Source organism: Actinoallomurus rhizosphaericola (genome assembly GCF_024055675.1).
In the GTDB taxonomy this organism is placed as follows: Bacteria; Actinomycetota; Actinomycetes; order Streptosporangiales; family Streptosporangiaceae; genus Actinoallomurus; species Actinoallomurus soli.
Genome location: NZ_JAMXMW010000004.1, coordinates 334,577 through 559,875, shown reverse-complemented (window position 1 = coordinate 559,875; position 225,299 = coordinate 334,577). Strand labels below are relative to the sequence as shown.

Annotated in this window: 132 protein-coding genes (1 of these 132 cut by a window edge); 73 read left to right on the top strand and 59 right to left on the bottom strand. The window is 72.0% G+C overall.

Going from position 1 to position 225,299, the window contains the following annotated elements:
* From NE234_RS13450 to NE234_RS13440, 3 genes are all read right to left on the bottom strand, one after another.
* Positions 1 to 1,077: ISAzo13 family transposase (locus NE234_RS13450; RefSeq protein ID WP_252779296.1), on the bottom strand; the 1,077-nt coding region annotated here is incomplete at its 3' end.
* A 329-nt stretch (positions 1,078 to 1,406) separates the two neighbouring features.
* Positions 1,407 to 2,030 carry an isochorismatase family protein gene (locus tag NE234_RS13445; RefSeq protein WP_252779295.1) on the bottom strand — a complete coding sequence of 208 codons (624 nt, stop codon included), beginning with the start codon at positions 2,028 to 2,030 and terminating at the stop codon, positions 1,407 to 1,409.
* Between the two features lie 137 nt (positions 2,031 to 2,167).
* Positions 2,168 to 3,058 (bottom strand): LysR family transcriptional regulator, encoded by an 891-nt coding sequence (locus NE234_RS13440; protein WP_252779294.1) that lies wholly within the window; start codon positions 3,056 to 3,058, stop codon positions 2,168 to 2,170.
* 204 nt (positions 3,059 to 3,262) lie between these two features.
* On the opposite strand from NE234_RS13440, the gene NE234_RS13435 reads away from it, so the two are divergent.
* A complete protein-coding gene (locus tag NE234_RS13435) occupies positions 3,263 to 3,796 on the top strand; it encodes an SRPBCC domain-containing protein (protein ID WP_252779293.1) in 534 nt (177 codons plus the stop codon).
* A 74-nt stretch (positions 3,797 to 3,870) separates the two neighbouring features.
* On the opposite strand, the gene NE234_RS13430 is transcribed toward NE234_RS13435, so the two are convergent.
* On the bottom strand, positions 3,871 to 4,794 hold the full coding sequence (locus NE234_RS13430; protein WP_252779292.1) for a LysR family transcriptional regulator: 924 nt from the start codon (positions 4,792 to 4,794) through the stop codon (positions 3,871 to 3,873).
* Positions 4,795 to 4,928: 134 nt separating this feature from the next.
* Here NE234_RS13430 and NE234_RS13425 point away from each other — a divergent pair, with 134 nt between their 5' ends.
* Positions 4,929 to 5,762, top strand: coding sequence for an inositol monophosphatase family protein (locus NE234_RS13425; protein ID WP_252779291.1), 834 nt, complete (start codon positions 4,929 to 4,931; stop codon positions 5,760 to 5,762).
* Between the two features lie 41 nt (positions 5,763 to 5,803).
* Entirely contained in the window at positions 5,804 to 6,400 is a 597-nt protein-coding gene (locus NE234_RS13420) for an NADPH-dependent F420 reductase (protein WP_252779290.1), read from the top strand.
* Between the two features lie 44 nt (positions 6,401 to 6,444).
* Here the strand turns inward: NE234_RS13420 and NE234_RS13415 are convergent, their stop codons facing one another.
* Positions 6,445 to 7,875: a sialidase family protein gene (locus tag NE234_RS13415; protein ID WP_252779289.1), complete on the bottom strand. Its 1,431-nt coding sequence runs from the start codon at positions 7,873 to 7,875 to the stop codon at positions 6,445 to 6,447.
* A 277-nt stretch (positions 7,876 to 8,152) separates the two neighbouring features.
* Here NE234_RS13415 and NE234_RS13410 point away from each other — a divergent pair, with 277 nt between their 5' ends.
* Complete coding sequence (locus NE234_RS13410) at positions 8,153 to 10,045, top strand: exo-alpha-sialidase (protein WP_252779288.1); 1,893 nt, start codon at positions 8,153 to 8,155, stop codon at positions 10,043 to 10,045.
* 46 nt (positions 10,046 to 10,091) lie between these two features.
* Here the strand turns inward: NE234_RS13410 and NE234_RS13405 are convergent, their stop codons facing one another.
* From NE234_RS13405 to NE234_RS13385, 5 genes are all read right to left on the bottom strand, one after another.
* Complete coding sequence (locus NE234_RS13405; RefSeq protein WP_252779287.1) at positions 10,092 to 10,532, bottom strand: YybH family protein; 441 nt, start codon at positions 10,530 to 10,532, stop codon at positions 10,092 to 10,094.
* Positions 10,533 to 10,603: 71 nt separating this feature from the next.
* The gene (locus NE234_RS13400; protein WP_252779286.1) at positions 10,604 to 11,881 is read right to left on the bottom strand and encodes a hypothetical protein; all 1,278 of its coding nucleotides are present in this window, start codon (positions 11,879 to 11,881) and stop codon (positions 10,604 to 10,606) included.
* A gap of 138 nt (positions 11,882 to 12,019) precedes the next feature.
* Positions 12,020 to 12,574: a hypothetical protein gene (locus NE234_RS13395; RefSeq protein ID WP_252779285.1), complete on the bottom strand. Its 555-nt coding sequence runs from the start codon at positions 12,572 to 12,574 to the stop codon at positions 12,020 to 12,022.
* Entirely contained in the window at positions 12,571 to 16,812 is a 4,242-nt protein-coding gene (locus NE234_RS13390; protein WP_252779284.1) for a CHAT domain-containing protein, read from the bottom strand. The genes NE234_RS13395 and NE234_RS13390 overlap by 4 nt, the downstream gene beginning before the upstream one ends.
* Positions 16,813 to 17,025: 213 nt before the next feature.
* Positions 17,026 to 17,727 carry a GNAT family N-acetyltransferase gene (locus tag NE234_RS13385; protein WP_252779283.1) on the bottom strand — a complete coding sequence of 234 codons (702 nt, stop codon included), beginning with the start codon at positions 17,725 to 17,727 and terminating at the stop codon, positions 17,026 to 17,028.
* Positions 17,728 to 18,032: 305 nt separating this feature from the next.
* Here NE234_RS13385 and NE234_RS13380 point away from each other — a divergent pair, with 305 nt between their 5' ends.
* The 3 genes from NE234_RS13380 to NE234_RS13370 all read left to right on the top strand — a co-directional run bounded on the left by NE234_RS13380 (position 18,033) and on the right by NE234_RS13370 (position 24,460).
* A complete protein-coding gene (locus tag NE234_RS13380; RefSeq protein ID WP_252779282.1) occupies positions 18,033 to 18,755 on the top strand; it encodes a DUF6973 domain-containing protein in 723 nt (240 codons plus the stop codon).
* A gap of 193 nt (positions 18,756 to 18,948) precedes the next feature.
* Positions 18,949 to 23,025, top strand: a complete 4,077-nt coding sequence (locus NE234_RS13375; RefSeq protein WP_252779281.1) for a discoidin domain-containing protein — start codon at positions 18,949 to 18,951, stop codon at positions 23,023 to 23,025.
* Positions 23,026 to 23,122: 97 nt separating this feature from the next.
* Positions 23,123 to 24,460: an acyltransferase family protein gene (locus tag NE234_RS13370; protein WP_252779280.1), complete on the top strand. Its 1,338-nt coding sequence runs from the start codon at positions 23,123 to 23,125 to the stop codon at positions 24,458 to 24,460.
* On the opposite strand, the gene NE234_RS13365 is transcribed toward NE234_RS13370, so the two are convergent.
* From NE234_RS13365 to NE234_RS13355, 3 genes are read right to left on the bottom strand one after another with little or no spacing between them, the layout of a single operon-like run.
* Positions 24,461 to 24,934 carry a hypothetical protein gene (locus tag NE234_RS13365; protein ID WP_252779279.1) on the bottom strand — a complete coding sequence of 158 codons (474 nt, stop codon included), beginning with the start codon at positions 24,932 to 24,934 and terminating at the stop codon, positions 24,461 to 24,463. It abuts the gene before it with no gap.
* The gene (locus NE234_RS13360; RefSeq protein ID WP_252779278.1) at positions 24,931 to 26,343 is read right to left on the bottom strand and encodes a sensor histidine kinase; all 1,413 of its coding nucleotides are present in this window, start codon (positions 26,341 to 26,343) and stop codon (positions 24,931 to 24,933) included. Before NE234_RS13360 ends, NE234_RS13365 begins: the two co-directional genes overlap by 4 nt.
* Positions 26,340 to 27,014 (bottom strand): response regulator transcription factor, encoded by a 675-nt coding sequence (locus NE234_RS13355; protein WP_252779277.1) that lies wholly within the window; start codon positions 27,012 to 27,014, stop codon positions 26,340 to 26,342. The genes NE234_RS13360 and NE234_RS13355 overlap by 4 nt, the downstream gene beginning before the upstream one ends.
* Before the next feature lie 113 nt (positions 27,015 to 27,127).
* Here NE234_RS13355 and NE234_RS13350 point away from each other — a divergent pair, with 113 nt between their 5' ends.
* Positions 27,128 to 27,922, top strand: coding sequence for an SGNH/GDSL hydrolase family protein (locus NE234_RS13350; protein ID WP_252779276.1), 795 nt, complete (start codon positions 27,128 to 27,130; stop codon positions 27,920 to 27,922).
* 65 nt (positions 27,923 to 27,987) lie between these two features.
* Here the strand turns inward: NE234_RS13350 and pruA are convergent, their stop codons facing one another.
* Both pruA and NE234_RS13340 read right to left on the bottom strand, forming a co-directional pair.
* Positions 27,988 to 29,613: an L-glutamate gamma-semialdehyde dehydrogenase gene (pruA, locus tag NE234_RS13345; RefSeq protein WP_252779275.1), complete on the bottom strand. Its 1,626-nt coding sequence runs from the start codon at positions 29,611 to 29,613 to the stop codon at positions 27,988 to 27,990.
* A gap of 14 nt (positions 29,614 to 29,627) precedes the next feature.
* On the bottom strand, positions 29,628 to 30,554 hold the full coding sequence (locus NE234_RS13340; RefSeq protein ID WP_252779274.1) for a proline dehydrogenase family protein: 927 nt from the start codon (positions 30,552 to 30,554) through the stop codon (positions 29,628 to 29,630).
* 118 nt (positions 30,555 to 30,672) lie between these two features.
* On the opposite strand from NE234_RS13340, the gene NE234_RS13335 reads away from it, so the two are divergent.
* From NE234_RS13335 to NE234_RS13315, 5 genes are all read left to right on the top strand, one after another.
* Positions 30,673 to 31,842, top strand: a complete 1,170-nt coding sequence (locus tag NE234_RS13335; RefSeq protein WP_252779273.1) for a PucR family transcriptional regulator — start codon at positions 30,673 to 30,675, stop codon at positions 31,840 to 31,842.
* Between the two features lie 165 nt (positions 31,843 to 32,007).
* Positions 32,008 to 33,564 carry an alpha-L-arabinofuranosidase B gene (locus NE234_RS13330; protein ID WP_252779272.1) on the top strand — a complete coding sequence of 519 codons (1,557 nt, stop codon included), beginning with the start codon at positions 32,008 to 32,010 and terminating at the stop codon, positions 33,562 to 33,564.
* A 236-nt stretch (positions 33,565 to 33,800) separates the two neighbouring features.
* The gene (locus tag NE234_RS13325) at positions 33,801 to 35,237 is read left to right on the top strand and encodes an arabinofuranosidase catalytic domain-containing protein (RefSeq protein ID WP_252779271.1); all 1,437 of its coding nucleotides are present in this window, start codon (positions 33,801 to 33,803) and stop codon (positions 35,235 to 35,237) included.
* Positions 35,238 to 35,322: 85 nt separating this feature from the next.
* Positions 35,323 to 36,615: a poly(ethylene terephthalate) hydrolase family protein gene (locus NE234_RS13320; RefSeq protein WP_252779270.1), complete on the top strand. Its 1,293-nt coding sequence runs from the start codon at positions 35,323 to 35,325 to the stop codon at positions 36,613 to 36,615.
* A 128-nt stretch (positions 36,616 to 36,743) separates the two neighbouring features.
* Complete coding sequence (locus NE234_RS13315) at positions 36,744 to 37,928, top strand: cytochrome P450 (protein WP_252779269.1); 1,185 nt, start codon at positions 36,744 to 36,746, stop codon at positions 37,926 to 37,928.
* A gap of 99 nt (positions 37,929 to 38,027) precedes the next feature.
* Here the strand turns inward: NE234_RS13315 and NE234_RS13310 are convergent, their stop codons facing one another.
* Entirely contained in the window at positions 38,028 to 38,993 is a 966-nt protein-coding gene (locus NE234_RS13310) for a quinone oxidoreductase family protein (protein ID WP_252779268.1), read from the bottom strand.
* Between the two features lie 77 nt (positions 38,994 to 39,070).
* On the opposite strand from NE234_RS13310, the gene NE234_RS13305 reads away from it, so the two are divergent.
* Positions 39,071 to 39,667, top strand: a complete 597-nt coding sequence (locus NE234_RS13305) for a TetR/AcrR family transcriptional regulator (RefSeq protein ID WP_252779267.1) — start codon at positions 39,071 to 39,073, stop codon at positions 39,665 to 39,667.
* A gap of 31 nt (positions 39,668 to 39,698) precedes the next feature.
* On the opposite strand, the gene NE234_RS13300 is transcribed toward NE234_RS13305, so the two are convergent.
* The 5 genes from NE234_RS13300 to NE234_RS13280 all read right to left on the bottom strand — a co-directional run bounded on the left by NE234_RS13300 (position 39,699) and on the right by NE234_RS13280 (position 43,487).
* Positions 39,699 to 40,442, bottom strand: coding sequence for a ferredoxin reductase (locus NE234_RS13300; RefSeq protein WP_252779266.1), 744 nt, complete (start codon positions 40,440 to 40,442; stop codon positions 39,699 to 39,701).
* Entirely contained in the window at positions 40,412 to 41,011 is a 600-nt protein-coding gene (locus NE234_RS13295) for a sulfite oxidase-like oxidoreductase (RefSeq protein ID WP_252779265.1), read from the bottom strand. Before NE234_RS13295 ends, NE234_RS13300 begins: the two co-directional genes overlap by 31 nt.
* Positions 41,012 to 41,053: 42 nt before the next feature.
* Positions 41,054 to 41,851: a family 1 encapsulin nanocompartment shell protein gene (locus NE234_RS13290; protein ID WP_252779264.1), complete on the bottom strand. Its 798-nt coding sequence runs from the start codon at positions 41,849 to 41,851 to the stop codon at positions 41,054 to 41,056.
* The gene (locus NE234_RS13285) at positions 41,848 to 42,930 is read right to left on the bottom strand and encodes a Dyp-type peroxidase (protein WP_252779263.1); all 1,083 of its coding nucleotides are present in this window, start codon (positions 42,928 to 42,930) and stop codon (positions 41,848 to 41,850) included. The genes NE234_RS13290 and NE234_RS13285 overlap by 4 nt, the downstream gene beginning before the upstream one ends.
* 107 nt (positions 42,931 to 43,037) lie before the next feature.
* Entirely contained in the window at positions 43,038 to 43,487 is a 450-nt protein-coding gene (locus tag NE234_RS13280; RefSeq protein WP_252779262.1) for a luciferase domain-containing protein, read from the bottom strand.
* Between the two features lie 264 nt (positions 43,488 to 43,751).
* Between NE234_RS13280 and NE234_RS13275 the strand changes: the two genes are divergently transcribed.
* A complete protein-coding gene (locus tag NE234_RS13275) occupies positions 43,752 to 45,746 on the top strand; it encodes a substrate-binding domain-containing protein (protein ID WP_252779261.1) in 1,995 nt (664 codons plus the stop codon).
* 44 nt (positions 45,747 to 45,790) lie between these two features.
* Here NE234_RS13275 and NE234_RS13270 read toward each other — a convergent pair whose 3' ends face one another.
* From NE234_RS13270 to eccD, 13 genes are all read right to left on the bottom strand, one after another.
* Positions 45,791 to 47,974 (bottom strand): BTAD domain-containing putative transcriptional regulator, encoded by a 2,184-nt coding sequence (locus tag NE234_RS13270; RefSeq protein ID WP_252779260.1) that lies wholly within the window; start codon positions 47,972 to 47,974, stop codon positions 45,791 to 45,793.
* A gap of 87 nt (positions 47,975 to 48,061) precedes the next feature.
* A complete protein-coding gene (locus NE234_RS45305) occupies positions 48,062 to 49,465 on the bottom strand; it encodes an RICIN domain-containing protein (protein ID WP_252779259.1) in 1,404 nt (467 codons plus the stop codon).
* A gap of 24 nt (positions 49,466 to 49,489) precedes the next feature.
* Entirely contained in the window at positions 49,490 to 53,005 is a 3,516-nt protein-coding gene (locus NE234_RS13260; protein ID WP_252779258.1) for a hypothetical protein, read from the bottom strand.
* Between the two features lie 275 nt (positions 53,006 to 53,280).
* On the bottom strand, positions 53,281 to 54,015 hold the full coding sequence (locus NE234_RS13255) for a type VII secretion system-associated protein (RefSeq protein ID WP_252779257.1): 735 nt from the start codon (positions 54,013 to 54,015) through the stop codon (positions 53,281 to 53,283).
* Between the two features lie 186 nt (positions 54,016 to 54,201).
* Positions 54,202 to 120,627, bottom strand: a complete 66,426-nt coding sequence (locus NE234_RS13250) for a protein-glutamine glutaminase family protein (RefSeq protein WP_252779256.1) — start codon at positions 120,625 to 120,627, stop codon at positions 54,202 to 54,204.
* Positions 120,628 to 120,636: 9 nt separating this feature from the next.
* Complete coding sequence (locus tag NE234_RS13245) at positions 120,637 to 120,999, bottom strand: hypothetical protein (protein ID WP_252779255.1); 363 nt, start codon at positions 120,997 to 120,999, stop codon at positions 120,637 to 120,639.
* Positions 120,992 to 121,477, bottom strand: coding sequence for a YbaB/EbfC family nucleoid-associated protein (locus NE234_RS13240; protein WP_252779254.1), 486 nt, complete (start codon positions 121,475 to 121,477; stop codon positions 120,992 to 120,994). Before NE234_RS13240 ends, NE234_RS13245 begins: the two co-directional genes overlap by 8 nt.
* Before the next feature lie 62 nt (positions 121,478 to 121,539).
* On the bottom strand, positions 121,540 to 124,938 hold the full coding sequence (locus tag NE234_RS13235) for an AAWKG family protein (protein WP_252779253.1): 3,399 nt from the start codon (positions 124,936 to 124,938) through the stop codon (positions 121,540 to 121,542).
* Between the two features lie 55 nt (positions 124,939 to 124,993).
* Complete coding sequence (locus NE234_RS13230; protein ID WP_252779252.1) at positions 124,994 to 125,458, bottom strand: type VII secretion system-associated protein; 465 nt, start codon at positions 125,456 to 125,458, stop codon at positions 124,994 to 124,996.
* 124 nt (positions 125,459 to 125,582) lie between these two features.
* Positions 125,583 to 125,906 (bottom strand): WXG100 family type VII secretion target, encoded by a 324-nt coding sequence (locus NE234_RS13225; protein ID WP_252779251.1) that lies wholly within the window; start codon positions 125,904 to 125,906, stop codon positions 125,583 to 125,585.
* Between the two features lie 49 nt (positions 125,907 to 125,955).
* Entirely contained in the window at positions 125,956 to 126,282 is a 327-nt protein-coding gene (locus NE234_RS13220) for a hypothetical protein (protein ID WP_252779250.1), read from the bottom strand.
* 161 nt (positions 126,283 to 126,443) lie between these two features.
* On the bottom strand, positions 126,444 to 128,048 hold the full coding sequence (gene eccB / locus NE234_RS13215; RefSeq protein ID WP_252779249.1) for a type VII secretion protein EccB: 1,605 nt from the start codon (positions 128,046 to 128,048) through the stop codon (positions 126,444 to 126,446).
* A 33-nt stretch (positions 128,049 to 128,081) separates the two neighbouring features.
* On the bottom strand, positions 128,082 to 129,479 hold the full coding sequence (gene eccD / locus NE234_RS13210) for a type VII secretion integral membrane protein EccD (protein ID WP_252779248.1): 1,398 nt from the start codon (positions 129,477 to 129,479) through the stop codon (positions 128,082 to 128,084).
* Positions 129,480 to 129,821: 342 nt separating this feature from the next.
* On the opposite strand from eccD, the gene eccCa reads away from it, so the two are divergent.
* Positions 129,822 to 133,769 carry a type VII secretion protein EccCa gene (gene eccCa, locus NE234_RS13205; protein ID WP_252779247.1) on the top strand — a complete coding sequence of 1,316 codons (3,948 nt, stop codon included), beginning with the start codon at positions 129,822 to 129,824 and terminating at the stop codon, positions 133,767 to 133,769.
* Between the two features lie 183 nt (positions 133,770 to 133,952).
* Here the strand turns inward: eccCa and NE234_RS13200 are convergent, their stop codons facing one another.
* Positions 133,953 to 134,564 carry a sigma-70 family RNA polymerase sigma factor gene (locus tag NE234_RS13200; RefSeq protein WP_252779246.1) on the bottom strand — a complete coding sequence of 204 codons (612 nt, stop codon included), beginning with the start codon at positions 134,562 to 134,564 and terminating at the stop codon, positions 133,953 to 133,955.
* Between the two features lie 138 nt (positions 134,565 to 134,702).
* Positions 134,703 to 135,926, bottom strand: coding sequence for a S8 family serine peptidase (locus NE234_RS13195; protein WP_252779245.1), 1,224 nt, complete (start codon positions 135,924 to 135,926; stop codon positions 134,703 to 134,705).
* 155 nt (positions 135,927 to 136,081) lie between these two features.
* On the opposite strand from NE234_RS13195, the gene NE234_RS13190 reads away from it, so the two are divergent.
* Positions 136,082 to 139,399: a right-handed parallel beta-helix repeat-containing protein gene (locus tag NE234_RS13190; RefSeq protein WP_252779244.1), complete on the top strand. Its 3,318-nt coding sequence runs from the start codon at positions 136,082 to 136,084 to the stop codon at positions 139,397 to 139,399.
* Positions 139,400 to 139,429: 30 nt separating this feature from the next.
* Here the strand turns inward: NE234_RS13190 and NE234_RS13185 are convergent, their stop codons facing one another.
* Positions 139,430 to 139,993, bottom strand: a complete 564-nt coding sequence (locus tag NE234_RS13185; protein WP_252779243.1) for a hemerythrin domain-containing protein — start codon at positions 139,991 to 139,993, stop codon at positions 139,430 to 139,432.
* 216 nt (positions 139,994 to 140,209) lie between these two features.
* On the opposite strand from NE234_RS13185, the gene NE234_RS13180 reads away from it, so the two are divergent.
* The 4 genes from NE234_RS13180 to NE234_RS13165 all read left to right on the top strand — a co-directional run bounded on the left by NE234_RS13180 (position 140,210) and on the right by NE234_RS13165 (position 146,270).
* A complete protein-coding gene (locus NE234_RS13180; RefSeq protein WP_252779242.1) occupies positions 140,210 to 141,949 on the top strand; it encodes a right-handed parallel beta-helix repeat-containing protein in 1,740 nt (579 codons plus the stop codon).
* Positions 141,930 to 143,150, top strand: coding sequence for a PP2C family protein-serine/threonine phosphatase (locus NE234_RS13175; RefSeq protein ID WP_252779241.1), 1,221 nt, complete (start codon positions 141,930 to 141,932; stop codon positions 143,148 to 143,150). The genes NE234_RS13180 and NE234_RS13175 overlap by 20 nt, the downstream gene beginning before the upstream one ends.
* Positions 143,151 to 143,194: 44 nt before the next feature.
* Entirely contained in the window at positions 143,195 to 144,445 is a 1,251-nt protein-coding gene (locus NE234_RS13170; protein ID WP_252779240.1) for an NAD(P)/FAD-dependent oxidoreductase, read from the top strand.
* A 286-nt stretch (positions 144,446 to 144,731) separates the two neighbouring features.
* Positions 144,732 to 146,270, top strand: coding sequence for a cellulase family glycosylhydrolase (locus tag NE234_RS13165; protein ID WP_305886686.1), 1,539 nt, complete (start codon positions 144,732 to 144,734; stop codon positions 146,268 to 146,270).
* A gap of 68 nt (positions 146,271 to 146,338) precedes the next feature.
* Here NE234_RS13165 and NE234_RS13155 read toward each other — a convergent pair whose 3' ends face one another.
* The 3 genes from NE234_RS13155 to NE234_RS13145 all read right to left on the bottom strand — a co-directional run bounded on the left by NE234_RS13155 (position 146,339) and on the right by NE234_RS13145 (position 151,119).
* On the bottom strand, positions 146,339 to 148,186 hold the full coding sequence (locus NE234_RS13155) for a glycoside hydrolase family 76 protein (protein ID WP_252779239.1): 1,848 nt from the start codon (positions 148,184 to 148,186) through the stop codon (positions 146,339 to 146,341).
* A 264-nt stretch (positions 148,187 to 148,450) separates the two neighbouring features.
* A complete protein-coding gene (locus NE234_RS13150; RefSeq protein WP_252779238.1) occupies positions 148,451 to 149,515 on the bottom strand; it encodes a cobalamin B12-binding domain-containing protein in 1,065 nt (354 codons plus the stop codon).
* Positions 149,512 to 151,119, bottom strand: coding sequence for a PP2C family protein-serine/threonine phosphatase (locus NE234_RS13145; protein WP_252779237.1), 1,608 nt, complete (start codon positions 151,117 to 151,119; stop codon positions 149,512 to 149,514). The genes NE234_RS13150 and NE234_RS13145 overlap by 4 nt, the downstream gene beginning before the upstream one ends.
* A 415-nt stretch (positions 151,120 to 151,534) precedes the next feature.
* Here NE234_RS13145 and NE234_RS13140 point away from each other — a divergent pair, with 415 nt between their 5' ends.
* The 10 genes from NE234_RS13140 (at position 151,535) to NE234_RS13090 (ending at position 162,232) form a co-directional block, all read left to right on the top strand.
* Complete coding sequence (locus tag NE234_RS13140; RefSeq protein WP_252779236.1) at positions 151,535 to 152,554, top strand: SLAC1 family transporter; 1,020 nt, start codon at positions 151,535 to 151,537, stop codon at positions 152,552 to 152,554.
* A gap of 12 nt (positions 152,555 to 152,566) precedes the next feature.
* Complete coding sequence (locus NE234_RS13135) at positions 152,567 to 153,388, top strand: alpha/beta fold hydrolase (RefSeq protein ID WP_252779235.1); 822 nt, start codon at positions 152,567 to 152,569, stop codon at positions 153,386 to 153,388.
* 160 nt (positions 153,389 to 153,548) lie between these two features.
* Entirely contained in the window at positions 153,549 to 156,344 is a 2,796-nt protein-coding gene (locus NE234_RS45060; RefSeq protein ID WP_305886685.1) for a helix-turn-helix transcriptional regulator, read from the top strand.
* Positions 156,345 to 156,552: 208 nt separating this feature from the next.
* Positions 156,553 to 156,816 carry an acyl carrier protein gene (locus NE234_RS13120; RefSeq protein WP_252779234.1) on the top strand — a complete coding sequence of 88 codons (264 nt, stop codon included), beginning with the start codon at positions 156,553 to 156,555 and terminating at the stop codon, positions 156,814 to 156,816.
* Positions 156,817 to 156,833: 17 nt separating this feature from the next.
* Positions 156,834 to 157,925, top strand: coding sequence for a beta-ketoacyl synthase N-terminal-like domain-containing protein (locus NE234_RS13115; RefSeq protein WP_252779233.1), 1,092 nt, complete (start codon positions 156,834 to 156,836; stop codon positions 157,923 to 157,925).
* Positions 157,922 to 158,419 (top strand): beta-ketoacyl synthase N-terminal-like domain-containing protein, encoded by a 498-nt coding sequence (locus NE234_RS13110; RefSeq protein ID WP_252779232.1) that lies wholly within the window; start codon positions 157,922 to 157,924, stop codon positions 158,417 to 158,419. Before NE234_RS13115 ends, NE234_RS13110 begins: the two co-directional genes overlap by 4 nt.
* A gap of 51 nt (positions 158,420 to 158,470) precedes the next feature.
* Complete coding sequence (locus NE234_RS13105) at positions 158,471 to 159,820, top strand: class I adenylate-forming enzyme family protein (RefSeq protein WP_252779231.1); 1,350 nt, start codon at positions 158,471 to 158,473, stop codon at positions 159,818 to 159,820.
* Between the two features lie 20 nt (positions 159,821 to 159,840).
* A complete protein-coding gene (locus NE234_RS13100) occupies positions 159,841 to 160,551 on the top strand; it encodes a thioesterase II family protein (protein ID WP_252779230.1) in 711 nt (236 codons plus the stop codon).
* Positions 160,548 to 161,585, top strand: coding sequence for an aldo/keto reductase (locus tag NE234_RS13095; protein ID WP_252779229.1), 1,038 nt, complete (start codon positions 160,548 to 160,550; stop codon positions 161,583 to 161,585). The genes NE234_RS13100 and NE234_RS13095 overlap by 4 nt, the downstream gene beginning before the upstream one ends.
* Positions 161,582 to 162,232, top strand: a complete 651-nt coding sequence (locus tag NE234_RS13090) for a hypothetical protein (RefSeq protein WP_252779228.1) — start codon at positions 161,582 to 161,584, stop codon at positions 162,230 to 162,232. Before NE234_RS13095 ends, NE234_RS13090 begins: the two co-directional genes overlap by 4 nt.
* Here the strand turns inward: NE234_RS13090 and NE234_RS13085 are convergent.
* Positions 162,225 to 163,148 carry a LysR family transcriptional regulator gene (locus NE234_RS13085; protein WP_252779227.1) on the bottom strand — a complete coding sequence of 308 codons (924 nt, stop codon included), beginning with the start codon at positions 163,146 to 163,148 and terminating at the stop codon, positions 162,225 to 162,227. The two genes, NE234_RS13090 and NE234_RS13085, sit on opposite strands and share 8 nt — an antisense overlap.
* Positions 163,149 to 163,203: 55 nt before the next feature.
* Here NE234_RS13085 and NE234_RS13080 point away from each other — a divergent pair, with 55 nt between their 5' ends.
* Positions 163,204 to 164,688, top strand: a complete 1,485-nt coding sequence (locus NE234_RS13080) for an MFS transporter (RefSeq protein WP_252779226.1) — start codon at positions 163,204 to 163,206, stop codon at positions 164,686 to 164,688.
* 165 nt (positions 164,689 to 164,853) lie between these two features.
* A complete protein-coding gene (locus NE234_RS13075) occupies positions 164,854 to 165,096 on the top strand; it encodes a DUF2630 family protein (RefSeq protein WP_252779225.1) in 243 nt (80 codons plus the stop codon).
* Between the two features lie 125 nt (positions 165,097 to 165,221).
* On the opposite strand, the gene NE234_RS13070 is transcribed toward NE234_RS13075, so the two are convergent.
* The 3 genes from NE234_RS13070 to NE234_RS13060 all read right to left on the bottom strand — a co-directional run bounded on the left by NE234_RS13070 (position 165,222) and on the right by NE234_RS13060 (position 167,709).
* Positions 165,222 to 165,644 (bottom strand): PepSY domain-containing protein, encoded by a 423-nt coding sequence (locus NE234_RS13070; protein ID WP_252779224.1) that lies wholly within the window; start codon positions 165,642 to 165,644, stop codon positions 165,222 to 165,224.
* A 93-nt stretch (positions 165,645 to 165,737) separates the two neighbouring features.
* On the bottom strand, positions 165,738 to 167,018 hold the full coding sequence (locus NE234_RS13065; protein ID WP_252779223.1) for a HAMP domain-containing sensor histidine kinase: 1,281 nt from the start codon (positions 167,016 to 167,018) through the stop codon (positions 165,738 to 165,740).
* Between the two features lie 4 nt (positions 167,019 to 167,022).
* Positions 167,023 to 167,709 carry a response regulator transcription factor gene (locus tag NE234_RS13060; protein ID WP_252779222.1) on the bottom strand — a complete coding sequence of 229 codons (687 nt, stop codon included), beginning with the start codon at positions 167,707 to 167,709 and terminating at the stop codon, positions 167,023 to 167,025.
* A 100-nt stretch (positions 167,710 to 167,809) separates the two neighbouring features.
* On the opposite strand from NE234_RS13060, the gene NE234_RS13055 reads away from it, so the two are divergent.
* The 9 genes from NE234_RS13055 (at position 167,810) to NE234_RS45300 (ending at position 176,869) form a co-directional block, all read left to right on the top strand.
* The gene (locus NE234_RS13055) at positions 167,810 to 168,331 is read left to right on the top strand and encodes a hypothetical protein (protein WP_252779221.1); all 522 of its coding nucleotides are present in this window, start codon (positions 167,810 to 167,812) and stop codon (positions 168,329 to 168,331) included.
* A gap of 50 nt (positions 168,332 to 168,381) precedes the next feature.
* A complete protein-coding gene (locus NE234_RS13050) occupies positions 168,382 to 168,705 on the top strand; it encodes a GNAT family N-acetyltransferase (protein WP_252779220.1) in 324 nt (107 codons plus the stop codon).
* Between the two features lie 4 nt (positions 168,706 to 168,709).
* Positions 168,710 to 170,029 (top strand): acyltransferase family protein, encoded by a 1,320-nt coding sequence (locus NE234_RS13045; RefSeq protein WP_252779219.1) that lies wholly within the window; start codon positions 168,710 to 168,712, stop codon positions 170,027 to 170,029.
* Positions 170,030 to 170,224: 195 nt separating this feature from the next.
* Positions 170,225 to 171,967, top strand: coding sequence for a SulP family inorganic anion transporter (locus tag NE234_RS13040; protein ID WP_252779218.1), 1,743 nt, complete (start codon positions 170,225 to 170,227; stop codon positions 171,965 to 171,967).
* Between the two features lie 60 nt (positions 171,968 to 172,027).
* Positions 172,028 to 172,489, top strand: coding sequence for a universal stress protein (locus NE234_RS13035; protein ID WP_252779217.1), 462 nt, complete (start codon positions 172,028 to 172,030; stop codon positions 172,487 to 172,489).
* Positions 172,490 to 172,600: 111 nt separating this feature from the next.
* On the top strand, positions 172,601 to 172,972 hold the full coding sequence (locus tag NE234_RS13030; protein ID WP_252779216.1) for a YidH family protein: 372 nt from the start codon (positions 172,601 to 172,603) through the stop codon (positions 172,970 to 172,972).
* The gene (locus NE234_RS13025; RefSeq protein WP_252779215.1) at positions 172,969 to 173,271 is read left to right on the top strand and encodes a DUF202 domain-containing protein; all 303 of its coding nucleotides are present in this window, start codon (positions 172,969 to 172,971) and stop codon (positions 173,269 to 173,271) included. Before NE234_RS13030 ends, NE234_RS13025 begins: the two co-directional genes overlap by 4 nt.
* A 250-nt stretch (positions 173,272 to 173,521) precedes the next feature.
* Entirely contained in the window at positions 173,522 to 175,312 is a 1,791-nt protein-coding gene (locus NE234_RS13020; protein ID WP_252779214.1) for an adenylyl cyclase, read from the top strand.
* A 141-nt stretch (positions 175,313 to 175,453) separates the two neighbouring features.
* Positions 175,454 to 176,869 (top strand): dihydrolipoyl dehydrogenase family protein, encoded by a 1,416-nt coding sequence (locus tag NE234_RS45300; RefSeq protein WP_252779213.1) that lies wholly within the window; start codon positions 175,454 to 175,456, stop codon positions 176,867 to 176,869.
* Positions 176,870 to 176,926: 57 nt separating this feature from the next.
* Here the strand turns inward: NE234_RS45300 and NE234_RS13010 are convergent, their stop codons facing one another.
* Complete coding sequence (locus tag NE234_RS13010; RefSeq protein WP_305886684.1) at positions 176,927 to 178,591, bottom strand: beta-N-acetylhexosaminidase; 1,665 nt, start codon at positions 178,589 to 178,591, stop codon at positions 176,927 to 176,929.
* Between the two features lie 211 nt (positions 178,592 to 178,802).
* On the opposite strand from NE234_RS13010, the gene NE234_RS13005 reads away from it, so the two are divergent.
* The 4 genes from NE234_RS13005 (at position 178,803) to NE234_RS12990 (ending at position 185,421) form a co-directional block, all read left to right on the top strand.
* Positions 178,803 to 182,405: a discoidin domain-containing protein gene (locus NE234_RS13005; protein WP_252779212.1), complete on the top strand. Its 3,603-nt coding sequence runs from the start codon at positions 178,803 to 178,805 to the stop codon at positions 182,403 to 182,405.
* Between the two features lie 111 nt (positions 182,406 to 182,516).
* Complete coding sequence (locus tag NE234_RS13000) at positions 182,517 to 182,834, top strand: YciI family protein (protein WP_252779211.1); 318 nt, start codon at positions 182,517 to 182,519, stop codon at positions 182,832 to 182,834.
* Positions 182,831 to 184,018, top strand: coding sequence for an RNA polymerase sigma factor (locus tag NE234_RS12995; protein ID WP_252779210.1), 1,188 nt, complete (start codon positions 182,831 to 182,833; stop codon positions 184,016 to 184,018). The genes NE234_RS13000 and NE234_RS12995 overlap by 4 nt, the downstream gene beginning before the upstream one ends.
* A gap of 179 nt (positions 184,019 to 184,197) precedes the next feature.
* On the top strand, positions 184,198 to 185,421 hold the full coding sequence (locus tag NE234_RS12990) for an MFS transporter (protein ID WP_252779209.1): 1,224 nt from the start codon (positions 184,198 to 184,200) through the stop codon (positions 185,419 to 185,421).
* Here the strand turns inward: NE234_RS12990 and NE234_RS12985 are convergent.
* Positions 185,406 to 186,026: a DedA family protein gene (locus NE234_RS12985; RefSeq protein ID WP_252779208.1), complete on the bottom strand. Its 621-nt coding sequence runs from the start codon at positions 186,024 to 186,026 to the stop codon at positions 185,406 to 185,408. The genes NE234_RS12990 and NE234_RS12985 overlap by 16 nt on opposite strands.
* 24 nt (positions 186,027 to 186,050) lie before the next feature.
* Positions 186,051 to 186,296, bottom strand: coding sequence for a hypothetical protein (locus NE234_RS12980; protein WP_252779207.1), 246 nt, complete (start codon positions 186,294 to 186,296; stop codon positions 186,051 to 186,053).
* Between the two features lie 128 nt (positions 186,297 to 186,424).
* Between NE234_RS12980 and NE234_RS12975 the strand changes: the two genes are divergently transcribed.
* Positions 186,425 to 187,324 (top strand): aminoglycoside phosphotransferase family protein, encoded by a 900-nt coding sequence (locus NE234_RS12975; protein WP_252779206.1) that lies wholly within the window; start codon positions 186,425 to 186,427, stop codon positions 187,322 to 187,324.
* 461 nt (positions 187,325 to 187,785) lie between these two features.
* Positions 187,786 to 187,986 (top strand): hypothetical protein, encoded by a 201-nt coding sequence (locus NE234_RS12970; RefSeq protein WP_252779205.1) that lies wholly within the window; start codon positions 187,786 to 187,788, stop codon positions 187,984 to 187,986.
* Positions 187,987 to 188,030: 44 nt separating this feature from the next.
* On the opposite strand, the gene NE234_RS12965 is transcribed toward NE234_RS12970, so the two are convergent.
* The 4 genes from NE234_RS12965 to NE234_RS12950 form a co-directional block, all read right to left on the bottom strand.
* Complete coding sequence (locus tag NE234_RS12965) at positions 188,031 to 189,017, bottom strand: phosphotransferase family protein (protein WP_252779204.1); 987 nt, start codon at positions 189,015 to 189,017, stop codon at positions 188,031 to 188,033.
* A 71-nt stretch (positions 189,018 to 189,088) separates the two neighbouring features.
* On the bottom strand, positions 189,089 to 189,526 hold the full coding sequence (locus NE234_RS12960) for a hypothetical protein (protein WP_252779203.1): 438 nt from the start codon (positions 189,524 to 189,526) through the stop codon (positions 189,089 to 189,091).
* Positions 189,527 to 189,748: 222 nt separating this feature from the next.
* Positions 189,749 to 190,000, bottom strand: a complete 252-nt coding sequence (locus NE234_RS12955; RefSeq protein WP_252779202.1) for a hypothetical protein — start codon at positions 189,998 to 190,000, stop codon at positions 189,749 to 189,751.
* The gene (locus tag NE234_RS12950) at positions 189,997 to 190,497 is read right to left on the bottom strand and encodes an ATP-binding protein (protein ID WP_252779201.1); all 501 of its coding nucleotides are present in this window, start codon (positions 190,495 to 190,497) and stop codon (positions 189,997 to 189,999) included. Before NE234_RS12950 ends, NE234_RS12955 begins: the two co-directional genes overlap by 4 nt.
* A 202-nt stretch (positions 190,498 to 190,699) precedes the next feature.
* On the opposite strand from NE234_RS12950, the gene NE234_RS12945 reads away from it, so the two are divergent.
* Together NE234_RS12945 and NE234_RS45895 are read left to right on the top strand one after the other, a co-directional pair.
* The gene (locus NE234_RS12945) at positions 190,700 to 191,548 is read left to right on the top strand and encodes a helix-turn-helix domain-containing protein (RefSeq protein ID WP_252779200.1); all 849 of its coding nucleotides are present in this window, start codon (positions 190,700 to 190,702) and stop codon (positions 191,546 to 191,548) included.
* 11 nt (positions 191,549 to 191,559) lie between these two features.
* Complete coding sequence (locus NE234_RS45895) at positions 191,560 to 191,664, top strand: DUF397 domain-containing protein (protein ID WP_406566986.1); 105 nt, start codon at positions 191,560 to 191,562, stop codon at positions 191,662 to 191,664.
* A gap of 269 nt (positions 191,665 to 191,933) precedes the next feature.
* Here the strand turns inward: NE234_RS45895 and NE234_RS12940 are convergent, their stop codons facing one another.
* Both NE234_RS12940 and NE234_RS12935 read right to left on the bottom strand, forming a co-directional pair.
* A complete protein-coding gene (locus NE234_RS12940) occupies positions 191,934 to 192,152 on the bottom strand; it encodes a hypothetical protein (RefSeq protein WP_252779199.1) in 219 nt (72 codons plus the stop codon).
* 26 nt (positions 192,153 to 192,178) lie between these two features.
* Positions 192,179 to 192,760: a helix-turn-helix domain-containing protein gene (locus NE234_RS12935; protein ID WP_252779198.1), complete on the bottom strand. Its 582-nt coding sequence runs from the start codon at positions 192,758 to 192,760 to the stop codon at positions 192,179 to 192,181.
* A gap of 143 nt (positions 192,761 to 192,903) precedes the next feature.
* On the opposite strand from NE234_RS12935, the gene speB reads away from it, so the two are divergent.
* The 14 genes from speB to NE234_RS12865 all read left to right on the top strand — a co-directional run bounded on the left by speB (position 192,904) and on the right by NE234_RS12865 (position 210,824).
* On the top strand, positions 192,904 to 193,875 hold the full coding sequence (gene speB / locus NE234_RS12930) for an agmatinase (protein WP_252779197.1): 972 nt from the start codon (positions 192,904 to 192,906) through the stop codon (positions 193,873 to 193,875).
* A 74-nt stretch (positions 193,876 to 193,949) separates the two neighbouring features.
* Entirely contained in the window at positions 193,950 to 195,296 is a 1,347-nt protein-coding gene (gene gabT, locus NE234_RS12925; RefSeq protein WP_252779196.1) for a 4-aminobutyrate--2-oxoglutarate transaminase, read from the top strand.
* A gap of 20 nt (positions 195,297 to 195,316) precedes the next feature.
* Positions 195,317 to 196,750: an aldehyde dehydrogenase family protein gene (locus tag NE234_RS12920; protein ID WP_252779195.1), complete on the top strand. Its 1,434-nt coding sequence runs from the start codon at positions 195,317 to 195,319 to the stop codon at positions 196,748 to 196,750.
* 300 nt (positions 196,751 to 197,050) lie between these two features.
* Positions 197,051 to 197,899: a hypothetical protein gene (locus tag NE234_RS12915; protein WP_252779194.1), complete on the top strand. Its 849-nt coding sequence runs from the start codon at positions 197,051 to 197,053 to the stop codon at positions 197,897 to 197,899.
* Positions 197,900 to 198,208: 309 nt separating this feature from the next.
* On the top strand, positions 198,209 to 199,108 hold the full coding sequence (locus NE234_RS12910; protein ID WP_252779193.1) for a hypothetical protein: 900 nt from the start codon (positions 198,209 to 198,211) through the stop codon (positions 199,106 to 199,108).
* A gap of 184 nt (positions 199,109 to 199,292) precedes the next feature.
* Complete coding sequence (locus NE234_RS12905; protein ID WP_252779192.1) at positions 199,293 to 201,551, top strand: Orn/Lys/Arg family decarboxylase; 2,259 nt, start codon at positions 199,293 to 199,295, stop codon at positions 201,549 to 201,551.
* 182 nt (positions 201,552 to 201,733) lie between these two features.
* Positions 201,734 to 203,866, top strand: a complete 2,133-nt coding sequence (locus tag NE234_RS12900; protein WP_252779191.1) for a SpoIIE family protein phosphatase — start codon at positions 201,734 to 201,736, stop codon at positions 203,864 to 203,866.
* A gap of 99 nt (positions 203,867 to 203,965) precedes the next feature.
* Positions 203,966 to 205,441, top strand: coding sequence for a tetratricopeptide repeat protein (locus NE234_RS12895; RefSeq protein WP_252779190.1), 1,476 nt, complete (start codon positions 203,966 to 203,968; stop codon positions 205,439 to 205,441).
* Positions 205,442 to 205,469: 28 nt separating this feature from the next.
* Positions 205,470 to 206,264, top strand: a complete 795-nt coding sequence (locus tag NE234_RS12890) for an SDR family NAD(P)-dependent oxidoreductase (protein WP_252779189.1) — start codon at positions 205,470 to 205,472, stop codon at positions 206,262 to 206,264.
* Positions 206,265 to 206,666: 402 nt separating this feature from the next.
* On the top strand, positions 206,667 to 207,404 hold the full coding sequence (locus NE234_RS12885; protein ID WP_252779188.1) for a hypothetical protein: 738 nt from the start codon (positions 206,667 to 206,669) through the stop codon (positions 207,402 to 207,404).
* Positions 207,398 to 208,600, top strand: a complete 1,203-nt coding sequence (locus tag NE234_RS12880) for a S8 family serine peptidase (RefSeq protein WP_252779187.1) — start codon at positions 207,398 to 207,400, stop codon at positions 208,598 to 208,600. Before NE234_RS12885 ends, NE234_RS12880 begins: the two co-directional genes overlap by 7 nt.
* Before the next feature lie 142 nt (positions 208,601 to 208,742).
* On the top strand, positions 208,743 to 209,327 hold the full coding sequence (locus tag NE234_RS12875; RefSeq protein WP_252779186.1) for a snapalysin family zinc-dependent metalloprotease: 585 nt from the start codon (positions 208,743 to 208,745) through the stop codon (positions 209,325 to 209,327).
* A 248-nt stretch (positions 209,328 to 209,575) separates the two neighbouring features.
* Positions 209,576 to 210,100, top strand: a complete 525-nt coding sequence (locus NE234_RS12870; RefSeq protein WP_308206881.1) for a response regulator — start codon at positions 209,576 to 209,578, stop codon at positions 210,098 to 210,100.
* Positions 210,101 to 210,131: 31 nt separating this feature from the next.
* Positions 210,132 to 210,824: a TetR/AcrR family transcriptional regulator gene (locus tag NE234_RS12865; protein ID WP_252779185.1), complete on the top strand. Its 693-nt coding sequence runs from the start codon at positions 210,132 to 210,134 to the stop codon at positions 210,822 to 210,824.
* 34 nt (positions 210,825 to 210,858) lie between these two features.
* Here NE234_RS12865 and NE234_RS12860 read toward each other — a convergent pair whose 3' ends face one another.
* Positions 210,859 to 211,119, bottom strand: coding sequence for an FAD-dependent oxidoreductase (locus NE234_RS12860; RefSeq protein ID WP_252779184.1), 261 nt, complete (start codon positions 211,117 to 211,119; stop codon positions 210,859 to 210,861).
* A gap of 427 nt (positions 211,120 to 211,546) precedes the next feature.
* Between NE234_RS12860 and NE234_RS12855 the strand changes: the two genes are divergently transcribed.
* Positions 211,547 to 211,717 (top strand): hypothetical protein, encoded by a 171-nt coding sequence (locus tag NE234_RS12855; protein ID WP_252779183.1) that lies wholly within the window; start codon positions 211,547 to 211,549, stop codon positions 211,715 to 211,717.
* Between the two features lie 91 nt (positions 211,718 to 211,808).
* On the top strand, positions 211,809 to 212,165 hold the full coding sequence (locus NE234_RS12850; protein ID WP_252779182.1) for an arsenate reductase family protein: 357 nt from the start codon (positions 211,809 to 211,811) through the stop codon (positions 212,163 to 212,165).
* Between the two features lie 49 nt (positions 212,166 to 212,214).
* Here the strand turns inward: NE234_RS12850 and NE234_RS12845 are convergent, their stop codons facing one another.
* Together NE234_RS12845 and NE234_RS12840 are read right to left on the bottom strand one after the other, a co-directional pair.
* Complete coding sequence (locus NE234_RS12845; protein ID WP_252779181.1) at positions 212,215 to 212,940, bottom strand: CHAP domain-containing protein; 726 nt, start codon at positions 212,938 to 212,940, stop codon at positions 212,215 to 212,217.
* Between the two features lie 127 nt (positions 212,941 to 213,067).
* On the bottom strand, positions 213,068 to 214,396 hold the full coding sequence (locus NE234_RS12840; protein ID WP_252779180.1) for a serine hydroxymethyltransferase: 1,329 nt from the start codon (positions 214,394 to 214,396) through the stop codon (positions 213,068 to 213,070).
* A 156-nt stretch (positions 214,397 to 214,552) separates the two neighbouring features.
* Between NE234_RS12840 and NE234_RS45295 the strand changes: the two genes are divergently transcribed.
* Positions 214,553 to 215,830 carry a PucR family transcriptional regulator gene (locus NE234_RS45295; RefSeq protein WP_252779179.1) on the top strand — a complete coding sequence of 426 codons (1,278 nt, stop codon included), beginning with the start codon at positions 214,553 to 214,555 and terminating at the stop codon, positions 215,828 to 215,830.
* 27 nt (positions 215,831 to 215,857) lie between these two features.
* Here the strand turns inward: NE234_RS45295 and NE234_RS12830 are convergent, their stop codons facing one another.
* Positions 215,858 to 216,841, bottom strand: coding sequence for an AraC family transcriptional regulator (locus NE234_RS12830; protein ID WP_252779178.1), 984 nt, complete (start codon positions 216,839 to 216,841; stop codon positions 215,858 to 215,860).
* 80 nt (positions 216,842 to 216,921) lie between these two features.
* Between NE234_RS12830 and NE234_RS12825 the strand changes: the two genes are divergently transcribed.
* From NE234_RS12825 to NE234_RS12805, 5 genes are all read left to right on the top strand, one after another.
* Positions 216,922 to 217,620: an anthrone oxygenase family protein gene (locus NE234_RS12825; RefSeq protein ID WP_252779177.1), complete on the top strand. Its 699-nt coding sequence runs from the start codon at positions 216,922 to 216,924 to the stop codon at positions 217,618 to 217,620.
* Positions 217,621 to 217,695: 75 nt separating this feature from the next.
* Entirely contained in the window at positions 217,696 to 218,334 is a 639-nt protein-coding gene (locus NE234_RS12820; protein ID WP_252779176.1) for a maleylpyruvate isomerase N-terminal domain-containing protein, read from the top strand.
* Positions 218,335 to 218,371: 37 nt separating this feature from the next.
* Positions 218,372 to 219,082 carry an RraA family protein gene (locus NE234_RS12815; RefSeq protein WP_252779175.1) on the top strand — a complete coding sequence of 237 codons (711 nt, stop codon included), beginning with the start codon at positions 218,372 to 218,374 and terminating at the stop codon, positions 219,080 to 219,082.
* 182 nt (positions 219,083 to 219,264) lie between these two features.
* A complete protein-coding gene (locus NE234_RS12810; protein ID WP_252779174.1) occupies positions 219,265 to 220,695 on the top strand; it encodes a hypothetical protein in 1,431 nt (476 codons plus the stop codon).
* Between the two features lie 65 nt (positions 220,696 to 220,760).
* Entirely contained in the window at positions 220,761 to 221,927 is a 1,167-nt protein-coding gene (locus tag NE234_RS12805) for an ARPP-2 domain-containing protein (protein ID WP_252779173.1), read from the top strand.
* A 5-nt stretch (positions 221,928 to 221,932) separates the two neighbouring features.
* On the opposite strand, the gene NE234_RS12800 is transcribed toward NE234_RS12805, so the two are convergent.
* Positions 221,933 to 223,885, bottom strand: a complete 1,953-nt coding sequence (locus NE234_RS12800; protein ID WP_252779172.1) for a potassium transporter Kup — start codon at positions 223,883 to 223,885, stop codon at positions 221,933 to 221,935.
* A gap of 74 nt (positions 223,886 to 223,959) precedes the next feature.
* Entirely contained in the window at positions 223,960 to 225,033 is a 1,074-nt protein-coding gene (locus NE234_RS12795) for an alkene reductase (protein ID WP_252779171.1), read from the bottom strand.
* A 118-nt stretch (positions 225,034 to 225,151) separates the two neighbouring features.
* On the opposite strand from NE234_RS12795, the gene NE234_RS12790 reads away from it, so the two are divergent.
* A protein-coding gene (locus NE234_RS12790) for a MerR family transcriptional regulator (protein WP_252779170.1) crosses the window boundary here: on the top strand, positions 225,152 to 225,299 show its beginning. 230 nt of this gene lie beyond the right edge of the window; only the first 148 of its 378 coding nucleotides appear in the window; it begins with the start codon at positions 225,152 to 225,154; the stop codon falls past the right edge of the window.

The window sequence follows — 225,299 nt, the reverse complement described above, 5'->3', positions numbered from 1 at the left end:
CGAGGTGGTGGTCGCTGCGATCGTGTTGAGGACGACCTGATGGCTGGTCAACGGCCGTCCGCGCCAGTTCATGGTGATGTGGGAGAACAGCCGGTGCTCGATCTTGTTCCATTTCGAGGTGCCCGGCGGGAAATGGCAGACCGTGACCGTCAATCCGCTCTCGGCGGCGAATGCGGCCAACTCGGCCTTCCAGAGCCGGTAGCGGTAGCTGTTCGACCCACCCGCGTCCGCGGTGATCAACAGACGGGAAGCGTCCGGGTAGTCCAAGCGTCCGCGCGCCTGCCACCAGCGGCGGATCGAGGCGACCGCGAACGCCGCGGTGTCGTGGTCGACCCCGACATTCACCCAGCCGGTGTTGGAGGCCATGTCGTAGATCCCGTAGGGGACCACGGTCTCGACGTTCGGGCCGGCCCAGAAGCTGTGGTCCTCGACCTGCACCGGCTGGCCGCGTGGCTGCCATTCCCGCCCGTTCATGGGCAGCAGCCCGAGTTGCTCCTTCTTCTTCGCGTCCACGCTGATCACCGGCTCGCCTGCTGCCTGATGGTCTTTGACCTGTGCGTTTATATAGCGGAACTGGGCGTCTCGATCGGGATGCTGATCGCCTTCCAGAACCTTGGCGGTGCCCTGCAGGCTGAACCCGCTCTCCTTCAGCAACCGGCCCACCGTCGGCGCGGCCACCCGATGCCCCTGGCGCGTGAGTTCGGCGGCCAGATGCCGCAGCGACTTCGTCGTCCACCGCAGCGGCGATTCAGGATCTCCGCGCTCCTCCGGTTCGACCAGCGCCATCAGCGCCGGCAGCAGAAGCGGATCGATAGCCTCGGCCCGCAACCGGCCCCCGCCCGTCCGCCGAACCCGCCCATCGGGCAGCGGATCAGCCCCGGCTTCGAGTTCGAACACGCCCTTGCGGACGGTGGTCTCGCTGACCCCGGCCACCCGCGCGACCAGCCGAACGCCCCCATGCCCCAACAGCCGGGCCTCGGTCGCCAACGCCAGACGACGTTGACGCTCGTTCAGATGCGGTAACAACACCGCGAACCGCGCCGCGAGCTGATCGCGGACCTCGCCCGGGATGGCCATACCGCCCCATCGAACCGGAAACCGAGAAGCACCGTGTTGTTTCCTTACAAGTCCATCTGGTGCGGGCCTCGCTGCACTATGCCGCCAAGGGCCACTGGAGCCAGATCACCAAGCACCTGCGCGAGGTCTGCACCGCCCCGACCATCGATGCCGCCCCAGCCCGCACAAGAACCGGGCCAACGTAACCGGCAAGACTCCGGGATGGAAGGCAGCGCTGAACGCGCTGTCGCTCTACTACGGCGACCGCATCCCCCTCCACTAGGAGAAGCGATCACCGGCCCGCCCACAAAGATCCGGACAGTCCCTACGGGGATTCGCTGCGCGTCGGCTCAGGCCCGCGTGGCGGTGAGCTGGCCGAGCCACTTGACGGCCTTGCCGTACGTTCCGCTGTGCTCTCCGGAGATCTTACGGACGGCATCGGCGGTGTCGCGGGCCCAGTCACGCTGGAGTTCCTTGACGTAGGTTCCGGCGGTCAGCGGAATCGCACCGGCCTGGATCAGCCTGCGCACCGCCATCTCGTGCGACTCCGGCGATCCGCCGCCGGAGGCGTCGGTGATGAGGTAGACCTCGTAGCCCGTCGCGATGGCCGACAGCGCGGACATCGCCAGGCAGCTCTCGGTCCACATGCCGGCCAGGACCAGCTTCTTCTTCCCGGTCGCCGCGGCCCACTGCACGACACGCTCGTCCTCGAACGCGTCGAGGATGGTGCGATCGATCGGCTCCTGGTCGGGGTAGACGTCCTGAACCTCGGTGAGCAGCCGCTGCTTGCTGGCCAGTCCGGTGGTCAGCAGCGTCGGCACGTTGAACAGCTTGGTGGCCTTGGCCAGCAGCTGCACGGCGTGCAACACCTCGTCGGGGTTGGACGAACGCATGGTCGTGAACTGCAGGTACTGGTGGTCGATGAGGATGGCGGCGTGGTTGTCGGGCTGAAGCAGGGTCGGTGCGATGGTCACGGGAGTCCTCCTCGATGTCGTGTCGCCCCGGTCTGGGCGGCACATCTGAAGCATGGCTCCAGTGCGGTCATGCCGTCCAACGCATACAAGAGCCCACAGTTATCGCGAGAACAGATGACCATTCCCCGGCTGACCGGTCAGGTGCCCGGATACCAGTTCGCGGTCAGCTCCCAGAATGCGCGGGCTGCGGCGGACAGCGGACGATCGGCCGGTCTGATCAGCGACACCACGAACCGCGGGGACGGGACCACCGGGATCAGCCGTACGTCTCGGGCCGTGCCCAGCAGGGACCGGCTCAGAAACGCCAGGCCGAACCCCGCCCGGACCAGTTCGCTGACCACCACGATGTCGGCGATCTCGACCCCGACCTCTCGGTCGAGGCCGTGTTCGGCGAACAGTTGATCGACGCTGCGCCGGGTCCCCCAGCCGGGGGGAAAGTCGACGAACCGTTCACCGGCCAACTCGGCGAGGCGGACCCGCCGCCGCGACGCCAACCGGTGGCCGGGAGGGCAGGCCAGACTCAAGGGCTCGGTCACCAGCGGCCTCACCTCGAGCCCGGCCGGATAGCCGCCGGGCATCGCCGCGAAGGCGAGATCCAGCCGACCACCGCGGACCGCATCGGCCAGTTCCACCGATCCACCGCTGTTGGCGGCCTGCGGCTCGATCCGTACCCCGGGTCTGTCTTGGTGGTAGCGAGTCAGCAGCCCGGCCAGATCGACCACGGCGAGCGAGTGCATGATGCCCAGGCGGAGCGTGCCGCGGATGCCGCCGACGGTCGCGGCGACGGCGTCGCGGGCGGCCTCGGCCGCCAGGAGGGTACGCCGGGCTTCGACGACCAGAGCCCTGCCGGCATCAGTCAGCTCGACGTGATGGGTGGATCGGTCGATCAGCCGAGCCCCCAGTTCGCGTTCGAGCGTGCGTACCGAGGCCGACAGCGCCGACTGCACGATGTGGACGCGGCTCGCCGCCCGGGTGAAGCTGAGCTCTTCGGCGACCGCGAGGAAGTGCTCGAGGTGGCGAAGCTCCACGGCTTCCTCTTCGCTTATCTGTCTTTGCGATGACAGTCTCTTGCCAACATTTGTTGGACAACAATAGTCCGCCGCGGTTGACCTCAGGTGCGCCTCTTCTCACCACCCCCGGCACCGGCGAAGGAATCACCATCCGCCGACCCGCGTTCCCCACCGATGGTGATCATCGAGTCCCGCCGCGGCGGTCTTCGAAACGGAGCGTGCATGAACGACCAGGACACCGCACCAGGACGGCCGGCCGATGGACTCGACGTCCGCCACGACACCTTCACGATCTCCCGGCGTCTGGACGCGCCCCGGCCCGTGGTCTTCGCCGCCTTCGCCGACACCGCGGTCCGGCGCCGCTGGTTCAGACTTCCCGGGTCGGGCGCCGCATACCATCACGAGTTCGGCGTCGGCGGTGGCGAGACCGCCCAGAGCACCTTCACCGTCCCGGACGCGCCCCCGGAGCACCTCGACTACCGGTCGCGCTATCTCGACATCGTGCCGGACCGTCGCATCGTCTTCGTCTATGAATCCACCGTCGACGGCGTACTGCGCTGGACCTCACTCGTAACGGTCCTGCTGGCCGACGAGGCCGGATCCACCCAACTGACCTGGACCGAACAGGTCGCCTTCCTCGTTCGAACCGGCGACGGCTCCGCCGACCTCCCGCACCTGCGCGGCGGAACGGCGCTTCGCCTGAACGGCCTGGCGGCGGCACTCCAGTCGTCGGCGTCACCCGTCCCGCAGCACTGATCGTCCAGCGGGCTCCGGCCCGGCGGCACCCTGTCCCGCGTCGGCACCGCCTGCCGAGCCTGAGCAGGCGTACGTCAGCGTGGTGCCCGCCTCGGTTCCATCGTCGATCCGGCCAACGCGGTTCGTGCCAGGTCGCGTAGCCAGACGTGGGCGCGGTCGGTGTCGTAGCGCTGATGCCACGACAGGTACACCGGGGCCGGCGGCAGTTCGAGGGGCAGGGGGAGCAGGGCCATGCCGAGGTCCGCGGCCGCTGAGCGCGCGGTGGATTCGGGGGCCGTGGCGAGCAGGTCGGACCCGCGCACGAACTCGAACGCGGCCGCCTGGGTGGGCGCGGTCGCCACCACACGCCGGGTGAGGCCGAGCCGGGCGAGAGCGTCGTCGAAGGCGTTGCCGAGCGTTCCGCGCCGCGAGATGGTGATGTGCTCGGCCGCGGCGTACTGCTCGGCGGTGACGGCCTCGGCACGGGTGAGCGGGTGCCCCCGCCGTACGACGATGACGTGGGGGCTCTCGGCCACCCGCTCGGCGCGGATGTCGGACTCGGTACGGGGGTTCGCGTTGGCCTCGAGGTCGACCTCGCCGCGACGCAGTTCGGGAGTGTCGGTGCTCGATTCCGCGATGAAACGCAATCGCACGCCCGGCGCCTGCTCGCGTACGGCCGCGAGAAGGGCGGGGCCGCCGCGAGCGACGAGTGAATCGTGCCAGCGGAGTGTGAAGGTGCGCTCCAGCGTGGTCAGGTCGAGGTCGCGGCTCGGCGCCAGCACGCCCTGAACCTGCTGCAGCAGTTCGTGCACCTGTTCCCGGACGGCGATCGCGTACGGCGTCGGGGTCATCGTGCGCCCGGTGCGCACCAGGATCTGATCCCCGGTCGTGCGCCGGATCCGGCCGAGGCTTCGGCTCATCGCGGGGGCGGTGACGTGCAGGCGCTCGGCCGCTCCCGCCACGCTGCCCTCCTCGAGGAGCGCGTCGAGCGCGGCGAGCAGGTTCAGATCCAGTTGCATGAGAGTCATCCTAGGCGTGCTTTACATGCACTTGTAGTTAATGAACGGGCGGGCATACCGTCGAGAACGCGGGCGCGATGAGCACGGTTTCGCCCGATCCACCTCCTCACCCCTGCTCTGACGGGAGTACCGCCATGCCCGAAGCGATCCAGGACACCGCCATCGCCGCGGCCGCCGGCCCCGCGTTCGACGCCGACCTGCTCGCGCAGACCGCGGCCGCCGTGCGCGCGGCGGGCTCGGTGCTGCGGGAGCGCTTCGGCGACGTGGTCCGCCACCGGACCCGCGACGAGCTGATGAGTGCGCTCGCCGCCAACGACGACGCGGCCCTCGACGTTCTTCGCCCCCGGCTCTCGCACCTGCGCCCGGACGCCCGCTGGGTGGAGGAGGAGCTCGAGGGCGGCGCCCTGCCTCCCGGCGAATGGTGGGTCGTGGATCCGGCCGAGGGCAACGTCAACCACCTGCACGGCCTGCCGGAGTGGGCGGTGACCGCCACCCTCGTGCGCGACAACCAGCCGGTGCTCACCGCGGTCCACCTGCCGCTGACCGGCCAGACCTACACCGCGCTCGCGGGCGCCGGCGCTCACCTCGACGGCCTGCCGCTGCGCGTGTCCGGGACCACGAGCCTCGGCCTGAGCATCGTGGCCACGAGCCAGGCCAGGCCGGACGAGGACGAGGCGACCGTACGGCGCGTCGGCGCCTCGATCACCGCGATGCTCCTCGACGCGCTCGTGGTGCGGACGTCCGTACCCGCGACCCTCCACCTGCTGAACGTGGCCGCCGGCCGGATCGACGCCTTCTGGCAGTTCGCCGGGGCCCGCGCGGACCTGCTCCCCGGCGCGCTGCTCGTCACCGAGGCCGGCGGACGGATCTCCAACGCCGAGGGCCGTCCCTGGACGCCGGAGAGCGGGAGCCTCCTGGCCGCCGCGCCCGGTGTGCACGCCGAAGCCGTCGCCACGCTCTCCCGCTGACCGCCCACGAAAACCACGAACACCGGAAGGACCGGATCACCATGACCACGATCGCCGTTCTCGGAAACGGCCGCGTCGGCGGCACCCTGGCCAGCGGCCTCACCCGGGCCGGGCATGAGGTGAAAGTGGCGGACCGCACGCCGGGCTCTGCCGCCGACGCGGCCCGGACGGCGCGGATCGTCATCAACGCCACGCCGGGCGCCGGCTCGCTGGAGCGGCTCGTCGCCCTGCGCGAGGACCTGCGGGACACGATCCTCATGGACGTCTCCAACGCCACCGCCGACGGACCGGACGGGCTGCCCGCCGACCTGCTCTACCCCGGCTCGAGCCTCGCCGAGCAACTCCAGCAGGCGCTCCCCGACACGCGCGTCGTCAAGACGCTCAACACGATGCTCTACCCGGTCATGACCGTGCCCGCCGCACTCGGCCGGCCGCCCACCGCCTTCCTCTCCGGCGAGGACCCGGACGCCAAGCAGGTCGTCCGGGGAATCCTCGCGGACCTCGGCTGGCGCCCGGAGTGGATCACCGATCTCGGTGGGATCGCGACCGCGCGGGCGACCGAGGCCGCGATCCTGTTCGTACCGCACGTCATCCGCTCCAGCGGATTCGCGCCCTTCGCGATCTCGATCGCCCGCTGACGGCCCGATGCTCCTCTTCCCGACGCAGATCCGTATCGGAGCCGTTACCTGGCGGTCGGCGGGGTGACGGCGGCGCTGGAGTGGACGCCGGTGGAGTAGACGGGGCCGGTCACGGCGCGGACGGGGCCGCCGGTGATGGGCAGGCCGCCGGTGGGTACGTACGTGGCCTCGTCGAAGGTGCTGCCGGAGGGCGCGTTCGCGACCTCGACGGCCGGCCAGGCTCGTCCGCCGGTGACGAAGGTGGAGATGTAGTCACCGACCATGCGGCCCTGGCTGGTGTCGGCGATCCACGACAGCGTCATCGGCCCGGCGACCTGGGTGGGAGTGCTCCAGGTCGAGCCGCCGTTGGTGGAGGAGGTGTATCCGACGGTGAGCTGACAGGTGGCGGCGGTGCAGTTCGCGGTCGGGTAGCGGTAGTAGGTGAGGCCGAGCCGGGCGGTCGAGCCGGAGGTCGCGCGGTCGACGCCGATGCCGGGGATGAAGTGGTCGCCGCCGTCGCTGGTGACCCGGGTGACGGCTCCCCAGGTGGTCTCGCTGGTGGACTTGCTCATCACGATGTCGTTGGCGGGGCAGCCGGACTGGAACCGGCAGTCCTGCCAGACCACGTACGCGGTTCCGGCGGCGTCGATCTCGGCCGAGGGCAGCGTCTCCGAGCGCAGGTTCCCGGCGACCGCATGGTCCTGAGCCGTTGCGATCAGCACGCTGGAGCTCCAGCTCGAGCCGCCGTTGGTGGAGCGGAACGAGCGGATCTGACCGCTGTTGCTCAGATACGGCACCAGAACGGTGCCGTTGGGGCGTACGACGGGCTGACCGCCGAGGCCGGTGGCGTTGGTGGAGTGGACGGTCCAGGACGCGCCGCCGTTGCCGGAGGTCGCCATCTTGACGGCGTTACCGGCGCCGTTGTCGTCGAACTCGGTGTAGCAGGTGCCGTAGTACGGGCTGGAGGCGGTGTTGTCGCAGGCGATCCAGTTCTTGTCCAGGCTTCCGCCGGTGGCCGTGGTTACCGGGTTGGTCCAGGTCGAACCGCCGTCGGTGGACCGGCTCGTCACGACGGCCGCGCCGGTGACGCCGCCGCTGTCGGTGAGCGCGAGCGAGGAGATCATCCAGGTGTTGTGCCTGGCGTCGTAGGCGACGGACTCATCACTCGTCCGGTCGTACGGGCCGTTGCCCTGGAACTTGGTGAGGCCGGGCAGGAATCCGTGGGTCCACGTGGAGCCGCCGTCGGTGGAGGTGGCGAATCCGGCGCCGGAGGCTCCTCCGTCGTAGAACCTGCCGACCTGAAACGCGGAGACGATGGTGCTGCCCGAGGAGAACGTGTCCGGCTCGACCTCGGTCCGGTGCTGGCTCGTGGTGTTGGTGTACGGGTCGGTGCTCACCTGGGTGAGCGCGACGTTCGCCGACGCCGGTCCACCGCCGAGGAGTAGGACCGCTGCCGCGATCGGGGCGGCGAGAGGAAGAGTCACGACTTCGCGCATGCGGAAATGCCGGGCCACGGCAACCTCCTGAACGCTCCGGCGCTGAGGCCGGCACGGGGCGGGGGCCGGCGGGGTCACTCAGGCCGAGCGCCCCAAATGTGAATCGCACCGGGTTCCGTGTCAATGGCCGATATCGGACCGAGGCTCTCTTTCCTTCTTTGACCACAGGCGGCCATTGGGGAACTCCGGGATTGTCCGTCCGCCGCCGGCGGATCTACGTTCCGCGCGGGTGCGAATCTCGCGCCCCTCAGGCGAAGGAGCCTGATCGGAGGTAGGGATGCGGAAACGTGGTGCCTTGAGCCTGGTCGCCGCGGGCGGCCTGCTCATCGGCGGGCTGACCATGCTCATGCCGGGTGCGAACGCCGAGCCATTCGGCTACGCGAAACTCAGCGCGGTTCAACGACGACATGTCTCCGGAGCCCTGGCCGATGCGCTGGGCCCGCAAAGGCCGAAGAACAACGCGGTCACCGCGGCAAAGGCGACGGCCGCGTCCGGCTGCTATGGGAACCACGGCGACAACGTCAAGGTCAACCAGAACTGCATGAACATCTCCGACCCCGACCTGGCCGGGCGCGGGCAGGCGCAGAACGAGACCTGGGTCGCGGTCAATCCGAACAATCCCGAGCAGGTCATCGCGACCTACAACGACTATCGCCGCGGTGACGGCACCTGTGGCGTCACCTACTCCCGCGACGGCGGACGTACGTGGGTGGACGCGACGGCCCCGAACGGGTTCGTCCGTGGTACGGCCTATGGCGACAAGCCCCGTGAATACTTCCAGTCCGGCGGGGACACCTCAGTGGCCTGGGACACGCGCGGGAACGCGTACCTGTCGTGCCAGGAGTTCAAACGCGGCAACGGCGTCTCCCCGGACGCCGACCAGTCCAGCGGCTTCTACGTCTACCGCTCGACCGGATCCGGCGGGGCCTCGTTCAACTTCGCGGGCCGTCCGGTCGCCGAGCACGACGACACCGCCGGCGCGGGGAACTTCCTGCTCGACAAGCAGTTGCTGACCGTCGACGACCACGTCCGCAGCCCCTACCGGGACCGCGTCTACGTGACCTGGACGACCTACCCCGAGGACGGCACCGCCTACATCTACGAGGCGTACTCCAGCGACTACGGCGAGCACTTCAGCGCCCCCGTCCTGGTCAGCTCCGACTCGGCGCTGTGCCCGCAGGGCTATGGCATCCCCACCCCGCACGGGCGCTGCAACGACAACCAGTTCTCCCAGCCGGTGACCGCGCCGGACGGGAGCCTGTACGTCGCGTGGGCGAACTACAACACCGCGAACCCGGGCAAGGACAACCGCTTCCAGGTCCTGCTCGCACGCTCGGTCGACGGGGGCAAGACCTTCTCCGCCCCCGTCAAGGCCACCGACTACTACGAGCTGCCCGACTGCGACACCTACCAGGGCGACGGCAAGGACCCCGGCCGCGACTGCGTGCCGGAGAAGGGAGCCGGGACCGACTCGGTCTTCCGCGCCACCAACTATCCCAACGTCACGGTCGACCCGGCGGATCCCAAGCGCGTGGTCGTCACCACCGGCTCCTACATCAACCGCGATTCCAACGAGGCGGCCGGCTGCACGCCCGCCGGACTCACCCCCGCCGAGGAAGGACTGGGCAGCCTGTACGACGGCGTCAAGAGCGGCGGATGCAACAACGGGATCGTGATCTCCAGCTCCACCGACGGTGGCGCCTCGTTCACCGGCACCGCCACCGACGTACGGAGACTGCCCGTCATCGGCGACAACACCGCACAGGCCCGCAGCGACCAGTACTGGCAGGGCACCGTCTTCAACCGCCGCGGCACGCTCGTGACCGCCTACTACGACCGGCAGTACGGCTCGGACGAGACCACCGGCTTCTCCGACATCACCGTGACGACGTCCACGGATCTGACCCACTTCTCCAGCAGGCGGGTGACCTCCTCCAGCATGCCGCCGCCGAGCCAGTTCAACGGTCAGTTCTACGGCGACTACATCATGGTCGACGCCACCGCCACGACCGCCTACCCGGTCTGGTCCGACACCCGTAACGCCGCCCTGTTCCCGTGCCCCGGCACCGGTACCCCCGGCAACCCGCCGAAGCTGTGCCGCGCCTCGGCCACCAACGCCTCGATCGCCAACGACGAGGACATCTACACCGCCGCGGTCCCCATCCACTGACCGGGCATCCGGGCGGGGCCGACCGGCCCCGCCCGAGCCCCGGCCTTCAGGGCTGGAGGTCCGTCACTCCCCTGCCGCTCGCCACATCGAGCGGCACGGAGACCTGGTCGTGTGCGATCAACCAAGTGCCGTCGATCTTCCGGAAGCAGAAGGTGGCCCGGACCCACATACCGCTCGTCGCCGTCCCGTTATTCAGCGTGCCGCTGAGCCGGCCGAAACCGTGCCCGAACGCGACGTCATCGCCCGCGGTGATCGCCAGGTCGCGAACCTCATAAGTCACGTCCTGGAAGAAGGCGAAGACGTTCGCCCAGTTCCTCATCTTCGCCGCGATCCCTACGTGCTGCAGCGGCGGATCGATGTCGAAGGACACGACGTCCGTTGCGTAGAGTCGCTGCAGAGTTTCGAGATCCTTGGCTCGGATCCCCTCGACGATCTCCTCGACCCGCTGCCTGATCTCGGCTTCGTCCACCTCGCGTTGCGTCGGCATCTCCGCCGTCCCTTCCCTCCGGTGTGCGGTTTCGGCTGCTCACCGGTACGACGACGCAGCGCTGCGGGATGTCAGGTCTGCGGCTGCTGGCCTTCAGGACGGTACCGGTAGGCGGGTGACAGCGGCAGGTCGCCTCGATAGAGGAAGAGACCGATCTCGTGCCAGAGCTCCCGTTCGGCGTGCAGGCTCTCCGGCGCTTGAAGCCCCATCGCCTGGATGACGAGACGCCGGTGAAGGTCGAATGCCGACCTGAGCTGGTCGGCATAGGTGAGTGCGGCTTCGCAGGCGCCGGCGTATGCGCCGACGGACAGAGTAGTGATCCCGACAACGATCGCGATGGCCATCGCAGTACGCCTGACGATGGACTCGACGCCCGCCGCGTCGGTGAGCGGTTCGCAGATCAACACCAACGCGATGGCGAGGAGTGCCGTCGTCGCGGTCGCCGCGATGATGCGATGACGCAGGCGAAGGAGGCCGCAGGCGCCGATGAGAACGGCCGCGCATGCCGTCCAGAGCAGTGGACGCCCACTCAGTGACGCGTGGACGGCCGTCCAGATCGCCATCGGCAGCCCGGCCACCAGCAGGTAGGTGGCGAGGGTGAGCATCAGGTCCACCGATGCCTTGGCGTCTTTGAGACCGGCGGCGAACGCGTCGGGCAGCAAGGGCTGGAGCCGGGACCAGATGACGACCGGGTCAAGGCCGTATCGGATGCGGGGATGCTGCTCTGCGGCCAGCAGGATGTTGCCGATCCTCGTGGGAACGACATCGACGGGTTCGTCGGGGTACAGCAGGAACAGGCGCTGCTGGATGAGCGCACGGCGCGTGCGCACCTCCCGCAGGCGTTGCTCCACGAGTTCCGTGGCGGTCGTGACCAGCACCGTGAACCGGCCAAGGCTCGTATCGGTTTCCGTGCCGGCCAGCAGTGCTGCGAGAGCGGACAGGCGCGCGCTGATCTCCGGAAGAGCGGCCGCTGCCTCTTCCACGGGCAGGAGTGCCGTTCCGGCGAGGGCGTCCTCGATCGCCTGGAGCTCGTTCTCGGCGTCCCCCGTGTACGGTCTCCCGGTCACCTGTGGCCGTGGCAGCGCTTCGGCGGCCTGGCCGAGCATGGTCTCGATCTCCTCGAGACGATCATCGGCGTCCATGTCCTCCGCCCGCCGTTGGCGGTGCCGGCCCGCGAAGGCCCGGGCGATGACGGCGATGGGGCCCGTCCTGCTCCACCGTCCCTGGAAGACCTGATCCAGTCCTGGTCGCAGGTTGGTGAGGACGAACGACCAGAAGGCCACGGCGATGAGAAGTCCGGCGATCAGGACCGCCTGGGCGACCCCCGTCTGGCCGCTCCAGAGTTTCACAGCGCCCCCCATGCCGCGACCGGTCGACGCAACGATCACGATCACCGTCGTGAGAGTGACCAGGGTCGGCAGAAAGGTCGAAAGCAGGGCGCGCTTGTCGAAGTACCCGGTTACTTCTTTCAGGATGCTCGCGAACATTCAGCCGCCGTCCAGCTCCATGGCGCCGTGGAACCACACGCGCCGGCAGTCGGGGGGCCGGTCACCGGTTGAGCGCGGCAGCCGATAGGAAGGTGGTGCGCATTTACGGCAGACATAGCGGCGTGACGGCAGACTGGGCGCGGCGCCCAGGCGTTCCGATGTCTCGCCGAGCAGTTCGAGCGGCAGGGCGGCGGCGGCCTCCCGCCGGGTCAGAACGCCGTACGGCCGGCCGTCTCGTTCGACCAGTGCCCCGGGAATCCCCGGCAGGAGGCCGAGAAGCTCCGCCAGGTCCAGAAGCATGGACTCCTCCATCAGTTCACCGTCCGGTTCGACGGTGAGCAGGTGAGGGAGACGCCCGGCCTGGTCGGCCAAGGAGCCCGGGTGTTCGGCGAGGGACTCCAGTTCCGCCCGGGTCACGACGCTGAGGGGCCGATCCTCGGACAGGAGAACCGTCAGCGGCCGCAGGTCCGGCCGGCGCAGAATGAGGGACGCCGGATCGGCTGCGGACGTACAGGAGACGCTGTCGGGGATCACAGCGATTCGTACAGGGATCATTTCGCCTGCCAATCTCCCACGAGGATGAAGGCGGCCCAGTGATAGGGGTCCGCGAACGGGCGACGTCCGTAGTCGATGACGGGCGGGGCTTCCGCTTTGAGTCGCAACAGTCGCAGCCGCCGCTCGATGGCGGCCTGGGCGCCCGGCTCGGAGGCCAGGAGGTCCTCATAGCAGCCGATGGCGCGTGCCAGGTCACCGGCGCGTACGGACAACCGGGCGATGGCGAGGCGGGACTCACCGGGGTCGTTGTCCATGCGCGCCGCAACGCGTTCGATGGCTTCACCGATGGTGAGGTCCCTGATCCACAGCTGAGCCGCGCGTAGTGCCGCTGCGGCCTGCTCGGAGGAGTTGAGGAGCCGGTCGTAGAACTCCTCCATGAGCAGCCCGGTGGACAGGTCGTCGACCGCCCACAGGCTGACCACGAGGGATACCGCGCCGGCCGTCATGAAGGCCCGGGCGAGTCCCATCACCTCCTCGCCGGGCCGGTGCTCGCCCAGCCCGCTCTCGCACGCGCTGAGGGTGACGAGGCGTGCGTTGAGCCGGAGGTCGTAGACCTCTTCGGCGGTGAGCCAGGTCGCGGAGGTGTCGCCGAAGGCCACACCCGACAGGTTCGAGTGTCCCTGGTCGAAATAGGCGTGGCAGGCGAGATGGATCACGTCGTGGTCGGACCCGCCGGTCGCGGTGAGAAGGGTCTTGGTGGCGGACGCTCCGAGGTACGGCCGGGTGCCCAGCAATGCCGCCACCGCCCGTGCCTCGCTGCGGGCATGGACGAGGTCGCTCCGGGAGTCGCCCACCACCAGTGCGGCCGGCGTGCTCGATGGAGAACGCTGCGCGTTGCGGGCCCGGCACTGGGCGAGGACCGACGCGCTCGGCAGATAACAGGTCGGGTTACGCTCGATCAGCGGCACGCCGTCCACGGTCACGGCGTGCAACGGCAGATGGTGCAAGGGCCCGGCCGGCACGAAACAGACCAGGTCGCCGGGCTCGGAGGCGTCGCGGATCGCGTTGCTCAGCGGTGCCAGCAGCTCGCTGAGGCGGGTGCCGGTCGTGGGCGTGCCGACGAGATCACGGGCCGCCGCGAGCAGATCCTGGTCAGGGGCTTCGAAGACCTCGAGCCGGACTCCCCCGTCCGCGGTCGCCAGGAGAGCGAGATAGGTCTCATCCGCCAACGCCGCCATCTCGACGAGCAGGACTCGTGGCCCGCCGGGGTCCGTCTCCAGTAGCCGCCGGACCTCCTCCGCCGTGCTCACCCGTCCGGCGACCGACTCACGGGACCCGAGCGTGTGCTGCATGAGCCGCTGCTCCAATCCGCGAAGTGCCTGGCTCTCCTGGGATATCTCATCCGCGATGCGCTGGGGAGAGACCGGACGCTCGTCCCCGAGGTCGCGTCCCAGAGCCGCCAGCTCGCGCAGCGTCTCCGTCTCAGAACCGGTACCCGTGACCAGCGACAGCAGCAGTCTTCGGCGTTCGCGGGAGGCTTTCACGGCGGCGGCGAGTTCGGCGGCCCGCGCACCGTACAGGGGGTGTCCCACGGACAGGGTGTCCACGAACGCCCTGGCCCGGCCCCGTTCCATCAGCTCCAGCGCGGTGTCGATCCGGCCGACCAACACCGCCGACGACACCGCCGTTCGAAGGAGGTGGAGGTGCCTCGTCTGCCAGCCGATCCGGTCCTCTTCCGCCCGAAGCCGGCCGCGTACCCCGTCGTAGAGGTCGATCGCGTGCACCAGCGCGTCCAGGGCCTCGGCGTGCCGGTCGAGGTGGGCCAGGCTGACACCGCGCAACCCGTGCCAAGCGGCGTGTTGCGCCAGCTGACCGTCCGGGGCCGGCGGGTGATCGCTCAGTACCCGCAACGCCTCCTCATGCGCTTGACGAGTCTGCAGTGTGCTCGCCAGGTTGGCCGCGTTGATCGCTTTGTACCTGACCGGGACCTTCTCCATCTGCAGCGTTTCTCGCAGGATCTGCTCCGCCCTGTCCTGGTCTCCCTGGAGCAGCCTGATCGTGGCTTCGAGATTGGCGATCTCTACGGCCTCGACCGTGCCCTCCGGTTTCCGTACTCCTTTCAGCACGTCAAGGGCCTGCTCGTACTCCCCGGTGTCCCGAAGCAGTTTCACCGCGAGGATCTGAGAACTCCGCCGATGGAAATCCACAATGATGCCTTCGACGCTTCGGAGCTGCTCGAGCGCCATCCCCTGATCACCGATACGGGCCGTGATATCGGCCCGTAGAACGCCGGCGAACGAACGTACGCTCCTCTGCACGACCACAGAAAGCTCCATGTGGTCCATGTCGATGCCGATGAAGTCGCGGCCATCGCGCTCCACCTCTTCGGCCCGCCGCCGGGTCAGCTCGCTGCTGCTCCAGTTCGGCAGGTCCGCCAGATAGGGGAAGACGGACTCGGCGGCCAAGAGGTGGTCGATCGCGCGTTGCACCTCTGAGCGGCGCAGGAGAACGTCCGCCAGCAACAGATCGACGTGGGCCGCGAATATCGGCAACTTCAGGGGAGTGAGCATCGCCCGTGCCGCCTCCAGCACCGTAGTGCTCTCCTCGAGCATCTGGCGCGGATTGAGTTCGACGTGATACCGCACGATAGGGCCAAGGACCGGCTGCAGACCTGGGATGATCTGCAGCATCCGCACGAATGGCTCGGAGCCGGAATGGATCACGGCCAGGAGCGCCTGCGATAGGTTCGGGATGCAGACCGCTTGCTGGAACAACCAGCGCAGTGCGTTCAGCGGCTGATCGTTACCCGGGGGCGCCGCCTCGACGGCGGCGATGAGAGCGCGGAGACCGTCTTGAATCCGGCCCCCATCGAACGACTGGTTCCAGACCTGCTCCTCGTCGCCATAAGCAGTGGTGACATAGGCCATGCCGTGCAGCATCAACGCATGCCAGTCGTCGGGCCGTTGAGCCAGTACCCGCTCCAACTCCTCCATGGCGGCGACCGGGCGGGCCTGATCCAGCAGCACGTGCGCCAGCACTCGCCGTGCCCGCGGATCGCCCGGATGCCGGGCGGTGAGCTCCCTCAGGAGCCGAGCCGCCGCGTCGAGACCTTCCAGGTCGAGGCCACCGGCCCGCATTCGTTCCAGAAGGTCCACGGCAGGGCCGACCCGGTCGAGTGAAACCAGACATCCGGCCAGGGGCAGGTGGATCAGGCGCTCGTCGAGCCCTGCCTCAACAGCCCTCGTGAACCCGCCCAGAGCCGTTCGGTGATCGCCTGCTTCGGACAGGCGCATGCCAAGGACGGCCTGGAGGTCGGCGAACTGCGACAGCCGCTCGTCGGCGACGGCATCGCGCGCCGCCTGCAGAGCCCGCTCGGGGCCGTCCATCTGCTCGAGCAGAGCCAGCCGATCGACGACGACCACGGTCATCAGCTCGTCTGTCGGAACCTCCTCAAGGTAGGCCTCCTGCTTGCTCGTCGCGGGGCTCTCGGCCAGCCGGTCCTTCTCGGAGAGCGCCAGCTCCACGCAGGCGTCCATGTCCCTGAGAGCGTCCTGGAGCCGACCGACCTCGCGACGCATGCGGGCCCGGCTGACAAGATGTCGCGGCTCCTCCGGCTCCAGGCGTATCGCTTCGTCCACCGCTTGGAGCGCATCCTCGCGCTGCCCGAGCTCCAGGAGTGCCGCCGCCTTGATGACGTGGCTTGTCGCCCGCTCCGGGAGAACGGCGATGAAGCGGCCGAACAGGTCGACGGTCTCAGCGAACCGTCCCAGCCGGAAGGCCGCATAGGCGCCGGCGAACAAGGCGGACTTGTCTTCGGGGACGATGCGGAGAGTGAGGTCTGCCATCGCGGCGGCCTGTTCGTACTGCTTCTCCTGATAGGCGGCGAGCGCGGTCGATCCGAGGGCGGTGGCCACGTCCTCCGGGGGCAAGAACTCCTCGATCTTCGGTAGCCCTCGATCAGCGTGCTCGAATTCGCACCATATCTGGACGAATTCCCGGGCGCGCTCGACGGCGCCCTCGAAGTCGGCCGAGCTGCGGTCGAGCAGGGCCAGGTTGACCAAGGCCAGAAGTTCGCCGTGGGCCACCCCGGCTGCGCGTGACGTGTCGCGCAGCAGCTCGAATGTCGCCCGGCATCCGGCCACGTCTCCCACGTGGCCCTGGAGGTCTCCCAACAGGGTGCTCAGCTCGGCGTGGACCACCACGTCTTCGAACGTCCGGTCTTCATCGGACGCGAGGAGTTCTTGGACGCCTTGCCGCAGAAGCGCTATCGCGGCGTCGATCCGGCCTTCCTGCGCCAATGAGCGCGCCCGGCCGACATACGCCGTCGCCATCGGGTGAGGCTCGCCCATCGCCGTATCCCATCGCCGACTCCTTTGTTGGACGCGAACCGCGGCCCTTTGGTTGCGCACGGGTTCGGCGGCTCTGCACTGAGCGTGGGCGCCTCGGTGAACATGCCGGGGCCTCGGCGACGACGGTTACGGCCTCCACGCGGACCAGCGTGTCCGAGGCCGTCACGGCGTGCGGAACCCGCGGAAGGTCACGTGTCCGCGGACCTCGAAGCCGAGCCGCTCGTACAGTGCGATCGCACCGGTGTTCGCCTCGGCCACGTGGAGGAAGGGGCGTTCGCTCCGCGCCAGGATGCGGGCCACCAGCGCGCGGACGAGGCGGGCGGCGTGGCCGCGCCCGCGCGCGTCGGGGGCGGTGCAGACGGCGCTGATCTCCGTCCATCCCGGAGGCCGGAGCCGTTCGCCCGCCATCGCCACCAGCCTGCCGCCGTCGCGGATGCCGAGATAGGTGCCGAGTTCGCGGGTGCGCGGCCAGAACGGCCCCGGTCGCGTCCGCTCGACGAGGTCGAGCATCTCGGGCACGTCGTCCGCGCCGAGTTCGACCACGCCGGTGTCGGTCTCGGCGGGGCGATCGGGGCTGCCGCCGTCGGGCCAGAGCAGCTGGAGGCCGTCGAGGACGAAGACCGGCTCCCAGTCCGGCGGCGGGAGGACCGGGCAGCTGAACAGGTCGGCGAACTCACCTCGGCCGAGCAGCCGGGCGAGGTCGGCCCACTCCCCCGGATCCGGGTCGGTGGACACCGCGGAGAAGGTCGCGACTCCCGGCAGGTAGGTGGCGGCCCGGCCGCGCCGGCGGGCGAGGTGGGCGTGGTGACCGCGGAGCGACTCGCCCACCGGGTCGTCGAGTACGGCGTCGTCGCGGTCGGCCATCATGCTGCGCCTCTCGGGTCGTGTCCGGAAATCGACGACCAGGATGTCACTGCGTGCCGCCGCGTCCTCGGCTCGCCCTCGACGGCACGGCGGCGAGCGGGCCGGCCCGTAACGGGCCGGCGCCGTGGGGGGCCGGCGCCGTGGGGGTCGGCAAGCAGTCCGTCTCGCCGGCTTGGTTGATTGTTCAGGCTTTGATCGGCGCCTCCCGTCGCCGTAGCCGATCAACAAACCGGGTTCTACACAGGATGCGACGGCCCGCCCCATCACGGCCCGGGGCCGGACACATCGAGGAAGGACCCACCCAGATGACCCGCACACCGCGCACCACCGCCGCACTGCGACGGACGACCGCCACCCTCGCCGCCACGATCCTCACCGTCATGACCCTCGCGATCTGCGCGCTGTGGTCCGTACCGGCCCACGCCGACCCCGCCCTCCCCATCCCGCCCCGTCCTCCCCAGCGGCCCGGCCAGGCTTCGGCCGCCACCGGCCTGACCCCCGCCGAGCAGGCGATGTGCGAGAAGGACGTCGCCAAGTGCGGTCTCTCGGCGGACTCACGGACCTTCGCGTTCGCCAACGACAATCAGGTCGCCGGGATCGCGAACGCCAAGCCGAACGACAAGGTCGACGCGGCCCGGCACTGCCTGTGGCAGCTGTCGCTGTCCGCGTGGTTCGGCACCGACTACGCCGCGCAGTGGGGCGACGTGCACGAGCAGAACGGCGACGCCATGGAGACGCACGCGATGGATCTGCACAACAACATCGTCGCCCGGTCCCTGGCGAACGATCCCACTCTGAAGAATCTCGTCGACCAGGCCAACGCCGACCTGAGCGCGCCCAACCCCGCCGGGGACAGTCCTGTCGTCGACCCCTCCGACAAGGACGCCGTCAACCAGCAGATCATCGCTCTGTGCACCACCGCGATCGGCCAGGCCGTCCAGGTCGCCTACGCGCCCGGGGCCGGCCCCTCACTGCCCGACCAGCTCGTGCCGGACCCCCGCGACCGCTTCGTCTACCTCAGCCATTGATCCGGAACCACCCACATGGGCAACCGGCCCCCGCGCGTCCTCGGCGCGGGGGCCGTCCCTGTTCCGGGAGAACGGGCGTCGGCGTAGGTCTTGACAGGAGCCGACGCGGAGCGGAATCTATGACAACGTTGTCATCTGCGCTGTGCGCCTTAGCTCCTCCGGTCGGCTCGCGCTGGGGATTGGAATTCCGGTCATGGCAGATCAGCCGAATGTTCGTACGCCCTCACGACGATCCTTCCTCGCCGCCGGATCGACTCTCCTGGGCGGCTTCGGCCTCGGACTCCTGAATCCCGGGACGAGCTCCGCCGCCGAGCGCGCCGGCGCCCCCGCCGGGCGTACGTCGGAGGAGCTCGCCGCGTACCGTCCGGTCGCGGTCTCCTCGACCGCCTACGCGCCCACGCCCGGCGCGTTCGTCGTGGACCGGCTCGCCTCCCCCGGGGTGCGGGGCACCGGATGGCGGGCCGCGGACGGCGACCCGCAGTGGATCTCGGTCGATCTGCAGGCGGAGTGCCAGGTCACGTCGATCCGCCTGACGTTCGAGGCCGCGGACGGCGACCCGGTGTTCGTGCCCCCCTCCACGGGCAACCCGAACGAGGGCACCACCGGCAAGGAGATCCTGTCGAGCTACGCGCGCGACTTCGTCGTCGAGACCTCACGGGACAACCGTTCGTGGACGACCGTGCACCACACCACCGACGGCACCGGCGGCGTGGTGAACATCGACCTGGCCGCGGCGGTCGCCGCGCGGTGGGTGCGGATGACGGCGCGCAAGCGTTCCAGCGCCAACCCGCTGGGCCTCAACGGCTTCGAGGTGTACGGCGTCGAGCCGGGGCACCGGCCCTCGGCCACCGGGTGGACCGACTGGGGCACGCACCACCATGAGCCTCCGGCCCTGAAGGTCGCCGCGGACGGCACGGTCCCGTTGGAGTCGGGCTGGACGCTGACCATGGACGACTGGGCCGGCGGCGAGGGCGCGGACCTGTCCCGTACCTCCGTGGACACCAGCGGATGGCTGCCGGCGACCGTTCCCGGCACGGTCCTCGCCTCGCTGGTCGAGCAGGGACACCTGCCCGACCCGGTCGCCGGGCTGAACAACCTGCACGTCCCCGAGGCGCTGTCGCGCCACTCGTGGTGGTACAAACGCGACTTCGAGCTGCCGCGCGGCCTGCGCACCGGGCCGGGACGCCACGTCTGGCTGGAGTTCGACGGCGTCAACCACCAGGCCGACATCTGGCTCAACGGACGGCACGTCGGCGGGCTGACCTACCCGTTCGCCCGCTCCGCCCACGACGTGACGTCACTGCTCGCCGAGCGCGGCGGAAACGCGCTGGCGGTGAAGATCACGCCGATGCCCGTCCCCGGCAGCCCCGGTGACAAGGGCCCGGATGGGGCGTCCATGGTGGACGCCGGCGCCCAGATGATGAACCTCAACTCGCCGACGTACCTCGCCTCCTCCGGCTGGGACTGGATGCCGGCCGTACGGGACCGCGCGGCCGGCATCTGGAACCACGTGCGCCTGCGCTCCACCGGCCACGTCGTGATCGGCGACCCGTGGGTGGATACCGCGCTGCCGGAGCTGCCCGACACCTCCGTCGCCGAACTCACCATCGTCGTCCCGGTCCGCAACGCCGACTCCTCCGACCACGCGGCGACCGTCACCGCGTCCTTCGACGACGTACAAGTCTCGAAGGACGTGACGGTCCCGGCCGGCCAGAGCGTCGACGTCACCTTCGCCCCCGATGCCTACGGCCGGTTGCGGGTGCACGACCCGAAGCTGTGGTGGCCCAACGGTCTCGGCGATCCTCACCTGCACGACCTGACGATGACCGCTTCGGTCGGCGGGAAGGAGAGCGACCGGCGCACCACCCGGTTCGGCATCCGCCGCTTCGGCTACGAGTACAAGGTGCCGCTGCCGTTCACCGACGACACCGACGCCTACACCCAGTCCGTCGACGTCGGCCGGCAGAGCGCCCGCTACGTACGGATCAGATGCCTGACGCGCGCCACCGGCTGGGGGGCCTCGCTGTGGACGCTCTCGGTCTTCGACAGCGCCCGGCCGGGAACGGACCTGGCCCTGAACGCGAAGGCCACCGCCTCCGGTGTGGACGAGGACGACCACCAGCCCGGGAACGCCACCGACGGCAACCCGGACACCCGCTGGTCCTCGGAGTACAAGGACGACCAGTGGATCCAGGTCGACCTCGGATCCACGCAGTCGTTCGACCGGGTCGACCTGGTGTGGGAGCGGGCGTACGCCCGGACGTACGTCGTCCAGGTGTCCGCCGACGGCACGACCTGGACCGACGCGAAGTCCGTCGACAACACGGCCACTCCCCTCCCCTTCAACGGCAGCTCCGCGAGCCTGCGGGTCGAGGACTTCACCGCCCGGACCGCCCGCTTCGTACGGATCCAGTGCGGCTTCCGCGCGACGAGCTGGGGCAACTCGCTGTGGTCCCTGGCCGTGATCGACAGCTCCGATCCGAGTACGGATCTCGCCCTGCACCGGCCGGTCAAGGCCTCGAGCGAGGACTCGTCGAACCCGGCGGCAGGCGCCACCGACGGCGACCCGGGCACGCGGTGGTCCTCGGAGTACAAGGACGACCAGTGGATCCAGGTGGACCTGGGCTCCTCGCGGCGATTCGACCGGGTGGCGATCGTCTGGGAGACGGCGTACCCGAAGACGTACGTGATCCAGGTGTCCGACGACGGTGACACGTGGACCGACGTGAAGTCCGTCAGCAACACCCCGGAACCGCTGAAGATCAGCGTCAACGGCGTCCGTGTCCTCGCCCGCGGCGGCAACTGGGGCTGGGACGAGCTGCTGCGCCGGATGGACCCGGCCAGGATGGACGCGGCGGTGCGCATGCACCGCGACATGAACTTCACCATGATCCGCAACTGGGTCGCCTCCAGCGACCGGGAGGAGTTCTTCGCCGCCTGCGACGAGCACGGCATCCTGGTGTGGAACGACTTCCCCAACGCCTGGGGGATGGACCCGCCGGACCACAAGGCGTACAACGACCTGGCCACGGACACCGTGCTCCGCTATCGCATCCACCCGTGCGTCGTGGTCTGGTGCGGTGCCAATGAGGGCAACCCGCCGTCCGCGATCAACAAGGGCATGCGCGACGCGGTCCAGTCGCAGGCCCCCGGCATCCTGTACCAGAACAACTCGGCGGGAGGCATCGTCACCGGCGGCGGCCCGTACTACTGGATCGAGCCGGAGAGGTACTACGACCCGTCGTCCTACGGCAGCCACAGCTTCGGCTTCCACACCGAGATCGGCATGCCCGTCGTCTCGACCGCCGAGAGCTTGCGCCACATGGTCGGCGACCAACCGGAGTGGCCGATCGGCGGGGCCTGGTACTACCACGACTGGAGCGAGCACGGGAACCAGGCGCCGCAGGCCTACAAGGCCGGGATCGAGGCCCGCCTCGACACGGCGACGGACCTCGACGACTTCGCCCGCAAGGCGCAGTTCGTCAACTACGAGAACACGCGCGCCATGTTCGAGGCGTGGAACGCCAACCTCTGGAACGACGCCAGCGGCCTCATGCTGTGGATGTCGCACCCGGCGTGGCACAGCACGGTGTGGCAGACCTACGACTACGACTTCGACGTCAACGGCGTCTACTACGGGGCCCGCACGGCCTGCGAACCGCTGCACGTCCAGGCCGATCCCCTGAAGTGGCAGGTCATCGCGGTCAACCACACCACGCAGACGCTCAAGGGCGCGACGGTCAAGGCTCACGTGTACGACCTGTCCGGCAAGGAGCTCGGCACCGTACGGAGCGCGAAGGTCGACCTCGCGCCCGCCGCCACGGCGCAGGCGTTCACCGCCGGCTGGACCGGCGACCTGCCCGACCTGCACCTCCTGCGGCTGACCCTCGAGGACGGCTCGGGCCGATCGCTGTCGCGGAACACCTACTGGCGCTACCGCACTCCGGCCGCGATGAGGGCCCTGAACGGCATGAGGCAGGTCAAGGTCACGGCCTCCGTCGGGCGGATCACCCGCTCCGGGCCTCGCCACGGCCTGACCGCGACGGTACGGAACAGGGGTTCGGCGGTCGCCGCGATGGTCCGGCTGTCGCTGCTGGACGACAAGAGCGGCGAGCGTGTCCTGCCGACCCTGTACGGCGACAACTACCTGTGGCTGCTGCCCGGTGAGTCGCGGACCGTCACGCTGTCGTGGCCCGCCGGGGCGCTGCCCTCCGGCCGCCCGCTGCTGCGGGTGGAGCCCTACAACGGCCCGCGGACCCTGGCCCGGTGACGGCGGCGCCCCGGAACGCCGTCGGAGGGAGCGGTTACGACACGACTGCGACCTGACGGGGACGGCGCCTCCACACGGGCTCGGCACAGTCGGCATCATGACGCGAGTTCAGCCGGCCGGAGACGCCCGGCCGACCATGGACGACGGGCCGACCAAGGGCGCTCGGCCGACCAGGGCCGCTGAGCCATCCATGGACGCTCGGCCGTCCAAGGGCGCTCGGCCGTACGGCGCGGGCAGGACGCACCTGCCCGCGCTGGACGGGCTGCGGGGTGCCGCGATCGCCGGAGTGCTGCTCTTCCACACCGGGCACCTGTCCGGCGGCTTCCTCGGGGTCGACCTGTTCTTCGCCCTGTCCGGCCACCTCATCACGGACCTGCTGCTGCGGGAGATCGAGGCGACCGGCACCGTGTCGCCGGCCGCCTTCTGGGGCAGGCGGATCCGCCGGCTGCTGCCCGCGCTGGCGGCCATGCTGGCCGGCGTGACCGTGCTGGTCCGCGTGGTGGGGCCGCCGGACCTGGTGCGCACCACGCTCGCGGACGGCCCGTGGGTGCAGGTGAACCTGGTCAACTGGCACCTGCTCGCGGAGTCGGCGGGCTACTGGGACCGGTTCGGCGCGGCCCGCGTGTTCGAGCACCTGTGGAGCATCGCGGTCGAGGAGCAGTTCTACCTGGTGTGGCCGCTGCTCCTGCTGCTCATCGCCCGAGGCGGGCGGCGGGCCGGCGACCGGGCCGCGGTGGCCGCACGGCGGGTGGGCCACCGGGTGGCGGTGACCGCGGCCGTGGGCTCGGCCGTCTCCCTGGCGCTGATGATCGCGCTCGCCGACCCGGCGGACCCGACCCGGGTGTACACCGGCACCGACACCCGGGCGTTCTCCCTGCTGCTGGGCGCCCTCGTCGCCACTCCGCCGGCGCGCGCGGTGCTGGCCCGCGCGGCCGGCCGGTGGGCGGGCGCGGCGTCGGCGGCACTGGTGGTCGGGCTGGGCACGGCGTGGTGGCTCGTCGACGGCGTGACGGCGCCCTGGCTGTTCACCGGCGGGCTCTTCGCGCACTCACTGGCCTCGGCACTGCTGGTCGGGCTGTGCGTACGGGCGCCGCAGACGCCGGTCGCCCGGATCCTCGCCCTGCGGCCGCTGCGGTGGCTCGGGCTGATCTCCTACAGCCTCTACCTGTGGCACTGGCCCGTCTTCGTGCTGCTCTCCCCTGAGCGGACGGGACTCGGCGGGTGGGCCCGTACGGGGATGGTGTGCGCCGTCTCGATCGGCCTGGCCGCGCTGTCGAAGTACCTGGTCGAGGACCCGATCCGGTTCCGCGCCACGTGGGCCCGGGGGCGAAGCGGGGTGCTCGCCTTCGCCGCGGTCATGGCCGCGCTGGCGGTGCTGTGGTCGGCGCCGCCCGTCCCTGCCCCCGCACCCATCGATGTCACCGACCTGGGCTGATCACCTGATCAGCGGACAGGTCCGGCGCCGGTCCGACTCGGGGGTGGGCAACGTGAAGCGGACCTGCACCTTCGTGCTCCTCGACCCGCCGCCCTGTACGTGGACGCCCAGCGCGGTGCACACGATCTGGTCGATGCCCAGGGGCGTCACGTCCCGGACCGTCAGCGGCACCATCAGCCGGATCAGGCCGGGCCCGGCGCTCACCACGACCGCCACCGCCGAGCTCGACGCGATCTCCGTGTGCAGGCCGGACTCGCCGGGTCCGAACAGCAGCAGCGACAGGGCCTCGGGGATCGTGCCCAGGCGGCCGGTCCGCCGCAACTGCGGCCGGAGCCGCTCGTGCCCGTCGACGAAGTACAGCGTCACCCCGGGCGCCACGCCCGTGGGCGCCCGGCCCGCGTCGGCGGGCCCGGACGGCCGGACGCCGCAGGAGCCGAGCAGCAGGACCACCACCGCCGGCCAGATCCGCTTCACGCGCCCTCCAGGTTCCGCGGCAGTCGCAGGACGAACCGCGCACCGCCGCCGCGCGCGTTGCCCGCGGTCAGGTCGCCACCGTGCAGGCGCGCGTTCTCCAGCGCGATCGCCAGGCCGAGCCCGCTGCCCGGGGTCCGTACGCGGGCGGCATCGGCCTTGTAGAACCGGTCGAACACGCGCGGCACCACGTCCCCGGGCAGGCCCGGTCCGCCGTCGGTGACCTCGATCCGTACCTGCTCCGGTGACGCCGAGACGGCCACGCGCACCGGCGGTCCGCCGTGCCGCAGCGCGTTCCCGACCAGGTTCGCGACGATGACGTCGAGCCGGCGCCGGTCCAGCCTGAGCAGGACCTCCTCCGGCGCCGCCAGGTCGACCCGGTCCAGCCAGCCCCGGGCGCGCAGGCAGTCCCGTACGGCGCCGGCCACGTCGACCTCCTCCCGCCGCAGCCGGGCGGTGCCGGCGTCGAAGCGGGACACCTCCATCAGGTCCTCCACCAGCCGGACCAGCCGGTGGGTCTCGGTGATCGCCAGCTGCGCGGACTCGCGGGCGTCCGCCTCCATGCCGGCGGTCGCGGTCGCCAGCACCTCCACCACCGCCGTCAGCGTGCTCAGCGGGGTGCGCAGCTCGTGAGAGACGTCCGCGGCGAACCTCCTCGCGTCCGCCTGCAGCCGCCGCATCGTGGCCATGGACGTCTGCACCGACTCGGCCATCTCGTTGATGGTGACGGTCAGCTCGGCCAGCTCGTCGGCGCCCTGGGGCGGTGACCGCGCGGCGAGGTCACCGGCGGCCAGCCGGCGCGCGGTGTCGCGGAGCTCGCGCACCGGGCGCAGCACGCTGCGCGCGGCCAGCAACGCCAGCAGCACCGCCGGCGGCAGCGCGAGCGCGGCGGTACCGGCCGCCGACCAGGCGAGGCCGTCGATCTGCCGGTCGACGCCGGTGAGGTCGCGCACGGCGTACACCTCGATGCCGGACGGAGTGCGCGCGCCGTCCGGCCCGGTGATCACAATGGGGATGCCGACCAGCAGCCACGGCCTGCCGCCCGCGGTGATCCGCTGCGCGACGAGGCGCTTCCGGGTGCGCACGGCGGCGCGCAGCGCCGCGGTGACCAGACCGGTGTCGGCGCCGTTCGCGGACCGCAGGTTCCGGTAGGTCACCAGGGTGTCCGGGCCGACGGCCGCACGCAGCCGGTCGAGCGCGTCCTGATCCGGCGGATAGGTCAGCTGAGGGGTGATCGCGCCGATCTGGCCGGCGATGCTCTCGGTGAGGCGCCGCTCGGTCGAGGTGACCAGCGCGGTGCTCGCCGAGCCGGCACTCGACCAGGCCGCCGCCGCGGCACCGAGCACGGTGACCAGCACGAAGGTGAGCAGCAGCCGGGCGCGCAGGCCGCGCGGCCACAGCCGCCCGGTCATACCGGCCCGAACCTGTAGCCGAAGCCGCGTACGGTCTGCACGTACTCCGGGCTCGCCGGATCTGCCTCGATCTTCGCTCGGAGCCGCTGCACGCAGTTGTCGACCAGCCGGGAGTCGCCGAGGTAGTCCTGCTCCCACACGTCCTCCAGCAGCCGCTGCCGGGTGAACACCCGCCCGGGCGCCCGCGACAGGGTCAGCAGCAGCCGCAGCTCGGTCGGCGTCAGCGTCACCGGGTCGCCGTGCAGCGAGACCGTCAGCGCCGTGGTGTCGATGGACAGGTCGCGGTGTACGCGTACGCCGTCGGGAGCGCCGGTGCTGCGGCGCAGCACCGCGCGGATCCGCGCGTCGAGCACGGTCGGCCGCGCCGGCTTGACGACGTAGTCGTCCGCGCCGGCCTCCAGGCCGCCGACGACGTCGAAGTCGTCACCACGCGCGGTGAGGATGATCACGGGCACCGCGCCGGCCGCCCGGATGCGGCGGCACACCTCGATTCCGTCGATGCCCGGCAGCATGAGGTCGAGCACCACCAGATCCGGCGTCGCCGACCGCAGCGCGCGCAGACCGTCCTCGCCGGTGTCCGCGGTACGGACGTCATGGCCGTGTCGGCACAGCGCGAGCTGGAGCCCCCGCCGGACCAGAGGATCGTCCTCGATGAGCAGAATCGCCGCCACCCGTCCAGAATGGACGATGCCGGGCGGGCTCGGCGGCGGCGCCGGACTCCTGCGACACGATCGCGACACGACGGCGGAGGCGCCGGGACACGGTCGCGGCACCGTTCGGGCCCATGACCAAGACGCGGACTCCTCTCCTCGGCCTGACCAGGACGGCAGGTGCCGTCCTCGCCCTGACCGGCCTGCTCCTGCCGGCCGCCGCCTGTTCCGGTGACGCACCCGCGGCGACCGGCACGCCCCGGCCGGCCGGCGCGACCGCCCGCCCGGCCCTGTCCAAGGTCCTGTTCCTCGGCGACTCCATCGCCGCGGGTGAGGCGCTGCCCCTGACCGCGGCGTTCAGGGCCGGCGGCGTCGGGTTCCAGTCGATCGCCGCCGACGGCGGCGGGAACGTCGTAGGACCGTTCTCCGAACACAACTGGAAGAAGCTGCCCGGACAGATCGCCTCCGCCGCGCCCACCGTGGTCGTCTACCAGATCACCACCTACGACTGGGGCGGCCCGCAGGCGCAGCGGGCCGCCTACGAGAAGCTGCTGACCACCGTGACCGGGTCGGGCGCGAGACTCGTCTTCGTCACCGCGCCGCCGATCAGGCCCGACGACTTCTACCGGCCGCACCTGGCCGACCTGGCCCGCGCCCCGGGTGCCGCCCGGGCGGTCGCGGCCCGGGCCTCGGACCGGGCCGCCGTCCTCGACGCCGGCGCGGTGTGGGGCCGCACCTACCAGCGGGCCGAAGGGGGCAGGACCTACCGCAGCACCGACGGCATCCACACCTGCCCGCAGGGCGCCGCGCGCTTCACCGGCTGGCTGCTCGCCGAGTTGGCCAAGCTGTTCCCCGGCTTCACGCCGCCTGAGCCGCGATCCTGGGCCAACACCGGCTGGTCCGGCGACGCCCGCTTCCACGGCTGCTGATCCCCTTACGGCCGCCGGCGCAGGTCCCGCACGTCGTTGGGCGGGACCTGCGGGCTCGGCGAGGGTCAGCCCATGTGCGGGTAGCGGTGGCCGGTCGGCGGGACGAAGGTCTCCTTGATGGTCCGGGTGGACGTCCAGCGCAGCAGGTTCTGCGCGGAGCCCGCCTTGTCGTTGGTGCCCGAGGCGCGTCCGCCGCCGAAGGGCTGCTGGCCGACGACCGCGCCGGTGGGCTTGTCGTTGATGTAGAAGTTGCCGGCGGCGAACCGCAGCGCCTCGGTGGCGCGGGCGATGGCGACCCGGTCCCGGGCGAAGATCGCGCCGGTCAGGGCGTACGGGCTGACCGACTCCATCTGGGCGAGCATCGGCTCGTAGGCGGCGTCGTCGTAGACGTGGACGGCCAGGATCGGGCCGAAGAACTCGGTGCGGAACACCTCGTCCCCCGGGTCGTCGCAGACGAGCACGGTCGGACGGACGAAGTAGCCCTCGGTGTCGTCGCAGGTCCCGCCCGCCAGGACGTCGATGGCGGGGTCTTTGGCCGCGCGCTCCAGGACGTCCTTGAGCCGGCCGAAGGACCGGGCGTCGATCACCGCGCCGCCGAAGTTGCGCAGGTCCCGTACGTCTCCCATGGTGAGCGCCTCGGTCTCGGCGACCAGTTCGTCCTTGATCCGCTCCCAGAGGGAGCGCGGCACGTAGGCGCGGGAGGCGGCGGAGCACTTCTGCCCCTGGTACTCGAACGCGCCGCGGATCAGCGCGGTGACCAGCGCCGCCGGGTCCGCCGAGGAGTGCGCGACGACGAAGTCCTTGCCGCCGGTCTCGCCGACCAGACGCGGATAGGAGCGGTAGCCGGAGAGGTTCTCCCCGACGGTGCGCCACAGGTGCTGGAAGGTCGCGGTCGAGCCGGTGAAGTGCACGCCCGCCAGGTCGGGGTCGGCCAGGACGACGTCGGAGACGGCGCGGCCGTCCCCGGTGACCATGTTGATCACACCGGGCGGGAGCCCGGCCTCCTCCAGCAGCCGCAGGGTGAAGTGCGCGGCGAACTGCTGGGTCGGCGACGGCTTCCAGATCACGGTGTTGCCCATCAGGGCGGGCGCGGTCGGCAGGTTCGCGGCGATCGCGGTGAAGTTGAACGGGGTGACCGCGTAGACGAAGCCCTCCAGCGGCCGGTGGTCGGCGCGGTTCCACACGCCGGGCGACGAGACGGGCTGCTCGGCCAGGATCTGGCGGGCGTAGTGAACGTTGAACCGCCAGAAGTCGGCCAGTTCGCAGGGCGCGTCGATCTCGGCCTGCTGGGCGGTCTTGGACTGGCCCAGCATGGTCGCGGCGGCGATCGTCTCCCGCCAGGGCCCCGACAGCAGGTCGGCGGCGCGCAGGAGGATCGCCGCCCGGTCGTCGAAGTCGAGCGCCCGCCAGCCGGGGGCGGCCCGGCGGGCGGCGTCCAGGGCGTCCCGCGCGTCGGCGTGGTCGGCGTTGGCGGTGGTGCCCAGCACCTCACGGTGGCTGTGCGGCTGGACGACCGGGATCCGTTCGCCGCCGCCCATCCGCTCCCGGCCGTCGATCGTGCAGGTCAGCTCGGCGCCGCCCGCCGACAGCTCGGCCAGCCGGGCCTCCAGCCGGGCGCGCTCGGGGCTGCCGGGCCGGTAGTCGTGCACCGGCTCGTTGGCCGGAGTGGGGACGCGGGTGATGGCGTCCATCGAACCTCCTGAGGTCAGTGGCGGGTGGTGAAGGAGCGCAGGAAGAAGGCGAGGTTCGCCGGCCGCTCGGCCAGGCGGCGCATGAAGTAGCCGTACCAGTCGGCGCCGTAGGGGACGTACGCGCGGATCCGCCGACCCTCGGCGGCCAGCCGCCGCTGCTCGGCGTCGCGGATGCCGTACAGCATCTGGAACTCGTAGGTGTCGGCTGAGCGGCCGTGCCTCTCGGCGAGCCGGAGGGCCAGCTCGATCATCCGGGGATCGTGCGAGGCGACCATCGGGTAGCCGTCTCCGGCCATGAGGGTCCGCAGGCAGCGCGCGTAGGCCAGGTCCACGTCGCGCTTGCTCTGGTAGGCCACGGAGGCGGGTTCCTTGTAGGCACCCTTGACCAGGCGCACCCGCGACCCCTCGACGGCCAGGGCCCGTACGTCGTCCTCGGTGCGCAGCAGGTACGCCTGCAGGACGGCGCCCGTACGCGGGAAGTCGCGGCGCAGCTCCGCGAGGATCCCCAGGGTGGAGTCGACGGTGGTGTGGTCCTCCATGTCGAGCGTGACGGTGGTGCCGATGGCCTCGGCAGCCTCGCACACCCGGCGGGCGCCCGCGAGGGCGAGGTCGTGGCCGCCGGGCAGGCCCTGGCCGAACGCCGAGAGTTTGACCGAGACCTCGGCGCGTCCGCCCAGCCCCTTGCCGCCGAGCGCGTCCAGCAGCGCGAGGTAGGCGTCGCGGTTGCGGTGGGCCTGCGCGACCTCGGTGATGTCCTCGCCCAGGTGGTCGAGGGTGACGTCGATGCCGTCGGCGGTCAGCGCCTCGACGACCTGCAACGCCTCGGGCAGCCCGTCCCCGGCGATGAAACGGTCGACGACCGGCCGGGTCACGGGGGTCCGGCTGACGAGCCGGTGCATCCGGTCACTGCGCGAGGCGGCGAGCAAGACAGGGCCCAGCACTGGCGACCTCCCAGGTCAGGCAGGGGTTATCGATGCCTCGAAGGTAGGAGCCGCGCGGTGCGGTCGCCATCGACAGCGGTCACGATCTCGGGCACCACGTCTTGTACATTTGTATGAAATGAGCGACTACCAGAGCCTGGTGGACGAGGTGTCGGCGCTCCTTCAGGCACCGGTGACGCTGGAGGACCGGGAGTTCACCCTCATCGCCTTCAGCTCCCACGAGGACGACCTGGACCCGGTCCGTACGCGCTCGATCCTGCGCCGTCGCTCCACCCCGGCGGTACGCGCCTGGTTCGAGGGCTTCGGGATCGCCCACGCGACCGGCCCGACCCGCACCCCCGCGGACCCCGCCGAGGGGATCCGCGCCCGGCTGTGCCTGCCGGCCCGGCACGAGGGCGCCCTGTACGGCTACCTGTGGCTGCTGGACGACGGCGCCGTCGACCCCGCCGATCCCCGCATGACCCGCGTGATGGCCCTGGCGACCCGCGCCGGACGGCTGCTGGCCGCCGACACCTGGCACGGAGAGGCCGCGCCGCGGGCCTTCGCGCAGCTGCTGTCGGGCTCGGCCGCGGACCGCGCCGAGGCCGCCCGGACTCTCGGCGCCCTGCGGCATCCGGTCTCCACGTCCGCGTCCGTCACCGTCGTCTGGGTGAGCCCCGCCCCGCACCTCGCCGCCGCCCGGCTCCCGTACGGCGTGCCGGCCCATCGGAGCGAGGGCGGCCTGGCGCTTCTCGTGCCGCTGCCGGACCGCACCGGCACCGCCCCCGCTCAGGCGATCGCCGCCGGGCTGCTCGATCCGGGGACCCGCTCACCCCGGGCACTCGCGGGCGTCGGCGGCGCCAGGACGGACCTGCTCGATGTGCCGCACTCCTGGCGGGAGGCCCGGGCGGCCGTACGGGCGGCGTGCGCCGAACCGCGGCTCGGGCCCGTGGCCTGCTGGGACGGGCTGGGCGCCTACCGGCTGATCGCCGCGCCCCCGATGGCGACACCCGCGGCGCCGCCCGCCGACCCGGTGCTGCTTCCGCTCCTGGACCCCGCGCGCGCCGAACTGCTGCGCACCGCCGAGACGTACCTGGACCACGCCGGTCATGCCCAGCGCACCGCCGAGGCCCTGTCGGTGCACCGGCAGACCCTGTACTACCGGCTGTCCAGGATCAAGGCACTGACCGGCCTGGACCTGGACTCCGGAGCGGACCGCCTCCTGCTGCACCTGGCCATCAAGACCTTCCGCCTGGCCACCGCGCCCGAGGCCCCGGCCGGCGCCCGGGACCCGCACGCCGAGGACTGAGAACGGCCGCCCGGGAGGGGAAGACCGGGGCGCTGACGCTTTGACAGGAAAAGCGTCAAGTAATCGGCGAAAGGTCGTTGACACCCCGAAACCGGCGTTTTACCGTCCAGGCGACCACTTCCGAACACCGTTCGGTATGTCGAACAGTGGAGGCGACGTCGCGAAATGAATGTTCTGTCACAACTTCGCCGTGCCCGAAAAGCACTGATCTCGGCGGGCGCGGCGGTCGCGCTCGCCGCCGGTCTCCAGGCCGGCATACCCGCGTCCTCACAGGCCGCGACGTCGCAGCCCTGTGACATCTACGCGAGCGGTGGCACACCCTGCGTCGCGGCGCACAGCACCACCCGCGCCCTCTACGCGTCCTACAACGGCCCGCTCTACCAGGTCCGGCGTTCCTCGGACAACACCACGCGGGACATCGGCGTGCTGAGCGCCGGCGGGGTCGCCGACGCCGCGGCCCAGGACTCCTTCTGCTCCGGCACCACCTGCGTCATCACCGTCATCTACGACCAGTCCGGCCGGGGCAACAACCTCACCCAGGCACCCGGCGGCGGCGCGGCCGGCGGGCCGGACAACCTCGCCAACGCGACCGCCGCGCCGACCACGGTGGGCGGCCACAAGGCCTACGGCGTCTACGTCGCGCCCGGCACCGGCTACCGCAACAACCACACCAACGGCATCGCGACCGGTGACCAGCCGGAGGGCATGTACGCCATCTTCGACGGCACCCACTACAACGGCGGCTGCTGCTTCGACTACGGCAACGCGGAGACCAGCAGCAACGACACCGGCAACGGCCACATGGAGGCCATCTACTTCGGCAACATCAAGGTCTGGGGGTACGGCGCGGGCAACGGCCCGTGGATCATGGCCGACCTGGAGAACGGCCTGTTCTCCGGCGTGAACCAGCACTACAACGCCAACGATCCGACGATCAACTACCGGTACACCACCGCCATCATCAAGGGCGAGCCGAACCACTGGGCCATCCGCGGCGGCAACGCCCAGTCGGGCGGGCTGTCGACCTTCTACAACGGTGTACGGCCCAACGTCTCCGGTTACAACCCGATGCACAAGGAAGGTGCCATCATCCTCGGGATCGGCGGCGACAACAGCAAGGGCGCCGCCGGCACCTTCTACGAGGGCGTCATGACCTCCGGCTACCCCTCGGACTCCACCGAGAGCGCGGTCCAGGCCAACATCACGGCCGCCGGCTATGCGACGTCGAGCGGCGGCGGTGGCACGGGCGGGACGCTCACCCCGGGCTCGTCGGTCTCGCTGCGCGCGACGACGGCCTGCTGCACGGACCGCTACATCCGGCACCAGAACGACCAGGCCGTCACGTCGGTGATCAACTCGTCCAGCTCGTCCCTGGACAAGAACGACGCCACGTGGATCGTGCACAGCGGACTGGCCAGCAGCTCGTGCGTGTCGTTCGAGTCGAAGAACTACCCCGGTGACTACCTGCGGCACCAGAACTTCCAGGTGTACCGGCAGACCAACGACGGCAGCGCGCAGTTCGCCGCGGACGCCACCTTCTGCCCGCAGAGCGGCAAGAACGGCCAGGGCGTCTCGCTGGCCTCCTACAACTACCCGGACCGGTTCATCCGGCACTACAACAACACCGTCTACGTCGCCAGCAACGGAGGCTCGCACACCTTCGACAGCTCGACCTCCTGGACCGACGACGTGAGCTGGATCGTCGACGCACCCTGGGCCTAGACACCGGCCGCTCGAACGGAGCCGTCCCCGGGCCAGGGGGCGGCTCCGCGCCGTTGAAAGACGGATGAAAGGCCACGCCCGCTCGCCGGCGGTGTCCGTCCGCCGCGACCAGCGGCGTCGGCAGGCGTCCTCGCGGGGCGTGTACGGCGTCTTGACACCGTTCGCCCGGCACTCATACTCCCGCTCAGATATCCAGTATCTCGGCATGTGTTCGAGATATCGAACAGGGAGCACACGTGCGACAGGGCAACTCTCCACCTCGCCGGTGGTGGCGGGCGACGGCCACGGCCGCCGGCGCCGTCACGCTCGCGCTCGCCGGCGCCGCGGCGGTCGGAACGCAGATGGCGTCGTCGGCCACGACAGGCTGCCGGGTCGACTACTCGATCAGCTCCCAGTGGTCCGGAGGCTTCACCGCCGCCGTGACGGTCACCAACCTCGGTGACGCGGTCAACGGCTGGCGGCTGACGTGGAGCTTCCCGGCCGGGCAGACCATCAGCCAGCTGTGGAACGGGTCCTACACCCAGTCGGGGGCGCAGGTGACCGTCACCAACGCCTCGTACAACGGCGCCATCGCGAGCGGCGCCGGCGTCGACCTCGGGTTCAACGGCACCTGGAACGGCAGCAACCCGGTCCCGACCTCGTTCGCCCTCAACGGCACGACGTGCACGGGCAGTGTCACCGGAACGCCCACGGACACGCCCACCCCGCCGCCGTCCTCCCGGCTGCCGTGCGACATCTACGCGAGCGGCGGCACGCCGTGCGTCGCGGCGCACAGCACCACCCGTGCGCTGTACGCGTCGTACAGCGGCCCGCTCTACCAGGTGCGCCGGTCCTCGGACAACACCACCCGCAACATCGGCGTGCTGAGCGCGGGCGGAGTCGCCGACGCCGCCGCGCAGGACTCGTTCTGCTCCGGCACCACCTGCCTCATCACCGTCATCTACGACCAGTCCGGCCGCGGCAACAACCTCACCCAGGCGCCTCCCGGCGGGTTCTCCGGCCCGGCCGCGGGCGGCTACGACAACCTCGCGAACGCCACCGCCGCGCCGACCACGGTGAACGGCCACAAGGCCTATGGCGTCTACGTCGCCGCCGGCACCGGCTACCGCGACAACAGCACGAACGGCATCGCGAAGGGCGACCAGCCGGAGGGCATGTACGCCGTCTTCGACGGCACCCACTACAACGGCGGCTGCTGCTTCGACTACGGCAACGCCGAGACCAACAGCCGGGACAACGGCAACGGGACGATGGAGGCCATCTACTTCGGCAACATCAAGGTCTGGGGGTACGGCACCGGCAACGGGCCCTGGATCATGGCCGACCTGGAGAACGGCCTGTACTCCGGCCGGAACGCGGGTTACAACGCGAACGACCCGACCATCGACCACCGGTACACGACCGCCATCGTCAAGGGCGAGCCGAACCACTGGGCCATCCGGGGCGGCGACGCCCAGTCGGGCGGGCTGTCCACGTTCTACGACGGGCAGCGCCCCAACGTCTCGGGCTACAACCCGATGAAGAAGGAGGGCGCCATCATCCTCGGAATCGGCGGCGACAACAGCCACGGTTCCGCAGGGACCTTCTACGAGGGCGTCATGACCTCCGGCTACCCCTCGGACGCCACCGAGAACGCCGTCCAGGCCGACATCACGGCCGCCGGCTACCGCTGACCCCGCTGCGGCCCGCCGCCCCGTACGCGCGGGGTGGCGGGCCGCGCACCCTTTCCACCCACGGCACCGACGAGGAGATCCCCTCATGGCAGAACAGACCCCACCACCTCAGGCACCGGAGGGCGCCCCGGCCCGCCGGATCCGATCCGGCTCCCCCGCCCGGCCGCTGCGGCTGGCCGTCGCCGCGATCGCCGCCCTGGCGGCGATGATCGCGCTGACGGTCGCCACCTGGCCCGCGTCCGCCGCCGGCAATCCGTACCAGCGGGGTCCGGACCCCACCCTGGCCAGTGTCGCGGCGAGCCGGGGGACCTTCGCCACCGCGCAGGTCAGCGTGCCGGCCGGCAACGGCTTCAACGGCGGCACGATCTACTACCCGACCGACAGCAGCCAGGGGACCTGGGGCGCGGTCGCGATCGTGCCCGGCTACACCGCGCTGTTCGCCAACGAAGAGGCCTGGATGGGGCCCTGGCTGGCGTCCTTCGGGTTCGTCGTCATCGGCATCGAGACCAACAGCCGCACCGACTTCGACACCGCACGAGGCACCCAGCTGCTGGCCGCGCTGGACTACCTCACCCAGAAGAGCCCCGTACGGGACCGGGTCGACTCCGCCCGGCTGGGCGTGATCGGGCACTCCATGGGAGGCGGCGGCGTCGTCTACGCCACCGAGCACCGGCCGTCGCTGAAGGCCGCGGTCGCGCTCGCGCCCTTCTCCCCCTCGCAGGACATGTCGACCGACCACGTGCCGACGATGGTCATGGGCGGGCAGAACGACACGGTGGTCACCCCGTCCTACCTGGACGGCCTGTACGCGACCATGCCGGCCTCGACGCAGAGCGACTTCGTCCAGCTGGCCGGCGCCGACCACGTGGCCTACACGCACCCGAACACGACCGAGATGCGGCTGCTCATCCCCTGGCTGAAGATCTTCCTCGACGACGACACGCGCTACACGCAGTTCCTGTGCCCGCTGATGGACTCGACGGGCGTCTCGGCGTACCACAGCAAGTGCCCGTACGTTCCGCCGGGTGGATCGACGTCCACGCCCACGCCCACTCCGACGATCACGCCGACGCCGCCGCCGTCCGGCGCCTGCAGCGCGACGTACCGCACCGTCAACTCCTGGTCCGGCGGCTACCAGGGTGAGGTCACGGTGACGGCGGGCGACGCGGCGATCAACGGGTGGACCGTCCGGTGGAACCTCGGCGGAGGCCAGACCGTCACCCAGGTCTGGAACGGCACGCTGAGTACGAGCGGCTCCACCGCCACCGTGACGAACGCGTCGTACAACGGCTCGCTCCAGGCGTCCGCGTCGACCACATTCGGGTTCCTCGCGAACGGAACGCCATCGACGCCGGCCATCACCTGCACGAGTCCCTGAGTACGACCGTCACACCGCCGGTTGCGGCCATCCTTTTTGGCCGCAACCGGCCGAAAGATCCGTGTCGTCCGTTTCTGGGCCCTACGATCCGGCGCGTCGAAAGACTCAACGGCGAGAACGGGAGGGTCATGACTGCGGAGTTGACGGACGAGGATCTCCTCCGGATGGACCGGCTGCCGATGGCCGACGACCGCGGCGAGGGCTACGCGATCCTGCGCGCGGCCGGGCCCGTGGTGCGGTCCGACGCCGGGTATCTCGTCACCACACGCGAACTGGCCGAGCACGTGTTCAAGAACCCCGGGACCTTCTCGTCGCAGCAGGCGTTCGACACGCTCGGCAGCCCCGTTCCGCTGGTGCCCATCGCCTTCGACCCGCCGGACCACACCCGCTACCGCCGCCTGCTCCAGCCGTTCTTCACGCCCCGCGCGGCGGCGTCCCTGGAACAGGCCGTACGTGACCAGGTGACCGCGCTCGTCGACGCCGTCGCCGGACGCGGCTCCTGCGACGTGGTCGCCGAGCTCGCGCGGCCGGTGCCGGCGGCGGTGTTCCTCACGCTGTTCGGAATGCCCGCCCGCGACCTCGACCGCCTGCTCGCCTGGCGTGAGGTCATCATCCAGATGGCCGACCTGTCCGGTACGGCCGAGGCGCCGCCCGAGGTGACGCGGTCGGCGGGCGAGCTGTTCGCCTACGTCAGCGCGCACGTCGCCGAGTGCCGGGCGGACCGGGCCGGCGGCCTCCTGCGGGATCTCTTCGACGACGACGCGGCGGACGAACCGCTCACCGACCAGGAGGCCGTCGGCCTCTGCTTCCTCTTCGTCCTGGCGGGCATCGACTCCGTGACCAACGCGCTGAGCCTGATGTTCGCCAAGCTGGCGACGCGCCCGGAACTGCGCCGCCGGCTCGCCGGGGACCCGGCCGCGATCCCGGCGGCGATCGAGGAGATGCTGCGGATCGACCCGGCCAACGCCGTCGTCCCCCGCGTGGCCACCAGGGACGTCGTCCTCGATGGCGTGCGCATCCCCGCGGGCTCCCCCGTCGGAGTGGCCGTCGGCGCCGCCAACCGCGACCCCGGGGAACTGGCCGACCCGGACGCCTTCGACCCGGGCCGCGAGTACAACAACCTCACCTGGGGCAGCGGACCGCACCGGTGTCTCGGCGTCCACCTGGCCCGGACCGAGCTACGGGTCGTCCTGGAGGAGTGGCACCGGCGGATCCCCGAGTACGAACTGGCCCCCGGTGCCCGGCCGCAGGTGGTCTGGCCGACCGGGGTCATCGGCATCGACAGCGTTCCCCTGGTGTTCCCGGCCGAGTAGCGTCTCCCCCCGCGTCCCGCGCCGAGTAGGCGTCTCCCCACGGCCCGGTACGGCGGCGGTGCGCCTCCGTACCGGGCCGGGCGTGGACCGCGCCGGAGTTCAGGGCAGGAGGAGAAGCTTGCCGGTGGTCGCGCGGGACTCGATGTCGCGGTGCGCCTGCACGGCGTCCTTCAACGGGTAGCGCCCGCCGATCTCGACTCGGAGCCGTCCCTCCCGCACCAGGTCGAAGATCTCCGCGCTGTGACGCAGCAGCGCCTCACGGGTCGGGATGTGGTCGTAGAAGACCGGGTAGCAGATCTTGATGCTGTTGGGCAGGTCGGTGATGGTCACGACGGGGACCGAGCCGATGAGGACGCCGTAGTACAGCAGCGTGCCGTTCCTGCGCACGACCCGCATCGACGCGCGGAACGTCGTCTCTCCCCCGCCCTCGAACACGGTGTGCACGCCCTCACCGCCGGTCAGTTCCAGGACCGGTTCGACGAAGGCGCCCCCAGTGGAGACCACGACGTGGTCCGCCCCGATCCGGCGGGCCAGGTCCGCCTTCTCGGCGGTCGAGGTCACCCCGATCACGCTCCCGCCGCGCGCCTTGATGAGCTGGATCAGCTTCTGGCCGAGCCCGCCCGCCGCCGCGTGGACCAGCGTCACCTGCCCCGGCTCGACCGGCGCGGCCTCGGTGACGAAGTGGTGCGCGGTGATGCCCTGCATCATCACGCTCGCCGCCACCTCGTCGGAGATGTCATCCGGTACGGGGACGGCGCTCGCGGCCGGCAGCACCAGCTGCTCGGCGTACGAGCCGTAGGCGTAGACCCAGGCGACCCGGTCGCCGAGGCGGAACCCGGTCACACCCTCGCCCAGCGCACTGACCCGGCCGGCCCCCTCCACGCCCGGGACGAACGGCGCCGGGCCCACCGCCGTACCGCTCCGCCGCGTGCCGGTGTCCATGAAGTTGACCCCGGCCACCGCGACGTCGACACGGATCTCACCGGGACCCGGAACCGGCGTCGGGCGCTCCCCGATCCGCAGTTCCTCCGGGCCGCCCAGCCGTTCAACGATGATCGCCTGCATTGTCCTGCACCTTCCTGTCGGTCGGCGTCCACACTCGCCCGAATAAAATGGACCGGCAAGTCCAAACGGGAGGTGCCATGCTGACCGCCAAGGGCGCCGCGACCCGGCGCCGCATCATCGAGGGCGCGGCCGCGGAGATCCGGGAGAACGGCATCGCCGCGCTCACGCTGGACGACATCCGCGCCCGCACCTCGACCAGCAAGAGCCAGATCTTCCACTACTTCCCCGGCGGCAAGGAGGAGCTCCTGCTCGCCGTCGCGGCCCGCGAGGCGGACCAGGTCATCGAGGACCAGCAGCCGCACCTCGGCGACCTGACCACCTGGCAGGCATGGCAGGACTGGCGCGACGCGGTGGTCCGGCGGTACGAGCAGCAGGGCGTCGACTGCCCGCTGGGAATGCTGATCACCGAGCTCGGCCGTACGACTCCGGCGGCGCAGGTGCTCACCGCACGGCTGCTCGACCGGTGGCAGGCGGCCCTGCGGGCGGGGGTCGCGCGCATGCAGGAGACCGGCGAGGTCGACCGGCGGCTGGACGCCGACCGCACCGCCGCCGCGCTGGTCGCCGCGGTGCAGGGCGGGGTGGTCATCCTGATGTCGACCGGCCGGATCACCCACCTGGAGGCCGCCCTGGACACCTCTCTGGCGCTGCTGCGCAGCAGCACCGTCCGGGTGTGACGGCGGCGGCCGTCCGGGAGAACGCGGGGCGTCAGGCTCCCGTGGGGCCGAATCGCTCCGTCTTGATCTTGCGTGCGTCGTGGCCGAGCGCCAGGAGGATGTCGGCGGCGGACTCGACGAACCCGGTCGGTCCGCAGACGAAGCAGTCCGGCGCGAACTCCGCGGGCCAGCCGCCGGAGTTCAGGTCGGCGACGGTGAGCCTCCCCGGCGGGCGGGACAGGCCCTCGGGCGCCGTACGGGTGTAGATGTGGGTGACGTCGACGCCGGGGTCGGGCCGGCGCAGCTCCGCCGCGTAGTACCGGTCGGCGGGCGTGCGCACCGAGTAGACGAGGCGGAACGGCGTACGGCTGCCGGCCTCGCGGCGGGCCCGGATCATCGCCATGAGCGGCACGATCCCCGACCCTCCGGCCACCAGCAGCACCGGATTCGTCTCGGCCGGCCGCCAGACGAACCACCCGCCGATGGGACCGCGGAGCTCCACCGGATCGCCCGGGGACAGCCCCTCGGTGAGGTAGGAGGACACCTCGCCGTCGGCGATGTCCTGCACGGTCAGCTCGACCCGGTCACCGTCGGCGGGCGCGGCCAGCGAGTAGCTGCGCTGGGCGCTGTAGCCGTCCTCGGCGGTGAGCCGTACGTCGACGTGCTGCCCGGCCAGGTGACCGGGCCAGCCGGGAACGTCGAACACCAGGGTCCGGGCCGTCGCCGTCTCCGCGCGCGTCTCGGCAAGCCGGGCGACGCGCCAGGTCAGTCTCCCTGGTACCGCTGCTCGCGCCATGGGTCTCCGTAGTCGTGGTAACCGGCCGTCTCCCAGAAGCCCGGCTCGTCCTCGTCGAGCAGCCGGATGCCGCGCACCCACTTGGCGGACTTCCAGAAGTACAGGTGGGGGACGAGCAACCGGGCCGGGCCGCCGTGCTCGGAGGCGAGGTCGGCGCCGTCGTACCGGTACGCGATCCACGCCTGCCCGTCCAGCAGGTCCTCCAGCGGAAGGTTGGTGGTGTAGCCGCCGTAGCAGTGGATCAGCGCGTAGTCGGCCGCGGTGTCGACGTCGGCCAGCAGGGTGTCCAGCGAGACGCCCTCCCACCGGGTGCCGAGCTTGGACCACTTGGTGACGCAGTGGATGTCCACCGTCGGCGTCTCACTGGGCAACGCCATCAGCTCCCGCCAGTCCCAGCGGTACTCCTCCCCCGCCTCGGTCGTGACGGTGAACTCCCACTCCTCCCGGCGCACCCGCGGCGTCGGACCGGCCGACAGGACCGGGAAGTCCTCGGTCAGATACTGCCCCGGCGGAAGCTCGACCTCCGCCCGCCGGCCCCGGCCGTGGAATCCCGGTGACACGATGCCCATCATCGGCTCCTCTCGCTGGTTCCCCCGTGACGCGTCCGGCGGCTACGCCGTCAGCGTCACCACGGCCTCGCCGGTGTACGCCAGGAACGTCAGGGTCTCCTGGAAGTACAGCTGGACGGTGTCCGCGTCGTGGGACAGGTAGCCGATGGACAGGTCCTGGCCGATGCGCAGTTCGAAGTCGCCGCCGCGCGTCGACAGCAGGAACGCTCCATCGATCGCCGGCGCCCAGATGATCTCCCCGTCCAGGACGCGGGCGATGTGCTCGTGGATCGGGTAGCCGTGGTCGGAGGTCTCGTTGACGGCGGTGTAGGCGTCGGCGCTGAGCACCAGCGCGTACGGCCCGCCGACGCCCGCCAGCCGCAGGGCGCTCACCGCCCGGCTGACGGCGTCCGGGTACTCGCGCACGTCACCGGGCAGGGACAGCACCGGATTCGTGGACGTCTCGCGGAGCCCGCCGATGCCCCCGGCGGCGTAGCCCTGGAAGATCGCCCGGTCCTCGGCGAACGCGATCCGCCGGGCGGCGTCCTTCACCGGCTGCCAGTCGGCGTCGCGCGCGCCGCGCTCGACCGCGTCGACCTCCCGGCGGTCGACGGTGAACGGCACCCGCAGCTCGACGAGCGGCTGCGACCGCCGGGTGTACGCGGCGATGCCCTCGGCGGGCGCGGCGATCGGGTCGAGGTGCCCGGTTGAGACGGCGGACAGCTCGATCCCGCACGGGTCCGGGACGTCGACCACGCGGCGACCGGCGACGTGCCGGCGGAAGGTCCGCCGCGCCTCCTCCTCCAGGTCGGCCCACGCGGCGTCGGAGATGGGCGCGAGTTCGCGGTGCAGGTTGTTCAACGGAAGGTGCTCCTGTTCAGACCGCCGATTCCCAGCGAACCGTCGGAGGGGCTGTGCGGCCCGTCGGGGGCCGTGCCCGCCGTGACCGCGGCGGCGTCCGTACCGAGGTCCTCGGTCGCGGCGGCGCCTTCGGTGGCCTCCGGCGGGAGGTCTTCGAGGAAGTCGGCGGTCGGCACGAAGAAGAGCGTGCCGGTCACCGGGGTGGAGAAGTCGAGGATCCGGTCGTGGTTCCCCGATGGGTCGCCGATGAACATGTTCTGGAGCATCTTCTCGGTGACCGACGGCGTGCGGGCGTAGCCGATGAAGTAGGTGCCGAACTCCCCGCGGCCGACGTTCCCGAACGGCATGTTGTCGCGCAGGATCTGGCGTTCGGTACCGTCGGGGTCGGTGATGGTCGTCAGGGCGACGTGGGAGTTGGACGGCTTGACGTCGTCGCCCAGCTCGACGTTCTCCAGCTTCGTACGGCCGATGATCCGCTCCTGCGCGTCCACCGGCAGGGCGTTCCAGGCCTCCAGATCGTGCAGGTACTTCTGCACGATCACGTAGCTCCCGCCGGCGAAGGCCGGGTCCTCGTCGCCGATCAGGACGGCGGCCGCCGCGGCGGGGCCCACCGGGTTCTCGGTGCCGTCGACGAAGCCGAGCAGGTCGCGCACGTCGAAGTACATGAACCCCTGCACCTCGTCCTGGACCGTGACGACGCCGCGCAGCCGGTTCATGATCTGGGACGCCAGTTCGAAGCACAGGTCGAGCTTCTCGGCGCGGATGTGGAAGAGCAGGTCGCCGGGGGTCGCGACGGCGCGGTGGACGGCCCCGGCCACCTCGCGGAACGGGTGCAGCTCGGCGGGCCGTGGGCCGTCGAACAGGCGGTCCCAGGCGTCCGACCCGATGCCGGCGACGCAGCTCAGCCTGCCGTCCGGCACCCGGAAACCGACCGACCGCGTCAGCCCCGCCAGGTCGGCCAGCAGGTCCCGTGCCGCCGGTTCACCGCCGGGATCGACCGTCAGCACGAGGAAGACGGCGGCGGTCGTCAGCGGACTCAGCACCGGCTGCGGTACGCCGGCCCCCTCGGACTCCGCCATCCGGTTCCCCCCTTTTATGCACGCTTCGCGAAGCTTCAGACGCTTCGCTAAAGCGTGCCATGAGGGGACTCGTCTCCGCTCCCCCGGGGTGGCTCGTACGGCGCAGGTCAGGCGGGTGTGTTCGCCCTGCGGCGCACCACCCGGCGATGCCGTCGCCACGACGGCCCGGAATCGCCCTCCGCGACGTACAGGGGGCAGGTCGTGATCGTACGGCGGAGCGGGCCGGTTCCCGGGTCGTTGGCCTGGATCGCCAGGCTGACCAGGGACTGCAGCAGGAAGAGATCGCCGTCGGTGTCCAGGCGGACCTGTACCCAGCCGGTGACCGTGGGGAGGTCGACGCGGCCCGAGGCGGTCAGAGCGGTGCCGAGCCTGGAGATGACCTCCTGAGTGAGAAGGACCTCCGCCAGGCCCTCCCGGTGAAGATGAACGATCTGCAGGCCGCGCAGGGCCAGGGCACGGCCGGGCGGACAGTCGGCGCGGCACTCCGTCAGCGGCCAGTCCCGGAATCGGTCGATCACCAGGTCGGCGTACGAGATGGTGCGGTGTCCTGGGCTCATGGATGCCAGAGTGACGGAATACCCGACGGTAGAGCCGATCAGCGGATGACCTGGTGCGATCCGCCCTTTCCTGGTTGTCTCCCAGGATTCCTGGTGCCTTCCTGGAATCCTCCCGGGCGACGCCTTCGGCCGTACAGCCGGGGACGAGTATGCGAACTCTCGGATAACTGGCGGTTCCAGCACCGATTCCGGCGGGATCTTCTAGAGGGGCCGCCGCGTGACGCGCGCCCGCGGCGAGAAGGTGCGAGACGGACGGAGCGGGCGTTGGACTCCCATGTCGGCCGGAAGGCCGAGTTCACCCGCGACCTGGCCGCCCGTCTGGACGGGACCGATCCGGGCGTACTGGCGGACCGCACCGGGCTGCTCGAGGCGACGGTCCGCACGATGCTGTCCGGCGACGGTGAGCTGATGTCCTGGGAGGTCGTCAGCGCGTGCCTGGCCGCGGCGGGCGTCGACGGCGTCGAGGTGGGCGAGCTGCGCGGCCGGTGGGCCGCGGCCGAGAACGCTCTGTGGGAGGAATGGGGCGGAGAACTCCACGCGGCGTTCGAACGGAACGGGCACGGCAAACCCTCGAAGGCGGTCGAGGCGTACCGGGAGAAGGTCCCGTGGCGGCAGCTGACCGAGCGCTATCCGGTGACTTTCAAGCCCTGGACCGAGCCGGCGTTCGCCGCGGACCGGCGGCTGCCCGACCCGTCGACGGCGGGCGACATCCGCGACTTCTACGCGTTCCTGGCGAAGCTGCGGGAGTGGGCGGGCGCGCCCCGGCAGACGGAGATCGAGAAACGCTCGTGGGGCACGCTCCCCGACGCCACGATCAGCGCGATGCTCCAGAAGGACCGCTGGCGCTCGACCAGCGACCGGGAACGCGCCAGAATCGGCCACTTCGCGCGGGCCTGCGGATTGCCCGCCGCCGAGGTCGCGCGCTGGGACGAGGCGTACGAACGGCTCCGGCACGTGCCTCCGACGGACGACCTGGCCCGCGCCCGCGCCGAGGCGGCCGAACTGCGGCGGCGGCTCGCCGCCGCCCAGGCCGAGGCGGACGAGCTCCGCGAACGCCTCTCCGAGACCGAACGATCCGGGGAACACCCGGCCGGGGCGGAGGAGCCCCGCGAACACCCGGCCGAAGCGAGCGGACCGCGGGAACGCCCGGCGGAAGCGGACGGGCTGCGGGAACGCCCGGCCGGGGAGGAGGAGCTCTCAGAACGTCCGGCGGTCGGCGGTCGGCGAGACGCGGAACGGGAGCCCGGCCCGGAGACGGAGGGGCGGCCGCGGCGGCGATGGCCCTCGCGCAGGCGGCGATCGCTGTCGGCCGCCGCCGCGATGCTGGTGTTCGCCGCCGGCGCCGGCGCGGGCCGGCTGGCCGGTGGCGGCACGTCGGCGGCGGACCGGCCCGAGTGCTTCTCCGGAACGCTCCACCTGGTCGGCTCCACCGCCTTCGAGCGGACGGCCGACATCCTCCGGCAGGGGTACGAGGCCCGCTGCCGGGACGCCCGGATCGAGGTGAGCGCCATCGGGTCCAACGAGGGAGTACGCGCCCTCACGGCCGACAACGCCGCCTCGACCATCGCGATGCACGACGGCTACCTCGAATCCGACTCCGACGAGATCAGGCTCCGGGGATTCCGGGGGTACCCCGTCGCGCTGGTGGCGTTCGCCGTCATCGCCAACAAGGACACCGGCGTGACCGGCCTGTCCCTGCGGGACCTGCGCTCCATCTACGCGCCGGACGGCCCCACGAGCTGGAAGTCGATCAAGGGCGGCGGCGACCTCCCGATCCGCCTGGTCAGCAGGACCGAGGGGTCCGGGACGCGCGGCATCTTCGAGGAGCACGTCCTGCGCGGGCCCGAGCCGGACCTGTCGTCCAGCGACTGCAGGCGTAAGGACGACCTCCGAGCGTCGATGCACGTCATCCGGTGTGAACGCAGCACGCAGGGCCAGGTCCTCGACACGGTCGACACGGTCCCCGGCACGATCGGCTACGCCGAGGTGCACGTCGCCTCGGACGCCCGCCGTTACCCCAACGTGCGCATGCTCGCCCTGGACGGCAGGATGCCGACGGCGTCGCCGACGATGGACCGTTACCCGTTCGTCGCCCCGGAGATCTTCTACACCGACGGGCCGCCGCCCAACGGCAGCTCCGCGGCGGCGTTCCTCACCTTCCTCACCGGCGACGACGCGAGGAGGCTGCTCCGGCAGGCGGGCGCACCCGTCTGCGTCGGCCCCGGCTCACTGATCTCGGCTCCCTGTCAGCCGGACTGAGTTCGCAGGTCACTGGCGGGCGAGGCGGAGACAACGTTGTCACATCAGCCGGCACGGGGTTCGTGGTCCGTCGGCCACGCGGGGTCGGCGGGATCGCCCGGATGGCCGATCCACCGCTCGAGCTGATCGAGCTGCAGGCGGGCGGTGTCCGCCGCGTGCCGGGCCTCCGCCCGTACGCCGGGATCGTCCGCGAGCGCCGCGGCGTGGTCGAACCAGAGCGCCGCCTCGGCGTGCTGGTCGTCCTCGGCACAGCGGTTGCCGGCCGCGAAGGCCGCGTCGATCAGGTCCTCGCGGGCGATGAGCGGACCGGCGGCCATGAGGTGACGGGCGATATGGACGGGATGCCGGTGCTGCAACTCGGTCAACGCGCGGGCCGCGGCCGCGTGCAGCAGCTGACGGCGCGCCGGCGTGAGGTCCTGCAGCACCAGCTCGCGCACGAGATCGGGCATGATGTACCGCCCCGTGCGGCCGGGGGCGATCCCGTCCTCCCAGTTCAGCACCCGGGCGGTGACGGCCGCGTCGATCAGGGACAGCAGCTCCTCGCGGCTGATCGTCCGGATCCGGAGAAGGAGCTCGGGGTCGAGCTCCCCGCCCGTCACCGCGATGGCCTGCAGCATCGTGAGCACGCGGTCGTCCAGCAGGTCCATGCGCGCGCGCAGCACCCGGCTGATGGACGCGGGAAGCCGCGCCCCCGGCCCCGTGCGTTCCTCGCTGGGCAGCTCGAGGATCTCGGTGATGAGGAAGGGGTTCCCCTCGCCGCGCCGGTGCAGTGCGGCCGCCTCCCGCTGATGCAGCTCGCTGCCCGGCACGCTCGGATTGAACGGCGTGGACCGGCTCTGCATCAGCTCGTGGACGTCCGCGACGGTCAGCGGGTCCAGCGGCATGAGCGTGGCGCGGGTCTGCCGGACGAGCAGCGCCAGGAGCTCGCGTAGGCCCGCGTCGTCGGTGTCCTGCGTCGTGCAGACGACGATGAGCGCCACGTCCCGCAGCACCGCGGCGTAGCTGCCGAGCAGGCGCCGGAAACGAGGGCCGGCCCGGTGCAGGTCCTCGATGAGGCAGATGGTGGGCTGCCGGGTCAGCCGCTCCGTCAGCTCGCCGGCGATCGCCTCGGAGCCGCCCTCCAGGCGGATGTCCGGGTACGCCATCGAGATCAGCCGGCCGATGGGGTCCGGCCCGTCCCCGCCGTCCGCCTCGCCGCCGATGTCGATGCCGCACCGGACCCACACCGTCTTGAACCCGGCGTCCGCGGCGCGGGAGGCGAACTCCTCGGCCAGCCGCGTCTTGCCGATGCCCCCTTCGCCGGAGAGCACCACCCAGCGGGTACGGCCCTCGCTCGCGTCGCTCAGGATCTCGTCGAACCGGGTCAGTTCGGCGGCCCGGCCGACGATGGACGAGGTCGCGCCCGCCGGGCGCCCCACGAGCGGGACGGGTGTCGTGTGCGAGCGGAAGGGGGCCAGGGCCGTCAGGTCCTGGCGGAGCACCGCCACGTGAACGTCGCTGAGCTCGGGCCCCGGTACGGTGCCCAGTTCCTCGGCGAGCAGCGTACGGATCGCCTCGAAACGCCGCAGCGCCTCCGCCGGCCGGCCCGCCAGGTAGAGGGCGCGCAGCAGCAGCGCCCACGCGGCCTCGCGCAGCGGAGACCGCGTGGTCAGCTCCTCCGCGATGACGGCCGCCTCGTCGGGTGCGCCCTCGTGGAGGAGGACGGTGGCGTGGAGTTCACCGGCCGCGAGCCGGATCTCCTCCAGCCGCGCGATCTCCCTCTCGGCGAAGGCGTAGTTGGCGGCGTCGGCCAGAGCGGTGCCACGCCACAGAGTCAGCCCACGCTGCACCTCCCGGCGGGCCTCGGCGAGCCGGCCACGCGTCAGCAGCCCGCGCGCGTGGTTGACCGCCTCCTCGAACCGCGTCGAGTCCCGGGCCTGGGGTGGGGCGTTGAGCGTGTACCCCGCCGACCCGCTGAGCAGGACGGTCTGCCCTCCCCGCCGCGTACGATCCGGCTCCAGCACGGCGCGCAGCCGGCTGATGTGCGAGTGGATGGAGGACATGGCGCCCGCAGGCGGGCTCCCCTCCCACAGGTCCTCGCCCAGGCGGTCCGCCGAGACCGGCCGGCTGTCCGCGATCAGCAGCCGGGCAAGGAGAACACGGCGTTTAGGCGGGCCCAGGTCCAGCCGGACGTCACCCGACCAGACCTCCAGCGGACCCAACAGCACGAACCTGAGGTGATCGCTCAATCGTTCGCCTTCCACAGCACGGGCGCGTTTCCCTGCTCGGCCGGCTCAGGGCATGGTTCGCCGGGGACCGGCAAGGCCGCTCGCCGATCAGCCGAACGACCAGACGTGGTCGTCCTTGGGGTCGCACGGGAAGAGGGTGAGCCGGGCGTCCTTCCCCCCGGACCCGTAGTAGCCCGCCACGTCGAGGCACAGGCCGCTGGCGTAGTTGCGGATCCAGAAGTGGCGGCTGTAACGCTTCTGGAGGTACCACATCTGGTTGTCGCCCTTCCCGGGCAGGCAGTAGTGCTCCGACACGAAGGTTCTGGGACCGTCGGCGCCATAGCCGGGCACGTCGAAGCAGAGGTTGTCCGTGCTGTTGCGGATGGTGAACAGGTCGGCCCCGTGCGGCCCGGCCCCCTTCATGTTGACCACGAGGTCCCAGAGCTGGTTGTCACCCGACCGGGAGCACGTGAACTGGTTGATCGGGCCGTCATTGGTGCCTTTGCCGTAGCCGGGGACGTCGGCGCACAGACCGGTCATCGTGTTCTTGATCAGGAGACGCGTGGTCGTCGAGAATTTCGGGCCGGTCGGGCCGCGCCCGCCGCTGCCCGCCGCGCTGACCTTGCCGCCGCCTCCCCCCTTGCCGTCGTGCGCGCCCGCGGCGCCGGCGGCGGCCTTGGCCGCGGACTTGCCGGCCTTCGCCGCGCCCTTCTTCGGGGTCGCGGACGCCGACGGTGACGCTGACGGTGACGCGGTGGGGGTCGGCGAGGCGGGGACGTACGCGCCCGGTGCCGCCTGCCCATCGCCGGTCATCACCCTGTCCGCCGCCGCGGTGGTGCGTTCCCTCCTACCGTCGTGGGAACCCCTGCCGACCAGCAGGATCGGGATCGCGAGCAGGACGACCCCGCCGATCGCCACGGCGGCGAGCACGGGTTTGCGCGGCCGGTCCGGCGGCATCTCGTCGCCGTCCGCCGCGGTGGCGCCGTTCGGTGCCGCCGGTGCCACCGCGACGTTCCGCAGCCACGAGGTGCGCTTCTCCTTCTTGGCGGCCGTGGCGTCCTTCTCGCGCGCCTCGTCGCCGGGCCTGTCACCGGCCTTTCCGTCGGCCGCCGGCTCCGTGGCCGCGTCCGGGGACGCCGCCGGTTCCCCGGCGCCCTCGGAGCCTTCCTCTGGCACGGCCGGTCCGGTCTCACCGGCGCCGGCGGCCTCCCCTCCGGTGGAGGCGGGCTCCTCGGTCTCCCCCTCGGGCCTGGAGTCGGAGGCCGGGGCCTCATCCTCGGCGGGCGGCGAAGGCGAGTCCGAGGTCCGCCCCTCCACCGGCGTCGAAGCGGAGGCGGACGTCTGCTCCTCCGCTGACGCGGAACCGGAGTCCGACGCCGGCTCGTCCGCGGACACGGCGCCGGAGGCCGGCGCCAGGTCCTCTGCCGCCTCCACGTCCGTCGCGGGCATCTCGACCGGCCGGCGGATGCCGAGCGGCTTCGTGCGGTCGCCGGATCCCGACTGGGAAGACACGATGTTTCTCCTTCGATTTCCGTTTCAGAACGCGGGTGGGGCCGGGGGTTCGCCGGGTCTCGAGGCGGCCTCCCGCCATCCCGAGGCTTCCCCCAGTGGCGCGGCGCAGCGGACGGGCCAGGCGGCCGGAGACGCCGCTCCGGTCGTGGGCGCCTGCCGGCGCAGCGCTTCGTCGAGCCGTTCCAAGGCGGCCCGGTCCGCGTCACCGAGCACGCCGGGCCTGTCGCCGGTTCCCGACCCCGCGCGGATGATCTCGCTGAGGAGGACGATCGGAGCCTGACCGGCGGACCGTACTCCGAGCACGCGGAAAGCGGTTCCGGGAGGGAACACGATCTCCTCCGGCCCGGTGCCGGATCCCGAACCGGCCAGCGGGCGCACCCGCCGGCCGGTCGAGGACCAGATGACGTATCCCCCCGCCGCCGGCAGACCCGCGGCGTCCCCGATCGGCAGCGCGCTGACCGGTCCCGGCTCGTGCAGCACGGTTCCCGGCACGAACCGCTCCAGGTCGCCGTCGGCGGGCAGTCCGCCGCGCGCGGCGGCCCCACGGTACGACGGCAGACGGCTCAGGCCGGAGGCGAGACAGGCGAGGTACGCCTCCGGGAGTGCGTGTCCGCCCGGTGATCCCGGCTCGTGGCCGTCCAGTTCACTCAGCCCGCCCGACAGGTGGACGTGCACCGCGACGAGATCGATCCGCGCCGCGTCCACCTGCCCGCCGCGCAGCGCCGGCATCCGCGTCATCGCGCGGTTCACCGCGGCGCTGTGCCGTTCCCAGATCGGTTGCACGAGGGAGCGGAACTTCGTTCGTTCCGCCTCGGTGCTGCGGCGGAGAGGCTTCACGGCAGGTCCGGACCGCGCTCCTCCGACGACGGTCGCGGCCGGACGGGCCCGATGCTCGGCAGGCGAGAGCGGACGTTCGGCCTGGGCCTCCGGAGCCGCCGGAGCCTGTGCGGCGGCAGGAGGCTCCGAAGTGGCCGGGACCCCGCCGGACGCGGGAGGGTCGGCTGCAGTCCGGGGCTGGGACGTGGGTGGAGGCTGCGATGTCGCCGGGGACGGGTGCGGGGTCGGAGGCCCGGAGGCGACCAGGGACCCGGGCGGAACCGGAGGCTCCGGCATGGCCGGGCCATCCGGCGCCGCCGGCGAGTCCTCCGGCACCGGAGACCCCGAGGCGGCGGGAGGATACGGCGTGCTCGACATGGCAGGACCCTGCGACACGGCCGGGGCATGCGGCGTACCCGGGGCATCTGCGGCGGCGGAGGGCTGCGGCGAGCTCGGCGTGGCAGGACCCTGCGATACGGCCGGGGGCTCCGGAGCGGCCGGGGGGTGCGGCGCATCCGGGAGATCTGCGGCGGCGGAGGACTGCGGCGAGCCCGGCGTGGCCGGGGTCTGCGGCACCGCCGGAGACCCGAAGGCGGCCGGGGCTCGCAGCTCGGCCGGGGGCTCCGTGGCCGCCGGAGGCTCCGGAGACGCAGGAGGCCGCGGAGCGGACGCCGGTTCGGCTGGCGCTTCGGGGCCTTCGGGCGCGGCCGGTTCCCTCGGAGTGACCGGGGTCATCGGGATCCTCGCCAGGCTCGGCGGGAGCGGCCTCTCGCCGCTCCCCCGCCCCGACCGGGTCGGCGCCGGCGGATCGGCACGCGTCGGGTCCTGGACCGTCGATGCGGGTGGGACCCGCGGCTCCGGCCTGGGGGACGGGTCGTCACCCGGGGGTGGTGTGGAGCGCTCGCCGACGCGCGCCGGAGGATTCGCCCGCCCGGGGATCGGGAGGTCTCCGCGCACGCGCACAGGCCCGAGTGGCCGCGCCTGCTCGGGCGGCCGACCGGGAGAGTCCGCCTGCGCGGACTCTGAGGAGGTCATGAGATCGGGAAGAGTCACCGGCGCGGGCGGAGCGAACTCGTCGGCGGCCGGTCCGGCGGCGTTCACCGGTGCGGACGCGGGTGCGGGGCGTCCGGCGGCGGGTGCGGGGTGCGCGGCCGCGGCGGCGGGAGCCTCCGCTCTCGCCACCGGCTGGGACGCCGTCGGCCCGGGCTGGGACGCGGCCGACTCGGCCGTGGGCGGGGCGGCGCGCGGGGTCGCGACGGTCCGTACGGTGGGCGGCGCGGGAGCGGGCACGGCCTCGACCGGTTTCGGCTCCACGAGCGAGACGTTGTGCTCGATGGCCAGCCGGAGCAGGCGGAACCCCGCGTCGTCCGATCCCGCCGGTGGCGCGGCCCGGTGCAGGGAGACGAACTCACGTACCCCGGTGCCCAGGTCGGAGAGCAGCCGGGACAGGCCGGCGAACAGCGCGTCGTCCGCCGTCGCGCCGCGGAGGTCCACCTCGATCGCCAGCTGTTCCGGGGACACCGGCCGTCCGGCGACGGCGGGCGGCTCGCCGTGCGGCCCCACCACCAGCCCGGACCTCGTCACGGCGACCTGCCAGCGATCCGAGAGGCGGACGACGCCGCCGTCCGTACGGGCGCCTTCGGCCAGGGGCGAACGCCAGCGGAGCAGCCGCGGCGCGGCGGGGCCGTCCGTGCCGTCGGCGCCGTACGGCCGGCAGGCGACGGCCTCGACGAACGGCGCCCAGGTGGGTTCGGCGTCGGCGCCGATGAGGACCGGCCGGACGACGGGCTCGGTCTCGGAGCCGACGACCAGCGGGAGGCCGGTCCACACCTCCACGTCGGCGCCCAGCATCTCGGCGGTGTCCTGAGCGAGGGACAACAGGTCCACGGGACCACACGGAGCCAGACGGACCGTCGAACGGGTTGAAGCGGGCAGGGCCGTCAGCAGGGAGGCGATCTCCTCGGCCGGAACCTCGGCGTCGCCGCTGAGCCGGGACGCGCAGACCAGGACGGTGAGGTGCGCGCCGTCCACGGGAACCGAGTAGCAGAGGTCCGCCGCCCAGGCCCTCGGCTCTCGCGCCGACCGCACGAGGATGCCGGCGGGGACCTGCTCCACGACGTAACCACCGGCGGTGCGGCCGGGCAGCCGCGTCAACGCGGGCTGCCAGGCCGGCGCCGGGCTGCGCGGCCCGAGGGGAGACGGCTCGGCGCCGGGCGTGAACGACTGCCAGCCGTGGCCGGGCCCGTCGCCGCCACGGGCGAGCAGGGAGCCACCGGGCAGGATGAGGACGCCCGCGTCCGGAGCGATCACCTCGATGCCCCAGGCGTCGGCGATCCGCTGCGCGAGGGCGGGGCGGCCCGCGCGCCGAGCGCCCGCTCCCGACAACACCAGCCGGACCGCGGTGACACCCTTGGCGCGCAGGGAGTCGAGCACGGTGCCGAGGCGCGCCCAGAGTTCGCCGCCCGCGCCGTCCGCACCGACGACCAGGGTGAAGTACTCGTCTCCGCCGACAAGGGCGCGGGCGAGTTCGGCGACATCCTCGGGGCGCGGCGCCGCGTCCGGAGAGGAGCGCAGCAGGATCAGCTCGTCGTACTCATCGACCACGACCGCCGCGCGGCTGTTCGCGCGGGCGGCGCCGTGGTTCCCCGGCCCGGTCCGGGCGGCGGCATCATCCCGCCCGCCCTGTCCGGACCGGCGGGTGGGCGATCTTCTCCAGCGGGTCACGAATCACCTCCCGCGACGGCTGCGGTCGCGGTGAAGGGCCGCCAGGTCACCGGATCCGTCACCGCGCACCTCCTTCGCGTTACGCACAGCGAACCGAGGTCACCTCTCAGTCGTACGGAGGCGCTTCGGCGAGAGGTGGCCTCGCATACGCATACGGACGCCATGACGCTTTCGGTTCACCACGGACGACCGTATTTTTCCGATCGTGACCGTTTCTACCGCCAGTAAGCCCCAAACTGGGTGTATTCAGGTCTTTTCGCGTGTCGAAATCGGGATCAGCCTTGCTCGGGGGCCGGGCCGCCGCCGACGGTGGCCGGACGCGCCGGCGGTTCGACGTCGTCGGCCTGAGCACCGGCCTCGCCGGCGTCCGCGCCGACCCGTTCCAGGGCTTCCACGAGCATGGCGGTCTCCACCGTCATGCTCACCGGAGCCGAGGGGTTGAGGTAGAGGACGTGGTCCTCGGGGAGTGCGTCGAGCAGTTCCCACAGGTCCATCAGCTCGAACGCCAGCCGGCCCGCGGCGTGAAGGTAGACCGGCGAGGTGAAGACGGGGATCACCGGGGTCCTCCCGTCCGGCGCCACCGCGGCCAGCGGGCCGCCGGCGGGGGTGACGAAGACCGCCACCTCCTTCGCGGCGGCCAGCGCCTCGGCCACGGCGTCGCCGGGTCCGTAACCGGTCGCCGCCAACTGCACCGCCGCGTCGACGTCATCGGCCGGCTCGGGCCAGCCGAGGGCCGCCGGCGACGGCCGGTACTCCTCGTTCTCGCGCCACTCGACGATCTCGCCCTCGGGGCTCGAACGCCACTGGCCGACCACCGCCCACGCCGGAGGTTCGCCCTCCTCGTTCCACGCCGGGTCGACCATGCCGAGCCAGTGGTCGGGCGCGAGCCGGGCCGCCTCACGGATGGAGTCCGGGACCGGAGGCATCTCCTCCCCGGCGCCCTGGATCGTCTCCGTGCCCGGGATCGCCGCGGCCGGCTGCTCGGGCACGCCGCCTGGTTCGGTCGTCACTCTTGCTCACTCCATGTCCGGTGAAGGCGGCGCCATCCGACCTTGGCCGGCGCGACGGTCCGATCCGCGCGCCGGGATCGTCCACACGGTCGAGTCGGCGTAGATCACTCCGAAGCTACCGATGGTGGCGTTCCGTTGTCGACCGTGCTGCCGGGGAATCTCCTCGATCACCATGGATCACGCTGGTCAGGACGTCACCGATCCAAGATGGGGCGGCGTCAGGGCGGCGAGCGACTGCGGATCGACGATCAGGTCGCGCGGCCGGAACATCGCGTCGGCCCATTCGTACAGGTCGGCCGCCTCGGTGAGCAGCACCGCCTCCGGTACCGCGTGCGCGGGATCGTCGCCGAGCCCCGCGGAGCGCCACGCCGTGAGGACCTCGTACAGCGCGGTTCCCCTGGTCATCGCCGCGCGGAGGAACAAGGCACGGTCTTCGGGCCCGAAGCCCAGGTGCGCGTAGACCCGGAACGTCCACTCCAGGCGGTCGAGCGGCCTGCGGTGAACCTCATAGCCACGTGCGATCTGCTCCGAACGCCAGTCGCCGGACCGCGGACGGGACCGGGGCACTCGCTCGTCCCACAGTGAGGCGAGTTCCCTCTCCCATCGCGACACCGCCTGGTTGAACGCGGCCAGATGCTCGTCCAGCGACCACGACGCGTCGTCGCCGAGCAGACGTTCCAGCTCGGCGGCCGGGTTCCGCCCGAGCCCGGGGGCGAAGCTTCGCGCGGCGTCGTCGGCCGGCGTGTGCTGGGCGATGGTCGTGTACAGACGGTGGTTGGCCCGGCGGACGACGTCGGGCAGGCGTGGATCCAGGCCGAGCGCCCGGGAGAAATTCTGCTCGTAGGTGCGGCGGCCACTGATCCACCGTTGTCCCTCGTAGAAGTCCTGCCCGTAGCGGGAAGGCGCGCCGGCCGGACGGACGTCGCCGGCGCCGGCCGCCACGTGCCGTACCTCGGGAGCGCGCGTCGCCCGGGGCGCCACCGTCCACGACGGCCACCCCGGCGGCGCGACGGGCCGCGTCCGACCGGCCGCGGGAGACGGCGCCCGCGCGGCGAGCGTCCGTGCGTCGCCCCGGTCGCCGGGGAACAGACGCGCGACGACTTCCGAAACGGAGTCGCCGAGGACCTCATGGACGAGCCGGTCCAGGTCGGGGTACCGGCGCAGCGTCCCGCGCTCGGGGCTGGGGCCCGCCAGTTCGGTCTCCAGGCGGCGCGCGACGCTCTGCGGCGCCTCACCGCGCGTCTCCCGCAGGACGCGGGCGGCGCGGCGCGCGTAGGTGAGCTCCTCCATCGCGTGGGCGTGCTCGACGAGGTCGCCGGTCTGGTCCCGGATCATGGCGTCGACGCTCCGCAGGGGCTCGGGCCGCCGTCCCAGCAGGACGCCGGTGTGTTCGACTCCCGTGATGGCGGCGACGGCACGGCCGACCGGGTGCTGGGTCTCGTGGTCGAAATGCCAGGTCGACGGGGCCTTGGCGAACTCGGCCTCTACGGCCGCATGCACGTCTTCCACCGTGCCGGTCAGGAACACGTTGCGGGAGTCGGCCGGGTCCACCCCGATCAGCGTCAGCCACTCCCCCGGGCTGAGCGGTCCGCGCCCGAGCGCCGTGTCGAGGACGACCCAGCCGGGCCGTCCGTCGGCGTCGCGCGCCCACACGACGGGGGCGACGTGACGCAGCCACTCGACGAGCGTCGGTTCGAGAGAGCCCGGCATGTTGCCCTCGAGCACGCCCAGGTCCGGCGCCGCCCGCCCCGCGACGATCTTGCCTACCGGCGCGCCCCACTGCAGGAGCCGCAACGCCGTCAGGTGGGCCCGCAGGGCACAGCCGTCGTAGTGGTACGCGGCGGGGAGGCGGACGGCACCGAGTTCGTGGTGGTCGAAGCTCAGCCCGGTCAGCAGTTCGTACCAGCGGCCGACCTGCGCGTACGACACCGCTTCCGGGCGGGACCCGTCGAACAGACCATCCCCGGAGGTCGGCAGCACCTCGCTCCAGCGGTGCGCCGGATCGGTGCCGTACTGCCGCTCCCACAGGGCGTTCACACGCTCGACGAGCGGCGCCCCGTACTCGTTCTCGTACGCCTCCTCGACGGCCCAGAACCGGCGCGGGTCCCCCTCCAGGAGGCGTAGGCGGGCGAACACCTTCTCCGCGTCGTCGCCCCGTACGAGAGCGTCGTGCAGGTCACGCGTGAACGGCAGGACACCCGGTGACGCCGTGGCCGGCTCTCCCGGAGCGACGGCGATCGGGCCGGGCGGCGGGGTCTCCGTGGTCGCCTCTCGCTCCAGGCCGAGGTACCGCCGGACGTCCGCGGCGAGAGCCGCCGAAGTCCGCTGCCCGGCGACGGCGTCGTTCACCGCGTCGGCCAGCGGCCTGCCGGTCTGCGCGTGGAAGGCGGCGTCCAGCGTCTCCGCCGTACGGCCGTCGGCCAGCGAAGCGCGGAACCGGAGCTGCCGCAGCACTTCGGCGTGGTCCACCGGCACCGCCGCCAGCAGTACGGCGAGCCGGCCGGCGTACTCCTCCTCGGGAGGGGACGTCGCCGGCTGCTGCCCGCCGTTCCCTCCGCCCCGGAGCCGGGGCAGCGGCCGGCCCATCATCAGGTCGGCGATCCCCTCGGCCCGGACCCTCAGCGAACGCGGCACCACCGGCCCGCGCCAGTTCCTCGGCAGCATCTCGTGCCAGTGGGCCACCTCCTCCGCGGACACCACACGGGTCCACTGCGGCCTGCCGCCCAGAACCTTGTTCACCTCGGACACCAGCTCCGGATCCCAGCCGAGGCCGTCACCCGGCACGACCTCGTTCTGGGCCGGGGCCGCATCGGCCGCGTCCACGACCTCGATGACGTCCTCGTCCGCCGCGCTCGGCCGGGTGGTGGTGACGGGCCGCACCAGGGCGCCGGCCTCCGAAGTGAGGGTGCCCTCGACCGCGGGCAGGCCGAACCGGCCCAGGTATTCGTCTCTGGTGAAACTCTCGATCAGCGTCAACTCGTCATCGATCTTCCTGAAGATCTCGACACCGACGACGTACTTGGGCCTGACACCTTTCCAGAAGACGACTTCCTGCTGGCCCCAAAGGGAGCTGACATTCAAAGTGGCGACCATATCGATGCCGCCGGGAGCGTTCACCGAGTATCGATATATGAGGCCGGATTCCGTATTGAAAAGCGGGACGGCGTCGAGTGCACGACTGCGTGTGGTACCGACCAGACCAGACGTGAGAAGCTCATTCTGATAGAGCCGGAGACTCTTCGGCAACGTCCGCCCACGCGGCCGGAAACCCTCCACGAAGATGATCTCGGGCCCCCGGGTGTCCCAGCGATACAGGAGTTCGTCGTCTTCGCGATAGACGATCCGCCCGTTCGCGCTCGGCCCGCTCCTGGCGACGACGATCGTCGCCGGGTGAGGCCCGTGAACACTGGTTCCGAAGCCGGCCGTCGGCTGCGGCTCATAGGTCGTGATCCGGGGATGCGCGAAGTAGAACTGCTCGAACCACGCCCGATGCTCCTCGGGCGGCAAGGGCTCCTCTTCGGGTTCGGAAGAGGAGTCATCATTCTCGGGATCCGTGGTGGCGTACTCGGCATCGGAGTACACCGGCCGCACCCCCGCGAGGAAACGGCCGTCGGCCTCTTGCACCAGCAATATCGGATCCGGCCCAGCGGTCCCGAATCGATGAACTCTCCCGTTCGGCCCCACCACGGCGATCGGCACACCGAAGGCTCGCGCGACGACCGAAGCGACGATTTTCTGCACCGCTATGCTCCGGTCGCCGCCCTCCAGCGCCGCACGGAAACCATCGATCGATAGGTCCGGCGGCAGATCCTCCGCCATCACCTGCTGCCCGGCCCACTGGTGCAAGGCGTCTGCCGAGCCGAGCGGAAGGGATTCGGGCACCCGGTGGTGGAGCGCGTACACCAAGGCCTCGCCGAATCCCGCTCCCCACAGCCGGTGCAGCTCGTACGCGGTGTCCTCGAGGTCCGCCGTGCCCGGGCCCGTCCGCTGATAGGAATCGGTGGGGAGGTCCTGCCGCTCCCTGCCGCCCGCTCCGCCCCCGAGCCGGGGCAGCGGCCGGCCCATCATCAGGTCGGCGATCGCCTCGGCCCGGTCTCTCAGCAGACGCGGCACCGGCCCGCGCCAGTGCTTCGGCAGCATCCCGTGCCAGTAGGCCACCTCCTCCGCGAACACCACGCGGGTCCACTGCGGCCTGCCGTCCAGGATCCTGTTCACCGCGGACACCAGGTCCGGATCTCGGCCGAGGTCGTCACCCGGCACGACCTCGTTCTGGGCCGGGGCCGCATCGGCCGCGTCCGCGACCTCGATGAGGTCCTCGTCCACCGTGCTCGGCCGGGTGGTGGTGACGGGCCGTACCGGGGCTCCGGCCTCCGACGTGACGGTGCCCTCGACCGGCCGCTCGACGTGCTCTTCATCCGGCGCGTCGTGGGAGGCCGGGTCCGAGATGGCCCGCCGGGGCGTGACGGTGCGGGCGTCGTCGAGGACGATCGTCATGCCCAGAGCCCGGGCGACGGACGCCAGGGACTCGATCATCTCCGTCGGCGTCCCGGACTCCACCGGCTCGATCCTCACCGCCAGTTGGAAACGCTGGACGCGGGTGAGGTCCGCGCCGCGCAGGCCGCCGCTCAGGATGGCCTGGCTTCGTTGTGCGAGCGTCAGGTCGATCCCGGCGCGTTCGAGGTCGGCGAGCGGGACCTGCCGATCCTCGTCGATGAGCGGCGCGGAGGCCGGCAGGTTCTCCTCCGTCAGACCCGCCATGAGCCGGTCGTAGAGGGGTCTCGTGGCATCGCCCTGCTCGCCCGGGGTCTCGCCGAGGCGGGCCGGGAGGGACGGGTCGTCGTTCAGCGCGCGAGCCAGTGCCTCGCCGAGCGGCTCCGATGCGCGGGGAGCGACCGGCACCTCGACCAGCGCCGTCACATCGGTCTGTGCCGCAGGAGCCGCGTCGACCCTCTCCACCTGCTCGGTCACGTGCTCGACGCCGTGCGGAGCCGGTTCCGTCGCCCGCTCGTCCGGGGACGTGGTCGTCGTCGTCCGCTCGTCGGGAGACGTCGCCCGCTCGTCGGGGGACGTGGTCGTCGTCCGCTCGTCGGGGGACGTGGTCGTCGATCGCAGGGCGTGACGCGCGCTCTCCGGGTACCGGCCGATCGATCCGTCGGCGTCACGGACGAGCAGTTCGACCGGTACGCCGGTCTGGGCGGTGATCCGGTCCGCCGTCGTGGCGGCCGGCTTCAGGTGGTCGGCGCGGGTCCACAGCCGCAGGGTCCGGCCACGGAGTGCCGCCATGCCTCCGGCCCGGTCGATGACCTCGGCCGTGGCCTCGGGAGGAAGGGTGCCGCTCTCGGCCCAGGAGGCCGGTAGCTCGGCGTCGCCCAGGGGCGGCCGCTCCAGGTCCAGGCCGAGGTCGGTGATCAGTCGCCGGGCCACCGTGGCCGGGAGCATGCCGATGAAGCCGTCGGGGGCGTCCAGGACGACGTAGTGCCCGTGCGGGCCACTGACGTGGAATCGGGCGTCGAAGACGTAGTAGTCGTAGTCGTCGTCGCGCTGCCGGTTGGACTCGACGTAGTCGCCGGCCGAGTTCTTGTGCATGCGAGCGGTCCGGTTGTCCTTGCCGGAGGACACTCCGGGGTCGATCAGGGGCTGGTCGGCGCCCTCCTCCAGCGGCCGGGCGAACGCGTGGCCGAGGTCGAACTCACCGTCGACGCTCCACCCTCGCTCGGCCTCGTGTTCCCGCGCCGGTTCCTGGGAGTGCTCGGGGAAGTTGAGCCCGGTGAAACCGCCCTGGGTCAGCCATCGTCCCCGGGTGGGCACCATCTGCACGGTGAGGTACTCGCGGCCGACCAGCGGGATGCGGTACGTACCGTTCAGCAGCTTGTCGATGTTGGCGGTGGCGTCGCGCTCGTCGAGGGCGATGTCACCGGTCACGCCGTCCTGGTGGGTCGGGCCGAACTCCTCGACCGTCGGTGCGACACCGCGCGCCACCGCCGCTCCGTCGATCCGGCGCCAGGGTGTCGCGGCGGCCGGCGCCCAGTCCGCCAGGTGCTCGATACCCGGCAGCGCCATGGCGTGCACGTGCTCGGCGAGCGAGGTGGCCAGTGCCGTGGGAGCCGGAGGCGGCGTGCGCGTGATCGTCGGCTGTACCGGGACCGACGCCGGCGCCGATGCGGCGGCCGGGGCATGACCCGACGCCGTCGAGGTCGCACCGGCCGGCGCCTCGACCGCCGCGGCCGGGGCCGGCCGCGGGCCGGCCGCGGTCAGGTGGGTGGGCACGAGGAGCGTGGCCCGGCCGCGTACCTCGTCGGTGGCGGCCGCGGGGGTGGTGGCGGGGAACAGGCGCCGCCACATCCGCCGACTCTCGCCCCGGGAGAGGATGTCGACGAGCGCGGGCACGGCCTTCGCCACCTGCGCGCTCCGCCGGGCGAACTCGCTCGGCGAGTACCGGTGGAACACCTCGATGCGGAACCGCACGCCGTGCCGGAACTCCTGGGAGGTGTCCTTGGCCGTGGCGCGCCGGACGTCGCGCGCGGTGGACTCGAGGCCGACCTTCAGCCCGTGTCTGCGCTCGTACTTGACGCTCACACCGCCGGCCGGCCGCAGTCCCGCCGGCGCCGTCGCCCACCGGCCGTGGAAGAAGCCTCCCGCGCGCCAGGCGTGGCCGCGGCTGCGGTGCTTGCCGATCTGGACGAACGCCTGTCCGCCGGTCGTCACCTTCACGTCGGGCCTGGGCCGCCGGTAGGTGACCGAGTCCTCGATGGCGGTGACGCGGATCCCGGTGTGCAGCGTGCCGCCCGTGCGGGCGGGCATCTTCAGGTAGTCCCAGATCCGTCCCTCCCCCCACGTCTCGGCGGGGGTGGTGATGACGCGGTGGATCCCGCCTCGGCGGGCGCCCCTGTACTGGCCGCGGATCGCCTCCTCGTCGAAGGCCGTCTCGATCGCGCCGAGCACGTCCGGATCCAGGTCACCGCCGAGCAGGGCCTCGATCGTGTCGACGACGTCGGCCGCGTCGACGCTCTCGACGTGCGCGGCGGCCACGGCCAGGTCGTCGTTGAGGTAGTGACGCTCGCCCTGCGCCGACGGCAGGTCGTCCCGGGCCGGCACGGGCAGGCCGTGGTCGGCGGCACGGACGTACGGAACGAGGAGCTCGGCCCCCCGGGCGATCTTCACGTGCCGTTCGACGCGGTAGGAGGCCCGGGTTCCCGGGCCCCGGCGGAAGGCGCGGCGCAGCTTGCGCGCCCCGCTCACGTGGCGCCAGCGCCGGTACTGGATGGTGTAGACGGGATCGGCGCCGAGCTGCTCGCTGTCACCCGAGTAGGTGCCCAGGTTCAGATCCAGCGCGCCGCCCATGTCGGTCACGCTGCGGCTCGGGAAGGAGACGTCGCCGCCGCCCACGAAACCGCCGGAGATCTGGTTGCCCGCCTTCTGGCTGGTCGTCTGATGGCCTTCGCCCTCGTTGTGGCTCTCCGCAGAGGGCAGGCCGAGCCGCACCACACCGCCCGGGCCGGCGGAGGTGTCGAGACCGTAACCGGACGCCCTCTCCTCACCGAACCGCAGATCGGCCTCGCTGTACTGCTCCAGGGTGGCGCCCTTGACCGTCTGCTCATGGCGGACGTTGAACGTCCGCATCCGGATCCTGATCTCCTGCCGCCAGCCGCCGGCGGTCGAGGGCAGCGGGATCCGCAGGCCACGGCGGCTCAGCAGGCGCCGGGCGTTGGACTCCAGGAACGTGTGCGTTCCGGTGCGCAGGATGCGCTCCGCGGCGCCGTACCGGCGGCCTGACGGCACGAGCGCGGCGAGCACCTGCTTGAACGCGTCGGCCTGGGGCCTGGGCCCGGGCGTCTTGTTGTGCGCGGCCACCAGCTCGGCCATGTGGGCCGAGAGCTCGTTGACGCCGGTCAGGGTGACCTGGATACCGGTCAGGCCCTCCTTGGTGAGGTCGAACTCCTCGCCCCTGTCCTTCCCGAGCGGGGCGGCCAGCCGCTGGAGGCCCTCCTCGTCCATCGGCCCGGTCTTCACCGTGACCTCGCCGTACGCCAGGATCTCGTCGGCGGGGAGCGGCTTGGCGGGCAGGTGCGCGTCGGAGACGGTGACGGCGGTCCAGTACTCGTCACCGGACTGCTCCCACACCCGGGCCGCGACCAGGTCTCCGGAACGGCGGCTCGTCGTGACCGCCGAGGTGTACGCGGTCTCGTACTCGAAGCGGGTGACGTTCCCGTTCGTCCGCTCGCGGCGGTACTCCTTGACCCCCGTGCTGTTGCCGATCTTCTGGTGCCGGGCGCGCTCACCCTTCAGTTCCAGCACGTGCAGGTCCAGGCTGAACAGCCGGGCCAGCTTGATCCGGAAACTGAGCTTGAAGCCGGCACCGATGGAGAAGCCCTTCTTGTCCTCGGTGTCCAGGCCCGCGACGTTCTTCCGCTGAGTGTCCAGGCTGACGTTCACCTCGGCCACCGGGTCCCGGCGCAGTGCCCGCAGCTCGGTGTAGAGCACGGCGGTGAACGTGTATCCGCGGATCGTCACCTCGTGACTGATGTCGCCGTCGATGCCGTCCTGGAACGTGCCGCGGCCGCCGGGCACCCCGAACTTCATCGCCAGCGCCCGCGCCAGGTGCTGACGCGCGGCGGCGGACATCTTGCCCACGACGCCGGCCTCGCGCATCTGCCGGGCGAGCTCGTCGGCCAGTTCGCGGTAGACCTTCTCGCGGCCCGGCATCTCCCGGACGATGCCCCGGCCCAGGCCGGTACGGGCGGCCAGCGCGAGCGGCTCGCGGGGGTGCACCACGTGATGCCAGGTCCGTAGCGGACCGTGGACCTGACCGCGCTCGTCGAGAACGAACCGCTTCTCCCCGGCCTTCTCCCCGCCTTCCTGATCCTGGACCCGTCTGCCGTCGGCGGTCACGACCTGGATCCGCGGCTCCGCCTTCAGCGCGTCGACGGCCTCGTTCAGGGTCCGGTCCTCACCCGGTTCCTCCAGCCGGCTCCGCAGTGTCTCGGTCAACTGGATCTGCGGCACGCCCCCCGAGGTCAGGAAGTCGGTGACGGCCGTCAGCCCCGCCGCGCGCAGCGGCGACAGCAGATCCTCGTACCACGGCGGCGGCGCCTCGGCCGTCATCGGCTCCCGGGCCGGGTTGGGGACGTACCAGCGCGGCTCCCGCTCGCCCTCGCGCTCGTCCATGAGGAGGGCGCCGACCACCCGGGCGTCCTCGTCCAGCACGTACCGCCACAGCGGGCCGCCGGAGGCATGGGAGTCCGCACTCGAGACCAGGAACGCGTGCTCGTCCGTCGACAGCACCCAGGTGATGCCGGGATGCGCGTACAGGGCCCGCCAGCCCTCCTGCGCGCCGAGCCAGTGCGGGACGAGCGCGTCGTGCAGCGCGGGCGGAAGGACGATCTCGATCGGCCCTCGGTCGGCCAGCGCGACGAGGTCGCCGGCGTCCCGTACGCCGCCGTCGAGGAAGGGCTCGGGCGGGCGTCCGTCCGTGAACCGCGCCCTCAGCCGCCGCGCGAAGTCGGCCCAGAAAGGCTCCGAGCGCCCTGCCGCAAGCTCGTCGGGCGCCCCGCCCACGACCGTCGTCGACTCCTGCGGTTCCGGCTCGGCGGGCGTCTCCGACCGGACCGGCGCGCCCTCGTCGAGCGCCTTCGACCCGGCCGGCATGCCTTCGTCGAGCGCCTTCGACCCGGCCGGCATGCCCTCATCGAGCGCCTTCGAGCCGGCGGGCAGGACCTCGTCCAGGCCCTCATCGAGCGCCTTCGACGACCCGGCCGGGGCTTCGAGGTCTTCCGGCTTCTCCGATTCCGCCGGCTCCTCCGCGGGGATGAGGCCGGAGCCGGTGGGCACCCCGCCGAGAGCGTGGCGCTCGAAGTCCTTGGCGTGCGCGAGGCCGATCCCCAGCTCGCCGATGATCGGGAGGGTGAACGGGACATCGCCGTGGTCGGACTTGACCGAGATCGTCATCACGAACTCGGTCTGGTAGCGGACCAGACGGTCCTTGCGCATGGTGGCGTTCTTGAGCTGGCCTCCGGAGGTCAGGCTGCGCCCGTACTCGCGCGAGGACCCCAGCTTCGGCAGGTCGACGCTGGGCGTGGCCAGATGGGAGCCGAGCTCGACCCCGAAGGCGACGCCCGGCGTGGCACTCGCCCCGGTGCTGTGCTTCTGGCCGTCGCCGATCCGCACCGTGTCCGCGATGTCGTTACGGAGCAGGACCTCCTTGTCGGTCGTCGTCACGTAGCGCACGGTCTGCGGCCGGCCGCTGAACTCCAGATGACCCTGGAACGTGGACAGGGCGGACAGCCTCTTGGCGATGAGGCCCGTCACCCAGCTGTCGGTCAGCCACCACTGGCTGCGATCCTTGAACGTCTTCTCGTTGACGTACTCCTCGGCGACGTCCTGCACGATCTCGTCGACGTCCTTCGCCGGGAGCCCGAGGAACTCGAGGACGCTGCGCAGGCCGGCCAGCAGCGGCTCCGGCACGATCGCGGTGACCGCGTGATCGAGGCCGTGCAGCACGGCCGGGTCCACGACCCGCACCACCGGGTGCCCGCCGCTCCCGGGCGGTGCCGTGAGGACGGCGGCCTCGGCGGCGGACGAGTAGACCGTGGGGAAGGCCAGCCGTGCCTCGCCGGGGAGCAGGAGATCCGGGCGCTCGACCCGGTCGACGGTGGCCCGCACCCGGATCCGTGCCGCGTACCCGTGTGCGGCGTTGGCGATGACCCGGTTCCCCGACTGGACCTCCATCAGGATGGTCTGCCAGGAACCGGTGCCGCGCTCCGTCCCGACCTTGAACACCGGCGAGACGTGCGACAGCCCCGCCTGCAGCCCCACCGAGAGGAACAGGATCGGCTCGACCGACGCGTTCCTCCCGCTCAGGTTCTGCCGCATGACCTCTTCGGCGTATGTCGTGTCGCCGTACTTGCTGAAGTACGTCTGGTAGCCCGGATCGGCCCCCGTGTCCTCCGGCGGCGCGAACTCCGTCTGCTCCACCGAGAAGGACAGCTTGACCCGTGTGCTCTTCTCGACGATCAGCTTGCCGTGGAGCAGCAGCCGCTCCCACCGCACGGGGTCCTTCTCGGCCAGCAGCGCGAGGATCTTCTTGCGGACCGCACGCGCCACGGACGACGACAGGCCGGCGGTGACGGCATCGAGCCAGCGGGTGACCGGCTCGTCGGGACCGCCGTCCGGCAGCGACCTGTCCACCACCTCGGCGACCGACGACACCGAACCGTCGCCGAGCCCGCCCTGCTCCACGTACCACGGGACGATCGGCGCGGCGTCCGAGTCTCGTGCCTCCGTGTCGCCGGTCTCTTCCAGCGCAGTCCAGAAGGTCCGGTAAGCGGCGTACGCCTCATCGTTCATCTGCGGCTGGTCGGCGAGTGCGCCGGACCGGGGGGCCTGGTCCTTCAGCGGGATGCGGACCGCCGTACCGCTCTCGTCGAGCGGCACCAGGTACATCGCGCCCTTGCCCACCGTCAGCCGGTACGGCCGGGCCTCCGTGCCCAGGGAGGTCAGCGCCTCCAGGAGCGTGTCGTGATTGTCGACCCGGCCGAGCCAGCCGTTGTCCCCCCGCAGGTAGGCGCCGGTCGGCTCGTGAATGAAGTCGTCCCCGAACCTCGTCCAGTCGAAGGGCGACAGCTCCTCGCCGGAGAGCCTGATCACGCCCGTGCGCTCGATCTCGTAGGTGAACGGCGTCGAACGGGACGGATGCGGGCGCTCGTACACCAGAGGCTTCCCGGAGGATGTGCCGACGGCGGGCACCTCGTCCAGGGGCACCTCGGTCAGGTCACCGGGGTCGCCGAAGCGCGGTTCCATGACCGTCAGCCGGCGGCCGATCGGCCACTGCTCCGCCAGCGGGTTCCTGTCGTGGTCCGGGGATCCGCCGAGCAGGCCGCCGAACCGGCGGCGCCGCGTCTGCGTGCCGGACGGGGCGGGGGTTCCGCGCTGGGCCCCCCGGATGGCGACCTGACGCGGCCCCCCGCGGCGATCGTCGAACGAGATCGTGACGTCGTCGCCCGTGGTCTTCGCCGCCACCCGCCTGATCTCGAAGTCCTCGGCGGTGAGGTGGGGCGGCGGAGTACCGGCCTGGCGCCGCCGCAGCTCATCGGCCAGGTGCTCGCGGAAGGCGTCCTCGACGCCCTTCGTGCGGTTCGCCGCGAGACTCCTGCCGCCGGTCGCCGCTCGGGCGTGGCCGGTGACGGTGACGGGCGGCAGAGGAAGCCCGTGGTCGGCGTTCCACAGGCCGACCGTGGCCACCATCTCGACCGGAGACTTGAGGTAGCGCGCGTCGAAGCGGTCGGTGCCCTCGTCGAACCTGATGGGCGAAGGCCGGCCGTGGTGCCCGAAGAGCACCACCGCGGTGAGCGGGTTGGCCACGGTCGCGGGCCCCGGTTCCAGCAGTCCCGCGCTGAGGTCGTGCATACTCTCGCCGGGGCGCTGCGAGAGCATCCGCATGTACCACTGGCGTTTCGCCGGAATGATCGAGTCGACCGCTTCCAGACCGCGCATGGCGCGCCTGATGTGCTTGTCCAGCTCCGCTTCCGCCGCAGCGCGTTCCGGAGACCCCTCGGCCTTCTCCAGCACCTCCGTCTGGGCCTGCTTCGCCCTGGTCAGCGCCCCCGCCAGGTTCTGGTAACCGCGGAGCTCCGCGAGGCCGTCCGTGCGACCGGCGTTCTTCAGCCGGTCGAGGTTCGCGCGCAGATCCTCCGTGATCTGCTGCAACTCGCTCAGCGAGTAGTCCCTCAGGTTCGTCTCGACGGCTTCCCGGCGCGCGGCCTCCCACATCGGCGAGGCCCTCCGCGCGTGATTCTCCAGGGTGATCTGGTGGGTGCCGTCCTCGCTGGCGAGCACGACCATCGCGAAGTGGTAACCGAGGTGTTTGCCGGGCTCGGAGCCCGGTTTGGCGAAGTTGCGAGTCAGGTCCGGCCGTCCGCCTTCGTCCGGGGCGGCGACCAACTGGACCATGTAGCCCTCGCCGACGTCGGCCCACGCCCTTTCGTTGATGCCGAGCAGACGCGCGGCGTAGGACAGGGCACCGCGGCGCGGGCTGGGCGTGTCGGACAGGGCCAGCGCACCGCCGTAGCCCTCCCCGGGCAACGGGCCGCCGCCCCCGCCGCTCGGCCGGTCGTCCCGGCGGATCTGGGCCGCCGCCCACTCGGGGTCGATGTCGGTCGGCGGGATCTCCCCGTCGGCCATCCGCGTCAGGGCCTCGGCGAGGTAGTGGGTACCGGTGACCTCGATGGCGTCCGACGCGTTGACCGGGGCGGTGGTCACCGGACCGCCCTTCGGGTCGCCGAACACCAGGTGCGACAAGCGGTGGTCGCCGGCCAGGAACTCGACGAAGGGCCGGGAGCCCTCATCGGGGGACTGCCCGGGACGCGTCCTGAACTCCGGCGTGACGCGGAACAGCCGCCGGCTCCCCCCGTCCGGGGTCGGGACGACGATGGCCACGTCATCCTCGACCTCGAGCCACACGATGTCGTCCCAGCGCGCGTGTTTCGCCCGCGCACGCGCGATGGCCTGGTCGGACGCGAAGATCTGCTGCCCGGAGACGCCGTCCTGGACGGCGAGCGTGCGGTCCGCGGAGATCCGCAGCCTCGGCCGATCGGAGCCGGCCGTCTCCACGTAGTCCTGGGTCAGCGTGGTGAAGCTCGGAGCGGCGGACTCCCCTTCCCACGCCTGCGGGGATCGCCGTTCGAGAACGGGATCACCGGGCCGGCGGAACAGCACGCCCGTACCGCCACCGTCGATGACCTCGTACTCGGTCGTGGTCAGCGGCCTGGCCCGCCGCGCCTCCACCGGACCGACCACCCCGGACGGGTCCACCGCCGGGCCTCCGGCATCGTCCGAGGACCGCGTGCCCTCCTCCGCACCGCTCTCCGCTTCGTCGTACAGGTCGAGAATGCTGAGGGCCGGTTCCACGGCGCTCTCCGCGCCGTCGTACAGGTCGAGGATGCTGAGAGCGGATTGCGCGTCGTCCGGTTCGGCCACCGCCCAGACGGCGTCCGCGCCGGCGGGGACCGGGCCGATCGCGAGCCGTTCGATGCCCGTCGTCGGGTCCAGGAGCGAACGGACGTCGTGGCGGACGTACCAGGTGCGGGCTCCCGTCAGGCCGGCGATCCGCAGGGCCAGGGCCGGGGTGACCCTGCCGAACGCCAGGACGATCTCGGCTCCTTCCGGACGCGCCGAGTCCTGCGCGATCATCCAGGCGAGCTCTTCGGGGTCCGTCACGCTGAACCGCCCGCGCGGCGTGATCACGGTCCAGCCGGTACCGGTCCCCGCCATGATCGCGTACGGATCGGACCATGGCGCCCGCAACGTGCCGACCCGCCCGGCGGCGTCCGACACGGCGTACGAGGAGAGGTCGAGCCGCTGGTTCCCCGTGCCCGTCCAGTTCCGCGCGATGGCACCGCCCTCGTCGTCCGTCAGCAGCGTCTCGGGAGCCAGCGCGGTGGCCGCCAGTCGCTCCGGGTCCAGGGCGCGCTGGACTCCGCCGCCGCGGCCCCTCGTCGCCCCGAAGATCCACTCCGCCGGGACGGGAGCGGTCTCGGCGGCCGACGACCCGGAGGCCTCGGCCGGCCTCTCGGCCAGCGGCGCGCGGCCCGGCACGCCGCCCCGCAGCCTGGGCTTCTCACCGAAGGCGATGTAATGCGCGACGAAAGCGGCCAGCCCCCTGGCAGAACTCTTGGGAATGCCCTCCGGGAGTTCACGGAGCGCGTGTTCGATCTCTCCTCGGTCGACCCGCCCACCGAGCCACGCGCCACCCATGCGGGCCAGCAGGGAGTTGACCTCGATCTCGAAGTAATCGGAGATCCCGGTACCCGCGCCTTCGCCCCGGCTCGACGGTCCGGTGGCCGGGGGGTCGCCCAGTTGCCGGTGGAGGTTCGCGGTCAGGCCTTCGAGCTGGGCCGCCGCGCGCCGCATCGTGTCGAGCCGGGCCTGCGCGCGGCGGTGTGCCGGCACGTCCGCGTGGCCGTTCGCCGCGTGGGCGTCACGGAAGCGGTCGACCATCGCCTGCGCCTCCGCGTCGGTCTCGGGCCTGACGTCCGGATCGAGACGCTCACGGAGTTCCTGATAGTCGGTTCCCGCGCGCTCGACCCGCCGTTCCAGGGTCCCGCGGATCAGCTGGAACTGGCGGGCGGACCGGTCTGCGGGCGTCGGCAGGGCCGGCCGCAGGTGCTCCCAGGAGATCTCCGGCGCGTCCTCGTCGGTGCTCTCGGCGCCCATGAAGTGGCCCGGGGTGCGGATGAAGTTGACCCGCGCGGCGCCGGCCGGCCCGAGCTCGGTGACGTACCGGTCCTGGATGAGCGTGAGGGGCAGGCCGAGCTCGTTGGCCGCCAGGTGGGCGACGAGGTCACCCACCTCGTTGCGCCAGCTGTCCATGCGGCGGATCTGGTCGACCAGCGCACGGCCCCAGTCCGCGAAGGAGGTGCCGTCTCCCGACTCGTGGAAGAAGCCGGCGTACCGCGAGAGCAGGCCCTGGCCCGCCACCGCGAGGTCGGCCGCCAGCCGGTCCGCCAGCCAGTTCCGTACGACCTGCACGGCCTCGCGGCTGCCGGGCCGGGTGCTCCTCAGTCCGGGGATCACCCGGGCGAGGTGCGGAGCGGCGATGGCGATGAGGCTCTGGTAGAAGCAGTTGTCGTCGGCCGCGACCTCGATCGGCCGCAGGTGACGCTCGCTGAGCGCCGCGTCGAGCCGCGCCTGGTCGAACGCCTCCGCCTCGGCTCTCAGCGCCCGCGCGGCCGCGTACTCGACGTCGTTCGCGCCGATGGCTCGGGAGCCCGACCGGCCGGCGACCGGAGCCGTTCGCCTCGTGCGGAGGACGAGGTCGGCCGTGTCGGTCCCGGCGTCCGGTTCCGTCCGGCCGATCGCGGAGTCCGGCAGCGTCTCGCCGGTTCCGGTCGCTCTCTGCTTCCCCGTGGCCCGGGTGACCGGCTCCGACCGGCCGCTTCCGGGGGCCGGGTCCGTCGAGCCGCTTCCGGGGGCCGGGTTCGTCCTGCCGCCGGTGACCGGATCCGTCGTACCGGTTCCGGGAGGCGGCGTCCGTGTGTCCGAGCCGGAGGTCGCGGCTCGCTGGGCGGCGGCCAGCTCGGCGAGCCGGTCGCCGATCTCCGCCACCTCCTCCGGAGTCCAGGCGCGCTCGCCGGGTCCGCCGCGGGCGGCGGTCCGCAGCGACTCGACGATCCGGGCGGCGTCCTCCTCGTTCCACTCGGCCTCATGGATCTGTTCGGACAGCTCCAGGAGGCCGCCGAGCGGATCGTCGTCGTTCTGCCGCCGCCGGCGCGTCTCCGTCTCCTGCCGCCAGAACGTATGGACGGCGGCCGCGTCGTGCAGCAGCCCCGGCAGGGCGGCGTTCAGGTCGGCCAGACGATCCCGGCGGGCCCTGATCTCGGCGATGAACGCCTGCTCGAACGTCTGCTGGCGGACGGGGGCGGTCAGGTAGATCCGGCCCATGTCGCTGCGGTCCAGCCCGTACACGTCCGCCTGGGCCCGCTGGGCGGACGTCAGCATCCCGTGGGTCTCGGCCACGGCGGCGCTGAAGAAGTGGGTGCGCGAGGTGATCGGCGAGAAGATCCGCGTCGCGCGGGTCCCCCAGTCCGGGCGCGTGAGGACCGGGTCGAAGGCGTACATGCCGCCGTTCGGGTCGATCCAGGTCTGGTGCACCGAGCCGTCGGCGCGGGTGATGTCCACGCGGACGTGCGCGGCGAGCGCGTAGGCGGTGTCCCGTCCGACGTAGACGGGGTGCAGGCCCAGGTCCGCGACCTCCGGCGGGAGCCCGGCGGGCCGCCCCTGGGGGTTGTCCGGCCGCTGGGCGTGCAGCGTGTTGACGGTCCTGATGACGTCGGTCGTGGCCTGCTGGATGGAGTCGACCGAACCGGTGACCCGGGTGGCCCTCTCGACCTGCTCCTCGTAACGGGCGAGGGCGGCGGGTTTCTCGACGGTCGGGTCGACCTGCCGGACCGCGGCCAGGTCGGCGGTCATCGTCCGCACCGCCCAGCGCAGCACCGCCTCGTGGGTCTGTACGGCCAGGGCCAGCGCGTCCACGGTGAGGACGACCGGCCGGCCGCCGCCGACCTCCCGGCGGATGTGGCGGGCGACGGTCTGGTACGCCCGGACCGGGTCGGTGTGCCGCGTCGCCGCGTCGGTCAGGAGCGGGGCGAGGTCGAACCGCGGCGCCTGCCCCATCGAGGGCCAGTTCAGCGAGTCCGGCCGGGCCTGGAGACGGATCCGTATCTCGTCGCGCTGGGCGAGCAGCTCCTCGATCGCGGCCTGGTACATCTCCGCGTAGACGTCGCCGAACATGGGGCCGTCCTCGAACCGCCCCGTCGGCGTCGGCCTGCGGAACAGGTGGTGGTCCGCCCGGTCGGCGAACAGGCGCCCGCGGAAGCGCAGCCGTACGAGCATGAGCGGACCGCGTTCCTTGCCGTGCTGCTCGCGGCGGTAGTTCTCGGTGCCCGCCATGCCGTCGTTGAACGAGGTGACCCGGCCGTTCGAGGTCCCCAGCTCCCAGGAGTGGGCCGGGGTGTGGTCTCCCATCGGGCCGTGCACGCTCAGCGAGGCGTCTCCGACGACCCGCGAGTGGTCGGTGCTCTCGGTGACGGTGGTGCCGCTCTGGTGCTTGATGTAGCGGCCGGTGCCGGTCCCCTCCTTCATCCGCCCGATGACCTCGAGCCCGCTCATCTCCCCGTGGATCCACATCTCGGCCCGCTCCTCGGAGTGGCCGGGGACCATCAGGTTCTCGACCAGCTTCAGCGGCTCGTCCCCGGACGCCTCACGGATGACGTTGACGAGGTGGAGGCGGGACAGCAGCACGGGCAGGGACAGGCTCTTCCGGGTACGGGGGTCGTCGCCGGTCGCGCCCAGCAGCACCTCGATCCGGCTCGGCTTGAAGATCCTGTTGAGCAGGCGCAGGCCGATCGGGAGGGCGTCGTCGACCATCACCTCGGTGATGTCGACGTTGACCGGCAGTTCCGGAAGCCGCGTCAGGTCGGGCAGCGGATGCGGGCCCCGCACACGGCGGCCCTCGGCGATGTTGCGCGGCATCTGGATCACCAGCGTGCCCGACTCGGTGACGGTGCTGTTCGCGCTGTGGTGCGTCCACCGGTCGAGCTTCTCGTTCAGCATCCGGACCAGCGGGCGGCCGGTGGGGGCCAGCCGCCGTACCGTCACCGTCAACTCGTGTTCGAGCCCGAGCAGATAGTGCGAGCCCTTGTAGTTCACCTGCTCGACGACGCCTTGGTCGGCCCGGGTCGTCCCGCGGTGGTGGCCCTCGGAGACCTTGGCGTCGACGGCGTCCCCACCGGTGGTCTTCTGCTGCCCCCCGGTGCCGAGCTTGGCGAAGGTGAAGGACTGCGTCCCGTCGCGGGAGTTGGACTTGGCGGCCGTGCGGTACTGGTGCTTGTACACCTCGGTCGCGGTGTCCGGCACGAACTCCTGCACCTTCGGCGACGCGATGCGCAGGTCGAGGTTGATCTCGACGATGTCCGACAGCAGCCAGCCGGTCGGGTTCACCAGGTAGAAGGAGTACCCGTCCTCGGCGAGTGGGGTTCCCGGCAGGGCCTGGTCCCGGCCCTTGGCGAGCAGGTTGGCCAGCAGGGCGTAGTCCCGGCCCTTGCCCAGGATCCCCTGCAGGGCGTCGACCCCGCCCTGCATCCGCCCGATGACCCTGCGCTTGGCGTCCCAGAGCGCGGCGCCGGCCGTCAGCAGGCCGGGGGCGACCTTGTCGACCTGTTCCCGGACGATCTGGTAGGTCGACTTGCCGTTCGCGAAGCGGTAGCTCTGGACGCCGTGGAAGCCGAGACCGGGATCCTCCCGCTCCAGGTACTCCGGCAGCTCGATCTCCTCGAACGGGATCGGCGGGTCCCCCAGCTCCTGCTTGAAGGTCTCCTTGAACCACTTCCGCAGGTCACCGTCCCGTACGGGCGAGGCCCCCTGGGTGTGCAGGAAGGCCACCGCCCGGACCAGTTCGTCGCCGTCCACCCCCGGCAGCGTCCTCGGGGGGCGAGACCCGTCGGCCGTCCAGCGCCGCAGGATCCCCACGGCCACGTCCCCGCTCAGCGCGAGGTCGCCCGCCTGCCAGTCGTTCAGCGCCTCGGCCAGGCGCTCGTCGGGCAGCGCCGGGCCGCCCTCCGCGTAGGCGACCAGGTCGTCGGGCATCGCGAAGTACGGGTCGGAGGCCCGGGGTTCGGCCAGCGCCAGGCCGAACGCCCTGGTGAAGGCGCGCCGTACGGCCGGGTCCGTCACCCGGACGCCGCCGCGGTCGTGGACCTGGGCCAGCTCGGCGGCCCGCGCGTCGACGAAGTCCAGTCGGTCCTTCGGAGGAGTCGGCCGGCCGGCCAGGTCGGTCCTCCAGCGGGTCAGCACGCCGGCGGCGACGTCACCGGGCAGCCGCAGCTCGCCCTTGCTCCACCGGGTGAGCGAGTCGGTGAGCTGGGCGTCGGACACGGGCAGGACCGTGTCGGCGTACTGGGCCAGCCCGTCCGGCTCGACCAGGATGAAGATGGTGTCGCGGCCGCCCACCTGACGCGGGGTCGGCCGGCGGTAACTCGCGGGCAGGAGCTTGCCGTGCGCCTCCTGCCGCGCCCGCACGGTGAAGTTCGCGGGCGCCAGGTAGAGGAACGCGCGTCCGACCTTGATCTGGATGAGCTCCTTGGCGGCGCCGCGGCCGAACCCTCGTGAAGTGTTCCACTGCCAGCTGCGGCTGAAGTCCCACTCGCCGGTGAGGCTCGCCTCTCCCGCGATGTCCCCGAACGCCAGGTCCAGCTGCTCCCAGCTGAAACCGTGGGAGTCCTTGTTGCTGAGCCTGTTCTCCAGCAGGAACAGGTAGATGAGGCCGAGCACGAACGGATCGGAGGTCGAACCCATGAACAGGGACGGGCCGAGGTCGCCGCGCAGGTCCAGGGCGCCGAAGACGTCGCGGAGCCACCCCGGGTCGAACGGCCCGTCGGTGGTGTACTCGCCGTTCAGGATCTCCTTGAGGTGCGCCTTGACCATGAAGAGGCCCGCGAACGCGCTCATCTCGCGGTCCGCGACTCCCGCCGGGCCGGCGAAGTCCTTCAGCATCGCGGCCGCCGTCGGCGTCAGGCCGGTCGCGTCCAGGTGGAAGATCACGGCCTGTTCGAGGGCCTCGGCCGGCGTCCACTTCTCGCGGAGCATCACCTCCCGTGGCGACAGGTCCGCCGCCGAGGGCTGTTCGGCCTCCGTGAACGGCATCAGGTACGCCGTGGCCTTCTGCCCGCGCATCGTCGGCAGGGTGACGTCGCGCCGCCCCTTGGCGATGTTCCCGGTCCGCCCGGAGTGCTGGAACTCGATGGCGGCGTGCAGGTCGTAGGTCACTCCCCACACGTCCAGCAGCCCGGGGACCTCCAGGAGTTGCGGGAGGTTGCTGAGGAAGCTCACCGAGTCGGTGGCCCCGACGGTGCGCTGGTACTCCACCCCCATGAGGGCCGTCTTCAAGAACGTGAACAGCGTCTTGAACTTGACGCCGATCGCGATCTTGCGCGTGTGGGTCGCCGACTGCCCGGCGGTGTCCATGGCCATCGGCAGGTTCGCCGTCGTGTAGGCGTCCGTCGACCGGAGGTACTCCGGTGGCTCCTCCACCCGCTCGGTGATCCAGATCGTCACCTTGGCCGAGTCGACATCGAGGTCCATGCCCGCGCCGCCGCGGCGCAGGCGCAGGGTGAACGTGTACCCGTCCTGGTGCGCCACGTCCCAGTACGAGCTCAGGCCCCACAGCGAGATCCACTTGCGGAGCTGGTCCTCGTTGTCCAGCCTGCTGAGCACCTTGTTGCCGTGCGTGTAGAAGCGCTCCCCGGCGAACGGATTGTCGTCGTCCTCCGGCAGGAAGCCGTGGGCCTTTAGCCGGGTCGCGAGCGCGTCGTACAGCGCCTCGACGGTCGACTCCTCGGGCTGCGCCCAGCCGGTGCCGATGCCCTTGCGCTTCAGCAGGTACGCCGGCGGCTGCTTGGTCTCGGGGTCCTCCGTCCGCCGCCCGGTGTCGCGCAGCGCGTCCGCGTCGTAGGGCACCGTCCCGTCCTTGGGCGGCTTCTTGAAGGCCTCCTTGTCGACCGGCAGCCCGTGCTCGAACGCCTCCGCCTCGGTGGCCCGGATGAGCGCGCGGCTGCGGACCACCGGCGTCCTCGTCCGGCTCGAGGGCGACGTCTTGGCGTCGCGGACGTGGGCGGCGGCGTAGAGGCCGAGTTGCATGTCGTTGCCGGTCGTGTGGCCCGTGGCCCTCGGCACCACCACGTTCAGGCCGACGCGGCCGCCCGAGAGCGACTCTGAGTTCGCGCTCGTGTACGGCGCCGCCACGCTGAGCCCGAGCCCGAACTCGTCGGCCTGCAGCGGCAGCGGCGCCAGGTCGAACTCGACGCTCGGCACCGTCCACTTGGTCGAGTTCGAGACGCTGTGGCCGCTGCTCATGCCGCGGATGCCGGTGCGGACGTTCTCGACGTGGACCTTGTTGCTCGTGGCGCCGACCCGGCGCGCCTGGGGGAGCCGGTCGCCGTGGAGCCGTACGACCGCCAGCACCTTCCCGCGCTTGTCGTGCAGCGTGAACGAATAGCCGCGCTTCCGGTCGTTGATGGCCTTGTCGAGGTGGGTGTTCAGATTCCACAGCTTCTGCAGCAGCTCCGCGCGGGGCACACTGCCGATCTTCAGCCGCAGCCCCTGGGAGGCCAGCACGCCGACGACCTCGTCGAACAGCTTCGGCAGGTTCGTCAGACCCGAGGCGTAGAAGTGCGGCGGCAGTTTGGTGGACTTCACTCCTGCGCCGGTCGCGGTCACCAGGTCGGCCGACGGCGCCTTCAGGTACGGCTCGGGCATCCACAGCAGCAGCTTCTCGGTGCCCGGGTCCTTGATCCGGAACGGCCGGATGTGCTCCCAGTCCTGCGCCATCCCCTCCTTCGGGTTGGCCCGGATCTTGAGCGCGATGTTCGGCGTGTAGGCCACCAGGCTCGACTCGATCCGGGCGTCCTCGACGTGGCCGCCCTCGGCGTCGGCGATGTGGCTCGTGCTGCGGTTCGACTGGTTCGCGGTGCCCGACACCCCGACGCCGACCTTGACGACCTGCAGCACGAGGTACGGCGCCGCGCCGATCCCGAACGTCAGCGACACCGCCCCCCGCGTCGCCCCGGTCTGGCCGGCGTGGGTCTCGACGTGCGCGCCGGTCGCGTAGGCGGCGTTGATCGTCTCGTAGCCGACGTTCTCACCCTCGGGCGCGGGCAGGGTCGAGGGACGGACCGCGGAGCCCGCCACGTTGTCGACGGTGTACGGATCCGTGGGGTCGAACGTCACCAGCAGCTCGACGTCCCCGAACGGCACCATCAGGCCGCTGGTGTTGGCGTCGTCACCGCTGTCGCCGAGCGTGTAGGTGAAGTTGCCGACCAGCCGCTGCACCAGCCCCGCCATGTCCCGCTCGGACGGGGCGAACCCGGCGGCGGTCAGGGCGCGGCGGACCGCGGTCAGCACCTGCCCCATGTACGGCAGGCCCACCCGCGGCACGCCGATGGACCGGGCCGCCGGATCCACCATCACCGGCCGCATCACCGCCCGCTCCGGCGGGGCGGGCGGCGTACCGTGCCCCTCGGCCGCCGTGCGGGTCAGCACGGAGTGGATCGGCGTGCTCGCGGGCTCGCCCGGCAGGTGCATCCGGAACCGCCCGACGTAGCCCCCGTCCCGCGCGGAGGACGCCGGCCCCGTGATCGGATCCTTGCCGCTGCCGATGGCGGTCAGGGTGCCCTCGGCCGGGTCGAAGCGCACGCCGCGCGGCGCGGCCAGCACCGGCCCGCCGCTCAGGTCCGCCAAGGACCCGGCGGCCTCACCGGACCCGGGCATCAGCAGGAACGGCTGTTGCCCCGCGGCGCGGGCGGCCAGCAGCCCCATCAGCGTGGCCGGGTCGATCGGCCGGTCACCGGCCATCAGCGTGCCGTTCTCCACCCGTCCCAGAACGAACACCGTCTGCGGCGGCGCCAGGTCGCCGAGCAGCGCGACCGTCGCCTCGTCGAAGGCCACGTCCCCGCGCGCCCCGGGCAGCCAGAGCGCCACCGGGCGGTCGTCCACCACGCCCACCTGCGTCTGCCCGAGCAGCTCCTCCAGGGACAGCGGCTCCGGCGCGTCGTCCTCTGACTCCTCCGACTCGGGCTCCGAGCCGCTCTCCTCATCGGTGGTGTCGCCCTGCTGGTCGGCCCACCGGACACGCCTGACGGGGGCGGGCGGCGCGACCGGCCGGTGGTCGCCGGTCACGCTCTCGACCTCGTCCTCGGAGGATTCGGAGGACTCGGAGGGGGACTCCTCCTCCGCCTCTTCCTCGGAGAGCTCCTCGACCGGGCCGCGCGCCACCGTCACCGGCATGGGGTTGCTGCTCGACGCCCCCGACATCCCGGTCACGCCCGGGATGCCTCCCGCGGCGTCCGAACCGCCGCGCAGCCGGGGCATCTTCGCCAGGTCCCCGTCGAAGGCGATCCAGTGCGCGAGGTCGTTCGCCAGACCCCGGGGGTCCGTCGGGCCGGGCGGCAACTCCGGATCGCGCAGGACCGTCTGGAGCCGGGCACGGTCCACCGGGCCGCCCCGGTAGCCGAGCGTGCGGAGGATGGCGTTGACCTCGATGACGTGGTAGTCCGACACCTCGGTCCGCTGCCGCAGGCTCCGGTACGGCGAAGACGGCTGAGCGTCACCGGCGGTGCGGGGCCGGACGACGATGAGCGTGTGCCGGCCGTTGTCCAGCGGCGCCAGGCCCACGCGGGACCGCGCCTCCCGCGGAGCGGCCGCCCCGGCCAGCAGGACGCGATACCTGACCTCGCCGGCCGAATTCCTGACCACCGACACGGCACCGGTGCGGGACGGGCCGGTGAACCAGACCCACGTCTCGGGCGGCAGGTCGTCCGGGAGCCGGTCGACCTCCTCGGCCACCCGGTCGGGGCTCTCCTCGATCGCCCGCAGGACCTCCTCTTCCGTGATCTGGTCGCGGGCCTCCGTGAGGAACCGGACCGCGGCGCCCAGCCCGGTGCGGGCGATGTCCTGGACGGTCACGGGCCGGTCCGGCGAGCCGTGGGTGAGCCAGAAGATCTCGGTGAAGTCCGCCAGCGGACCCACCGGCGTCCAGCCCTCCACCTCCGCGTCCGACGGCCCGATCCCGTGCCGGCCCCGCTCGTCCTCGAAGACGTGCGCATCGTCCGGCACGTCGCCGCGCCGCGCGGTGTCCAGGCTCACGATGGGCGGCCGGAGCGTGTCCGTGAGCTCGGCGATGCTCGCGCTCCGGTCGACGAGCCGGTTCTCGAACGCGAGGAGTGCCTGGTCGAGCGTCGGCCGCGACTGAACCTCCGTCCGCCGCGCGACCTGCCCGGCCAGGTCGGGGCCGAGGTGGTCCACGACGGAGGCCAGCGCGAGCTCGCGCACCTGGGCGAAGGACCTGGTCTGCGGCCGTGTCCCGTCCAGCCCGGCGGGCGGGGCGAGCAGCAGGCCGTCGGGGCCGAGGTCCAGGGAGGACAACCGCCCACCGCTCGGGGGCCGCACCGGGAGACCGGACACGGCCTCGAACCACCGGACCGTGCCCTGATCGGCGACCACGGTGAACCGTTCGGCCGTACCGTCCGCGTGGGTCACGACGGCGAGAGAGACCGCGCCGTCCCCGGCCGCCGTCAGCGTGTCGTGCAGCCCCTGGACCGCCTGCTCGATCGACGGGGCCTCCCGCCGCCGATACGCCAGATCCACCCGCCGCTCATCCAGGGCCGACTCCGACGCCGTGAGGAGATCCACGGCCTCCTGGACATCGGCCGCCGTCCACGGCGCCGCCTCGCCGGTTCCGGTGTCCCCGGTGGCGCGCAGGTCGGCGAGGAGGCTCTCCGTCTCCTGGATCGCGCGACGCACGTCATCCAGGCGCGGCGTCAGGTAGGCCGTCGACTCCTCGTAGCGCTCGAGCCGCGCCCGCTGCTCGGTCTGCGCGGTCTCCAGGTCCAGGATTCGCCGTTCCAGGCCGTCCACTGCGGTCCGGTCCGGGGACAGGTCCAGGATGAGCCGTGTCCGCTGCGTGTGCAGGTCGTCCAGGGCCCGCTCGAGGTCGTCGAGCTCCCGCCGGGCCCGAGTCGTCTCGGCGGCCGCCGCGGCGTGCTCGGCCTCGATCCGGGCGACGATCTCCCGCCACGCGGCGGCGGCGTGCGCGGCCCGGCCGAGCAGGCCGGGCAGCGCCTCGTGCGCCGCGCCCATCCGGTCGAGGCGCTCGGCGATCTCGGTCAGCACCGCCTGCTCGAAGGTCCGCTGGTGGTCCCAGGAGGTGCGGTACAGCTCACCGAGGATGATCGGGCCGAGCCCGTGGTCGGCGGCGACCTGCCGGGTCTCCTCGTTCCACAGTCCAGCACGTGACGCGTCGTCAGGGGTCACCGTGAGGTCGTCGAAGGTGGCCGGGTCGAAGGCGTGGATCCGGCCACTGGGATCGGCCCAGTGGCTGCGCACCGTGCCGTCCGGCTGTGTGACGTCCAGCCGGACGTGCGTGCTCAGCTCCCGGGCGACGTCACGGGCCAGGTGGACCGGGTCGAGGGCGAGCAGCGCCGCCTCCGGCGGCAGGGCGGCCGGCGCGCCGAGAGGGTTGTCCGGGCGGAGCGCGTGGACCCGGTTGACCTCGTTGATGATCGCGGTGATCTCGTCGTCGAGGGAGCCGGTCAGGCCGTCGAACAGCCGGGCGTCCGATCGGGCGCGTCGCGCGTCGTAGGCCGTGAGGGCGGACGGCGCCGGAACGGACGGGTCCGTTGCGCGCGCCGCCGCCAGGTCGTCGCGGATCGTCCGCGCGGCCCAGTCCAGGATCGCCCGGTACTGCAGCACCCGCGTGTTCGCGCCGTGGGTGAGCACGACCGGGCCACGAGCGCCGCCCTGCTCCCGAATGTGCTCCACCAGAGCGTGGTGCGCCCTGGAGGCGTCATATTTCGGCCGTGGACCGGGCTGGGGGTGGGTGGGGTCCGGGCGGTACACGGCCGCGTCGGCCAGCAGCGGGGCCAGGTCGAAACGCGGGGCGGTACCCAGCGCGGCCCAGGCCGTCGGGTCCACCCGGTCGCGCAGCGCCTGCCGGGCCTGCTGCACGTTGGCGGCCAGCTCCGCGAGCAGCTCCTCGTACTGCGCCTCGAACATCTCCACATAGACGTCGCCGGTGACCGGGTCGCTGCGGACCGGCGCGCCGACGGGCTTGGCCTTGTTGGGGCGGAGGAGGTGGTGGCGCGTCTTCTGCGCCTCCAGCCAGAACTGCCCGCGCAGGCGGACCAGCAGCGTCGAGCCGTACTCCTTCACATCCTGCTCGCGCCGGTAGTTCTCGGTACCCGCACTGTTCTGGTTCGCCGACGTGACCCGGCTGTCCCCGTGATTCACCGCCCAGGAGTGGTCCGGGCGGTGCGGCGGCGCCTCGGTGCCGGGCGGCGCGGGGGGCTGCGGGTTGATCGTGTCGGTGCCGTTGATGGCGTACTCGGCGGTGCCGCGCATCTGGTCGCTGCTGCTGTTCGCGGTCGTCCCGCTCTGGTGCTTGATGTAGCGGCCGACGCCGCTGCCGTCCACCATCCGCATGACGACCTGCGCGTCGAACAGCTCCGCCCGCAGCGTCACCTGCGCGCGGAGGTCGGAGTCGCCGGCCCGGAACAGGTCGGGAGGCAGCCGGTACCCGTCGGTGCCGATGGCCTCGAGCAGGTGGTTGATCAGATGCGACCGCGACAGCAGGAACGGCAGCGACTGGAAGGACCGTACGCCGGGGTCGCCGGCCTCGGCCCCGAGCGCCTTCTCATACCAGCGCGGCCCCAGCAGTTCGTCCAGCAGGGCCTGGGCGGCGGGCAGCAGGCCGTCCGCCGTCACGCCGACGACGGCCAGGTTGCGGTTCAGCTTGGGCAGCGGGAGGAGGTTCCGCATCTGCTCCGGGCCGTGCAGTGCTCCCGCCTCCGCGAGGGCGTGCGGGATCTGCAGGTCCAGTAGTCCGTCGACGGTCGTCCGGGAGGTCGCGCCATGGTTCGTCCACGTGTCGAACCGGCTGATGAGCAGGTTGTTCAGGGGACGGCCGGCCATGTCGAGCCGGTCGACCTCCACGATCAGCCGCATGGGGATCCGCACGGCGTAGTGGTTCGCCCAGTCGTAGCCGGTCATCTCGCTGACCGCGTTCTCCGCCCGGGTCGTGCCGCGGTGGTGCCCTTCGCCCGTCTTGATGTCGACCGGGCCGCTGGCGTTGGTGCCGCCGGCCGTGAACTTCGGCAGGACGAGGGCCTGCGACCCGTCCCGGGATTTCGACTGGGCGGTGCCGGTGTAGTTGTGCCAGTAATTCGCGAGGCCCGTGTTCCACCGGTAGTCGTACACCTCCGGCACGCCGATGCGCTCGGCCCGCAACCGAACCCTGAGGACGTCGGTCAGCAGTGGGCCGACGGGGTTGGCCAGGTAGAAGGTGAAGCCGTTCCGAGAGGGGAGTTCCTCCCAGAGCATCTGGTCGCGGCCTTCGGCCAGGATCGACTGGAGCAGGTCCGTGCCGCCCTGCATACGGCCGATCCGGCGGCCCTTGCCGTCCCAGAGGAGCGGGTCGGTCCCCAGCAGACCCGGAGCGGCCGACTCGATCTGCTGCCGGACGATCTGTTCCGTCGTACGGCCGTCGTCGTGCGTCCAGCGGTGGACGCCGTGGTGGCCGAGGAAGGAGCCGCCCGGGTCGGTCCTGGTGAGGTACTCCGGCAGCGTCATCTGGTCGAAGGGCAGGCGCGGGTGCGACAGCTTCTGGCGGAAGGTCGCGTTGAACCGGTCGCGAATCGCCAGGTCCATGATCGGCACCGCGCCGACCGTGTGCAGCTCGGCCAGGACGCCCACGAGCGGCGCCCGGCGCACCGGCAGCCCGGTGGGCGGTTCGGGGACCTCGGCGTGCCAGCGCATCAGCAGCCGCGCGACCACATCACCGCTGAGCCGCAGGTCGCCGTCGAGCCAGCTCCGCATCACCTCGCCCAGCCGCCGGTCGGACAGCGGCGCTCGGTCCTCGGCGTACGCGACGACGTCGTCCGGCATATCGGGCACGGCGAACGGGTCGTGGGGGGCGCCGAGCGTCCGTCCGAAGGCGGTGTTGAACCGATCCCGGACCTTCTCGTCCAGAATCGGGGCCGCGCCCATCTCGTGCAGGCGGATGAGCGTGCGGATGAGTTTGCTGCGCTGGACCCTCGGGGCGTCCTTCGGGAGGACCGGCCGTTCGCTGGTCCAGCGCATCAGGATCTTCGCCGCGAGGTCCCCGCTGAGCTTCAGCCTCCCGATGTGCCAGCGGAGCATGGCGTCCCGGAGTTGGCCGTCGGAGATCGGCAGGTGACCGTCGGCGTACTGCGCCAGGGCCTCCGGCTCGGGCAGCGCGAACTCCACCATGCGGGGTCCGACCGTCTGGGTGTGCTGCGCACTGCTGCTCGGCAGCAGCTTGGCGTGCTTCTCCAGCCGGCTCCGTACATCGAAGGACACCGTGCTGCGGAAGAAGTACACCCGGTTGAAATCGAGCTGCAGGAGCTCCTTGCCGCCCGTGCGGCCGCTGGTGCGCGACCGGTTGAACTGCCAGTGCCGGTTGAGATCGCTCTCCCCGGTCAGGTGCGCGGGCCCGGCGTCCCCGCCGAGCGCGACGTCGAGCTGATCCCAGGTCCAGCCGTGAGAGCTCGTGTCGGTGGCACGGCCCTCCATCAGCTGGAGCTTGATGATGCCGGTGACCGCCTTGTGCGCGCTGGCGCCCGCGAAGGTGCTGTGGCCCAGGTGGCCGCGGATGTCGATCGCACCGAGCCGGTCACGGGTCAGACGCGACTCGAAGGCGTTCTCGGTGGTGTACTGACCGCCGAGGATCTCCTTGAAGTACGACCGCATGGAGTCCGTGCCGGCGAAGGTATCCCGCAGTGAGGACGCCGTCCCGGCCGGGTCGGTCAGGTGGCCGAGCGCCTGCACCGCGCCACGGACACCGGTGGTGTCGAGGAACGTGACGACGCCCTGCTCGAGCGCGCTCGCCGGTGTCGGGCGGCTCGAGGTGGGACCTTCCTTCTCGGTGATCGGCAGCGTGAAGACGCGGGCGGTCTCGCCGAGGAGCAGTACGGGCGGCGGGTTGCGCCGGCCCGCGAGAACCCGGCCCTGCCGACCCGAGTGCTGGAGCTCGAACTTGATCTCCAGGTCCCGCGACACCTCGAACTCGTGCGTGGGCCCGTCGAACTCCATCAGCTGCGGCAGGTTCGTCAGAACGCTCAGCGCGTCGCTCGCCCCGGCACTCCGCTGGTACTCCAGCCCCATGACGGCGCTCTTGAGCACCTGGTAGAGGCCGCGCACCTTGACACCCAGGGCGAGCTTGCGCGAGTGGGAGACGGACATGCCGGCGCTGCTCATGCCCATCACCAGATTGACGATCCGGTAGTCCTCCGCGGCGCCGAGGTAGCGCGGCGCGGTGCCGTTCGCCCGGGCGGTGATGGTGATCCTCATGGAGTCGATGTCCCAGTCGACTCCCAGGCCGCCACGCCGCTTCTTCAGCGTGAAGACCATGCCGTCCTGATGGATCTGGTCGAAGTGCGAGCTCAAGCCCCGGTCGGAGGCGAACTTCTCGATCTGCCGCCGGATGTCGGCCAGACTGTCGAGCTTGTTCCCGTGCCCGAACCGGGAGTAGTCCGCGAACGGATGGTCGTCCCGGGCGGGCAGGAACCCGTACTGCCGCGCCGTCGTCTTGACCGCGTCCTGCACCCGCCGGATCGTGTCGTCGGACCAGAAGGGCAGGCCCGTGCCGAGCCCCTTGCCCTGCGCGAGCGCCGGCGGCGGCGCCGGATGCTTTGCCGGGTCCGCCGGCATCTCCTGCCTGCCGAGCCGGCGGATGTCGCCCTCGGCGTACGGCCGGGTGCCGCCGGTCTGCGCGCCCTTCAGGGCCTCCGCGTCCACCGGCAGGCCGTGCTCGTACGCCATCGGCTCCGGAATCCGGAGGACCGCCTCGCTGTCGATCGCGGGAGTGGTCGCGCTCTGGGCGCTGCCGCGGACGCTGACCGTGACCCGGTGCCGGAACTTCATCGCGTACGCGCCGGTGTAACCGACGTAGCGCGGCACCACGACGTACAGCCCGACCTTGCCCGCCGAGATGGAGTCGGTGTTCGACGACGTGTACGACAGGTTGAACGACACGCCCATGCCGGCGTCGTGGTTGTGGAACGGCTGCAGGCCGAAGTCGACGCTGGGCAGTGTCAGGGTGCTGGTGTTGCTGATGCTGTGGCCGCCGCTGGAGCCGGCGATGAGGGTCCGGACGTTCTCGACGTTGGAGTCCTTGCTGGTGGTGCCGACCCGCTCCGTGCCGTCCAGGATCTCGATCCGGTCCGACACCGTGGCCACTGGGCGCCCGTACTCGTTGTGCAGGTCGAACTGATACCCGGTGTCGGCGTTGTTGACGGCCGCGTCCAGGTGCATGTTCACCTGCCACAGCTTCTGGAGCAGCTCCTTGTGGAGCTGGCTGCCCACCGAGATCTCCAGTCCGCGCCGCCGCAGCTGCGTGACCGTCGCGTCGAAGACCTTGGGCAGGTTCGACAGACCGGCCGCGAAGAAGAACGCCGGCAGCCTCCCCGCCTTGACGCCGTCACCGACCGCGGTGACCTGGGCCGGGGCGGTCCCGAGGTAGTTATCGGGGAACCAGAGAAGCAGTTTCTCGTCGGTCGGGTCGTCGATCCGGTGCACGGGAAGGGTGTCCCAGTCCCCGCCGGACCCCTTGCGGACCTGGAACGACCAGTGCCCGGTGTAGGCGAGCAGCGTGTGTCCGCCGCCGGCGACCTCGACGTGACCGCCCTCGGCGTCGGCGATGTGGGTCAGCGACCGGTTCGACTGGTTCGCGGTCCCGGACAGCGACGCGCCGATCCTGACGACCTGGAGGGCGAAGGGCGTCGCGCCGATGCCGAAGGACAGCGAGATCGCCCCGCGCGTCGCACCGGTCTGCCCGGAGACGCTCTGGGTGTGCGCGCCGGTCGCGAACACCGAGTTCACCGTGCCGCCGGCCGAATGCTCACCCTCGACCGGCGGCAGATCCGACACCGTCCGCGTCGAACCGCCCGGGTTCTCCACCTTCTGCGGGTCGGTCGCCTCCAGCCGGACCAGCACCTCGGCGTCGCCCATCGGCACCTGCAGGCCACCGGCCACGTGCGGGTAGTTGGCCAGCAGCCGCTGCGGGAGGAGGTCGACGTCCTCCTGCGTGTAGTGCGCTCCGATCCGGTCCAGCTCCTGCCGGATGCGGGCGACGACCGTCATGATCTGCGGCAGGTCCTCGCGCGGGATACCGAGCCGGGCGATCGCCGGATGCACGTCGACCGGTGTCAGCTCCGGCGCCGCCGACGGCTCCGGCGGCGTCACGGGCGCGCCCGGAGGCGTGGGCGGCGTCTCCGGCTCGGTCTCCGTGTTACTCGGATGGAACGGCAGGGGATCCCGCTCAGCGGGGGGCACCGTCGCGCGCTCCCCCGGCGTGAGCAGGCCCGGGGTGACCGGCAGGCCCTCCCGGTCCCCCGGCATGAACATCCGGAACCACGCGTCCTGGCCGGGTTCCTCCGTCGCGTCGGCCCCGGAGGTACGCGAGACCAGGTCACCGGTCCGCCGGTCGAACACCGCGTCGTACGGGGTGGCGACCACCGGCGCGTTCATCACCCGTGCCACGGGCTCGGCGACGCTCGCGCCGTTGGTCATCGCCAGCAGCGGATGCAGGCCGGGCGCCAGTTTCTCGATGGTCCTGGCCATCGCGTACGCCTGGGTCCCCCGCTCGCGGACCGGAACCAGGCCGTCCTGCGCGTCGCCGATGACGAGGACCATCCCCTCGGGGACGACCTCGCTCAGGAGCGCGAGCGTCTCGGCGTCCTGCGGCACGGCGGGCTCGCCTCGGCCGGGCAGCCACAGCGCCACGATCCGGCCACCGGCCTGACCCCACCGGGTGTTCGCGAACATCGTGGCGGCCGCCTGCTCGCGCAGGACGAGGTCGCGCGCGAGGTCCTCGCCGGCGGTGTGACCGGAACGGGCGATCTCGGCGGCGATCAGCTCCCGCCAGGCCCGCGGTGCCCGTTCCAGGGACGACCCGCCGAGCACCGACCGTACGATGGCGTCGGTCTCCCGCCGGAGCTGCTCCTGCCGGACGTCGGACAGCAGGCCGAGCGTCGCGTGGGCCCGGCTCGGATCGAACCGGGCGGCGTCCGTGTTCTCGTCGAGGAGGCGGGACTCCGGGAGGCGCGGCCGGCCGAGGATGTCGGCCGCCAGGCCGGCGGCGGCCCGGTGACCGGCCCAGGCGATCTCCGACTCCGTCACCAGGAGGACGCGCTGGAGTCCCGGCGCATCGATCCGCTCGTCGTTCGGGGCGAGCCCGGTGAGCGCCCGGACGATGTCCCGCGCCTCCTGGCGGATCTGCGCGTAGTCGGCGTCGGGGTTGTTGCGCAGCATGCCGACCGTGGTCCGGGCGGCGTTCTCCCGTGCCTCGTCGATGAGGACCCGCGGCACGAGCGGCTCGTCGAGGTCGTGCATCAGGTCCCGCGCGAGCGCCTCGCCGGCGTCCGCGCCCGAACGGGCGATCTCGGCCGCCACCAGCAGCCCCGCCTGATCGACCCGCGACACCTCCCCGCCGGGGTCCTCCACCGACGGGACCCGGCCGCTCAGATCGCCCACGAATGTCGCGGCCTGGCTCATCACCTCGGCGCGGCGCTGCTCCGGCAGCCCGGCCAGGACCTGCCGTGCGCGGCCGAGCGGGGTCGAGGGCACGATCTCCCCGTCGACCAGCGCCTGCCGGGTGCGCGCACGCTGCGCGGCGACCAGGTTCCGGGCGAGGTCCTCACCTGCCTCCGGGCCCGAACGGGCGATCTCGGCCGCGACGCGCAACCCGGCCCAGTCCGCCCACACCACCCGGCCGCCGGGGTCCCGGAGGGAGGGCACCCGGCCGCTGAGATCGCCGACGAACAGGGCGGCCTGTTCCATGACCTCGGCGCGCCGCTCCTCGGTCAGCCCCGCCAGGACCTCGCGGGCCCGGCCGAGCGCGGTCGTCGGCGTGGACGGAGTGACGGACTCGGGGGATACCGGGGTGGTCGCGGTCTCCCGGCTCACGTCCGGAGCCGGGGCGGGAGCGGTGGTCGTTCGCCCGTGCGCGGTCTCTTCGGCCGCCGGAACGATGACCGGCGTCTCGGGCTCGTTCCTCGTCTGCTCGGTCGCCGGGACGGTGACCGCCGATCCGGGTTCGTCCGTGACCTGCCCGGTCGTGGTGACCGTGGCCGTCGCGGGATCTTCCGTCGTCCGCCCGGTCTCCGGGAGGGCCGCCGGGGCCGACGGCTCCTCCGTGGTGCGCTGTGGCGCGGGCGGCCGCTCGGTCACGGAGGCGTCCGGCTCCGTCTCCAGCGGGGACGCCGGCCGTGCCGGCTGCTGGAGCATCGTGACGGTGCCGTCGCCGGAACGGGTCTCCAGCAGTCCGTCGGTGCCGCCCCTGCCCGACGGCCCGCGGCCGCCCTCCTCGGTCCGTGTGTCGGTGACCTCTCCGAGGGTGACGATCCGAGGCCTGGAAGGAAGCACGCGGGGCCGGACCGTCGACGGCCCGCGTTCCGCCCGCAACCGCTGGGACTCGGCGCGAATGCCGTTGTCCAGGCCCGGAATGCCCGCGCCCCTGCCGTCACCCGCGCCCAGCACGTGACCGGAGCCCGCGAACGGGCCCCGCGGCGCCTGGGGCGACCGGGTGATCAGCGGGTCGGTGAAGATCCTGGCCAGGCCCGTAAGGGCATCATCGTCGTCGTCACCGCCGAGTCTGCGGCCGGGCGAGGAGAACGCGCCGGGCCTCGCAGCCTGCTCCGGCCCGTACAGGTCGGCGAACGTCATCGCGTTGCCGGCCCCGTACCCCCGTCGGCCCCCCGCCGCCGGGCGTGGGGTTTCTTCGGACGGCTCATCCGCACGTGCCGAAACGACGACCTGCCCCGTGCCCAGCCGGTATCCACGAGCGGCGAGTGGGTCTCTCGGCCGGGCCGCCGGCGAGGTCTCAGGAGAGGCGGTGAGCGTGTCCCGGTGTGCGAGCGCCCACGCCGCACGAGCCCCCCTCCCGAAGCCGGGAATCCCCGTGCCTCCGCCCTGGCCCAGCCGGCGTCCGGCGAACCGGGGCTCACCGGACTCGTCGGTCCAGCTCAGCAGCGTTTCCCGGCCCGCGTCCACGGGGACGGGGGGCTGCCCGGAATTACTGCTACCGGCCCCGCCGACCGGCCCCTCGGACACCGAGGCGAAGCCGGCCGGTATCCCGTACCCTCCGACGTCGCCGAACGATCCCAGGCCACCGGGCGCCGCCGCGTTGCCGGACATCCCACCTCGCAGCCGGATGGGCCTGCCGATGCGGAGGATCTCCTCCAGCGTCTCTCCACCGGCCAGCTGTCCGGCCCAGTAGATCTGCGCGATGGTCTCGCCGGTCTGCCGCAGCGTGAGCTTGCCCCGAGGGTTCAGCTGCTGGTGCAGCTCAGGTAGCTGCCGCCGCAGCTCGGCCGCGTCCTCCGCATCGATCTGCGCACGAAGCTCCGTGAGCTCGTGCAGAACGTCCGTCCACAGCGCCTGCTCGTCGAACTGGTCGAGCCACGACGTTTCCCCATCCTGCGGCTCGGCCTGGGGGAAGGCCGACACTCGCCGAACGGCTTGCGCGTGCGCCGAAGCGTCCTCCGGAATCCACGGCGCGGCGTAGCCGTGGTCGCCGGTCATTCCAGGGATGCCTCCCGCGGCGTCCGAGCCGCCGCGCAGCCGGGGCATCTTCGCCAGGTCCCCGTCGAAGGCGATCCAGTGCGCGAGGTCGTTCGCCAGGCCCCTCGGGTCCGTGGGACCGGGCGGCAGCTCGGGATCGCGCAGCGCCTCCTCGACCCGGGCACGGTCCACCGGGCCGCCCCGGTAACCGAGGGTCCGGAGGACCGCGTTGACCTCGATGACGTGGTAGTCCGACACCTCGGTCCGCTGCCGCAGACTCCGGTACGGCGCCGGAGGCCGGGCGTCGCCGTCGGTGCGAGGCCGGGAGACGATGAGCGTGTGCCGGCCGTCGTCGAGCGGCGCCAGGCCGACACGGGAACGCGCCTCGCGTGGGGCTTCCGAGCCGGCCAGCAGGACGCGGTACCTGGTCTCGCCCGCCGCGTTCTCGACCACCGCCACCGCCCCCATACGGGCCGGGCCGATGAACCAGATCCACGTCCCGGGCGGCAGATCGTCCGGGAGCCGGTCGACCTCCTCGGCCACCCGGTCGGGACGTTCCTCGAGCGCCCGCAGGACGTCGTGCTCCAGGGTCCGGACGCCGAACCCCGACTGGAACCGCACCACCGCGCCCAGCCCGGAGCGCGCGACGTCCTGAACGGTCAGGGCCCGGTCCGGCGCGCCGTTGGTGAGCCAGAAGATCGGCAAGAAGCCCGCGAGCGGGCCCATCCGCGTCCAGCCCGGGACCTCCGCGTCGGCCGGCCCGACCCCGTGGTGGCCCTGCTCGTTCCGGTAGACGTGCGCGTCGTCCGGTACGTCACCGCGCCGCGCGGTGTCCAGGCTCACGATGGGCGGCCGGGGCGTGTCCGTGAGCTCGGCGATGCGCGCGCTCCGGTCGACGAGCCGGTTCTCGAACGCGAGGAGGGCCTGGTCGAGCGTGGGCCGTGACCGGGCCTCTGTGCGCCGCGCGACCTGCCCGGCCAGGTCGGCGCCGAGGTGGTCCACGACGGAGGCGAGCGCGAGGTCGCGTACCGAGGTGAAGGACCTGACCGGGGGCCGCGTCCCGTCCAGCCCGGCGGGCGGGGCGAGCAGCAGGCCGTCCCGGCCGAGGTCCAGGGAGTACAGGCGCCCGGCGTTCTCCGGGGGTTGCACCGGCAGCCCGGACACGGCCTCGAACCACCGGATCTCGCCCTCGTCGGCGACCACGGTGAACCGTTCGGCGGTGCCGTCCGCGCGGGTGACGACGGCCAGGGCGACCGCGCCGTCCCCGGCCGCCGACAGCGTGTCGCGCAGTCCCTGGACCGCCTGCTCGATCGACGGCGCCGGCCTCTCCCGGTACGCCAGGTTCACCCGCCGCCGGTCCAGGGCGGACTCCGACGCGGTGAGGCGGTCCACGGCCTCCTGTACCTCGTCCGCCGTCCAGCGCGCCGCGTCACCGGTCCCGGTGTCCCGCCCGCTGACCCGAAGGTCGGCGAGGACCTCCTCTGTCTCCTGCAGCCCGTGACGCGCGTCTGCCAGGAGCGACGTCAGGTAGGCCGTCGACTCCTCGTGCAGCTCCAGCAGCTCCTGCTGCTCGGTCTGCCGGGCCTCCAGGTCCACGATCCGGTTCCGCAGGTCGTTCAGCGCGGTCCGGTCCGGGGACAGGTCCAGGATGAGCCGCGTCCGCCGCGTGTACAGGTCGTCGAGGGCGCGCCGGAGGTCGTCGAGCTCTCGCTGGGCCCGGGTCGTCTCCGCGGCGGCCGCGGCGTGCTCCGCCTCGATCCGGGCGACGATGCCCCGCCATGAGGCGGCGGCCTGGACGGTCCGGCCGAACAGGCCGGGCAGCGCCTCGTGCGCCGCCCCCATCCGGTCGAGGCGCTCGCCGGCCTCGGCCAGCACGGCCTGCTCGAAGGTCCGCTGCTGCGCCCAGGAGCTGCGGTACAGCCGGGCGAGATCGATCGGGTCGAGCCCATGGTCGGCGGCGACCTGCCGGGTCTCCTCGCTCCACAGCCCGGCGTTCGACGCCTGGTCGGCGGTCAGTGTCAGGTCGTCGAACGTGGTGGGGTCGAAGGCGTACAGCCGGCCGCTCGGGTCGGCCCAGTGGCTGCGCACCGTGCCGTCCGGCTGCGTGACGTCCAGCCGGACGTGCGTGCTCAGCTCGCGCGCGACGTCACGCGCGAGGTACACCGGGTCGAGCGCGAGCAGCGCCGCCTCCGGCGGCAGCTCGGCGGGGCCGCCGAGGGGATTGTCCGGGCGGAGCACGTGGACCCGGTTGACCTCGTTGATGATCGCGGTGATCTCGTCGTCGAGGGAGCCGGTCAGGCCGTCGAACAGCCGGGCGTCCGGCCGGGCGCGTCGCGCGTCGTAGACGCCGGGGTCGGCCGGCGACGGCAGGTACGGGTCCGCCGCGCGGGCGGCGGCCAGGTCGGCGCGGATCGTCCGCGCGGCCCAGTCGAGGATCGCCCGGTACTGCAGGATCCGTGTGTTCGCGCCGTGGGTGAGCACGAGCGGGCCGCGAGCGCCGCCCTGCTCCCGGATGTGGTTCACCAGGGCCTGGTGGGCCTGGGAGGCGGCGTACTTCGGCCGCGGTCCCGGCTGCGGGTGGGTGGGGTCCGGGCGGTACACGGCCGCGTCGGCGAGCAGCGGGGCCAGGTCGAAGCGGGGCGCGGTGCTCAGGCCGGCCCAGGCCTGCGGGTCGACGCGGTCGCGCAGCGCCTGCCGGGCCTGCTGCACGTTGGCGGCGAGTTCCGCGAGCAGCTCCTGGTACTGCGCCTCGAACATCTCCACGTAGACGTCGCCGGTGACCGGGTCGCTGCGAACCGGCGCGCCGACGGCCTTCGGCTTGTCGGGCGTGAGGAGGTGGTGGCGCATCTTCTGCGCCTCCAGCCAGAACTGCCCGCGCAGGCGGACCAGCAGCTTTGAGCCGTACTCCTTGACGTCCTGCTCGCGCCGGTAGTTCTCGGTGCCGGCGCTGTTCTGGTTGGCGGACGTGACGCGGCTGCCGCCGTGGTTCAGCGCCCACGAGTCGTCCGGGCGGTGCGGCGGCACCTGGGTGCCGGGCGGCGCAGGGGGCTGCGGGTTGATCGTGTCGGTGCCGCCGAGGCCGTAGTCGCCGGTGGCGCGCGTCAGGTCGCTGCTGTTGTTCGCGGTCGTCCCGCTCTGGTGCTTGATGTAGCGGCCGACGCCGCTGCCGTCCACCATCCGCATGACGATCTGCGCGTCGAACAGCTCCCCCCGCAGCGACATCTGCGCGCGCAGGTCGGAGTCGCCGGCCCGGAACAGGTCCGGGGGCAGCCGGTACGTGCCGCCGCCGGTGGCCTCGAGCACGTGGTTGACCAGGTGCGACCGCGACAGCAGGAACGGCAGCGACTGGAAGGACCGTACGCCGGGGTCGCCGGCCTGGGCGCCGAGCGCCTTCTCATACCAGCGCGGCCCCAGCAGCTGGTCCAGCAGCTTCCGCGCGGCGGGCAGCAGACCGTCCGCCGTCATGCCGACGACGGCCAGGTTGCGGTTGAGCTTGGGCAGCGGGAGGAGGTCGCGCAGCTGCTGCGGGCCGTTCAGCGTGCCCGCCTCGGCGAGGGCGTGCGGGAGCTGGATGTCCAGCGTTCCGTCCGCGGTGGTCCGGGAGGTCGCGCTGTGGTGCGTCCACTTGTCCAGGGCGCCGAGGAGCAGGTTGTCCAGGGGGCGGCCGGCCATGTCGAGCCGGTCGACCTCCACGATCAGCCGCTGCCGGACCCGTACGCCGTAGTGGTTCGCCCAGTCGTAGTCGGTCATCTCGCTGACCGCGTTCTCCGCCCGGGTCGTGCCGCGGTGGTGCCCTTCGCCCGTCTTGATGTCGGCCGACCCGCTGGCGTTGGTGCCGCCGGCGCTGAACTTGGGCAGGACCAGGGCCTGCGACCCGTCCCTGGATTTCGACTGGGCGGTGCCGATGTAACCGTGCGAGTAGACCGCGAGGCCGGTGTTCCACCGGTAGTCGTACACCTCCGGCATGGCGATGCGCTCGGCCCTCAGCCTGACCCTGACGACGTCCGTCAGCACCGGGCCGACGGGGTTCACGAGGTAGAAGGTGAAGCCGTTCTGGGAGGGCAGCTCCTCCCAGAGCATCTGGTCGCGTCCTTCGGCCAGGATCGACTGGAGCAGGTCCACACCGCCCTGCAGGCGGCCGATCCGGCGGCCCTTGCCGTCCCAGAGCGACGGGTCGGCGCCCAGCAGGCCCGGCGCCACCCGGTCGATCTGCTGCCGGACGATCTGCTCCGTCGTCCGGCCGTCGTCGTGCGTCCAGCGGTTGACGCCGTGGTGACCGAGGAAGAACCCGCCCGGGTCCGTCCGGGTCAGGTACTCCGGCAGCGTCATCCGGTCGAACGGAAGGCGCGGATGCGCCAGCTTCTGGCGGAACGTCGCGTTGAACGAGTCGCGGATTCCCAAATTCATGATCGGCACCGCGCCGACCGTGTGCAGCTCGGCCAGGATGCCGACGAGCGGCGCCCGGTTGATCGGCAGCCCGGCGGGCGGTTCGGGGACCTCGGCGTGCCAGCGCATCAGGAGGCCCGCGACCACGTCGCCGCTGAGCCGCAGGTTCCCGTCGAGCCAGTCCCGCATCACCTCGCCCAGCCGCCGGTCGGTCAGCGGCTCCCGGCCCTCGGCGTACGCGACGACGTCCGCGGGCATGTCGGGCACGCCGAACGGGTCGTGCGGTGCCCCGAGCGACCGCCCGAAGGAGGTGTTGAACCGATCCCGGACCTTCTCGTCCAGGATCGGGGCCGCACCCATCTCGTGCAGCCGGACGAGCGTGCGGATGAGCTTGTCGCGCTTGACCCGCGCGTCCTTCGGGAGGGTGGGCACCTCACTGTGCCAGCGCATCAGGATCTTCGCCGCGAGATCCCCGCTGAGCTTGAGCCTGCCGATGTGCCAGCGGAGCATCGCGTCCCGCAGCTGGCGGTCGGAGATCGGCAGGTGACCGTCGGCGTACTGCGCCAGCGCCTCCGGCTCGGGCAGCGCGAACTCCACCAGGTTGGGGCCCACGGTCTCGCTGTGGTGCGCTCGACCGCTGGGCAGGAACTTGGCGTGCTTCTCCAGGCGGCTGCGCACGTCGAAGGACACCGTGCTGCGGAAGAAGTACACCCGGTTGAAATCGAGCTGCAGGAGCTCCTTGCCGCCCGTGCGGCCGCTGGTGCGCGACCGGTTGAACTGCCAGTGCCGGTTGAGGTCCGTCTCCCCGGTCAGGTGGGCGGCCCCCGCGTCCCCGCCGAGCGCGACGTCGAGCTGATCCCAGGTCCACCCGTGGGAGCTCGAGCCGGTGGCACGGCCCTCCATCAGCTGGAGCTTGATGATGCCGGTGACCGCCTTGTGCGCGCTGGCGCCCGCGAAGCTGGTGGGTCCCAGGTGGCCGCGGATGTCGATCGCACCGAGCCGGTCACGGGTCAGACGCGACTCGAAGGCGTTCTCGGTGGTGTACTCACCGCCCAGGATCTCCTTGAAGTACGACCGCATCGACTCCGTGCCGGCGAACGTGTCCCGCAGCGAGGACGCCGTTCCCGCCGGGTCGGTCAGGTGGCCGAGTCCCTGGACCGCCTGACGGACGCCGGTGGTGTCGAGGAAGGTCACGACGCCCTGCTCCAGCACCCGCGCCGACGTGGGACCGCTCGACGTGGGACCGCCCTCCTCGGAGACGGGCAGCACGAACACCCGGGCGGTCTCCCCCGGCAGCGTGATCGGCGGCGGGTTGCGCCGGCCCGCGAGAACCCGGCCCTGCCTACCCGAGTGCTGGAGCTCGAACTTGATCTCCAGGTCCCGCGACACCTCGAACTCGTGCGTGGGCCCGTCGAACTCCATCAGCTGCGGCAGGTTCGTCAGCACGCTCAGCGCGTCGCTCGCCCCGGCACTCCGCTGGTACTCCAGCCCCATGACGGCGCTCTTGAGCACCTGATACAGACCCCGCACCTTGACACCCAGGGCGAGCTTGCGCGAGTGGGAGACGGACATGCCGGCGCTGCTCATGCCCATCACCAGATTGACGATCCGGTAGTCCTCCGCGCTGCCGAGGTAGCGCGGGGCGCTGCCGTTCCCGCGCGCCGTGACCGTGATCTTCATGGAGTCGACGTCCCAGTCGACCCCCAGGCCGCCACGCCGCTTCTTCAGCGTGAAGACCATCCCGTCCTGGTGAATCTGGTCGAAGTGCGAGCTCAAGCCCCGGTCCGAGGCGAACTTCTCGATCTGCCGCCGGATATCGGCCAGACTGTCGAGCTTGTTCCCGTGCCCGAACCGGGAGTAGTCCGCGAACGGATGGTCGGCCCGGGCGGGCAGGAACCCGTGTGCGCGCGCCACCGTCTTGATCGCGTTCTGCACCCGCTGGATGGTGCCCTCGGACCAGAAGGGCAGACCCGTCCCGACGCCCTTGGCGTCCTTCAGCCACGGCGGCGGCGCCGGGTGATCGGCCGGGTCCGCCGGCACCTCGCGCTTGCCGAGGCGGCGGATGTCGCCCTCGGCGTACGGCCGGGTGCCACCCGTCTGCGCACCCTTCAGCGCCTCCGTGTCCACCGGCAGACCGTGCTCGTACGCCATCGGCTCCGGCACCCGGACCAGCGCGTCCCCGTCGATCGGGCCGGTCGTCCCCGTCTGGGCGCTGCCGCGGACACTGACCGTGACCCGATGCCGGAACTTCATCGCGTACGCGCCGGTGTAGCCGACGTAGCGCGGTACCACGACGTACAGCCCGACCTTGCCCGCCGAGATCGAGTCGGTGTTCGACGACGAGTAGGACAGGTTGAACGAGACGCCCATGCCGGCGTCGGTGCTGTGGAACGGCTGCAGGCCGAAGTCGAGGCTCGGGAACGTCAGCGTGCTGCTGTTCGTGATGCTGTGGCCGCCGCTGGAGCCGGAGATCAGGGTCCGGACGTTCTCGATGTTGGAGTCTTTACTGGTGGTGCCGACCCGGACCGTGCCGTCCAGCAGCTCGGACCGGACCGACACGGTGGCCACCGGCCGCCCGTACTCGTTGTGCAGGTCGAACTGGTACCCGCCGTCGGCGTTGTTGACGGCCGCGTCCAGATGCATGTTGAGGTTCCACAGCTTCTGGAGCAGCTCCTTGTGGAGCTGGCTGCCCGCCGGCATGTCCAGTCCGCGCTGCCGCAGCTCTCTCACTGTCGCGTCGAAGACCTCGGGGAGACTCGACAGGCCGGAGGCGAAGTAGTACGCAGGCAGCCTCCCGGTCTTCACCGTGTCGCCGATCGCGGTGACCTGGGCCGGAGCGGTTCCGAGATAGTTGTCGGGGACCCACACCAGCAGCTTCTCGTCGGTCGGGTCGTCGACCCGGTGCGCCGGGAGGGTGTCCCAGTCCCCGTCCGACCCTCTGCGGACCTGGAACGACCAGTGCCCGGTGTAGGCGAGCAGCGTGTGACCGCCGCCGGCGACCTCGACGTGACCGCCCTCGGCGTCGGCGATATGGGTAAGCGACCGGTTCGACTGGTTCGCGGTGCCGGACAGCGACGCGCCGATCCTGACGACCTGGAGGGCGAAGGGCGTCGCGCCGATGCCGAAGGACAGCGAGATCGCCCCGCGCGTCGCGCCCGTCTGCCCGGAGACGCTCTGGGTGTGCGCGCCGGTCGCGAACACCGAGTTCACCGTGCCGCCGGCCGTGTGCTCACCCTCGACCGGCGGCAGGTTCGACACCGTCCGCGTCGAACCACCCGGGTTCTCCACCTTCTGCGGGTCGGTCGCCTCCAGCCGGACCAGCACCTCGGCGTCGCCCATCGGCACCTGCAGGCCGTGGAGCAGGTGCGGGTAGTTGGCCAGCAGCCGCTGCGGGAGGAGGTCGACGTCCTCCTGCGTGTAGTGCGCTCCGATCCGGTCCAGCTCCTGCCGGATGCGGGCGACGGCGACCATGATCTGCGGCAGGTCCTCGCGCGGAACACCGGCCCGGACGACCATCGGGTCCACGGCGACCGGGGTCGTCTCCACCGACGGCGCCGAGACCGGCTCCGGTGACTCCGGCGGCTCCGTCGACGCGGGCGCTCCCGGCGGGGCGGGTGGCGCCTCGCCCTCGGCCTCGGCCTGGGCGTCCGGGGGGAACGGCAGCGGATCCGGCTCCGGCTCCACCCGGGACTCCGGCTCGACGCGGGACTCCGTCGCGAGCTCGCCGCCGCTCGACGTGAGCAGCCCCGAGGTGACCGGCAGGCCCTCGCGGTCTCCCGGGATGAACATCCGGAACCACGCGTCCCGGCGGGGCTCCTCCGTCCCGTCGGCCCCGGAGGGACGCGAGACCAGGTCGCCGGTCCGCCGGTCGAGCACCGCGTCGTACGGGGTGGCCACCACCGGACCGTTCAGCGCCCGAGACACGGGCTCGGCGACGCTCGCGCCGTTGGTCATCGCCAGCAGCGGGTGCAGGCCGGGCGCCAGGCTCTCGACGACCTTCGCCATCGCGTACGCCTGGAGGTCCTGCTCACGGGCCGTGGCCCGGCCGTCCTGCGCGTCGCCGATGACGAGGACCATCCCCTCGGGGACCACCTCGCTCAGGAGGGCGAGCGTCTCGGGGTCCCGTGGCAGGGCGGGCTCGGCCCGGCCGGGCAGCCACAGCGCCACCGTCCGGTCCCCGGCCTTGCCCCACTGGGTCTTGGCGACCATCTCGGCCGCCGTCTCCTCGCGCGACACGAGGTCGCGCGCGAGGTCCTCGCCGGCGGTGTGACCGGAACGGGCGATCTCGGCGGCGATCAGCTCCCGCCAGACACGCGGCGCCCGGTCGAGGGCCGAGCCGCCGAGCGCCGTCCGGACGATGGCGTCGGTCTCCCGCCGGAGCTGCTCCTGCCGGACACTGGACAGCAGGCCGAGCGTCGCGCGGGCCCGGACCAGGTCGAACCGGGCGGCACTGGCCATCTCGTCGAGGAAGCGGGAGTCCGGGAGACGCGGCCGGCCGAGGATGTCGGCCGCGAGGTCGGCGGCGGGCCGGTGACCGGCCCAGGCGATCTCCGCCTCCGTCACCAGCAGAAGCCGGTGGAGGCCACGCGTCTCCGCGCTCTCGTCGTCCAGAGTGAGTCCGGTGAGCTGCCGGATGATGGCCCTGGCCTCGTGGCGGATCCGCGGGTGGTCCTCCTCCGCCAGATCCCGTAGCGAGTCGACCGTGGTCCGGGCGGCGTTCTCCCGTGCCTCGTCGATGAAGGCCCGCGGTACGAGCGGCTCGTCGAGGTCGTGCATCAGGCTCCGGGCGAGCGCCTCACCGGCGTCCGCGCCCCGGCGGGCGATCTCGGCCGCCACGAGCAGCCCCGCCTCGTCGACCCGCGAGACCTCGCCGCCGGGGTCCTGGATCGAGGGCACCCGGCCGCTCAAGTCGCCCACGAACGTCGCGGCCTGCCCCATCACCTCGGCGCGGCGCTGCTCCGTCAGCCCGGCCAGGACCTGCCGCGCGCGGCCGAGCGGCGTCGAGGGCACGATCTCCCCCGCGCCGACCGCCTGCCGGGCCCGTTGGCGCTGCGCGGCGACCAGGTCGCGGGCGAGGTGCTCGCCGGCCTCCGAACCCGACCGGGCGATCTCGGCCGCGACGCGCAGCCCGGCCCAGTCCTCCCAGTGAACCCGGCCGCCGGGATCCCGGAGCGAGGGCACCCGGCCGCTCAGATCGCCCACGAACAGCGCGGCCTGCGCCATGACCTCGGCGCGCCGCTCCTCCGACAGCCCGGCCAGGACCTGCCGCGCCCGGCCGAGCGCGGTGGTGGGCGCGGGCGGGGTGACGGGCTCGGGAGGCGCCGGGGTGGTCGCGGTCTCCCGCTCCACGTCCGGGGTGGGCGCGGGAGGAGCGACCGTCTCCTCGGGCGCCGGAGGGGTGACCGTCTCCTCGTGCGCGGGAGGCGTGAGCGTCTCCGCGGGCGCGGGAGTGGTGGCCGTCTCCTCGGGTGCGGTCCTCTCGGCCGGCGGGACGGTGGCCGGCGGCCCGACCTCGTTCCCGGCCTGCTCGGTCGCCGGAACGCTGACCGAGGGTCCGGTCTCGTCGCCGGTCTCCTGAGGCGCGGGCGGCCGCTCGGTCACGGAGGCGTCCGCCTCGGTGACCGAGGAGGACGTCGGCCGCACCGGCTCTTCGAGCATCGTGACGGTGCCGTCGCCGGAGCGCGATTCGAGCAGCCCGCCGGTGCCGCCCGTCGACGGCGCGCGGCCGCCGCCCTCGGTCCGCGTGTCGGTGACCTGCCCGAGGGTGACGACCTTGGCCTTGGAGAACAGCTCGGGGGGCCGGACCCGGACAGGCCCGCGTTCCTGCCGCAGCCGCTGGGACTCGGCACGGACGTCGTTGTCCAGACCCGGGATGCCCGCGCCCCTGCCGTCACCCCTGCCCAGCACCTGGCCGGTGCCCGCGAACGGATCCCTCGGCCGGGGCGGCTCGGCGACCACCGGATCGGTGAAGATCTTGTTCAGGCCCGGGAGGTGAACGTTCGCGTCGTCGTTCCCGCCGAGTCTCCGGCCGGACGAGGAGAACGCGCCGGTCTCAGGCGTCTGCTCGCGCGTGTACAGGTCGGCGAACGTCATGGCGTTGCCGGCTCCGTAGCCCTTCCGGGTCCCGGCCGGCGGGCGCGCGGTCGTGCCGGACGACTCGCCCTCGCGGACCGGCGCGGCCTCGCCGGACGGGACCTCCTCATGCGCCGTCGGTCCCTCATCGGACGACTCGACGTCACGGGCGGGCACGACCCGGCCGGTGCCCAGCCGGTATCCCGGGCCCGCCAGCGGGTTCTTCGGCCCGGCCGGCTGCGGCCTCTCGGCCGCAGCGGTGAGCGTGTCCTGGTGCGCGGCCGCCCACGCCGCACGGGCGCCCCTCGCGAACCCGGGGATCCCCGCGCCCTCGCCCGCACCCAGCTCACCGCGGAAGAACCGGTGCCCGCCGGCCGGGTCGGTCCAGCTCACCAGCGGTCCCCGGCCGATCTCGGCGGGTACCTGGGGTGACGACGCGAGACCACCGTCGCCGGTGGGGACGGGGGGCGGCGCGAGACCACCGTCACCGGCCGGTCCCTCGGAGCCCGAGGGGATTCCGACCGGCGGTCCATACGTCCCCACACCGCCGGGTGCGCCGCCGCCCGTGTTGAAGTAGGGCGCGTCCGGATACTCCGACGCCGGTACGTCCCAGGTCAGGGTCTCCTGCGCGGGGAACTCCTCCGTACGGCCGTCGGGGTGGATGACCCGCCACACGCTGGGCCGGCCGTCCGCCTGTGGCGCGAGGTGGAAGTGCCCCGACGCCGTCACCGCGACGGCGTGGGTCACGCGGTGCATGACCATGCCGGTCTCGTGGGCCGTCGAGCCGAGGTCGTCCTGGCCCGTCCGCACGGGCGTGCAGACCAGGACCACGTTGTCGGTGTAGCCCAGGCTCGCGAACCACCGCGCCGCCGCCTCGATGAGGTCCGCGCGCCGCGCCAGGTCGACGCTGTGGCCCGCGGTGAACGCGGTCCCCGCCGTGTTCGTGAGCGGCAGGGTGAACCGCGCTCCCTGCAGCCGCCCCTCCGACCAGCGCCAGACGACGCCGGTCATCTCGCGCAGCCCGCCGTAGAACGGCGCGCGGAGGGACCAGTCGAACGACGGGAAGAAGTGCACCCCGACGAGGTCCCCGTCGGAGGCCGTGAAGCGCCGCCCCGGCGCCTCGCCCTGCGCGGCGGTGAAGATCCGCCGGCGCGAGGCAGGCGACCACGGCGCCCGCGTCGTCAGGTCCCGCTCGCCTGCGGCTTGGGCCGGGGCGGGAGCCGGTTCGTCGTACTCCAGCAGGTGAGGCGGTGTCAGGTCGGCGAGCAGCTCCCGGTCATCGGTGCGCTCGCGCGGGCGGAACTCCTCGTCGAACCAGGCGTACAGGTCCGACGCCTCGCCGGCCAGCACCTCCTTGGGCACCCTGGAGCGGAGGTCACCACCGAGCCCCGCCCAGCGCCATGCCCGCAGCACGTCGAACAGCGGCTGCGACGTGGCCGTGCCCCAGGAGATCGCCGCCTGGAGGAACAACCGTTGGTGGTCCGGCCCGAAACCGAGACGCCCGTACACGCGCAGCAGCCACTCGGTCTGGTCGGGCGGCAGCAGATGCACCTGGTAGCCACGGACGTCGCGCATCTCGGTGCGCCACTCGTCGCTCCGCTGCTCCCGGGAGTGCGGGACGTCCTTCCACAGTTCGGTCAGGGCCGCGTGGTGGTAGTGGACCGCCTCGTACATCCCGGTCATGACGTCCTGGAGGTTCCACTCCGAGTCCTTGCCGAGCAGCCGCTCCAGCTCCGCGCCCGAGGCCACGCGGAATCCGCGGGCGGCGGCGTCGGCCCCCATGCGGCGGGCGAGCGTGACGTACAGGCGGCGGGCGGCGTCGCCAGCGGCGTGGAACACCTCCAGGTCCGACCCCAGCACCCGCCCGGAGGCACGCTCGTAGACGTTGCGCGCCGGAGCCCACGCGGGAGAGTCGTAGACATGCCCGAGCCTGACCGGCGCTTCGGGGAGGTTGTCGGCGTCCTCCGGACGCGCCAGATCCGCCGGGAGGTGATCGGCGGTCGCGGGCCGGGCCTGCGGGGCGCTCGTCCACTGCGGCCAGTCGTGCGGCGGAGCCGGCACCGGTGCGGGCTCTTCCAGCGCCGCCGTCTCGGACGGCACGGTCGCCTCGTCCGGCGTCGCGGACAGGTCGGTACGGGCGAGCGCCTCGGCGAGTTCGTCCACCGAGGGCTCCCGGCCGTCCTCCTCCGGCGGGAACAGTCTCCGGGCCAGGTCCTCGTACCGCTCGCCGAGCACGTCACGGAGCGACCGGTCGAGGTCGGCGTAGCGCGTGAGAGTCCCGCGCCTCGGGCCGGCGCCCCCGAGCTCGGTCTCCAGCCGGAGTGCCGCCTCCTCGGCCGGTGTGCCCGCGCTCCGTAGGTCCTCCAGGACCCGTGCCGCGTGCCGGGCGTACCGGAGTTCCCGCATCGCCACGGCGTGCTCGACGAGAGTCCCGGTCCGCTCGCGCATGTTCGCGTCGGTCTGTGCGAGATTACGCGCGTTGTAGTACAGGGGATGCGACTCGGCGTGCGCCTCCGTGATCACCGCGACGGCCCGGCCGATCGGGTTCGGCATCCCGCCGGAGAACCACCAGGAGGCCGGGGCCTTGTCGAACTCCTCCCACAAGGCCCCCTGAACGTCGTCCAACGCGCCGGTCAGGAAGAGGTTGCGGTCGTTGCCGGCATCCACGCCGATGGCGGTGAGCCACTCACCGGCGGTCAGCGGCCCGCGGCCGAGCGCCGTGTCCAGGACCATCCATTGCGGACGGCCGTCCGCGTCATGGGCCCACACCACCGCGGCGATGTGGTACTGCCAGGGAATCCGCGCCGGGTCGAGGGAGCCCGGCAGGTCACCACGCAGCCCCAGTACCCACCCGTCGGTGCCGGCGGCGGTGACCGCGATCTTGCCGACGGGCGCGCCCCACTGCAGGAGCCGCAGCGTGATCAGGTGGGCCCGGATCAAGCAGCCGTCGGCGACGTGGTCGCTCGGCACCCGGACGGCGCCGAGCTCGTGGTGCTGGAAGCTGAGCTCGCTCAGCAGGTCGTACCACCGCGCGACCTGCGCGTACGACACCGGGTCGGGCCGGGTATCACCGAACAGGTTGTGGGCGGCGGCCAGCGGCCAGATCTCGTTCCAGCGGTGCCAGGGAGCGTCGTCGTGCTCACGCGCCCACAGGTCGTTCAGATGCCGCTCGATGGACGCGCCGTAGCGGGCCTGGTATGCCTCATGAACGGCCCACGCCTGGGGCAGGTCCCCGCCGAGGAGGCGCAGCAGGGCGAACGCGCCCTCCGCGTCCTCGTGCTCCACCAGCACCGTGTGCAGATTCTCGGCGAAGGCCTGAACCTGCGGCAGTGCGGACGGCGCCGCCTTCGGAGCGACCGCGACCGGACCGGGCGGCGGAGCTCCCAGAGTGAACTCCGAGACCAGGCCGATCATCCGGAGGACGTCCTCGACCAGCGTCTCCGGCGCGCGTCCCTCCGCGACGGCGTCGTCCATCGCCTCGGCCAGTGAGGTTCCCCCGGTCCGCGCCTGGAACGCGGCGTCCAGGGACTCGGCCGTCCGGCCGTCCGCGAGCCAGCGGCGCAGGCGAAGCTGCTCCACCACCGCGGACTGGTCGACCGGGTCGCCGCCCAGCAGCGAGACGAGGCGATCGGCGTACTCTCCCTCGGACGGGCCGGTCGAGGCGACGGGCCCGGGCCGGGCCGGCTCCGTGGCGGGCGGGGCGGAGAGCGGCGCGCCGTGGTCCGCGAGCGGGATCCAGACGGCCAGGCCTTCCTCCGTTCCCGCCGGTGTCAGGTGGATGCCCGACGGCCCGCCGACGAGCGTGTACGGCGTGACCTCGAAGCCCGGTGTGCCGAGGACGTCGCGCAGCTGGTCCTCGTTGGCCACCTGGCCGACCCACCCGCTGTCACCCCGCAGCAACGCGCCCGTCGGAGCGTGGAAGAAATCGTCGCCGAACCGCAGCCAGCCGTCCGGAGAGAGCGTCCGGCCGTCCGGGAGCCGGATCCGGCCCGTGTCGCCGACCTCGTAACGGAGCGGCGCGGACCGGGACTCGAGCACTCGCTCGTACGTGAACCACCGCTCCGCGGACTTGCCCTTGCCCGCCGGCACCGGAGCGGGCACTTCGTTGAGACCGCCCTCGCGTGGCCCCTCGACCGTGAGCTCCCGGCCGATCGGCCAGCCCGCCCGCAGCGGATCGACCCCGGTGTCCCGCGACCCTCCGCGGAGACCGCCCGACGGCGCGCCGAACCGGCCGTCGGGCGCGAACCCGGTCCGGGTGAGGAGACGCGGCTTGCCCAGCTTCTCGTGGAGGAGCAGGTGGGGTGCCTGCAACACCATCTTCGCCCGCGCGTCGGTGATACCGGTGAGCGGGGTGAACGCGACCTGGATCCATTCGTAGAAGTCCGCGGCCTCGCTGTTCAGCGCCCACCGGGCCTTCACGGTGCCGAATCCGGCGCGCTCCCAGGCGAGCACGATGTCGTACAGCGGTTCCCCCAGCGGCACCCGCCAGGCGATCATCGCCGCGAGGATCCCCCGGCCGAGATCGGACTCCGGCATCGAACCCGGTTGGGCGGACACCAGACTCCGGTACGCGGAGAACAGCTTCTCGACGTGGCCGAGCGGCGCGTCGCCCAGCCGGTAACCGCGCACCTGCTGCATCTGCGCGCGCCACGACGCGTCACGGGGCGCGGACCCCTCGGCGAGGTTCGGCGGAGCCTGCCGTCGCACCGCGGCGGCGAAGGCGGCCATCGTCTCGGGCACGGCCCAGTCGGGCGCGGTCAGCAGGGCTTCGAGGTCCGCCCGCGAGCCGACCGGTCGCCCTTCCGTCGCGAACCACGACGCGGTGTCCTCCCCCCGCGTGGCCGACAGGTCCCCACTCAGCATCCGTACGGCGCTCCGCGCGGCGGCGTACGCGCCCGGGCGCCCCGCCAGGATCGAGGCCAGGGCCTTCTCGTGGCCTTCGCGCAGAACGGGCCAGCCCGCGTGGCGATAGGCCACGCCGAAGAGGACGGGTGGTGGGGAGGTCGGCGGGGCCGCGGGCGGGCGCGGCTGCTGCGACGACACCGGCCCGGCCGCCTCGGGTCGAGGGCCGCCACCGGCCCGGGCGACCGTCCACGCCGGCAGCGCGGAAACGACCTTGAAGCCGGCCGGAGGGAGGAAGCGGTACAGCTCCTCCACCGTGGTCTTCTGCAGGAACCCCGGGACGGTGCCCTGCCGGAGGTTCGGCCGCCCGGGCTCTCCTTCGGGGTACACCCAGTGGCTCAGGACCTCCTGGCGGCCCTGGGCGTCACGGGTTCCGAGCGCCAGCGCGACATGGGCCAGAGCGCCGAACACCACGAGATGCCCGGCCGGGATCTCCGGCGTCATCAGGCCGGTTCGGGAGTCGACCTGATGCGTCGTGAGATCACCTGCGATCATCGACCGCGCGAACACCTCGGCGTACGCGTAGTCCGCCTCCCACATCGCGCGGGAAGGCGACACGACGGCCGACCGCGTGCGGAAGACCTCCGCCGTCACCCGGGTGGCGTCCCGGTGGATCCCCACCAGCCAGGCCTTGTCGACGGCCCCGGACCGGTGGGCCGTGAACAGCAACGCCTCCCAGCAGTTCATCGCGCTCTGCGCCGACGGCATGGGGCCCTCATCGCGGAGCCACTTGGCGAAGTCGTTCGCGCCGCGCGGCGTCGTCGTGGCGAGCGCGAAACCGTCCTTCGCGGAGAACGACGAGGGCACCCACGTGTAGAAGCCGACGGATACCAGCCCGGCCTGCACGACGCGGTGCGTCCAGAACCGCACGACCGCCGGATCGAACGCGTACGCGTTCGGCGCCGCACCGCTCGAAGCCCGGCCCTGCTCCTCCTCCGTCGCGCCGGCGGTGATCCGTCCGGCCCGGACCGGCGGTGACCATCCGGCCTGTGATGTCAGGCCCTGCTCGGCCGCCGTCTCGGATCCCCGCGTGCGCCGGGCCGGGGGCTGAAGAGCGTCGTCCTCATCGGCGGGCCGCTTGAGGCCCGAGGCGCCCTGCGCCGACTCCCCCGGTGCGGAGGGGGCGGGGTACGACGGGCCGGCGTCCCGGTCGCCGAGGACCTCGTAGATCGAGGAGGCCGCGACGGTGTCGGCGGCGCCGCTCTGCTCGGTGGTCACCACCATCGCGAAGGCCGGCGCGCCGGACGCCTCCAGCGGGTGGTCCATCAGAACGGCGGTGGCGTCCACCGCCTCGATGATCTCCAGGTACCGCGCGGGCATCTCCTGGGCGGGGTCGAACGGGCCGCCCGCCATGAGCCCGTCGTACCTGACCGCCGAACGCGGCTCCGTACGAGGGACCCCGTCGCTTCCCACGACGGTCAGCGTGGCCAGGCGGCGGAACAACGACTCCGCGTCCAGGTTCTCGTCCGGCAGCCCACCGCCGTGCGACGACTCATGCGCCAGCACGACCAGGAGGTCGCGCATGCCCCAGTGCCGGGCGTCCGGACGCGTCAGCTTCAGGTCCGGCGCGTCCGCGGTGCGTCCGGGGCGTATCTCGACGGCCTCGCCGTGACCGGGGTCGACGACCAGCTTCACCGCCATGAACAGCTGGTCACCCGACCGCGGAAGCCTGTATCCCCGGTTCACATGCTTGTCGTACAGACGGTTCAAAGACGCCTGCAGAGCCCGGACGTCGGCCTCGGTCACCCCGAACATCGGCCTGACCGGCAGCGTGACGACGCGGACGCGGACCCAGGTGCCGTTCTCCGCCTGGATGCGCTGCACGTTGACCCGGATCAGCGTCTCCCACGAGGAGGTCTTCCCGGCCTTGCCCGCGAAGAAGCTCACCTTCGGGTCGTAGCGCTCGGTCGCGACCTTGGCCACCGGCGCGTCGAACCGCCGGTCCAGCCACTGCTCGGGGCTCGCCGGCCGCTCGACCTTCGCGCCCGGCTCCCGCACCGGGTTCGGCGTGCCGTTCCGGGGGTCGGTCCCGGTACGGGTCACCGGCCACGCCGGCGCAGCGGAGGTCACGGTCGCTGGGTGGCCGGAGAGGGTCAGCGCCTCCTGGATCTCCTCCACCGTGGTCCGCTGCAGGAACCCCGGACCGGACGGCACGGTCGTCGGCCGCCCGGGCCTGCTCTCGGGGAAGTTCCAGTTGCTCAGGACCTCCTGGCGTCCCTCGGCGTCCCGGGTCCCCAGCGCCAGCGCGGCGTGGTTCATGTCGCCGAACACCACGAGATGGCCCGGCGGGATGTCCGGGGTGGTCAGCCCGGTCCGGGGATCGACGTCGTGACGGGTGAAGTCACCGGACGTCATCAAACTCTGCAGCGTGCCGAAATACGTCTCCTCCAGCGCGTTCGCCAGCGCCCCGCGATCCGTCTCGCCGGCCTGGCGCGCCCGGTAGACCACTCCGATCGCCGCCCGCGCGGCCTGGTCGTGGATCCCCTCCAGCCAGGCCCGGTCGACCGCGCCGGTCCAGTAGGCCGTGTAGAGGAACACCTCCCAGCAGTTCATCGCGCTCTGCGACGACAGGACCGGCCCCTTACCGCGCAGCCATCGGGCGAAGTCGTTCGTGCGGCCCTCCCACTCCATGAGGAGCGCGAAGGCGTCTTCCGAGTCGGGCCCCGATCGCGTCCACTCATAGAGGCCGGTCGACTGCAGCGCGGCCTCCAGGACCCGCTGCCGCCAGTCCAGGTCCGTGGCCGGAATGAGCGGATAGAGGTCCTCGTCCGCGACGCCCTCGGCGGGCCGCAGGTCCGGGGGCGCGGACGGATCGGCGTGAGTGTCCTCGCCCGCAGCCGGGCCTCGCAGCTCCCGGGCGTGCTCGTCGGGGAACCTGCCCTCAAGGGCCACGGACGCGCGGAGTTCGTCCTCGCCGAAGGGGGCCAGGTGCTGGTACCGGTCCCAGCTGTCCACGTAGTCCAGCTGCGGATCGTGGCCCGATATCTCGTTCAGGGCGAGCTGGAAGCCGCGCATCACCTCGTGGAAGCTGTGGTGCTTCTGCTGCAGCATCGCGCCGATCAACGCCGCGCGCAGGAGCCCGAGGTCGATCGTCACGCCCCGCCAGCGGCGGGGCATCCGGGCGAGGTTGTTCGCGAACATGTAGGCGGTGCCCGACGTGCCGGTCAGGACCAGCCCTCCGCTGCTCTCCGACCGCTGCTGGAACCCGCTCTTCATCAGCAGCTCTTCGTTGTTCGACGCGGGGATCCAGGGCAGGGACTCGCCCTCGCCGACGATCGATCGCTCGGCGTCGCTGAGCGGCGGCCGTACCTGCGACGCCGACTCATCGGTGGTCAGGAGCTCGTGCATCGCCGCCGCGATGGCCGCCGCCTTGGCGCCGGAATCCAGGTCCGAGGCCCCGATCTCCGCCAGCCGCCTCTCGTACTCCACCCGGGCCGGGGTGTTCACCCGGTCGGCGCGCTCGGCGACGATCTCCGGATGCCGCGGGCTGTCGCTCCTCAGCTGATGCGGGATCAGGCCCGAGACCAGTCCGTTGAACAGGAACGTCACTCGCTCGCGCACGTTGCCCGAGTCGACGACCTCCTGCAGACGCTCGGCGGACATCCCCACCACACCGGCCAGCCAGACGTCATCGGAGCCGTACTCCGCCCGGCGATTCTCCGGCGTGCGGTTCCAGATGTCCTTGACGATCCTGCCGAGCTCCTCATTGACCAGCGGATGCTCCGACAGGTAGACCGCCAGGCGCTGCTCGTACCGGATCGCCTCGTGCAGGTACCGGATCCGGGCCAGGATGGGTCTCGGGGCGTCCTGGGGGACGAAGGGCTCCGAGCTCGACGACGGATAGAGGTCCTCCTCCGGGACGCCCGCCGCGGGCCGCAGGTCGCCGGGCGCGGACGGCGGCGCGTGGACCGGCTCGTCGTCCGGTTCGGCATGCGGTGCGCTCATCCACTGCGGCCAGCCCGGCCGTGCCACCGCCGACGACTGCATCTGATCGAAACGGGACAACCGCCCCGCGTACACCGAGCTACGGGCGAGCGCGTCGGCCGACTCCTCCACCGAGCGTTCCCGGCCGGCCTGCTCGTCCGGGAAGAGCTCCGTCGTCACTTCGGCATGGCGGTCGCCGAGCACGGTCCGCAGCAACGGGACCAGTTCCTTCTGATAGCGCGGCAACGTGCCGCGCAACGGGCTGGCCCCCGGCAGTCCGGCCCTGAGCAGGCGGGCCGCTCCCTCCGCCGACCGGCCCGCCGCGCGCAGGCTCCTCAGCAGCCGCCGGGCGTGCTGGACGTAGTCGAACTCCCGCGCCGCCAGAATGTGGTCAAGGACCTCGCCGCGGACGAACGCGTCGGTCTCCCGCAGCGTGCGCGCCCGGCCGTCCATCGGGTGCCCCAGGGCGTGCGGCTCCGTGATGACCGCCACGACACGGCCCAACGGGCTCACGAGCCCGTCCGCGCTCTTCTTCCAGGTGCGCGGAGCCCGCTCGTACTCCCTCCGCAGCGCCTCCTGGACATCGTCCAGGGCACCGGTGAAGAAGAGGTTCCGGTCATTGGTGGTGACCACCCCGAGCCGGTTGAGCCAATCACCCGGCGTCTGAGGACCGGCCCTGAGCGACAGATCCAGGACCATCCATCCGGAGCCGGTCCGGACGACCGGAGCGACGTGGTAATCCCAGATGTCCTCGGTCATGCTCGGGCCGAGCATCCGCCCGCCACGGGGGTAGAACCCACTGACCGTGATCTTGCCTACCGGCGCCCCCCACCGCAGGAGCTGCAGCGTGACCAGATGCGCCCGTAGATGAGCACCCTTCCGGTAGTCGTGCGGGACCCGGAGGTTCCCGAAGTCCTCGAGATGGACGTGCAGGTCGAGGAGCGCTTCATACCAACCGGAGAGCTGCTCGGCCGAGACCGACTTCTCCGGGGGAGTCGGCCCGAACAGATCCGGGATTCCGCGGTCGAGGACCTCATCCAGGGTGTCCGCGGTCACCACCGGTGGGCGAGCATCGCCACCGGTGGTCTCGGCGCCGCTCCGGGAGGCGAGTCCGATCTTCGGCGGCACCTCGGCGAGGGGGGCGTGTGAAGTCTGCGCTCCGGTCTCCGGGTGGACCGTGGTGACCGTACGGCCGAGGTGGTCCGCGAGCTCGGTGGCGAAGGAGTCCTCGCCGTCCGGGCCGAGAGCCTCGGCGCCCGGCGCCACCAACATCACCTCTCGGCGCGAGGGGGCGGTCCCGCTGCGGGCGCTCCAATAATCCGTCTCACCCGGCCGGTGATTGCGCGTGATCCAAAGGGCCGTCTCCTTGGCGTCACGCGGGTATCCACGGAAAAATATCGTTGCGGTAGCGGCTTGCCGGCCACCGCGTTGAATGCGCGGCGCGCGACGGAACTCGCCGATGACGACCGGCACGTCCAACCGGCTGTTGAACGGCGCCGGTTCCCCGGTCGGGATCCCCATGAACTGGCGGAAGGCCCGCTGAACCTCGTCTCGCGCGTAGTTCTCCCGGACCGGGTTGACCTCGAGGGCCTGCCCCTCCGGTCCGTAGATCTCCGCCAGGACCGGAACGGTCTCCTGGAAGAGGTCGCCCGGCCCATAGGCCTTCTTGAGCAGGTCGACCATCCCCGGCAGGTGCTGCTCGATCCACTCGCTCGTGTTGTTGAGCGGCAGGTCGGTGCCGGTGTCGCGTCCGGCGTTCACTCCCAGCCATACGTTCGTCGCCTGGGCGAAGAATTCCCAGCCATTGGTCGCCGAATAGTTCACGCTGCCGGATTTGTTGGGGTTGGTCAGCGCTCCGTCCGGCCACCGCCCGCCGGTCTTGCGGGATTTCAGCAGATCGAACTGCTGATCGATCTGCCGCTTGGCGTCCGGGCCGAGAACGTAGTGGTGAACGGCATGCGCCATCTCGTGAACGAGGACGGAATACCCCGTGTTGTAGGTGCTGCCCACCAGGGTCATCTCGCCGAGGAGGTTCTCCTCGCCGACGGCGACCAGGGTCTCGTAGCGGACACCCCGGAGATCGTCGTACGCTCTGGCGTCGCCGGTGGCTCCACCGGCGAGATCGGTGAAGCGGGACACGGACGTGAGCTTCTCGCCACGCGGGATCACCACTACCCGGACGCCTTGGGTGATCAGCGCCTGCACGACATCCGGAACATGGCGGAACATGCGGGTGAGGGTCACGTGAGCGGCCCGCCGGGCCGCCGCGGGCTGCTCGACCCCCGGCGGCACCTCGATCATCAGCTGCGTCACCACGGCGACGAAGTCCGCCGACGCGTCGCGGCCGGGCAACAGGCGACGCAGTTCCGCCACGGAATCCCGGTTCCCGGCCCACGAATCCCGTGTCTCCGCGGGCAGAGACGCCAGCATCGCGGCTCGGGCGGCCGGTGACAGATCCGCCAGCAGCGCGGCCGCCTCCCCCGGCGACCCCGGCTCCAGCGTCGCGGACGTCGCCCCTGTTTCCGATGCCGGTCTCGGCACCGCGGAGATCGGCCCCGTTTCCGATCCCGATCCCGATTTCAGCGCGGACCCCACGTTCCGGAAGCCGGTCTTCGCACGCTTCCACGCGCGCGAAACCGAAGAAGTGGACTTCCCACGATCGGTGGTCGGAGCATTGCCGCCATGGGACTTCGCCGGGAGCCCCTTCGGAGCCAGGTCAATGGCCGATTCGTCGCCGGTGTACTGCTGCCGCAGCCACGCGTACGCCGCCCGGACCCTCTCGAGGTCCTCGGGGGTCGGGTTGTGCAGCCGCTCCGCGTACGGGTACAGCGCCCGTAGTTTCCCGGCGAAGTGCTCGAATTGCTGTTCCGACTCCGTCGCCGTCTTGTACCGCTTGCCGGCCGAACGCACCTCCCATACCGCCTGCCGAAGAGTCCGGCCACCGTCGGTGTCGAACTCGCCGAAGACGTTCATCTCGGTGATGTCGTCCAGGCCGACCCGCCGAGCGCCCGGTACCAGGCCGGCGAGCAGGAAGTCCCTGAGGACGCCGCTCTCCTCGTCCCGGAGCGGCAGGTCCAGCAGGTCGCTGTCCTCGAGGTCCCGATTCAGGTTCACGTCGCGGGCGCGTATCCGCCTCGACGATTCCGTCAGGAAGTTCGCGTGGTCGGTCTGGAGGAACCGCTGGGCCGGTCCGGGAAGGTCGGCGAGGAGATCGAACGGTTCATGCCGCGGCAAGGCGGCGGCATGGACCTTGTCCAGACCCGGCGTCACGTAACCGCTGCCGTACATCGCGACCGGAAGGTACAGCGCTGCCGCGTGGTGGCGAAGCTCCTGCACCGCGCGATCCGGAATGTCCAGCAGGGTGTGCGCGTGCGTCAGATCGGCCGGGACGTGCCCCAGTGCCGTCCACGCGATGAACCGGGCCGCCACCCAGTCGGCGAAGTCGAGGGCGTCGGCCAGATGACCACGAGTGACCTCGCTGTAGAGCTCACTCTGGAAGGTGTTCTCAAGAACCTCCCGCAGGAAGGGATGACCGACCGCCGGCACCACGCCGAAGTTGTCGTGGTCATGGCCGCCCCGCGGCGGGGCGTCGACCGGCCGGGGGCCGATCAGCCAGCCCTGCCCCTCCTCGGTCAGCGACCAGCCCTCGGGCAGGAAGTCCTGCAGCGGGCTGAGTTCCTCCTGGCCGGGCCGTCCCGGGACCTTCTCCAGTTCGCTCTCGAGGCCTCGGGCCACGGGGAACATCTCGCTGGGCTCGGCGTAGTCCTCGAAGGGGTGGACTTTCATCACACCGAAGATGGGCTCGGTGATCCCGATCTCCACGCTCTCCGCAGACTCGACCGGGTTCTCCGGATCCGCGGCGTTCAGCGCCGCGACCGCGTTCTCCTCCTCGAGGTAATACTCACCCTCCGGCCCCAGGAAGACGTCCCACACGTCGAGCGTGAGTACGGCGCCGTGCGGACCGGTCGCCAGGGTCAGGCCGCCGTAATCGTTCGGATCCTCGACCTCCGGGTGCTTGAGGATGTACGGGAACTCCCGCTCCTTGCCGCCCCCTTCTCCGTGAAGCCCGGACACACGCCCATCGACGACGAGCTGCGCGATCGCCTCACCGGCCCGCCGGAGCGGACGCTTCAGCGTCGAATCGAGCCCCTCGTACAGCCCGGGCAACCGCTCCCGCAACTCCTTCGCGGCATCGCCCGTGACCTCCGAATGATTGCGCGCCAGCTCCCTGCGCGCCTCCTGCCACAACACCTGCAGCTCATGCCCGTCCAACCCCGCCGCCCCGTCGGCGGGCCAGCGCCCGGCGGTGTCCTCCGTCCGCTCGGCGACGGCGGAGACCGGGTGTTCCGGCTCCGACTCGGTATCGGTGCTCAGGACCGACTCGGTATCGATGCTGAAGATCGATTCGGTGTCGGTGCCGAGGACCGACTCGGTATCGATGCTGACGGTCGACTGCTCTTCGGCGAGGGCCTCGGCGCGGCCGGTCTCGAACAGGTCGGCGGTGGTCTCGTCCTCCGAGGAGACCGTGGCGCGATCGACCGGCGCCCACCACAGGCGGTACTCGTCGAAGAAGTCCTCACGGAAGGACGCGGCGGTCCGGTCCACCCACTCGGTGTCGTCGAGGTCGTGGCCCTCGCCGACGGTCTGGAACGAGCGGCCCGCCGTTCGGAGCGCGGCCGGGACGGTGGCCTCGAAAGCGAGGTGGGCGGGGAGCTCGGACGTGAGGCGCTCGACCCGTCGGTCCCAGGAGGCGGTCCGCTCGGCCAGGTCCTCCGGCTTGTCGACGCCGCCGAAGATCTCGTCGTAGGCGTCCGTCATCCGGTCGGTCAGGCCGGTACGGGCCCGGCCGGCGTCGTCCTCGGACAGCACCGTCTCCGGGTGGTCCTGCCGCCACTGCTGGTACGCAGAGGCGAAGACCTCCGCGGCCTTCGCGGCCACGCCCTGCTTGGCCGTCTCGCGCGCGACCAGGGTGTGCAGCCGGGGTGTGCCGGTGGTCTCGCCGTACCAGGACCGCCACTGTTCGAGCCGCTCGGCCTGCGTTCCGCTCTGCTCACCGGTGAACAGGGCGCCGAACCGGTCGTTCACGGAACGGGCGATGGACTGCTCCACGGACCGCCGTACGCCGCCGGGCAGCTCGCCGCCGAACTCGACGCCGAACCGCTGCCGGAACTTCTCGAGCGCCTCGGGCGGCGCGGTCCGCCACGCCTCGATCGCGGTGTTCACGTCGGCGAGGGTCTTGACGAGCGCGCCCTCCCGGGCGGTCTGCCGGGCCAGCGCCGACGGGACGGACGCGGCCACCGTGTCGAACTTCGCCCGCCACCGCTGCCGCGTCTCGGCGGTGACCTCGGCGCCGGGCTGGAATATCTCCTCGTACGCGGCGTCGAGCTCGCGCAGCCCGTCGAACACGACCTGGGTGCGGCCGGGGTCCGACGGCACGGCGTTCTCAGGGGCGAACGCGGTGAGCAGGTCCCGGTCGGGCCCGGACAGGTTCTCGCGGAAGGTCTCAGTGGCGGAGAAGACGAGCTCGGTGAACCGCTCCTGCTCGGACGCGTGACCGGTACGCCGGTCGAAGGACTCCCACAGACCATCGCCGGTCAGCTCCCGCAGGCGGCGTTCGGCCACGCGCCGGATCTCCGGCAGGGCCTGCGGCAGGGCGGCGCGGATGCCCGAGACGCCGGTGAGGAGCTCATCGACGGCGCTCTCCAACTTCTCCTGGAAGTCCGGGCGCTGCCCCTCGCGTACGGCGTGGGCCACGGTCTCGGTGAGCGCGACGGGCAGGGCGTCGTCCGCGTCGCCCAGGCGCCGGCTGCGGTTCTCGTACCAGCTCTGGAAGGTCCGCTCGTACGCGTCCCGGCCGATCTGCAGCGCGACCTGCCGGACGGCCTCCCGGTCCAGCTCGTCCGGCAGGCCGTCGAGGATCTCCTGCCGCTCCTCGTCACCGGCGAGGATCCGGCGTTCGAACGTCTCCCGCGCCCGGTCGCGGATCGCGTCGATTTGCTCGCCCGCCGTGTCGCGGATGCCCTCCGGGACCCACGACTCGAAGATCTCGTCGAACGCCTGCCGGTCCGCGGCCGAGGCCGCCGGCCCGGCGGCCTCGGCGTCGTGCCGGGTGAAGGTGGCCTCGAGGTTCTCGTACAGGCGTGCCTGCGCGGCGTGCCACGCGGGGGTGCGCCAGTCGCCGGGTTCGGCGTAGGACGGCTCGGCGACGGGCGTCCACCCGGGTTCCTCCGCGTCGTGTGCGGCGGAGGCGGCCAGGTACTCGTCGATGAAGGGGGTGCCGAGGTCCTCGACGCGGCGGCGGAGGTCCTCGATGTTGCGGCGGACCCAGTTCGCCGTGGCTCCGGACCGGAGCGTCACCTGGCCGTCGCTCTGCGTCTCGAGGAAGCGGGTGAACTCCCGCTGCGCGACGTCGCGGCGCTCGGCGATCTCGTGCAGCGCGTCGAGCTGGCGCGCGTGGTCGGACGCCAGCCGGGCCTGCGCGGCCGGGTCGAGCGTCCTGCCGTCCACGAAGTCGGTGATCCGCCTGGCGATCTCGGCCTGCTCCCGCCGGTACCAGGACGTCACCTCCGGCGTCCACTCCGCGTCGGGCGGACGTTCGGTAATCAGCTTCTGGGCCGAGGGTTCCGGCACCGTCTCGCCCTGCTGGGGCGCGGTGTCCTGTTGCTCCTCAGCCGGCGGAGTGGTCTCGGGCGCTCGTTCGGTGAGCTGCTGCCGCCGCCACGCGCGGGCCGCGGCGTCGTACCGCCCGCGGAAGTCCTCCACCAGCCGGGTCCGCGCGTCCTCCGTCGGGGCGGGGCCCTCGGTCATCGCCTGGACGAACTCGTCCCGCACCGCGGTGGCCTGGGGACTGTGGTGGAAGGCGACGTCGACGTTGCGCACCGCCGGCCGCGTGTAGGAGACGACCTCCCACGCGAACACGTGCCGCGCGTCGGCGACCGCCCGCGCCTCGTCCAGCCGCCGGGTGAGCTCGCCCTCCAGTCCGGTGCGGCTTCCCGGGTCCGTGGCGGCCCACTCGTGGACGAACCACTCGCGCGCGTTCTGGACCTGCTCGAACGCGCCGAACGTGAAGCCGCGGTCCGGCTGCTCGTCGAGGATCGCGTCGAACGCCCGGTGCGCCTCGTCGCGCTGCTCGATCTCGGTGCGCAGGCGGGTGAGTTCCTCGGCGGCACGGGCCTCCGCCGCGAGCCTCGCCGGGCTCGGCGCCGGCGGAGTCTCCCGCACCTCCGGCGGCGCCTCCCGTACCTCCAGGGGCGCGTCCTCGAGCAGGATCTGGGCCTGTTCGAGGACCTCGACGGGCGTTTCGGCCTCGTCGGGCGCGTCCTCGACGTACGCCCGCCGGCCCACCGGCGGTTCGGAGCCGGCGGGCGCGGACCTCGACTCCGCGCCGGCGGGCGCGGGCTCCGTCTCCGGGACGGCGGGTGCGGACTCCGATTCCGGCACGAGCCCGGCGCGCCGCTCGTACTCCTCGAGCGGGGTCCGGGTCAGCTCCAGCCACCGCAGGTCCAGGGTCCACTCCGGGTTCCGGCTCCAGTCCCGGTAGACCTCCTCCTTGGCCGCGACCTGCTCGCGGAGGGCGGCGAGGCCCTCGCGCGCCTCGGCCAGCAGTGAGGTGCGCCCCTCCTCGCTGTCGGTCGCGTTCATCTCGGTACGGAGACGGCTCCGGAGCGCCTCCTGTCCGGCGCGGTAGTCGGCGAGCGCGTGCGGGGACCGCAGGTCCGGCCATCCCTCCTGGAAGACCCGTTCCAGGTTCTCCATCGCATCGGCCCGGCGCACCATGTCGGCGAAGATGTCCAACAGCCGCTGCCGGTTCCGGGCGTTCTCCTCCGCGGCCTGCTCGCGCAGCCGGGCCAGCCGTGGCGCGTCGGTCTCGGCCTGGAACGCCTCCCAGCTCTCCCGGAGCGTGACGCCGAAGACGTCGCCCTGGGACCGCTCAAGCTCCAGCCACGCCGCCAGATCCCGATCAGCCGGGCCGAAGTGCTCGTGGTAGAGCCTCGCCCAGTCGGCCCGGAAATCGTTCGCGAGCTCCTCGAACCTCTCCTCGCTCATCGCGTGGCGCCGCTGCGCCCGCTCCGTGAGTTCGTTCGCCTCGGCGGTCAGCTCGTTGAACCGGCCGGCCCCCTCGCCGAGCGCCTCCTCGACCCTCGCCTCGAATCGCAGGCGCTCGTTCAGCGAGTAGAGGTAGGGCAGGAAGTGGTCGTGGTAGAACGCCTCCTCCCGGCCGATCAGCTCCTCGCGGGACCAGAGGTCCTCCCCGGGGCGGCCGACCACCGACTTGTACGCGTCGGTCATGGCGGTGCGGAAGTCCGCGCCGACCCGCTGGACGTGGGTGTCCGACCGGCCGGTGCCCTGCAGCGCCCGGTCCACCCGGCGCAGCATCGCCGCCCGGCCCGCCTGCTCGTCGAGCCGCGCGGGCAGTTCGGCGGCCAGGCGCTCGAACGCGGTGGTCAGCCGGCGGGTGTGCTCCTCCCAGTCGCGGGCGGTCAGCTCCCCGGCGGAACGGCCGCCGAGGAGCCGGGTGCTCTCGGCCCGCAGGTCGGTCCGGAACTCCGCCAGGACCGCGTCGTAGTCCACGCCGTCGATCTGGGCGCGGGGGCGTTCCGACATCTCCCGCCAGTGGAACTCCTGGTCGCCGAGTTCCTCTTCGGCGCGGGCCAGGAGGGCGTCCTCGGCCATCTCGGCGCGGATCCGGGCGGTGAAGAGTTCGTTCAGTTCGCGCACCGCCGGTCCGAGTTCCGTCGTGCGCCGTTCGAACTCCTCGACGGGGAGGGTACGCGTCTCCCGGCCGCCGGGCAGGGTCCGCGTGTAGGCCTCGAAGTACGCGTGGTACTCGGCCCGCAGGTTCCGGGCGCGGTCGGAGGCGAGGTCCAGGCCCGCCTCTCCGGCCAGGCGGCGGAACTCGAAGTTCGCCTCGTACTCGAGCTCGAGCCGGGTCGCCAGCCCGCGGGCCAGCTCGCCGGTACGCGCGGCGGCCCGGTCCGCGAAGTCGTACAGGGCGTCTTCGCGGTGCGCCCCGCCGCGCAGGCCCACATTCTCGGCGATGCGGCGGACCTCGGCCTCGTTCGCCTCGAGGAACCGCGTCAGCGCCCGCGCCTCCTCCTCCGGCGAGAACCGGTCCCGGTCCACGACCTCGTCGAAGGCCTCCTCGGCGCTCACCCGCGCCGAACGTACGGCGGCCTCCACCTCGAGCTCGTCGTGCAGTCCGTCGGTCAGCTCCTGGAACGACCGTTCGAACTGATCCCGCGTCAGCTCGCCGCGCAGGTAGCGGTCGAACTCCGGCTTCCACCGCGAGTCGAACCGGTCCCGTACGTCGAAGGTCCACGGCCGCGTCCGGTCGGCGTCGAGCCGCGTCTGCTCGCGGATCATCCGGTCGGCCACTTCGGGGAGGGACAGGTCGTGCTGCAGGCCGCTCAGCCGGGACTCCAGCACGTCGATCAGGCGTTCCTCGAAGGGCCTCGCGTCGTCCGCCGGGGCCTGGTTGTGCTCGGCACGGGCCGTGCGGTACGCGTCGGCGACCGTGGAGGCGAGGTCGTCCGGCACACCCGCCTTCCGCGCCCAGCCCTCCGGCTCGGACAGCGGGTCCCGCCGGAGCAGCAGTTCGGCCACCTCGTGCGGCGACGCGGAGTACTCGTTGTCCCCGAGCACCGGCTCCAGCTTGGCGGTGAGCCGTTCCTGCAGCGTCGGCGGCTTGTCGATGAGCTCCTGCTCTCCGCCGGCCATGATGCGCGGCGGCTTCGCCCGCGCCCGGTCGTCCTCGGCGAGAGCGGCCCGGTAGGCCTCGGTGATCGGGCGGGTGAGCCGGTCGGGGAAGCCCGCCTCGCGGAGCCGGATCGCCGGGTCGGTGTTCGCCCCGCGGTCGGGCACCCCGAAGGTGGTCGGACCCTCGTGGTACGCGGCGATCGCCGCGTTCACCCGGTCGTCGGCCTCCCGCTGCCGCCAGAACCGGCGGTCCTCGTCGCCGAGCAGTCCGTCGTACCGCTCCGTCAGCCTCGCCTGGTCGAGGTTCAACCGGCCCTGCGCGATCGGGTCGCCGGGGTCGAACCGGAAGTTCGGCGTGACGTCCCCGTGGTCGAGGGCCAGGGGGTCCACCAGGACGTCGTCCGGCCGGTGGCCGCCGGGCGCGGCGTCGTCCGTGGCGGTCCCGTGGTGCTCGGGCGGCGGAGGCGGATCCGGCGGAGACGGGTCGGAGCGCGCCGAGTCCTCCGGGGCGGACTCCGTCCGTACGGGCGTCGCGGGCCGCTCGCCGGCGGGGGTGTTCGCCCCGCGGGTCGCCGTGGGCGTCTCCTCCTCGTCGGGAGCATCCTCCACGTACGCGCGCCGGTCCGTCCGGTCCCGCCGGGACGCCGGCTCTGGCGTCTCCGTCGCGGGGCGCTCCCGGCCGGACGGCGGGGACGGGTTCTGCGGCCTCTCGTCGGGAGCCACCGGCCTCGTGGTGGATCCGGTCCCGGTCCGTGCGGACGCGGGAGGCGTCGGCTCACCGGGCCTCGAGCCGTTGTTCGCGGGTGTGCCCGGACCCCTGCCGAGCTCGGCCGGGGGCTCACCGGACGCGGGGGGCCCGCCGGACTCCGTCCGCACCGGCACGGCGGGCGACTCGGCGGGCGGGGCCGTGGTCGACTCGGAAGGCGGCTCGGTGATCGACTCGGCGGGCGGCTCCGTCGGCTCTTCCGCGGGCGTCCGGGAGTCGCCCGTACGCGTCGTCGTCTCGTTGGGCCGTACGGTCTCGGGTCCCGTGCGGGTCGCGCCGGGGGTCGTGTTCCGTCCGGAGGCGGGCGGCTCGGTGACGCGCCCGTTCGGCTCCGAGCGCGGTGGCGTCTCGGGCGGTGTCGTCGACGTGGTCTGCGGCCGGGACGGCGGCGTCACGGCCTCCTCGGTGCCCGGCGCGTCGCGCTGCGCCCCCTCGGACTGCCGCGCCGAGGTCTCGGTGCCCGCGGAGCGGGGCGGAAGCGCGCCGTTGGTGCCCGGTTCGACGCGCCCGCCGCCGGGGGCGGGATTCGTGACCTCCGTGTGCGAGGGCGCCGGAACCTCGGCCTCCGGCGACGTGAGGTTCCGCGGGGCCGGGGATTCGGCGTGCGGCGCCGAAGTCGGGCGGAACGCGGGCCGCTCGACCGGGGACACCGGCTCCGAGTCCGACGTGAAGCTCTCCACCGGGGACACCGGCCGCGAGTCCGACGTGAAGCTCTCCACCGGGGAGACCGGCTCCGGGCTGAACTCGACGTTCTCCCGCGGCGTGGTGACCGGCGTGGAGCGGACCGGGGAACTCGGTGCGGGGGACCCGGGCCGTACCGGCGGAGCCGCGGTGATCGGCGTGTGCTCGCCCAGCGGGGCCGACAGGGGCGGCGGGAGCGGTTCGCCGTTCTCGCCGATCGTGCGGCTCTCGGGGAGCGGCGTCTCGACGGACGGCGAGAGGTTACGGCTCGGCGGCGGTGGCGTGACCTCGCCGAGGGTCTCCGGGCCGTGGGAGCCGTTCAGGGACAGCGGGTCACCGAGGCCGGTCCGCAGGAGCGGGTCGTCCTCCCCGACCGTCCCGATGCGCTCGGGAGGCTCGACGGTCGTCGGACGCTGCGGTGGCGCGGAACGCACGGTCTGCGGCGGCGGCTCCTCCAGGGAGGACTCCGGCAGGGGCGTCGACCGTCCGCCGCCGCCCGGGCCGTCGCCGCCGGGTCCGCCGCCGGGCTTGACCTCGGCGGAGGAGATATCGAGGTGTTCCTGCGCGAGCAGCTCGGAGATACCGCCGCCGATCTTCTGCGTGCGGTACCCGTTGGCGATGAAGTGGACGCCCCGCGCGAACGCGCCGAACGCGGCACCGCCGATGCCACCGCCGGTGGGCACCATCGGGTCGAAGTGCCAGTAGTTCTCCACGAGGCCGGGGGCCATCGTCCCGGCGATCCCCGCGCCGGCGCCCATCTTGACGAAGTCGCCGCCGATGTTCCTCAGCTCGTTGACGATGTTGTTGTCGAGGAACTTCGCGAAGTTGCCGGTGGCCAGCCCGTCGAACCACTTGCCCAGGCCGCCGAGCCCGGCGCCCACGCCGCGGATTCCGAGATCGGCCAGAGCGCCGCCGACCGCGCCCTCGGCGACCCAGGTCCCGTTGATCGGCTTGTCCGGGTCGCCGTAGCCCAGCGCGGTGGAGATCAGGCTCGCCGCCATCATGATCAGCGCACCGATGGCCGCCTGGATCGCGGTCGGCACGATGAACTCGATGAGGCCCGCCAGCCGCTGCAGGATCATGTTCAGGGTCAGGCGCGCGGTGTTGTAGGCGATCGCCTCCTCACCGAGGGAGGCCCCGCCGGTGAAGAACGCCATCGCCGACATGATCGCCAGCTGGATCTGCATGGCGATCAGCGTCGAGATGATCTGGATCTGCGCCTGGCCCAGGCTCCGCGCCCAGTTACCGAACTGCGTCGCCGTGGCGAGGGCGCCGTCCCTGATCTCGTTGATGTGGCTGCCGTAGCCGCCCTCGCCCGTGAGCTCCCGGAGCATCGCCTTGTACTGGGCGATGACCTCTTCGGGCAGCGCGCCGTCGACCTTGCTCAGCGTGTCCTCGATGAGCCGCGCCAGGCCGTCCAGCTCGGCCGCCAGATCGGTCGGGGCCTGGCCGAGCTGGAAGACCTGGCCGGGGTTGGCCTCGGGCGGCTCCATTCCCATCAGGAACAGGAACATCCGCCGTTCGTCCTCGTTGAAGACGAACCCGCCCCACGGCTCATCGGACACGGTCGGCGTCTACTCCCTGCCGCCGAAGGAGCTCGGCGTCCGCCAGCCGCCCATGGACTTGGCGTCGTGCACGGCCGTGAGCGCGCGGCCCTGTTGGTTCACGACGCTCTTCTGGTTCGCCCGCAGCGCCATCGGAACGGCCAGCAGCATCCGGCTCGCCGCCTCGGTGCCCGTCGCGATCTCGTCGACGAGCCTGATCGCCGCCTCCTTGGCCGGAGCTCCGAAGGCCTTGTCGTTGCCGAGCACGTCGAAGTTGACGCCGTTGCGGAACCGCGCGGCGATGTTGAAGACGTAATTGCCGAGTTCCTCCATGGCCTCGACGGCCGCTTGGGCCTTCGCCGGGTCGGCCGTGTACTTGCCCGTTTCACCCATCGTTGCCGTCCTCCACTATCTCGTCGCGCAGTTTCGCGGACGGCCGGGCGCCACGCGCGGTGCGCCCGGACGCGCCGGTGCCCCGTCCGCGCCGTCCGGCCGCCAGGGCGGACCCGAAGATCTCCTCGAAGTCGATCTTAAAGCCGGGAAGGCCGTCAATGTCCGGTTCCGACGGAGTCAACGCGGAGAAGGTGTCGATCACCCGCCGGGCCATGGTCGCCCGGCCCTTGTTCGCGGCCTCGACGATCGAAGCGGCCAGCTGCGCCGCCTCCATCGTCCGGAACGTCTCGTCCAGGAACTTGACCCGCTGCAGCTCGCCCTGCGGGCCGACGGTCACCTCGACGGAACGGTCCTTCGACCGCGCGGTCGACGACGAACTGCTGAGGTCGGCCCGTGCCCGGGCCACCGCCGCCCTGGTCGACTCGAGACGCGCCCTCGCCTCCGCGATGCGCTGCTCCATCGACTCTTCGGTCTCCATCGTTCCTTCTCCTCCCTGTGCCGGTTCGCCGCCGGAAACGATCCGGCGGCGAACCGTCGTTCTCAGCCGATGACGGCCGGTGCGCCACCTTCGTCCGTGCCCCAGACGTCCTCTTCCTCCGGCGCCCACGACTCGCGCTCGCGATCGCCGCTCTCCGTCTGACGGCGGTCCTCGCCCCCGTACGGGTTGTAGCCGGAGCTGGTGGGAGTGAAGTTCGCCCCCGGCACCGCCTCCTCGTAGCCGCGGCTCCTGCGCGCGCGCCGGCCGAGGGCCCCGCCGTCCGTAGGGACGATGTCCTCGTCCTCGTAGACCTGGCGGACCCGCTCGCCGCTGCCGTTCTTCTCACCGCCGCCCATGCCCATGCCGCCCATGCCGCCCATGCCGCCGCCCATCATCGGCGGGTACCCGCTCTGCGCACCGGGGGGCAGGCCGCCGGTCGTGGTCCCGTCGAGGCGCGTGGCGGGCGGCAGGACTCCGCCCGACTGGCCGACCGGGAAGACGGCGGGGGTCGTGGCCTGACCACCGAGCGCCGCCGAGGGAGATCCCAGAAGGCCTCCGGAACTCGGCAGGTCGTGCAGGGCCGGCTCGTAGTAGCTCGCCGCCCCGTTGCCGAGGGAGCTCTGCAGGCGCGAAGCGTACGGAAGCGACGTGCCCTCGTGGTCGAGCGGGGTCGTGATGGTCTCGCCGTTCGGCTCGTGGGTGACCGCGCTGCCCGTCTTGGGGTTGACCGTGGTGTAGCTGCCGTCCGGGTAGTGGGTCGTGACGGTCCCGTCGGGGTTGACCGTCGTCTGACTGCCGTCCGGGTTGGTCAGCATGTGGCCGTGGGTCAGCTGCTCGTGGGTGGTCGTCCCGTTCGGATGGACCGTCGTCTCCAGGCCCGTGTGCGGGTTGATGGTCGTCGAGCTGCCGTCGCTGTAGTCGGTGGTGATGGTGCCGTCGGGGTTCAGGGTCGAGTGGCTCTGGATCTGGCCGGGCTGGAGGTGTTCCAGGCCGGTCTGTGAGTTGAGGCCCGGCGTGTCGCCATTCCCGTAGACGGTGGTGAGGCTGCCGTCGGGGTTCTGCACCACGTGGCCGGTGAGCTGCGAGGGCTGGAGCTGGGACGAGCCCGGCTGCACGAACTCCTGCTTGCCCGGGAGCGTGTAATTCTGGTTCCCCGGCTGGACGAACTCCTTGGCGATGTCCTGCTGCTGCTTCTGCTGCTGCGCGTACTGTTGCTGCTGCTGCTTCTGCTGCTCTTCGTACTGCTTCTGCTGCTGGTCGAACTGCTTCTGAGCCTGGTCCTGCTGCTGCTTCTGCAGCTCCTCCTGCTTCTTCTCCTGCTCCTGCTGCTGCTTCTGCTGCTCCGCGTACTGCTTCTTGGCCTCGTCCTGCTGCTGCTTCTGCAGCTCCTCCTGCTTGGCCTCCTGGGCCTTCTGGTCCGCCTGCTGCTGCTCGTACTGCTTCCTGGCCTCCTCCTGCTGCTGCTTCTGCAGCTCCTCCTGCTTGGCCTCCTGGGCCTTCTGATCCTGCTGCTGTTGCTGGTACTGCTTCTTGGCCTCGTCCTGCTGTTCCTTCTGCTGCTGTTGCTGCTCCTGGTACTGCTTCCTGGCCTCGTCCTGCTGCTGTTTCTGCAGCTCCTCCTGCTTCTTCTCCTGCTCGTCCTGCTTCTGCTGGTCCTCCTTCCGCATCTGGAGCTGCATCGCCATCTGCTGGTCGTACTGCTGTTTGGCCTCGTCCTGCTGCTGCTTCTGCAGCTCCTCCTGCTTGGCCTCCTGGGCCTTCTGGTCCGCCTGCTGCTGCTCGTACTGCTTCTTGGCCTCGTCCTGCTGTTCCTTCTGCTGTTGCTGCTGCTCCTCGTACTGCTTCCTGGCCTCGTCCTGCTGCTGCTGGTACTGCTTGCGCTGCTCGTCCTCGATCTCCTGCTGGTGCTTCTTGTCCTCCTCTCGCTCCTGCTCCGCCTTATCCTCCATCTCCTTCTGGTGCTTCAGGTCCTCCTCGCGCTGCTTCTTGGCCTCGTCCTCCAGCTCCTGCTGGTGCTTCTTGTCCTCCTCGCGCTGCTTATTGGCCTCGTCCTCCATCTCCTTCTGGTGCTTCAGGTCCTCATCGCGCCACTCCTCCTGCTTCTTCTCCCAGTCCTCCTCCTTCTTCTTGTTCTCCTCGTTCTCCTTGTCCTGCTTGTCCTGCTCCGCCGCAGCCTTGTCGGCCTGATAGTCCGCGGCCAGGTTGACGTTGGCGGTGGTGAGTTTGGGAATGTCGTCGGGAATATGGGTCCAGGAGTTGTTGATGGCGCGCAGCGCCTCCTGGGCGGCATTTCCCAAGTAGTCGTTGACGGAGGTCTGCCAACGACTGATCGCCTCTTCGCCGATCGCCTTCCAGGTCGTCAGGGCGTTCAGCGGCCCGAAATTCTTCCCGTCCTTCCCGGGCAACGTCGCGTCCCCGCTCCAGCCCTCCTCATCGACCTGGTTCCAGGAGTCGTACGACTCATAGCCGTAGCTCTCGTGCCAGCGAACCTTGGTGATGTTGTTCAGCCAGATCTGGTCGGTGACGTCGAACAGGATGTCGTATAGCCAGCGAAGCGGGTTCCCCAGCCGGAGCGCCCAATCGCTCCAGACCCAGTAGAGGTTCTCAATCGCCTTCTGGAAGCCCGACTTGGCGGTCATCAGGTCCGCGGCGACCTTGGAAATACCGAAAACACCGACCGAGAGGGCATCCGAGTAACTCTGATAGTTGACACCCAGCTGGTGGATGATGTCCCAGAAGACGCCGGCCGCCTGTCCCCGCCAGGCCGCGTCCTCCGATCCCAGCGCGTCCTCCCACTGCTGGATCGTGGCCCTGGAGTTGTAGAAGAACAGCGCGGCCCGGTTGAAAGCCATCGCGGCCTTGTCGAAGGACTTGAGGTCGACGGCGTCGTCGTCGAGGACGGTCACGTCGTTGAAGGAGAAGCCCTGCGTGCTGTGCGGGTCGTACATCAGCTTCTCGAGCGCGAGACCACCGCCGTAGCTGTACTGCGCGAGCGGCGCGGAGTCCCATCCCTCGAAGCCGCTCGGCATGAGGTGCGACCCCGCTCCGAACTTCCCGCCATAGGAGACACCGCCGTGCGGGATCTCGTGGTTGTAGGTGCCGAGCAGGGTGATGCGCGCCCTGCGCATGTGCACTTCCGTCCCCGTGGACAGGGTGCTGACCGCCGAGTCGTCGGTCGGGCCGTAGAAAGGGACGACGAAGTCGGTGTCGTTGATCCGCCAGCCGGAGTTCCGAGCGCGCCAGGCCATGTCATGGATGGCCTCCGCCTCCGCGTTCGTCGGCGAGGCGCCCGAGGTGTCGATCTCCACCTTCATCAGCGGGATGTCATCGTTGCCGTAAAGGGTCTTGAAGATCTCGCCGCGCTTGACGGGCGGTTTGTAGCCGGTGAGCAGCGTGACGGCGTCGTACCAATGATCATTCGCCGAAGAGGCTGGAGGCTTGTCTCCTGCGGGGTCCGCCATGTCTGCTCTCCATCAATGGCTTGGCGTCGGAAGAAGGGGAAGGGCTCAGCGCGGTTCAGGTGGACTGGGTGCCGCCGGCCGAATTGAAGTCATTGGGCACCGTGCCCAGGGCATCCAGGAAGGCCTTACCGTCGATCTTGTCCAGCGAGCCGTGCTGGGCGTCCATCAGCTTCTTGATCGTGGTGTTGAGGTACGTGTGCAGATCGGTGAAGAGCTTGATCTGCTGCGCGTAGATGTCGGAGATGGACTGCGCCGACGTGGTGATCTTGTCGACGAGGGCCTTGCCGCTGGTCGCCGAGTCCTTGGCCAGGGCACCGATCGCCAGTGGCGCGTGCAGCCGGTAGAAATCGTTGTCCGCGGTGCTCTCGCCCTTCCCCAGGAGGAAGTCGATCGGCGGCGTGCCCTGGGTGTCGGTCTTGTGCGCGATCTTGTCGAGGGAGTCGCTGAAGTTCGTGATGTCGTTGTCGACGAACTTCTGCAGCGAGTCCTTGTCCAGCGCCAGCTTCTTCTGATCTGCCATGGCTCCGCTGTTCCGAGGTCTGTCGGTTCCACTGCCGGCCGGTCCGGTTCGCGGCCGGGGATGTCGGCGTTCGCCTGCCGGCCGCCTCCGGCCGCCCGCGTGGCGGGCGGCCGGAGGCGGGCGGTCAACCGCCGATGCGCACCTCGGACCACATCTGGCTGAGGCTGTTCTCGTTGTACTTGTAGCTGCCGGAGATCTCGTCGAGCAGCTGCGAGTGGCTGGTGAGGATCTGCTCCATGGTCTTGATCGCGTTGTCCCAGGCCTGCTGTTTCTGGGTGTAGACCTGGGCGTCCTCACCGATCCACTGCTTCTTCAGTTCGGTGAGCTCCTGCTCCATGCTGGAGATCGTCTTCGCGATGGCCTGGGTCTGGGAGACCAGGTCGTCGGCGGCGTTGTTCATGTGGTTGTAGTCGACGTAGATGTAACCGTCGGTGAAGTCTTCGCTCATCGATGTCCTCTTTCGCGTTAGATGGGAAACCGCCGGGGTCGCTCTGGGGTCAGCCGTGCAGGGTGTCGAAGACGGCCCGGGCCTCCTGGAAGCCCTGGTTGATCGACTCGTTGCTGGAGCCCTGCTGCTGGTGCTGCTTGGTGAGGGTCTGGTTCAGCTTGTCGACCATTTCCTCGAGGTTCCTCAGGATGACGTCCGCCTGGTCCTCCCAGGAGCTGATGAGGTCCTGGAACGCCCCGCCGTCCGAGCCCTTGTAACCGGCGGCCAGGTTGAAGCGGGTGTTCTGCACGTCCTGCCGGATCTTGAAGATTCCGCTGTACGCCATCTCCAGGGCCTGAATGCCGTTCTTGGTCGCCCTGACCTCTGACTGCTGCATGCCTGCCATGCCGCGCCTGCCTCTCTGGTTCGGTGCTCACGGGAAACCGAGAGCGAGATCGTGCGTCGAGGTTCGCTCGGTCAGCACCGCCATCGGCGCGCGCCGCCGCCAACCGGTTCGCGTCTCCTTCCGTACTCCGTGGTAGTAACCCCGACTTGCCGTCACCTTGTCGTCGCCTTGCCCGGACCGGTCTTCGCCGCCTTGCCCGCCGAGCCGTTCCCCGGCGCGTTGCCCGCCCCCGTGGTCGCCGCCTTGTCCGCCTGACCGGGTGTCGCCGCCTTGCCCGATCCCGTCGTCCCGGCCTTGCCCGGACCCGCCGTCGCCTCGCCCGGAGCGGCGCAGGGCGGGGCGGTGCTCGAGGAGACGCCCGCCTGCGCGGCGGCCGCGCTGAGATCCGGTCCGGTGGGCAGCATGTTCAGCAGCGGCGACGGCAGGGCCACCGCCTGGTCGCTGGAGTATCCGAGCGCCGCCAGGTCGGAGGGGGAGGCCACCCGGTACTTGGTGGCGGTGTCGGTCACGAGGTAGGTCGTGCCGCCGACCGTGCCGCCCGCCGCGGGGAGGACCCGCACCACCGCGCCGCCGCCGGGCCGCACGGTGATCCGGTCGACGGGCGTGCACGCGGACGTGGTCGCCGCCTGGGCGGGGGTGCCGAGCGAGGCCGGGTCCTGCAGCGCGACGCTGACCCGGGGGCCCACGGCGGTCGGCTGGATCCGGGCGCAGGCGCTCTGGTCCGGCTGAAGGTCCACCAGGTGCGGCGGCGTCTCGGGCAGCGCGCCCGCGGCGGTCGTGTCCGGCGCCATCCGTCCGTTCATGGCGTCGGGGGCGAGGCCGGTCGCGTCGGGCGTCCTGCCGCCGTACGCCTTGGCGCGTACGGTGGGATCGGCCAGGATCAGGGCGGCGACGGTCGTGGTGACCTCCGTCAGGCCGTTCTGGCGCAGCTGGTAGTACCGCGGCTTCGACCCGAGCACCCCGATCTTGAAGACCTGCCCGATGCGGGTCGCGTGCCCGTCCAGCGACGGCCCCGCGCCGCCCATGCCGGGCACGACCGGGGCGGCCAGGTCCGGTCCGGCGGGGAGCGCGTCGACGAACGCGGCCGACACCGGGGTCGGGGTCCGGCCCCCGTAGCCGAGGGCCGTCGCCGCTCCGCCCTTCGGGTCGAGCCGCAGCCGGCTGCCCTGCCACACCAGGTAGACGTGCGCGTCGGGCGCGGTGACCAGCAGTCCCTGACCGGCCGTCAGCGCGCCGTCGCCGGCGTCCCCCACTCCGATGGCGAGGGTCGTGACCGGCGCCGTGGAGCCCACCCCGGTGCCGGAGCAGACCGCCCACGCCCCCTCGGCCAGGGCGCCGGTCGACGGCAGCGCGTCGGGCGCGCCGATGATGCCCACCGGCTGGCCGTGCGGCGTCCCGTCCAGCGACTTGGTCCGGACGTGGTGCGCGATCAGCTTGGAACCGCCGATCAGCCGCGCCGACGCGTAGTTCTGGACCGGGCGCAGCCGCCCGTCCACGTAGAGATAGGACGCGCCGGTCTCCTGGTCGATGATCAGGCTTTCGGCGTTCTGCCAGGAGGCCGACCGGCCGGGCGAGATCAGGCCCCAGACGAACGCCCCGCCGCACAGCAGCACGGCGATCACGATGCCGATGATCACCCCCCGGTTCGTACGGCCCTGGGGGCTCTCCGGCGCGTCGGGATCCGCCCGGAGCATCCCCGACGTGATGCGGCCCATGACGAACATGTGGGCGTGGACCTGGTCGCGGCGGGACTGCATCGTCGCCTCTTCCGTCGTGCTCTCGTGTCCTGGTCAGCCGATGGCGCGCAGCTCGCCGTACACGCCGAGGACCCACAGGGTCAGCGGCAGCATGGCGATCGCGACCAGGCTCTGCAGGAGTTCGGCGCCGCGGCCCCAGTACGGCACCATCCGGCGGCCGGGCACCGTCCACCCGGCGATCAGGAGGCTCGCGGTGACCGCCATCAGCGCCACCGCGATGATCACCCGGCCGGTCGGTCCGTTCCTGGCGACCTCGACGGCGACGATCGTGGCCGCTCCCCACACTCCCGGCAGGGCCAGGAATAGGCGCTGCCAGACGTTGCCGAGGCCGCGGCTGTGCAACACCAGCAGCAGGGACAGCGCGGACGCGAATATGAGCTGCGCCAGGTCCTGGTGATGGGCCACCGCGGTCAGGCAGGCGGTGCAGGCCAGCCCGACCGTGCCGTACAGCCCCGTCATCCAGCCGTCCGCCAGGACCGCGCGGGCGGCCACGGCCTTCGGCGAGCGGGGCTCGATGCCGTCCTGGAGCTGCTCGGGGGTGGTCGGCAGCGGCGGCATGCGCAACCCGGACAGCCGGAACGACATGGCCGGCACGAACGCGCCGAACACGACCGCGAGCAGGGCGACCACCGCGGCCGCCTCCTCCGGTGGGAGGCCCGCGACCATCATGAGGGCCCCCGCGAGGGCGCCGCCGAAGGCCAGCACGGTCGCGCCGACGAACAACGACGTGTACGCCGCCACCAGCGCCAGCGCGAGCACGGCTCCGCCCGCCTCGGCCGCGGACGCGGCGAGCAGCCGGGCGCCCATCACCTCGAAGCCGTCCGGTCCGGACAGCCTGCCTCCGGGCAGCAGCCACCCGGCCAGGATGAGGTACGGGCCGGCCATGACGCCCAGGAGCGCGGCCGTCGCGGCGTCGCCCACCGCGCGGCTCGCCGCCGCCGCCCCGGCGAGCAGCAGGAGCGCGCCCGCGCCGGCGGCCACGATCCGCTGCTCGGTCGGTCCGCTCGGCAGCGCGAGCACCGCCAGGACGGCGATCATCACGAACACCGCCAGACCGCGCAGCAGCCGCCGGCTCGCCTGCGGGCTCCACCCGTACTTGCTGTCCTTCATCGTGGCGGAGATGCCGTCCACCAGGTCGTCCAGCCGCACCTCGGGCAGCGCCTCGGTGCGGGGCCGCAGGTAGAGGGTGTCGCCGTCGTGCAGGTCGAGGGACTCCAGGGTGGCGTCCTCGTCGAGGGGCGGTCCACCCAGGCGCTGCAGCACCCAGCCCTCGTGTTCGATCCCGCTCTCGCCGAGATCGTCCCCGCCGTAACCGAGCACGGCGGGGAGCAGGTCCGCGACCGGGACATCGGCCGGTACGGCCAGGTCGATGGTCTTGGCGGGGGCGCGTACCGTCAGTCGGCACAGGTCCGCCGCCGAGCTCTTGCTCATGGGGCTCACTCGTTCTTTCCACGGACGCCCGTCGCCTTCGCCGAGCGGCGGCCGGGCGCGTGAATGGGTTGTTACTCCACGTCGGTCCGTCTGGGCAGTGCTCTCCACTCGGGCATACGCAGAAGATCGCCCCCTGGTTCACCCGAATATCCGATTTCCCGTACGAACGTGGCGCACGTCCCCGATTCGGGACGCAGAGGGCATCCCACCTGTACGATTCGCGGTGACGCAACCGGCCCGCTCCGCGAGGTCCTCTCCGCGGCTCTCCACTCCGCCGAGCGCGCCCGGCGACTCCCGTCCGCCGGCGCGGCGCTTCGTCGTACCACGCCAGGAGGCCGTTCGTTGAGTTTCGTGCTGTTCCGCAGGCCGATGCGCCGGCGTCCGCCCGAGATGCCCGAAGGGGAGCTCACCCTTCAGGAACCGCCCACGATGCCCGAGACCGTGCCCGACAACTCCGCCGTATGGACCTACCTGCCCATGGCGCTGATGTCGGTGGCCATGGTGATGATGTACATGACGCGCGGCAGCGGCGCCAGAAACAGCTTCCTGCCGCTCGCCCTCGGCCTGATGGTCCTCGCCGCCGGAGGCATGATGGTCGGGCAGAGCATGCGCAAGAGCGGTGAGCGCAAGCAGAAGCTCAAGGGCGCCCGCCGGGACTACCTGCGCTACCTCTCCCAGACCCGGCGCAAGGTGCGCACGGCCGTCCACGACCAGCAGCGCGCCCTGGCCTGGCGGCATCCGGCGCCGCAGACGCTGTGGTCCATGGTCGGCACGACCCGGATGTGGGAGCGCCGGCCCTCGGACCCCGACTTCGCCGAGACGCGGCTGGCGGTCGGCGACCAGAAGCTGGGCCTGCGCCTGTCGCCGACGACCACCAAACCGGTCCAGGACCTCGAACCGCTCACCGCGCACGCGCTCCGCGGCTTCATCCGGGCCTACTCCACCGTGCCCGACCAGCCCACCGCCGTCTACCTGCAGTCCTGGGCCCGCGTGCTGTTCCGGGGGGACGAGGCGCAGATCCGCGGAGCCGTCCGCGCCATGGTCGCCCAGCTCGCCGTCTTCCACTCGCCGGACGACCTGTGGATCGCGCTCTGCGTCGCCCCGGAACGCCTGGCGGAGTGGGAGTGGGTCAAGTGGCTGCCGCACAACCTGAACCCCCACGACAGCGACGCCGCCGGCCAGATTCGCATGATCGCCTCGGACTTCCCCGAGCTGGAGGGCATGCTCGGCGCGGAGTTCTGGGAGCGGCCGACGTACGACCCGGAGGCCATGCCCGGCCGGGAGGAGCCCTACGCGGTGCTCATCGTGGACGGGGGCACCATCCCCGCCGGGCACGCGCTGGACGGTCCCGGCATGCGCAACGTCGTCGTGCTCGACCTGTCCGGCGCGCTGACGTGGCGGCCCGGCCGCACCACCCTCCGCCTCGACGTGGGCGACGGCGAGATCCGGCTCGTCCGCACCGACCGGGAGCGCAAGGAGCAGCTGACCCTGCTCGGCCGGCCTGACGCCCTGGGCGTGCCGACCGCGACCGCGCTCGCCCGGCGGGTCGCGCCGTACCGGCTCGGCGTCGGGTCCGAGCGGACCGAGCCGCTGTCGGCCACCACGGACCTGGCCACCCTCCTGGGCATCCCCGACCTGTACCGGCACGACCCCCACACCCTCTGGCGCAAGCGCACCGCTGCGGAACGCCTGAAGGTGCCGATCGCGGTCGGCGCCGACGGCAAGCCGGTGGAGCTGGACATCAAGGAGTCCGCCCAGGGCGGCACCGGCCCGCACGGCATGCTGATCGGCGCCACCGGCTCGGGCAAGAGCGAGCTGCTGCGCACCCTCGTGCTCGCGATGGCGCTGACCAACTCCTCCGAGACGCTCAACTTCGTCCTGGTGGACTTCAAGGGCGGCGCGACCTTCCTCGGCCTGGACGAGCTGCCGCACGTCTCCGCGGTCATCACGAACCTGGCCGACGAGGCCGCCCTCGTCGCCCGCATGCGGGACGCGCTGCACGGCGAGCTCATGCGCCGCCAGGAGCTGCTGCGCGCCGCGGGCAACTACGTCTCCGCGCTTGAGTACGAGAAGGCCCGGGCGGCCGGAGCCCCGCTGGAGCCGCTGCCCAGCCTCTTCGTCGTCGTCGACGAGTTCAGCGAGCTGCTCGCCGCGCACCGCGACTTCATGGAGCTGTTCGTCATGATCGGCCGTTTGGGCCGAAGCCTGGGCGTGCATCTGCTGCTCGCCTCCCAGCGGCTCGACGAGGGCCGCATGCACCAGCTCGAGAGCCACCTGTCCTACCGCATCGGCCTGCGGACGTTCTCGGCCATGGAGAGCCGCGGCGTGCTGGGCGTGCCCGACGCCCACCAACTGCCGCCCCAGCCCGGCGCCGGTTTCCTCAAGACGGGCGTCGAGGCGCTCACCCGGTTCCGCGCGGCGTACTCCTCCGGTCCCTACCGGGGGCGCGGCAAGGCCGACCAGGCGCGGGTGGCGAGCCAGGTGGTCCCCTGGTCCGCCTCCCGCATCGCCCCGATCCAGCCCGTCCCGGCGCAGGAGACCCCGGAGGAGCCCGAGGAGACCGCCGAGACCCTGCTGTCGGTGGCCGTCGACCGGTTGCGCGACGCCGGGCCGCCGGCCCACCAGGTGTGGCTGCCGCCGCTCGACCTGCCGCCCACCCTCGACCAGATCCTCCCGCCGCTCGCGCCCGACGACGTGTTCGGCCTGACGACGGTCGACTGGGAGCGGCGTGGCGGGCTCACCGTGCCGCTGGGCATCGTCGACCGGCCCTTCGAGCAGATCCGCGACCTGCTGGTCGTCGACCTGTCCGGGGCCGGCGGGCACGTCGCCATCGCCGGCGGCCCGCAGAGCGGCAAGAGCACGCTCGTCCGCACCCTGATCACCGCCCTCGCGCTCACGCACACCCCGCGCGAGGTGCAGTTCTACTGCCTCGACTTCGGCGGCGGCACGCTCGCCGGTCTCACCGGCCTGCCGCACGTCGCCGGAGTCGCCAGCCGCCTGGACCACGAGCGCGTCGGCCGTACCATCGCGGAGGTCACCGCGCTGCTCGCCGACCGCGAGCAGTTCTTCCTCTTCAACGGCATCGACTCCATGGCGACCTACCGGCGCCGCCGGGCGGCCGGGGAGTTCGCCGACCAGCCGCACGGGGACGTGTTCCTCGTCGTGGACGGCTGGTCGACGGTGCGCCAGGACTTCGACCGGTACATCCAGACGTTCACCGCGATCGCGGCGCGCGGCCTCAGCTTCGGCATCCACCTGATCGTCACCACCGCGCGGTGGGTGGAGCTCACGGCGGCCGTGCGCGACCAGGCCGCCACCCACCTGGAGCTGCGGATGGGCGACCCGATGGACTCGGAGGTCGACACCCGCCGCGCGGCGAGCGTGCCGCGCGTCCCCGGGCGCGGCATGACCCGCGACACCAAGCTGCACTACCTCACGGCGCTGCCGCGCATCGACTCGGTGGAGAGCGCCGACGACCTCGCCGACGGCGTCGCGGGCCTGGTCGCCGCGGTGCGCGAGAGCTGGGCGGGCCCCGCCGCGCCTCCGGTGCGGATGCTGCCGGCCCAGCTCAGCGTCCGGGAACTGCCGGCGCCCGAGGGCGACTTCCGGGTGCCGATCGGCCTGGAGGAGGAACGGCTCTCCCCCGTGGTGCACGACTTCGCCGAGACCCCGCACATGGTGGTCGTCGGCGACACCGAGAGCGGCAAGACGAACCTGCTGCGCCTGGTCGCCCGCGCCGTGACCGAGCGGTACACGCCCGCGGAGGCGCGCATCATGGTGGTCGACTACCGTCGTGAGCTGGTCGAGGCGGTCCCCGAGGAGTACCGCCTCGGGCACGCGGTCAGCATCGACGCGCTGCGCGAGCTGGTCATGGGGGCGGGCCAGGCGATCAAGGGCCGCCTGCCGGGGCCGGACATCACCCCGGCCCGGATGAAGCTGGCCGACTGGTGGAGCGGCCCCCGGCTGTTCATCCTGGTCGACGACTACGACATGGTCGGGGCCGGCCCGATGCAGCATCCGTTCGACCCGATCATCGACCACCTCGCCCTCGGCTGGGAGGTCGGGCTGCACGTGGTCGTCGCCCGCGCCGCCGCGGGCGCCGGCCGCGGGATGGGCGAGATGATGATGCGCCGGCTGCAGGAGGTCAACACGCCGTCCCTGCTCATGTCCTGCCCGCCGGACGAGGGATACCTGTTCGGCAACGTCAAGGGCCGCATCCTGCCGCCCGGCCGGGCGATCCGGATCGCCCGGCGCAAGGCCGTGCAGGTCCAGACCGCCATGCTCGACTGAGGGGCGCGGAAGAGAGAACGGTGCCGCTGGGGTCCCGCGGAAGAACTCGGGTCCCGCGGAAGAAGGAGCGGCGCCGCTCGGCCCGGCACCGGCCATCGCGGAGGCCTGGGTGCCGGTGGTCCCCCCGGGGGGCGGGGACCCGGGCGGCGCCGCTCAGTTCGTGTGACGGCGCGGGCTCGCCGCTCAGTCCATGACGGCGCGGGCGCGCAGGGACGCCCGCAGCGCGCGCATGGCGTAGTGGGCGCGGGACTTGACCGTCCCCGGCGCGAGGCCGAGCGCGGTCGCCGTCTGCTCCACGCTGTAGCCGAGGTAGTACGTGTAGATGAGGACCTCGCGCTGCTGCTCGGTGAGCTCGGTCATGGACTCGAGCACCGCCCGCAGCGTGACGACCCGCTCGGCCGGGTCCGGCACGGCCCGTTCCTCGGGCTGGTCGTCGCCGACCTCGTTCGGCCTCGCCTGCCGGGCGCGGTAGTGGTCGATCACGAGCCGGTGCGCGACGGTGAACAGCCAGGTGCGGATCCGGTCCGTCGTCGGGTCGAGGATCCCGCGGTGCTGCCAGGCCCGTACGGCGGTCTCCTGGACGATGTCCTCGGCCCGGTGCCGGTCGCCATCGCACAGCCGGAGGGTGAAGTTGAGCAGGACGGTGCCGTGCCGCTCGTACAGCGTGCGCGAGAAGGCGTCGTCGTGCGACGGCTCGGGCTGCGGAGCCGGACCGCGCGGAACGTCATGCCGTCGCGGTATGACGAATTTCCGGACCATCCTCGGTGGCCGGTCCAGCACTCGGCTGTGCGTCATTAGGGCGACCTCATTCTCACGATTCGTCATTCCGGAGACGGCCACGGCTTGACCTCGGCCATTGATGAAGCCTCAACGATCAAGCCGTGGTCTTGGCGAGTCCTTGCCGCCGACTTGCCGACATTGACACCGGCGGAGTCAGACCGGATCACTACCGGCCGGCCGCCAGCCACGGGCCCGGCCGAGCGGGACGATCACCGCCGCGCACGCGACGATGGCCACGATCCCGCCCCCGACCGAGGCGACGACCAGCGCGCGGGTACGCGCGGCGTGCGAGGTCCGGCCCGGCATCCGCAGGGGAGCGGCGGAGGCCGGCCGAGCGGTCGCCGGGGACGACACCGCGGCCACGGCGGCGTACGGGTCGAGGACGGGCTTCGCCGCGGGGTAGGCGGAGGTGACCAGACGGTTCGCGACCTCGGCCGCCGTCAGCCGGGGCTGGTAAGCGCGCACGAGGGCGGCCGTACCCGCGACGAACGCCGCGGCCAGCGAGGAGCCGGAGCCGATGTAGTTCCCGGCGCCCTTGGGGCCGACGCCCACGACGGCGTCGCCGGGCGCGGCCAGGTCGGCGGCGAAGACGTTCGGCGCGTTCTGCGGGCGTGAGCCGTCCTGCCCGTAGTCCTCGACCGCGACCACCTGCGGGATGAAGGCGGGGAAGTAGGGGCGCGCGGGCGGCGCCGAGGGCACGCCTCCGGCGGTGGTGGCCACGGCGTCCGGCGCCGCGGGCGCGACCACGACGGCGTCCTTGCGGGTGGCGTAGAGGACCGCGTCCGTCAGCTCCGGCCGGCCCGTCGTCAGGGCGGCACCGACGTAGACGACGCGGGCCCCGCGGTCGACGGCGGTGCGGATGCCCGCCGCCACCGCTCCGGGTGAGGGGGTGCCGCTCCCGCTGGTGCCGCGCACGGCGAGGATCCGCGCCTGCGGCGCGATCCCGCCGCCGGTCGCGTCCTCGCCACGGCCCGCGATCAGACCGGCCACGAAGGAGCCGTGCCCGACGCAGTCCCTCCCGGCGTCCGCGACCGCGGTGACCCGGCCGGCCAGCGCGGGGACGTTCACGCCCACGCCGGTGTCGACGACACCGACGGTGACCCCGGCGCCCTGGCTGAGCTCACGGACCCGGTCCAGGCCGAGCGCGCCCGCGGTCCACGGCCGGGCGTGGGCGGCGGTGGGGGACGCCCCGGTGCACGGCCGGCCGGGCGCGAGCGCCGACGGTATGGCGGGCAGGCTGACGGGGCCGGGTGCGGCGCCGGGGGGCCGTTCGTACGCCGTGGCCGCCGCGGCTCCGGGAAGGGCGGAGACGGAGAGCGAGGCCATGGCGGCGGCCACCGACGCCACGGCGCACAGGCGCCGGGGGACACGTCGCATGCGCTCAGCATAGAGTTGCGATCTTGTCGTTCTCTTGTCGTCCACGAAAAGTGTCACCGCTGGTCAGGGCCCTTACCGGCAAGGGTGTCAAGCGGTCCGCGCGAACGGCATGATGGTTGTCTCGTCGGCATTCGACCGACTTAGGAGGGTTCAGCGTGTCTCGGCAGTTGCTCACGGTCTCCCCGGAAGAGCCGGGTGCTTTCCGGACAATCGAGGAGGCGCTGGCGGCGGCACGTACCGGATCGGTGATCCGTATCAGGCCCGGCCGGTACCCCGAGAGCCTCTTCATCCGGACCCGCGTCACGATCGTGGCCGACGGGGACCGCGGCAGCGTGGAGATCTGCCCGCGCAGCGGCACCGCGGTGATGCTCGTGGCGGACGCCGTGATGCTCACGGACCTCACGCTGCGCGGTGGCGGCGACGACGTGCCGGTGGTGGACGCGGCGCGCGGGCAGGTCGCCATGGAGGGCTGCACCGTGGCCGGTTCCGGCTGGACGGCGGTGCTGTCCCGCAACTCCGGCTCGCTCGCGATGCGCGGCTGCCGGATCACCAACCCCGTGGGCGCGGGCGTCGTCGACACCTCGGAGACGGCCAGCGTCATCGAGGACTGCCTCATCGAGAACCTCGGCACCTCCGCCGTCGTGCTGGGCGAGAAGTCCCGGTCCACGATCCGGAATTGCCGGCTGCGGGACGCCCGCGGCAACGGCCTGCTGGCCAACGGCGAGGCCCAGGGCACGATCGAGGACTGCGAGATCTCCACCACCTCCAAGCCGGCCATCGCCCTCGAGGGCGACAGCGCCACCCGGGTCGCGCGGACCAGCGTCCGCGACTGCGCGACCGGCGTGTACGTGACCAGCGGGTCGCGTCCGACGCTGGAAGAGGTCTCGGTCAGCGACATCACCGCCGGTCCGGGCATCGTGCTGGCCGATGGCGCGGATCCGCTGCTGCGGCGCTGCCGCACGGCCCGTACCAAGGGCAGCGGCCTGTCCGTCACCGAGCGCTCCCGCGGCACCTTCGAGAACTGCGAGTTCGCCGGATCGACGGCGCCCGGCATCCACGTGGCGGGGTCCAGTTCGCCGACGCTGAACGCCGCGACGGTGCGCGACTGCGCCGACGCGTCCGCGTCCGTGCTGCTGGCGGAGGACTCCGTCCCGGAGTTCGACCGGCTGGAGGTCGTGGACGCCGCCGGCACCGCCGTCGCCATCCGGTCCGGCGCCAACCCGCTCGTACGGAACGCCACGATCAGCGCGCCCGGCGGGACCGGGGTGGAGGTCACCGAGGACGGGCGCGGGCGGCTGGAGCACTGCGTCGTCGAACGGTCCGGCGGCGCCGCGGTGCGCATCGCGAGCGGCGCGAACGTCACCTTCCGCGACTGCGAGTTCCGCTCCCCCGGCGACGCCGGGGTCTCCGTCGACTTCGGGGGGATGGGCACGCTCCAGGACTGCGCGGTCTCCGAGAGCGATGCCTCCGGCGTCGTCGTCCGCGAGGGCGGCGATCTCACCCTGACGCGGGCGCGGATCAGCGGCTCCGGCGCCCACGGCGTGCTCCTGTCGGCCGGCGCGCGGGCCACGCTCGCCTCCTGCGAGCTGACCGGGAGCGTCGGCGACGGCGTCCGGGTGGACACCGCGGAGGCCGTCTCCGTCACCGGCTGCGCCGTGCGCGACAACCGCGGCGCCGGCCTGCGGCAGTCCCGGCCCGGACGGCTGACCGTGCGGGACCTGGACAGCTCGGGCAACGGCGTTCCCGACTCCTGGGGCGAGGAGGCCGGCGGGGAGACCGCCGGCGCGCCGGCGGAGGGCAGGGACACCCGCACTCCCGCGGCCGGCGGGCCGCTGGAGGAGCTGGAGTCCCTCATCGGCCTGGAGGGCGTCAAGCGCCAGGTGCGCGCGCTCGTCAACCTGAACCAGCTGTCGCAGCGCAGGGCCCGGCTCGGCATGCCGGTCCCCCCGATGAGCCGGCACCTGATCTTCGCGGGCCCGCCGGGCACCGGCAAGACCACGGTCGCGCGGCTGTACGGCGGGATCCTGGCCGACCTCGGCCTGCTGCCCTCCGGGCACCTCGTGGAGGTCTCCCGCGCCGACCTGGTCGCCCAGTACGTCGGCGCGACGGCCATCAAGACGACGGAGGCGTTCAACGAGGCGCTCGGCGGCGTGCTGTTCATCGACGAGGCGTACACCCTGGTCACCGAGGGCAGGGGCGGCTCGCACGACTTCGGCCGCGAGGCCATCGACACCCTCGTGAAGCTGATGGAGGACCACCGCGACGAGGTCGTCGTGGTGGCGGCCGGCTACACCGCCGAGATGCAGTCGTTCCTGTCCGCCAACCCGGGTATGGCCTCGCGGTTCAGCCGGACCATCGAGTTCACCAACTACTCGGTCGACGAGCTCGTCACGATCACCGAGAAGCTCTGCGAGAGCCACCGCTACGAGCTGCATCCGACCACTCGTCAGGCGCTCGCCACGCACTACGAGCGGATGCCGCGGGACGCCACCTTCGGCAACGGCCGTACCGCCCGCCTGGTCTTCGAGGAGATGATCGAGCGGCAGGCGTTCCGGCTCGCGTCCATGGCCGACCCGGCCGAAAGCGACCTCACCCTGTTGATGCCGGAGGACGTCAGCGACGCCGCGGTCGAGGACGGCGCGGCGGGCGCGGAGCGCGAGACGCTGCTGGCGCGGCTGCAGGACATGGTCGGCCTGAGCGGTGTGAAGCGCGAGGTGAAGGACATCGTCGACCTCCTCGCGACGGCCAAGCAGCGGGAGGCCGCCGGGCTGCCCGTGCCCCGGCTCAGCCGGCACCTCGTCTTCACCGGCTCGCCCGGCACCGGCAAGACCACCGTGGCCCGGCTCTACGCCGAACTGCTGCACAGCCTCGGCGTCCTGCCGCGCGGCCAGCTCATCGAGGTGGCGCGCGCCGACCTCGTCGGCCGCTACGTCGGCCACACCGCGCAGCTCACGAAGGAGGTCTTCCAGCGTGCGCTGGGCGGTGTGATGTTCATCGACGAGGCGTACACCCTCACTCCCGAGGGAGCGTCCAACGACTTCGGCCGTGAGGCGGTGGAGACCCTGCTCAAGCTCATGGAGGACCACCGTGACGAGGTCGTCGTCATCGTCGCCGGCTACACCGAGGAGATGCAGCGCTTCCTGAGTTCCAACCCCGGTCTCGCCTCCCGGTTCTCACGGCAGGTGGAGTTCGAGGACTACAGCACCGACGAGCTCGTCGAGATCATGCGGAACCAGGCCGCGGCGGGAGGTTACGAGTGCGCTCCGGAGACGCTCTCGGCGCTGCGTGGACACCTCGACGCCCTGCCGCGGGACCGGACCTTCGGCAACGCGCGGCTCGTGCGGCAGCTCCTGGAGACGATGATCACCCACCAGGCGCGGCGGCTCGGCGGGATGCGGTCGCCCGGCGTGGCGGACCTGCGCCTCCTGCTGCCCGAGGACCTGCCATCCGCGAACACCCCCAGCGCACGCTGACCCGGCCCGCTCTGACCGCCCGGCCGCCGGTCAGAGCGGGTAGGCGCCGGTGCGCAGGTAGCCCCGGACCCGTTCGACCAGAGTCGCGCCCGAGGCGACGATCCGGTCCCGAAGGGAGGAGTCCGAGTCCGCGAGGTACCGCCGGATCGACGCCTTCTCCTTCGCCTCCATCGCCTTCCGCCCGAGGTCGACGAGTTCCTCCTCGCTCAGGTGCCTGGCCAGAAGCGGGAACAGCCGGTCCTCTTCCGCCTGCGCGTGCGGGTACGCCTCGGCCTTCAGCCGTGACAGGTGGAAGGAGAACTCCGCATCGGTGAGATCCGGTCTGCCCAGGTCCCGCAAGATCTGCTCGATCTGTTCGTGCCCGGCGATCTCCTGCTCGACGATCAGCTGCCCCTGGGGCAGGCGGGCGCGGGCCACCGGGTACAGGTAGGTCTCTTCGGCGACGGCGTGCCGGACCATCTCCGCGATCATCAGCTCGCCCACCGAACGCCGCAGCCGGCCGAAGTCGGTCAGATGACCCACCTCGGACAGCAGTTGCTCAAAATCACGATGGTCCTCGGTCAGGACACTGATCAGATTCTCGGATCGGTTCATCTCCGTCCGCCTCGGGAGCCGTTCCTCGCGACCGCTCACCGCGCCTCTGCCCCTGCCGCGGGCGGCGAAACGTCCTTCCCGGCGCGTCACCCGCCGAAGACCAGGACACTTTCGGATGACGCGCGTTTTCTGCTCATGAGCGAGGGAACCGGACGCAGTGAGCGGCGCAGGAGACCGTTTCCTTTGCGCACGGCCGCGCACTGAGGTGAGAAGAACATGTCAGGTCCAGATTCGTCCGCCGGCAGCGGTCGCCCCGGGACCTTCTTCCCCTGGGCGGATCCGTTCGTCTACAACGCCCGCGAGCACGGCCTCGCCGGTGACGGCGTCACCAACGACCAGCCGGCGCTCCAGGCGCTGGTCGACACCCTCGGGGCGGCCTGCGCCGACGACGGCCAGCCCCGTACGATCTACTGTCCCTCGGGGAGGTACTCGATCCGGGACAGTGCCACCGCCTGGCGGAGCGGGATCTCCCTGATCGGCGCGGGCCGGTCCGCGACGCGCTTCCTGCTGGCCAACCCCGGTGACCGGACCGTCTGCACTCCGCTGGCGTGGTTCACCATCGAGCAGCACGGCGCGAGCCCGAGTCGGCACATCGCCGACTGCACCTTCGCGTGCTTCGAGATCGACGGCTCCGGCGTGGAACTGGAGGAGTACGACCCCTACTCCAAGGGGCTGGGACTCCAGTACGTGCTGCGCGGCATCTTCCGCGACCTGTACATCCACGACGTCGCCAGTACGGGATTCGGCTGCGACTTCCTGCAGGACACCCTCGTCGAGAACGTCCTGACCGTCCACTGCGGGCGGCTCGACCCGGGCGAGTCGATGGGCGGCGCCGGCATCGGGATCGGCGTCGGCGGCTGGGGCTCCATCGAACGCTGCACCATCTCGGCCTGCACCGCGGTGGACAACGGCACCAACGGGATCTTCGTGGAACTGCAGGACGCCGACTGGGCCCCCACCCGCGGCATCCGCGTCGTCGGCTGCCATACCGAGGGCAACCGGTTCGGCATCTCCGACTGGGGCGCGGACGGGCTGGTCGTGTCCGGCTGCACGATGCTCGCCAACCTCCAGGCCGGCTATGACGTGTCCGCCCTCGGCCCCTCCGGGGTCGCCGGGCGCGGCGGCGTCGTCACCGGCTGCATCATCGAGGACAACGTCACCGACGGCGTGGCGGTCGGCAACACGCCGGGCCCGTACACCTTCGCCGCCAACCGGATCAGCCGCAACGGCCGCTACGGGTACTGGCAGCACAACCTGGACAGCGGCCGGCAGGCGGTGGCCGCCGACGTGATCATCGACGGCAACGAGTTCTGGGGCAACGGCCTGGACGGCATCACCGTCGACTCGCCTCTCACCGACCCCACCGTCACCAACAACAGGTTCCGCAACAACGGCCGGCGGTGCGAGCACGAATACGACGACGCCGGGGAGAGCGTGTCCTACACGCCGCTGTCCGTGGTCGACATCGCGGCCGACTGGCGGCCCAACGGGCACAAGGGCAAGTGCGTCACCGCCGCGGATCAGGAGGCGCTGGTGGTGGGCAACAGCCGTACGGAGCTCAAACTCGCCCCGAGACGCCCCGGATCGCCCACCGCGTGGTCCGACGGCCCTCCGCCGTCCGGCGCCCGGTACCGGCTGCCGGGCGCACCCGAGGTCAGGGCGGGCATCAGGCTGGCCGCCGGCACCGACAGCGCGACCATCTGCGGGAACCGGGCCTGGGACAGCCAACCGGACAAGACGCAGACCCACGGCCTGGTCATCACGGACTCCGGCGACTGTCACGCCGGGTTCGTGCACGACAACGATCTCCTGGGCAACGCCGAGGGCACCAGCCGCTTCGACACCGTCCCGTCCGAGGGGTGCTGGTACCAGAATCCCGGGCTCGACGACTCCGGCCGTCCCGGCTCCCTGCCCACTCCCGAGAAGGGTTCCCGAGATGAGTCCCCGGACCCGTGAGGAGAGGTTCGGGCTGAGCGAGATCCTCGCGGCGGCCGAGAACGCCGAGCCTGTGGCGTCCGTCGACGTGGTCGCGGGCAGCCTGTGCGAACGGTTCGGGGCGCGTGCGGTGTCGTTCCTCATCGTCGACCTGATCGGGCAGGGACTGGTGCGGCTGACCCACGAGGTGCAATGCGGTGGGCACGCCGAACGTGTCGCCCTCCGGAACAGCGACTATGAGACCGTTCTGCGCACCCAGAGGCCGCGCCGGCTGCCGGCCGACGACGGCGGACAGCGGGTGATCACGCCGGTGACCAACCGCGGCGACGCCATCGGCGTGCTGGAGCTGACCTTGCCCGACGCCGGTGAGGAGGTGCTTCGGCAGGTCAGAGAGGCGGCGCACGCGCTGGCGTACATCATCGTCACCGACCGGCGCTTCACCGACCTGTACGAGTGGGGTCAGCGCACCACCCCGATGAGCCTGGCGGCCGAGATCCAGCACCGGCTCCTGCCGGCCGCGGCCTGCTGCGAAGCGGCCGAGTTCACCCTGGCCTGCGCTCTCGTTCCCGTCGACGACATCGGCGGGGACACTTACGACTACACGCTCGATCGCGACGCCGTTCACCTGTCCGTCACCGATGCCATGGGGCACGAGGTGGACTCCGCGATCCTGGCCACCCTCCTGGTCAACGCGCTGCGCAGGGCACGCCGGGCCGGATGCGACGTGGCGGAACAGGCACAGCAGGCCCACCAGGCCCTGCTCGACCACGGCCGCAGCGGGTTCGCCACCGGCCAGTTGCTGCGCATCGACCTCGACGACGGCCACGCGCAGATCGTCAACGCCGGACACCCCTGGCCGATGCGCCTGCGCGACGGCGTCCCCGAGGAGGTGCCGCTGGCCGTCGACCTGCCGTTCGGGCTGTTCTCCCCCACCTCGTACACCGTCCAGGACCTCGACCTGCGCCCCGGCGACCGCCTGCTCCTGTACACCGACGGCATGCGGGAGCGCGCCGGGGGGATCGACCTGGCCGCGCTCCTCCTCGACAGCCGCGACCTGCACCCCAGAGAGGCCGTTCGGGTCCTGACCGGCGCGCTCATGGACGCGTGCCACGGCGACCTCGCCGACGACGCCACCGTGCTGTGCCTGGACTGGTACGGCGCGCGGCCGGCGAGCCGCCACACGACCGGGGGCGCCGACCCCGCCGCCGCGTCCTCGCCGTAGCGGCTCGGCGCATGAGCGATGCGGCGAGGGGAAATGGACAGGAGGTGACGGGGGCGGACACCGACGTACTCATCATCGGAGCCGGGATGGCGGGGCTGGCGGCCGCCCGGCGCCTGCACCGCGACGGCGCCGACTTCCTGATCCTGGAGGCCGGTGACCGTGTCGGCGGCCGGGTGGTCACCGACGAGGCCGGCGGGTTCCTGCTGGACCGCGGTTTCCAGATCGTCAACACGGCGTACCCACGGCTGACCGCCCTGGTCGACCCGGCCGCGCTGGACATGGGCTGGTTCCGCGCCGGGGTGCTGGTCCGCCACGGGGACCGGCTGGAGCGCTACGCGCATCCGCTGCGCGACCCACGTGGCGTGCCGGGCATGCTGCGGTCGGCCGTCGGCGGCATCGGCACCGTCGCCGACCGGGTGCGCCTGGCCGCGATCATCGCCCGGTACGCCGCCCTGCCCCCGGCGCGGCTGCTGGAGGAGCCCGAGACCACCACCGCCCGGGTGATGGGCGGGCTCTCCCCGGCGATGCTCGACGGTCTCGTCCGCCCGTACCTGTCCGGGGTCCTCGCCGACCCCGGCCTGGGCACCTCCAGCCACGCCCTGGCGATGATCGTCCGGTCGTTCGTCCACGGCCGCATCGGCCTGCCCCGCGCGGGAGTGGGCGCGGTAACGGCGGCGATCGCCGCGCCGCTGCCGGCCGGCCGGATCCGGCTGGGCGCACCGGTGGAGCGGCTGCGGGGCACGGTCGCGCACACCCCGTCCGGGCCGGTACGGGCGCGTGCGGTGCTGGTCGCCACCGACCCGGTCACCGCCGCCCGGCTGCTGCCCGAACTCCCCGCGCCGGGCATGCACGCGCTGACCACCGTCTACCACGCCGCCCCCGAACCGCCGCTCGACGAGGCGACGCTCGTCCTGGACGGTGACGGCGCCGGCCGGCCCGGCGGCCCGTTCATCGCGAACACCATCGTGGTCAGCAACGCCGTGCCCACCTACGCCCCGCCCGGCCGGCACCTGGTCGCCACCACGGTCGCCGCGCCCGACGCCGACCACGACACGATCAGCACCGAACTGGCACGGGTCTACGGCACGGCCACCGGGGAGTGGGAGCACCTGGCGACCGTACGGATCCCGCACGCGCTGCCCGACGCCGCACCGCCGCTGGGCCGGCTGCGCCGGCCGGTGGCGCTCGGCGACGGCCGCTACGTCGCCGGCGACCACCGCGACAGCCCGTCCCAGCAGGGAGCGCTGGCCAGTGGCTGGCGCGCCGCCGGCATGATCATCGCCCGCCGGGGCTGACCGGCGACGCGGCCGAAACTTTCATGCCCGGCGGCGTACGGGCCGGCGCCGTTCCCCGGTCGATGGGCGCGGTCGGGCGCGCGCCGTGCAGCCGTCGCTGCGCAGGTCACCTGAGGGATGCACCGCTCGGGGGCGCCGGCGCGGAGGTCCCGGCCGGGCGAGCGGGAGGACGCCGCTCCCCCATCGCGGACCGCCGTCTCGACGGGGCCGTGGGAGCGCTCCCATAATCCGGTGGGTCGGGGGGCACATCGGGGTCTGAACCGCACGAGTCACGTTAGGTGGTGTCATGCTCGCCCATGGAGCACGCCTGAGAATCAGATCTCTCCCGCTGGTCGTCCTTGTCCTCGCCCTCATCGCCGCCTTCACCAGCGGCGTCTCCCTCGCTCCGAAGGCACGCGCCGCGGGCGCCGGCTACTGGCACACCAGCGGCCGGCAGATCCTGGACTCCAGCGGCAATCCCGTACGCATCGCGGGCATCAACTGGTTCGGCTTCGAGACCGCGAACTACGTCGTGCACGGGCTGTGGAGCCGGGACTACAAGGACGTGCTGAACCAGCTCAAGTCCCTGCGGTACAACACCCTGCGCCTGCCGTACTCCGACGACATCTTCAAGTCGAGTACGGTCCCCAACAGCATCGACTTCTCCAGCGGCAAGAACGCCGACCTGCAGGGCCTCAACTCCCTGCAGGTCATGGACCACATCGTGAACTACGCGGGCTCCATCGGCCTGCGGGTCATCCTGGACCGGCACCGCCCGGACTCCTCCGGCCAGTCGGCGCTCTGGTACACCTCCAGCGTCCCCGAGTCGACCTGGATCGCGAACCTCAAGGCGATCGCGAGCCGGTACGCCAACAACACCGCGGTCGTCGGCATCGACCTGCACAACGAGCCGCACGACCCGGCCTGCTGGGGCTGCGGGGACACCTCGACCGACTGGCGGCTGGCCGCCGAGCGGGGCGGCAACGCGGTCCTCTCGGTCAACCCGAACCTCCTGATCTTCGTGGAGGGCGTGCAGACCTACAACGGCGACTCCGGCTGGTGGGGCGGCAACCTCGAAGGCGCGGGCACCTACCCGGTCCGCCTCTCCGTGGCCAACCGCCTGGTCTACTCCGCGCACGACTACGCCACGAGCGTGTCCGACCAGACGTGGTTCCACGCCTCGAACTTCCCCGACAACATGCCCGCCGTATGGGACAAGTTCTGGGGCTACCTGTTCAAGCAGAACGTCGCCCCGGTCTGGGTCGGTGAGTTCGGCACCACGCTGCAGTCCACCATCGACCAGCAGTGGCTGTCCGCCCTGGTGAAGTACATGGGCACCGGCACGGACTCGTTCCAGTGGACGTTCTGGTGCCTGAACCCGAACTCGGGCGACACCGGCGGCATCCTGAACGACGACTGGACGACCGTCAACACCACGAAGGACGCCTACCTGTCCTCCGTCAAGTCCACCGCCTTCGACCCGGTCGGCGACGGCTCGGGCGGCGGAGGAGGCACCGGTGGCGGGGGCGGCGGCTCCGGCAGCGCGGCCTGCACCGCCGCGTACCACGTGGACAACGACTGGGGCAACGGCTTCACCGCCACCGTGACCGTGAAGAGCTCCGGGACCACGGCCACCAAGAGCTGGAAGGTGACCTGGTCCTTCGGCGGCAACCAGTCCGTGAGCAACGGCTGGAGCGCCACCGTCACCCAGTCCGGCGCCGCCGTCACGGCGACCAACGCCTCCTTCAACGGCGGCCTGAGCCCCGGCGCCTCGACGTCCTTCGGCTTCCAGGCGACCTACTCGGGTTCCAACACCGCCCCCACCCCCACCTGCACCGCCGCCTGATCCCGGCAAGACGTGGGGGGGGGGGCCCCCCCCCCCCCCCCCCCCCCCCACACCGCCGGCCCACCGGATCAGGGGCCGGTCCGGGGCGGGCCGGTGAGGGCGCCGAGGCCGCTCGCCTGGGTGCGCCAGTCGGACGGATTCGGGGCGCCGCCCGCCCAGCGCTGGCCGATCCGGTTCAGCGGGTCGCGGTCGTGGGCCCAGATCGAGTCCGCCTGCCGCTGGGCGAACACCTGGTAGGCGGAGGCGCCGGTCGCCGCCGCCAGGTCGGCGAGGTAGCGGCTGAAGATGCCCTTGAACTGCTTCTGGTTGTCGTCACAGGTGCTCTGGCCGACGTCGCACGACTCGGTCAGGATCCCGTTCTGGGTGAGACCGGTCATCGCCGCGTCCGCGAGTCGTCGCGCCGCGGTGAGCAGTGCGGTGTCGCCGGTGGCGCGCCACGCCTCGACCAGGCCGCCGATGGCGAGGCCCTGGTTGTAGGTCCAGACCGTCTGGCCGTTGTTGCGGCAGTCCTGGGTGAGGCCGTCATTGACGAGGTTCGCGGAGTTGATCAGCCCGCTGTTCAGGTACCACGTCGCGGCCGTACGGGTCCGTTGCAGCCAGATGGTGTCGCCGGGCGTACGGCGGTGGATCGACGCGGCGAGCCGCAGGTACAGACCGCTCGTGATCGCGTTCTTGTAGGTGCGCTCCCGGTTCCACCACACCCCGCCACCGCACGTGCTCGGGTCCCAGTACTGGTTCACGTAGTCGGCGATCGTCGTGGCCATGGTCAGGTATCGCCGGTCGCCGGTGTGGTCGTAGGCCGCCACCCACGCGAGGCCCCACCACGCGCTGTCGTCGATGGCGCGGCTGACGAAGTTCCCCTCGATGGGATCGGTGCCGCGCTGCCCGGCCGGGAACACGCCCTTGTTCTGGTCGAACGTGCGGGCGATGACCCAGTCGTGCTGGTGGTCGCCGTCGTCGATGAGCGTCGTGAGCGTCGCCGCGGAGTTCCACCAGCTGCTCGGCCACCAGCCGGTGTAGGGGTCGTAGGAGTACATCAGGGCGTCGGCGGCCGCCGCGGCCCGTGACGGCGCGGGCCGTGCCCATGCCGTGCAGCTGCCGTTCTGCCCGGACACCGCTCGTCCGCAGGCACGGACGGCGCCGCCGTACAGGCGGCCGCGCGGGTCACGGGTGGCGAACATCGCGGTACGGGCGGCGGTCGCGCCGCTCGCGACCGAGAGGCGGCCGAGCGAGGAGCCGTCGGGCCAGGTCGCGCCGCCGTCCCATGAGCGGTCGAGCCACACCTCGTCGCCCGGAGCGCCCGCCTCGATGCCGGCCCAGGCCATCCCGTTCCGGTCGGTGTGCAGCCGGATCACCCGGCCGGACAGGGTGGTCGCGGGGACGGGCCGGCTGTCGCCGTTCGCCTGCCCCGCGTCGGTGCGGTCGCATCGGACGTCGCAGACCGTCGGGTAGACCCAGTCGGTGCAGGTGACCGCGCCGGCGTCGCCGCAGGCACGGATGAGACCGCGCCGGTGGCCGCGGGGGTCGGAGATGTTGTACATGAGCGTCCGCGTGCCGGTCCACGTGGCGGGGATGCTCGCCTTTCCGAGCAGGCCCTCCCACGTCTGCCCGCCGTCCCAGGACCGGTCGAGCCACACGGCGTCGCCGGTGGTGCCGTCGTCGATGCTCCCCCATGCCATGCCGTCCGCGTCCGACACGTGCAGCACCAGCGTGCGGCCGTTGATGTTCTTCTGCGGCACGGGGAACGTCTCCTGCGCCGCCCGCGACGGGTCGAGGGTGTCACAGGACAGGAAGCACACCTGGGACGCGGCGGCCGCCGGTGCGACGCGGAGGCCGGGCGCGGTGCAGAGGATCAGGGCCAGTCCGGCGACGAGGGTCGCGGCACGGCCGAAGAGGGTACGTCGATGTCCTCGCATGGGGAACTCCAGGGTGAGGCGGAGGACCTGGTTCTCCGGAAGGCGGGCGGTGTCCGCGCATGACGGTGTCGGGAACCGGCAGGTGAGGTCGTCGGCGGTGGCCGGCGGGGCAGACGCGGCGGCGGGGTACTGGATGACTGCGGTCTTTGCCGTAAATTAAGCATTACGGTCAAATCCGTCAATATGAGGGCGACTATGGGGCAAAAGCCCCGATCGCGATGTTCGATCGTGTGGGATTCGAGCCCGGACGCGGGCGCACCTCGGTCAGCGGGCGAGCGGGACGGCGGCGCGGCCGTCGCGGAGCAGGGCGACGGCGCGGGGGAGGTCCGTGAGCTGTTCGGTCAGCAGGTCCAGGCCCAGGGTGAGCGAGTGCGCCGGAACGCCGCGGGCGGCGAGGATGTCGGCGGTCCAGGCGATGAAGCGGGTGAACAGCCCGGAGTCGTCCAGGTAGAGGGCGGTCGCGAGGAACTCGGTGATGTGGGCGATGTCCTCGGCGGTGTGCCGGCGCTGCCGCTCGCTGTAGCCGGCCATGGCCGGAAACCGTTCCTCGATCGCGGCGAGGACCGCCGCGACGAGCCGGTGGGTGTTGCGGGTGACCAGGGTGTACTCCTGGTCGGCCAGGTGCGGCAGGTCGTCCAGGGGCTCGTGGGCCGCCGGGGGGACGTACGGCCGGGCGACGATCTCGGCGAGGCGGTCGGCCGCCGCACGGGCGTCAGGGGCCCAGGCGTCGGCGCCGAGCCGGTCGGCGTAGCAGCCGCCGGGACCGAAGGCCGCCCCGCCGGCGATGACCGGGACGCCCGCCGCCTGGGACGCCCTGATCGCGGTGTGCGCGGCGGGCAGGCGGGTGGGGATGGAGGAGGACAGGGCCAGCGCGTCGGGTCCCGTACGGTGCAGGTGGTCGATCAGGTGCGGAACGGGCACCTGCGCCCCGAGGAAGTCGATCTGCCAGCCGCGCAGCCGCAGGGTCTCCGCCAGCAGGCGGGCGGGCAGGGCGTGCCACTCCCCGTCGACGCACGCGACCGTGATCCGCCCCTGGTGTGACCGCCGCGGCGCGGACCCGTGGTGAGCCAGGGCCGCGATGACGCGGTCGTTGATGGCCGAGGCGGTGTGCTCCTCCGCGACGCTGAGCCGGTTGGCGGCCCACTCGACGCCGACCTTCCCCTGCACGGGCGCGACCACGTCGAGCAGGGCCGACTCGGCGTCCAGGCCCGCGTCCACCGCCGACAGCACGATCTCCACCGCGGCGTACTCGTCGCCGCCGCGCACGACGTCCCACAGCCGGGCGGACAGGACCTCGGTGCCCTTGCGGTCCGGAGCCGAAGCCGTCATCGCGGGATCTCCTCACCGCGTGGACGTCGCCCCGCCGCCTCCGGACGCCCGGCCTGCGGTGCGCTGATCGCCACGACGGCCATGTCATCGTGGTCGCGGTCGCCGGCCCATTCCGCCGCGAGCATCTGCACGCGCTCCACGACGCCTTCGGCGGGCATCCCCGCGCACTCGGACAGCGCGTCCTTCAGCCGCTCCTCGCCGAACATGATGTCGCCCAGCGGCCCGCCGCGGGCCTCGGTGATGCCGTCGGTGTAGAGCACGCACGTCTCCCCCGGCGCCAGCTCTACCCCGGCGGTCGTCGCCTGCACGTCGGGGAACGCCCCGATCAGAGTGCCGCGCGTGGCGGCCTCCTCCACGACGCCGTCGCGCCGCACGATCAGCGGCGGCGGATGCCCGGCACTGGTCAGCCGCAGCCGCACCCGGTCACCGGCGCGCACCGCCGAGGCGAGCACCAGGGTGGCGAACCGGGTCGATCCGGAGTTCAGCAGCGCCCCGTTGAGCAGGGACAGCGTCCGCAGGTGGTCGCCGGCCAGGGGCAGCAGCGCCTGCAGCGTCGTGCGGATCCGGCCCGTGGTGACCGCCGCCTCCAGGCCCTTGCCGCACACGTCGCCGAGGACGACGAGGGACTCGGTCTCCTCGTCCTCGCCCGGGTGGACGTCGTAGAAGTCACCGCCCACCAGCTCGCTGCGCACCGACGCGCGGTAGCCACCGGCGTAGGCCACCCCGTGGACGTGGCGCAGTCGCGGCGGCAGCAGCTCGCGCATGAGGATCTCGGTGATCCCCGTCCGGTCGGCGTACACGCGGGCCGCCGACAGCGCCGCGCCCGCCCGTGCCGCGAACAGCCGGGCGAAGACCTCCTCGTCGTCACCGAACCCTCGCCGGTCGCTCCGGCGCAGCAGGATCAGCGCGCCGGCCGGGATGCCGTGCCCGGGCAGCGGCGTCACCGCGACCGCGCCGACCGATCCGCCGAAGCCCTCCGGCACGGCCCACGACGGCAACCGGCCGGGGTCGATCCAGCGGGAGGGGATCGGCGGGAAGCCCTGCAGCGCCTCGCTCAGGCCCGGGACCTCGGCCGGGTCGGCCCGCAGCGTACGGCGGGAGACCTGCGCGCCGCGGATCGCGTACGCGACCGGCAGCCGTTTCCCGGTGGCGGGCGCGACGAGGATCGCGGCGTCGGCCAGGTGCTCGGCCGCCAGCCGTACCGCGACCTCCATGCACCGGTCGTAGTTCAGCGTCGTCAGCAGGGCGCCCGCCGCCTCGATCAGGAGCGCCGTGCGCCTTCGCTCCGTCTCCAGCGCGGTCTCGGCCCGCCGCCGGTCGGTGTCCTCGACCAGCCACCAGATCACGTCCCCATCCGGGGAGAAGGTCGCACGGGCTTCATAACCGTATTCGCCCGCCTCGCCTCGTACGGGCTCGTCCACGGTTCCCGACGCGACAGCGGCACGGTGCGCCTCCGCGAGCCACCCGGGTGTCGTGGCCGCGAGGCTCGCGCCCGGCTCGGCGCGCGGGAACAGCCGGGCGGCGGCCTCGTTCAGCTCGACCACCCGGCCGGCGCCGTCGGCCACCACCACGGGGTGCGGGGCCGCGGCCCATACGCCGGTCATCCGCCCGGTGCCCCGCCGGTCCGCGGGAGCAGTGCTGGAGACATCCACGCGGCAGGCCCACGGACGCGCGAGCCCCCACCACCTTCCCGGTCAGAAACCTTGCTCTGCGACAACCGTCCCTCAAGTGAGATAAAGAGCAAATTCCGGTCTGTGTACTGCCACGCTAACCGCTCGCCGCCCGTGCCCTGGCCAGGAGCGCGGCCGCACGCGTCCCTCTCGCCGGCGCCCACGCACTCGCGCCGCCCTCCGTCGCCCCTGCCACGGTCGCTCGGCCCCCGCCCCGGCGGTCCGGGCCACAGGAAGTTCGCAAGTCATTCGACTTATGGACGTTCCACCACGATCTGGGACATTGGCATCGTTGAACTCACATTGCTCGCCGATCCCGCTTCCCCCTTGCGTACCACGAGGAGCCCCCATGGCCGCCGACGAGGCCGAGAAGCCCGAGACCCCCGCGGTCCGACGGGTTCCGCTGAACCTGTTCGGCATGGCGTTCGGCATCGCGGGACTGGCGGGCACCTGGCTGACCGTCGCGCGCTACGGCCACGCCCCGCTGTGGGCGGGACGGACGCTGCTGGCCGTCTCGGCGATCGTCTGGGCCGTCACGGTGGCGCGCTACGCGCGGTACGCGCTGTCGGTACGCGGCGCGTTCGCCGCCGATCTGACCGATCCCGTCGCCGCCCCCTTCGCCGCCCTGGCGATGATCACTCCGATGCCGGCGGCGTCGCAGGGCCTCTACGCGTACGACTCGACCGCCGGAACCGTCGTCTTCGACGTGTTCCTGGTGCTGACCGTGCTGCTCGGCGGCTGGATGACCGGCCAGTGGATCTACGGGTCGCTCAGCCTCGACCAGCTCCATCCGGGGTACTTCCTGCCGACCGTGGCGGGCGGCCTGGTCGCGGCGGCCGGCGCCGCCGCGGTCGGGCAGCGGACGCTGGGCTATGCCATGCTCGGCCTCGGGCTGATCTGCTGGTTCATCCTGGGATCGATGATCATGGCGCGGCTCTTCTTCCGCCCCGCGCTGCCGCCGGCCCTCTACCCGACCCTCGCGATCGAGGTCGCGCCCGCGGCCGTGGCGACCGTCGCCTACGTCTCGCTGCACGGCCCCCACGTGGACGCCTTCAGCGCGATCCTCGCCGGATACGGCACGCTGATGGTGCTCGCGCAGCTGCGGCTGCTGCCCGCCTTCACGCGGCTGCGCTTCGCCCCGAGCTTCTGGGCGTTCACCTTCTCCTGGGCCGCGGTCGCCACCAGCGTCGTCCACTGGACGCAGATCCTCCGCCCGACCGGGTACCTCGTCTACACCTACGCCGCGCTCGCCGCGGTCACCCTTCTGATCGCCGGCATCGCCGTACGTACCGTGCTGGCCACCTTCTCGCGGGGCGGTGTCCGCACCGGGCCTCCCCGCATCTCCCCCGCGACCGCGGAAGAACACTGAGAGGAATCCCCGATGCCCACCATCACCACCGCCGACGGCACGCGCATCTTCTACAAGGACTGGGGCAGCGGGCAGCCCGTCGTGTTCAGTCACGGCTGGCCGCTGAACGCCGACGCCTGGGACGAGCAGCTGCGCCTCCTGGCCGAGAACGGCTACCGCGCCATCGCCCACGACCGCCGCGGGCACGGCCGCTCCGACCAGCCCTGGACCGGCAACGACATGGACACCTACGCCGACGATCTCGCCGCTCTCATCGAGCACCTGGACCTGCGGGACGCCATCCTGGTCGGCCACTCCACCGGCGGCGGCGAGGTCACCCGCTACCTCGGCCGCCACGGCAGCGCCCGCGTCGCCAAGGCCGTCCTGCTGGGCGCCGTCCCGCCGGTGATGGTGCGGAGCGAGAAGAACCCCGAGGGCACCCCCATCGAGGCGTTCGACGGCATCCGCGCCGGTGTGGACGGCGACCGCTCCCAGTTCTACTGGGACCTCAGCGAGAGCTTCTACGGCTTCAACCGTCCCGGGGCGGCCGTCTCCGAAGGCGCCCGCCGCGCCTTCTGGCTCTGGAGCATGCAGGTGGGCGTCAAGGCCGCCTACGACTGCGTTGAGCAGTTCTCCGAGACCGACTTCACCGAGGACCTCAAGGGCATCGACATCCCCGTCCTGGTCGCCCACGGCGACGACGACCAGATCGTCCCCATCCAGGACGCCGCGCTCAAGACCGCCGAACTGCTCAAGGACGCGACCCTGAAGGTCTACCCCGGCGCGCCCCACGGCCTGTACGGCGACTTCCGCGCCGCGTTCGAGAAGGACCTCCTGGAGTTCATCCGCGCCTGACCGGCCTGAGCCGACCGCGCCTTCGGGGCGGTGCGGGGATCACGTCCCCGCACCGCCCCGAAGTGTTCCCCGCCCGGACCACCGAACCAGGTGAAACGGCCTCTTAGTCTTGAAGCTCGCAATCACGCGATTCGCCGGGCGAAGGGACAGAGGAGCACAGATGGGTCGCGGCGGCGATGCGGGCCTGCCCGCGATCGGGGTCATCGGCAGGGAGAGGGAACTGGCCCGCATCCGGCGTCTCCTGGACCCCGAGGACACCGACCGTTCGTCTCTGCTCCTGCTCATCGGCGAACCCGGCTCCGGCAAGAGCACGTTGCTGGACGTCGCCGCCCGCGAGGCCGGGCGCCGGGGCCTGCGGGTGCTCCGCTGCCAGGGCCACGAGGGTGAGACCGAACTCGTCTTCGCCGGGTTGCACCAGTTGCTGGCCCCCATGTCGGCCGAGATCCGGGAGCTGCCCGGCCCGCAGCGCGACGCCCTGCTCAGGGCGTTCGGGCTGAACCAGCCCGAGCCCGCCGGCGCGGCGGGGGAACCCGAGCGGCTGCTGATCAACCTCGCCGTGCTGACATTGCTGTCCGACACGGCCTGCCGGCGGCCGCTGCTCGTCATCGTCGACGACGCGCAGTGGCTCGACGCGTGCTCGCTGGACGCGCTGACCTTCGCCGCGCGGCGGCTGGCCGACGAACCGGTCTCCGTCCTGGCGGCCACGCGGACCGACCCCGTGCCCGAGCAGTTCGGGGCGGAGTTCCCCCGGCTGCCCGTGTCGCCGCTCGCCGAGGCGGCCGCCGACCGGCTGCTCGACGTCCAGCCGTTCCCCCCGGCGGGACCGCTGCGACGGCAGATCCTGCGGCAGGCGGCCGGCAACCCCCTGGCGCTGGTGGAGCTGGCCAGGGCGACGGCCGACTCGTCCGCCTCCCTCTCGGACACCGCCGTCGAGCGGCTCCCGCTGACCGCACGGCTGGAGCGGATCTTCGCCGACCGCCTGGCGCGGCTGCCGGAGGGCACCCGGCGCGCGCTGCTGTTCGCCGCCGCCGCGGACGACCCCGACCTGCCCGCCGCGCTCCTCGCGTCGTCGGCCGCGGGCCCCGACGGCGGGATCGAGGCGTGGCTGCTCGCGGAGAAGGCCGGCCTGGTCACCCTGGACAGCGGCCGCGTCGCCTTCCGCCATCCGCTGATGCGCTCGGCGGTGTACCAGGCCGCGTCCTTCGCGGCCCGCCGGGAGGTTCACCTCGCCCTCGCCGAGGCGCTCGCCGGAAACCCCGACCGCCGCGCCTGGCACCTCGCGGCCGCGGCCCTCGCCCCGGACGAGACGATCGCCGCCGCCCTGGAGGCGACCGCGGACCGGGCGCGCAGGCGCGGCGGCTACCGCGTCGCCGCGGCGGCGCTCGAGCGCGCCGCGCGGCTCAGCCCCGACCCCCACCGGCAGGCGCGACGCCTCCTGGCCGCCTGCGACCTGGCGATGCACGCGGGCCGCCCGCTGTGGGTGGAGCAGCTCACCGCGGGAGTCGTCGCCGCCACCGACGATCCGGAGCTGCTCACCGAGGCGGCGCTGTGGACCGGCTGGGCGCTGGCGGCGACCACCCGCCAGAAGGCCGCGCTGTCCCACCTGCTGCCGCTCGCCGCGTCGACCGTGGACACCGCGCCGGCGGTCGCCCTCGGCGCGGTCCGCCACGCCGCCCTCGTCGTCTACACCATGGGAGACGAGGACTACCGCCGCGAGGCGCTGGAGCTGCTGGAACGGATCCCGGCGGACGTCGGGGAGAGCTCCGACCACGCGTGGCCCCGCGCGGCCCTCGATCCCTTCGGGGACCGGCCGGGGCACCTGCGCCTGCTGGAGCGGGCCGCGGCCCTGCCGGGCCTCGGGGCCAACGCGCTCAACGAGATCGGGGCGTGCGCCTGGGTGCTCGACGAGACCGCCACCGCCGTCCGGCTGTACGGCGACTCCCTGGAGCACCTGCGGCGCGCGACCACCGCCGGGTCCAACGCCACCCTGGGCCAGGCGCTGGCGATCGCCCAGTTCGAGAGCGGAGCGTGGGACGCGGCGGAGGTGACCGCCGACGACGCCCGCCGGGTGGCCGCCGAGAACGGCCTGGACATGGCCGGGCGGTCCGCGACCTACGTCAGCGCGGCGCTGCTCGCGCAGCGCGGGGACACCGGCCGGGCGCGCGAACTGATCGACCGCGCGGTGGCCGGCATCGACCCCACCGAGAGCCGCGCGCTGCAGGCACGGGCGCTGGCCGTACGGGGCGCCATCGCGACCGTCGAGGGCGACCACGCGCTGGCGTACGAGCTGCTGCGGGGCCTGTTCACGGCGGATCCCGACCCGATGCCGCTGCACTACCACGCCTCCCACTACGGCCTCGGCGACCTGGCCGCGGCGGCCGTACGCGCGCGTCAGGAGAAGGACGCCGCGCGGGTGCTGGACTCCGTCGAACGCCGGCTGGCGGGCCGGATGTCGACCCGGCTGGCCCTGCTGGCGCACCGGGCGCGGGCACTGCTGGCCCCGGCCGGCGAGGCGGAGGAGCACTTCCGGGCCGCGCTGGCCGACCCGGCGGGCGAACAGTGGCCGTTCGAACGGGCGCAGGCCCGCCTGGAGTACGCCGAGTGGCTCCGTCGCCGCCGCCGCACCGGCGAGGCCCGTACGGCGCTGGCCCAGGCCCTGGCGGTGTTCGAACGGCTCGGCGCGCGGCACTGGGTCGCGCGCACCACCGCCGAGCTGCGTGCCTGCGGGGTCGCCATGCCGGTACGGAAGAAGCGGGCGCGTCACGTGGACCTCACCGCGCAGCAGCTGCAGATCGTACGGCTCGCGGCGAGCGGGCTGACGAACCGGGAGATCGGAGGACGCCTGCTGCTGTCGCCCCGCACGGTCGGGTTCCACCTGTACCAGGCGTTTCCGAAACTGGGCGTCACGACGCGCGCGCAGCTGCGCGACGCCCTGAACGACGCGGGGCTCGACTAGGTGTACTGACCACGGACGTTGGTAACGGCGACACGGATAGATGACCGACCCTTTCGGGAGTTACCGGCTGGCCGACTTGGACGCCTTGACAAGAAAACAAACTCGTTGCAAGGTTGGCTCTAAGGGCGATCTCTGGTTCTGATATTCGCTTGCCCAAACCGCACAACTCACTCGTCGGTAATCACTCAGGAGACGAACAGGAGTAATTGTGCAGATCGAGGATACCATCAAAGAGATTCTCGTCACGAAGATATATGTGGAGGTGAGTCCAGACGAGATCTCTCTGGGTGACCATTTCCATCGAGATCTCGGCGTCGACTCGCTTGGCTTTGTCGAGTTGCGGTCCGAGGTTGAAGAGCAGTTCGGCATCGTCGTTCCGGATGACGACTTCACGCCAGATAACTTCATGTCCCTCGAAACGCTCGTCGCCTATATCGAAAAGGGGCGGGCGGCGGACAGGGCCACGAAATGACTGTCCATGTCACAGGTATGAGCTGGTCGACGCCGCTGGGTGATGACCTCGCCGGGGTGTGGGATCGGCTACTGGACGGCCTGGACGGCTTCGACCGGTTAGAAATGCCGTTCCCGGTGCGTAACGACCTGGTGGCGATGGTGCCATCGCCGCCTGTCGAGCTGGGTCATCGCGAGCGAATGCTCGCGATGACCGCCGATCGGCTGCAGGCCGCCTTCGCCGACGCCGAACTCGATCCCGCCGACGACGGCGTGGCGCTCGTACTCGGCACCAGCTATGGCGCATACCTCGATGAGGAGATGGAGACGCTCTACGACTGGGCTGTCAGCAGCGCGCGGGCCGCGGGCTATGCCGGTAACCCGGTGTGCGTCTCCACCGCCTGTTCCGCCTCATCCGACGCGCTGCTGGTGGGTGCGAGTCTGGTTCGATCAGGGCGCTACCGCGCCGCCGTCTGCGGTGGCGCGGACATCGTGACGCCGGCCAAATGGCTCGCACACTCCAAACTGGGCACGCTGTCCGACGAACGGCTTCGCGCGTTCGACGCCGCCCACTCGGGAATGCTGCTCGGCGAAGGCGCCGCGTTCCTCGTACTGGAACGGGGCTCCGAACGGGCCGGCCGGTCCTACGCGGTGCTGCGCGGCGCCGGATCGTCCAACGACGCCGTCGGCACGACTGCGCCGGCGGCCGACGGCCATACCGTACGGACGGCTGTCGACCGGGCACTGCGCGATAGTGGGCTGCGCGGCATCGACGTCGCCGTGATCAGCGCGCATGGTACGGGCACCGTACTCAACGATGAGGCGGAAGCCCGGGGCCTCGCACTGGCCTTCGCCGACCGGGACGAGTTGCCGGTGGTGTTCGGTACCAAGGGAGCCTTGGGCCACAGCCTGGGCGCATGCGGCGCCATCGAGGCGATCACGCTGATTCTGACGCTGCGCGAACGAGTCGCACCGCCGATCGTGGGGTTGACCTCGCCCATCCCCCAGGCCGCCGACTTCGTCCGTCCCGGTCGTCGAGCGGTGCAGGGAAGCGCGGGTATCAGCCTCACGCTCGGGTTCGGCGGCTTCAACACCGCGCTCGTGTTCTCCGTTGAGGAGGGAAGGCCATGACCCGAATCGCCCTGGCCGGACATGAAGTTCTTGCCACCTCTGAGGTCGACTGCGCCGACCCGAACCAACACAGCCGTAACCGCAAGTCGCTCTACGTCGACCCGGTCGCCTGGCTGGCAGTCGAGGTCGCCGACCGGGCCTTAGCCCAGATTCCCGAGGTGACGGCCGCCGGCGAGGACACCGCCGTGCTGGCGATCAGTGCGCACTGCACGATCGCCACCATGCGAAGCATCGCCGAACGCATTCGGTCCGGCCGGTTGTCACCCCTGCGTTTCACCGGGGCCAATCCCGGCCTGCTCGCCGGCGCGGTCTGCCTGGAACGGCAGTTACGGGGTCCGTCGCTGACGCTGACCATGCCACCCGAACTCGGCCGGGACACCGCGCTGGTGGTGGCCGAAGGCTGGTTGCGGTCGGGGCAGGCCCGGTACGTCCTGCTCATAACGCACGAGTTGCGCGGTGTGGACCATGTGGCCTCCTGCGCAGTGCTCGAGTAGGCCACGGTGACCGGCTCCGCAGTGACTCGCCTCCCGGTCTCCGTCGGTACGTTGGACGATTTCCTGCGCGGCGCCGTCGATATGACGGCAAGTGGGGCGACCAACGCCGCGCTGGGCCAGACCATGCAGGACTATCAGCAACTGGACCTGCCGCCGGGTACCCTCGTTGCAATCGCCCTGCCCAATGGCCGGGATCTGCTCACCCATTACTTCGCGACCGTCCTGTCTGGACTCGTGCCGCTGCTGATCTCGCCGGCCACCTCGTTGTCTCGGGTGCGTGAACTCGCGAGGCACCTCAACATCGGCGCTTACGTGGCCGGCGAGCGGTTCGCGGCTAAAGTCGGCGGCGGCCGGACCTTCGCGGTCGGCGGGCGGTGGCTGGCGTGGATGCCCCTCGACGACGATCACCCGGAGCGGTACGAACCCGGCGATGTGGTGATGCTGACCTCGGGCACGTCCGGCACGTTCAGCGCGTGTGTGAACCGCTTCGACGCACTGCTGCGAAACGCTCGCCGGCACAACGCGGCCACCGGCGTGCGAGCCGGCGACACGGTGCTGGTGATTCTGCCGCTGTACTACTCGTACGCGATCGTCGCGCAGGCGTTGGGCGCGCTGACCGCCGGCGCCCGCCTGGTGATCGGCGGACCACCGTTCACTACGGACGGATACCGGGCCACCATCACCGATCACGGCATCGACATTTCCGCGGTCACCCCGGCCTTGGCCCGGCAACTCCTCGCGGAGGACCGACCGCTGCCCCGCCGGTTGCGCACCCTTACCGTCGGCGGCGACCAGCTCCCCGGCGCCCAGGTGGGGGAGCTGCTCGCCCGGCATGACGGCGAGCTCTACCTGACCTACGGGCTGACCGAGGCGGGGCCACGGGTGTCGACCCTCGCGGCGCACCAGGAACCCCGGCCACGGTGGGACTCTGTCGGACTGCCGCTGCCGGACGTGGCGGTCGGGTTGCGGAACGTTCGGCCGGATGGAATCGGTGAGCTGGTGGTGGAGTCCGACACCGTCCTGCGGCGCAAGGCCGGGCAGTTCCACCACCAGCCGCTGCTCGCACCAGGCCGGATCGCGACCGGAGACCTGTTCTCCATCGACGACGGTTATCTGTTCTTCGCCGGCCGGATACGGGATTTCGTCGTGATTCGCGGCGAGAAGGTGTCGTTGCTGTCGATGCGGACGGCGGCCCAGGCCGTACCCGGCGTGGTGCGTGCTCGAACCGCGGTGATCAACGAGGGCGACGATCCCATCATCGAGTTGGTCGTGCACGTCGCAGACCCGGCCCGGACCACCCCGGAGACGATGACCAGGCAGCTCGGCCGCGTATTGATGCGCGGCGAACGGCCGCACCGCGTGCGGGTGCTGGCCGAGGACCATGCCCAGTTCCACAAGTAGCTTCGTTGCGAGGTGACGACGTGACCGTGCAGATGTTCTGTGTCCCCCATGCGGGCGGGACGGCCAGCGCCTTCCGGCGGTGGAACGACCAGATCGGCGACGGGTTGGCCGTCATACCCCTTGAGCTGGCGGGACGCGGCCCACGCGCCAACGACCCGTTCTCTCCGGATGTTCCGGCCGCAGTCACCGACCTGATCGACCAACTGACGTCAAAGCGGGATGGTTCGCTTTTCGTCCTGTTCGGACACTGCATGGGGGCGGTGATCGCCTTCGAGATGGCGCGCCGACTGCGTGGCGCCGATGACGAGCCGGTACTGCTCGTTGTCTCCGGGCGCAACCCCCCGCACCTGCCGAACGAGTGGTCCCGTAAGGTCGCGCCACTGTCCGACGACGAGTTGTTCACCGAGCTCGTCGCCGTGGGCGGAGTGCCCAAAGGGCTCAGCCGCGCGATGGCCCGCGCCTTCCTGCCGATCTTCCGCGCCGATCAGGCCATGGTCCGCGGCTACGACGCCGGCGGCCCCGAACCCCGGATCAGCCAGCCGGTCCTCGCGCTCGCCGGCGACGACGACTTCATGACCAGTGACAGTCTGCTGCCGGGTTGGGCCGACTACACCGAACGCTCCGTGACGGTATGCAAGCTGCCCGGCAACCACTATTTCGTCTACAACTGGGTGGCCGAGGTGGGCCAGTTCATCCGGGAACAGCTACTCGACGTGGAGGTGACCCGATGAGGTACCGCTATCTCGGCGGAAGTGGCGTCAAGGTCAGCACGTTGTGCCTGGGCACACTGATGTTCGGCGCGTGGGGCCGGACCACCCATGAGGACGCTCTCGCAATCATCGACCGCGCCCTGGACGCGGGAATCAACTACATCGACACCGCCGACTCGTACGCGGGCGGGGAGTCCGAGGAGATCGTCGGCAAGGCGCTGGCCAAATCCGGCAAACGAGACCGGCTCATCGTCGCGACCAAGGTGTTCTGGAACATGAGCGTGGACCCGAATTTCCGCGGTCTGTCCCGGCGCTGGATCATCTACGAGGTCGAGCAGAGCCTCCGCCGGCTCGGCACCGACTACATCGATCTGTACCAGGTGCATCGGCCGGATACCAATACCGATATCGAGGAGACGCTGGACGCACTGTCCGATCTGGTCAAGGCAGGAAAGATCCGCTATTTCGGCACGTCCAACTTCCCGGCTCACCGCATCGTGGAGGCGCAGTGGGCGGCCAGCACCGGCGGTCGGCGCCGATTCGTCAGCGAGCAGCCCCAATATTCGATGCTGGCGCGCGAGGTCGAGGCCGATGTCCTACCGGTCTGTCAGAAACACAACATCGGTGTCACTACCTGGAGTCCGCTCGCAGGTGGGTGGCTGACCGGTCGCTACCGCGCGAACACCGGGCAGGCGGCGACCCCACGCGTCGGCCGCTGGCCCAAACGCTATGACCCCGCCGAACCGGCCAACCAGCACAAACTGGCGGTCGTCGAGCAGCTTGCGGCGCTGGCCGACGAGGCCGGCATGACGCTGATCGAGTTGGCGCTGGCGTTCTGTCTCAACCACAAGGCGGTGACGTCGGTGGCGATCGGACCGCGCACCATGGCGCAACTGGAGAATCAACTCAAGGCGCCGTACGTGGTGTTGGACAAGGACGTGCTGGACCGCATCGACGAGATCGTCCCGCCCGGGTCGATGCTGGTGAGCCGAGAGGACGGCAGCTGGATTCCGCCCGAACTGACGGACGCCGGCCTGCGGAGAAGGGGCGCATGAGCTATCCAGGTGCGCTCGCCGAGGCGGTGCGGCGGGCCGGGCTCGACCTCATGTACGGCGCGTTGGGCGTGCCGGAGCGGTTCCACGCCGCATTGCGGACACAGTGGTTCGCCCTCACCCAGCCGATCGCGGATGGTGAACTCACCACGGACGCGGTGTGCGAGCAGATCGAACGCAGGGGACCGGAGGTGAGGGGATTCCGGTACCGACTGCGACTGCTGCGGGGTTTCGAGGAGTACGCCCGGGGCGGCGGTGAGATCCGCTGCCTCTCACCGGCCGTGTACCGATTCATCCGTGCCCAGCAACGCTTCGAGCCGGGAGAAGAGTTCACCTCCGACCGGAACGACCTTGTAGCGATCGACGGCATCCCACCCGAAGAGGTGCTGCTGGCCGCCGAAGGATCGGGCTGGTCGCTGGTACCCCGGCGGCTGTCCGAGACCGCGGACCACCTCCCGGGCGCGATGCTGATGGCCGCCGCCGGGCAGGCGGTCCTGGCATCGGGAGGACTGCGGTCGATCTCCCGGATGTTCGGCGAGTTCGTGCGTCACGCGGAGGTGACCGCCCCGGTCACGCTGGTCGTCTCGGATGCCTGCGACGTTCAGGCCAGCCAGCGGGGTGAGGTCGTGTTCCGCGCCGAGGTCAGCTGATCGTCGCGGCGATCTCTACCAGGGTGTCCAGCACCGTGCGAATATGGGGAACGGCCTGGGCGCCTGCCCGGGTCGCGGCGTAGATGCGGCGTGCCGGCGGCGACTCCAGCCGTCGGCGCACCGCGCCGTCCGGAAGCCGGCCGATCGCCATACGCGGCACAAGTTCCACACCCTCGCCGGCGGCGACCAATCCGAGCGTGGCACTCCACTGGTGGGTGAAGTGCCGCACGTCGGGGGTGAAACCGGCGGCGGCGCACGCGCTGAGCGTGATCTGTCCGCAGGCGGTGCCGCTGCCACCACTGATCCACGGCTCGTCGGCGAGATCGGCCAGCTTGAGCGGCTCCGGCGCGCCGGCGAGCGGACTGTCCTCCGGCAGTACGACGTCCAGCGGGTCGACGAGCAGATCGACACGGTGGTAACGACGGTCGGTTCGAGTCGGCCCGCCGAGGTACTCGGTTGTGATCACGATGTCGAGGTCGCCGGCGTACAACCGCTCCATGGACGTCGGAGGCTCCGACTCGCGGACCAACACCCGCAGACCGGGGGTGGCCTGGCGCAACTCCCTGAGGGCGGGGCCGACCAGTTGCCCGATCGCGGTGGCGAACGTGCCGATGCGCACCGTGCCGGATCTGCCGGCGGCGTGTTCGGCCAGGTCGGCACGGATGCGCTCCAGCTGCGCCCCGATCGCAGCCGCGTGTTCGAGCAGTACCTCGGCCTGTGACGTCAGCCGAATCGTGCGGCCCTGCTTGACCACCAGGGGCACGCCCAGCTCTCTGGCCAGCGCGCTCAGTTGCTGAGAAACCGCGGACGGCGTCAGATGCAGCGCCGTGGCCGTGGCGACGATGGTGCCGTGGGCACGCACCTGCTCAAGCACACGCAGCCGCCGAACGTCGACAGTGAAGCCATCGCTATCCATTCTCACCAAATAATTCTAACTTGACCTAATGTTTCTGGCTGGACACGATGAGGTCGTGAACCACGCCAGGCTCGCCCTGCGGCCGCTTTTCGCGCTCGGCCTCGGTTACTTCCTCGTCATGTTCGATGTCACGTCGATAAACGTGGCAGTCCCCCGTATCGAGCAGTCACTGGGATCCGGTACGGCCGGCGGGCAGTGGGTCGTGGACACGTACAGCACCGTCTTCGCGGCCCTGTTACTACTCGGCGGCGGCCTGGGCGAACGGTTCGGCCACCGGCGGATCTTCCTCATCGGGCTGGAGCTCTTCGCCATCGCGTCGGTTCTGTGCGCGGCCGCGCCGGATATCGCCGTGCTGGTTGCCGGGCGGCTGGCGCAGGGCGCGGGCGGCGCCCTTCTTGTTCCCTGTTCGCTGTCCCTGCTCGCCTCGGTCTACACCGACCGGGGCGAGCGGGCGCGGGCGGTCGGGGCGTGGGCCGGTATCTCGGGAATCGCGTTCGCCCTCGGGCCCGTCCTCGGCGGATTCCTGGTAGCCGGCGTGGGTTGGCGTGCGGTGTTCTGGCTGAACCTGCCCTTTGCCGCGCTGGCGGTGGTGATGACGGTGCGCCATCTGGACACGCCTCGACGCGCGGAACCGGCCGGCGCGGTGGACGTCCGCGGCCAACTGCTCGCGATTACCGGCCTGGCCTGCGTCGCCGGGGCGCTGAATGAGGCCGCCACGCTCGGCTGGGGCTCTCCGCTGGTGCCGGCGATCCTCGTCCTCGGCGTGCTCATTCTGGCGGCTTTCGTGGTCACCGAGCGGCGGTTGGAGCGGCGTGGCCGACGGCCGCTGCTGGCGCCGTCGCTGTTCCGCGGCAGTGGATTCGCCGCCGCGGCGACCATCGGCATGCTGCTCAATCTCGGTTTCTACGGTCTCCTGTTCCTCATCCCGGTGTATTTCCAGCAACAACGCGGCTATGACGCGCTGACCACGGGATTCCTAATGCTGCCGGCGGTCGGCATGGCATTGTTCGCCTCGCCGCTGTCCGGCCGGATCACCGCCCGCTACGGTTCGTTCCGGCCCATGGTCGCCTTCCTGCTGCTCGGTGGAGCCGGGTTCGTCGGTTGGCTGGCGACAGGACCGGCCACGCCGTACTTCATCACCTTCTGGCCGCTGGCCCTGACCGGCCTGGCCGCACCACTGGTCGTCACCGCGGTCACGGCGGCGATGATCGAATCCGTCCCGGTCGAGAAGGCCGGCATCGCGTCCGCGGTGCTCATGACCGCTCGCCAGATCGGCAACACCATCGGCGTCGCGCTGTTCGGCACCCTGGCGGCCACCTCGTCCAACGTGCTTGCGGGTCTCCATCTTTCCGCCGTCGTCGCCGCGGCGAGCTTCGCGCTCGGTGCCGCCCTCGCCTACCGCGCCGGCCGCCAGGTGGCGATCGTCGCTGCGGCGGGGGCCGGCTCTGGCGAGAGCTGCCCGACGCCGTCCGGCTCGACACGGAAAGTCCAGCGCTACGCCACCCCATCTCCCGCGACCAAGACCGAAAACAATGCATGACATGACGGAGGAGGCGCCGCTCGGAGATCAAGAGATGACGCGAGCCGAGGCGCAGGTGGTCGCGCTCCGCCGGGCGCACCGCATCGGGCCGGTCCGGCCGGCCGCCCGCACCGCGAGTCGAATGACTTATGCACCGCGGCGGGAGGTGCTGGAGGATCGTCGGTCATGACCGATGACAGGACCATCCTCCAGCGCATCCGCGAGGTCGTCGACGAGGAGCATTCCCTCCGCAACGCCGAGCCGGCCCGGCACGACGACGAGTCGCGGCAGCGCCTGCGGCACCTCGAGGAGGAGCTCGACCAGTGCTGGGACCTCCTGCGCCAGCGCAGGGCCCTGCGGGAGTTCGGCCGGGATCCGGACCAGGCCCACGCGCGGAGCGTGAGCCAGGTCGAGAACTATCTGGAGTGATCGAGGCCGTGCCGGGCGCGCCGGCGCGCCGGCCGGCGATCGCCGGACGCTGATCGGCTTGATCCCGTCCGTGACGATCGCCGGCCGGACGCGTCCGAGCGGCCGGTGGCTCGGCGGCCGGTGGCTCAGCGGCCGCCGCGGTGGTCGTCCCGGCCCGGGTGATCGTCCCGGTGGCCCCGGGACGCGTGCCGTACCTCGTTCTTGATGATCTTTCCGGTCCGGGCGTCGATGAGGAGTTCGCGCTGGACACCCTTCGCGGTCAGCTTCACCTCCCAGGTGGGAGTCCGCCGGGTGCCGCGGAATTCGGTCGAGAGGATCCGCGCCCCGGGGACCGCCGTGCGCGCGATCCTGTCGGCCTGCGCGGCGCTGATCCTGGTGCTCGCCGCGACGGCCGTGTCGTCGTGGTGGCGTCCGGCGGAGTCTTCGTGTGCGACGGCGACGGCGGTGGCCGGCCGGGTGTGGTGGTCATCGGCGAATGCGATCCCGCCGGCCACGGCGATGGTGGTGGCGGCGGCGAATCCGACGCCGAGGATGGTGAGACGGCCCATGGTGTGCGTCCTCCCGTGTGATGGGTCTGGCTGACGGGATTCAGGTTGCCGCCGGGGACGATAAGCCCGTGCTGCGGCGCGGCTAACGTCGGGCTAAGACCCCTCGGTAGGCGCGGGCAGTGTCACGGTGACCTCCGCGCCGCCGCTCGGGGAGCGGCCGAGGGTGAGGGCGCCGCCCGCGGCGTGGGCCGTGCGCCGGGCGATGTCCAGGCCGAGGCCGGTGGAGGCACGGCCGCTCCGGCCGCGGCCGGACAGGCCGGCGCCGGGCAGGCCGGGGCCGTCGTCGCCGATGACGATGCGGGCCCCGCTCGTCGTCGCCTCCAGCCGTACGGTGAAGGCCGTGGCCTCCGGCGTGTGCGCGAAGACGTTCTCGAGCAGGGCGTCGACGGCGGCGGCCAGTTCGTCGCCGTCGACGGCGACCGGCACCGCGTGATCGGGCAGGACGGTGCCGACGGGGCGGTCCTGTTCGTCGGCGAGCGCGGACCAGTAGGCGACGCGGTCGGTGAGGATCTGGCGGGCGTCGCACCGCCCGCCGGACCGGCGGGGGTGGCGCGTGTCGCTGATGATCTGCGTGACCGTCCGCTCCAGCGCGTCGACGACGGCGGTCACGCGCTCGGCCTCGGCCGGGTCCCGGAGCGATTCGGTCTCCAGCCGCAGCGCGGTCAGCGGGGTGCGCAGCCGGTGCGACAGATCCGCGGCGGCCTCGCGCTCGCCGGTGAGCAGGTCGCCGATGCGCCCGGCCAGGTGGTTGAGCGCGGCACCGACGTCACGGATCTCCGGGGGCCCGGCGGGGTCGATCCGGGCGTCCAGGTCACCGCCGGACAGCCGCTGCGACAGGGCGGCCAGGGCGGTGACGGGACCGAGCATCGAGCGGGCGATCGCGTCGGCCACGACCAGCCCGACGCCCAGCAGCCCGATCCCGAGCAGGCCCAGGATCAGCCAGGCGCGCAGGACCCCGGCGCGCAGGTCGGCGGTGGTGACGAAGGTGCGGATGACGATGGTGCCGGCCGGGGCGCCCTGCACCGCGACCAGGATCTCGCGTCCGCCCGGCGCCTCGGCGGTGACGCTGCGCCCGCGCGCGGCCAGTCGCAGCGCCCGGCTGCGGGGCGCCGGCGCGCCGATGAGGCTGCCGTCGGCGGGCCAGAGCACCGTGATCGGGTACCGGCTCGTCGCCCGGACCTGGGACACGGTCAGCTCGACGGTGCCGCGATCGGCCGTCGCGACGACGGGTACCAGCGACTGGGCCGCGGTGGTGGCGGCGGTGGTCGCGCGGTCGGCGGCCACCTGGCGTACGAGAAGGGCCAGGGGCACCAGGAACGCGATCAGGACCAGGGAGGCGGTCGCGGCGACCAGCCGGAACAGACGGCTCCTCATGGCCTCACGCGCCCGGATCGGCGATCTTGACGCCGGCTCCCCGGACCGAGTGCAGGTAGCGGGGCTCCTTCGCGGTCTCGCCGAGCTTGCGGCGCAGCCACGCCACGTGCACGTCGACGGTCTTGTCCGCTCCCCCGTACGGCGTCCGCCAGACCTGCGTCAGCAACTCGCGTTTCGGAACCACCTGCCCGGCGCGGGCGGCGAGGTAGTGCAGCAGGTCGAACTCCTTGGGCGCGAGCTGGAGCGGCCGTCCGTCCAGGCTCGCCTCCCGTGCCCTCGGGTCGATGCGCAGCCCGCCGACGACCACCGGCTCCTGCTCGTCCCGGCGGTCCTCGGCCCGGCGCAGTACCGCACGGATCCGCGCGTCCAGCTGGCCGGCGCCGAAGGGCTTGACGAGGTAGTCGTCGGCCCCGGCGTCGAGTGCCCGGACGATCTCGCTCTCGTCGTCACGTGCGGTGGCCACGATGACCGGCACCCGGCTGACGCCCCGCAGCATCCGCAGCACCTGCGTGCCGTCGAGGTCCGGCAGGCCCAGGTCGAGCACGACGAGGTCGGGGCGTCCGTCGACGGCCTGTTGCAGGCCGGTCATGGCGGTGGCCGCGGTGGTCACCGCGTGACCGCGCTCGGACAGCGCCCGCACCAGCGCCGTCCGCACCGACACGTCGTCCTCGATCAGCAGTAGTTGCGGCACAGCCCAACCGTAACCAGCTGATCGCCGACAGATCGGGTCATGGCAGGCCCTTATCGCCGTCTTATCGGTCCCTTAGCCGCGGTCGTGACAGCCTGGCCGAATGACCGGACGCGTCCTGATCGGGATCACCGCCTGGGCGGCCGCCGCCGCGGTCTCGACCGGCATCGGCATCGCCGCGATCTCCGTGCTGGGCGCCGGCATCACCGACCGCGGGGTCCGCCCGCTGACGCCGGACCAGGTCGATCGGGCCCTGGCCGCCGGCACGACGCCGGCGCCCGCGACCACCACGCCCGCCACGCCGACCGCTCCGGCCGCCACGCCGACCGCTCCGGCCGCGACACCGACCTCTCAGGGCACGAGCGGCGCTCCCGCGGCCGGGACCACCCGTGCGCTGTCCGCGCCGGGCGGGAGCGTGCTGGCGCGCTGCGGACCGGCCGACGCCGTGTACCTGCTCTCCTGGACGCCGGCCCAGGGCTACGGGGTCGACGATGTCAACCGCGGACCGGCGTCGCGCGCCTCGGTGAAACTGGAGGCCGACCACGGCCGCAAGCTCGTCATCCAGGTGACCTGCCGCTCCGGCGTCCCCACCGCCGTCACGACGAACGGCGGCCGGCACGACTGAGCGGCCCCGCCCGGTGCCGACGGCGCCGGGCCGTGAGACCGTAGTGCGTCATGACCGCCACCGTTCGCGACAACCCCGCAGCCGACCGCTTCGAGATCTACGAGGACGGGCAACGGGTCGGACTCGCCGTCTACCGGCTCAACGGCGACCGGATCGCCTTCACGCACACCGAGGTCGACCCCGCGTTCGGCGGTCGCGGCCTGGCCCGGCAACTGGTCACGACCGCGCTCGACGACGCCCGGCGACGGGGCCTCGCCGTGCTCCCGTTCTGCCCGTACGTCCGCAAGGTCATCGCCGAGAACACCGACTCCTACCTCGACCTGGTCCCCGAAGGAGAGCGGGCCCGCTTCGGGCTCGCCCCCTCCGCCGGCTGACCCGGTGGCCGCCTCCCAGCCCTCCCGTACGGGATCCCCCGCCTCGCCCGCCGCCCGGCTGGCCTGGCTCGACCTCCTGCGGGGGATCGCGGCCATGGTCGTCGCGCTGCACCACGCCACGTACTACTACGTCCCGCGATGGCGGGCGGGGCTGGGAATCGGCTGGTTCGATCCGGGACTGTACGGCGTCCTGGTGTTCTTCCTGGTCAGCGGCTACATCATCCCCGCTTCGCTGGAGCGTCACGGGCACGTACGCCGCTTCTGGATCAGCCGGGTGCTGCGCATCTACCCCCTGCTGACCACCGCGTGCGCGATCACCCTGCTGCCCTACCTGCTCGGCGTCCGCGGCCTGCGCGCCGGGCTGGAGGCCTACCGGCCCGCGACCGCCGTCCTGGCCCACCTGACCATGCTGCAGGACGTCCTCGCGGTACCGAACGTCATCAACGTGCTGTGGACGCTGTCGTACGAGATGCTCTTCTACCTGCTCGTCGTCGCGCTGTTCGTCACCCGGACCCACCGCCTGTCCGCGCCGATCGCCGTGACGCTCGCGGCCGCCGCCGTGCTGGTCGGCGGGCTCCTGCCGATGGCGGCGCTGTCGAGAACGGCCGGGATCGGGCCGACCGCCGCGCTGACCGCGGTGGTCATGGTGACCGCGATCGTCGCGGCCGTCTCGACCCGGCCGTCCATACGGACCGCGGGCGGGATCCTCGGCGGGGTCCTCGCGATCGCCCTGGTCGGCCTGAACGGCCGCATCGGCCCGTGGCAGAGCCTGATCATCCTCGCCGTGATGTTCACCGGCACCGCGCTCTACCGCGCGGAGCACGGGCAGATCCGCCCGCGCACGGCGGTGCTCTCGGCGGCGGTCGTGCTGGTCTGCGCGGTGGCCGCCGGAGCCCTGCACGCGCGGGTCACCATGGCGCCGGCGCAGGCGGACGCCTTCGCGGTCTACTGGAGCGGCTCGTTGATCCTGGCCGCGCTGACGTTCGCCGGGGGCCGGGCGCTGCGCCGCCGCCGGATCCCCCGGTGGCTGACCGGCCTGGGCGCCATCAGCTTCTCGCTGTACCTGCTGCACCCCGTCCTGCTGATGCTGTCCGACCAGTTCGGCGGCACCCCCGACCATGACGACGCGTTCCGCCTCACCGTCTTCGTCGCGGTCCTGATCGCGGTCAGCGCCCTGACCTATCGGTACGTCGAAACCCCGTTTCAGCGGCTCGGCCGGCGCATCGGCCGCTCCACGGCCACGGCCGCGGCCGTCCGGCCGCCCGCCGGCGGCGACCCGGCCGGCCGCGTCGCCGCCTCGGCGCCGGACGACGTGGTCTCGTAGAGCCGGGACCGGTTCGTCCGGACGCCCCCGGTGACGATGTGACCGGAGGGACCGAGCGTGTTGTCCCGCGGGATAGTCCCCCACCTTTTCCCTACCGAACGCCGACCATGTCATTACGCTGAGTGATGGCCACTGGTCAGGACGTCGAGGGCCGGTGGCATCGAGAGCCCAGCCGTACCTGCCGAGGAGCGCGAGATGCCGGGACGCATGCCATCCGGGTCGTCGTTCGAGAGTTCGGTTCCCGGAGGCGCGCGGGCCCGAATCGCCCTCGGACGGCGTCACGGTGATCGCCGCTCCCGGCTCGCCGAGCTGCTGCCCGGACGAGCGGACTTCGAGGCCATGCGCGGCCATCCGCGACGGGACGTCGCCGCCGGCCTGTCGGTCGCGGTCGTGGCGCTCCCGCTCGCGCTGGCGTACGGCGCCAGCTCGGGCCTGGGAGCGCGTGCCGGGCTGGCGACCGCGGTGGTGGCCGGCGCGCTGGCGGCGATCTTCGGCGGCGGCGCCCTGCAGGTGTCGGGCCCCACCGGCGCGATGACCGTCGTGCTCATCCCCGTCGTGCACCGCTTCGGCCCCGGCGGCGTGATGCTGGCCGGGGCGATGGCCGGTGTCGTCCTGATCGCCGCCGCCCTGGCCCGCGTCGGCCGGTTCGCGCGCTGTGTGCCCGCGGCGGTCGTGGAGGGGTTCGCCGTCGGAGTCGCGGTGGTGATCGCCCTGCAGCAGGTTCCGGCCGCGCTCGGACTGCGCGCCCACCACCACGACAAGGTGTGGCGTGACGCCGTCCGGGCGGTCGCGGACTACACGCATGAGGTCCGGCCGGCTCCGCTGCTCATGGCCGCGGCGGTGGCCGCGGTCGTGATGACGGGCAACCGGTGGCTGCCCAAGGTGCCGTTCCCCCTCGTGGCGATCGGCGTGGCCACGCTGGTGGCCGAGGTATTCCCGCTCGGCCTGCGCCGCATCGGCTCGGTGCCCGCGGGCCTGCCCGCTCCGTCGCTGGGCTTCCTGCACCCCGACCTGCTGGCGGCCCTGCTGCCCTCGGCGCTGGCCATCGCCGTCCTGGCCGCGCTGGAGGGATTGCTGTCGGCGGCCGTGGTCGACGCGATGGGCGGCGACCGCCCCAGCGACCCCGACCGGGAGCTGTTCGGGCAGGGCCTGTCCAACCTGGCGGTGCCGCTGGTCGGCGGGGTGCCCGCCACCGCCACGCTCGCCCGTACGGCGGTCAACGTCCGGTGCGGTGCGACGTCCCGGCTGGCCTCGCTCACCCACGCCGTCGTGCTCGCCGTGATCGCCTTCGCCGCCGGGGGCCTGGTCGCCGACATCCCACGGGCGGCGCTCGCCGGGCTGATGTTCGGCGCCGCCGTCCGGATGATCAAGGTCGGCGCGCTGGCGTCCATCCTGCGGACCAGTCGTGTCGACACCCTGATCGTGGCGTTCACCTGCACGGTGACCGTCGCGGTCAACCTCATCGCCGCGGTCGCCGCCGGGGTCGTGATCGCGACCTTGGTGACCATCGCCACCCTGGCACGGGGCAGCCGCATCGAGGCCGTCCCCTTCCCCGCGGACGGCGCGGACATCCCGGGCGACGCGCCTCCCGGTGAGATCAGCCTGTACCGCCTCGACGGGCCCTGGTTCTTCGCCACCACGCATCGGCTGCTCGCGAGTTTCACGAACCTCACCGGGCCCGGCGTGGTCATCCTGAACATGACCGGGGTCTCGGCCCTGGACCTGACCGCGGCCCGCGTCATCGGCGAGGTGATCGCCTTCCTCCGTTCGCGCGGCGTCACGGTGCTGCTCGCCGGCGTGCGGCCCGACCACCACCGGCTGCTCGCCGGCGCGGCCGACGCGCGGCCGCCCCTGGTCGACCTCATCCATCCGGATCCGGACGCCGCGATCACCCACGCGCGATCGCTGCTGGCCGGCGCGGACCCCCGTACCGCATGACACCGGTACGCGCCGCCCGGCGCCCGCCGGCCACGGCCGCCCCCGCACCCGGAGTCCGGCATGGGCGGCGGTGAGACCGTCCTGGTGGGGGTGGACGGCGGCGACTCGGGACGGGCCGCGCTGCGGGCGGCCGCGGCGTACGCCGCACGAGGCCGCGTCCGGCTGCGCGCCGTCCACGTGCGGCCCGGCCCGCTGCCCGGCGAGTGGCTCGGCTGGCCGGCGATGGACCTGTACGACACGTCGTGGCGCGACGCCCTCGAACTCGACGCGTGGTTGTGCTGCGCGCTCCTGCTCGGAGGCCAGGGCCTGGAGTGGGAGTTCGTCGTCACCGAGGGCAGGCCGGCCGAGGCGCTGCGGGAGCGTGCCCTGCTCGACACCGCGTGCGCGGTGTACGTCGGCGCGCGGGTCCGCTCCCGGTGGGCGGCCCGCCTGCACCGGTGCACGGCGACGGACCTGGCCCGCAGGTGCCCCTGCCCGGTGCGGGTGATCCAGTTCGCGGACCGGGGCCCGACGACGCCGTGACCTTCTCGTCGTCGCGTGGCCTCCCGGACAGGGTGGGCTTCCCTCCGGTGCACATGCGGGACACCGAGTCGGCGATGTAACGTACCGTCATATTGTGATTATTCTCCGTTAATGACCTCTTCCGACGTCCCCAGCGACGCGACCGCCCCGGACGCGCGCTTCCTGTTCGCCAACGAGCGGACGTTCCTGGCCTGGAGCCGGACCGCGCTCGCCTTAGTGGCCGCCGGGCTGGCCGGCGTCCAGGTCCTGCGACCCTTCCCCGGAGTCCCGTGGAGCCGTGACCTGCTCGGTGTCCCCCTCATGGTGCTCGGCGCCGTCATCGCGACGGTCGGCTACCTCGAGTTCCGGCGCAATCAACGGGCTCTGCACCAGCGGAGGCCGCTGCCGAGATCGTGGCTGCCGACGATCCTGGCGGTGGCCGTGACCCTGACCGCCGTCACCTCGGTGGTCGTCGTCCTCGTGTCCACGGTGCGCGCCCGATGACCCCGCAGCCCCGGCGGGACCGCGACCCCGGCTCCGCCACGGAGCGCACGCGCCTGGCCTGGACGCGGACCGCCGTCGCCGTGACCGCGCTGGCCGTGGCGATCGCGAAGGCCGCCCCGGCCGTCGGCCTGCCGATCCTGGTGGCGACCGCCCTGGCGTGGGCGGTCTGCCGCCGCCGTCTCCGGCGCCTCACGCCGTACGGCTCCACGTGGCGGATCCCGCTCACGACCGTGACCATCGTGGGGGTCTGCGCGGCGGCGGTCGTCGCCGTGCTGCTCGGGGGCCGGCCCCCGCACTGACGGATCGCTCCCGTCGGGCGGGAGCAGCGCGTAAGGGACTAAAGAGGCTTTTGTGGCCTTCTGTCTATTCAACGGCTTATTTCATGCCCTAAATTGTGGCGGCGGACACACTCACTGCCCGCCCGTCCGCGCAGCGGACGGACCTTTGCCGACAGCAGAGGCAGGCCGTAACCCGATGCACATCCGCGCGGCGCGAAGCCGCATGACCCGCCCGGCGTTCCGTCGCCCCGGGCTTCCGTCCCGCCGGGCGATGGGCGCCGTCGTCCTGTCCGGCGCCCTCCTGACCCTGGCGGTCCCCGGCGGGGTCGCCGCCGCGACTCCGCCGGGCGCGGCGGGCCCGGACCTCGGTCCGGGCGTCCTCGTCTTCGACCCGAGCATGCCGCAGTCGGACATCCAGGCGGCCGTGGACGCGGTCGCGCGGCAGCAGGTCGACGACGAGATGGGCACCCGGCGCTACGCCCTGCTGTTCAAGCCGGGCGTGTACGGGTCCGTGGACCATCCGCTGAAGTTCCAGGTCGGTTACTACACGGAGGTCGCGGGACTCGGCCGGGCGCCGTCGGACGTGACGATCAACGGCTCGGTCGACGTCTTCAACCGCTGCCTCGCGGCGGACAACTGCATCGCGCTGGACAACTTCTGGCGCTCGATGTCGAACCTGACGATCAATCCGGCCGGCGGGTCCGGGTGCCGGACGAACACCGAGTTCTGGGCCGTGTCGCAGGCCGCGCCGTTGCGCCGGGTCAAGATCACCGGTAACACCACGCTGATGGACTACTGCACCGCCGGGCCGCAGTACGCCAGCGGCGGCTTCATCGCCGACTCCGCGATCTCCGCGACGGTCGTCAGCGGGTCCCAGCAGCAGTTCTACACGCGGAACGGCAGCGTCGGCGGCTGGAGCAACGGCGTCTGGAACCAGGTGTTCTCCGGAGTGGCCGGCGCGCCGGCCCAGTCCTTCCCCAGCCCGCCGTACACCACGCTGGCCACCACCCCGGCGTCGAAGGAGAAGCCCTACCTCTACGTCGACGGTTCCGGCGCCTACCAGGTCTTCGTGCCGGACGCCGCGCGGAACTCCCAGGGCACCACCTGGCAGGACGGTCCGACCCGCGGCCGTTCGCTGCCGCTGAGCTCCTTCTTCGTCGCGCGCCCCTCGGACTCCGTCTCGAAGATCGACTCGGCGCTCGCGCAGGGACGCAACCTGCTGCTCACCCCCGGCGTGTACGACGTGGCGCACAGCATCGCGGTCAAGCGCGCCGGCACCGTCGTGCTCGGCCTGGGCCTGGCCACCCTGACGGCGCAGCACGGCGCCGTCCCCCTGACCGTCGCCGACGTACCGGACGTCGACATCGCCGGCCTGACCGTCGACGCCGGACCGGTCGAGTCCCCGGCGCTGCTCCGGGTCGGCACCCCGCACGCCAAGGGCAGGGCGCACGCGTCCGACCCGAACCGGCCCACCGCCCTGCAGGACGTCTTCTTCCGCGTCGGCGGGCCGCACGCCGGCAAGGCCGCGACCAGCCTCGTGATCAATGGCGACCACGTGATCCTGGACGACATCTGGGCATGGCGCGCCGACCACGGCACCGGCGTGGGATGGACGCAGAACACGGCCGGCACCGGCGTCGTGGTCAACGGTGACGACGTGACCGCGACCGGCCTGTTCGTCGAGCACTACCAGAAGTACAACGTCGTCTGGAAGGGCGAGCGCGGCCGTACGGTGTTCTTCCAGAACGAGCTGCCCTACGACGCGCCCGACCAGGCGGCCTGGCGGCACGGAGACGTCGACGGCTGGGCGGCCTACAAGGTCGCCGACGGGGTCCAGAGCCACGAGGCGTGGGGCCTGGGCAGCTACATCTACACCAACGTCAACCCGGACCTGCACGCCACCAACGCCTTCGAGGTGCCGGTGACGCCGGGGGTGCGGATGCACGACCTGCTCACCGTCTCGCTCAACAAGGCCGGGACGATCGACCACGTGATCAACGGGGTCGGCGCCCCGGTGACGCCGACCTACCAGGGCCCGACCGACGTCGTCTCCTACCCCTGATCCGCGGCGCGCCCGGCCGTCACGCCGACGGCACGGCGGCCGGGCGCGGGATCCCGCGGAACCCGTGCGTGAGAAGCTCGTGAACTGGGCCGGTAAGGGGCGAATCCGCCCTGAGCACGGGTGGATCAGGAGGGACGAGCGGTGGACGAGTTCGATGTCGTGGTGCTGGGCGCCGGACCGACGGGGGAGAATCTCGCGGAGCGGGCCCACGCGGGCGGGCTGACCGTGGCGATCGTGGAGAGCGAGCTGGTGGGCGGGGAGTGCTCGTACTGGGCCTGCATGCCCAGCAAGGCGCTGCTGCGCCCGGCGGCGGCACTCGCCGACGCCGCGAGGGTCGCGGGCGCGCGCGAGGCGGTGACCGGGCCCCTGGACGCGGCGGCGGTGCTGAAGCGGCGCGACGACTTCGCGTCGCACTGGAAGGACGACGGTCAGGTGAGCTGGCTGGACTCCGCAGGGATCACCCTGGTGCGCGGTCACGGCCGGCTGGACGGGGAGCGCCGCGTGGTCGTGGACACGCCCGACGGCGGGCGGCGCGCCCTGACGGCGCGGCACGCCGTGGCGGTGTGCACGGGCACGCGCGCGGCCCTGCCGGAGCTCCCCGGGCTGGCCGAGGTGCGTCCCTGGACCAGCCGCGAGGCGACGAGTTCGCCGCGGGTGCCGGACCGGCTGGCGGTGGTCGGCGGAGGCGTCGTCGCGGTCGAGATGGCCACCGCCTGGCGGGCGCTGGGCAGCGAGGTGACCCTGCTGGTGCGCGGGAACCGCCTGCTGGCGAAGCTGGAGCCCTTCGCGGGAGAGCTGGTGGCGGAGAGCCTGCGGGAAACGGGCGTCGACGTGCGGTTCGGCACGACGGTGACGGGGGTGCGCCGCGACGGCCCGGTGGTCCTGACGCTGAACGGCGGCGAGACCCTGACGGCGGACGAGGTGCTGTTCGCGACCGGCCGGGTCCCGGCGACCTCCGATCTGGGCCTGGAGACCGTCGGCCTGGAGGCGGGCAAGCCGATCGAGGTCGACGACACGGGTCTGGCGGCCGGCGTCTCCGGCGGCTGGCTCTACGCGGCCGGGGACGTCAACGGCCGGGCGCTGCTGACCCATCAGGGCAAGTACCAGGGACGGATCTTCGGCACGGCGATCGCCGACCGCGTCGCGGGCCGCGAGCTGGACCTGGCGCCGTGGGGGCGCAGCGTCGCCACCGCGGACGAGCGCGCGCTGCCGCAGGTGGTCTTCACCGACCCCGAGGTCGCGGCGGTCGGGCCCACCCTCGAACAGGCGGAGCGGCAGGGCCGCCGGGTGCGGGCGGTGGACTACGAGCTGGGCAACGTCGCCGGGTCCTCGCTCTACGCCGACGGCTACCGGGGCCGCGCCCGTGCCGTGGTCGATCTCGACCGGGAGACGCTGCTGGGGGTGACCTTCGTCGGCGCGGGTGTCGCGGAGCTGCTCCACTCGGCGACGATCGCGGTCGCCGGAGAGGTCCCGATCGCGCGGCTGTGGCACGCGGTGCCGTCCTACCCGACGATCAGCGAGGTCTGGCTGCGTCTCCTGGAGACCTACCGCGGCTGACGCCTCCGCGGCTCCTGGTGGCCGGTCCGACCACCAGGAGCGCGGCACGCGAGGTGACTACGACGCGGAGTCCCAGGCGATCTCCGGCGCGTGGTAGAAGTTCACGCCCATCGCCGTCCAGCGCGGGCCCTGGGCGGCCAGCCGCGTCCGGTACTCATCCCACGACCGGCCGTGCTGCGGCGACCAGCCGATCTCGGCGATTCCGGCGAGACGCGGGAACGCCATGTACTCGACCTCGTGGATGTTCGTGAGCGTCTCGCTCCAGATCGGGGCCTCCACGCCGCGTACGTCCTGCTCGGTCACGCCGGTGAAGATCGTGGTGGGATCCCACTGGTAGGACTTCTGGACGCTGACGTAACCGGCCCAGTGCAGGCCGTACGGCGAGTTCTTGTCGTACTGCATGTCCAGGTAGGCGTGGTTGGCGGGCGACAGGACGAGCGGAACGCCCTTCTGCACCGCCGCGGTGGCCAGCGGGTCGGCGACCGGGGTGTTCCCGTCGGCGATGCTCCAGTTCTGCGCCAGCGTCGCCGGGCCCGGCTTCACGTCCGCCTGCGCGATCTCGTTCCAGCCGATCATGTTCTTGCCGTGCGCGTGGACGATGGGCTGCAGCCGGTCGATGAACTTCACGTAGTCGGTGAGCGGGGTGCTGTGCGCCTCGTCGCCGCCGATGTGGACGTACGAGCCGGGGGTCAGCCTCGCCAGCTCCCCGACCACGTCGTCGAGGAACCGGTAGGTGACGTCCTTGTCGACGCACAGCGAGCTGAAGCCGACGTCCGTGCCGGTGTAGAGCGGCGGCGCCTTGCCGTCGCAGTTCAGGTCCGCGTACGAGGCGAGGGCGGCGTTCGTGTGGCTCGGGGTGTCGATCTCCGGGACGACGGTGATGAAGTGCCGCTGGGCGTAGGCGACGATGTCCTTGTACTGCGCCTGCGTGTAGTAGCCGCCCGCGCCGCCGCCGACCTCGGTGCTGCCGCCGTACGTGGCGAGTCTCGGCCAGCTCTTGATCGCGATGCGCCAGCCCTGGTCGTCGCTGAGGTGCAGGTGCAGGGTGTTGATCTTGTAGAGCGAGATCTCGTCGATGTACCGCTTCACCTCGGCGACGGTGAAGAAGTGCCGGGACACGTCGAGCATCGCGCCCCGCCAGGCGAACCGCGGGCTGTCGGAGACGTGCACGGACGGGACGGTCCAGGGGCCGGGCCGTACGCCGCGCGCCTCGACCTTGGCCGGCAGCAGCTGACGGAGCGTCTGGACGCCGTGGAACAGGCCGGCCGCGGTGGGGGCCTGGATCCGCACCCCGCCGCCGGTGACGTCGAGCCGGTATCCCTCCGTCCCCAGGCCGGGAGCCGGGGTCAGGCGCAGGGAGATGGCGTGCGGCGAGCCCTCGGATCCCGACACGACGGGAAGCCGGTACCCGGTCGACGGACGGATCAGTCCGGCCAGGAACGTCGCCACGCCGGCGGCGTCGCGGGAGCGCGACGCCACCACGATCCTCGTCGCGCGGGTGAGGGTGAAGGACCGTCCGGGCACGGTCCGCAGGGACGCCGGAGCCGGGATGATCCGGGGCGCGGCCGTGGCGGCCTCCGCCCGCCACGGCCCGGCCAGCGCCGTGACCAGCGGGATCACCGTGGTCACGGCCGCGGCCGCGGTGAGCCGTCTGCCCGGATGACCGGCCGTCCGGCCGGCGCGCCGCCGGGGCTTCGGCGCGTCGAATGTTTTCTCCACCATGCAATAGATCGAACATAACTTTCCAAACCTCGTCAAGAGGGAAGAAGGGACAGCTAGGACCGGTCTTTGCAAAACTCTGTCGAACTATTGCGTTAATCTGTCGTGAAATTTAGCCTCGGTGGTGCGTCCCCCACATGCCTCGCCCGGCAGGTGGCCCCGCCCAACGCGCCCCGCCCGCGTGCGGTCGGCGCTGTTCGAAACGAGAGGCGCAATGAGACCGAAGCACGCACGGCTGCGGTTGCTCGCAGGAGGCGCTGTCGTCAGCCTCATCACATCCGTGGCCGCCGTCCTGGGGGCGGCGTCGCCCGCGTCCGCCGCGGACGGCCCCAACCTGGCGGCGGGAAAGACCGTCTCGGCCAGCAGTTACAACGACGTCTACGCCCCCGCCAACGCCAACGACGGGAACCAGTCCACCTACTGGGAGAGCGCCAACAACGCGTTCCCGCAGTGGATCCAGGTCGACCTCGGCGCGGCGGTCGGCACCGACAAGGTGGTGCTGAAGCTGCCGACCGCGAACTGGGGCGCGCGGACCGAGACGTTCGCCGTCCAGGGCAGCACCGACGGCACGAAGTACACCGACATCGTCGGCTCGGCCGGGCACACCTTCGACCCGGCGAGCAACAACACCGTGACCATCGGATTCGGCACGGTCGTCACCCGGTACCTGCGGCTCAGCATCTCCGCCAACACGGGCTGGCCGGCCGGGCAGCTGTCGGAGTTCGAGGTGTACGGGCCGGCCACCGGCGACACCCAGCCGCCCACCGCGCCGACCGGCCTCGCCTACACCGAGCCCTCCTCCGGCCAGATCAAACTGACGTGGAACGCCGCCACGGACGACGTGGGCGTGACCGGCTACGACGTGTACGCCAACGGGGCGCTGCGCGGGAGCGTCGCGGGCAACGTCCTGACCTACACCGACACCCAGCCGGCCACCGCCACGGTCACCTACTACGTACGGGCGAAGGACGCCGCCGGGAACCAGTCGCCGAACAGCGGCACGGTCACCCGTACGGGCAGCGGCGGGACCGGCACGAACCTCGCCGCGGGCAAGCCGATCACGGCCTCGTCCCACATCTACGACTTCGTCGAGACGAATGCGAACGACGACAACGTGGGCACGTACTGGGAGGCCGCCGCCGGCAGCTACCCGGACACCCTCACGGTGAACCTCCGGACGAAGGCCGACCTCAGTTCCGTCGTCGTCAAGCTCAACCCGGACGCCTCCTGGGGCCGGCGCACCCAGACCATCGAGGTGCTCGCCCGGCCGAACCACTCCGGCGACTTCACCAGCGTCGTCGCGGCCAAGACGTACACCTTCGACCCGGCGTCCGGGAACACGGTGACGATCCCGGTGACCGTCACGGCCGCCGAGGTGCAGCTGAGGTTCACCGCCAACTCCGGCGCCACCGGCGGCCAGGTCGCCGAACTCCAGGTCATCGGCACCCCGGCCCCCGCGCCCGACCTGACGATCGGCGGCATGTCCTGGACCCCGGCGTCGCCGACCGAGACCGACGCCGTCTCGCTGTCGGCGACCGTGAAGAACACCGGGACGGCGGCCTCCGACCCGACCGACGTCAATTTCTACCTGGCCGGGCAGAAGGTCGGCACCGCGGCGGTCGGCGCGCTCGCGGCCGGCGCCTCCAGCACGGTGACGGCGTCCGCCGGGACCCGCGCCGCGGGGACCTACCAGCTCAGCGGCAAGGTCGACGAGGCCGACAACGTCCTGGAGCTGAACGAGGACAACAACTCCTACACGAACCCGACATCGCTGACGGTGGCGCCCGTCGCCAGCTCCGACCTGGTCGCCTCGTCGGTGACCTGGACGCCCGGCAACCCCGCGAGCGGCAACACCGTGACGTTCAGCGTGGCGGTGAAGAACCAGGGCACCGTGGCCTCGGGCTCCGGCTCGCACGGCATCACGCTCACGCTCCTCGACGCGAACGGCGCGACCGTGAAGACGTTCACCGGCTCGGCCGACGGGACCATCGCCGCGGGCGCCACCGCGGCCCCCGTGACCCTCGGGTCGTGGACGGCGGCCAACGGCCGGTACACCGTCAAGGTCGTGCTGGCGAACGACGCGAACGAGCTGCCGGTCAAGCAGGCCAACAACACCAGCAGCACCCCGCTGTTCGTCGGGCGCGGCGCGAACATGCCGTACGACACGTACGAGGCCGAGGACGGCGTCCTGGCCGGCGGGGCCACCGTCGTCGGCCCGAACCGCACGATCGGCGACCTGGCCGGTGAGGCGTCCGGCCGCCGCGCGGTGAAGCTCGCCGCCACCGGCAGCAGCGTGGAGTTCACCACCAAGGCGAGCACCAACACGCTCGTCACGCGCTTCGCGATCCCCGACGCGCCGGGCGGCGGCGGGATCAACTCGACCCTGGACGTCTACGTCGACGGGACGTTCCTCAAGTCCATCGACCTGACCTCGCACTTCGCGTGGCTCTACGGCAGCGAGACGAGCCCGGGCAACTCGCCCGACTCCTCACCGCGGCACATCTACGACGAGGCGCACGTCATGCTCGGCACGACCGTGCCGGCCGGGCACAAGATCAGGCTGCAGAAGGACGCGGCCAACACCGCGGCCTACTACTCGATCGACTTCGTCGACACCGAGCAGGTCGCGCCCATCGCCAACCCCGACCCCTCCAAGTACGCCGTGCCGGCCGGGTTCACCCAGCAGGACGTGCAGAACGCCCTGGACAAGGTGCGCCAGGACTCCACCCTGGTCGGCGTGTACCTGCCCGCGGGCACGTACCAGACGTCCGGCAAGCTCCAGGTGTACGGCAAGGCGATCAAGTTGGTCGGCGCCGGCCCCTGGTACACCCAGTTCCAGGCGCCCACCGGCCAGGAGAACACCGACATCGGCATCCGGGCGGACGCGACGGCGAACGGCTCGACCTTCTCCGGCTTCGCCTACTTCGGCAACTACACGTCACGGATCGACGGGCCGGGCAAGGTGTTCGACCTCCAGAACGTCGCGAACGACACGATCGACAACATCTGGGTCGAGCACATGGTCTGCATGTACTGGGGCACCAACACCGACCACATGACGATCACGAACTCCAGGATCCGGGACACGTACGCCGACGGCGTCAACATGACCAACGGCAGCTCCGACAACCTGGTGTCCAACGACGAGGCCCGCACGACCGGGGACGACAGCTTCGCGCTGTTCGCCGCGACCGACTCCGGCGGCACCGGCGAGAAGAACAACGTCTTCCAGAACCTCACGGCGATCCTGCCGTGGCGCGCGGCCGGTATCGCGGTGTACGGCGGGCAGGACAACACCGTCAAGAACGTCTACGTCGCCGACACGCTGACCTACTCCGGCATCACGATCAGCTCGCTCGACTTCGGCTACCCGATGGAGGACTTCGGACCCGACCAGACGAGTTTCAGCAACATCTCGCTCGTGCGGGCCGGCGGCCACTTCTGGGGCGCGCAGACCTTCCCCGCGATCTGGATGTTCTCCGCCTCGAAGCAGTTCCGGGCGATCCGGGTCAGTGACGTCGACATCGTCGACCCGACGTACTCGGGGATCATGTTCCAGACCGACTACGACACCAGCGGCCGGGCGATGAACCCGGTCACCGACACCGTGCTCACCAACGTCACCATCACGGGCGCGCACAAGAGCGGCGACGCCTACGACGCCAAGTCGGGCTTCGGCCTCTGGGCCAACGAGCTGCCCGAGCCCGGTCAGGGCCCGGCGGTCGGCTCGGTCACCTTCCACAACCTCAAGCTGAGCGACAACGCGGTCGACATCAGGAACACCACCTCCACCTTCACCATCGACGTCCAGCCGTAGGAGACGACGAGACGCCCGGCCGGGAGATCCCCGGCCGGGCGTTTCTCATGTCGAGATGCGTCCTCCTCCGTTCGTCGTCCTGATGGACAATCCCCCGTCGGAGGAGGAGACATGAAATACCTGTTGCTGGTCTGCGTCGATGAGGACGTGGAGGAGAACGCCGATCCCACCGCCTGGATCGAGGAGATGGAGGGCCGGGGCGTACGGCTGACGGGCGACCGGCTGCGTCCGGTGCGGGACTCGACCACGGTGCGCCGGAGGAACGGCGAAGTGATCATCGCGGACGGGCCGTTCGCGGAGACCAAGGAGCAGATCGGCGGCTTCGACATCCTGGAGTGCGCCGATCTCGATGAGGCGATCGAGGTGGCCTCGAAACACCCGGCGGCAAAGTTCGGAACGATCGAACTGCGGCCGTTCTGGACCGAGTGAACGCCCGGGACGCCGTCGCCGCCGCCTACCGCGACGAACGGGCCAGAGTGCTGGCGACCCTCATCCGCCTCACCGGGGACTGGGAACTGGCCGAGGAGTGCGTCCAGGAGGCCTTCGAGGCCGCCCTCCTGCACTGGCCCGGCGAGGGCGTCCCCCGCCGGCCCGGGGCGTGGCTGACCACCACCGCGCGCAACCGCGCCCTGGACCGGCTCCGCCGCACCGCGGTCGAGGCGGCGAAGCTCAAGGAGGCGACCGGAGTGGCGGACGCCGGGGACGACGGGTGGGACGACGACCGCCTGCGGCTGATCTTCACGTGCTGCCATCCCGCGCTCCCGCTGGACGCCCGGGTCGCGCTCACCCTGCGCACGGTCGCCGGCCTGACGACCGAGGAGATCGCCCGGGCGTTCCTGACGCCCGTGACGACGATGGGGCAGCGGCTCTTCCGCGCCAAGCGGAAGATCAAGGAGGCGGGCATCCCCTACCGGGTGCCCCCGCCGGACCTGCTGCCGGAACGGCTCGGCGGGGTGCTGGCCGTGATCTACCTGCTGTTCAACGAGGGCTACTCCGGACGCCGCGAGCTCGCCGACGAGGCCATCAGGCTCGGCCGGCTCCTGGAACGCCTCATGCCGACCGAGACCGAGGTACGCGGCCTCCTCGCCCTGATGCTGCTCCACCACTCCCGCGTCGACGCGCGTACGGACTCCACGGGGGTGCTGATCCCGCTGGAGAAGCAGGACCGGACCCGGTGGCACCACGAGATGATCGGCGAGGGGGTCCGGCTCCTCACCGGCACGGTGACGCCGTACCAGCTCCAGGCCGCCATCGCGGCCTGCCACGCCACCGCGGCCACCCCCGGGGAGACGGACTGGGCGCGGATCGCCGCCCTGTACGAGCGCCTGGCGGGCCTCGCGGCCTCCCCCTTCGTGGAACTGAACCGGGCGGTGGCGGTCGCGATGGCGGAGGGACCGGCGGCCGGGCTGGTCCTCGTCGACGCGATCACCGACACGGGCGCGCTGGAGGGCTACCACCTGCTCCCGGCGACCCGCGCGGACCTGCTGCGCCGCCTCGGCCGGTGGGCGGAGGCCGAGAACGCCTACCGGCAGGCACTCGCCCTGGCACCCGGCGACTCCGAGCGGACCTACCTGCGCCGCCGCCTCGACGAGGTACGCGCCCGGCTCGGCTGACCCCGCCGAGAGGAGAGCGCGCCGCATCGGCCGACCGGCCGAGACGAGAGCGCGGTGGATCGGCCGGCCCGCCGAGACGAGGTCGGGCCGGATCGGCCGGCCTGTCGAGAAGCGCCTCGCGCCGTTCGTCGTCTCGGCGAACCCGGCTTCTCCCGGGACGGCCGATGGCAGGAGGCGCGATGACGATCCAGGACCCGACCACCCCGACCGCCCCGGCGCCGTCGGCCGCGCGGACCGCGCGCGCCGGCCGGTGGCCCGCGACCGCCGTCTTCCTCCTCAACGGGCTGACGCTGTCGACGTACATCGTGCGGCTGCCCGCGCTGAAGGACGAGCATCACCTGACGGACGGTCAGGTCGGGACGATCGGGGCGCTGTTCGCCGTTGCGGCACTGGCGTCCATGCAGTTCGTCGGGCCGCTGGTGGCCCGGTTCGGGAGCCGGACCATGCTGCGCGTCTCTCTCGCCGCCATGCCGCTGCTGCTGGGCGCCGTCGGCCTGGCCGGCGGGCCCGTCGCCTTCGCGGTGGCCGTCACCGCGCTCGGCGCCGTACACGGGGCGACGGACGCCGCCATGAACGCGCACGCCGTGACGGTGGAGCGGCTCGCCGGGCGGCCGGTGCTGAACGGCTGCCACGCCGCCTGGAGCGTCAGCGCGGTCGCCGCGTCCCTGGCCGCGGCCGTCTCCGCGCACACCGGCGTCGGATCCGCGACGCATCTCGGCGTCGCCGCCGCCGTCCTCCTGGCCGGCGGGCTGGCGGTCGGCCCGCTCCTGCTGCCCGCGGCGGCGGACCGCCGTACGCGCCCGTCGCCGAAGAGCGGTCGCGCGGGACTGCGCGGCGCGTGGACGGGGAAGGTCGTCGCGCTGGGCCTGACCGGCACCGTGCTGATGGTCTGCGAGGGCGCGGCGCTCGGCTGGGGTGCGATCTTCCTCCACGAGGGCCGAGGCGTCTCGCTCGGCCTGGCCACGGCCGCGGTGACCGCCTACACGGCGGGCCAGACCGGTGGACGGCTGATCGGGGACCGCCTGACCGCCCGGCATGGGGCCACACTCGTGTTCCGCGCGGGCGGGCTGGTCGCGGCGTGCGGCCTGACGGCGGCCGTGCTCGTCCCGTACCCGCCCGCCGCCGTCGCCGGGTTCGCCGTCGCGGGCCTCGGCGGGTCCGTGCTGGTCCCTCTCGTCGTCAGCGCGGTCGCGCGGAACGACGGCACCGGTCACGACGCGGCGACCCTGGTCTCACGGCTCACGACCTTCACGTACGCCGGCGTCCTCCTCGGCCCCGCCCTCATCGGCTCCGCCGCGGAGGCCATCGGCCTGGCCGGGACGCTGGCCGCCCTGATCCCGCTGCTCCTCACCGTGGCCCTGTTCGGCCCGATCCGCCGTGGAAACGATCACTCGGCGCGGTGACGGCGGTAGCGGTGGTAGACGAAGCGGGCCAGGACGATCGCCGCCAGGCCGGCGAGCAGGTAGATCTGGTAGCGGAATGCCTGCTGGGAGATCGCCCCGATGTGGGTGCCCACCGCGTACCCCAGTCCCGTCCACAGGCCGACCCACAGCACCGCGCCCAGCGCGTTGAAGGCCAGGAACCGCGGCCAGGGCATCCCGGTGATGCCGGCGAGGATCCCGTTGGCCTGGCGGAACCCCTCGATGAAGCGGGCGATCGTCACGACCTTCCCACCGTGGCGGACGAAGAACTCCTCCGCGCGCCGGAGGCGCTCGGGCGTCAGCAGCACGTAACGGCCCCACCGGTGGACGAGGGCGGAGCCGCCGGTACGGCCGATCAGATAGCCGACGTTGTCCCCCGCCACCGCCGCGACGACGGCGATGACGCCGAGGAGGACGACGTTCAGCCGCCCGGCTCCCGCGTACACGGACGCGGCGATCAGGATCGTCTCGCCGGGAACGGGAATGCCGAAGTCCTCCACGAAGATCAGCACCCCGACCGCGGCGTACCCGTAGTGGTCGAGTACCGGAGCCAGGTGGGCCAGCGGTCCGGGCAGCGGCGGCGCCATGCCCTTCCCCTACCCGGTCCTGGTTCAGGCCTCCTCCATCGCCTCGCCGAGGGCGTGGAGCACCCGGCTGTGCTGCTGGTCGGCGAGCAGGTGCCCGGCGCCGATCGCCAGTGCGACCGGCCACTCGACCAGCTCCAGAGCGGTGAGGACGCCCAGCCCGGCGTAGTAGACCAGCTTCTCGGGCCGAGGCAGCATCACCTGTCCCAGGACCGGCAATTCGACACGGCTGCCCAAGTGATGTTCGACCTTCTCAATCGCGGATTCCCTCATGGCACGGCACCTTCGGGCTCGGCATCGCCGTCACCACGACGTACCCCTTCCGACCGGGCCGCATGCTCCGCGGACGGGGCACCCGAAAAGCGGTTGCCGGCTGACACGGCGCGGGCCACACTCCTGCGGTGACCGACACGCCGTACGAGGATGGACGGGCGGGGATCGACGCGGGGCTGGTGCGGCGGCTGCTCGCGGCGCAGTTCCCGCAGTGGAGCGACCTGCCGGTCCGGCCGGTCGAGGTCGACGGGTGGGACAACCGCACCTACCGCCTCGGGGACGAGATGTCGGTGCGCCTGCCGACCGCGGCGGGCTACGCCCCGGCGATCGGCAAGGAACACCGCTGGCTGCCGGTCCTCGCCCCGTCTCTCCCGGTCGAGATCCCGACTCCGCTCGCGAAGGGGACGCCGGGCGAGGGGTACCCGTTCGACTGGTCGGTCCGCCGCTGGCTGGACGGACGGCTCGCCCGGCGGGAGCGCATCCCCGACCTGCCGGCGTTCGCCGCCGACCTGGCCGACTTCATCCGCGCCCTGCAGCGCGTCGACGCCACCGGCGGCCCCGCGGCGGGCGCGCACAGCTGGTACCGGGGCGCCTCCCTGACGCACTACGACGACGAGACCCGGCGCTGTCTCGCCGCGCTCGGCGGCCGCGTCGACACCCGCCGCGCGTCGGCCGTGTGGGACGCCGCCCTGGCGGCCGAGTGGAACGGCGCGCCGGTGTGGTTCCACGGCGACGTCGCCGTCAACAACCTGCTGGTCAGGGACGGGAGACTGGCTGCCGTCATCGACTTCGGCACCTCGGGCGTCGGCGACCCGGCCTGCGACCTGGTGATCGCGTGGACGTTCTTCTCCGGTGAGAGCCGGGAGACGTTCCGTACCGCCGTCGGCCAGGACCCGGCCACCTGGGCGCGCGCCCGCGGCTGGGCGCTGTGGAAGGCCCTCCTCGGCCTCACCGCGCCGGACGCCGACGACGCCCGGATCGCCGCCGACCGCCGCGTGGTCGAGGACATCCTGGCCGATCACGAGTGACGGTCCCGTACCACCGGGTGAGCGGAGGATCACACGGCTACGCCGACGCCCTTTACAAAGTACGTGTGGGGCACGGGATACCTGGTCGAACAGGCCGGACTCCCCGCGATTCCGGAGGGCGCCGAGCCGCCTGCCGACCCTCCCGCCTGCACGCAGAGTTGAGATGTGGGATCATTGTCCTTGCCGCCCTCGATGACCGAGGACGGCAAGGACCGGTAACGATGTCCTGACCTCCCCCGTCTTCGACGGACGGCGTCACCGTCCGGGGGCCGCGCGACCGCACGGTCCACCGAGGACGTCTCGGGCGAGCAGATCGCGCTGATGACCACGGACGAAATCCTGGTCGGCGGACTTGCCCCGGACTCGACGGCGAGTCCGAACGACGGTCATCGCCCTTCGGCGGTGTCCGTCACGCGGAGGTCGGCACGTTTCCGTTACCGGCTGATCCACAGGAAGAGCCCGTGAAAATCCCCCGCGATCTACGACAACTCGCCCGGCGCGCCGAAGCCGCCGGGTGGACCATCACCCTGACCAGCAACAACCATCTCGCCTGGAAGCCGCCGTCAGGGCGCACCGTCTTCTGCCCGTCGACGCCGTCGGATCACCGCTCCGTCCAGAACGTCATCGGCAAGCTCCGGCGTGCCGGGCTGAACACCCGCTGACGGTCGGCGGCCCGGGTGAAACGGCTCTGGAGCGTGCGTTCGCGTCACCGCGCCGGACAGCGCGCGAGACGGTCGAGGACCTGCGCCAGCGACGCGTTAGCGAGGTCGCGGACCCGCGCGTACTCCTGCTCCGGATACTGCCGGGGCCCGTTCTCCACCAACAGGATCAGGTAGAGGTAGGCCCGGTAGAGGTCGAGACGGACGCGGGCCGCCGGGGTCAGCTCCAGCGGGGTCACCTCGCGGTAGCCCGCCAGCAGGGGGTCGTCCTCGTGCAGCTCGCCGAAGATGGTCGGCGTGGCGAACTCCGCCAGCGGGTCGCCCCAGAACGCGCGTTCGTGGTCGATGATCGCCTGAATCCGCGGCGTGGCGGTGAGGTCGAGGAAGACGTTCCCCGGCCACACGTCGAAGTGCACGAGACACGGCGTCGCCACCTCGTCGAGGACGGGCGCGGCGGCGGTCAGCATCGTGCCGATCTCCTCGGCCGGCAGCGGCAACGGCGTCGGGTACCGCTCGACGTCTGCCAGCAGCGCCCCCGCCATCGCGAGGTACGCCGCCCGCCAGGTCGTCCCGGTGATCCCCGCGTACGGGTAGCCGAAGACGGTGCCGGTGACCGTGTGCAGCCGCGCGAGGTGGCGGCCCAGCTCGCGGCGGAGGACGTCCTCCCCCGCCGGCTCGACGTCGTTCCACGAGACGCCGTCGAGCGCGCCGAGCAGCAGGAGGTCGCCCCCGAGCACCGGATCGTCGAACACCGCGCCGAGCAGCGGCGGCACCGGAACCCCCGCCGCGGCGGCCAGGCCGTACGCCTCCGCCTCGGTCCGCAGCAGGAAGCGCTCATAGCTGAGCTGTTCGAGGTCGTGCGGCGGCGCCAGCTTGAGCACCACCTCGCGGCCGTCGTCGAGGGTGAGCCGCCAGACCGCGTTGGCGAACCCGTCCGTCAGCTCGGTCGACGCGACCACCCCGGCACCGAGGACCCGCCGCGCCAGCGCATCGAGTTCGGCGCCGCTCAGGCGGCGCTTGGTCCTGCTGTCCACGGCCCCGATTGTCCGGTCCGTTGCGTCGCCCGTCCATCGTCATTCACGCCGGCCTGTACGCCGCAGCCGGGTCAGGTCACGCGGTCCGGCCGCCGGTCGTTCCGGCCTTCCGGACACGGGTGTTCTGCATCCCGGTTCGGGCAGCAGGCCACGGTCAGGTCGATGAAGTTCCCGCCTCTGAGCCACCAGGCCCAGACGACGTCGTTGCCCCGGCGCAGGGTGTCGAGGGCGTTGGCGGTCATGGTCTCCAGGGAGGGTGCCTGGAGCTGCCGGTCCAGGTGCATGCGCTGGTCGGCGACGTCGGTGTACTGCCGGGCCAGCCAGGTCACCGCCTCGCCGGGGTCGTCCCAGGTGCCCTTGACCATTCGGGCGGGTTTGCTGAGCCAGGCGCTGGTGGCCTCGGGTGGGACGACGGCGGTCTGGAACTCGGGCGTTCCGGGGCGGCGTGCGTCGTCGAACGGTTTGATCGCCTCGCCGGGACCTCGGTAGAGGTACGCATGGAAGTGCACGGATCAGTCCCTAAGATCGTGGGAGGCGTCCCCCCGACTTCGCCTCGGGGGGACGCCCTGTCACTCACCGCATGCCGATGACGGCGATCTCGACGCAGGCCTCACCGTCCTCACCGGTATAGCCACCACACCGGCGCACGGCCTTACGCCACACCGCTTCATTCACGAACCCCACCTCCTCCCTGTCCTCGCCGTGGCCCTCCGCGAGCAGCGGAGGGAGGTTCAGGAGGCGGGCATCGTCTCGGTGCCCTGCGAACCCGGCAGGGACGGACGGGGCCAGGTCTCGGCGATGGCCTGGCGGAACTCGGCCAGCACCCGGCCGTACAGCGCCCAGCGCTGCTGTTCCAGCTCCCGCTGGCCGCGACCGCGGATCTTGTACCTGCCGGACGCGGAGACGGCGACCCACTCCCGGGTGAGCGGGTCCTCTTGGACGGTGAAGCCGGGGATCAGCGGCACCGGCCGCTGCGCGGTCACCGGACGAGACCGGCGATGTCGGCCCGGGACAGGGTCGCCCCGGGCTTGACGAGCACGGCATGGACGATCTTGTCGATCTCCGAGACCTCGGCCCAGAGGTGGTCGGCCACGGCCGCACTGATGAGGACGCCCCGCCCACTGGTGTCCATCGGATCGGGCCGCCTCCTCCTCGGCAGCGCTCCGGGATACGGGTCCCGGACACGCAGGTGGGTCCAGCGGGTCCTGGTCTCGACGCCGAGCCAGATGCCCGGATCGACCTGGGAGCGCGGAGCTCCTAAGGTCCGGACGCAGGTGAGGGCGTTGGTGACCAGCTCGGAGGTCACCAGCTCGACGTCGTAGACGAAGTCCGGATCAGCGGACCCCAGCCGGTCGCGCACCAACCGCCGTGCCTCCGCGACAGCCGACGGCAGAGGGGGAATCCGGGTCCAGCCCGGACCTGGAACGCAGACCTTCGCGATCTGGCTCGATCTTCTCGGTGACGGGACGCATTGCGTCATGAAGAGCTCCTGGGTCCAGAAGAGAGGCGCTACTCAAAGTAGCGATATGAACACGACGCGCCCACTATCCTTCAAGCGTTGTGAGTTTTCAATTGGGTCTTTGACATTGGTGTTTTCATCCCGAACTGTCCGTTCAGTTAGCACTGGCCTACGATCAGTGACCAGCCGACTTCGAGGAACCCAGGGAGAGGACGACCCTCAGATGGCCGACTCCCGGCACAGTCCGACCGTCAGGCGCCGCCGTCTTGCGCGAGAGTTGCGCAAGCTCCGCGAACAGGCCGGGCTCACCGCCGACCAGGTAACGCGCAGACTTGAGTGGGCCGAGGGCAAGGTCAACCGGCTGGAGCGCGCACTGGCCGTCCGGCCGCGCGTCTTCGACGTCAGAGCCCTGCTGGAGCTCTATGGCGTAACGGACGAGGAGGAACGCGAGGCGCTCTTCACTCTTACCCGTGAGGCACGCCAACGCGGATGGTGGGCGGCCTACGGCGTCCTGGACGACAACTACGTCGAGTTCGAGGCAGAGGCGTCCCACATCCACACCTGGCAGCCGTTGGTCATCCCAGGGCTCCTGCAGGCGCCGGGTTACGCTCGCGCCATCCAGCGAGGCTGGCTGATGAAGGATGACGAGGAGGAGGTCGAACGACTCGTACAGCTCCGGATGGAACGGCAGAAGATTCTCACCTCGGACAAGCCGCCGAAGGTGTGGGCGGTCATCGACGAGAACGCCGTCGCCCGTTCGTTCGGGTCGGCGGAGTCCAAGGCCGAACAACTCGAGCGACTCATAGAGACCGAGCGCCTGGAGCACGTGATTGTCCAGATCATGCCAATGCGCGTCGATCCACATCCGGGACTGTCCGGCGCGTTCGTGATCCTGGATTATGAGGATGATCCATCGCTTGTCTACCGCGAGATACGTCCTAGCAGTCTGTACCAGGAAGATCCCTCACAGATCGAGGAAAGAAGGACGGCCTTCCAGTACTTGAGCGCGACCGCGCTCGGACCGAACGAGTCGATCGCCTACCTGAAGAGGCTGGCGAAGCAGAGCGAATGAGGTAGCACGCCGTGTCCCAGTCGAATGAGATCTCGATCTGGCACAAGAGCAGTCACTCCCAAGGGGGTACCGGCGACTGCGTCGAGGTCACCGTCGTCGAATCGCAGCGCGCGTAAGGCCGGAAGATCGCAGCCCCGGAGTGCTCCTGGGGCCTGCGCCGTGTCGGGGGCCGGGTCGACGGCACCTGATCACTGGCACTTACTGCGCTTAGACGGCAGCATCCGCCAGTGATCAAAGGTGCTGCAGGACTTCGCCGCCGCCGTGGTCGGGTTGCCGTCGATGTGGCGGGTCGATGACCGGTTTGCCGTGTTCGGGACGTCACTGCCGACGGCATGGTGACCGGTCGGCCGGCCGGGTGGCCGGGTGGCTCGTTCGGCGCAGGGGATCACGCGCGGGTCATCTCATAGGTCGCGGTCATGGCTACGGACAGGTCGCCGTCCCCGCCGATGGTCGCCACCGTCTTCGCGGCGCCGACGCGTGCCAGGTAGACCGTGCCGCTCAGGGCCAGTGCATGCGCCTGCTCGTCACCGCCGAGCCCCTTGACACCACGCCGACCAGGCCACGGCCGCGGTGGCCGCGGCCGCCCGCGCCGGTGTTTTCGCACGCCCCGCGGGCCACGACACCGATCGGTCAGGTGCTCCAGGAAGCGGGGGCTATGACCCACAGTGCCTCGGAGGTGGCGGTCTCGTCCGGGTTGAGCCAGCTGTGCGGCTCTCGGCCCGAGAACGTCAGCGTGTCGCCCTCGGCCAGCGTCACCACCGAATCGCTGAACCGCACCTGAAGAGTGCCGCGCAGCACGTGGACGACCTCGACCTCGCAGTTCAGCGTGTACAGCTCGTCCCCGCCGGTGGCGCCGGGCCCCGTGACTGAGCGGATCAGCTGGACCCTTCCCTGGCCGCGCGGGGTCAGCAGGCGCTCGTCCGCGCCGTGGCCGGTGAGCTGGATCTTCGGGGCGTCGGCCGCGCGTACGACGTCGTTCTTCGGGGCGGTGAACAGCTCGCCGACGGGCAGCGACAGCGCGGCGCACACCGTCACGAGCGTCGACACGCTCGGCGAGGTGACGTCCCGCTCGATCCGGCTGATGAAACCCTTGGTCAGGCCGGTGCTCTGCGCGACCTGGTCGATCGTGAGCCCCTGGCGCTGCCGCGCGTCGCGCAGCCGGGCGCCGATGCGCGGCTCCTGGCCGCCGGCGTCGATCGGCACTGACTTCATCCGGCCCCTTCGTCCTGTCGCCGGCCCGGACCGGCGACGCGGCGGTGACGGCCGGTCGAGGTCGCCGCCCGCACCCTACTGGTTTCTTGGCAGGAAACTCTCGTTGCTTTATGGTTATCACGCCAGGTAGCCGAGAGGACCCCATGTCAGACAATCTGCCTCGCACGACCGAGAACGGGCACGTCGGTCCCGTGGTGGCCAGCGTCGTGCCCCGCTTCGCCGGGCCCGCGACGTTCGCCCGGCTGCCGCGGCTCGACGAGGTCTCCGACGTCGACGTCGCCGTGGTGGGCGTGCCCTTCGACACCGGGGTGAGCTACCGGCCGGGCGCCCGGTTCGGTCCCGCGCACGTACGGGAGTCGTCGCGGCTCCTGCGCCCGTACAACCCGGCGCTGGACGTCGGCCCGTTCGGCCGGCAGCAGGTGGCCGACGCGGGCGACATCGCGGTCAACCCCTTCTCGATCGACGAGGCCGTACGGCAGATCGAGGCGGGCTCGGACGCGCTCCTCGACCGGGCGGGCCGGTTGCTGACCATCGGCGGCGACCACACGATCGCGCTGCCGCTGCTCCGGTCGCTGACCCGCCGCCACGGCCCGGTCGCGGTCGTCCACTTCGACGCGCACCTGGACACCTGGGACACCTACTTCGGCGCGGCCACCACGCACGGCACGCCGTTCCGGCGGGCGTCCGAGGAGGGCCTGCTCGACCCGTCCGGCTGCCTGCACGTCGGGATCCGTGGCCCGCTGTACGACGCGGCGGACCTCACCGACGACGCCGAGCTCGGCTTCCAGACCGTGCACGCCCGGGAGATGGAGGACCTCGGCACGCGCGGCGTCGCCGAGCGCATCCGCGAGCGGGTCGGCGAGCGGCCGGTCTATGTCTCGGTCGACATCGACGTGCTCGACCCGGCGTTCGCGCCCGGTACGGGCACTCCGGAGTCCGGCGGCCTGCTCAGCCGTGAGCTGCTGGCCCTCCTGCGCGTGTTCGCCGACCTGGACCTCGTCGGCGCCGACGTCGTCGAGGTCGCCCCGGCCTACGACCACGCGGAGATCACCGGGATCGCGGCCTCGCATGCGGCGTACGAGCTGCTGTCGGCGATGGCCCTAAGCCGTACATAACGCCACTTACGGGTACGCCGTACATAACATCGGATTTTGAGCGGCAGACTACGCACCATTGGGAGAAGCACAGCATGACCCCGCCCCCCGGCATCGAACAGCGCCGCATTCTCAAGACGGCGATCCCCGGTCCCCGCTCGGCCGAGCTGCACGCGCGCAAGAACACCGCGGTCTCCGCAGGCGTCTCCACCGGCCTTCCCGTCTACGTCGAGCGCGCCGGCGGCGGCATCCTGGTCGACATCGACGGCAACCAGCTGATCGACTTCGGCTCGGGCATCGCGGTCACCACGGTCGGCAACTCCGCCCCGCGCGTGGTCGAGCGGGTACAGGCGCAGGTCGCCGACTTCACCCACACCTGCTTCATGATCACCCCGTACGCCGAGTACGTGGAGGTCGCCGAGGCCCTGAACGAGCTGACGCCGGGCGAGCACGAGAAGCGCTCCGCGCTGTTCAACTCCGGCGCCGAGGCCGTGGAGAACGCCGTCAAGATCGCCCGCTCGTACACCGGCCGGTCGGCCATCGTGGCCTTCGACCACGCCTACCACGGGCGCACGAACCTGACCATGGCGCTCACCGCGAAGAACATGCCCTACAAGCACCGCTTCGGGCCGTTCGCCAATGAGATCTACCGGGTGCCGATGGCGTACCCGTACCGCTGGCCCACGGGCCCGGAGAACTGCGCCGACGAGGCGTTCGAGGCGTTCGTCTCCCAGCTGCACGCCCAGGTCGGCGAGGAGAACACCGCCGCGGTGATCATCGAGCCGATCCAGGGCGAGGGCGGGTTCATCGTGCCGCCCGCCGGCTACCTCGCGCGGGTCGCGGAGTGGTGCCACGACAACGGCGTCCTGCTGATCGCCGACGAGATCCAGACCGGGTTCTGCCGCACCGGCGACTGGTTCGCCTGTGACCACGAGGGCGTCGTCCCCGACCTGATCACCACCGCCAAGGGCATCGCCGGCGGGCTGCCGCTCGCCGCGGTGACCGGGCGCGCCCAGGTGATGGACGCCGTCCACGGCGGCGGCCTCGGCGGCACGTACGGCGGAAACCCCGTCGCCTGCGCGGGCGCCCTCGGCGCGATCGAGACGATGAAGGCCGAGGACCTGCCGGCGCGGGCCCGCGCGATCGAGGCGCTGTTCGTGCCCCGGCTGCGGGAGATGGCCGCCAAGTACCCGCAGATCGGCGACCTCCGGGGCCGCGGCGCGATGCTCGCGATCGAGCTGGTCTCCGACCCCGAGGCCAAGACCCCGGACGCCGGGCTGACCGCCGCGGTGAACCGCGCCTGCCACGCCGCCGGCCTGGTCACCCTGACGGCGGGAACCTACGGCAACGTGCTGCGGTTCCTGCCCCCGCTGTCCATCACCGACGAGCTGCTGGTCGAGGGCCTCGACATCCTCGAGCAGGCCTTCGCCGCGTCCGTCTGAGCCCCCCTGAGGACGAAGTCATGTCAGACGTCACTCCGTTCTACCTGTCCGGCGTGCCCACGACCGGTACGGACACCCTCGAGGTGACCTCCCCCTGGGACGGTTCCGTCGTCGGCGTCGTCTCCGTGCCGACCGACGCCCAGGTCGAGCAGGCCGTCGCCGACCTCGACGCCGTACGGCGGGAGGCTCAGGCGACCCCCGCGCACGTACGGGCCGCGGCCCTCGACCACATCTCGGCGCGGCTCGCGGAGCGCGCCGAGGAGATCGCCCGGCTGATCACCGCGGAGAACGGCAAGCCCCTGGTCTGGGCGCGCGGGGAGGTCTCCCGCGCGGTCTCGACGTTCCGCTGGGCGGCCGAGGAGGCCCGCCGATTCTCCGGTGACCTGCAGCGGCTGGACACCGAGGCGGCGGCGACCGGACGGCTCGCCGTCGTACGGCGCTTCCCGCGCGGCCCGGTGCTGGGCATCGCGCCGTTCAACTTCCCGCTGAACCTGGTCGCGCACAAGGTCGCTCCGGCCATCGCGGTCGGCGCCCCGATCCTGGTGAAGCCGGCGCCGGCCACGCCGCTGTCCGCACTGCTGCTCGGGGAGATCATCGCGGAGACGGACCTGCCGCCCCGGATGGTCTCGGTGCTCCCGGTGCCGAACGACCGGATGGCCGCCCTGGTCGACGACCCGCGGCTCCCGGTCGTCTCCTTCACCGGGTCCGGCCCGGTCGGCTGGGCGATCCAGCGGCAGGCGCCGCGCAAGCACGTCACCCTGGAACTCGGCGGCAACGCCGCCGTCGTGGTGAACGACGACTGGCCGGACCTGCCCGGCGCGGCGCGCCGGATCGCGCTGTTCGCCAACTACCAGGCGGGCCAGTCCTGCATCTCCGTCCAGCGGGTGCTCGTTCACGCGGGCATCTACGACGCGTTCGTCGCCGACCTCGTCGCCGAGGTGGAGAAGCTGCCGACCGGTGACCCGACGGCCGACGGCGTCCAGGTCGGCCCGGTGATCAACGACGCGGCGGCCGAGCGGATCACGGACTGGATCGACGAGGCCCGCCGAGGCGGCGCGTCGGTCCTGACCGGCGGCGGCCGCGACGGCCGTACCGTGGCGCCGACCGTCCTCGCCGACGTCCCCGCCGGGTCCGCGCTGGCGGAGGAGGAGGTCTTCGGCCCGGTTCTCACGGTCGCCCCGTTCCGCGATCTGGACGAGGCGTTCGACCTCGTCAACGCCTCGAAGTACGGGCTGCAGGCGGGGATCTTCACCACCGACGTGCAGGCGGCCTTCCGCGCACACCGCGACCTGGAGGTCGGCGGGGTGATCGTCGGGGACGTCCCGAGCTTCCGCGCGGACCAGATGCCGTACGGCGGCTGGAAGGACTCCGGTGTCGGCCGGGAGGGCGTCCGGGCCGCGATGAACGACCTCACCGAGGACCGCGTCCTGGTCCTCACCGGCCTCGACCTCTGACGACCGCCCCCCGACGATCGCCCCGGTGACGAGAACCGAGCGCTGGTACGCCGGTCGCCTCGGCCGCCATTACCCGGCCTGACAGAATCGGCAAGTGCAGCCTGCAAAGGATCCTCCGCACGCCGTTTCCCGCGCGCGCCGGGTTCGCACCGGGGCGGTTCTCGGCGGGCGGACCGTCGCCCTAACCTCGACGTCATGGGCATCGAGGACGACACGGGCGAACTCCCCCGACTTCCGAGTGCGGAAGACGCGTCGAGGAGCCGTTCCTCGGGCTCGACGGAGTTCTCCACCGCCCTGCGAATGGCGATTCAGGAAAGCGGCCTCACGTTGGAAAGCCTGCGGAACCGGCTGCGGCAGCGGGGAATTCGTGTCAGCGCCGCCACATTGAGCTACTGGCAGGGCGGGCGGAGCCGGCCGCAGCGCCCCGACTCCATCGCCGCCGTCGGAGTGCTGGAGCAGATCCTGGAGTTGCCGGGCGGCGCCCTGACCGAGCTGCTGCGGCCGCGCCGGCGCCGCGGCCAGGCGGGAGGCGACCCCCTGCACCCGGCACGGCTCTGGTCCGACCCGCGCCCCGTCCTCACGATGCTCGGCGGGCTCGACCGGTCGTCCGACCACCGGCTCGAATGGCTGAGCGTGCACGACGTCTACGAGGTCGACGCCGACCGGCGACCTCGGTCATTGGCGGTACGCCAGGTGGTGCGGGCGTCGGGAGACGACGTGGACCGGGTCGTCGCCGTGCACCGCGCCGAGGCCGAGACTGATCCCCCGCCGGCGCTCGGCGACCTCCGCCACTGCCGCCGGGGCCGGGTACGCCACGAGGCGGGGTTCGTCGCCATCGAGCTCTTCTTCGACCGGGTGCTGGCACGCGGCGACACGGCGGTCGTGGAATACGAACTCGGCTTTCCGGGAGACCGGCCGATCACCCGATTCTATGACCGCCGTTTCAGGCATCCGGTAAGGGAGTATCTGGCCATCGTCCGGTTCGACCGGCGAATGTTGCCGGCACGCTGCTACCGCTACGAACGCGACACCGTCGAGGTGCCGCGGCGCCGTACCGCCGAGCTCTGGGTCGGATCGTCCGGCGGCGTCCACATCACGAAGAGCGGGATGGACGGCGGGATCATCGGACTGGAATGGGAATGGGAATGATCATGGACCGCGTTAACCGATATTAACAGTGAATTCTGTACGCCATGAAAACGTTGACGGTCACTCGCCACGACGACCACTATTCCTCCAGCGACCCCGCTCCACGGGAAGGACCGTGCCTCCCGACCGGATCACCCCGGACCTCGGTGCCCCGCCTGCCGAGGTCCGGGGTGATCGCCTTTGCCGGGGCCTTGCCAACCGGCGACGCGACTGAGATCTTTCATGGCGTACACAGCCCTGTCCGTACCCCAGTCAAGGCCAGGTCGGGGGTGGCCGTCCTCAACCGGAGGCACTCGAACCGTGCGGAGCGTGGTGGAGGATGATCTCCTCCAGGTGGTTCGGAACGGTCCGTTCGACGTGGCGCTGCAGGCCGCCATCCGGGCGCGCGGTCTCACGCTGGAGACCCTCCAGCGGCGGCTGCGGGAGCGGCGCATCCATGTCAGCCTCTCCAGCCTCAGCTACTGGCAGCGCGGCCGGACCCGGCCGGAGCGCGCCGACTCGCTCCGGGCCGTACGCGGGCTGGAGAGCATCCTCGAACTGCCGCGCAACTCCCTCATCACGCTGCTCAAACCGCCGGGCAACCGCCCGGCCGGAACGTGGTCGCTGAACGAGATCTTCCCGACTCCCGGCGCCCTCGACCTCCTGGACGAGATCGGCGATCGGGTGGACGGCCGCATCACCTGCCTGAGCCTGCACGACCGTTACGTCCTCGGCCCGGACCGGGACCTCCGGGCGGTGCAGACCCGTGCGGTGCTCCAGGCGCAGCAGCCGGGCGTGGACCGCTGGATCTGCCTCTACCACAACGAACACGGCGTGCTGCCCACACGGAAGGACGCGAGCCGCTGCAGGGTCGGCCGGGTCCGCACGGACGAGGCGAGCGCGCTGGTGGCCACGGAGCTCCTGTTCGACCGGCCGCTGGCACGCGGCGAGACGTACCTGATCGAGTACGGCTTCGGCTTCACCCCGCCGGGCCCGCCCGACACCGAGGAGGGCCGGGGCTTCCGGTATCCCCAGCACGAGTACCTCCTGGAGATCGAGTTCGATCCGTCGGCGATCCCGGCCCGCTGCTACCGGACGTGGCGTCCGGACGCCGCCGCCCGGACGGCGGAGGAGACCGACCTGCGGCTGTCCAGCTCCCACACGGTCCACGTCATCGAGTTCGGACTCCAGGCCGGCGGATACCTCGGGATCGGCTGGGAGTGGGACTAGGGAGCATCCGGTGGATCTCCGTCACCGGGCACCCCTGACGCACCCGTGGATGTGACCTTCCGCGACTTTGCCGACACTTTCCGTCGTCCGTGACGGGTGTTACAGTTCGCAGTGCTCTGAACACCCCGAGTATTCACCGGCGGTGACGTGCCGTCGGCGTGTCCGATCACGCGGAGGTCCTGGCATGGAACGCGCGATACTCCTGGCCGTCGACGAGCGGCCCGACGCCGACTCGGCGGTCGCCGAACAGCTGCGCCGCCTCTGCGCGGCGATGGACGAGCACGGGCTGCGGGTGCGCTGGACCCACCGCAGCGCCGACGCCCTGGCGGTGATCCGCTCGGACGCGACGCTGACGGGACTGCTGGCCGGCTGGGGCGCTCCCGGCGCCGAAGAGATCATGAAGGCGGTGACCAAGCGGTTCAACCGCCTGCCGGTCTTCCTCCTGACCGCGGACCACGAGCCTCGCGACATCCCACTGTGGGTCTACGAGGTGATCCAGGGCTACGTCTTCCCCCTGGAGGACACCCCCGACTTCATCGCCGGGCGCATCGCGCACGCCGCCGAGGAGTACACCGAGCAGACGCTCCCGCCGTTCTTCGAGGCGCTGCGGCACCTGGAGGACCGCCACCGCTACTCCTGGCACACCCCGGCCCACGCCGGTGGCGTGGCGTTCCTCAAGTCACCGGTGGGCCGGGCGTTCTTCGACTACTACGGCGAGCGGCTGCTGCGCACCGACCTGTCGATCTCGGTCCCTGAGCTGGGTTCGCCGCTGGAGCACACCGGCCCGATCGGCGACGCCGAGCGCAACGCCGCCCGGATCTTCGGCGCCGAGCGGACGTACTTCGTGATGAACGGCAACTCGACCGCCAACCGCATCGTCGGCCATCACGCGGTCGCGCGCGGCGAGCTGGCGCTGGTCGACCGCAACTGCCACAAGTCGATCCAGCACGCCCTCGCCATCAACGGCGCCCGGCCCGTCTACCTGGTCCCCGAGCGCAACGGGCTCGGCCTGGCCGGTCCGATCCCGGCCCGGGCCCTGTCGGCACCCGCGGTGCGCGACCGGCTGGGCGGCCATCCGTTCACCGCGGACGCGGCCGCGCCGGAGCCCACCTACGCGGTGGTCACCAACTCGACGTACGACGGCCTGTGCTACGACGCCGTACGCGTCGCGGAGCTGCTCGGCACGTCGGTCCCGCGGGTGCACTTCGACGAGGCATGGTTCGCCTACGCCCGGTTCAACCCGCTCTACGCGCGCCGGTACGGCATGGCCGTCGACGAGCGGTCCCTGCCGGGGCCGGAGCGGCCGACGGTGTTCGCCACCCAGTCCACGCACAAGCTGCTGGCGGCGCTGTCGCAGTCGTCGATGCTGCACGTGCGCCCGTCGCCGCGCGCCCCCGTCGACCACGACCGGTTCAACGAGACGTACCTGATGCATGCCAGCACCTCGCCCCTCTACCCGATGATCGCGTCGCTGGACGTCGCCGCCGCGATGATGGACGGGCCGTCCGGGCCGTTCCTCACCGGGGAGGCGATCGTCGAGGCGATCCGCTTCCGGCAGGCGATGGTGCGGCTCGCCGCCCGCATCCGGGAGGACGGCACCCGCCCGGACTGGTTCTTCGGGGTGTGGCAGCCCTCGCAGGTGACCGATCCGCGCACGGGCGGGACGGTGGCGTTCGAGGACGCCGAGGTGGACCTGCTGGCCACCGATCCCGATTGCTGGACGCTGCGGCCCGGCGCCGCCTGGCACGGGTTCGACGGCCTGGACGACGGGCACTGCATGCTCGACCCGATCAAGGTGACGATCACCTGTCCGGGCGCGGACGCCGCCGGCGGCACCACGGAGTGGGGGATCCCCGCCAAGATCGTGGCCGCCTACCTCGAGCGGCGCGGCATCGTCGTGGAGAAGACCGGTGACCACACGCTGCTGGTGCTGTTCTCGCTCGGCATCACGAAGGGCAAGTGGGGCACCCTGATCGACGCGCTCATCGACTTCAAGAACGCCTACGACGGCGACGTGCCCCTGGCGGAGGTGCTGCCCGGCTTCGGCCCGTCCGGGGTGACGCTGCGCGCCCTCTGCGCCCAGGTCCACGGCAGGCTGCGCGATTCGAAGCTCGACGTCCTGCTCGACGAGGTCTTCACCGATCTGCCGGAGCCCGTCCTCACGCCGGCCGACTGCTACCAGGCGCTGATCCGGTCGCGCACCGAGCGGGTGCCGCTGAGCGAGCTGGCGAACCGCGTCTCCGCCACGGTCGTCGTCGTGACCCCGCCGGGCATCCCGATGCTGATGCCGGGCGAGTCCACCGGCCCCGACGACGGGCCGGTCATGAGCTACCTGCGCGCCCTGGAGGCCTTCGACCGGGCCTTCCCCTTCATCGACACCGACATCCACGGAGCACACCGCGACGACACCGGCCGCTACTGGATCGAGTGCGTGGTCGACTAGGACCCGGCCGACCGGATACGCCCTGGGGCCCTGCCGGCCGGACAGGCCCCGGGGCCGGCCCATGTGACGACGTTTCGCGGGCCGGGCCGGGCTGCCGGTGCGCCGTCGACACGGTTCGACGTATTGTCCCCATATGGGGAGTTCCTGCAGCGTGGCTGCCGGGGACCTGCGAGGCGCGCGCGATGGCCTGCGGTGACGAGATCGGCGCCGCCGAGCCACTGGACAGAGCGCTGGACGAGGAACTGGCCGCGACGGTGCGCCGTACGGGCGCCGCGACCGGATGCGTCTTCCTGCACACCGACGGGAGACGGGAGCTGCGCCTGGTCGCGATCTGCGGCGTGCCGGAGGCGCTGATCGCGCCCTGGGTGCGCATGCCGATGTCCCGGTCCAATCCGATGTGCGACGCCGTACGGGAGGACCATCTCGTGTGGGTGGGCTCCCAGGGGGACATGGCCCGCCTGTATCCGAACGTCGCGGCGGCGTTCCCCTACCGGTACACCCTCGCCGCCCTGCCGCTGCGGGGCGCACGCGGGCCCTGGGGCGCGCTGCTGCTGATGTGGCCCGCCGGTCATCCGGCGACCGCCGACCACGGCGAGCGAGTCGGCATCGAGGCCGCTGCCCGGCGCATCGCCCGGTCGCTCGACCACGCGGACCGCCCTCCCGACATCCCCGCCCGGCCGCGGGTCGTCTCGCTCCAGTCCGACGAGCCGCGCCGTCCGCCGTACACCGCCGTCGACTTCGCCGAACGCCTGCCCGAAGGCGGCCTCACGCTCGACCTCGACGGCCGCATCACCTTCGTCACCACCACCGCCGCGGAACTGCTCGGCCGTGACGCGGAGGACCTGCTGGGCACCCGGCCGTGGGAGTCGCTGCCCTGGTTGGACAACCCGGTGGCCGAGGACCGGTACCGCACCGCGGTGATCAGCCGGGAGCCGGTGCGCTACACCGTCCTGCGGCCGCCGGACGTGTGGCTGGACATCAAGCTCTACCCGGACGCCAGCGGGATCAGCCTCCGTGTGATCCGGAGCGACACGGGCGGGGGCCGGCGATCCGAGTGCCGGACGGCGGCCGCCGGTCCGGCCGCCCCCTGGGCCGACACCGATCGCATCGGGCGGCTCTACGAACTGGTGCACCTGGCCGCCGCGCTGACCGAGGCCGTCGGCGTACGCGACGTCGTGGACCTGGTCGCCGACCAGGTCCTGCCCGCGTTCGGCGCGCAGGGCCTATGGCTCTCCGCCGCCGAGGGCGGGCGCTTCAAGGTCATCGGCCACCGCGGATATCCGCTCAGCGCCGTCGAGCGCTTCGACGGCGTGTCGGTGGAGGTCATCGACAACCCCGCCGCCCTCGTCGTCGCCAGCGGCATCCCCCACTTCTTCGCCTCTCCCGAAGAGATCTCCGTCATCTATCCCGAGGGCCCCAGCATCGGCGGCAAGAAGGCCTGGGCGTTCCTGCCACTGATCGTCTCCGGTCGGCCCGTCGGCTGCTGCATCATCTCCTACGACGAGCCGCACACCTTCAACGCCGACGAACGCGCGATCCTCACCTCCCTCGCCGGCCTGATCGCCCAGGCCCTCGACCGGGCCCGCCTCTACGACGCCAAGAAGGACCTCGCCCACGGTCTGCAGCAGGCCCTCCTGCCGCACAACCTGCCCCGGCTGGCCGGGCTCGAGATCGCCGCCCGCTACCTGCCCGCGACCCACGGCATGGAGATCGGCGGGGACTTCTACGACGTGGTCCGCCTCGACGACACGACCGCGGCCGCCGTCATCGGCGACGTGCAGGGACACAACGTCAACGCGGCGGCCCTGATGGGCCAGGTCCGCACCGCGGTCCACGCCTACGCCGCCGCGGGAGCCTCACCGGACGAGGTGCTCGGACACGCCGACCGGATCCTCACCGATCTCGGAACCGATCTGTTCGTCTCCTGCCTCTACGCCCAGCTCGATCTCGCCGGCGACGAGATCGCCCTGGCCAGCGCCGGCCACCCGCAACCGCTCCTGTGCTGCCGTCCCGGAGAGCCCCCGACCGCCCGCCCACTCGAGATCGAGCCCGGCCCGCTGCTCGGCATCGGGGAGGAGGCCGATTTTCCGGTGACCATGGTGCCCCTGCTCCCCGGAACGACCCTCGTCCTCTACACGGACGGTCTCGTCGAGGTCCCCGGTGTCGACCTCGACCAGACCACCGAGGCGCTGGCACGGCGGCTCTCCGACTGCGCGGGCCTCCCGCTGGACGCCCTGATCGACGAGCTAATCAGCACGAGACCGACGAGCCGGCACGCCGACGACATCGCCGTCCTCGTCCTGCGGAGGACGTGACGCTCCTCATCGGCTCTCGGCGCTCGTGATCACGCTCACCGGCCGGCGTCCGCGTCGGCCGCGGACGGCTGTCGGCCGTGGCGGTTAGACTCCCCCGCCATGTCAGCACCCCCCACGCCGCTCGACCTGGCGTACGCCCTCCTGCGGGAGGGCCGGCCGGCCGACGCCGAACAACTCATGGTGAGAGAGCTCCAGGCCGTCGAGCGACGGCACGGCCGCGGCAGCCCGGAGTGGGCGTCCGCGCAGTGCGATCTCGGCAACCTCCTGTTCGGCTGCGACCGCCCGGACCGCGCGATCGAATGCTTCCGCAGCGCGTGCGAGGGGCCGGCGCCCGACGACCCCGAGGCGTACAAGGAGCGTCTCACCTACCGCCTCAACCTCGGCACCGCGCTGCTGATGACCGGCCGGCTCGACGAGGCCGACGCCGAGCTGCGGCGCAACCTGGAGGAGCGGCTGGCCTTCTACGGCCGCCCACACCCCGGCTACGCCTTCGGTCTCGAACCGCTGGCCGACGTCCTCCTCCGGCGCGGGGCCGTCCACGAGGCGCGCGAGGCGATCGAGGAGGCGATCGGCAACTTCTGGCGCAACGGCCACGAACGGGTCGCGACCGCGCTGGCGCTCCGGGCGGAGATCGTGACGGCCGAGGGCGGGCGCGACCCCCTCTTCCCCGGCCTGGACCAGCTGCCCGACGAGGTCGTCGAGGACCTGGCGGCGACCGTGCTGAACCGCACCGGCGCGGCGCGGCCCGACGACGCGGCCAAGGCCGTGCTGACCGGCCTGACCACCGTGCTGGAGGCCCGGCTGGGCCCCGACCACCAGGCCACGCTCAACGCGCTGTCCCATCTGGCGAACCTGGGCCGCCATCTCGGCGACGGGCCCGGGCGCGTCGCGGCGATCCACAAGGTCCTCTCCTCGTACGACCGCCAGGGCAGGGCGGAGGACGCCCTGATGGCGGCGCTCGGCCTGGCGATGGCGCAGAGCGACGCGGGCGACCCGGCCGGGGCGCTGCGCACGTACGCGCAGGCGCGCACCCGCGCCGACGCCCTGGGCCGCCCGGAGCTCAGCAGCCAGGTGCTGCGGAACTGGGGCCTGGCGCTGGCGGAGGTGGATCGCCCCGCCGAGGCGGAGGAACGCCTGCGTGAGGCCGTGGCGGCCGCCGAGCTCGGGCACGACTACGAGATGCTCGGCCGCGCGCGGATCGCGCTCGGCCTGTTCCTCCAGCATGGGGAGCGGTTCGCCGAGGCGGGTCAGGTGGTCGAGGCGGGCCTGGCCACGCTGGACGTCGCGCATCCGGACGCCATCGTCGGCCGCAGCCACCTCACGGCGATCTTGGAGGGTCGTTCGTGCGGATGCGGGAACATCCAGGGCACGATCGCCGACGCGTTCCGGGACTTCGTCGTGGGCAGGCTGCCGCGGGATCTCCTCGACGGACTCGACGTGACCGCGAAGGACGGGGAGTTCGCCGTGAGCGTCCGGCTGCGCCGCGAACCCACCGAGGACGAGATCACGCACATGAACCGGGTGATCGAGAGCGCCAACGCCGAGTTCCGGAAGCGCCTGGCGGCCGCCGGGTAGCCCCGCGCGGCCGGGGAATGATGGATCGGTGGACATCGACCTGTCGGGCCGCCGGGCCCTCGTCTCCGGATCCAGCCAGGGCATCGGGCTGGCGATCGCCACGGAACTCGCCCGCGCGGGTGCCGCCGTCGTCGTGAACGGACGCGGAGACGACAAGACCCGGCATGCCGCCCGGTCCATCACCGACCGGCTGCCGGACGCGGACGTCACCGCCGTCGCCGCCGACCTGGCGACGGCGGAGGGCGCCGCCGAGCTCCGCGACCGGGTGCCCGACGTGGACATCCTCGTGAACAACCTCGGCATCTTCGGCGCCCGGCCCGTCCTGGAGATCGACGACGACGAGTGGCGCCGGTACTTCGAGGTCAACGTCCTGTCGGCCGTCCGCCTCACCCGCACGTACCTGCCCGGCATGATGGAGCGCCGCTGGGGCCGCGTGCTCAACATCGCCAGTGACTCGGCGGTCGTCATCCCCGCCGAGATGGTGCACTACGGGATGACCAAGACGGCGCTGCTGGCGGTCACCCGAGGCTTCGCGAAGGCGGCCGCGGGCACCGGCGTCACGGTCAACTCGGTCATCGTCGGTCCCACCCGCACCCCGGGCGTCGAGGTCTTCGTCGGCGAGCTCGTCGGCGAGGACGTGCCCTGGGACGAGGCCGAACGCCGCTTCATGCGCGAGCACCGGCCGGGCTCCCTCATCCAGCGGCTCATCGAGCCCACCGAGATCGGCAACGTGGTCGTCTATCTGAGCTCGGAGTTCTCCTCGGCGACGACCGGCGGCGCCGTCCGCGCCGACGGCGGATACGTCGACTCGATCCTCCCCTGAGCCCCCGGCCCGGCCACGAGCATTCCCGTCATACGCCGAGTCCGGGCGTGGAATGCAGGAGTTCGCCGCCTTTCCAGACACCGAGGACGTGTTCCTCCCGGCCGAGCCGAGGCGTTCGAGCGGCCGGAACGCAGCGGCGTGTCGGCGGCTGGAGGCCGCGTCTCCAGCCGACGCGATATCAGCGCCGGCCGGGTAAACGATCATTAAACTACGCGGGTGCCAGAAGATGCCGAGGCCGGTAACGCGTCAGAGGACCCCGCCGAAGGCGGCGTACCGGCCCCATCACCGTGGGCGTCCCCGGACCCCGCACGCCCAGAGCCGGCGCCTCCGAATCCCGCACGCCCAGAGCCGCCGCCTCCGGATTCCGGACGACCGGACCCCGGACGTCGGGAGCTCGCGGGTGTGGATCCCGCGGCCGCGGCGAGCGGGACGCCCGGCGAGGCCCCGCCGCGACGGCGCCGGCGCCGGGCGACCGCCGTCCTCGCTGCGGCCGGCGCGGTCGGCCTCGTCGCGGGCCTGGCCGGTATGGCGCTCGAGTTCGGCCGGGCGCCGACCCGGGCGGAACGGGCCGCCGCCGGTACGAGGGAACTGGCCGCTCGCTGGCGGATTCGCACGGCGGGCGAGATCTTCCCTCCGACCGTACGGAACGCGTCCGGTCTGGAGCCCGCCTACCGGATCGGAATCGCCCAGCCCGCCGCCTGCGCGGAGGCGCTCGACGCGCAGGTCGCCCACGCGTTCATCGCACAGGGCTGTCGCGTCGTCCTCCGGGCGACGTACACGGACGCGACCCGCACGCTCCTCACGACGGTCGGGGCGGTGGTCATGCCGGACCAGGACAAGGCCGAGACCGCGATGGAGGCGTTGTCCGCAGGCGGCCACGAACGGTACGCGCTTCGGGTGGTGCCGTTCCCGGACACCGTGGCGGCCGACTGGGAGGACGCCCGGCGGCAGTTCACGGCCTACCGGTCCGGCCCCACGCCTTACGTCATCGTGCAGGTCAGCGGATGGGTCGACGGGAGGACGATGCCCGAGACCGCCGACAAGGAGCGGTTCCGGTTCGCCGACACCCTTCTGGATCACCTGTCGGGTGTCTTCGTCCCGGCGGACGACCCGTGCAAGGCGCGGGATGTCCGATGCTGACCGGCCACCGGATGAGCCGGCGCAGCCGCCGGCTCATCGGACTCGCGCTGGCGAGCCTGGTCCTCGCGGCCGCGGGCGCGCCGCGGCCGGCCCACGCGGACACGGACGATCTGCAGGTACGCCTCATGGCCGAGACGCTGCTGGCCCAGGACATCACCAAAGGTCACGGTGTCACCGTGGCGGTCCTGAGCACGGGGGTCGATCCGCACACGCGCACGAGGTCCGGCACACTCCGGCCGGGAACGGACCTCGTCGGCCTGCCGCATCCGAAACGGCTCGAGGGCACGCTGATCGCCTCGTTCCTCGGTGGCAGCCGCCTGTCGTCGGATCTGCCCGGGCTGGCTCCCGCCGTCGACATCCTGCCCGTCCGGGTAGCACCGGATGACGGCGAGCACGGGGCGGACGACTGGTGGGGCGGCAGCCGCGTCTGTGACGCCCTCGCGCGGGGCATCCGGTATGCCGCCGACCACGGCGCCGACGTGGAGCTCGTCAGCGCCGCCTGCTGGGGTTACGACTATGAGCAGAAGCAGATGGAGACGGCGCTGGACCAGGCCCGGAGCAGGAACGTCGTGGTGGTGGCCCCGAACGAACCGGTCGGCGATGGTGATTGGCCGCCGTTGCCGGCCGCCGTGCCGGGCGTCATCGGTGTCGGCACGCTCGCGAAGGACGGCACGCGATGGTCGAAGTTCTCCGCCAAGAGCAGTGTCACCCTGGTGTCCGCGCCCGGCGCGCGTACTCCCGGCGTCGGGCCGGGAGGACGACCCGGGTGGACGTTCTGGGGAGTCCCGCCCGCTGTGACGTGGGTGGCGGCCACCGCCGCGCTGGTCCGATCGGAGTTCCCGCATCTGTCGCCGGCCCAGGTGGCCCAGGCGATGGCGGTCTCCGCTCACCACCCGAAGAACGGATATAACGCCGATATCGGATTCGGTGTCGTCAACCCTTTGCAGGCGCTCGTCGCGGCCAAGAAAATCGAGGCACGACCGGCCCCCCTGACCGCACCAGGAGTCCCCGATAGCGCGCATTTCGGCCGCCCGGGGACGATCGGCGCCGTACGGCACGATCCCGCCCTGCTGGCCGGTCTCGGCGGGCTCATCCTCGTGAGCGCCGGCGCGCTCGTCGCCACCGTGGTCCGGCTGCGCGGCGGCCGTCGTACCGGCGAGGCCGCAGCGTCTTATCCCTGGACCTCCGCGACCTGATACAGCCGGATATCCGCCGAGATAGGAGTTAAGACTATTTAGTTTTCCGGCTCTGACAAGCCTTGTTGCGCCGATCCTCCGGACTTAAGATCAGGCCGACCTGATCCGGGACAGAGACGTCCCGCCAGAGGAAGGCCCCGCCATGCCGTTCCGTATCCTCGCCCCTGCCCTTATCGGTGCCGGCACGCTCGCCCTCTCCGTCGCCGCGACCCCCGCCGCCGGCGCGTCGGCCGCGACCGCTCCCCAGCGCGCCGCCCTGGCCACGACCACCCTCTACTACGACGACAGCCAGGCCGCGGAGTTCAAGAGCGCCGTGGTCGCCGGCGCGCAGGTGTGGAACTCCAACGTCCACAACGTCCGGCTGGTCGAGGCCACCTCCGGCACGACCGCTCAGATCCGGGTCATCGCCTTCGACGGATGGCCGCAGTCGACGCTCGGTCCGGTACGGCCCGGCGGGCGCGGCACGGTCTACTTCGGCCGCGAGGCGGTCGACGAGGGGTACGACACGACGCGCATCGCCGCTCATGAGCTCGGCCACATCCTCGGGCTTCCGGACGCGAAGCCCGGCCCGTGCTCGTCCCTCATGTCGGGTTCGACGGGTGGCGTCTCGTGCACCAACGCCACGCCGAACGTCTCGGAGCGCGCCGCCGTCGAGGCGAACTACGGCGGCTCGGCGGTCACCGCGGCGCAGCCCTACGCGGACGGGACCGTGACGGACGCCCCGTGACCGCCTGACCGCCCGTGCGGCGGTCATCGTGGTCGAGGTGGCGGGTGCTCCGGGACGTCCGGAGCACCCGCCACCCCTGTCAGGGTCATCGCGCTTCATGAAATACTCTTCGGTAAACGACGTCAGAGGTCGTCGGCTGAACGGCGCTCGCCTCCCGGAGGGGAGCCGGCCGTGGTCATCGCAGCGCCGACCCGAGCCGCCCGTTCCGCCATCCCGCACCCCGACCTCGAATCGAGGAACTCCGCACCGTGTTCACCCGCCAGGACGACGAGCAGGCCCCGGCCGCCCCGGGCCCCGCAGGACGGGCAGCCGGAAGCGGAGTGTCCCGCCAGTCCGTGAACATCCTCGTCGTCGAGGACGACCCGGGCGACCAGATGCTGATCCAGGAGGCGTTCTGCGACTCCGACGACGGCCCGCCGCCCCGGCTGGCGATCGTCGAGGACGGTCAGGAGGCGCTCGACTTCCTGCACCGACGGGGTGAGCACACCGGCGCGTCCCGGCCGGATCTCGTCCTGCTCGATCTGAACCTCCCGAAGTACAGCGGACGCGCGGTGCTGGAGCAGATCAAGACCGACACGGAGCTGCGGTCGATCCCGGTGGTCATCTTCACGACGTCCGCCAGCTCCGACGACGTCGCCGCGACCTACCTCCTGCACGCCAACGCGTACGTCACCAAACCCGTCGACCTCGACGGCTTCACCAGCACCGTTCAGCAGATCAACAGCTTCTTCACCCGGACCGCGCGCCTGCCGGACCCGTCGGCGGCCGCCTGAGCCGGCCGAACATGTTCGCTACCGTTGGCGCATGACAGGTCGATCCACGGCACCGCGCAGCCGCCGGGAACGGCCGGCCAAGCCGGCCCTGACCCGGGACGGCATCGTCGCCGCCGCGGTGGAGATCCTCCAGGCCGAGGGCCTGCGGCGCGTCACGATGCGGCGCCTGGCCCAGGACCTCGACACCGGGCCGGCGTCGCTGTACGTCTACGTCCGCGACACCGCGGAGTTGCACGCCGCGATCCTCGACCGGCTCCTCCGAGCCGTGGATCTCGGGCCGGTCAACGCCGCGGGCGACTGGCGTGAGCGCCTTGAGGCGGTGCTCACCTCCTACCTGACCGTGCTGTTCGAGCATCCCGGCCTGGCCCAGGCCGCGCTGGTGGCCCGACCTCACGGAGAGCACTATCTGAACCTCACCGAGGCGCTGCTCGCCCTCCTCGACGAGGGCGGCGTTCCGTCCGGCCAGGCGGCGTGGGGCGTGGACCTGCTCCTGCAGTACGCCACGGCGACCGCTGCCGAGCACGCGCCGCGCGCCGGAGGCGACGTCGCCGAGTCCGAGGAGGACTGGGCCGCCCTGCGCGACGCCGTGCGCGGCGCCTCACCCACCGCCCGCCCCCATCTCGCCGCCGTCGCCGACGACCTGCTCGCCGGTGCGCCCGAGACCCGAGTGTCCTGGGGATTCCGCACGTTGATCAACGGGATCGCGCAGACTCCCCGGCCCTGATCGAGTCCCCCCGCAGGAGGTTCGCGGCGGCGGGTCAGCGCGCCCCGGCGAACAGGTCGAGCACGCCGTGCGGGGCGTCCGGGCGGAAGGACAGGTCGAGGCTCGCCACCGATCCGGCGGCGGCGGTCTCGGCGCGCGGGAACATCGACCGCTCGTAGGCGGCCAGCGCGGCCTCGGTGTCGCCGGGATACGCGGCCAGGGCCTCGCCGAGCTCGGCGCCGTCGAGCAGGGCGATGTTCGCGCCTTCGCCGGCGAACGGCGGCATCAGGTGCGCGGCGTCGCCGAGCAGGGTCACGCCGGGAACACGCTCCCAGCGATGACCGACCGGCAGGGTGTACAGCGGTCGCGGGACCAGCGCCCCGTCGGCGTCGGCGATCAGCGCCCGCAGCCTCTCGTCCCAGCCGGCGAAGTGGTCCAGCAGGGCCGCCTTGGCGGCTTCGACGTCGGAGAAGTCGATCGCCGCGAGGGTGCCGGCCGGGGTCCGCAGCGCGATGTATACGTGCAGGCCCCCCTCGGGCTCGCGGTGCGCCAGGAAGCCCCTTCCCGGGCCGAGCGCCTGGGCGAAGCCGCCTCCGGCATGGGCGCGATCCGGGACGACGCCTCGCTCGGCCGCAAGCTTTGCGCATCTGACCAGATATCTACGCAGGTCAGACGAACCTCACCTTCTCGGCGGGGCACGGCAAATGGTGCGGACATGTCTCGGCACGGAGGAGGCGTGCCGGATGCTGATCACGGCACTGGTGGCACCTGTGAGCATTCCGATCGCGGCCCTGCTCCTGGTCCTGGGACTGGCCAAGCTGGAGCGGGTACTCGTCGACGAGGGCGACCGGCCCGTACCCGAGGCCGACCGGCCGGAGACGCGGACCGAGAGCGCCGACGCCGCGTCGGCCTGACCTGACCCGCCGGACACCCGGCGACCGGCGGAGACGTCGGCTAGGGTCGCGCTGATGCCGTAACGCGATGCCACGGGAGGACCGCCCCGCCATGGAGATCTGGATCAACCCACGCTGTTCGAAGTGCAGGTCGGCGATCTCGCTTCTGGACGCCGAGGGGGCGGACTACACGGTGCGGCGCTACCTGGATGAGCCTCCCACGCGGCAGGAGCTCGAAGAGGTCCTGGGCCGGCTCGGCCTCGAACCGTGGGACATCGCCCGTACCGGTGAGGCCGTCGCCCGCGAGCTGGACCTGGCGTCCTGGGAGCGGGAGCCCGCCGCCCGCGACCGGTGGCTCGACGCCCTGGTCGCGCACCCGATCCTGATCCAGCGGCCGATCATCACCGCCGACGACGGCACGGCGGTGATCGGCCGCACTCCCGAGTCCGTCAGGTCGGTCCTGGACTGACCCCTCCGTGGGCCCGCACCACCGGGGAGGGGCCCACAAAGGATCCGGGTCAGAAGTGGATGTAGTTCCCGACACTGCTCGCGCTGATCGTCCGGGTGTCGTAGTTGTGCGCGCTGAGGTAGTTGTACTCCTCGACCAGGATCGTTCCGTCGCTGTTGACCCGGGCGACGTAGGCGACGTGCCCGTACGTGCCGGTGTTCCACTGCGCGACGGCCCCGACCTTGGCGGTGTGGTCGACCCTGACCCCGGCGGCCGAGGCGGCGTTGTCCCAGTTGATGGCGTTGCCCCAGTGGACGCCCCCGTAGGAGTTGGTGAAGTCCACGCCGAGCCGCTGACGGACCCGCCACGCGGCGAACGAGACGCACTCGCGCTTGTAGAAGTTCCACGGGTCCGCTTCGCTCGACGAGTCGGACTTGTAGGGGTAGTCGTCGGTGACCGTCTGGATGCAGGGCGGTGCGACGGTGCCGTCCGAACCGGTGTAGACGTAGGCGTCCGCGACGTAGCCGGCCGGGCTGGTGATCTTGTCCCAGACGCTGCTGGTGCCGTACGTGCCGGTGACCGTCGTCCCGCGCGTCTGGCACGTGATGGTGACGCTGGTCCCGTCCGCCACGCTGCCGGTCGCCGTGTAGCCGGTGCCCGCACCGGAGCGCACGGTGAGGGCGACACCGCTGGTGTTGACCGTGCCGGTCGCCGCACTCGCGGCCGACACGCCCACCAGCATGACCCCGGCCACGGTCGCCGCGACCGTCAGCCCGCCTCTCCTGATCCACGCCATGCCCGACCCCTTTCTGACGGAAGATCCGATCAGAACGTAAGTGATCAACTGACACGCTGGAATCGGCGAATGTGACAAATTAACGGCCCTCGGCTGGCAACCTGATGCCCCCGCAGGGGATCGGGGCTCAGCCGGCGGTGAAGTGGACGCCGGAGAACCCGGCGCGCCACGCGGTCACCTCGGCCGCGACCGTCTCCGGCTCGGTGTCCGGGTCGAGGCCACGCGCGATGAACGACGCCAGCACCGGCATGTCCGCCTCCGTCATGCCGAGCCGCACGATCTCGGGAGTGCCGACGCGCAGACCGTTCACGTCCCCGTCGACGGGCGCCGTCGGCAGGCCGATACCGCAGGCCAGGAGGTTCGCCCGGCGCAGCCGGCGCGCGGCCCGCTGCCCGCCGCCGTACCGGTGGGCGAGGACCGCGAACTGGTGCGACCGGGTCGCGCCCCGGTCGGCGGCGAAGACCGGCACGCCCAGGGCCGTGAGCTCCCCGGCGAGGCGGGCGGCGGCCGCGGCCATCGTCTCGGCGTACGCCCGTCCGGCAGCCTTCCAGTCGAGCATGGTCACGGCCAGCGCGGCGGTCCGCCCGGCGTCGAAGTTCGCGGTCAGCCCGGGATAGGCGATCGCGTCGAGGCGCTCGGCGAGCTCGGGGTCGTCGGTGACGATCAGGCCGCCCGCCGGGCCGCCCAAACTCTTGTACGTGCTCATGGTGATCAGGTGCGCCCCCTCGGCGAGGGGCTGGGGCCACACCCGCCCGGCGACCATGCCGCAGAGGTGAGCGGCGTCGAAGAGCAGGCGCGCGCCGACGGAGTCCGCGACCTCCCGGATGGCGGCGACGGGGTGCGGGAACAGGTTCAGGCTGCCGCCGATCGTGATCAGCGCCGGGCGCGTCTCCTCGGCCAGCGCGCGCAGCACGGCGACGTCCACCGTGTAGCCGTCGGCGGCCACGGGCGCCGGCACGGTGGTGAGCCCGTACAGCCCCGCCGCGCCCGGACCGTGGTGGGTGACGTGGCCGCCGATGTCGGCCGGCGGCGCGATGATCGTGTCGCCGGGACGGCAGGTCGCCATGAAGGCGTAGAGGTTGGCCAGCGCGCCCGAGCCGACCCGGACCTCGGCGTACCGCGCGCCGAACACCTCGGCCGCGAGCTCGGCGGCGATGATCTCGATCTGCTCGATGGCCTCCAGGCCCGTCTCGTACTTGTCCCCCGGGTAGCCCAGCGAGGCCCGTGAGCCGAGCCCGGCCGCCAGCATCGCCTCGGCCCGCGGGTTCATGACGTTGGTGGCGGGATTGAGATTGATCGATTCGACGTCGTGGATGCGGTGGTTCTCGGCGACGAGCCCGTCGAGGGCGGCCAGCACGGCGGGGACGGGCCGGCTCGCGACCGACTCCGATACCTCCCGCACGCGCTCTTCGCTCGGTGCCGGGACCCAGGGGCGGGAGGCGAGGGAACGTGCCATCGGGCGATCTCCTGGTGAACTGCGGGACGGCGGCCACGCGAGCGGCCCGTACGCGGCGACGGTAGATCGCGGCGGCCGCGCGGCGCATCGGATGAACGCCCTGACCTGCGCACGGTCGTTCCTACACTTGTCGGAAGACGAGCGGCGGGAGGTCCGGTGGAGGCGAGCGGCGGGATCCAGGCGAGGCTGGACGCGCTGGCCGCCCGCATCGGGCACGGCGTGTCCGTCGACGACCCGGAGGGCCGGCTCGTCGCCTACAGTGCGCACGAGGCCGGTGCCGACGCCGCGCGCATCGCCGCGATCCTGACCCGGCAGGTCGCCCCCGCGATCCAGGACTGGCAGAACCGGCACGGCATCGCCGAGGCGACCGGACCGGTCCGTGTCCCCGCCAACCCCGCGCTGGGGATGGCACCACGGCTCTGCGTTCCCATCCGCGGGGACCGCCGCTGCCTCGGGTACCTGTGGGTCCTGGAGTCGGACGGGCCGCTGGACGACCCCGCGATCACCGAGGCGCTCCGCTGCGCCCATGACCTCGCCGGCGCCCTCACCCCGGGCGCCCCCGCCGACGGCGGCGTGGACGGCCTCGTCCGGCGGCTGGTCGGCGAGGACTCCGGCACCGACGTACGGGACCGGCTGGCGGCGGCCGTCCCGGCGCTGGTCGGCGCGCGGATCCAGGTGTGCGCCGCCGTGCCGTACCGGCCGGAGAACGAGAGCGTCGCCGCGCTCACCTCCGCGGACTTCCGGCGTCTCATCGCCGGGATGTCCCGCGCGCTGCGCCCGCACCCCGCCTACGTCGGGTCGTTCGTCGGCGCCACGCACGCGGTGGTACTGCTCCGGCATCCGGCGGACCGCCCTCCGGCCGCGGACGCGATCCATCGGGTCGCCGAGGCCGTGGGCGGCGGGCCCTCTCCGGACGGGACACGGCTCCCGGTCGCCGGTGAGTCCCCGCGGGACGGAACGCGGCTCGCGGTCGGCGGCGGGGCCCCGCCGGACGGGACGCGGTTCGCCGTGGGCGCCAGTGAGCCGGTTCCCTTCGCCGCCGGTACGGCGCGCGCCGCGCACGCCCAGGCGCTCGCCGCGGCCGAGCTCACCGTGCTGGACCCCGCGCTGCCCGAGCCCCTGTCCTGGTCCGAGCTCGGGCCGTACCGCGCCCTGCTGCGGATGCCGCCGGCGGACGCCGAGGACGCGCTGGCGCCGCTCGACCGGGCCGGGGCCTCGGGCGACACGCTGACGCGGACCCTGGAGACCTACCTCGACCTGGGCGGCGACGCCCAGCGCACGGCCGCCCGGCTGCGCCTGCACCGGACGAGCCTGTACTACCGGCTGGGCCGGATCGCCGACCTCCTCGGCGCCGACCTCGGGGACGGCCTCGTACGGCTGGACCTGCACCTCGCGCTGAAGAGCCGCCGCCTCGCCCGGCGGACGCTCACCTGACCCCTGGGGCCGCGCCCCGGCGGCCGGTCAGGCGGGGCGGCACCAGGGGCCGGTCGGCGCCACGGGCCGCTGGTCGCGGGCCACGGCGGCGCGGTGCTCGCGGGGGCTGACACCGCGGACCCGCTTGAACGCGGCGCTCAGCGCGAACGGGCTGCCGTATCCGACCCGCCCCGCGACCTGGCCGATGCTGAGGCCGGGGTCGCGCAGCAGGTCGGCGGCGAGCGCGAGACGCCAGGCGGTCAGGTAGGCCATCGGGGACTCGCCGACGAGTGCGGTGAACCGGCGGGCCAGGGCCGCCCGAGAGACCTTGGTGGCGGCGGCCAGCCCCGCCACCGTCCACGGGCGCTCCGGGGCGTCGTGCAGGAGTCGCAGGGCCGCGCCGACGACCGGGTCGCTCTGGGCGCGGTACCACCGCGGCGGATCGGCCTCGGGCCGGGAGAACCACGTGCGCAGGGCGGCGACCAGCAGCAGGTCGAGGAGCCGGTCCAGGACGGCGTCCTGGCCGGGCTCCTCCTTGACGACCTCCGCGGCGAGCAGGGGCACGAGCGGGCCGTCCCACGCGTCGTGCCGCAGGACGATCAGCGGGGGCAGCGCGTCCAGCAGCGGACGGCAGATCTCGCTCAGCACTTGGTAGGTGCCGGTGACCAGCACCGTGACGCCCTCGGCGGCGTTCCCCCAGGTGCGGACGCCGAGCTCCCCCAGGTCCGACAGCTCGCCGCCGTCCGGGGTGGTGCAGCGCTGGCCGGGATGGATGACCGCCTGCGGGGCCGTGGCCGGGTCGTCGGCGAAGGTGTACGGGTCGGGGCCGCGCAGGATCGCGACGTCACCGGGGCCCAGCTCGGTCGCCCCGCCGCTCTCGGGGATCACCCAGGCCGTGCCGCGCACGGTCGCCACGAGCGTGAGCGGCGCCTCGTCCCGCACGCGCAGCGACCAGGGCGGTGTGAGGGAGGAGCGGAGCAGGAAGGCCCCCTGCGCCCGGGGCCCGTTCAGGAGGCCGGCCACGATGTCCATGCCGCGACTGTAGACGAACACGCATGAATCAGAGAGCTTCGGCCATGGGCAGTCTCACTTTCGGGTCGTTGAATCGAGCCATGACACAGAAGAGCCTCCAGACCGTCCTCCTCATGGCGGCGACCGTCACCACCGGGCTCATGGCCGGGCTGTTCGCCGCGTTCGCGTACGCGGTCATGCCCGGGCTGCGGGACAGCTCCGACCGCTCGTTCGTCGAGGTGATGCAGAACGTCAACAAGGCGATCCTCAACGGCTGGTTCATGTCCTGCTTCGTCGGCTCGCTGATCCTCCTCATCGGCGCGGCCCTGCTGGCCTGGCGTGGGCACGGACGGCAGGCCCTCCCCTGGATCGTCGCCGCCCTGGCCTTCTACCTGCTGATGTTCCTCATCACCAGCGGGGTGAACGTCCCGCTGAACGACCGGCTCGCCAGGGCCGGCGACCCCCGGCACATCGCCGACCTCGCCGCCGTACGGCAGCGGTTCGAGGCCCGGTGGGTCACCTGGAACGTCGTGCGCGCGGTCGCGAACCTCGCCGCCTTCGCCTGCCTCGTCTGGGCCCTGGTCGTGTACGGCGCGCACCGCGACGACGCGCGCCGCGACGGCCCGCGCGCCGCCGGCCTGCCCTCGGCCGCGACGGAGGACGCGGCCTTCACGAGCCGGTCCCGGCCCGTGACGGGTGACGTGGCCTCCGCAGGCCGGTTCCCGGCCGCGGCAGGGGACGTGGCGCGAAAGGCGGGGTACGCGACGTCCTGGGCGCCGCCCGGAGGCCGCCGGCTGTGAGAGGCTGTGCGCGGCGAGCGGACGGCCGGCCGGCGGGCGTCTCGCCGCCTCCTGCGACGCTGCGAGGAGTGGGAGTTGACCGGTACGGCGCACGACTTCCTGGCCGTGGCCCGTTCGGCGGCGGGCCTGCTGCGCGACCCGGCGGTGGCCGCCCGGTGGAACGGGCCGAGCGCGCTCCCGGAGTTCCGGGTGAGCGGTCTCGCCGGTCACCTCGCCTACCAGGTCCTCGCCATCCCGCGGATCCTGGCACAGCCGGTCCCGCACGAGCCGACGATCCCCCTGCTGGAGCACTACGCCCGCGTGGACTGGATCGACGCCGGCCCCGACGCCGACATCAACGTCCGCATCCGGCGGGGCGGCGAGGAGGCCGCGGCCGGCGGACCGGAGGCGCTGGCGGCGGAGGTGGACGCCGTCGTCGAGACGTTGACCGGCGACCTCGCGTCCGCGCCGGACCGGCCGGTGCGGATCCCGTTCTGGGGGCCGTGGTCGCTGACGCTGGACGACATGCTGATCAGCCGGATGATGGAGCTGGCCGTCCACTCCGACGACCTCGCGGTCAGCGTGGGGGTCCCGGCGCCGGCGCTCCCGGAGAGCGCCGTCGAGACGGTGGTCGACCTGCTGACCCGCCTGGCCGTGCGCCGGCACGGCCCGACCGGCGTGCTGCGCGCCCTGAGCCGCGCCGAGCGGGCCCCGGCCTCGATCGCGGCGTTCTGACGGCCGGGCACCGAGCCAGACCAGAGAGGAACCACGGATGGACGACGACAAGGAACTCCGGCGGCGCTTCGAGACGCTGACCACCGCACACGTGGCGGACGCGTGCATCCGCGCCGGCCTGCCCGTGCGCTGCGCCCCCGCCGCGATGAGCGCCGTGGAGCCCGGCACCCGCCTGCTGGGCCGCGCGCGCCCCGCCCGGCATCTCGGCAGCGTGGACATCTTCCTGGAGGCGTTCGAGGGCGCGGCGCCCGGCGAGGTGCTGGTGGTCGACAACGACGGGCGTCTCGACGAGGCGTGCGTCGGCGACCTGGTCGTCCTGGAGGCCGCGGCGGCCGGGCTGACGGGCATCGTGATCTGGGGCCTGCACCGCGACACCGCCGACATCCGGGCGATCGGGCTGCCGGTCTTCAGCCTGGGGGCGATCTCCACCGGCCCGCTCAGCCTCCGCGACCGTCCGGTGGACGCGCTCGCGTCGGCCACCGTGGGCGACCAGACGGTGAGCACCGAGGACCTCGTGCTCGGCGACGACGACGGCGTGCTGTTCGTCCCGGCCGCCGAGGCCGAGCGCCTCCTGACGATCGCCGAGCGCATCCGCGACACCGAGCGGGCGCAGGCCGAGCGGATCCGCGCGGGCGTCTCCCTGCGCGAGCAGGTGGGCTTCGCCGCCTACCTCACCGCGCGCGGCGAGACGCCGTCGCTGACGTTCCGCGAGCACCTGCGCTCCGTGGGCGGCGCCATCGAGGAGTGAACGAGCGCCCGTCGCCCCGGGGGAATCGGGATGAGGCGGGCCCGGTGGCGATGTTACGGTTCCGGAGCCGGTCGCGGGACTGCGGTGCGACTTCCGGAACCCGCCTATGAAGCGACGATTCGCAGCTCGTGCCCCCACTCCCCGACCGGCGCTCCCCTCCCTCCCCCCGGAAGGTGCGGACCGTGGCGCGTGCCGAGACCAGCGCGGACTTGATCGCCGCGGAGGACGTCCTGTTGTTCGTCAACGCGGCGATCACGTCGACGGGCCAGCGCGAGTTCCACTCCGGTGCCGATGAGCAGAGCCTCTCGCTGGACTTCCTGCACGAGTACGTGCTCGGCAACTACCGCGATCTGTACGCCGCGACGCTGGCCCTGGACGTCAACGACCACAACGCGGTGCTCATCGCGCGGAATCTCCTGGTCACCGCGGCCGAGGCGAGCGCCGAACAGCGCCGCGCCGAGGGCCGGCTGATCGCCCGGCGGCTCGCCCTGCTGCCTCCGCAGCGCGTGTACGGCCTGTTCCGGCGGTTGCGCCGTGCCCGGGTCAACAACCGGCGGACGCGGGCGATCATGCGGGACTGGCTGGCGGCCCGCCCCGACCCGGCGTTCGACGCGGTGAAGTACCGCGCGGCGGTCAAGGACGCGGTCCGGCACGCGCACCTGGCGCCCGCCGGCGAGCTGGGCCCCTTCCTGTTCACCCCGCACCGGCCGGCCGCGTACCGCACGCCGATCCTGGAGACCTGGCGGCGCGCCCACTACGAGCAGGCCGCGATGTACGACCTGCCGTACACCGTGGCGGAGGGGTTCGCGGCCCGGCACGGCGTCCCGCGTGGCGCGTTCCTGCAGCGTGTCGCGCCCCGGCTCACCCGCCTCGAACGGCTGCGCCTGCAGGAGTCCGCGCGCGGTCTGGGGGCCGAGGCCGTACGGGCCGACCTGGGAACGATGCCGCTGACCCGGCTGGCGTCGTACGTGCTCGGCCTCTCTCTGGAGGACCGGCGGAACCGCCGCGACGAGCTCACGGCGGCGCTGCGCACGGCGGCCCGCCGTGCGGCGGGCGAGGAGGCGGGCCGCTGGGGGACCGTGGCCGCGGTGCTCGACGACAGCTTCTCGGCGTACGGCTCGGGTCAGAAGCGCCGCCGGCCGCTCGCCGTCGCGCTGGCCTGTCACTTCCTGCTGGAGGCGCTGGCCGCGGAGTACACGCCACTGTGGCTGTCCGGCCGCGCCGACGCACTGTCGGTCCGGCCGTACGGGCCGACGCCGCTCGGCGAGCGGATCCTCGACGCGCTGGAGCTCGGGACCGATCGCCTCGTCATCGTCTCCGACGGTTGGGACAACGCGCCGCCGGGTCTGGCCGGTGAGGTGCTGCGGATCTGGCGCACCCGGCTCGACCCGTCCCGCGCCTGTGCCATCGTCCACCTCAACCCGGTGTACGACGCCGCCGACTTCGACGTGCGGCGCCTCGCGCCGACCGTCCCGACCGCCGGCGTCCGGGACGCCGAGAACCTGGTCGCACTGGTCGAACTCGCGCAGTTCGCGGAGGGACGCACGGGACTGCCGGAGCTGCGCGCCCACCTGGCACGGCGCGTCGAGGACTTCCTGCGGGAGGGCCCATGACCGAGCGAAGCGAGGGAAATCGATCGGCACGGCCCCTTGGTCATGGGGCCGGCGAAGGAGGTCCCATGACCAAGGTGACGCTGAACGGCCTCACGAGCCGCCCGTCGCAGGTGTGGGGCGGGGTGCGGCTCGTGCCGCTGATCCGGGAAGAGCCGATCGAGGACCTGCGGCTGGACGCCCGGCTCTACGACGCCGACGCCGGGGTGGTCGCGGTGGACCCGCGGACGGTCTACTGCTCCTACATCCCGCACGGTTATGTGGCGACGTGGGCGGACGACGGCGCGCCGGCCGCGGCGTACGGCACCCAGCTGCGCGACGCCGCCGACCGCGACCGCGCGCCCAGGCGGATGCCGCTGCGCTTCCACCGCCGGATGGCACGGCGGCTCGACAAGAACCGGCTGCGCTTCCTCCCCCTGCACGTGGCGCTGGAGGGCTACCTGGCGCTGCACTTCGGTGGTCCCACGTTCGCCTGGAAGGAGTGGTCACGGGAGGCGATCCGCCGTGGCCTGTCGCCACGCGCGGAGGAGGCGTACACGGGCGGCGCGGTCCGGGGCCTGGCCGACGCCCTGCGGGTGTTCGAAATCCACCCGGGCCAGTGCGGCGTCCTCGTCTACGCCGCGGACGCGCTCGCCGCCGCGTTCGTGGTGCCGCATCCCGCCGACTACCGCGCACTTCACCCGACGCTGATCCACGACCTGTACGGCGAACTGATCTACCACTACGCCATGCTGGGCGGCCCGGTGCCCGCCTTCGGCGCCCGCGTCGACGACACGGCCGTGCGTTCGCTCGGCGACCTGCGGGCCGCCGCACGGGCGCAGCGGGACGAGTGGGCCGCCTTTCACGACGACGTCATGGCGGGCGGGCTGCTGGACGGCGACTACACCCGCGAGTACGTCCAGGAGGTCGGGCCGTACCGCCTGTCCCGGCTGATGCCGTCCTTCGAGCGGCATCGGGAGAACCACCTCGGTGAGCTCATCGACGACGACGCCGGGCGGCTCGCGTACCTCAAGACGTTCCGGCTGTCGGAGAACCAGGTCCGGCGCGGTCACCTGCTCACCCGGCTCGCCGCCGGCGACTGGAGCCTTTCAACGACGGCGGCCGCCATGGGCGTCACCGAGCCCGAGCTCGTCCGGCGGATCGAGGCGGCCGGGTTCGGCTACCTCCTCCGCCAGGACGTCCGCGACCACTACCGCGCCCGGACCCGCCGGGACGCGGCAGAGCGCGAACGCTAGAGGCCCTAAAGCTCGACCTGGGTGCCCATGACGACGGTGCGGTCCTCCGGGAGACGGAAGTACTCGGCGGGGCTCGCCGCGTTTTTGGCCAGGGTGAGGAACAGCCGCTTGCGCCACCGGCTCATGCCCGGCTCATGCGTGAGGCGCAGCGTGCCGCGCGACAGGAAGTACGAGGCCTGGTCGGGGTCGATGTCGAGGAGTTCGGCGTCCCGGGGGGCCGCCTGGGACGCGGCGAGCCGCAGGGCGCTGGGGATGTCCTGGTCGTCCTGGAAGCCGTACTTAACGGTGAGGTGCACGATCCCGTCGTCCCGGTAGCCCAGGTCGTCCACGCTGATCCGCTGTTCGCGCGGGACATGGGGGATGGTGTCGTACGTCACCGAGACGATCACGACGTGCTCGTGCACGACGTGGTTGTGGTCCAGGTTCGCCCGCAGCGCCAGGGGCGTCGTCTCCTTGCCCGGGTGCGGGAACACCGCGGTGCCGGGCACGCGCGGCACCTTGGTCGTGCGGAGCTTCCGCACGAGTTCGGGCAGCGCGCCCTCCTTGTCGACCCGGCGAGCGGTGACGATCTCGCGTCCCCGTTCCCACGTCTTCATGACGGTGAACACGGAGACCGCGATCAGCAGGGGCAGCCAGCCGCCGTGCGTGACCTTCGTCAGGTTGGCCGCGAAGTAGGTGATCTCGGCGCCGCCGATCGCGACGCCGATCAGCACGAGCCGCCACATCGGCCACCGCCACTCCGCCCGCGCGATGACCAGGAAGAGGATCGTCGTGATGATCAGTGTCCCGGTGACCGCCACGCCGTACGCCGTCGCCAGGTGCTCGGACGACTTGAAACCGAACATCAGCGCGAGCACGCCGATGAACAGGATCCAGTTGACCGCGGGCACGTACACCTGCCCGATCTCGCGCGGCGAGGTGTGCCGGATCCGCAGGTACGGCAGGAATCCGAGCCGTACGGCCTGGCGCGAGACCGAGAACGCCCCGGTGATCACGGCCTGGGAGGCGATCACCGTCGCCGCGGTCGCGAGGATCACCATGGGCAGCCGTGCCCAGCCCGGGAGCAGCAGGAAGAACGGGTTGGCGACGCTCTTGGGGTCGCGCAGGATCAGCGCGCCCTGGCCCAGGTAGTTCAGCGTGAGCGCCGGGAACACCACGCCGAACCAGGCGCGCCGGATCGGCTTCCGGCCGAAGTGCCCCATGTCGGCGTACAGCGCCTCGGCACCGGTGATCGCCAGAACCACCGCGCCCATCGCGATGAAGGCGACGTACGGGTGCCGCAGCACGAAGGCGCCGGCGTAGGTCGGCGAGAGCCCGAGCAGGATGCCCGGCTTCCGGACCACCTCCCCGACCCCCGCGACGGCGATCGCCGCGAACCAGAGCACCATGACCGGCCCGAACAGGCTGCCGACGCGGTGTGTGCCCCACCGTTGCGCGACGAACAGCAGGGTCAGGATCGTCGCCGCGATCGGCAGGACCAGGTGGGACACGGCGGGGCTGGAGACCTTCAGGCCCTCCACCGCCGACAGCACCGAGATCGCCGGTGTGATCACGCTGTCGCCGTAGAACAGCGAGGCGCCGAACACGCCGAGGGCCATCGCCACCACGGCCTTGCCGCGCACGCCGCCGAGCACCCGCCGCACCAGGGCGGCGAGCGCCATCACGCCGCCCTCTCCCTCGTTGTCGGCGCGCAGGATGAAGATCACGTACTTCACCGACACGATCAGCGTGACCGACCAGAACACCATGGAGATCACGCCGTAGACGTCGCCGCTCGTCGGGCGGACGGCCCCGTTGTCGATGCGGAACACCGTCTGGAGGGAGTACAGCGGGCTGGTGCCGATGTCGCCGTAGACGACGCCGAGGGCACCCAGCATCAGCGCCAGGAGCCCGGACCGGTGCTCGGACGAGCCCGGCCCGGACGTGGACGCGGTGTCCCGCACCGCAGAATCGGCCATGAGGCAATACCTACCTGACGGCGATCCGGCCACACGCAGCCGGGTCCGGGATGCGCCCCTGACCTCAGACGGCGTCAGGCCGTGTGCTGGTACGCCGAGTAGGTCAGATACCCCGCGTCGCCGCCCTGGTAGTACGTGGCCTCGTCGACGGGGGCGATCGGTAGCCCGATGCGCAGGCGCTCGACCAGGTCGGGGTTGGCGAGGAACGCGCGCCCGAAACTGATCAGCTCGGCCCCGAGCCCGAGCCAGTGGTCGGCGTCCTCCCGGCTCGTCTGCTTCGGCCCCATCGGAAGGACCGGGTTCATGATCAGGGTTCCCGGCCAGGCACGGCGCAGTGCGACCAGCACCTCTTCCTCGGCGGTGGCCTCCAGGTGGACGTACGCGAGGTCCAGACGGGCCAGCTCGGTCAGCAGCGCGCTGTAGAGCTCGGGAACGTCGGTCTCCTCGACGCCCCAGAACGTCCCACCCGGGGAGAGCCGGATACCGGTCCTGGCCGCGCCGACGGCCTCGACGGTCGCGGCCACCGCCTCGACGGCGAACCGGATCCGGTTCGCGACCGAGCCTCCGTAACGGTCCGTGCGCAGGTTCGCGTTGGACGAGAGGAACTGGGAGATCAGGTAGCCGTTGGCGCCGTGCAGCTCCACGCCGTCGAACCCGGCCTCGACGGCCCGGCGGGCGGCCTCGGCGTACGACCGGGCGTGCTCGGGCACCTCGGCGGTCTCCAGGGCGCGTGGCATGGGCGCGGGCTTCGGCCCGGTCGGGGTGAACACGTCGCCGACGGCGGGGACGGCCGAGGGCCCGACCGGCCGCAGGCCGGTGGTGTCGGAGTGCGAGACCCGGCCGCCGTGCATGATCTGGGCGAAGATCCGCCCACCGTTGGCGTGCACGGCGTCGGTCACGGGCCGCCAGGAGGCGACCTGCTCATCGGTGTGCAGGCCCGGCGTGCCGGGGTTGGACTGGCCGATCAGGCTGGGCTGCACGCCCTCGCTGATGATCAGCCCGGCGGTCGCCCGCTGGGCGTAGTACGTGGCCATCGACGGTGTCGCCAGGCCGCCGGCGGCGGCCCGGACCCGCGTCATCGGCGCCATCACGAGCCGGTTCGGCAGCGTCAGGTCACCGAGCCGGTAGCTGCTGAAAAGGGTCGTCATCTCAGGACTCCTCCGCTCCGCCGTGCCCGGATCTCGGGCACGGCGATACGCTAAAACCTGACATTGACGTCAGAGGCAAGCGTTGTGGCGCGAGTCACAACCGGGGAGGGACGACGACATGCGCATCGGGGAACTCGCCGCACGGACCGGCGTCAGTGTCCGGTCCCTGCGCTACTACGAGGAGCAGGGCCTGCTCACCAGCGTCCGCAGCGCCAGCGGGCAACGGCACTACACGGAGGACGACGTCGAGCGGGTGGGGTTCATCC

Excerpts from the sequence above, each read along its gene's own strand:
- NE234_RS13320 (WP_252779270.1), top strand. The coding sequence starts at position 35,323 with ATGGCAGAACAGACCCCACCACCTCAGGCACCGGAGGGCGCCCCGGCC.
- NE234_RS13280 (WP_252779262.1), bottom strand. The coding sequence starts at position 43,487 with ATGAGCCCAGGACACCGCACCATCTCGTACGCCGACCTGGTGATCGAC.
- NE234_RS13180 (WP_252779242.1), top strand. The coding sequence starts at position 140,210 with ATGTCAGGTCCAGATTCGTCCGCCGGCAGCGGTCGCCCCGGGACCTTC.
- NE234_RS12945 (WP_252779200.1), top strand. The coding sequence starts at position 190,700 with ATGGCCGACTCCCGGCACAGTCCGACCGTCAGGCGCCGCCGTCTTGCG.
- NE234_RS13200 (WP_252779246.1), bottom strand. The coding sequence starts at position 134,564 with ATGACGCACAGCCGAGTGCTGGACCGGCCACCGAGGATGGTCCGGAAA.
- NE234_RS12920 (WP_252779195.1), top strand. The coding sequence starts at position 195,317 with ATGTCAGACGTCACTCCGTTCTACCTGTCCGGCGTGCCCACGACCGGT.
- NE234_RS13150 (WP_252779238.1), bottom strand. The coding sequence starts at position 149,515 with ATGACGGCTTCGGCTCCGGACCGCAAGGGCACCGAGGTCCTGTCCGCC.
- NE234_RS12935 (WP_252779198.1), bottom strand. The coding sequence starts at position 192,760 with ATGAAGTCAGTGCCGATCGACGCCGGCGGCCAGGAGCCGCGCATCGGC.
- NE234_RS13110 (WP_252779232.1), top strand. The coding sequence starts at position 157,922 with ATGACCCGAATCGCCCTGGCCGGACATGAAGTTCTTGCCACCTCTGAG.
- NE234_RS12855 (WP_252779183.1), top strand. The coding sequence starts at position 211,547 with ATGCTGATCACGGCACTGGTGGCACCTGTGAGCATTCCGATCGCGGCC.
- NE234_RS13175 (WP_252779241.1), top strand. The coding sequence starts at position 141,930 with ATGAGTCCCCGGACCCGTGAGGAGAGGTTCGGGCTGAGCGAGATCCTC.
- pruA (WP_252779275.1), bottom strand. The coding sequence starts at position 29,613 with ATGGACGCCATCACCCGCGTCCCCACTCCGGCCAACGAGCCGGTGCAC.
- NE234_RS13300 (WP_252779266.1), bottom strand. The coding sequence starts at position 40,442 with ATGGCGCGAGCAGCGGTACCAGGGAGACTGACCTGGCGCGTCGCCCGG.
- NE234_RS12850 (WP_252779182.1), top strand. The coding sequence starts at position 211,809 with ATGGAGATCTGGATCAACCCACGCTGTTCGAAGTGCAGGTCGGCGATC.
- NE234_RS13135 (WP_252779235.1), top strand. The coding sequence starts at position 152,567 with ATGCCCACCATCACCACCGCCGACGGCACGCGCATCTTCTACAAGGAC.
- eccD (WP_252779248.1), bottom strand. The coding sequence starts at position 129,479 with ATGAGCAAGAGCTCGGCGGCGGACCTGTGCCGACTGACGGTACGCGCC.
- NE234_RS13405 (WP_252779287.1), bottom strand. The coding sequence starts at position 10,532 with ATGCCGACGCAACGCGAGGTGGACGAAGCCGAGATCAGGCAGCGGGTC.
- NE234_RS13025 (WP_252779215.1), top strand. The coding sequence starts at position 172,969 with ATGACCCCGCAGCCCCGGCGGGACCGCGACCCCGGCTCCGCCACGGAG.
- NE234_RS13435 (WP_252779293.1), top strand. The coding sequence starts at position 3,263 with ATGAACGACCAGGACACCGCACCAGGACGGCCGGCCGATGGACTCGAC.
- NE234_RS13285 (WP_252779263.1), bottom strand. The coding sequence starts at position 42,930 with ATGGCGGAGTCCGAGGGGGCCGGCGTACCGCAGCCGGTGCTGAGTCCG.
- NE234_RS13420 (WP_252779290.1), top strand. The coding sequence starts at position 5,804 with ATGACCACGATCGCCGTTCTCGGAAACGGCCGCGTCGGCGGCACCCTG.
- NE234_RS12980 (WP_252779207.1), bottom strand. The coding sequence starts at position 186,296 with ATGAGGGAATCCGCGATTGAGAAGGTCGAACATCACTTGGGCAGCCGT.
- NE234_RS13225 (WP_252779251.1), bottom strand. The coding sequence starts at position 125,906 with ATGAGCGAAGACTTCACCGACGGTTACATCTACGTCGACTACAACCAC.
- NE234_RS13350 (WP_252779276.1), top strand. The coding sequence starts at position 27,128 with ATGACCAAGACGCGGACTCCTCTCCTCGGCCTGACCAGGACGGCAGGT.
- NE234_RS12900 (WP_252779191.1), top strand. The coding sequence starts at position 201,734 with ATGGCCTGCGGTGACGAGATCGGCGCCGCCGAGCCACTGGACAGAGCG.
- NE234_RS13415 (WP_252779289.1), bottom strand. The coding sequence starts at position 7,875 with ATGCGCGAAGTCGTGACTCTTCCTCTCGCCGCCCCGATCGCGGCAGCG.
- NE234_RS12875 (WP_252779186.1), top strand. The coding sequence starts at position 208,743 with ATGCCGTTCCGTATCCTCGCCCCTGCCCTTATCGGTGCCGGCACGCTC.
- NE234_RS13065 (WP_252779223.1), bottom strand. The coding sequence starts at position 167,018 with ATGAGGAGCCGTCTGTTCCGGCTGGTCGCCGCGACCGCCTCCCTGGTC.
- NE234_RS13410 (WP_252779288.1), top strand. The coding sequence starts at position 8,153 with ATGCGGAAACGTGGTGCCTTGAGCCTGGTCGCCGCGGGCGGCCTGCTC.
- NE234_RS13155 (WP_252779239.1), bottom strand. The coding sequence starts at position 148,186 with ATGCGAGGACATCGACGTACCCTCTTCGGCCGTGCCGCGACCCTCGTC.
- NE234_RS13165 (WP_305886686.1), top strand. The coding sequence starts at position 144,732 with ATGCTCGCCCATGGAGCACGCCTGAGAATCAGATCTCTCCCGCTGGTC.
- NE234_RS12895 (WP_252779190.1), top strand. The coding sequence starts at position 203,966 with ATGTCAGCACCCCCCACGCCGCTCGACCTGGCGTACGCCCTCCTGCGG.
- NE234_RS12830 (WP_252779178.1), bottom strand. The coding sequence starts at position 216,841 with ATGGACATCGTGGCCGGCCTCCTGAACGGGCCCCGGGCGCAGGGGGCC.
- NE234_RS13315 (WP_252779269.1), top strand. The coding sequence starts at position 36,744 with ATGACTGCGGAGTTGACGGACGAGGATCTCCTCCGGATGGACCGGCTG.
- NE234_RS13220 (WP_252779250.1), bottom strand. The coding sequence starts at position 126,282 with ATGCAGCAGTCAGAGGTCAGGGCGACCAAGAACGGCATTCAGGCCCTG.
- NE234_RS12840 (WP_252779180.1), bottom strand. The coding sequence starts at position 214,396 with ATGGCACGTTCCCTCGCCTCCCGCCCCTGGGTCCCGGCACCGAGCGAA.
- NE234_RS13295 (WP_252779265.1), bottom strand. The coding sequence starts at position 41,011 with ATGGGCATCGTGTCACCGGGATTCCACGGCCGGGGCCGGCGGGCGGAG.
- NE234_RS12845 (WP_252779181.1), bottom strand. The coding sequence starts at position 212,940 with ATGGCGTGGATCAGGAGAGGCGGGCTGACGGTCGCGGCGACCGTGGCC.
- NE234_RS13430 (WP_252779292.1), bottom strand. The coding sequence starts at position 4,794 with ATGCAACTGGATCTGAACCTGCTCGCCGCGCTCGACGCGCTCCTCGAG.
- NE234_RS13070 (WP_252779224.1), bottom strand. The coding sequence starts at position 165,644 with ATGGGCCGTCTCACCATCCTCGGCGTCGGATTCGCCGCCGCCACCACC.
- NE234_RS13020 (WP_252779214.1), top strand. The coding sequence starts at position 173,522 with ATGGGCGCCGTCGTCCTGTCCGGCGCCCTCCTGACCCTGGCGGTCCCC.
- NE234_RS13000 (WP_252779211.1), top strand. The coding sequence starts at position 182,517 with ATGAAATACCTGTTGCTGGTCTGCGTCGATGAGGACGTGGAGGAGAAC.
- NE234_RS13395 (WP_252779285.1), bottom strand. The coding sequence starts at position 12,574 with ATGATCCCTGTACGAATCGCTGTGATCCCCGACAGCGTCTCCTGTACG.
- NE234_RS13385 (WP_252779283.1), bottom strand. The coding sequence starts at position 17,727 with ATGGCCGACCGCGACGACGCCGTACTCGACGACCCGGTGGGCGAGTCG.
- NE234_RS13335 (WP_252779273.1), top strand. The coding sequence starts at position 30,673 with ATGAGCGACTACCAGAGCCTGGTGGACGAGGTGTCGGCGCTCCTTCAG.
- NE234_RS13035 (WP_252779217.1), top strand. The coding sequence starts at position 172,028 with ATGGGCGGCGGTGAGACCGTCCTGGTGGGGGTGGACGGCGGCGACTCG.
- NE234_RS12825 (WP_252779177.1), top strand. The coding sequence starts at position 216,922 with ATGACACAGAAGAGCCTCCAGACCGTCCTCCTCATGGCGGCGACCGTC.
- NE234_RS13095 (WP_252779229.1), top strand. The coding sequence starts at position 160,548 with ATGAGGTACCGCTATCTCGGCGGAAGTGGCGTCAAGGTCAGCACGTTG.
- NE234_RS13030 (WP_252779216.1), top strand. The coding sequence starts at position 172,601 with ATGACCTCTTCCGACGTCCCCAGCGACGCGACCGCCCCGGACGCGCGC.
- eccB (WP_252779249.1), bottom strand. The coding sequence starts at position 128,048 with ATGCAGTCCCGCCGCGACCAGGTCCACGCCCACATGTTCGTCATGGGC.
- NE234_RS12950 (WP_252779201.1), bottom strand. The coding sequence starts at position 190,497 with ATGACGCAATGCGTCCCGTCACCGAGAAGATCGAGCCAGATCGCGAAG.
- NE234_RS13425 (WP_252779291.1), top strand. The coding sequence starts at position 4,929 with ATGCCCGAAGCGATCCAGGACACCGCCATCGCCGCGGCCGCCGGCCCC.
- NE234_RS13005 (WP_252779212.1), top strand. The coding sequence starts at position 178,803 with ATGAGACCGAAGCACGCACGGCTGCGGTTGCTCGCAGGAGGCGCTGTC.
- NE234_RS13360 (WP_252779278.1), bottom strand. The coding sequence starts at position 26,343 with ATGACCGGGCGGCTGTGGCCGCGCGGCCTGCGCGCCCGGCTGCTGCTC.
- NE234_RS45060 (WP_305886685.1), top strand. The coding sequence starts at position 153,549 with ATGGGTCGCGGCGGCGATGCGGGCCTGCCCGCGATCGGGGTCATCGGC.
- NE234_RS13115 (WP_252779233.1), top strand. The coding sequence starts at position 156,834 with ATGAGCTGGTCGACGCCGCTGGGTGATGACCTCGCCGGGGTGTGGGAT.
- NE234_RS13230 (WP_252779252.1), bottom strand. The coding sequence starts at position 125,458 with ATGGCAGATCAGAAGAAGCTGGCGCTGGACAAGGACTCGCTGCAGAAG.
- NE234_RS12815 (WP_252779175.1), top strand. The coding sequence starts at position 218,372 with ATGGACGACGACAAGGAACTCCGGCGGCGCTTCGAGACGCTGACCACC.
- NE234_RS13375 (WP_252779281.1), top strand. The coding sequence starts at position 18,949 with ATGGCAGATCAGCCGAATGTTCGTACGCCCTCACGACGATCCTTCCTC.
- NE234_RS13075 (WP_252779225.1), top strand. The coding sequence starts at position 164,854 with ATGACCGATGACAGGACCATCCTCCAGCGCATCCGCGAGGTCGTCGAC.
- NE234_RS13370 (WP_252779280.1), top strand. The coding sequence starts at position 23,123 with ATGACGCGAGTTCAGCCGGCCGGAGACGCCCGGCCGACCATGGACGAC.
- NE234_RS13305 (WP_252779267.1), top strand. The coding sequence starts at position 39,071 with ATGCTGACCGCCAAGGGCGCCGCGACCCGGCGCCGCATCATCGAGGGC.
- NE234_RS13040 (WP_252779218.1), top strand. The coding sequence starts at position 170,225 with ATGCCGGGACGCATGCCATCCGGGTCGTCGTTCGAGAGTTCGGTTCCC.
- speB (WP_252779197.1), top strand. The coding sequence starts at position 192,904 with ATGTCAGACAATCTGCCTCGCACGACCGAGAACGGGCACGTCGGTCCC.
- NE234_RS12795 (WP_252779171.1), bottom strand. The coding sequence starts at position 225,033 with ATGACGACCCTTTTCAGCAGCTACCGGCTCGGTGACCTGACGCTGCCG.
- NE234_RS12985 (WP_252779208.1), bottom strand. The coding sequence starts at position 186,026 with ATGGCGCCGCCGCTGCCCGGACCGCTGGCCCACCTGGCTCCGGTACTC.
- NE234_RS13185 (WP_252779243.1), bottom strand. The coding sequence starts at position 139,993 with ATGAACCGATCCGAGAATCTGATCAGTGTCCTGACCGAGGACCATCGT.
- NE234_RS13085 (WP_252779227.1), bottom strand. The coding sequence starts at position 163,148 with ATGGATAGCGATGGCTTCACTGTCGACGTTCGGCGGCTGCGTGTGCTT.
- NE234_RS13055 (WP_252779221.1), top strand. The coding sequence starts at position 167,810 with ATGACCGGACGCGTCCTGATCGGGATCACCGCCTGGGCGGCCGCCGCC.
- NE234_RS13090 (WP_252779228.1), top strand. The coding sequence starts at position 161,582 with ATGAGCTATCCAGGTGCGCTCGCCGAGGCGGTGCGGCGGGCCGGGCTC.
- NE234_RS13010 (WP_305886684.1), bottom strand. The coding sequence starts at position 178,591 with ATGGTGGAGAAAACATTCGACGCGCCGAAGCCCCGGCGGCGCGCCGGC.
- NE234_RS12880 (WP_252779187.1), top strand. The coding sequence starts at position 207,398 with ATGCTGACCGGCCACCGGATGAGCCGGCGCAGCCGCCGGCTCATCGGA.
- NE234_RS13145 (WP_252779237.1), bottom strand. The coding sequence starts at position 151,119 with ATGACCGGCGTATGGGCCGCGGCCCCGCACCCCGTGGTGGTGGCCGAC.
- NE234_RS13235 (WP_252779253.1), bottom strand. The coding sequence starts at position 124,938 with ATGGCGGACCCCGCAGGAGACAAGCCTCCAGCCTCTTCGGCGAATGAT.
- NE234_RS12800 (WP_252779172.1), bottom strand. The coding sequence starts at position 223,885 with ATGGCCGATTCTGCGGTGCGGGACACCGCGTCCACGTCCGGGCCGGGC.
- NE234_RS13140 (WP_252779236.1), top strand. The coding sequence starts at position 151,535 with ATGGCCGCCGACGAGGCCGAGAAGCCCGAGACCCCCGCGGTCCGACGG.
- NE234_RS13245 (WP_252779255.1), bottom strand. The coding sequence starts at position 120,999 with ATGGGTGAAACGGGCAAGTACACGGCCGACCCGGCGAAGGCCCAAGCG.
- NE234_RS13240 (WP_252779254.1), bottom strand. The coding sequence starts at position 121,477 with ATGGAGACCGAAGAGTCGATGGAGCAGCGCATCGCGGAGGCGAGGGCG.
- NE234_RS12905 (WP_252779192.1), top strand. The coding sequence starts at position 199,293 with ATGGAACGCGCGATACTCCTGGCCGTCGACGAGCGGCCCGACGCCGAC.
- NE234_RS12990 (WP_252779209.1), top strand. The coding sequence starts at position 184,198 with ATGACGATCCAGGACCCGACCACCCCGACCGCCCCGGCGCCGTCGGCC.
- NE234_RS13195 (WP_252779245.1), bottom strand. The coding sequence starts at position 135,926 with ATGCGACGTGTCCCCCGGCGCCTGTGCGCCGTGGCGTCGGTGGCCGCC.
- NE234_RS12915 (WP_252779194.1), top strand. The coding sequence starts at position 197,051 with ATGGCGATTCAGGAAAGCGGCCTCACGTTGGAAAGCCTGCGGAACCGG.
- NE234_RS12805 (WP_252779173.1), top strand. The coding sequence starts at position 220,761 with ATGACCAAGGTGACGCTGAACGGCCTCACGAGCCGCCCGTCGCAGGTG.
- NE234_RS13330 (WP_252779272.1), top strand. The coding sequence starts at position 32,008 with ATGAATGTTCTGTCACAACTTCGCCGTGCCCGAAAAGCACTGATCTCG.
- NE234_RS13310 (WP_252779268.1), bottom strand. The coding sequence starts at position 38,993 with ATGCAGGCGATCATCGTTGAACGGCTGGGCGGCCCGGAGGAACTGCGG.
- gabT (WP_252779196.1), top strand. The coding sequence starts at position 193,950 with ATGACCCCGCCCCCCGGCATCGAACAGCGCCGCATTCTCAAGACGGCG.
- NE234_RS13380 (WP_252779282.1), top strand. The coding sequence starts at position 18,033 with ATGACCCGCACACCGCGCACCACCGCCGCACTGCGACGGACGACCGCC.
- NE234_RS13050 (WP_252779220.1), top strand. The coding sequence starts at position 168,382 with ATGACCGCCACCGTTCGCGACAACCCCGCAGCCGACCGCTTCGAGATC.
- NE234_RS12865 (WP_252779185.1), top strand. The coding sequence starts at position 210,132 with ATGACAGGTCGATCCACGGCACCGCGCAGCCGCCGGGAACGGCCGGCC.